Annotated in this window: 159 protein-coding genes and 1 pseudogene (1 of these 160 cut by a window edge); 104 read left to right on the forward strand and 56 right to left on the reverse strand. The window is 34.7% G+C overall.

Annotated elements, in window-relative coordinates; translation table 11 throughout:
• The 5 genes from egtB to BLQ19_RS08860 all read left to right on the forward strand — a co-directional run.
• Window positions 1–246: the 3' portion of an ergothioneine biosynthesis protein EgtB gene (gene egtB, locus BLQ19_RS08840; protein WP_074538086.1), read on the forward strand. The gene continues 912 nt to the left of window position 1, outside the view; only the last 246 of its 1158 coding nucleotides appear in the window; its start codon lies off the left edge, out of view; the stop codon is at window positions 244–246.
• Entirely contained in the window at window positions 213–1196 is a 984-nt protein-coding gene (locus tag BLQ19_RS08845) for an L-histidine N(alpha)-methyltransferase (protein ID WP_074538087.1), read from the forward strand. Before egtB ends, BLQ19_RS08845 begins: the two co-directional genes overlap by 34 nt.
• Before the next feature lie 111 nt (window positions 1197–1307).
• Complete coding sequence (locus tag BLQ19_RS08850) at window positions 1308–3431, forward strand: M3 family metallopeptidase (RefSeq protein WP_074538088.1); 2124 nt, start codon at window positions 1308–1310, stop codon at window positions 3429–3431.
• Window positions 3432–3664: 233 nt separating this feature from the next.
• Window positions 3665–4684: a YHYH protein gene (locus tag BLQ19_RS08855; protein ID WP_074538089.1), complete on the forward strand. Its 1020-nt coding sequence runs from the start codon at window positions 3665–3667 to the stop codon at window positions 4682–4684.
• A gap of 20 nt (window positions 4685–4704) precedes the next feature.
• Window positions 4705–5346 carry a hypothetical protein gene (locus BLQ19_RS08860; protein ID WP_074538090.1) on the forward strand — a complete coding sequence of 214 codons (642 nt, stop codon included), beginning with the start codon at window positions 4705–4707 and terminating at the stop codon, window positions 5344–5346.
• A 168-nt stretch (window positions 5347–5514) separates the two neighbouring features.
• Here the strand turns inward: BLQ19_RS08860 and BLQ19_RS21540 are convergent, their stop codons facing one another.
• The gene (locus BLQ19_RS21540) at window positions 5515–5991 is read right to left on the reverse strand and encodes a cytochrome-c peroxidase (protein WP_254788304.1); all 477 of its coding nucleotides are present in this window, start codon (window positions 5989–5991) and stop codon (window positions 5515–5517) included.
• A 3-nt stretch (window positions 5992–5994) separates the two neighbouring features.
• On the reverse strand, window positions 5995–6675 hold the full coding sequence (locus BLQ19_RS21545) for a cytochrome-c peroxidase (RefSeq protein ID WP_254788306.1): 681 nt from the start codon (window positions 6673–6675) through the stop codon (window positions 5995–5997).
• Window positions 6676–6861: 186 nt separating this feature from the next.
• Here BLQ19_RS21545 and BLQ19_RS08870 point away from each other — a divergent pair, with 186 nt between their 5' ends.
• From BLQ19_RS08870 to BLQ19_RS08880, 3 genes are all read left to right on the forward strand, one after another.
• Window positions 6862–8202: a DEAD/DEAH box helicase gene (locus tag BLQ19_RS08870; protein ID WP_024481150.1), complete on the forward strand. Its 1341-nt coding sequence runs from the start codon at window positions 6862–6864 to the stop codon at window positions 8200–8202.
• 5 nt (window positions 8203–8207) lie between these two features.
• Window positions 8208–9524, forward strand: a complete 1317-nt coding sequence (locus BLQ19_RS08875) for a DEAD/DEAH box helicase (protein WP_024481149.1) — start codon at window positions 8208–8210, stop codon at window positions 9522–9524.
• Between the two features lie 980 nt (window positions 9525–10504).
• Window positions 10505–12061: an SDR family NAD(P)-dependent oxidoreductase gene (locus tag BLQ19_RS08880; RefSeq protein WP_074538091.1), complete on the forward strand. Its 1557-nt coding sequence runs from the start codon at window positions 10505–10507 to the stop codon at window positions 12059–12061.
• Between the two features lie 71 nt (window positions 12062–12132).
• Here the strand turns inward: BLQ19_RS08880 and BLQ19_RS21245 are convergent, their stop codons facing one another.
• Window positions 12133–12294: a hypothetical protein gene (locus BLQ19_RS21245; protein WP_175444422.1), complete on the reverse strand. Its 162-nt coding sequence runs from the start codon at window positions 12292–12294 to the stop codon at window positions 12133–12135.
• A 559-nt stretch (window positions 12295–12853) separates the two neighbouring features.
• On the opposite strand from BLQ19_RS21245, the gene BLQ19_RS08885 reads away from it, so the two are divergent.
• The 25 genes and pseudogenes from BLQ19_RS08885 (at window position 12854) to BLQ19_RS09005 (ending at window position 36674) form a co-directional block, all read left to right on the forward strand.
• A complete protein-coding gene (locus tag BLQ19_RS08885) occupies window positions 12854–13795 on the forward strand; it encodes a hypothetical protein (protein WP_074538092.1) in 942 nt (313 codons plus the stop codon).
• A gap of 2 nt (window positions 13796–13797) precedes the next feature.
• Window positions 13798–14817, forward strand: coding sequence for a hypothetical protein (locus BLQ19_RS08890; protein ID WP_074538093.1), 1020 nt, complete (start codon window positions 13798–13800; stop codon window positions 14815–14817).
• On the forward strand, window positions 14810–16633 hold the full coding sequence (locus BLQ19_RS08895; protein WP_074538094.1) for a metallophosphoesterase: 1824 nt from the start codon (window positions 14810–14812) through the stop codon (window positions 16631–16633). The genes BLQ19_RS08890 and BLQ19_RS08895 overlap by 8 nt, the downstream gene beginning before the upstream one ends.
• A 502-nt stretch (window positions 16634–17135) precedes the next feature.
• Complete coding sequence (locus BLQ19_RS08900; RefSeq protein WP_074538095.1) at window positions 17136–18122, forward strand: hypothetical protein; 987 nt, start codon at window positions 17136–17138, stop codon at window positions 18120–18122.
• Between the two features lie 257 nt (window positions 18123–18379).
• A complete protein-coding gene (locus BLQ19_RS08905) occupies window positions 18380–19216 on the forward strand; it encodes a LytR/AlgR family response regulator transcription factor (RefSeq protein ID WP_074538096.1) in 837 nt (278 codons plus the stop codon).
• Between the two features lie 122 nt (window positions 19217–19338).
• Window positions 19339–20001 carry a CPBP family intramembrane glutamic endopeptidase gene (locus BLQ19_RS08910; protein ID WP_074538097.1) on the forward strand — a complete coding sequence of 221 codons (663 nt, stop codon included), beginning with the start codon at window positions 19339–19341 and terminating at the stop codon, window positions 19999–20001.
• 233 nt (window positions 20002–20234) lie between these two features.
• Complete coding sequence (locus BLQ19_RS08915) at window positions 20235–20792, forward strand: hypothetical protein (RefSeq protein ID WP_139150226.1); 558 nt, start codon at window positions 20235–20237, stop codon at window positions 20790–20792.
• 301 nt (window positions 20793–21093) lie between these two features.
• Entirely contained in the window at window positions 21094–21828 is a 735-nt protein-coding gene (locus BLQ19_RS08920; RefSeq protein WP_074538099.1) for a hypothetical protein, read from the forward strand.
• 208 nt (window positions 21829–22036) lie between these two features.
• Window positions 22037–22828, forward strand: a complete 792-nt coding sequence (locus BLQ19_RS08925) for a hypothetical protein (RefSeq protein ID WP_074538100.1) — start codon at window positions 22037–22039, stop codon at window positions 22826–22828.
• A gap of 90 nt (window positions 22829–22918) precedes the next feature.
• Complete coding sequence (locus BLQ19_RS08930) at window positions 22919–23686, forward strand: hypothetical protein (protein ID WP_074538101.1); 768 nt, start codon at window positions 22919–22921, stop codon at window positions 23684–23686.
• Window positions 23687–23753: 67 nt separating this feature from the next.
• Window positions 23754–24323 carry a GNAT family N-acetyltransferase gene (locus BLQ19_RS08935; protein ID WP_074538206.1) on the forward strand — a complete coding sequence of 190 codons (570 nt, stop codon included), beginning with the start codon at window positions 23754–23756 and terminating at the stop codon, window positions 24321–24323.
• Window positions 24324–24411: 88 nt separating this feature from the next.
• Window positions 24412–24855, forward strand: coding sequence for a hypothetical protein (locus BLQ19_RS08940; RefSeq protein ID WP_139150227.1), 444 nt, complete (start codon window positions 24412–24414; stop codon window positions 24853–24855).
• Window positions 24856–25118: 263 nt separating this feature from the next.
• Entirely contained in the window at window positions 25119–25607 is a 489-nt protein-coding gene (locus BLQ19_RS08945; RefSeq protein ID WP_074538103.1) for a hypothetical protein, read from the forward strand.
• Between the two features lie 94 nt (window positions 25608–25701).
• Window positions 25702–26721, forward strand: a complete 1020-nt coding sequence (locus BLQ19_RS08950; protein WP_074538104.1) for an SH3 domain-containing protein — start codon at window positions 25702–25704, stop codon at window positions 26719–26721.
• A gap of 16 nt (window positions 26722–26737) precedes the next feature.
• A complete protein-coding gene (locus BLQ19_RS08955; protein WP_074538207.1) occupies window positions 26738–27907 on the forward strand; it encodes a tetratricopeptide repeat protein in 1170 nt (389 codons plus the stop codon).
• A 3-nt stretch (window positions 27908–27910) separates the two neighbouring features.
• Window positions 27911–29044: a polysaccharide deacetylase family protein gene (locus tag BLQ19_RS08960; protein ID WP_083332221.1), complete on the forward strand. Its 1134-nt coding sequence runs from the start codon at window positions 27911–27913 to the stop codon at window positions 29042–29044.
• 108 nt (window positions 29045–29152) lie between these two features.
• On the forward strand, window positions 29153–30646 hold the full coding sequence (locus BLQ19_RS08965) for an SH3 domain-containing protein (RefSeq protein WP_074538106.1): 1494 nt from the start codon (window positions 29153–29155) through the stop codon (window positions 30644–30646).
• Between the two features lie 197 nt (window positions 30647–30843).
• A complete protein-coding gene (locus BLQ19_RS08970; RefSeq protein ID WP_074538107.1) occupies window positions 30844–31491 on the forward strand; it encodes a sterol desaturase family protein in 648 nt (215 codons plus the stop codon).
• Window positions 31492–31553: 62 nt separating this feature from the next.
• The gene (locus tag BLQ19_RS08975; protein WP_074538108.1) at window positions 31554–32045 is read left to right on the forward strand and encodes a tetratricopeptide repeat protein; all 492 of its coding nucleotides are present in this window, start codon (window positions 31554–31556) and stop codon (window positions 32043–32045) included.
• Window positions 32046–32187: 142 nt separating this feature from the next.
• The gene (locus BLQ19_RS08980) at window positions 32188–32715 is read left to right on the forward strand and encodes a hypothetical protein (protein WP_074538109.1); all 528 of its coding nucleotides are present in this window, start codon (window positions 32188–32190) and stop codon (window positions 32713–32715) included.
• A gap of 129 nt (window positions 32716–32844) precedes the next feature.
• The gene (locus tag BLQ19_RS08985; RefSeq protein WP_074538110.1) at window positions 32845–33564 is read left to right on the forward strand and encodes a hypothetical protein; all 720 of its coding nucleotides are present in this window, start codon (window positions 32845–32847) and stop codon (window positions 33562–33564) included.
• A gap of 268 nt (window positions 33565–33832) precedes the next feature.
• Window positions 33833–34370, forward strand: a pseudogene (locus BLQ19_RS08990) (TPM domain-containing protein).
• A gap of 93 nt (window positions 34371–34463) precedes the next feature.
• Window positions 34464–35150, forward strand: coding sequence for an NAD(P)H-binding protein (locus BLQ19_RS08995; RefSeq protein ID WP_074538111.1), 687 nt, complete (start codon window positions 34464–34466; stop codon window positions 35148–35150).
• A 59-nt stretch (window positions 35151–35209) separates the two neighbouring features.
• The gene (locus BLQ19_RS09000; RefSeq protein ID WP_139150229.1) at window positions 35210–36007 is read left to right on the forward strand and encodes a hypothetical protein; all 798 of its coding nucleotides are present in this window, start codon (window positions 35210–35212) and stop codon (window positions 36005–36007) included.
• A gap of 157 nt (window positions 36008–36164) precedes the next feature.
• Complete coding sequence (locus BLQ19_RS09005) at window positions 36165–36674, forward strand: hypothetical protein (RefSeq protein WP_074538113.1); 510 nt, start codon at window positions 36165–36167, stop codon at window positions 36672–36674.
• A gap of 76 nt (window positions 36675–36750) precedes the next feature.
• Here BLQ19_RS09005 and BLQ19_RS21550 read toward each other — a convergent pair whose 3' ends face one another.
• From BLQ19_RS21550 to BLQ19_RS09020, 4 genes are all read right to left on the reverse strand, one after another.
• Window positions 36751–37107, reverse strand: coding sequence for a Rossmann-fold NAD(P)-binding domain-containing protein (locus tag BLQ19_RS21550; protein WP_254788309.1), 357 nt, complete (start codon window positions 37105–37107; stop codon window positions 36751–36753).
• A 4-nt stretch (window positions 37108–37111) separates the two neighbouring features.
• Complete coding sequence (locus BLQ19_RS21555; RefSeq protein ID WP_254788312.1) at window positions 37112–37762, reverse strand: NAD-dependent epimerase/dehydratase family protein; 651 nt, start codon at window positions 37760–37762, stop codon at window positions 37112–37114.
• A gap of 62 nt (window positions 37763–37824) precedes the next feature.
• Window positions 37825–38394 carry a Crp/Fnr family transcriptional regulator gene (locus tag BLQ19_RS09015; RefSeq protein WP_025615424.1) on the reverse strand — a complete coding sequence of 190 codons (570 nt, stop codon included), beginning with the start codon at window positions 38392–38394 and terminating at the stop codon, window positions 37825–37827.
• Window positions 38395–38461: 67 nt separating this feature from the next.
• On the reverse strand, window positions 38462–39628 hold the full coding sequence (locus BLQ19_RS09020; RefSeq protein WP_074538114.1) for a DUF4861 family protein: 1167 nt from the start codon (window positions 39626–39628) through the stop codon (window positions 38462–38464).
• Window positions 39629–39901: 273 nt separating this feature from the next.
• On the opposite strand from BLQ19_RS09020, the gene BLQ19_RS09025 reads away from it, so the two are divergent.
• The 12 genes from BLQ19_RS09025 (at window position 39902) to BLQ19_RS09080 (ending at window position 51543) form a co-directional block, all read left to right on the forward strand.
• On the forward strand, window positions 39902–40480 hold the full coding sequence (locus tag BLQ19_RS09025; RefSeq protein WP_074538115.1) for an N-acyl amino acid synthase FeeM domain-containing protein: 579 nt from the start codon (window positions 39902–39904) through the stop codon (window positions 40478–40480).
• Window positions 40473–41975 (forward strand): FAD-binding oxidoreductase, encoded by a 1503-nt coding sequence (locus BLQ19_RS09030; RefSeq protein ID WP_074538116.1) that lies wholly within the window; start codon window positions 40473–40475, stop codon window positions 41973–41975. Before BLQ19_RS09025 ends, BLQ19_RS09030 begins: the two co-directional genes overlap by 8 nt.
• 194 nt (window positions 41976–42169) lie before the next feature.
• Window positions 42170–42712 carry a DinB family protein gene (locus tag BLQ19_RS09035; RefSeq protein ID WP_074538117.1) on the forward strand — a complete coding sequence of 181 codons (543 nt, stop codon included), beginning with the start codon at window positions 42170–42172 and terminating at the stop codon, window positions 42710–42712.
• 20 nt (window positions 42713–42732) lie between these two features.
• Window positions 42733–43269, forward strand: coding sequence for a hypothetical protein (locus BLQ19_RS09040; protein WP_029449531.1), 537 nt, complete (start codon window positions 42733–42735; stop codon window positions 43267–43269).
• 69 nt (window positions 43270–43338) lie between these two features.
• Window positions 43339–44139 (forward strand): hypothetical protein, encoded by an 801-nt coding sequence (locus tag BLQ19_RS09045; protein WP_074538118.1) that lies wholly within the window; start codon window positions 43339–43341, stop codon window positions 44137–44139.
• Between the two features lie 172 nt (window positions 44140–44311).
• Window positions 44312–45637 carry a TolC family protein gene (locus tag BLQ19_RS09050; RefSeq protein ID WP_074538119.1) on the forward strand — a complete coding sequence of 442 codons (1326 nt, stop codon included), beginning with the start codon at window positions 44312–44314 and terminating at the stop codon, window positions 45635–45637.
• 4 nt (window positions 45638–45641) lie between these two features.
• Window positions 45642–46880 (forward strand): efflux RND transporter periplasmic adaptor subunit, encoded by a 1239-nt coding sequence (locus tag BLQ19_RS09055; RefSeq protein ID WP_074538120.1) that lies wholly within the window; start codon window positions 45642–45644, stop codon window positions 46878–46880.
• Window positions 46881–46892: 12 nt separating this feature from the next.
• A complete protein-coding gene (locus tag BLQ19_RS09060) occupies window positions 46893–47633 on the forward strand; it encodes an ABC transporter ATP-binding protein (protein WP_074538121.1) in 741 nt (246 codons plus the stop codon).
• 1 nt (window position 47634) lies between these two features.
• A complete protein-coding gene (locus BLQ19_RS09065; RefSeq protein WP_074538208.1) occupies window positions 47635–48855 on the forward strand; it encodes an ABC transporter permease in 1221 nt (406 codons plus the stop codon).
• Complete coding sequence (locus tag BLQ19_RS09070) at window positions 48848–49912, forward strand: sensor histidine kinase (RefSeq protein ID WP_254788315.1); 1065 nt, start codon at window positions 48848–48850, stop codon at window positions 49910–49912. Before BLQ19_RS09065 ends, BLQ19_RS09070 begins: the two co-directional genes overlap by 8 nt.
• Before the next feature lie 3 nt (window positions 49913–49915).
• Window positions 49916–50665, forward strand: coding sequence for a LytR/AlgR family response regulator transcription factor (locus tag BLQ19_RS09075; RefSeq protein WP_074538122.1), 750 nt, complete (start codon window positions 49916–49918; stop codon window positions 50663–50665).
• 131 nt (window positions 50666–50796) lie between these two features.
• Window positions 50797–51543: a hypothetical protein gene (locus tag BLQ19_RS09080; protein ID WP_074538123.1), complete on the forward strand. Its 747-nt coding sequence runs from the start codon at window positions 50797–50799 to the stop codon at window positions 51541–51543.
• A gap of 684 nt (window positions 51544–52227) precedes the next feature.
• On the opposite strand, the gene BLQ19_RS09085 is transcribed toward BLQ19_RS09080, so the two are convergent.
• From BLQ19_RS09085 to BLQ19_RS09175, 19 genes are all read right to left on the reverse strand, one after another.
• A complete protein-coding gene (locus BLQ19_RS09085) occupies window positions 52228–53388 on the reverse strand; it encodes a metal ABC transporter permease (protein ID WP_074538124.1) in 1161 nt (386 codons plus the stop codon).
• Window positions 53381–54508, reverse strand: a complete 1128-nt coding sequence (locus BLQ19_RS09090) for a metal ABC transporter permease (RefSeq protein WP_074538125.1) — start codon at window positions 54506–54508, stop codon at window positions 53381–53383. The genes BLQ19_RS09085 and BLQ19_RS09090 overlap by 8 nt, the downstream gene beginning before the upstream one ends.
• Before the next feature lie 142 nt (window positions 54509–54650).
• Window positions 54651–55385, reverse strand: a complete 735-nt coding sequence (locus BLQ19_RS09095; RefSeq protein WP_013552708.1) for a metal ABC transporter ATP-binding protein — start codon at window positions 55383–55385, stop codon at window positions 54651–54653.
• A 96-nt stretch (window positions 55386–55481) separates the two neighbouring features.
• Complete coding sequence (locus tag BLQ19_RS09100; protein ID WP_074538126.1) at window positions 55482–56393, reverse strand: metal ABC transporter solute-binding protein, Zn/Mn family; 912 nt, start codon at window positions 56391–56393, stop codon at window positions 55482–55484.
• A gap of 1 nt (window position 56394) precedes the next feature.
• Window positions 56395–57069: a metal-dependent transcriptional regulator gene (locus BLQ19_RS09105; protein WP_074538127.1), complete on the reverse strand. Its 675-nt coding sequence runs from the start codon at window positions 57067–57069 to the stop codon at window positions 56395–56397.
• Window positions 57070–57274: 205 nt separating this feature from the next.
• A complete protein-coding gene (locus BLQ19_RS09110; RefSeq protein WP_074538128.1) occupies window positions 57275–57691 on the reverse strand; it encodes a DUF3592 domain-containing protein in 417 nt (138 codons plus the stop codon).
• Window positions 57692–58357: 666 nt separating this feature from the next.
• A complete protein-coding gene (locus BLQ19_RS09115) occupies window positions 58358–59017 on the reverse strand; it encodes a hypothetical protein (protein ID WP_254788318.1) in 660 nt (219 codons plus the stop codon).
• 461 nt (window positions 59018–59478) lie between these two features.
• Complete coding sequence (locus tag BLQ19_RS21410; RefSeq protein ID WP_074538129.1) at window positions 59479–60129, reverse strand: hypothetical protein; 651 nt, start codon at window positions 60127–60129, stop codon at window positions 59479–59481.
• Between the two features lies 1 nt (window position 60130).
• On the reverse strand, window positions 60131–60892 hold the full coding sequence (locus BLQ19_RS09125) for a hypothetical protein (RefSeq protein WP_074538130.1): 762 nt from the start codon (window positions 60890–60892) through the stop codon (window positions 60131–60133).
• 61 nt (window positions 60893–60953) lie between these two features.
• On the reverse strand, window positions 60954–61370 hold the full coding sequence (locus BLQ19_RS09130) for a hypothetical protein (RefSeq protein WP_074538131.1): 417 nt from the start codon (window positions 61368–61370) through the stop codon (window positions 60954–60956).
• Between the two features lie 85 nt (window positions 61371–61455).
• Complete coding sequence (locus BLQ19_RS09135; protein ID WP_074538132.1) at window positions 61456–61716, reverse strand: hypothetical protein; 261 nt, start codon at window positions 61714–61716, stop codon at window positions 61456–61458.
• Between the two features lie 272 nt (window positions 61717–61988).
• Window positions 61989–62657 carry an SH3 domain-containing protein gene (locus BLQ19_RS09140; RefSeq protein ID WP_083332222.1) on the reverse strand — a complete coding sequence of 223 codons (669 nt, stop codon included), beginning with the start codon at window positions 62655–62657 and terminating at the stop codon, window positions 61989–61991.
• On the reverse strand, window positions 62635–62913 hold the full coding sequence (locus BLQ19_RS09145; protein ID WP_139150231.1) for a hypothetical protein: 279 nt from the start codon (window positions 62911–62913) through the stop codon (window positions 62635–62637). Before BLQ19_RS09145 ends, BLQ19_RS09140 begins: the two co-directional genes overlap by 23 nt.
• Window positions 62914–63087: 174 nt before the next feature.
• Entirely contained in the window at window positions 63088–63429 is a 342-nt protein-coding gene (locus BLQ19_RS21560; RefSeq protein WP_254788320.1) for a hypothetical protein, read from the reverse strand.
• Window positions 63430–63762: 333 nt separating this feature from the next.
• Window positions 63763–64641: an SH3 domain-containing protein gene (locus tag BLQ19_RS09155; protein WP_074538135.1), complete on the reverse strand. Its 879-nt coding sequence runs from the start codon at window positions 64639–64641 to the stop codon at window positions 63763–63765.
• 4 nt (window positions 64642–64645) lie between these two features.
• The gene (locus BLQ19_RS09160) at window positions 64646–67546 is read right to left on the reverse strand and encodes a L,D-transpeptidase (protein WP_074538136.1); all 2901 of its coding nucleotides are present in this window, start codon (window positions 67544–67546) and stop codon (window positions 64646–64648) included.
• A 2-nt stretch (window positions 67547–67548) separates the two neighbouring features.
• On the reverse strand, window positions 67549–68013 hold the full coding sequence (locus tag BLQ19_RS21850; protein WP_074538137.1) for a PAAR domain-containing protein: 465 nt from the start codon (window positions 68011–68013) through the stop codon (window positions 67549–67551).
• Window positions 68014–68025: 12 nt separating this feature from the next.
• Window positions 68026–69858 carry a type VI secretion system Vgr family protein gene (locus BLQ19_RS09170; RefSeq protein WP_074538138.1) on the reverse strand — a complete coding sequence of 611 codons (1833 nt, stop codon included), beginning with the start codon at window positions 69856–69858 and terminating at the stop codon, window positions 68026–68028.
• 276 nt (window positions 69859–70134) lie between these two features.
• Window positions 70135–70725: a DUF4494 domain-containing protein gene (locus BLQ19_RS09175; protein ID WP_074538139.1), complete on the reverse strand. Its 591-nt coding sequence runs from the start codon at window positions 70723–70725 to the stop codon at window positions 70135–70137.
• Between the two features lie 223 nt (window positions 70726–70948).
• Between BLQ19_RS09175 and BLQ19_RS09180 the strand changes: the two genes are divergently transcribed.
• From BLQ19_RS09180 to BLQ19_RS09190, 3 genes are all read left to right on the forward strand, one after another.
• Complete coding sequence (locus BLQ19_RS09180; RefSeq protein ID WP_074538140.1) at window positions 70949–71530, forward strand: DUF6515 family protein; 582 nt, start codon at window positions 70949–70951, stop codon at window positions 71528–71530.
• A 120-nt stretch (window positions 71531–71650) separates the two neighbouring features.
• Complete coding sequence (locus BLQ19_RS09185) at window positions 71651–72283, forward strand: TetR/AcrR family transcriptional regulator (protein ID WP_074538141.1); 633 nt, start codon at window positions 71651–71653, stop codon at window positions 72281–72283.
• 13 nt (window positions 72284–72296) lie between these two features.
• Window positions 72297–72782 carry an Mpo1 family 2-hydroxy fatty acid dioxygenase gene (locus BLQ19_RS09190; RefSeq protein WP_025615402.1) on the forward strand — a complete coding sequence of 162 codons (486 nt, stop codon included), beginning with the start codon at window positions 72297–72299 and terminating at the stop codon, window positions 72780–72782.
• Here the strand turns inward: BLQ19_RS09190 and BLQ19_RS09195 are convergent.
• Both BLQ19_RS09195 and BLQ19_RS09200 read right to left on the reverse strand, forming a co-directional pair.
• A complete protein-coding gene (locus BLQ19_RS09195) occupies window positions 72779–73045 on the reverse strand; it encodes a protealysin inhibitor emfourin (RefSeq protein ID WP_074538142.1) in 267 nt (88 codons plus the stop codon). The genes BLQ19_RS09190 and BLQ19_RS09195 overlap by 4 nt on opposite strands.
• Entirely contained in the window at window positions 73042–74061 is a 1020-nt protein-coding gene (locus BLQ19_RS09200; protein ID WP_025615400.1) for a M4 family metallopeptidase, read from the reverse strand. Before BLQ19_RS09200 ends, BLQ19_RS09195 begins: the two co-directional genes overlap by 4 nt.
• 221 nt (window positions 74062–74282) lie before the next feature.
• Here BLQ19_RS09200 and BLQ19_RS09205 point away from each other — a divergent pair, with 221 nt between their 5' ends.
• Complete coding sequence (locus BLQ19_RS09205) at window positions 74283–75734, forward strand: CotH kinase family protein (RefSeq protein ID WP_074538143.1); 1452 nt, start codon at window positions 74283–74285, stop codon at window positions 75732–75734.
• Between the two features lie 84 nt (window positions 75735–75818).
• On the opposite strand, the gene BLQ19_RS09210 is transcribed toward BLQ19_RS09205, so the two are convergent.
• On the reverse strand, window positions 75819–77141 hold the full coding sequence (locus BLQ19_RS09210; protein WP_074538144.1) for a serine hydrolase domain-containing protein: 1323 nt from the start codon (window positions 77139–77141) through the stop codon (window positions 75819–75821).
• 568 nt (window positions 77142–77709) lie between these two features.
• Here BLQ19_RS09210 and BLQ19_RS21570 point away from each other — a divergent pair.
• The 4 genes from BLQ19_RS21570 to BLQ19_RS09230 all read left to right on the forward strand — a co-directional run bounded on the left by BLQ19_RS21570 (window position 77710) and on the right by BLQ19_RS09230 (window position 83215).
• The gene (locus tag BLQ19_RS21570; protein WP_226990048.1) at window positions 77710–78342 is read left to right on the forward strand and encodes a sensor histidine kinase; all 633 of its coding nucleotides are present in this window, start codon (window positions 77710–77712) and stop codon (window positions 78340–78342) included.
• On the forward strand, window positions 78342–79046 hold the full coding sequence (locus BLQ19_RS09220) for a LytR/AlgR family response regulator transcription factor (RefSeq protein WP_024481085.1): 705 nt from the start codon (window positions 78342–78344) through the stop codon (window positions 79044–79046). Before BLQ19_RS21570 ends, BLQ19_RS09220 begins: the two co-directional genes overlap by 1 nt.
• A 136-nt stretch (window positions 79047–79182) precedes the next feature.
• Complete coding sequence (locus tag BLQ19_RS09225) at window positions 79183–81015, forward strand: monovalent cation:proton antiporter-2 (CPA2) family protein (RefSeq protein WP_074538145.1); 1833 nt, start codon at window positions 79183–79185, stop codon at window positions 81013–81015.
• 328 nt (window positions 81016–81343) lie between these two features.
• Complete coding sequence (locus BLQ19_RS09230; RefSeq protein WP_074538146.1) at window positions 81344–83215, forward strand: T9SS type A sorting domain-containing protein; 1872 nt, start codon at window positions 81344–81346, stop codon at window positions 83213–83215.
• An 83-nt stretch (window positions 83216–83298) separates the two neighbouring features.
• On the opposite strand, the gene BLQ19_RS09235 is transcribed toward BLQ19_RS09230, so the two are convergent.
• The 3 genes from BLQ19_RS09235 to BLQ19_RS09245 form a co-directional block, all read right to left on the reverse strand.
• Entirely contained in the window at window positions 83299–84696 is a 1398-nt protein-coding gene (locus BLQ19_RS09235) for an NAD-dependent succinate-semialdehyde dehydrogenase (RefSeq protein ID WP_074538147.1), read from the reverse strand.
• 28 nt (window positions 84697–84724) lie between these two features.
• Window positions 84725–85465, reverse strand: a complete 741-nt coding sequence (locus BLQ19_RS09240; protein WP_024481081.1) for an SDR family oxidoreductase — start codon at window positions 85463–85465, stop codon at window positions 84725–84727.
• 301 nt (window positions 85466–85766) lie between these two features.
• A complete protein-coding gene (locus BLQ19_RS09245; RefSeq protein ID WP_074538148.1) occupies window positions 85767–86651 on the reverse strand; it encodes an AraC family transcriptional regulator in 885 nt (294 codons plus the stop codon).
• Window positions 86652–86921: 270 nt separating this feature from the next.
• On the opposite strand from BLQ19_RS09245, the gene BLQ19_RS09250 reads away from it, so the two are divergent.
• From BLQ19_RS09250 to BLQ19_RS09295, 10 genes are all read left to right on the forward strand, one after another.
• On the forward strand, window positions 86922–88289 hold the full coding sequence (locus BLQ19_RS09250; RefSeq protein WP_074538149.1) for an NAD-dependent succinate-semialdehyde dehydrogenase: 1368 nt from the start codon (window positions 86922–86924) through the stop codon (window positions 88287–88289).
• 44 nt (window positions 88290–88333) lie between these two features.
• Window positions 88334–88966, forward strand: coding sequence for an alpha-ketoglutarate-dependent dioxygenase AlkB family protein (locus BLQ19_RS09255; RefSeq protein ID WP_025615391.1), 633 nt, complete (start codon window positions 88334–88336; stop codon window positions 88964–88966).
• A gap of 214 nt (window positions 88967–89180) precedes the next feature.
• Window positions 89181–89855, forward strand: a complete 675-nt coding sequence (locus tag BLQ19_RS09260; RefSeq protein ID WP_025615390.1) for an NAD(P)H-dependent oxidoreductase — start codon at window positions 89181–89183, stop codon at window positions 89853–89855.
• 28 nt (window positions 89856–89883) lie between these two features.
• Complete coding sequence (locus BLQ19_RS09265; RefSeq protein WP_074538150.1) at window positions 89884–90891, forward strand: zinc-binding alcohol dehydrogenase family protein; 1008 nt, start codon at window positions 89884–89886, stop codon at window positions 90889–90891.
• Window positions 90892–91014: 123 nt separating this feature from the next.
• Entirely contained in the window at window positions 91015–91488 is a 474-nt protein-coding gene (locus BLQ19_RS09270) for a cupin domain-containing protein (RefSeq protein ID WP_024481075.1), read from the forward strand.
• A gap of 1 nt (window position 91489) precedes the next feature.
• The gene (locus BLQ19_RS09275) at window positions 91490–92596 is read left to right on the forward strand and encodes an L-dopachrome tautomerase-related protein (protein ID WP_074538151.1); all 1107 of its coding nucleotides are present in this window, start codon (window positions 91490–91492) and stop codon (window positions 92594–92596) included.
• 108 nt (window positions 92597–92704) lie between these two features.
• Window positions 92705–93040: an AraC family ligand binding domain-containing protein gene (locus BLQ19_RS09280; protein WP_034657195.1), complete on the forward strand. Its 336-nt coding sequence runs from the start codon at window positions 92705–92707 to the stop codon at window positions 93038–93040.
• Between the two features lie 9 nt (window positions 93041–93049).
• Window positions 93050–93841: an SDR family NAD(P)-dependent oxidoreductase gene (locus BLQ19_RS09285; RefSeq protein ID WP_074538152.1), complete on the forward strand. Its 792-nt coding sequence runs from the start codon at window positions 93050–93052 to the stop codon at window positions 93839–93841.
• A gap of 120 nt (window positions 93842–93961) precedes the next feature.
• Window positions 93962–95170 (forward strand): winged helix-turn-helix domain-containing protein, encoded by a 1209-nt coding sequence (locus BLQ19_RS09290; protein ID WP_175444423.1) that lies wholly within the window; start codon window positions 93962–93964, stop codon window positions 95168–95170.
• A gap of 139 nt (window positions 95171–95309) precedes the next feature.
• Window positions 95310–96248 (forward strand): LamG domain-containing protein, encoded by a 939-nt coding sequence (locus tag BLQ19_RS09295; protein WP_074538153.1) that lies wholly within the window; start codon window positions 95310–95312, stop codon window positions 96246–96248.
• A gap of 79 nt (window positions 96249–96327) precedes the next feature.
• Here the strand turns inward: BLQ19_RS09295 and BLQ19_RS09300 are convergent, their stop codons facing one another.
• Together BLQ19_RS09300 and BLQ19_RS21575 are read right to left on the reverse strand one after the other, a co-directional pair.
• Window positions 96328–97485 carry an Iota-carrageenase gene (locus BLQ19_RS09300; protein ID WP_254788323.1) on the reverse strand — a complete coding sequence of 386 codons (1158 nt, stop codon included), beginning with the start codon at window positions 97483–97485 and terminating at the stop codon, window positions 96328–96330.
• Between the two features lie 60 nt (window positions 97486–97545).
• Window positions 97546–97812 (reverse strand): hypothetical protein, encoded by a 267-nt coding sequence (locus BLQ19_RS21575; protein WP_254788326.1) that lies wholly within the window; start codon window positions 97810–97812, stop codon window positions 97546–97548.
• A 340-nt stretch (window positions 97813–98152) separates the two neighbouring features.
• Here BLQ19_RS21575 and BLQ19_RS09310 point away from each other — a divergent pair, with 340 nt between their 5' ends.
• Window positions 98153–98926, forward strand: coding sequence for a polysaccharide lyase family 7 protein (locus BLQ19_RS09310; protein WP_029446715.1), 774 nt, complete (start codon window positions 98153–98155; stop codon window positions 98924–98926).
• 77 nt (window positions 98927–99003) lie between these two features.
• On the opposite strand, the gene BLQ19_RS21250 is transcribed toward BLQ19_RS09310, so the two are convergent.
• The 3 genes from BLQ19_RS21250 to BLQ19_RS09325 all read right to left on the reverse strand — a co-directional run bounded on the left by BLQ19_RS21250 (window position 99004) and on the right by BLQ19_RS09325 (window position 101265).
• Window positions 99004–99558, reverse strand: coding sequence for a heavy metal-binding domain-containing protein (locus BLQ19_RS21250; RefSeq protein ID WP_074538156.1), 555 nt, complete (start codon window positions 99556–99558; stop codon window positions 99004–99006).
• 92 nt (window positions 99559–99650) lie between these two features.
• Window positions 99651–100271, reverse strand: coding sequence for a hypothetical protein (locus tag BLQ19_RS09320; RefSeq protein ID WP_139150232.1), 621 nt, complete (start codon window positions 100269–100271; stop codon window positions 99651–99653).
• Window positions 100272–100275: 4 nt separating this feature from the next.
• Complete coding sequence (locus BLQ19_RS09325; protein ID WP_074538158.1) at window positions 100276–101265, reverse strand: YHYH protein; 990 nt, start codon at window positions 101263–101265, stop codon at window positions 100276–100278.
• Window positions 101266–101657: 392 nt separating this feature from the next.
• Here BLQ19_RS09325 and BLQ19_RS09330 point away from each other — a divergent pair, with 392 nt between their 5' ends.
• Genes BLQ19_RS09330 through BLQ19_RS09360 form a run of 7 tightly spaced genes read left to right on the forward strand, consistent with a single transcriptional unit; the run spans window position 101658 to window position 107213 of the window.
• Window positions 101658–102209 (forward strand): LemA family protein, encoded by a 552-nt coding sequence (locus tag BLQ19_RS09330; RefSeq protein WP_025615380.1) that lies wholly within the window; start codon window positions 101658–101660, stop codon window positions 102207–102209.
• A gap of 12 nt (window positions 102210–102221) precedes the next feature.
• Window positions 102222–103367 (forward strand): glycosyltransferase family 4 protein, encoded by a 1146-nt coding sequence (locus BLQ19_RS09335; RefSeq protein ID WP_139150233.1) that lies wholly within the window; start codon window positions 102222–102224, stop codon window positions 103365–103367.
• Window positions 103368–103369: 2 nt separating this feature from the next.
• Window positions 103370–104296 (forward strand): hypothetical protein, encoded by a 927-nt coding sequence (locus BLQ19_RS09340; protein WP_074538160.1) that lies wholly within the window; start codon window positions 103370–103372, stop codon window positions 104294–104296.
• 6 nt (window positions 104297–104302) lie between these two features.
• On the forward strand, window positions 104303–104689 hold the full coding sequence (locus BLQ19_RS09345; RefSeq protein ID WP_024481062.1) for a hypothetical protein: 387 nt from the start codon (window positions 104303–104305) through the stop codon (window positions 104687–104689).
• Window positions 104690–105793, forward strand: a complete 1104-nt coding sequence (locus BLQ19_RS09350) for a glycosyltransferase family 4 protein (RefSeq protein ID WP_074538161.1) — start codon at window positions 104690–104692, stop codon at window positions 105791–105793.
• Window positions 105790–106407 carry a hypothetical protein gene (locus BLQ19_RS09355; protein ID WP_074538162.1) on the forward strand — a complete coding sequence of 206 codons (618 nt, stop codon included), beginning with the start codon at window positions 105790–105792 and terminating at the stop codon, window positions 106405–106407. The genes BLQ19_RS09350 and BLQ19_RS09355 overlap by 4 nt, the downstream gene beginning before the upstream one ends.
• Complete coding sequence (locus BLQ19_RS09360; RefSeq protein WP_074538163.1) at window positions 106407–107213, forward strand: hypothetical protein; 807 nt, start codon at window positions 106407–106409, stop codon at window positions 107211–107213. Before BLQ19_RS09355 ends, BLQ19_RS09360 begins: the two co-directional genes overlap by 1 nt.
• Before the next feature lie 27 nt (window positions 107214–107240).
• On the opposite strand, the gene BLQ19_RS09365 is transcribed toward BLQ19_RS09360, so the two are convergent.
• Window positions 107241–108140: a DMT family transporter gene (locus tag BLQ19_RS09365; protein WP_074538164.1), complete on the reverse strand. Its 900-nt coding sequence runs from the start codon at window positions 108138–108140 to the stop codon at window positions 107241–107243.
• Window positions 108141–108496: 356 nt separating this feature from the next.
• Here BLQ19_RS09365 and BLQ19_RS09370 point away from each other — a divergent pair, with 356 nt between their 5' ends.
• The gene (locus tag BLQ19_RS09370; RefSeq protein ID WP_074538165.1) at window positions 108497–109756 is read left to right on the forward strand and encodes a DUF2130 domain-containing protein; all 1260 of its coding nucleotides are present in this window, start codon (window positions 108497–108499) and stop codon (window positions 109754–109756) included.
• 134 nt (window positions 109757–109890) lie between these two features.
• On the opposite strand, the gene BLQ19_RS09375 is transcribed toward BLQ19_RS09370, so the two are convergent.
• The 6 genes from BLQ19_RS09375 to BLQ19_RS09400 all read right to left on the reverse strand — a co-directional run bounded on the left by BLQ19_RS09375 (window position 109891) and on the right by BLQ19_RS09400 (window position 118544).
• Window positions 109891–110859, reverse strand: a complete 969-nt coding sequence (locus tag BLQ19_RS09375; protein ID WP_074538166.1) for an ornithine cyclodeaminase family protein — start codon at window positions 110857–110859, stop codon at window positions 109891–109893.
• Between the two features lie 210 nt (window positions 110860–111069).
• The gene (locus BLQ19_RS09380; protein WP_074538167.1) at window positions 111070–112344 is read right to left on the reverse strand and encodes a purine-cytosine permease family protein; all 1275 of its coding nucleotides are present in this window, start codon (window positions 112342–112344) and stop codon (window positions 111070–111072) included.
• A 6-nt stretch (window positions 112345–112350) separates the two neighbouring features.
• Window positions 112351–113796, reverse strand: a complete 1446-nt coding sequence (locus tag BLQ19_RS09385; RefSeq protein WP_074538168.1) for an aminoacyl-histidine dipeptidase — start codon at window positions 113794–113796, stop codon at window positions 112351–112353.
• Complete coding sequence (locus BLQ19_RS09390; protein ID WP_074538169.1) at window positions 113797–115065, reverse strand: purine-cytosine permease family protein; 1269 nt, start codon at window positions 115063–115065, stop codon at window positions 113797–113799.
• The gene (locus BLQ19_RS09395; RefSeq protein ID WP_074538170.1) at window positions 115065–116120 is read right to left on the reverse strand and encodes a 2,5-dihydroxypyridine 5,6-dioxygenase NicX family protein; all 1056 of its coding nucleotides are present in this window, start codon (window positions 116118–116120) and stop codon (window positions 115065–115067) included. The genes BLQ19_RS09390 and BLQ19_RS09395 overlap by 1 nt, the downstream gene beginning before the upstream one ends.
• 66 nt (window positions 116121–116186) lie before the next feature.
• Window positions 116187–118544 carry a TonB-dependent receptor gene (locus BLQ19_RS09400; RefSeq protein ID WP_074538171.1) on the reverse strand — a complete coding sequence of 786 codons (2358 nt, stop codon included), beginning with the start codon at window positions 118542–118544 and terminating at the stop codon, window positions 116187–116189.
• A gap of 133 nt (window positions 118545–118677) precedes the next feature.
• On the opposite strand from BLQ19_RS09400, the gene BLQ19_RS09405 reads away from it, so the two are divergent.
• Together BLQ19_RS09405 and BLQ19_RS09410 are read left to right on the forward strand one after the other, a co-directional pair.
• Window positions 118678–119913, forward strand: coding sequence for a hypothetical protein (locus BLQ19_RS09405; RefSeq protein WP_074538172.1), 1236 nt, complete (start codon window positions 118678–118680; stop codon window positions 119911–119913).
• Window positions 119914–120107: 194 nt separating this feature from the next.
• Window positions 120108–121247, forward strand: a complete 1140-nt coding sequence (locus tag BLQ19_RS09410; protein WP_024481049.1) for an esterase-like activity of phytase family protein — start codon at window positions 120108–120110, stop codon at window positions 121245–121247.
• A gap of 109 nt (window positions 121248–121356) precedes the next feature.
• On the opposite strand, the gene BLQ19_RS09415 is transcribed toward BLQ19_RS09410, so the two are convergent.
• On the reverse strand, window positions 121357–122199 hold the full coding sequence (locus BLQ19_RS09415; RefSeq protein WP_024481048.1) for a helix-turn-helix domain-containing protein: 843 nt from the start codon (window positions 122197–122199) through the stop codon (window positions 121357–121359).
• 227 nt (window positions 122200–122426) lie between these two features.
• Between BLQ19_RS09415 and hxlB the strand changes: the two genes are divergently transcribed.
• The 3 genes from hxlB (at window position 122427) to BLQ19_RS09430 (ending at window position 124302) form a co-directional block, all read left to right on the forward strand.
• On the forward strand, window positions 122427–123011 hold the full coding sequence (hxlB, locus tag BLQ19_RS09420) for a 6-phospho-3-hexuloisomerase (protein WP_029446696.1): 585 nt from the start codon (window positions 122427–122429) through the stop codon (window positions 123009–123011).
• A gap of 47 nt (window positions 123012–123058) precedes the next feature.
• Entirely contained in the window at window positions 123059–123688 is a 630-nt protein-coding gene (hxlA, locus tag BLQ19_RS09425) for a 3-hexulose-6-phosphate synthase (RefSeq protein ID WP_074538173.1), read from the forward strand.
• Window positions 123689–123924: 236 nt separating this feature from the next.
• Window positions 123925–124302, forward strand: a complete 378-nt coding sequence (locus BLQ19_RS09430; RefSeq protein ID WP_025615362.1) for a DoxX family protein — start codon at window positions 123925–123927, stop codon at window positions 124300–124302.
• Here BLQ19_RS09430 and BLQ19_RS09435 read toward each other — a convergent pair.
• The 3 genes from BLQ19_RS09435 to BLQ19_RS09445 form a co-directional block, all read right to left on the reverse strand.
• Complete coding sequence (locus tag BLQ19_RS09435) at window positions 124299–124553, reverse strand: DoxX family protein (protein ID WP_367888694.1); 255 nt, start codon at window positions 124551–124553, stop codon at window positions 124299–124301. The two genes, BLQ19_RS09430 and BLQ19_RS09435, sit on opposite strands and share 4 nt — an antisense overlap.
• A gap of 218 nt (window positions 124554–124771) precedes the next feature.
• Window positions 124772–125632: a sigma-70 family RNA polymerase sigma factor gene (locus BLQ19_RS09440; RefSeq protein WP_074538175.1), complete on the reverse strand. Its 861-nt coding sequence runs from the start codon at window positions 125630–125632 to the stop codon at window positions 124772–124774.
• 339 nt (window positions 125633–125971) lie between these two features.
• A complete protein-coding gene (locus BLQ19_RS09445; RefSeq protein ID WP_074538176.1) occupies window positions 125972–127348 on the reverse strand; it encodes a right-handed parallel beta-helix repeat-containing protein in 1377 nt (458 codons plus the stop codon).
• A 287-nt stretch (window positions 127349–127635) separates the two neighbouring features.
• On the opposite strand from BLQ19_RS09445, the gene BLQ19_RS21255 reads away from it, so the two are divergent.
• From BLQ19_RS21255 to BLQ19_RS09470, 6 genes are all read left to right on the forward strand, one after another.
• Complete coding sequence (locus BLQ19_RS21255) at window positions 127636–127836, forward strand: hypothetical protein (protein WP_175444416.1); 201 nt, start codon at window positions 127636–127638, stop codon at window positions 127834–127836.
• A gap of 35 nt (window positions 127837–127871) precedes the next feature.
• Complete coding sequence (locus tag BLQ19_RS09450; RefSeq protein WP_029446692.1) at window positions 127872–128303, forward strand: RrF2 family transcriptional regulator; 432 nt, start codon at window positions 127872–127874, stop codon at window positions 128301–128303.
• Between the two features lie 42 nt (window positions 128304–128345).
• On the forward strand, window positions 128346–128792 hold the full coding sequence (locus BLQ19_RS09455) for a hypothetical protein (RefSeq protein WP_074538177.1): 447 nt from the start codon (window positions 128346–128348) through the stop codon (window positions 128790–128792).
• A gap of 61 nt (window positions 128793–128853) precedes the next feature.
• On the forward strand, window positions 128854–129192 hold the full coding sequence (locus BLQ19_RS09460) for a cupin domain-containing protein (RefSeq protein ID WP_074538178.1): 339 nt from the start codon (window positions 128854–128856) through the stop codon (window positions 129190–129192).
• 19 nt (window positions 129193–129211) lie between these two features.
• Window positions 129212–131431: a nitric-oxide reductase large subunit gene (locus tag BLQ19_RS09465; RefSeq protein WP_074538179.1), complete on the forward strand. Its 2220-nt coding sequence runs from the start codon at window positions 129212–129214 to the stop codon at window positions 131429–131431.
• Window positions 131432–131487: 56 nt separating this feature from the next.
• On the forward strand, window positions 131488–131886 hold the full coding sequence (locus tag BLQ19_RS09470; RefSeq protein WP_025615353.1) for a group III truncated hemoglobin: 399 nt from the start codon (window positions 131488–131490) through the stop codon (window positions 131884–131886).
• A 103-nt stretch (window positions 131887–131989) separates the two neighbouring features.
• Here the strand turns inward: BLQ19_RS09470 and BLQ19_RS09475 are convergent, their stop codons facing one another.
• Complete coding sequence (locus tag BLQ19_RS09475; protein ID WP_083332224.1) at window positions 131990–133297, reverse strand: hypothetical protein; 1308 nt, start codon at window positions 133295–133297, stop codon at window positions 131990–131992.
• Between the two features lie 420 nt (window positions 133298–133717).
• On the opposite strand from BLQ19_RS09475, the gene BLQ19_RS09480 reads away from it, so the two are divergent.
• From BLQ19_RS09480 to BLQ19_RS09495, 4 genes are all read left to right on the forward strand, one after another.
• Window positions 133718–134533 (forward strand): transglutaminase domain-containing protein, encoded by an 816-nt coding sequence (locus BLQ19_RS09480; protein ID WP_074538180.1) that lies wholly within the window; start codon window positions 133718–133720, stop codon window positions 134531–134533.
• A gap of 168 nt (window positions 134534–134701) precedes the next feature.
• Window positions 134702–138055: a transglutaminase family protein gene (locus tag BLQ19_RS09485; protein WP_074538181.1), complete on the forward strand. Its 3354-nt coding sequence runs from the start codon at window positions 134702–134704 to the stop codon at window positions 138053–138055.
• Between the two features lie 2 nt (window positions 138056–138057).
• Entirely contained in the window at window positions 138058–140610 is a 2553-nt protein-coding gene (locus BLQ19_RS09490) for a circularly permuted type 2 ATP-grasp protein (RefSeq protein WP_083332225.1), read from the forward strand.
• A complete protein-coding gene (locus tag BLQ19_RS09495) occupies window positions 140607–141482 on the forward strand; it encodes a transglutaminase family protein (RefSeq protein ID WP_074538182.1) in 876 nt (291 codons plus the stop codon). Before BLQ19_RS09490 ends, BLQ19_RS09495 begins: the two co-directional genes overlap by 4 nt.
• Before the next feature lie 114 nt (window positions 141483–141596).
• Here the strand turns inward: BLQ19_RS09495 and BLQ19_RS09500 are convergent, their stop codons facing one another.
• Window positions 141597–142340: an acyl-CoA desaturase gene (locus BLQ19_RS09500; protein WP_074538183.1), complete on the reverse strand. Its 744-nt coding sequence runs from the start codon at window positions 142338–142340 to the stop codon at window positions 141597–141599.
• A 68-nt stretch (window positions 142341–142408) separates the two neighbouring features.
• Window positions 142409–142978 carry a Crp/Fnr family transcriptional regulator gene (locus BLQ19_RS09505; RefSeq protein WP_025615347.1) on the reverse strand — a complete coding sequence of 190 codons (570 nt, stop codon included), beginning with the start codon at window positions 142976–142978 and terminating at the stop codon, window positions 142409–142411.
• 204 nt (window positions 142979–143182) lie between these two features.
• Here BLQ19_RS09505 and BLQ19_RS21260 point away from each other — a divergent pair, with 204 nt between their 5' ends.
• The 5 genes from BLQ19_RS21260 (at window position 143183) to BLQ19_RS09530 (ending at window position 148925) form a co-directional block, all read left to right on the forward strand.
• The gene (locus BLQ19_RS21260; protein WP_175444424.1) at window positions 143183–143965 is read left to right on the forward strand and encodes a hypothetical protein; all 783 of its coding nucleotides are present in this window, start codon (window positions 143183–143185) and stop codon (window positions 143963–143965) included.
• 503 nt (window positions 143966–144468) lie between these two features.
• A complete protein-coding gene (locus tag BLQ19_RS09515) occupies window positions 144469–145908 on the forward strand; it encodes a circularly permuted type 2 ATP-grasp protein (protein WP_074538184.1) in 1440 nt (479 codons plus the stop codon).
• An 11-nt stretch (window positions 145909–145919) separates the two neighbouring features.
• The gene (locus BLQ19_RS09520) at window positions 145920–146879 is read left to right on the forward strand and encodes an alpha-E domain-containing protein (protein ID WP_074538185.1); all 960 of its coding nucleotides are present in this window, start codon (window positions 145920–145922) and stop codon (window positions 146877–146879) included.
• A gap of 57 nt (window positions 146880–146936) precedes the next feature.
• The gene (locus BLQ19_RS09525; RefSeq protein WP_074538186.1) at window positions 146937–147779 is read left to right on the forward strand and encodes a transglutaminase family protein; all 843 of its coding nucleotides are present in this window, start codon (window positions 146937–146939) and stop codon (window positions 147777–147779) included.
• 102 nt (window positions 147780–147881) lie between these two features.
• Window positions 147882–148925 (forward strand): zinc-binding metallopeptidase family protein, encoded by a 1044-nt coding sequence (locus tag BLQ19_RS09530; RefSeq protein ID WP_074538187.1) that lies wholly within the window; start codon window positions 147882–147884, stop codon window positions 148923–148925.
• Window positions 148926–149025: 100 nt separating this feature from the next.
• On the opposite strand, the gene BLQ19_RS09535 is transcribed toward BLQ19_RS09530, so the two are convergent.
• Entirely contained in the window at window positions 149026–149670 is a 645-nt protein-coding gene (locus BLQ19_RS09535) for a response regulator transcription factor (RefSeq protein ID WP_074538188.1), read from the reverse strand.
• Window positions 149671–151692, reverse strand: a complete 2022-nt coding sequence (locus BLQ19_RS09540; RefSeq protein WP_083332227.1) for a tetratricopeptide repeat-containing sensor histidine kinase — start codon at window positions 151690–151692, stop codon at window positions 149671–149673.
• Between the two features lie 639 nt (window positions 151693–152331).
• On the opposite strand from BLQ19_RS09540, the gene BLQ19_RS09545 reads away from it, so the two are divergent.
• From BLQ19_RS09545 to BLQ19_RS09555, 3 genes are all read left to right on the forward strand, one after another.
• Window positions 152332–152901: an outer membrane beta-barrel protein gene (locus BLQ19_RS09545; RefSeq protein ID WP_074538190.1), complete on the forward strand. Its 570-nt coding sequence runs from the start codon at window positions 152332–152334 to the stop codon at window positions 152899–152901.
• 62 nt (window positions 152902–152963) lie between these two features.
• On the forward strand, window positions 152964–153752 hold the full coding sequence (locus tag BLQ19_RS09550) for a hypothetical protein (RefSeq protein ID WP_074538214.1): 789 nt from the start codon (window positions 152964–152966) through the stop codon (window positions 153750–153752).
• Window positions 153753–153952: 200 nt separating this feature from the next.
• Window positions 153953–154375, forward strand: a complete 423-nt coding sequence (locus BLQ19_RS09555) for a hypothetical protein (protein WP_024481019.1) — start codon at window positions 153953–153955, stop codon at window positions 154373–154375.
• A 77-nt stretch (window positions 154376–154452) separates the two neighbouring features.
• On the opposite strand, the gene BLQ19_RS09560 is transcribed toward BLQ19_RS09555, so the two are convergent.
• Window positions 154453–155700 carry a mechanosensitive ion channel family protein gene (locus tag BLQ19_RS09560; RefSeq protein ID WP_074538191.1) on the reverse strand — a complete coding sequence of 416 codons (1248 nt, stop codon included), beginning with the start codon at window positions 155698–155700 and terminating at the stop codon, window positions 154453–154455.
• Between the two features lie 267 nt (window positions 155701–155967).
• Between BLQ19_RS09560 and BLQ19_RS09565 the strand changes: the two genes are divergently transcribed.
• The 9 genes from BLQ19_RS09565 (at window position 155968) to BLQ19_RS21580 (ending at window position 165523) form a co-directional block, all read left to right on the forward strand.
• Window positions 155968–156159 (forward strand): cold-shock protein, encoded by a 192-nt coding sequence (locus BLQ19_RS09565; RefSeq protein ID WP_024481017.1) that lies wholly within the window; start codon window positions 155968–155970, stop codon window positions 156157–156159.
• Between the two features lie 209 nt (window positions 156160–156368).
• Window positions 156369–158132 (forward strand): cellulase family glycosylhydrolase, encoded by a 1764-nt coding sequence (locus BLQ19_RS09570; RefSeq protein WP_074538192.1) that lies wholly within the window; start codon window positions 156369–156371, stop codon window positions 158130–158132.
• 165 nt (window positions 158133–158297) lie between these two features.
• Window positions 158298–158972: an NUDIX hydrolase gene (locus BLQ19_RS09575; RefSeq protein ID WP_074538215.1), complete on the forward strand. Its 675-nt coding sequence runs from the start codon at window positions 158298–158300 to the stop codon at window positions 158970–158972.
• Between the two features lie 20 nt (window positions 158973–158992).
• Window positions 158993–159502 carry a nucleoside 2-deoxyribosyltransferase domain-containing protein gene (locus BLQ19_RS09580; protein ID WP_074538193.1) on the forward strand — a complete coding sequence of 170 codons (510 nt, stop codon included), beginning with the start codon at window positions 158993–158995 and terminating at the stop codon, window positions 159500–159502.
• Between the two features lie 11 nt (window positions 159503–159513).
• On the forward strand, window positions 159514–160968 hold the full coding sequence (locus tag BLQ19_RS09585; RefSeq protein ID WP_074538194.1) for a nicotinate phosphoribosyltransferase: 1455 nt from the start codon (window positions 159514–159516) through the stop codon (window positions 160966–160968).
• 9 nt (window positions 160969–160977) lie between these two features.
• Window positions 160978–162006, forward strand: a complete 1029-nt coding sequence (locus tag BLQ19_RS09590; protein ID WP_074538195.1) for an ADP-ribosylglycohydrolase family protein — start codon at window positions 160978–160980, stop codon at window positions 162004–162006.
• Window positions 161981–162739, forward strand: coding sequence for a phosphoribosyltransferase family protein (locus tag BLQ19_RS09595; RefSeq protein WP_025615332.1), 759 nt, complete (start codon window positions 161981–161983; stop codon window positions 162737–162739). The genes BLQ19_RS09590 and BLQ19_RS09595 overlap by 26 nt, the downstream gene beginning before the upstream one ends.
• Window positions 162740–162900: 161 nt before the next feature.
• Window positions 162901–163779 (forward strand): AraC family transcriptional regulator, encoded by an 879-nt coding sequence (locus BLQ19_RS09600; RefSeq protein WP_074538196.1) that lies wholly within the window; start codon window positions 162901–162903, stop codon window positions 163777–163779.
• Between the two features lie 289 nt (window positions 163780–164068).
• Window positions 164069–165523 carry a nuclear transport factor 2 family protein gene (locus BLQ19_RS21580; protein ID WP_254788328.1) on the forward strand — a complete coding sequence of 485 codons (1455 nt, stop codon included), beginning with the start codon at window positions 164069–164071 and terminating at the stop codon, window positions 165521–165523.
• Between the two features lie 116 nt (window positions 165524–165639).
• On the opposite strand, the gene BLQ19_RS09610 is transcribed toward BLQ19_RS21580, so the two are convergent.
• Window positions 165640–165897 (reverse strand): alpha/beta fold hydrolase, encoded by a 258-nt coding sequence (locus tag BLQ19_RS09610; protein ID WP_051327648.1) that lies wholly within the window; start codon window positions 165895–165897, stop codon window positions 165640–165642.
• A 90-nt stretch (window positions 165898–165987) separates the two neighbouring features.
• Window positions 165988–166227, reverse strand: coding sequence for an integrase core domain-containing protein (locus BLQ19_RS21785; protein ID WP_081977638.1), 240 nt, complete (start codon window positions 166225–166227; stop codon window positions 165988–165990).
• Window positions 166228–166297 lie beyond the last annotated feature (70 nt).

A 166297-nucleotide genomic window follows, 5' to 3' on the forward strand; every position in this document is an offset into this window, starting at 1 on the left:
GCAGCATCAGAAAAATTTAATTGGGGAAAACGATGGGAGTGGACCTATTCTGCTTACGTGCCTTATCCTAATTTTAAAATTGCCGATGGCGCTGTAGGAGAATACAATGGCAAATTCATGATCAATACCATGGTACTTCGTGGTAGCTCTGTAGCTACTAGTGAAGGTCATGAAAGAAATACATATAGAAACTTTTTTCACCCAAAATATAGATGGCAGTACACAGGAATCAGACTAGCGAAATAACTATTGATACAGCGTTTTTAAGGCATGTAGACTTAGGACTTAATAGTCGTCCTAAATTTTTGTCATCGCGTTATTTTTATGATGAAATAGGCGATAAGCTCTTTGTTAAAATAATGAATCTTCCAGAATATTATTTGACGCGGGCAGAGCATGAAATTTTAAAAGAGCAGAATAATGCTCTCATCAGTGCCTTAGGAGTAAGGAAAGACACGTATTTTGAGCTGATAGAATTGGGTGCGGGAGATGGTACAAAGACCAAAGAGTTACTAAAGCCTTTAGTAGCCCAAGGTTTTAAGTTTGATTACCTACCCATAGATATTTCACAGCATGCGCTAGACGATCTAGAAGAAAATCTAAAAAAGGAAATCCCTAATCTTTCTGTAAAAACACAACAGGGAGACTATTTTGGGGTTTTAGAGAGTTTTAAGAACAGTGAACACCCTAAAGTGGTGCTTTTCTTAGGGTCTAATTTAGGGAACATGGAAGATGATGAAGCCGCTAGTTTTATGGAACAGCTTTCTGACAACTTAACTACAAACGATAAACTTTTTTTGGGGCTTGATTGTATTAAGGCATCGGATGTAGTATTACCAGCATATAATGATAGCCAAGGTGTTACCGCTGCATTTAATTTAAATTTACTGACCCGAATTAATAAAGAGTTTGGTGCAGAATTTGATATTTGGAACTTTAAACATGCGCCAGAGTATGATGAGCAATCAGGAATTGCCAAAAGCTTTTTGGTCAGTAAGAAAACCCAAAAAGTGTGGATAGCTGCATTAGACCAGTATATTTCTTTTGAGCAAGGGGAAAAGATACACACCGAGATTTCTAGAAAATATGATGCAGAAATTCTAAAGGCTATTTTAGCGGAAACAGCGATGGTCATTCAAACCAAATTTACGGATAGCCATAACTATTTTGCTGATTATGTAGTAGTTAAAAAATAGCTGTAAAATTATTTTTAAAAGTAGTGGTTCTTCTTTTTTTAGGGCTTTGAAATGTGGAATTAAATCAGGCTAATTTCCTATATTTACAGGGACTAATTTTAAAATATTTACATGAAAAATGTATACACTATGTTTTTACTTACGGTGTTATTTACAAGCTGTAATGACTCCAAAAGTAAAAACGAAACCACTTCACAAGACCCTATGAATACTACTGAGAATCCATTATTGGTAGAAAGTACCTTACCGTATTTTGCACCAGATTTTAGTAAAATCACCAATGATCATTTTAAACCGGCTCTAGATCAAGGTATTGACTTGCAAGAGAAAGCGGTACAAGAAATAGCGAATGCTTCCACGGAAGTTACGTTTGATAATACCATCTTGGCTTTAGAGAAAAGTGGCGAAGTTTTAGAACGTGTTTCTAATATCTTTTACGGTTTAACGGGTGCACATACGAATGATACGCTTCAAGCAGTTCAAGAAGAAATGGCGCCTAAATTTGCAGCGCTACAAGATGCTATCTTTCTTAATGATAAACTATTTCAAAGAGTTAAGCATTTAAACGAGATTAAAGAAAGTTTAGGTCTAGAAGCAGAAGCTGTAAAGTTAATAGAGAACTATTTTGAGCAGTTTGAAAAAGCAGGAGCAAATCTTTCTCCAGAAGATAAAGAAGTTTTAAAAGGGTATAATGCTAAATTAGCAGCCTTAGAAAATCAATTTAATAAAACTTTATTAGAAGCAAATAATAACGGAGCATTAGTGTTCACCGATAAAGCTGCGTTAGCGGGACTTTCTGAAGCACAATTAAAATCTTTAGAAAATACAGAAGGGGAAGGTTGGAAAATTCCTTTGTTGAATACCACACAACAACCTTTATTACAAAGTCTTGAAAATAGAGCTACGAGAGAAAAATTATTTAAAGCAGCATTCTATAGAACAGATGGCTCTGCGCATGATACGAAGGGTATTATTACAGAACTAGCAGAACTGCGTGCTAAAAAAGGAGCACTTTTAGGTTTTCCTAATTATGCAGCATGGAGTCTTCAAGGAACCATGGCTGAAGTTCCAGAGAACGTTTTTAAAATGTTTGAAGGTTTAATTCCTGCAGCTACTGCAAAGGCGGCTAATGAAGCTGCAGAAATACAGCAAATGGTAAAAACTAAAGGGGAGGATTTTACTTTAGAAGCGTGGGATTGGAACCACTATGCAGAAATGGTACGTATCGCCAAATATGATTTGGATGAAAATCAAATCAAACCTTATTTCGAAACAAAAACTGTTTTAGAAAAGGGTGTTTTTTATGCAGCAAGAAAATTATACGGCATCACGTTTAAAGAGCGTATTGATATTCCTACCTATCATGAAGATGTATTGGTATATGAGCTTTTTGAAGAAAACGGGGAAGCATTAGGCTTATTCTATGCAGATTATTTTGCAAGACCAAGTAAACGAGGAGGCGCTTGGATGAGCAATTTTGTAACGCAGTCTAAATTGTATGACAAAAAACCGGTAATTTACAATGTATGTAATTATCCTAAACCAGCTTCAGGAGAACCTGCATTGCTTACGTATGATGAAGTAGAAACTATGTTCCATGAATTTGGTCATGCGTTACATGGCTTCTTTGCAGATCAGCAATATCCTTCATTGTCGGGAACAGCTGTTGCAAGAGATTTTGTAGAATTTCCTTCTCAGTTTAATGAAAATTGGGCTCTATACCCTGAAATTCTAAAAAATTATGCCGTACACTACAAAACTGGAGAACAAATTCCACAGACATTACTAGATAAGATTAAAAAATCAGGAACCTTTAATCAAGGATATAGCTTAACAGAAAACTTAGCAGCTTCTAATTTAGACATCCAATGGCATGTTATTGCTGCAGATACTAAAATTGCAGATGCCAATGCTTTTGAAAAAGAAGCTTTAGCAAAAACAAAGTTAGATGTTGTTAGCGCGGTTCCTCCTAGATATAGATCTACGTATTTTGCACACATCTTTGGAGGTGGCTATGCAGCAGGATATTACTCGTATTTATGGACAGAAATGTTACATCATGATGCTTATAACTGGTTTGAAAATAACGGTGGTTTAACACGCGCAAACGGACAACGTTTTAGAGAAATGGTACTTTCTAGAGGAAATACGTTAGACTTAGAGCAGATGTATAAAGATTGGAGAGGCTCTGATCCGCAAATTGCACCAATGCTTACCGCTAGAGGTTTAGAATAGCAACCTACTATCGTATATCATATATAAAGGAGCTCCTAGGGGCTCCTTTTTTTATAGCTATATTTTTGAGTTCTTCTTCTAAAATAGCGGTTTTTATGGTTTAAGTAAAGGCTTAGTTGATTCAGAGGTGGCATTCGCTGAATAGTTTTCTTGATTCGCTTATTGTTAAAATTTACATCCTTTTTATAGGGTAGATTTACTCCATCAAAGAATCTTAATTAAACAATTTAGCCATGAAAATTTTTGAAAAATTAAATATATTTTACGCAGTATTGATGGTAATGGCTTTGGCATTTTTTGTGGCCTGTAGCAGCTGTAGTAATAGTTCGTCAGATGCAGATACTGATGCAGAAATAGAAGAAACTACCAGTGATGATCTTGTCATGGACGTAGACCCTAGTCTTTTTTTAACCGATGGCGGAGCGGTTACAGTGACCTTAGTACCTTGTACCCTTTCAGACGGTACGGAGGGAGATTGTTACCAGATTGTAACTACAAGTACACCAGCAGATCATACCATGGGGCCTTGGTGTCCAGATAATATTGCTGATGGTGCAGAAGCTGGCGGTATATGGCTAGAAAACGGAGAAGTATATGATGTAGATGGTGCTTTTATTCAAAATATGGCCACCTTTTATAATGATGAGAATTGGATGATGTATGATGAAAACGGAGACATATATACCACAGAAACTGAAGATGACTGTGCAAATGCCGCTAATCCAAACGTAGGTGAGGAGTATGCAAATTTCTGTGTGGAGTGTCTCCCATCGTATGTAACAGATATGAGTAACACGTATACGATACCTGTTACCCCAGTAAAATTAGCGAGTCCGCTTTCTTTTGGCGGTTTTGGACCTCCAGGTGCAAGTTCTGCTCCATCAAATAGAGGTCTTGCTTTTAACGGTGTTGTTTTTGATGCGCCGGCCCCTACAGATGCTATTTTAGGAGCCTATACTTTAGCGCCTTTTGATGATGCAGGTGGACATATCAATCTAAATGCAGGGTATCATTATCACGCAGCAACAGGCGTTTCTACACAGGTAGCACAAACAGATAATCATGCCGCACAAATTGGTTATGCGATGGATGGTTTTGCAATGTATGCACAGTTAGATGCAGATGGAAATGAGCCAACAGATTTAGATGATTGTAGAGGACATACGGATAGTATTAGAGGCTATCATTATCATGTAGCAGCACCAGGATCTAATAGTTTTATAGATTGTTTATCAGGAGCATACGCAGAGTAATAATTAAAAAAGTAAAGATCATGTATAAAATTGTAATCGCTTTATTTTTTATGAGCTTAAGTGTGCAAGCACATCAAGCAGATGCTTCTACAGTACTACTTGTAGAACGAGATAACGGAAGTTGGGTATTGCAAATGGCAGGAGCGTTGACGGCATTTCAGCATGAGATAAAAACAATGCATCCAGAGCAAGAATACAAGACTCCAGAAGAGTTTAAAGCCATGGTAATTGCCCATGTGAAAGATAATTTAAGTTTTTTATTTAATGAGAATATCAAGTATACTATTACCAGTGCGCAAGTACAATTAGGTCATGAAACAAAAGTAGTTTTTGAAGTAAACGGAATTCCTGATGACCTAGAAAATATGGTGGTTACCAATACCATCTTCAAAGAAATTTATAAAAACCAGAGTACATTATTGTTCTTTAAAAACGGCTTGGAAAAAACCAAATTCGTGTTGAATAATGAGAATCAGCATACCTTAAATTTAAAAGTAGAGGGCGCTACATTGGTTGCTGCACCCGTAGCAGTAAAAAGAGATTATTCGGCCTTATATGCTGTTGGAGGTACCGTTTTTTTAATGGGAGTCGTAAATTATTTCTGGATGAGTTACAAAGAGAAAAAGCCACTACAGGTGGTAAAGAATCATAATTTGAGTTAGTTAATTAATTGTAGTAAGTAGTAGTTGTTTAATAAGAGTCAAGTTATGTAGTAGTTCTCGGCTCTTAGTTTTAAGTTGATGAGGGAGCCTTTCGGGGCTCCTTCTGTGTTTGTACTAGTTTTAGGTATAGGAAGTTTTATTTTTTTCCATCAAAAAACAAGGATCAATTTAGTGGATATTACCACCCACGGGCAATCCACTAGGAACACTAGTGGGGATTTCTTTATCAAAATTGTCATCATTCAGCGTATTTAAAAATGAAATGAGTAAAGACATTTCTTTAACACTTAGCTCCAAATCGTCCACAAGAGGGTCGAACATGGCTTTAGAAACCGATTTATTTCTTGTTTTTCCTACGGAGATGTCTTCATAGAATTCCAGAACTTCTTTTAAATTTTGAAACACCCCATTATGCATATAGGGAGCGGTAAAACGTAGGTTTCGTAAAGAGGGCGTTCTAAAAGCAAAACGCTCATCAGCACCGCTATCTGGTATCAGAACTTTTTTATTTTCAGGAACACCAATCACATGCAGTTTGTAATCAGAGAACATAGGACCGCTATGGCAATTAATGCAGCCTACCGATTCAAAGAGTACTAAACCTTCTTTTTCGGCTAAGGAAATAGCCTTTGTATCTCCAGACATATACTAATCAAAGCGCGAATTATTGGCGACTAATGTTCGTTCAAAAGCAGCAATAGCTTTTGCAATATGAATGCTGTCTATAGGAGCATTGGAACCAAAGGCGGCAGCAAAGAGTTTTTTATATTCCGGTATGGCTTCAAGTCGTTCTGCTACCTCGGTTAAAATTTGCTTTTTCTCAAAATGATGTCCTCTCATCTCCTCTAAGGTTTTGATAGGTTCTAAAGCTTGTTTCTCTAAGCTTTTAATACGGTCATCCCAAAACATAGCGGCATTTTCAGGATCATAATCGCCTTTTTCCCTAATGCCATTATAGGCGGTATTTAAAATAGTAGGAGAGTTGCGTTTCATAAGCGGAATAGTATTCGGGGTGTTAAAAACCCGTTTACTTCCTAAGCCCTTTCCATTACTTCCAATAGAGAGGTCTAAAAATTCGGCATAGCCCGTTGCAGGATGATGGCAACTTACACAAGAAATATCTTTACCACCAGAGAGAATAGGGTCATAAAATAAGAGCTTTCCTAAATGTGCTTTCTTAGCAGTACTAGGGTTGTTCATAGGCGCTTTAACTCCTTTCGGCAATGCTGCTACGGTAGGTACGGCTTCAGGTTTTCTAGCGCTAGGGTTCCCGCAGCTCCATAGCAGAATGGGGAGTACAATAATGGATATATAAAATTTGATACTCATAGCTAAAACCGCTTTGTTAGACAAGTTTAGGGCATAAAGATTATATGCACAACTATCACAAGTTAAATCCAATAAAGTGCATCAAATTAAGTGATTAACCCGCCAAAATAGGCTAAGAATAACAGATAACATCTAATCTTTACCGATACCAAAAAAACTGTAGTTATCTTTGCGAAAAATTATTTTATGTCAAAGCATTTTTCCAAGCTAGGTGTTAATGAAGTATTTCAGAAAAGTTTAGCCGATTTAGAAATTACAACCCCTACAGATATTCAGGTGAAGACCATTCCGCTAGTACTTACTGCAAAGAAAGATATTGTGGCTTTGGCAAAAACGGGTACAGGAAAAACGGCTGCATTTGGACTCCCATTATTGCAATTGGTAGACACAAAAAATAATGATATACAAGTAGTTATTTTGGCACCTACACGCGAGTTAGGGCAACAGATTTATGCCAACTTAGTATCCTTTTCTAAATACAGTCCGGCTATTGTTATTGCTTCTATTTGTGGAGGTACGCCTATAAAACCTCAAATTGAGAAATTAAAAAGTGCCACACATGTGGTTGTAGCTACACCAGGACGTTTGGTAGATCTTATTCAACAGAAAGCCATCAACATAAAAAACACCGCGTATTTGGTGTTAGATGAAGCCGATGAAATGGTAACGGCATTAAAGCAAGACTTAGATCCTATCGTACAAGAATTGCCAGAAGAGCGTAGAACATTCTTGTTTACGGCGACGATGCCAGGCGCTATCAAGCAATTGGTGCAGAATTACTTGAATAAGAATGTCATGCATCTTGAGGCAGATATGGATACTATAGGGCATCAAGGTATTGAACATCAATATATTGTAGTAGAACCTATAGAGAAACTAGACGTTTTATTACATTTTTTAAGTTCTCGCGAAGGAGAACAAGGCATCATTTTCTGTAAAACAAAAGCTGCTGTAAATAAGCTAGCGAAGAACTTAGCGATTAATAAATTCTCATCAGGAGCACTTCACGGGAGTTTAACCCAGGTAATCCGTGATCGTGTTATGGGGCAGTTTAGAGAAGGGCAACTAAAAATTTTAGTAGCTACAGATTTAGCCTCTCGTGGTATTGATGTTAAGAATATATCTTACGTAGTAAATTACCACTTGCCAGAAACCTATGACTTATATGTACATAGAAGTGGTAGAACGGCTAGGGCAGGAGCAAACGGACTCTCCATAACCATTTTACAACAAGAAGAGGTTGCAGAAATTCCAGAATTTGAAAAAGAATTGGGCATTAGCTTTCATAAAATTGAAAAGGCAGATGCATCAAGTTTAGAAGAGACCAATGCCTTACTTTGGGCAAAGAAAATCTTTAAAACAAAACCCAACAGAGACGTTTCTGAAGATTTTAAAACTAAAGTAAAAACTGTTTTTCATCATTTAACAAAAGATGAACTAATAGATAAAGTATTGGCTAATTATTTAGAGCACAATACCAATATTCTTCCAAAGGAAGAGACACCAACAAATAAGAAAAATAGATAGTTGTAATGGCGAATAGTATAAAAGATCAAGAGGATATTTTAGCAAAATTAAATATCCACCAATTGAACCCAATGCAAGAGGAGGCTATTGCTGTAATTGAAAAAACAACCAATACCATTTTGCTTTCTCCAACAGGAACAGGAAAAACATTAGCGTTTTTATTACCGCTATTAAAAACATTAGATGCTAGCATTGATGAAGTGCAAGCCTTGATTGTAGTGCCTTCTCGTGAGTTAGCCATACAAATAGAGCAAGTACTTCGTATAATGGGTACCGGTTTTAAAGTAAATGCTGTTTACGGAGGTCGTACTATGGCAAAAGATAAGATGGAGCTGAAGCATAACCCTGCTATTCTTATAGGAACGCCAGGTAGAATTCTAGATCATTTTATGAATGATCGTTTTTCTAAAGAGAGCATCAAAACATTAATTTTAGATGAGTTTGATAAATGTTTGGATAAAGGTTTTTCTGATGAGATGAAAGGTATTATTGCAAACGTACCGCGTATCAATAAACGTATTCTAACATCGGCAACGCAAAATATTGAAGTTCCTCCATTCGTACGCTTAGACAAGCCTGTACTTATCAATTACTTGAAAGAGAAAAAAGCACTTAAATTAGAGATTAAAACGGTCATCTCTCCTTTAAGAAACAAATCGCAAACCTTATTAGATTTGGTGATGCATTTAGGGAATGAGCAAGGAATTGTTTTTTGTAACCTAAAAGAAAATATAGAGTACTTAGATAAGTTTCTTACGGAAAAGAAGATTAGCCATTCTACGTTTTCAGGAGAGATGGAACAGTATGATCGGGACCGTGCCTTAATCAAATTCAGAAATGGTACAAGTCAGCTTTTGATTGCTACAGATTTAGCAGCGAGAGGTATAGATGTGCCTGAGCTTAAGTATATTATTCATTATGATGTGCCAGCTTCTGAGGAAGAATTTACACACCGTAACGGAAGAACAGCACGTGTAAATACCAAAGGTACTGCTTATGTAATGCGATGGGAAAAAGAAGAATTTCCTGAGTTTGTAAAAAACCCTAACCGTGCCAATATTTCTGTAAAAGCACCTCGCAAGCCACAATACTGGGAGACTTTATTTATTTCGGGCGGCAGAAAAGATAAAATTTCTAAAGGAGATATCGCTGGGTTATTCTTTAAGCAAGGCGAAATTTCTAAAGATCAATTAGGAACTATAGAATTGAAGCAAGATTGCGCTTTTGTTGCTGTACCCTTAGCAATTGCTGATGAGTTAGTACGAAAGTTGAGCAATACAAAATTGAAAAAGAAGAAAGTCAGAATTACAGTTTTGGAGTAGTTTTTTTTCTTTAAGTATTAAGTAGTTAGTAATAAGTATATAGTACAAAGTATGAAGTAAAAAAGTATTATTTATTTAGCCTTTACAAATCAGCACACGGCTATCACTTCGAGTGAATTATGAAGTAGCGATAGCGGATGAATAATTAGTATCGAGAAGTATTCGAGTAGTAGAAAGTTCTCGATACAATATTCTGTCGAAAATCACTCGAACTGACATTTGAGTTATAAGTAAAGAGAGTGATTGTCATCAAGATTCTCAATCACATATCAGAATACCGCTGTCACTTCGAGTGAATTATGAAGTAGCGATAGCGGAGGCGTAATTAGTATCGAGAAGTATTCGAGTAGTAAAAGGTTCTCGATACAATTTTCTATCGAAAACCACTCGAACTGATATTTGAGTTGTAAGTAAAGAGTACAAAGTACAAAGTAAAAAGAATACTAGTGATCAAGCCTTTACCAATCAGCACACCGCTGTCACTTCGAGTGAATTATGAAGTAGCGATAGTGGATGCGTAATTCGTATCGAGAAGTATTCGAGTAGTAAAAAGTTCTCGATACAATTTTCTATCGAAAACCACTCGAACTGACATTTGAGTTATAAGTAACGAATACTAAGTGGAGAGTACAGAGAGTAGTAGTGCTAATGTTTCTCAATTACAAATCAGCACACCGCTGTCACTTCGAGTGAATTTTGCAGTAGCGGTAGCGGATGAATAATTAGTATCGAGAAGTATTTGAGTAGTAAAAGGTTCTCGATATAATTTTCTATCGAAAACCACTCGTACTGACATTTGAGTTCTGAAAAGATAGTACGAAGTTGTACGTAAAAAGAGTAGTAGTTAAAATGCCTCTCAATTACAAATCAACACACCGCTGTCACTTCGAGTGAATTATGAAGTAGCGATAGCGGATGAATAATTAGTATCGAGAAGTATTAATGCCCTAAAAAACGCATCATAGCATAGTAAAATTTATATGAATTTAAACGCTGAAGACCCTTCTATTTCATCTCCAATTTCCTCAGAAGAAATAGATAAATGCATTGCCCTATTAGCGCAACTCGTAAAAAATACAGATCAAATTTTTGATATTCCCCTGGAACAAAGAACGGAGCTCCTTAAAGTAACCGGACAATTTTCTAGACCAAATAGAGACGAATTCTCCCGTCGGAAAAAGGATGCCAAAAAAGCAAACAAACGCAAGCAAGATAAGATGGACCGGGTGGCACGTAAAGATACCGGCATCCGTAATGCACGCGAAGCGCATATTTTTACCGCTCCAAAATTATTACAAGCAGCAGATTTAGCTAACAAAGAACAGCAAGAATTAGAAATTGCTCGTAATTGCTATGTCTGCAAAACATCTTTTACCAAACTCCACCATTTTTACGATACCATGTGTACGGAGTGTGGCGATTTTAATTATGCCAAACGTTTCCAATCCGCCAATGTTAAAGGGCAAGTAGCGGTCATTACCGGCTCTCGTTTAAAAATAGGTTATCATATCACCTTAATGTTATTGCGTGGCGGAGCAACTGTTATTGCAACCACACGTTTTCCTGTAGATTCTGCCTTACGCTTTTCTAAAGAGGCCGATTTTATGGAATGGGGGCACCGCTTAAAAATACACGGATTAGATTTGCGTCATATTCCGAGTGTAGAAATCTTCTGCAATTTTATAGAACAGCAGTATGATCATTTAGATATTCTAATTAATAATGCCGCACAAACGGTACGCAGGCCTGCAGGGTTTTACCACCATTTAATGGCCAATGAAGAACAACCGATAGCAACGCTACCTAAATTTGCACAAGAATTATTGCAAGATCATAATAGTTGTTTAGAAGAGTTAACGCAGCTTACCACCACAGCATCTCCTAACCAGAATATGCCCGTTACTTGGCATGGCCCTGAACCAGGAATAGGCTTACGTGCTTCGGCGCAACTCTCGCAGATACCTTATAGTTTTGATAAGGCTTTAGTTGCTAAAGAAGTATTCCCGGAAGGGGAATTAGATGCTGATTTGCAGCAGGTAGATTTACGAAATACCAACAGCTGGCGTCTGAAATTGGGTGAAATAGAAACTACAGAAATGATAGAAGTACAGCTGGTAAATGCTGTAGCGCCTTTTGTTTTGTGTAACCGTTTGGCAGAGGTAATGAAAAAGAACCCTACAGGGCAGAAACATATTATAAATGTTACGGCAATGGAAGGCAAATTCCACCGTGCTTTTAAAGAATCGCGACACCCACATACCAATATGGCCAAAGCGGCTTTAAATATGTTAACCCATACTGCGGCAGGCGATTTAGCCAAGCAAGGTATTTTTATGAATGCGGTAGATACGGGTTGGGTGACGGATGAAGATCCTGCTGCTTTGGCAAAAAAGAAGCAAGAAGAGCAAGATTTTCAACCACCATTAGATATTGTTGATGGCGCTGCACGGGTTATGGATCCTTTATTTGATGGGATTAATACCGGAAAGCATTGGGCAGGTAAATTCTTAAAAGATTATTTCCCTATAGATTGGTAGGAGGTAAGCTTTCTTAGGAGTAAATAAAATACATTTGTTCAACATACAAAGCTCTTCAACTTTTTTTAGTATTAGTTAAACAAGCTACCTTGGGTTTCGGGCATTACTAGCCATAGCGTCAATCTATGATAGCTACAAGTTAGACCATGACGTACCATCTTACCAATAGTTCCTTCTTCTACAAAAGAAGCATTCCTATGCGTTTTTCTCCTTGCTTTTAGGAAGATGCGCATTGAGTTTCTTTATGCACTTAAGTGCCTCATTGTTTTTTTTTACTATTATTTTCCTTTTCTGCGGAATCCCGCAAGGTTTTGAATAGGATTATGTTTTATATTAGCAATGTAATAATTCCCCCACAAATTTTTATGTAGTTCACTGTATATCTTATTTAGATAATGGGATTGCTATGTTTAAAAAGTAGCATATAAATGGAGTAATCGTATACCAAAGGTTTTTAAACGAATATTAATCAAATCAGTAAACTTAAAGTTCGCAAAAACATTAAAAGTCCAAATGATAAGCATTTTTAAAAATAATCAAAATTTAACTACTTTTAATTTTTAAACTTCATTTTTAAAGGAGGTTGCTCTTTATATAAGAGAAAATCAAAATGTTGATTTTAAACTAGTTGAACATGGAGATGATTTAGTATTTGAGTCAAATTATAGAATTGACCCAATTACAATTCCTCTATTATTAAGCTTAATTGAGCAACTAAGTAAATTTTACAAAAAACCAATAGAGCTTTCATTATATAATAATCAGGCGACTAAGGACGTCTTAAAGTTTTTAATGAGTAGCGATTTCTTCAATATATCAGGTGATAACGCAAACCCATATTTTCCACACGGAAGAAATATATTACAATTCGACAAAAGATATTTGGGTGATTTCAGCAAGAAGGAAATAAGACCAGAACATAGAGTTAGGTGCTATTCCTTAAACGATAATAATCTATTTAAAAAGCTTGAAGAATATGAGAGTGAGGATGAAAAAAGAGACTATCTTATTTCTGAATACACTTATATCGTAAGGGAACATTTCCAAGAATTATTATTTGACAATATAAATACATCTTTAAAATCTGATTTTTATATTGAAATACTTTCCGAATTAATCACTAATGGTGTCTTACACTCAAAATCAAACACCTTTGCCTTAATGTTTGTTAATAAATTTTCTACGAAGTTTTCAATTTCAGACAATGGAATTGGTTTTGAAGAATCTTTAAATTCCAAAGAAGAAAGTTTTATTTATAAACCACTAGAATTAAAAAACAAACTTGATTCTTTTAAAATTTTAAATGTCAATGATAAACTTTTAAATAATTTAAATTACATCATGGAAACATTATTTTTTTCTTCTTTAAAGGATCGAAGAGGTTTATTTGACCTAATGACTTCTGTTGTTTTAAATTCTAATGGATACTTTAGATTACATTCAAATAATGCTCAAATTATTATTTCTAATCGAATGAGAGATGAGCTAAATGAACTAAACATCCTTAGAAATAACTTGTTCAATTTATATAAAAAAATTGCAATAAATAAAATAGAGGATACTAGGTATAATGAGGAAATGATTTCTATTAAAAATGATATTCTAAATTTCTTTGTGAAGTTTTATCATAATTTATGTAATAAATACAACAACGATTTCAAATATTCTTCAATTAGATTTTATAATGTAAGATTTAAAGGAGTTCATATTGAAGTAGAAATACCAACTGCTTAATTATGATAGTATCCCTAATAGAAACTCTGGAATATAGCTACATCAATCTACATGCAGAAGAAGTGATTTCATCTAATTATTTAAATGATGATAATCAAGGTATTTACATTTCAAGTTTACAATTTGAGACGGTAAATAGACTTTTTAACTTCTTAAAAGATTCATCTGTTCAATCCAATAATATAGTTCTTGATTTTAAAAACATTCAAAATGTTCAATCAAATATAATTGATAAAATAATTGAAATTAGAGACTTAGGAAATAAGTTAATTTTAATAAATATATCAGAAAAAATAATTAAACCTTTATCGTTAAAAACGATTGAAAATCCAAATAACATAGTTAATGTTAAAGGCGACTATGATATATTTTATTTTTTCTCTGAACAAGAATCTGATTTATACAAAATAAATATAGAAAGCGGAAATATTTTTTACTATGAGTTTAAAAAAAGATTAATAAAATATATTGACGAATACAGGAAACCACATGCTTCCTCGTTTGTTTACCTCCATTCATTTATTGATTTAAAAAAATTCATCAGTTTTGAAACTCCATTTATATATTATGCGCTATATAGACTCGCAGTAAAAATTAGAGACAAATGGGAGAAGAATTTAAAAGATGAACCAATTTTAGTTGGTCAAAGTCTTACAAGTACATTTATCGTTTCTGTTTTATCAAAATTATTAAAACTAGACATTCTAGTTTTCGATAAAATAGGACCAATAAATAAGCTTTATAATAAATTGGAAAAACATAATTATGAAAACAAAAAGTATATTGTTGTTTCTGATTTAGTCTGTCTCGGAACTGAGGTTAAAATCACTAAAAACTTAATTGAATTTTCTGGTGGTAAATATTTAGGAAATGTATCTCTAGCTAAAATAGAGACACTTACAAGGGACGATTTAAATCTAGGCTCAATAGATAGAACTATTTCAATTTTTTCTATTACTGAAAAAAATAATGTTGAGCTAAATTATTACATATATACAAACTTAAAAAAGCTTAATGGATAGTATAATTCTACATATTTCCGATTTTCACGTATCTCTTGATAAAAAACTTAAAGATGAACGTGTTAATTCTGATTCCTTTTTAAGAGCTTCCAAAGAGGGACTTTCTTCACAATATATTGATAAATTTATTCAAAAGGTGAAGCAAGAATTCAACTCTAAAAATATATACTTATTAGTAACTGGAGATATAACAGATTGTGGAGCTGAACTTGAATTTAATTATGCAAAAACATATTTAGAAAATATAATCACAGAATTGAACATTAAAAAAGAATGTGTTCTCTTAATTCCAGGCGATCATGATATCCACAGAAGAGATATAGAAGATTTTATTTACTCTAAAGAAGATTACACAAAAGAAGAAATAAATAAAGCAAAGTTTAAGAACTTTTCAGCATTTTATGAAGGAATATTAGGTAAGAAATTCACCCCAAACGAAGTCATTTTCGATACTTTGAAAATTGAAAATAGTTTTTTGTTATTAGGTGTAAATTCTTCTTACTACGTAGATTTGGAAAACACAGAAGGGAAAATTGATGTTGAGAAATTTAAACTCGAGTTAAATAAAAAAACGAAAGATTCCGAATTAAAAAATGTGATTTGCTGTCATCATAACATTGCTTCTCTTTATGAAGATAAAAATTCCGGTCAATGGAATAAAACAAATAGATTAGCATTCATAACAGCCTTAGAATCAAAAGATATTAAGTTTATTTTTTCTGGAAACGAACATACTAGTGGTTGTAAAAAAATAACAGGAGATTCTATTACGATATCAGATTCAGGAGCATTATCTTCTAAAAAAGACGATTGTGCTTTTAAAATATATGAATTAGAAAATAATGATTCTGACGATATTATTCTAATCAATCATATATATGGATTACAAAAAGTTGGAAACAATGATGACCTATATTATTGGGAAAAAAGAACTAACTCTGATGCAAAACAACCTAAAAAGTTTGAAATATCTATAGCTAAGCCTCCTGTTTTAGAAGATGAAATAACTGAATTGGTTGAATCTCTTCCAACAGAAGATTCAGCAGTAGAAAGTTTAAACATTTTAGAAATTAAAAATTCAAATTCAGATGTATACTATAATTCTGAATTTACTGATGTATTATATGATAAAGTAAAAGAATTAAATCTCTTCCATTCTGGTCATTTTCATTGGAGCGAAACTTCAAGAGCACATAATTGGATTGATACTTCAAAACTTATTGAAAACAAAGATAATCTTAGCCTTGCTAAAAACGCAATTATTGATGTCATAGAAAAAAAGAACTTTAGCGATCAAATTGATTTAATAATTGGATTAGGATATGAAGGAAATATAATATCCTCAAAAGCAGCTATAAAATTTAATAAGGATTATGCTTTTTTACCTTATTCATATAGGCATGATGAGCATCATAAATATGAAAATGAACTAAACTTTGATAACAAAAGCAAAGATTATAAAAATGTATTAATTATTACAGATGTTGTAAATGATGGTAGAACTATTAGAAAATTAATTAGGAAAAGACAGGATAATTTTTTTAAAAATGTAGACAAAGTATATGTAGTTTCTTTATTTTATACTGGAGAATCTATATTAAACAATGATATATTAAACTATGATTTCATAAAAACAATACCTGATTATGATATTGAAAAAGATGAAGAGGTTAATAATATTGAATTCTATACTGTAAAAAGTTTAAAAGTAGAGAAATGTCCTTATGGTGATGACTTCAGAGAAACCTGTTTAATTGTTAAAGATAAATTGGGATGCGTCAATTTGTTCTATGATGAATCAAAATACATAAAATAATCTTAAACGTAACCAATTAAAAAAAAAAATTCTTCTTTAATTTGAACAATACTATTCTAAGATCTTAAACTCTAAAGCAGATTCATTGGGCTTTTTTTATTCGATTTATCCTCTATTTATTCAGGCAATATACAAACGTAAGTTTCATCATAGGGTCTGCCAGATTTTGAAATAGCAAAGGACAGATTTTAAGAAGAACTAAAACAAAAAAAACAAACCAGTATTTCCTTAATGGGTTACTATTTTTCACTTCCCCTGTTTTTCCTAAGGTTTTAAATAGCATTATTTTCTATATTAGTGCTGTGATATTCCACAATAAATTTTAGTGTTGTAAACCATATGCTTTATTTAGGTGCTAGGAATAGCCACGTTTAAAAGCAATAGAAAAATTGAGTAACTGAATATATACGGCCTCAATAGAATTATTAATCGAAAAAGCAAACACACGATTATCTGTACGTTGTGCTTAACTCTGAGCCTAGTAACCAAAAAGAAAGAAAAAATGAAAATTGGAATCAAATCAATACTTATATTTCTGTTAGTATTTTCGTTTTCAAAAACCAATGGACAAAATATCATAGAAGAATATCAAAAGGCGCAAAATGACAGCATAAGAATAGGAAAATTGGATAGTGATTTTCTAAAGTATATTGAAACAGGATATACACTTGCGAAACCCGAGAATGAAAAGAATATTTCAGGAGTAATTATTTTTTTGGAAGACTCGGGTTTTGAAAATAAAAATATTAGCGCAAAACAAATGTATTCTCAAGCGAATAAAGCTGGGTTTGCTGTTTTATCTGTTTCAACAGAAATTCCATTAGACTTCTTTTTTTCCAACAACTCCATTATCGATGCACACAAAACAATCAAAAATGCATTTGAAAAAAACTATTTGCCAAATAAAAATGTATTTATAATTGGAGTGGGTTTATCGGGGCACCGAGCATTAAAGTACGTGGAATACATTAAAAAAACTCAACCCAAGTTTTCATTAAACATTTCCGGACTAATTATTTGTGATGCACCTTTAGATTGGGTAAGACAATATAATGAAGGCAAAAGAGACAGAAGAATAAATTTTGAAGAAGGAGCTGTATGGGAAGGTACTTTCTCTAATTATGTTCTAGAGAAGCATCTAAACGGTACACCAAAATCAAATCTTGAAAGCTATCTTGATTTTTCGACTTACAGTTATTCAGACGAAACAGATAGGCACATTCAATATTTTCAGGAATTTCCAATCCGAGCTTATATGGAAATTGCCATAGAATATTGGTTAGAAAAGAAAAGAAAAACTACCATAGACAATAATGCTCCAGATATGGTTGGACTTATTGCTCAAATGAAACTAGCTAAAAATGAAAATGCAGAATTAAAAATAATTTATCCGCAAGACAGCAAAACGGAGAAAAAAAATACCGCTGCAACTTGGATTTCGGTAGATAAAGACGAACTAATGGAATGGATAACGATACAATGCGAATAAGAAATAAGCACAAGCCAGCCTAATCGTAATGTTGACTTTTGGGCAAAACCGTAAGGTCTGTGCATAGTAACAAAGTCCGCTAAATATAAAATTTGGCGTTTATGATAGAAAAGGTAAAATCAAAATATTTATATTTGACTAAGTATAAATTCGAAATGTATCGCTAATTACCTGCCCTACTATTTCTTATATTTAACGCTAGCTGCAACAGTAAAACTGCATCCTAAAATAGGTGGACTAAAAAGAGCTTTTAATTCATGAGTACAACAGGACCCACCAAGAATACGGTAAAAACATTATGGCATACGTTTGTTAGCAGTGCAGCATGGTCTTGGTTTCAGAAAGTACTGGCATTTACCATTTTCTCTTTAGTGGTAAATCATTTAGCATCGCAAGAAAGTTTTCCAGATGGGGATGCGTATAGATTTCCTCTAGAAGGTTTTTTATCGTCTATTGCTTTATGTATTATTATAGGAATCATAGCGGAACTTAATTTTAAATTTTACAAGAAAAAGTATTTCGGTAAAAAGGTAGAAATTGTCAAAATCGTTTGGTTTATGGCTTCTACGCTAGGATATGTTACACTCATGTATATTCCTGTCAATATTATTTTAAACATAGTTACAGGTGGCCAAACGGAGCTCTATTATTTGGTGATTGGTTTACTAATTACATTGCTATTGAGTTTTATAATGATAAGCTTACTGTATGCACAAGAGCTATATAATTTATATCAGTTATCTATAAAAGATGCTGAAATCACCATTGAAAGCGGCGCAAAAACAACCAAACTCACCTATGAAAATATTGCCTGCTTTTACAGCGAAAACAAAATTGTGTATGCCGTTCAAAATGACGGTAAAACAATAACCTCTGATTTTACATTGAATGCGCTCGAAGAAAGATTGAATGATCAATTGTTTTTAAGAGCCAACCGCCAAATTATCATTCATAAAGATGCGGTAGAACAAATTGAAAAAATTGAAAATGGCAAGTTGTGTGTTCGGCTAAAAGCTTCTGTTGAGAACGATGCAATTGCTGAAATTAATATCAGTCGCTACAAACGAAAAGCATTTATGGATTGGTTTTCATAAAAGATACTTACAACGACCGACTATTCAGGTATGAATTTACGACCATTCAGTAAGAATGCCCATTTTTAAAGAGATTCTTAAAGGTTTTGTTCTTTATTTCGCTTAGAAATAAAACAAACAAAATGAAAAAAATTACCTTACGACAAACATTAATTCCTTTAACTACCCTCGCAATTATCTGCTTTATATGGTTTGGACCTATCCAAATTGGTATGATAGAAAATATCGTAATTTCTATACTAATCATCATAGCGAATTACATAGAATATAAAGGCAAACTATTTTCAGCCCTCGGATTTCAACGTGAAAAATTTACGCTAAAAAACATCTTTGTGCTTGCTCCATTAGTAGCACTAGGACTCTTTGCTTTTTATGTCTTTGCTGTGGTTCCAGGAATGACAAAACTCACAGGGGTTCCTATAGATTATTCAAGCTTTAAGCAACTAGAAGGTAATCTTCCATCTTGTTTAATTGCTTTATTGGTAGTGTGGGCTACTGCAGGATTTGGGGAGGAAATTATCTTTCGCGGGTATTTTATGCGACAATTTGTAAAATTCTTTGGGGAAAGCAAAGTCAGTTTAACCCTTAATATTGTCCTATTTGCTTGTTTTTTTGGTTTTATGCATAGTTATCAAGGAATTACAGGGCAGCTTGTTGCCGGGTTTGTGGGATCGCTCTTAGCCTTGATATTCTACTTGCGTAAATACGATTTATGGTTTATCATTGCCCTTCACGGCTTTTTTGACACTTTTGCCTTAATTTGCATTTACTTTGGTTTGGCGTAACGATTCCAACTAATAATATATTGGAGAAGCTGGTAGGGCTTTAGGTCTAATTTAGAGATTAGATTTTCTATACTAGAAAAAGTAGTAAGAAATTTGATTAATCTCATACATATGGGTTTAAGACGAATATTAAATAATACAGTACACATAGGGTTGCCCGTATGTTTTATGCCATTTGAAGGAAGATGCAAACAAACAGAATAACTTATTTTCAGATTATAATTTATTTTTCCATGGGGACATTTCTTTGTTGCAATTCGATAAATAAGAAAGAACCATTTGTTGCTAAAGAAAAAAATGACAATATTTTGGAAGACAGTTCTACCAGTGTTCATGAGACAGGTCTGTTAAATGATATATTAAAAATAGACCCTCTTGAAGTAATTGTTGTTCAATGTGCAAATGGATACGAATATGCGCAACACGGCTATGATTTTAATCCAATAATAGAAAAAGAATTGAACAATTTTGAGAACATTATTATTAAGCCATTTCCACTTAAAACATTAATGGGAGTATCTTATCAAGGAGTTTTTGATAAAAAATACTGCCCGCCAATCATTGAAAAAGTAAGTGCTGATTATCTAATTTTAACTCGATTTGATAAAGAACTCTACATTGGTAATAGTAACAAACAGAGATGGGGCTATGAATTGAGAGTTGTCAATACTAAAACATTGGAACAGATAACAGCTATGGAAGCACATAACCTAAAGAATTACACTGAAATTGAGAAACATATAAAACATAATATTGGGACCCTCAAAATAGCTGTTGAGAATTTGAAATAAAGTAAAAAAACAACAAAGAACTAAGTCTACAAAACATTGCTGGTTTTAATTAAGATTTTATTTTTTACTATTAGATTTAGAGGCTCTTGCCAAGCCGGAAGTACATCAATTTTTCTCGAAACCTTCTAGATGCTATTTGAATACCCTCGTAAAAATCATACCACTGGTTTTTTGCGAATTTTTTATGTTTGGTAGAAAATACACTATATTTTTATATCTTACGTTTTGAAGAAAAACCATAGTGTCTAATTTTATCTTCCTACTATTGCTAGTAATGAGGCCTTCCAAAACAATAATAAAAATGAAACTATCAATAACTAAGTTTGGATTACTATTAATCGCATCATTATCAATTTATTCTTGTGGTCAAGAAAAATGGTCAGAGGAAGACAAAAAGGAATTCATTATAGGTTGCTTAAATGCAAATCAAAGTAGATTTTCTGAAGCTATAGCAGAAGATATGTGTAATTGTATGTTAAATAAAATGATAGAGAAGCATCCTAATATAGCAGAATCGAAAAAAATGAAACCAGAAGAAATAAAAGAAATTGCAGTTTCTTGTTGGCAAACTGATGATAAATCAAACGATAACCTTGTTGTTCATAAAACCAAAAAAGGAAAAGTAGAATTTTTATTAGATAATTGGACAGATGAAAAACAAGACCTTTTCGATTTGCAATGCACAGATGGAGATGCTAATATGAGTGTATTTGTTCATAATAGTAAAGACTTAAAAACAGGAACAACTAAAAAAGAAGTTCTAAATATGTATATAAAAGACATTATGTCTAGAAGAGAGAATGTTAAAATGGAAGTGGACGTATATACCAAAAAATATGATGAACAGACCATGTATCAAGCTATTTATACGGCCGACTTGAAAACGAATAAAAACCTATACTCTTTTAATGTAATTGATTTTGGAGAAGATACAGATACCTTCGTATTTGTACTATTTAGTGCTATCCCTTCTTATGGATTTCAAAACATGCAAACTTGGAATGATATATTAAAAACAGCGAAAGTTACTAAATAAGAGGTGTTTTTTTTTAATCCAGCCTCTTGAATAAGAAAAACCACAGTTAATATCATGTTGAAAATATAATTACTCTAACATGTATTTGCTTACAGTGCTACATATTAAAAATTAATAAGCGTCCAAAACAAAAGTAATCAGTAGAATTAAAAGTTCATCTTTTGTAATATCCGAAAGTTATTTTCATTTATCCATTATTGTAATTATTATGAAAGAAGAATACGATAGAAATAAGTTTTGTTATTTATATGATATCGAGGATAAAAATGAGGAAGAAATATATTGCCAAGAAATACCAAGTTCTATTTCTAAAATTAAAAAACTTTATATTTCAACATTAGCAATGGACTTCCCCGATACTGTCTCTAAAAAATATAGAATTGAATTGGAAAAAGATTGGATAAACCTACTTCCTAGTTTAGATAATATAACTTCATTATCCATAAGACATCGGGTAAATCAGGAATATTTTGAGGCAATTTGTACGATGAAAAACCTTAAAACTTTATTTTTTTGGACTTCCACTGTCGAAGACATAAACTCCATATCCAAATTAAAAAATTTATCATCACTATCGTTGGACTCATTTAGCAGACTTCGGGATTTATCAGCCTTAAAATCATTGAAAAAGCTAAGGAGATTAACAATTCAAAATAGTTTTAAAGTAGAGAATTATGAAATGATTGGAGACTTAATTCAATTGAACGGGTTGTGTATAGGAGGAAATTTTAGTGGACCTAAAAACCTAGTAATAGAAAGTTTAATTCCTTTTAAAAACCTCAAAGAGTTGCAACATTTAGATATGTCTACAGTGTCAATAAGAGATAAATCTTATGATGTTTTATTAGAAATGACTAGTTTAGAACGCCTAGATGCAAACTGGAGAATGTCGGATGCCAAACGAACTGAGTTGAAAGAAAAACACCTAAGCTTAAGAGCTGGTTTTTTTGTTGATTATGACTTTGTTAAAAATGAATTTTTCCAAGATAAATCATGGTAAAATAATTGGATAAGGCATTGTAAGTGACTCTCAGAATTATTTGTGAAGAATGCAATTCCTTTTAATCGCCTTTTGCCAAAAATAAGTAAAATGAAAAATATTTGTATAGCTCTTGTTCTTTCTTGTTTAATTACCTCTTGTGTTACGCAAGTTTTAAGGCCTAAGCTCACGGGTACCGTTGTAGATGAACAAGGAATACCCTTAGATAGTTGTTTGGTGGGTGGTGCGTACACAGATAAAAATGGTTTTTATGAACTCCCAGAAATAACCGCCGAGAGACTTTTTAGTTTTTTTGGAGGTTCCCCAATTTTTTTGGATGAACCCGTTCATAAAGAAGGATATGAACCCAAAGAACTAGTGGGCAGTAATCTTCGTGGAGGAGTCTCTGTAGGCACGGTTTGGCATATGGATACGATACGGCTACGAAAAACGCTTACAGATTTTTCAAAAGTAACGGTACAAGACCATTGGCTTGCGAGTATGACTAAAAACTTAGATACTGTTTTTATGACTAAAAAGGACATAGCATATGATCGTACAAAAATAGATGTAATAGCAAATAATTGTGACACCTATGCCAGAGGCTACTATTTTTTAGGAATAGATAATCTTCCCGAAAACGTTTTTGAAAGGCATATCGCATTAGACTTAACAGATTCCATTTTAAACATACAGCGTGTCTTAATTTATGGTGATGTAAAAACCAGTGAGAAGACAAAATATGATACTATTTATGCGCATGGAAAATGGAAGCAAGCGCATAAAACCTTGTTCTTCAAAACGGAACTTCCAGAACTAAACGGTAGCTACAAGGTGGTGGAATTTAATTATGATTCCATGGCGTTGGTTAAACAGTAAGTTTCTCTTTTTTTGGGGATTCATTTTGTTTAACGTGATAGATAGAATAGTAAATAGCGATACAAAAATGAACACAGCAAAATTTTTCTCCTCCCATATACTTCTTGAAAACGAGTCCGTTGTACTACGGCCTTTAACGATGCAAGATATGGATGCTTTAGAAACCATTGCTTACCATAAGGAGTTAGGGGAGTTTGGCGCAAGAGTAAAAAATAAGATTGATTTGGTGGAGTATATGAACTTCTGTATGAAGTCCAAAAAAGAAAAAGAGCTGTATCCGCTACTCATTTTAACTAAAGAAGACCAAACACCTATTGGCGTAACCATGTTTGGAACTATTAGTTTTCCGCATCAAAGATTAGAAATAGGGTGGACGTGGATTGGAGCACAATTTCAAGGAACCGGTATTAATGGTATGTGCAAAGGGCTTCTCCTAGACTATTGTTTTGATGTCTTGGAATTGCGAAGGGTAGAGTTCAGAATAGATATAAAGAATCTTAAATCTCAAAAAGCCGTAGAAAAGTTAGGGGCGGTTAGAGAAGGGCTTTTAAGAAATTATGCTATACAGTCTTACGGCACTAGTGCGGGTACGTATATGTATAGTATTCTTAGCGAGGAGTGGCGTAAAAGAAAATAATCTGACCAATTACCGAAACTATAGTATCATTTGTTGCTTTTTGTTGGTGTTAGCAAGCTGTCATACCTCAAAAAAAGAACCAAAAGCAATGGCGGAAACCCTCCCCGTGGTGCATATCCCAGATAGTTTATTTCGGCTCGATATTATTGATAATGAGAATTTTGTGAGGATTACCATTCCCGAAGGAATAGATTTTGAGCTGCCTGATTCTTTTGCAAAAACAGAACCAGAAAAGTATGCCGATTTTAATGGGGATAACAAACCAGATCTTATGGTGTATTTGGGCGCTTGCGGAACTGGCGGCTGCATGTACGGAATCTTTTTAAATCAATACGATAACTACTATAAGTTGGTGTTCATGGATTATCTAAAAGGAACCACGTTTGAAAAAGATGAAAACGGATTTTTAAGTTTTCAATCTTATGAAGAAGTAGCCCCTATGAATCCTTCAAAACTATACGTAACCAACTTTAAGTTTGATCCCAAGGCCTATGCCTATAAAATGGATCGTACGTTTATTCAAACGAACTGATAGGCCTGGTGTCTTCAGTTAGCTTATACTAATTTGTGTAGCACACGGTGCTTATAAAAACTTTCCACTCGGTTTGTCTCTTAGCTTCACTAACCATTGCTGCATTCTAGAATCGCCCTTTAGTAGTCTTTAAAACAAGTGTTGCATTCTAAAAATACAAACCCATAGTTCTATGCTATTGTTATGTTTTTATGAAAATATACTATCTTTCTGCATCCTACGTTCTATACAGAATGCACCATGCATATTCTTAAATATACCCAATGAAAAAGATCTTCCTTGTTACCTTACTTACTATAGCGGTACTAGCGTGTAAAGAGCAACCAAAACCTGAGCCCAAAATTGAGGTTGTAGAAGTGGAAGAGTTAACACCCAGCCCTGTAAGCAGTTCCTCTTTAACTGATATCCAATTAGCGCATATAAAAAGAATCCACCAGACCTTCGAAGAAGTATATCCTATTTCTCTAGAGGAAACCATCAAAAACTTTAAAAGAGACCTGCATCCAGATAATGAAATAAATATATGGTTAGCGATGACCAATGCGTATGAGCCTTTTGCAGCAGCAAATACCGGAGCGGAAAAGCTTGCGCATAGAAAAGAGGTTTATAAATTAGTTTTAATGCGGTCTATGATGCCAGATAAAGAAGCAATTAGTAACGCGCGTTTAACACTATTGAGTGAGGCCGAAGCGCAAGCAATTTTAAAGAATTATAAGTTGAATGCCGCACCGATAAAAGTACACACAAATTAGTAGCGTGCTAGAAATTTACGAATTAAGCCATGAAAAAATCGATGTGGGATCCAATTATATCCCAAGAGATTAGAAACAATTACTAAGAACTGCTATGAACTATAGAATCTTTCTTGCACTTATATTTTCTTCGATCTACACTTTTGGACAGAAAAATTATAGCATCACAGCCAAAAGCGGATTAACAGTAAGAGATGCACCAGATATAGCGGGCAGAAAAATTGGAAAGTTAGAATTTGATGAAAAAGTAGTACTCTTAGAGGAGACCGATTTTTCTTTTAGTACTGAACAAATACATGGATTTTGGGTTAAGGTAAAATCTAATTCTATTGGAGAAGGCTATGTTTTTAATGGTTTTTTAAAGCTTTTTACAGGAAATAAAATAAAGTATACGCTAAATAATAGCGAAGACCTTCAGAAAGAATTAATAGCTACAGTAGATGGTAAAGAAACAGTACTTATTAGTTTTGAAGACGAAGGTTGTTTTGATCTCATAGAGATACAAGATTACAATGGAGATGGCTACGAAGAAGTGCTTTTAGAAACTAATGCTTGTGGAGGAAATTGTTGCGGCAATTCTTTATTTACCTTCTCTTTTAATGGCAATGAATTTAGGCGATCCGCTTATATAGGGTATTATTTTGGCGGAATGAATTTGAATTATGATCAGCAAACGAACAGACAGTTTGTAGTTGAAACTAACTCTATTGGAGCAGGAAATACAGCACTATGTGAGGATTTGGAAGAAACTTATGTTTTTGATCACCATGATTTTAAATTAATACAAAGTAAGGGAGATCATAAATTAATTACGCTCATAGAATTAAAATCAAGCGATTTTCTATCGCAAGAAGCAGAAACAGATTATTTAACGATAGCCTATGATTTAGATGGTAATGGCGTTATGGATCAAATTTCTGGTAGCTATTGGGAACGATGGGGAATTTTACATGACTGCACTATTGTTTTAAATAACGAAACTTTAGATATAGAGGCTATTGGATCACCAAAAAGAATAGGCGTATTAGCATCAAAAACAAACAATGTAAATGATATTGTTATTGAATGTGATACTGTATTGATATGGAATGGAATTAATTACGAAAAAAAATAATCAAACTAAAACAACCATGAATAAAAAAATCTTAACCCTTGTCGCATTAATTATGAGCGCTGTATCTTTTGCACAATCTTCTTCGGAAATATTGGTATTGAGTGCGGTTGTCAAAGATAAAGTAATGCCAAATGCTGAAATTATTTTTCAGAAAAACGGAGAAACATCCATTACTAAATATACAGATAGCCAAGGGAAAGTAACTATTCCGGACCACTATAAAAATGATTCAGACGTTATTTTAATTATCAAAAAAGAGGGGTATTCGCCCTTAATTACCAAATGTTTATGTGATGGTTTAACCTATGCAATTAGTCCGACCATGCAAGAACTAGATGGTATGAGAATTGTGTTAAGTTGGGGAAGTAGTCCTAGAGATATAGATTCTCACTTATCATATTCTGGAGGATATGTGTGTTATCATAAAAAAGAAGCCAACCAGGCAAATCTAGATGTTGATGATACAGATAGTTACGGACCAGAAACTATTACGATTACAAAAAAACAGCAAGGTGAAAAGTATGTATACGCTGTTCACAATTATTCCGATAGAGAATTAATCAACAACACCAATCTTTCTAATTTAAGTAGGGCAAAGGTATTTATATACATAGGAAATACGCTAGTTAGAACGTATACCATGCCAGAAGGAAAGAAAGGGAATATTTGGATTCCTTTTTTAATTGATGAAATGGGGAACATTGTAACTGTAGGAGATTTTAAAAATGCCACCACTTGGGAAGGCGTAAGTACAATTTTAAGAAATTATAGATTTGATGGTGATACTTCGGTTGTTTCCAGTTCGGATAAAGCAGAATCTCAAATTATCAATAGAAAAGGAGAAGAAGAATACCATGCTGGACATTTAGAATCAGCTGTTTCTTTATATCAAAATGCCATTGAATTGAATCAAAATAATGGACAAGCGTATAGTAATTTGGGCTTAGCTTTTCAAAAACTGAATAAAGAAGCAGAAGCTTTATGGGCGAATAGAAAGGCTATAGATCTTGCATCGGGTAGTAAGGCACATTATGTAAGAGCTAGTTCTTATTACAATATTGCTAGAATATATGAAAAGAAAAGTCAGTGGGAAGAGGCCTTACAAAACTTTGAGCTAGCGCAGCAGAATAGAGCACGTGAAGCGTATACGAAAGGAATAGCAAGAATGCAGTCAAAACTAAGATAACACATGAAAAAAAGAGTCAATTATATCTATTTCATGTTGCTTTTTATGCCCTTATTTTTCTTTGGTGCTAATGGCGCTAATTTTCCAATCACGAAGACGGAGCCGTGGCCATTAAAAATGGAATCGCCCTTAAGTTTTGATATAGCCTCTAAATGTGAGATGCTTGTTTTTATTGAAGTGTTCAATAGCTATGATTCTTTATCAGCGTCGGTTCTAGCTGAAAGCGTTGCCCTTAAAAGTATACATACGAAGTCGGTAACCCAATGGAAAGAGGCTACAAAAACTAGAATACTAGTTAATTTTAATCAGCTTTCTGATACTGCTTTAAAAGAGCTCATTCCATTGAAAAAAAACAGCAATTGGAATGCCTTATCTTTAGAAGGTTTAGAACAGCAGTTTCCTAGCAAATTTAACGCTTGGTATGCTGCTACAAAATTTTTTTATGAAGATTATGTAAAAGAACAAATAAGATTAGCTGCTTTATTCCCTAGAATCACAAGTGAAATTTTACAATTTTCGGAGACCGATATTCAAGGCCATAATTTTACGGATAGGCACTACTTATTAACCTTTGATGATGGCCCTACCGCAGTGAATGGTAATACGGATAAACTAATACAGGTATTAGATCGCTATAACCTATCAGGGATGTTTTTTGTTTTAGGCGATAATTTTGAAAAGCGATTAAAAGCTTCTTCCATACAAGCGTTACAAGAACTTTACGGAGAGAATAGCGTGTTTTCTCATGGAAAAGTACATAAGGCACATCAAAAATATGCAGAATGGAGATCATCTATTGATGATACCAATACGCTGATTCAAAATGTTTTTCCAACGGAAAATAAGAATGCCTTGGTATATTTTAGACCTCCATACGGCCAAAGAAATACAGATATGGTAGCTTATTTTACGCAAAAAAACTCTAAAATTATACTATGGAATATAGACTCCAGAGATTGGAGTGCTAAGTTAAACGTGCAGCAAGTGGCCCAACGTGAAATAAAATTAATGTTGCTTTGGAGAAAAGGAATTTTGTTGTTTCACGATATTCATACAAAAGTTCAGGAGGTGCTGCCAATAGTACACGAGTATTTTAAGGATACAGAAATTACATGGATGAAGTCTCGCGATTTTTAACCTAAAAATACAGATCACCCTTAATTGAAGTTACGTTTCTGTAGTAGTGATACCCCTTCAAAATAGAAAGACATTCAAAAGTTTAAAATTGGCAAAAAACATATGCTCATGAAATCTATTTATCTTTTAATCTGTACGTTATTCTTCGCTTGTAATAACCCAAAAAAAGAGGAAAGCGTAAAAGCCAATACTGTATCAGATATTGTAACTATTTCCTATGGATTAAACAATGGTTCTGGTCAGTGTAATACACAACTGTATGCTAGGATAAATGGCGAACGACAAGTGCTGATTGATTTTGATCAGCATAAGTTTTTATATATCCAATTGCAAGACGATTTCAATAATGATGGCTTCTTAGATGTTTTGGTAGAAAATAGAAAGGGGTGTCATTCAGAAACAGAGAGCACCTATTTAGACCATGAAGGAAGTTCTTATTTTATTATGACGTATGACGGTCAAAAATTCCATATGACGAATGAAGTAGGTAAAGATTGGGATGGTATTGAAATGGTAATGCGGGACGGAAAACTTCATATAGCCATAGAGACGGCTGAAGAAAGAAGCTACACCTACAGCGATAAACTATCTTGTAATGACAAGGAAGAAACATTTGTTTTAGAAAATTTTAAGTTGAAACAAGTTGGGATACATCAAAAAGCTAAAATGGCGACAGTGATGGAAATGGACTGCCTGTCACTTATCCAACAAACTTCTATTGTTGAATCTTACGAAAAATTTAATGTTGACATTAATAATGATGGTTATGAAGATGAGTTAAGGTTTACCTATTTTAAAGGCTTGAAAGGCTATGACAACCTGTATCTTCGGCTTGCTACAATACACAATGATATTGAAATAAATACACAGAAAAGAAGTGTAAAGCGATTGGGGATTTTAGCGTCTAAAACCAATGGCTACCATGATTTAGTCATAAATTGTGACGAAATTATGTCCTGGAACGGAGAAGAATATAGGTATAAAAATGTGTACAAATCAGGAGATAAGTACCGAGTGTTTGCTAAAAATGGTTTGATTATAAGAGATAGCCCAGGTGGCATTCCCATAGGGAAATTTGACTATAATGCTGAAATTACTGTTATTGAAAAAACAGAAATTGAAATGAATTATGAAGAAGAAGCATATGTGACCATAGAAGGATATTGGTATAAAGTTGATTTTTTTGATGAAGATAGTAATGCTACCAAACAAGGTTTTGTATTTAGTGGCTATTTAGCAAACCTAGATTATTGTTCAATTTTGAGTGACTGGAATGAAGTAAGTATCTCGAAAAATGCAATTGTCTATAAATTACACGGACAATGCTATTACACCTATCCAGTAAAAATTATTAGCGAGACAGAAGTTGAACTTATTTGGTCTCAAGACGGTGACTGCGTATTTTTAAGTGGACTTGATGAAGATTTTGCTCTTATAATATCTCCAGAGAAAGGAAAACCATTTGCAAAATTTACGTTAGATGGGGATACTTTAAAAGCAAGCTATTATTATCCTGATTGGGTTAAAGAATACAATCAGAAATATCCTGCAATTTTTTCGGAAACATACACTTTAAATTACCCTTCATTAATTGATTATTAATCATCAGAAGAATACTTTTTTAAATTTTAGTTGAACTTAGCAACAAAAATTAAATACGAAATAAACTTTAAGTCTAAAGTACAGAATTTAAAAAGCTGTACCTATTGAAATTAGACCCGAACTATAGTGAACCAAAGTTGTAAGCATGAACTGCATCCAACTAATTAGAATAGTAGCGTATTCATTAAAAAACAGGAATGGATTTAAAAGACCCTTATATATTTTTTACGTTACTCATAACCCTTAATATACTAGCATATGGGTTAAATGTTGTGATTAGTATTTTCTGGGATAAGGCTTTAAAATTTAAAGCAACCATTACTAAGAAAGAGATACTGGCTTCATTGATAACCTTACTGATCAATCCGGCCATTGCAATTCCTGGATATCTACTATGGATAAACGGATTATTTGTTTTTTCTAGCATGCCTCTAGTAGCTACATTTATACTCTTATTTGTGATGTTAGATTTTTTAATGTATGTGTTACATTGGGCCTCTCATACAATAGGCTTCTTGAAGAAAATCCATTTAAAACATCACGAACATTCCGAAGAGTTTAATTCCGTTAGCCTATATTACATGTCTCCATGGGAATCTATTTTCTTTGGGCTTTTGTTAACCGTAGTAGTCCTACTCTTGCCACTTAATATCTATGGTTTTATAGCATTTCTGGTTTTCAATTGGTTTTATGGCGTTATGACACACTTAAATAGTAAAAGTGAAAAGCAATATTTTTTAATTTTCACCACTAATTTTTTTCATAAAAATCATCATCAATTATCCTATAAAAATTATGGCTTTTATACGTTCATCTGGGATAGAATATTTAGAACTGAGAAATGATAAAAAAATTACATAATGGCCCTAAGTGAATAAGGCATTTAATTAAAATATAATAGTAATAAATGAGCTCAAAGATACCCACTGTTAGGCAAACTAATTGGTTTTCAATACTTCCTCATATAGGCGTTATGTGGGTAGTAATTCTAATTTGGCAACAAATAGATTCCGTAGATTCATTTCTTTTTGGGGCAGTTACCTATTTAATACTATCTTTTTCTCTAAGAAACTTAATTCCGAGGGATCATAGAAAAGGAATAAGAAATAACAATCAAGAGAATTTTTTAGCAGCCATTAAAAATTTTGAAAAGAGTTACGTTTTTTTCAAGAAATATGAATGGATTGATAAATATCGTTTTTTGACCTTATTAAGTTCTTCAAAAATGTCATATCGAGAGATGGCATTAGCAAACATAGGCTTTTGTTACTCTCAAATAGGAGACGGCATAAAATCAAAAGTGTATTATGAAAGAACTTTAAAAGAATTTCCAGAAAGTGGATTAGCAAAATCGGCTCTAAAAATGATAGAATCCGTTGAGAAAAACCTATGTGAGTAAGTCTGTTACTTCATGTCAGGACATGGACTAAAAGCACCACTATCTAAACTTCCCCATAAACCGGGTGTTTTAAGAACGGGAAGGGCAGTACATTTATCCTGCACATATAATAAGGCATAATCAGTGTGCATCTAATAAAAAAATGAGAAATAAAATTCTGAGTGTACTCTTTGCTATGGGAATGTTATTTGCTTGTAAATCCGTAAAAAGCACCTCGAAAAACAAGGAAAATTTAAGTATGAATTTTACTGTGATTTCAACGATAGTTCCTCCTGAAAAGTTTGAGAAAATTCAGCGCTTTATATTGAAGAATGGCGATAGAAGAACGTATCGAAATTTTGATAACCATAACCCTCATTATAAATTTTTAAATTGTGAGGTATTTCTGGGTGCCGATATTGGACAACGCAATGGCACAAATGATCCTGCGATTTCAAATTTTAATCAGCTCACTATAACCGATTATAATTCAGTGCTTAGGTACTATGAACTCATTATCGTTAGAAAAGGTGATTTGGAAGCAGAAAAAGCATGGATTAGAGAAGGAATGGAAGAGGAGCAAGTGTACCTAGTTGATGTTTATGGGAAAGGCCTAGCCTTACTGAAAAATAACTTACCTATTTATTTAGAACAGATAGAAAAGAAATTAAAGGAAGTTAACGAGAAATAAATTAGTACTTATTTAGCGTTTATCTAATTAATGGTAATAGCTGTTTCTACAGACCAACTTTACAATAGATCTTTTCCATATGTAGGAATCGGCATTCGGTATCTCTAAAATATCCAAATAAGAAAAAAAATGAAAAAAGGCTTTTCAATTTTACTCATAGTATTCATAACGTATAGTTGCAAAAATGCGACCAATACAGAGGAAGAATTTGGAGAAATTCCTTCTCAAGAACTATCCGTGTCATCAAATGCAGTTTCAAATCTTCTAAAAGATACGGCAACGTTGAAAAGTATTGAAGCTAAAATTGATATTGAATTGGTTAAAGAGTGTTCGGAAGAAGGAATTACTTCATTTAATATGGACAGTATCACGGATACAAAGAAATACCTTGATAATTCGATTATAGATAACACTCTAGGAAAAATTCCAGTAAATGGACAAAAGGATTGGTTTTTAAAAGCAGATGAATGGGAACGTTTTAGCTGTTATCAATGGGAAGAAAACCAAAATCATTTTTTATTTACACTATTGCAAAAGGATGAGTCATGTTGTTTAACACTGTATTTATGTGTTGCGGATAAAGAAGGTAAATTGCTGACAATTAGGTCGCTAGGGTTGTCTGGTGGTGATGGTGGTTGGTATGAAAATGACTGGGGAGAGAGAAAAGGATTCGGCAAGTTTAAACTTTTCCATGATTCTTATTATGATGAAGATAAGTTTGAAAATGGAGTGGAATTAGGAATTACGAGAGAACAGGAATATACAGAATTAGTAATCAGTTTAAAATCAAAGTCATTTCAAATTGATACTTTGGATTATTATAAGACAGAAGTATTCATAAAAAAATAGCAAAGTTTATTTAGTCTGCTATGAGCAAATAATAGGTTCGGAGCTCGTTATTGTCTTCTTGATTTAAAAAAGCGTTCAGAACTGAGATTTTTTATATTCGAAATAATATCAATTGGATAAAATTAAAATCTTTTAGGGTAAAAGACAGCATTGGTTTTGTTCGAAAAGATGGATGACACGGCATATGGTGCTAGCTAAAAATGATTGGAAAACTCAATATATAAAAAAACCTTAGTTTTATACTTTACCATTAAAGGCCATAGAAAGAATGAAAATCGACACTAAATTATTCCTTTTCGTTTTAATAATTAGCTTGTTTTCCTGTAAAGGGACAGCACAAGAATCTGGAATAGAGAAACCAATAGCTGAATTTGGCCCATCAGAATTGGAAAAAAATGGCTTTCCTAAGTCCGTTGGTATTGTTAACGATTATGGACAAATTTTTTCGGAGACACAATATTTAGAATTAACAAAAGTACTGTATGAGTATGACAGTACTACTACACGACAAATAGCGGTAATAACCATAGATAGTATTGCGCCTTATAAAAATATTGAAAAGTATGCTTCAGATTTAGGAAATGAATGGGGAGTGGGTGCCGCGGATAAAAATAATGGCTTGGTAATCGTTATTTGCAAACCTTGTAGACAAATTGCGATTGCAACCGGATTAGGAACAGAACAGGTATACAGATGAGATTTGTAATGAGGTAATTGCCGAAACGATTTTGCCAGAATTTAAAAATGGCGAATTTTATACAGGCATTACAAAAGGAGTGAATGAACTCATAAGGCGTTGGAATTAATTGTATTTTAGTTTTCGGTTATGGGTACTATGTGTAACCATTCTTTAGAGGCTAAATAACCGTAGCAACCATCTTAATTTTTAGCATAATACAATGAGTTTAGAATCCAAGCAAACAGCAATAGTAATGTTAGGGGCAAGTGGTGCGGTTGGTACAGAAACCCTACAAGCCTTACTTCAATTAAAAAGCATACCCCAGTTAACAATACTGGGCAGAAGTCCCATTCCAAATATAAGCGATACAGCTGTGCAGCAGCATAAAATTAATATCCTGGATGTTAGTTCTTATCAAAATTTTTTAAAAGGCCATACGGCAGCTATTTGCACCTTAGGAGTAGGAGAGCCTTCAAAAATAAGTAAAGAAGAATTTATAAAAATAGATAAAACAGCGGTGCTTGATTTTGCTGTAGCCTGCAAAAATGCAGGTGTTTCTCATTTTGAACTGTTGTCTTCGGTTGATATAAGTCCTACATCAAAATCTTTTTATTTAAGAGTTAAAGGTGAGCTGGTAGCAGCGCTAAAAGCGCTAAATTTTGAGCGATTGAGTATCTTTCAACCTTCAATGATTTTAACGCCAACAAACAGGTATGGCATTGCGCAGGCTGTTACTTTAAAGGTTTGGCCGCTTCTGAAACCCTTATTTATGGGGAGGTTTCGAAAATATCGTGGAATTCCAGTACAGGTTTTGGGACAAGCAATGGCAAGAAACATTTTTAAGAAAAGTACATCGTTTGAACTGTTACAGTGGGATGAATTTTATACAATTTCAGAAAAGGAATAAGCAAGCTAGTTAGTCTATGAGTCCATTTAAAAGTTATGAATAACCCTAAACTTAGAACAATGAAATTTAAATTAGTTGGTATTTTTTTTATGATTCCGCTTTTAATTGTTGCTCAAAATGAATCTGACAGTATCGATGCTGTTATAAAAGATTACAAGGAGAATTATGCGAATACTAGTGAAGATTTTTCAATCAAATTGATAGACGTAGATAACGATCACGATTTAGATTATATTTTTAGTTTTGGATGTGGAGAAGGTAATTGCTTGAGGGTTCATTTAAATACCAAAGGAACTTATAAAAAAGTGATAGACGAGTTTGGGGTAGTTAGCGTTGATTTTATCGATTCAAGAAATAATAAGGCTTCAAAACTTACTTTAAATTCTGTAACCAATCATTGTTGCGGAGAAAGTCCTTTTGGTTCGCATAGAGATTTTTCTTTTGTAGCAGATGAAGTCGTTCTTGAAAATAATTATGTTTCCTATAACCACGAATATTATAATGATGAGGACAATTATAGACTCGTACTATTACCTGGACATGCATTAGAGGAGGCCTATGATGTACGTATTACGACCGATAATTACAACGTTCGGTTTTCGGCAGATTTAAATAGTCATAATGCAAGTTTTACCTGCGATGAGCAAACTAATATAATAGCAAAACTATATAAAGGTGCCGTAGTAAGCGTTCTAGCGACGTATAAAGGAAATGATCATGAGGAAAGAACTTGGTTGTATGTAGAAATCTCCAATGAAGCCATAAATGATGATGTATGTTCTTCTCCAATTTCTTATGATTTTGAACAACAAAAACTGAGAGGGTGGATTAGCAACAAATATGTAGAAAAAAAGTAATTAGGGCGTCTAACAAAAAAAAAGCAGAAAGCTTCTTTCATTCTTCGAATGATAAAAAAAGTGTTCGTGTGGCTGAAAATTACATAGCTGCAAAAAAATAATGAGGCAGCCAATATGTTAAAAATTAATTAGTAAACTAAAGGGTTAAAATTCAGCAATGAAAGTAGAAAGAAAACATACTACAACGATAGTTCAATTTCAAAGTGCATATCAACCAGATCAAATCTGGGAATTTTTAACGCATCCAAAATATGCAGTAGCAATTACGAAAGACCCTTGTTATCATAATGAAGTGAATGCCTCTTTTGAATTAGAAATAGGAAATCAATGGACAGAAATTCATACTGGAGAAGATTGTGAAGGAGATGTTGTATTATGCACTATTATAGAGAGTACTAAAAACAAGGCTTTTATGACCGTTAGACATCAAGCTGGAATAAAAAATACAACCCTATTTAAGTTGGAAAAAAATCAAGCAGGAACCATCATTACCGAAATACAGAAATTTTCTTTAAGTGGTAGAAAAATAAGACCAATTAATATATTCTCCTGGATGATGTTGGGTACAGGATTATTAACTAAATTTTCTTTCAAGCCAGAAGATGATGCCTATTGGTTTGAACACATGGAACAAAAGTTAGAAGAGGTATATAATTCTGCTTTATAAGATTATTCCGTGTCAGCGTACTGATTAAGTTTACCTCCAGAACCAATAGTTTCTGAAAGTAAACTTAATGCTGATTTTAGATTACTAGTGGTTTCCAATCATTTTTTAAATACCTCAGCGCCTCTTCTAAGGCTTTTCTTGAAGGTTTCGGGTTAAAACCTAATTCTTCTCTAGATTTTTGAAGGTCATAATCTTGTTTTAAACCGTAAAACATAGTTACATATTGGCGCTGTAATAAGGGCTCTTTTCTTGTTAATTTACTACTCCATTCCATAAGAGCTGCCACGGTATATAAAAGCCATTTGGGTATTTTTTTGGGGGTCTTAAGCTTTAATTCTGGATACAGATTTGCGGCAATGGCTACACTTTCTTGCAAGGTAGTATGCATTTCATTGGCGAGAATATAGCGCTCTAAATGGCGTCCTTTATTCATAGCGTTATACGCTCCGAGCGCAACATCTTTTACAGAAATCCAATTTAGGGTCACGTTGGTATCTACAGGTATTTCGCCTTTTAAAATTTGAAGGACTTAGGTTATTGGTATAACTTAGTTTAAAAGCTTCTGCGCCAATCATGGCAGAAGGGAGCACTACAACAGTTCTTATACCATACTTTTCGCCTAAAGCTATTGCTAATTGATCGGAATCATTTTTCGAATTATAATACCAATTCCTACGGTCTTTATTATACCCGTTGGTTACCGATGCAGGCAGTGTTGTAAAATCTAAAGAGGCTACAGAACTAATATATACAATGTTTTTAATGCCGCATTCTTTGGCTATATCAAACACATTTCGTGTGCCTTGAACGTTGGTGTCATAGATATCTTTTTTAGGGTTTTTGGCCCACATGCTAAAATTTGCAGCTACGGCATAAAGGTTGGTAACTCCTTTAAAAGCTTTACGCAAGGAAGCGCTGTCGGTGATATCTGCTTCAACAACTTCACAAGCTACTCCTTTAAAAGGGGATAGATTTTTTAGGTTTCTAACGCTTGCGCGTACGTTGTGGTTTTCTGCGACTAAAAGTCGGACTAAATTGTTGCCTAAATGACCATTTGCTCCGGTTACTAATGAAATTTCTTTGCTCATACTATTCTTAAATTTATGAAAGTAAATTTCAATGAAATTCAAGAGATCAAAAATAACATTTGTTAGAAAGCAATTTGTTTTCGGATTCTACTCAAAGACTGCGGTTCTATTCCTAAAAAAGAAGCAATATTATCTATAGATACTTGTAAGGCGAGTTTAGGGTTTTGTGCAACAAATTTTAGATACCGTTCTTTGGCTGTTAAGATTTGAAAATCTTTTACACGTTCTAATTTGCAATTTAAATGTTCATTGGTAATAATGTTTACAGCATCTGTCCAAAAAGAGCTCTTTTCTTGTAAAGAATCAAAGTCTGTCTTAGCAATTTTTAATATGGTACATGGTGTAATAGTTTCGTAATAATCTGTAGTAGGAGTTTGAGTCATAAAACTTTCTAGTGACGTAAAAAAATCATGTTCAGCAACAAGATGTTGAATAACAATTTTACCATCCATATTTTGATACCCTTTTACAATACCTTTACTCAGAAAGTACAGGTAGCGTTCTATACTCCCTGAAGCTAAAAGAGGAGTTTGCGCGGGTACTTCCTCTTTTGTGAAATATGTATGGAGCAATTCAATATCTGTGGAGCTAATAGGAACACGTGCTTTTAAATAAGATTGTAAATTCTTCATGGTAGTAGATGTAATTGAAACTTAAAAATAGTATTAAATAAAGAAACTCAGCATATACAAGCTATTCTTACTCTTTTTCAGTAATGACACAAGGGTTTTGAATGCATTCCGCTTGTTGTGCTATATAGTGTAGCCATGCTTCTTTTGAGGGTATGGCACCAAACTGATCCCAAGCAGCACCTGCGTAATAAGAAGTACCTGTTTGTGGTTTAGCTTGCAGGAGGCTCACCAAATGATTATTGATCCTGTCAATTTTTACAATAGCATCTGGCGCTGCAATTAAACCAGTACCCAAGTTTCCTTTGCCTTCTCCTAAAGACTCCCAACTCGCTAGCCAACCTAAATCTTGTTCAATTCTGGTGTAGGAATCATCACGTTGTACAAAACCTACCGCATGGGTATATCCTAGAGCAGCAATATCCGTAGTATAGGTACTTTCAATTTTATTAAAATAATGACCAGCATCCAAGGTTACTCTTTTGATTTCTAAAAGATCATCATCTAGAGTCCATCCTGTAAATTTTAATTCAAAGACCGTACGAATAGGACCATTTGCAATAATGTGCTGATCGTAAAAAGCATTTGAAAAATAAATAGAATCGTTTGTGAAAATACCTGTACCGCCGCACCCTTGGTTCTTTCCAGAACTATAATGATCTGCACCGTAGCCTGTATCTACATGGTAACTCTGTGAAGGGGCATACCATTTTTCTATTAGGATTTCAGGAACCCGTTTACACCAAACATCCATAGCAATTCCGGTACCTTGCTTTATTGCTCGCTCTTGACCGTAAAACCGATAACCAATAAAATCATTCTCCCAAGTAAAATCTTCCATACCTTCTTGTGTAGGGAGATAAGCAGCAGCTACTATAGCAGAAGTAACATCAGCTTTATTAAAGAGACTAATTTCAAAGCTTCTTTGTTCATTTGGAGCAAAATCACTTTGAAAAATAAATTCTTCTGGATCGCCATCTTCATTATAATCCATGGCTTGTGTGGTTAAAAAAGTATGAGTCTGTAAATCTTTTACTTGAATATGAGTAAGCGTAGCATTTGTAAAATGGGCTGTAATAAAAGGGCCGCTTAAGGTTATGGTTTCATTGGATCTTATGATGGGTAGTGGGTTTTCTACCGTAATAGCCATCGTAACATTTTCTTTTGGCGAAGCGTTTTGAGGATAGGTACACTGTAGCGCCAATAGTAAAAGAAGTAGGAATAGCGCTGATTTCATGAAGATACGTTGATCATTTCTGAATTTTGAGCTAGGAATATAGTCTTTTCTACTCTTAAGGGCGGTACTTAAAAACTACAATTTTTGAGGATATTGTTTATAATCTTCAACGTATGGTAGAATGAAGTGCTTAATAATTACATATATTAGTGGTGTACTATTTTACCTACGACACAAATACATAGTTACGTCATAATTTGGGGATCTTATGGAGGGTGAAATGACGTGATCCAAGAAGTAACAACTACATGTATAACGTAAAAGCACCCTAAAATGGAATTTAAAATAGTTTCAACAGACGAAGAATATGAATGTACCGATACCCTTATTCAGAAAGCATATCATTCAAAAAAATTAATAGAAGAAGGAGATTTTACCCATATTAATAGAGTGAAGAAACATAGTTTTATTAGAGCCTATGGTAGAAAAGGCGAGCATCCTATTATCACATGTTCCGCCATCATTAGCTCCAAAAAAGAAGAACTGCCTAGCTCAGATATCTATGCAGAAGAAATAACAGAACTTCTAAAAGTAAAAGAGTTTGTTGCAGAAGTTTGTCTGCTTGCAGATTGCAGAAAAATACCTAGATATAGCGATCTTTTAAATTTACTTTCCTTCTTGAGTTCAGAGAGCCTAAAAAGGGGAGTAACCAATGTAATTCTCTCCGTACACCCCAATTCATGTAATTTTTATGAGAGTTTTTTCAATTGTATAAAACTTGGTAGTGAAAAAGAATATGAAAAACTTTCAGAGGCTCCTGCGCAATTAATGTATTGCGATTTAAATATGATTGACGCAGAACACTTCCCGAACCTATTTAGAGAAACCATCTACAAATACTACAATGCATAAACAGACCATCACAAGGTGTTTAGATCAGCTGGCCGCAAGTAAAAATATAGTGTATCCAGAAACTACAGAGGAGATAAAAGATATTATAGTGTATTGCAATACAAATGCTTGTAGTTTTTATCCAGTTTCATCAGGTAATAACTGGGGGTATGGAAGTAGTTTTCCGTCTGATGAAAATACTCCAATTGTAATGAATTTGTCAAAAATGCCAGGGGTCATCAGCTTTGATGCTGAAGAGGGGTTATTGACGTTTGGACCTGGTTTAACCCAAGAAAAACTCTATAATTATTTAAAAGCTAATTCTTATGAATTTATGGTGCCAGTAACTGGGGCAGGGCCAGAGGCAAATATTATGGGAAATGCTTTAGAGCGAGGATTTGGAATTACTCCAATTCATGATCATGTAGCATCCGTACGTTCCTTAAAAGCAATTTTACCCGATGGGAGTACCTACCAATCTCCTTTTTCTGAATTAGGACTATCACAATTAGACAAACATCATAAATGGGGAGTGGGGCCTAATTTTGATTATATTTTCTTTCAATCCAATTTTGGGGTTGTTTACGAAATGACCATAAAGCTAGAGCGTACGCCAGATAAAATTGTACTATTTACGATGGCTATTTCTAATGAAGCGCTAGACGAGTGTTTATTAAAATTGAAGGAAATAAAAGAATCGTATAAAGGTTTCATATCGGGGATTAACCTAATGAATACCCGTAGGATGTTGGCTATGAAAAGCCATTACCTGTTAGAGGAACAAGGTTATTGCGCTGAAGATAAAATACAAAAGCTTAAAACGGCGCATAAGTTAGAAGATTGGACTGTTATGGGGGCAATCTATGGCTCAAAAGGAATTAGAGCGACCATAAAAAAAGAGTTAAAAAAGGCATTGAGAGGTATTGGTACAAAAAAGCGCTACATAGCTTCTAACAATGTCATAATTAATAAAAGTTGGCTAGGGAAGCTCTTTGTTGATGCTGAGGACCTAAAAAAAATAAAAGAAGGCTTCTCCATTTTAAAAGGAAAACCTTCTAGATATCCTCTTAATTTAATATACTCTCTATCGGATATAGCTGATGGAGACAAAAAATACAATCCATTAAAGGATCATATAGGAATTTTATGGTACGCACCAGTTTTACCATTTAAAATTGCTATTATTAATGAATATATGGTGGGTATCTATAAAATATTTAAAGCGTTTAACATAGAACCTATGGTAACCTTAACCATTCAGAATGAAAATATCATAGCATCTACGATACCAATTTTGTTTAATAAAACAGAAAAGGAAGCCGTAGCAAATGCCCATGACTTATATAGACGTTTATTAGCATTCTCATTAGAACTTGGCATTTATCCATATCGGTTGCCCACCATTTTTCAAAAGGACTATGTAGATCGTGTCAACTGGAAAGATAGTCTCGCAGGGAAACTGAAAAACAAACTAGATCCGAATAATATAGTAGCCCCAAATCGTTATTCAGAATAAGCACTGGAGAATATGAAAGAGGCCAAAAGCATCGTACTTTAATTAGGTAGCTGAAAATCAATGTATATTTAAATTGAATAATTTTCTGCTATATTAGTATTTTCTATAAAGAACTTATAAGCTATAATAGCTTATAAAACATCGGTAGTGAATGCTGCCAATACTATGTAAAAGAAACAAAAACTTGAATTCTCATGAGAAAACTATTAGTTCTTACTGCTATATTGGTACTATCTTCTAAAGCATCACCGTTGTTTGCCCAGCAAGACAATTTTATTGAGCAGTATGTAGAGCGATTAGAAAACTCAAGGAAATATTTACTTCTTGTGGCAGAAACAATGCCCGAAGAGAACTACACATTTAAGCCCACACCAGAATCCTTAAGTTTTGAAGAGCATTTAATGCATATTGCTTGGGCAATGGATTGGCATAGTGAGTCGCTGTTAGGAGGCAGAGCTGCAAGAGATTGGGATACAGATACAACCCTTAAGGTAGCCGATAAATCTAAGGCAGAGATGATGGCTACTATTGATAAAACATTTGATACGGCAATAACATTTATCAACCATTTTGAACTGGTTAAATTAGAAGAGCGATTAGATTATTTTGGAGCAGATAGAACAAAGAGGCAAATTCTGTTATTGTTAAGTGATCATATCACACACCACAGGGCTCAGATGCTCGTCTATATGCGATTGAACCAACTGGTACCACCTAGATATGTTTTATTTCAATAATTAATTTCAAGAATTTTTGGATGGATGGATTTGCAGATTGGATCAATGGATTTATAAAAACGAATTTTAAAAGAAAATTTTTACTATTAATTGCAGTACCTTTTTTATTAAGTTCCTTGTTTATAATAGACTTTTTGCTCTTACCCGAGCATCATCAGACAGAAAGTTTACGGAATACGGAATGGATATTTTTACCAAACCATTCCATAGCTTCTAAAGAAAGAAGCAAACACATGGGCTATAATTACACTACCGAAAATGATTATAAATTTTCTACGTTACGGACAAAAATTGAAAGCTCCTATATTGAAATAACCAGTAGCCCAATATTTAAAACAGTAAAGACCGTTACCGTAGAAGGTAAAGAAATTGCTATTCAGTCCGGTTTAAATGGCGTACTGGGTGTATTGATGATTTCCGGGAACCTCATCCTGCTAATTTCGGGTAGTTATGTACTCTTGAAACAAGATATATCACAAAATGCGAGATTAAACTTGAGCTTTTTAAGCCTATTTCTTTTTGCTATTTGGGGGTATGCGCTTGTAGAATATGGATAATCTAAATAGGATTTAAAGGAAATTTCTTAAAAATAGCATCGTACATCTATTCATAGTCGCTTTTAAAATATGCAAATAACCCCTACCAACTCTATAGTATTTATTGGCATCATTTCAATAATCACCTATTGTTTTGTAAAAAGACTATCTCCTGAAAAAGGCTGGTTTACCTATTTTTACAGTGGATTACTCTTAGTTTTTATCAATTTTATCTTTCTTTTTTTTAGTAATTTTTTCTTGACTACGGTACAAAACACATTTAAATCTCTGGTTGCAGGAGAAAATTATACCGCTAGAGTGCTTAATATAACTATAGATGAAACGACGTATAATTCTAAAGGAGATTCCTATATTCCCACCATACGTTTTACTACTATTGAGGGAAAAACATTAGAAAGAAAATTAGAGATCTCCTCGTCTCAAATTCAAGAAGGAGATAAGCTAAGCATTAATTATCATAAGATTACCGATACGGTTATTATAAAAGAAAAGTTTTTTACAAGCAAACTATTAAGAAGCTTTTTATTCTTTCTTGTGTTTATCTTTTTTATAATTGGTCAACTATTATTTGCTTTTAATAGGGATATGACTTGGTATTTTAATAGTGTAAAGATGGTAGTTTTTTATTTTCTTATTCCTTTAATCATGATAGCTTTTGATGCCTTATTAGTAAATGGACTTTTTCAAGGCGATAATATTTCTGCACTAAGTATCCTTATAATCATGTTTTTTATTTTTGTACTGAGCGTATCAATACTAGGTTATTTTAAAGTGATTTTATCCAGAGGAACTCCTAAAATAAAACAAGTAGGACCCAATAAATGGGTTGGTGATTGGGAAGATAAAGAGAAAGACAAGTTAGAGGCTTAGTACCCATAAAGCGGCAGCTAATACAATTCTCAATGGCAAACTGACTTCCCATTCAAAAATCTCATCGATAGAATTCTTCTTTTGGTATAGGAAATAGGGCAGAACTTCTATTCCGTTTACTAGATACATGTATAAGTTTCAATTTTGAAGTGTAAATTAAAAATCACTCCATATGAAACTATATACACTTATAGCATCGCTACTGTTTAGCTTGGGCATTTTTGCTCAAGAGCAGCCTAATACTTCAGATGCTAAGGTTTGGACCTTAGAAGAATGTATAGCTTATGCATTAGCGCATAACATTACGATACAACAAGCCAACATTAATAAGCAACTAACAGAGGTAGCTTTAATGGAGTCTAAATCTTCTCGTTTGCCTAGTCTATCAGGGACAGCAAGTCAGAACCTTACCAATGGGAATACGATTGACCCTATTACGAGCGATTTTGTTTCGCAGCAGATAAACTCCACAAGCCTTTCCTTAAATACGTCCGTAACACTATTTCAAGGCAATCAGATCAACAATCAAATTAAACAAAGTAAACTGCTCGTAGATCAGTATCAGTTATACGCGCAAGAGTCTCAGAACAACATCACCTTAAATATTACTGAAGCCTACATTCAATTGTTATATGCGAAAGAGGCTATAAAGATTGCAGAAAACAATGTAAGCACTTCTCAGAAAGAAGAAGAGAGAGCAAAAGCACTTTTTGATGCGGGTTCTATAGCTATACGTGATTATACAGATGCTAAATCTCAAACTGCTACAAACAACTATAATTTAATAGCGGCTAAAAATACCTATGATCTACAATTACTGAGTTTAAAGCAACTCTTAGAACTTTCATCAACGGATAGTTTTGCTATTGTAGATGGGGTAGAATATTTGGCAGAGAATGTTCCTGAACTACAAGAAGTATATGCAGAAGCCGTAGCTATACTTCCAGAAATAAATGCCAGTAAAACAAATGTTTTGGTATCAGAAAAAGCCTTAGATATTGCAAAAGGAGGATACTTGCCCACCTTATCACTTACGGGGAGTTTAGGATCAGGATATACATCTACGCAAACTTTAAATTTTACCGATCAGTTTGATGGCAACTTTAACCAACGGGTAGGTTTGTCCTTAAACGTTCCCATATTTAATAAGAATAAAACAAAAGCAGCCGTTCAAGAAGCACAATTAAATATAGACAATGCAGCCTTGCAATTAGCGCAAGAAGAGAAAGACTTGTATGTGAAAGTAGAAACGGCGTGGAAAAACACCATAGCCACTCAGAGTCAGTTAAACGCGGCCTATATTGCCCGTAATGCGGCAAAAGAATCCTATAGATTGGCACAGAAACAATATGAATTGGGAGCATTGAGTACTACAAATTTAATCTTGAGTCAGAATACCTATACCAATACAGAACAAAATTACATACAAGCAAAATATTTAAACTTATTGTACAATCAATTATTACAATTTTATCAAGGAAACCAAATAAGCATTTAATCATATGAAAAATAATAAAACAAAAAAATGGATTGGAGCTGCAGTTGTTATCGCGCTTGGTTTAGGAAGTTATTTCTTCTTCTTTGCTGGGACAGGTAACGCTGAAGTACAAGTACTCACAGTCCCTGCAAAAACCGGAAATGTTACTACGATGGTGACGGCTACAGGAACAATAGAGCCCGTAAAACAAGTAGATGTGGGTACGCAAGTATCAGGAGTGGTAGAAAAGATCTATGTAGATTATAACAGTATAGTTACCGAAGGGCAACTTATAGCCGAATTGGATAAAACCACCTTAAAATCTACATTAATCAAGCAACAGGCTAATTATAATAAATCGGTAAACGATAGAAATTATCAGAAGACTATTTATGACCGTCAGAAAGTATTGTACGACAATCAGGTAATTAGCAAATCTGATTATGATGAAGCCTTGTATAATTATGAGGTAGCTAAGAATACCGTTTCAGAAACCTATTCTGATTATCAGAATGCGAAAACAAACCTTAGTTACGCTAATATCTATTCTCCTATAAACGGAGTAGTGTTGTCTAGAGATGTAGATGAAGGGCAAACGGTAGCAGCAAGTTATAGCACGCCTAACTTATTTACGATTGCCAAAGATTTAACAGAAATGCAGGTAGAAGCAGCTGTAGATGAGGCAGATATAGGACAGGTTAAAGAGGGGCAGCGTGTAAGTTTTACAGTAGATGCGTATCAAGGTGAAGAGTTTGAGGGTACCGTTACTCAAGTCCGTCTTAATCCAACAACCACTTCCAATGTGGTAACATATACCGTAGTTATAAAGGCAGACAATCCTGATCTAAAATTAAAACCAGGCTTGACGGCAACAATTTCTATTTATACGGTAGAATTGAAAGATGTTTTAACCGTAGAAGCCAAGGCCATCAATTTTAAGCCAAATCAAGAATTAATGGCAGCATATCAAGCGCAAGGCGGACAAGAAAATGCCGCTCCACCAGCAGCTAAAGATCGTGTAATGCCAGATGAAGATTCAACCATTTTATGGGTAAATGACAACGGTAATCTTAAGCCGAAAAAAGTGAGTTTAGGCGTTAGTGATGGTGTTAATGTAGAAATAATCGAGGGGATAAGTGCTAATGATGAAGTGGTGTACCAAATGAAATCTATAGCTGCTGGGTCCCAAAGTGGCGCTAACAGTGGCGATAGTGAAAGTCCGTTTATGCCATCAAAACCGCCAGGAGGAGGCGGACCACGTTAAAAATATATGATTATGAAAAAGATAGCCATACAAATAGACGATTTAAAAAGAGAGTTTAGAATGGGGGATGAGATTGTTCATGCCCTTAGAGGGGTCTCATTTACGATAGAAGAAGGAGAATTTGTGACTATTATGGGAACAAGTGGCTCAGGAAAAAGTACCATGCTTAATACCTTAGGCTGTTTAGACCAACCAACATCGGGAAGTTATAAGATAGATGGGGTATCGGTAAAAGAGCTAGACAAGAATCAATTGGCTAAAATTAGGAATGAAAAAATAGGGTTCGTATTTCAGTCGTATAATCTATTGCCTAGAACAACGGCCTTAGAGAATGTAGAATTACCCTTGTTATACAATTCATCGGTATCAACAGAAGAACGCAGAGAAAGAGCGCTAGAGGCCTTAGATAAGGTGGGTTTATCAGAACGTTTACATCATACGCCTTCGCAACTATCAGGAGGGCAACAGCAACGTGTTGCAATAGCCAGATCATTAGTGAATAATCCTATTGTGTTATTAGCAGATGAGGCTACGGGGAATTTAGATACCCGCACTTCCTATGAGATTATTGCACTTTTTCAAGAACTGAATCGCCAAGGGAAAACCATCATTTTTGTAACTCACGAGCCAGATATCGCCTCTTTTAGTACGCGTACCATTGTATTAAAAGATGGGCAGATTATAAAAGACGAAAAGAATACCAACATTAAGGATGCTAAAGAAGAATTAGCAGCGATCCCAAATGAAGACTGATATGAGAATTCTAAATTTATTAAAAATATCATTCAAAGCGATTATCTTAAATAAGGTAAGGGCTTTGCTGACCATGTTAGGGGTTATCATTGGTGTGGCTTCCGTGATTGCCATGCTGGCCATTGGTGAAGGCTCTAAACAGAGTATTAAAACGCAAATATCTAATATGGGATCTAATATGATTACCATAAGACCTTATGCCGAACGGAAAGCAGGAGTACGTTTAGACCGCAGTGAAATGCAATCGCTTACGCTTGATGATTATGAGAAAATAGCATCAGAAGCCAGTTTACTAACCTATGTTTCTCCGCAGGTAGATGGTAACGGACAAGTGATCAACGGTGCCGAAAACTGGCCTTCTAGTATTTATGGGGTGAATACGGACTATTTGGCCATCAAAGTGTGGGAAATAGAAAATGGAAGTATGTTTACCGATGCTGAGGTTGCTTCGGCAGCAAAGGTTGCTGTTATTGGGCAAACGGTCGTAGAGAATGTATTTACGAATGGAGAAGATCCGGTAGGGAAGATGATTCGGTTTAACAATATCCCCTTTATGGTGATTGGCGTATTGGCTGAAAAGGGAGAAAATACTTTTGGTCAAGATCAAGACGATGTGGTTCTTGCTCCGTATACTACGGTACAAAAACGTATTTTAGCGATAGACTATTTACAATCTATAATTGCTTCTGCCGTGAGTGAAGATCAATCTGCAGATGCGGTAACTGAGGTCACTAAAATTATGGATGAAGCACATGGTTTGCAAAGTGGAGCCACTGCAGATTATGAAGTACGTTCTATGGAAGAATTAATTTCTACCTTTAGTGCTACCAGTGAGATGTTAACGGTGTTGTTAGTAGCTATTGCAAGTATCTCCTTATTAATTGGAGGTATTGGGATCATGAACATTATGTATGTTTCTGTAAAAGAACGCACCAGAGAGATAGGCTTACGATTGGCAGTAGGTGCAAAAGGAGCCGATATCTTGATGCAATTTCTAATCGAAGCGATATTAATTAGTATTACAGGTGGAATTATTGGGGTAGTTTTAGGACTAAGCACTACTTTTATCATAGAAACAGTATTGCATTGGCCTACAAGTGTTACGGCATCGTCTATAATAATCTCTTTTGCGGTATGTGCCGTAACAGGTATATTCTTTGGATGGTACCCCGCACGTAAAGCAGCAGCCTTAGATCCTATAGCAGCAATGAGATATGAATAATAGATTTTTTAATATGCCCATAAATAATAAAGTACTACTACCTGTATTGCATGTTCTAGCATGGTTTATCTTGTTTAGTTTGCCTTATTTTTTACTTACGCTAGATGCTACACAAGATCAAGTGTTATTAAAAACTTTTATACGCTCTTGGGTGCACTTGTTTTTCTATGGAATTATATTTTATATCAATTACCTGTATCTTATTGATAAGCTTTTGTTCTCCAATAAATTGCTGCAATTTATTGGCATTAACGTGATTATTATCGGGGTTTCTATTATGTTGAGAGAACACTTAAAAGCTTCTTATTTTAACCAATGGCTAGACCTTAGTAGTGAGGAGACTAGAAAAATGCCACGTAAAGAAATGTCTATCTATTTTAATATTATAGCAACCATTGTTCCTATTGCCTTCGCTGTAGCTTTAAAAACTACCGAGCGCTGGGTTAAGATAGAAAAAGCAACTAAAGAGGCGGCAACCTTAAAATTACAAACAGAGATTCAGCATTTGCGCTACCAATTACAGCCGCATTTTTTCTTTAATTCTTTAAATAATATCTATTCTTTGGTAGACGTTGCACCAGAGCAAGCTAAATCTACCTTACATAGTTTAAGTAAGTTGATGCGTTACTTGTTGTATGAAACAAATACGAGTGTAATTGCTTTGAGTAAGGAAATAGATTTTTTGAAGAAGTATATAGATTTGATGGAGTTACGTACCTCAGATAAAACAAAGATTAGTTATAGTTTTCCGTTAGAAGAAACACAAATACAAATAGCGCCTTTGTTATTTATATCGCTTATTGAAAATGCCTTTAAACACGGAGTTTCGGCAACCCAAGAGAGTGAGATTAAAATAGCCTTGACTACTGAAGATAATTTGGTTATTTTTAAAATTGAGAATACAAATTTTCCTAAAACGACGACGGATAAAAGTGGTTCGGGGATAGGCTTACAGAACCTAAAGAAAGGTTTGGCACTTTTGTATGCCGATAAATATACTTTTGAGACGCAATTAAAAGATGGTATTTATAGTGTAGATTTAAGAATAGAAACCTAAGAGATGAGTGTAATTACCTGTATTATAGTAGATGATGAACCTATGGCACTAAATTTAGTGGAGTCCTATGTTTCAAAAACACCATTTCTGCAACTTAAAAAAAAATGCAGCAGTGCATTGGAAGCTTTAGATTACCTAAATGAAGTGCCGGTAGATTTAATTTTCTTAGACATTCAAATGCCAGATTTAACGGGCTTAGAGTTTTCTAAAATGCTTCCTAAAAATACGCGGTTTATTCTTACTACGGCTTTTGATCAATATGCTTTAGAAGGGTTTAAGGTAGAAGCTTTAGATTATTTATTAAAACCTTTTGATTATGCAGAGTTCTTAACTGCAGCAAATAAAGCGAAGGTCTGGTTTGATCTATCAAAAAAGCAAACGGTACCGGTTCCAGTGGTGCCAGAATTAAAAGAACAGCCAGAAAAAGAATTTCTTTTTGTAAAATCTGAGTACAAACAATTGCGGATTAAATTAGCCGATGTATTGTATTTTGAGGGTTTAAAAGATTACATCAAAATTTGGATCAAAGACAATCCAAAAGCAATTTTAACATTGATGAGCTTAAAGTCGCTCGAAGAGGAACTTCCCGAACAGAGTTTTATGCGGGTACATCGCTCGTTTATTGTTTCATTAAAGAATATTGAAGTTATAGAGCGGAGTCAGATCCTCATAAACAACCAACGTATTACGGTATCTGAGCAATATAAAAGTAAATTTTTAGACTATATAAATTCCAATTCTCTAAACTTGTAATTCCCTTTTTTGCTTATTCTTTCTAAATGCATTGTAAAGTGCACTAGAACCCTAGTGGCTAATTTTAGGATTAGTACTACTGTTTTTAAGATTGATATTAAAGGGGATTGTGAGCACTAAATTTAAAATATATGAAGCTATTTCGTAAATTAAGAAGAAACCTAATTGCCTTGGGTAAGGTAAAATCTTATATCATTTATGCTTTAGGTGAAATTGTATTGATTGTCATTGGGATCTTGATTGCTTGGAAAATAGGCGATTTAAATGAAATCCGAAAAAATAACATTGTTGAGCAGAAAGTGTATGAAAGTTTAAATGAGGAGCTGAATACCAATTTGAGAATATTAAATGGATTGGTAGCAGAATATCCGCGCGCTATAGTTCGGTTAGAAAACACTTTGAATTATGTTGGGTATACAGAAGATAAAATTACTCAAGGTACCAAAGACACTATCATCAATGTATTAGATAAAGAAGTAAGTTTATTAGATGGCTCTATAAATTCCATTATCAATACTACAAAGTTTGAGTTTATAGAGAGTGCAGATTTGAAAGATTTAATCATCATGTATCCAAATAAGATTCAGAATTTTAAAGAACAAGATGCTAAGATTAAGCTTATTGTAGCAAACCGACTCAAACCAGTATTAGAAAAGTACATTTCGTTGGTTGATATGTTGCCTCATACGGATCCAAAATACGATAGTATCCGAAAGTATGGAGCCAAATCTGATTATATTGGCTTGTTGTCAGATAAAGAATACCAGAATAGTATTATAGATCGCATGTTACAAACACAAATTCAGTTTGACCATGTAAAGAGTCTCCGCAGTAAAACTAAAATCCTTATCAATACTTTAGCGGAGGAGCTCGACTAATTTGAAAGCTAGTGTTGAGGTTTTCCTACTAGTAGGAAGTATCTAGTCCAAAGTAAAGAGTACAAAGTATTAAGTATGAAGTAAAAAGAGTAGGAGCAGCTATGTGTACTAATTATAAAACAAAGCGACGCTGTCACTTCGAGTGAATAATAAAGTAGCGTTAGCGGATGCATCATTAGTATCGAGAAGTTGTCGTGTTTCAAAAGTTCTCGATACAATTTTCTACCGAAAATCACTCGAACTGACATTTGTTTTTATAGTATTAAGTAGATAGTATTTAGTACGAAGTATTGAGTATTAAGGGTAGGAGCAGCTATGTGTACTAATTATAAAACAAAACTACGCTGTCACTTCGAGTGAATGATGCCATAGCGGTAGCGGATGCATCATTAGTATCGAGAAGTTTTAGAGTAGTAAAAAGTTCTCGATACAATTTTCTACCGAAAATCACTCGAACTGACATTTGTTTTTATAGTATTAAGTAGATAGTATTTAGTACGAAGTATTGAGTATTAAGGGTAGGAGCAGCTATGTGTACTAATTATAAAACAAAACTACGCTGTCACTTCGAGTGAATGATGCCATAGCGCTAGCGGATGCATCATTAGTATCGAGAAGTTTTAGAGTAGTAAAAGGTTCTCGATACAATTTTCTACCGAAAATCACGCGAACTGACATTACACGTTACCCCCTAAATAGAAAGAAATCATCCTTCATATACTCAATTTTAGCATCTTCATTTGTAATAATATAATCAATAGCAAGAGAGGTAAATTCTTCTCCTTTTTCTGTTAAGGAAACCACCCCATTATCAATAACAATCATGTTATTTTTTTGGGCAAGTTCTACAACCGTTTTACTGCGGACTTTCTGCCAATTGATATGCTCATTTAAATGGTTCACATGACGTTCTTCTTCCTCTTGGTGATTTTTTAAATGCAATAAAAAGGTAAGTAAGGAAACCTCTGTTCGTTGTTGCCGCTCCCGATAGATTACGGCAATAACCCCTTTGCTAGGCGCAAATAAGTAGACTAAAAAGAAGATAACCCCTAACATCGTAGTTATAGAACCCGCAATAGAAGCATCTAAGAAATGCGCTAGCCAATAGCCAGAAATAGCGCCTGTAACCCCAAAAACTATAGCTAAAAGAAGCATTCGCTTTAAATCTGTTGTTAATAAATAGGCAGTTGCCGCTGGTGCAATCATTAATGCAACTACCAAAATAGCCCCGACGGCATCAAAAGCACCCACGGTAGTCACCGAAGAAACTGTCATTAATCCGTAATGAATTACGGTAGGCGAGAATCCTAATGAAGCCGCTAGACCAGCATCAAAAGTGCTTATTTTTAGTTCTTTAAAAAAGGCAATCAGAAGGATAATTGTAAGTACTAGAATACTCCCGATGATCACTAGTGATTTTGGACCAATATCTGTTCCACCAATAATCATACGATCAAAAGGCGCGAAGGCTAATTCTCCTAGGAGAACGGCATCTACATCTAAATGCACATCGTTTGCATTTTTAGCAATTAGAATAACACCAATGCTAAATAAAATAGGGAATACCAATCCTATAGCGGTATCTTCTTTTACTAAGCCTGTTTTTTGAATGTACTCTACTAATACTACGGTAAGAATCCCTGTTAGTGCTGCAAGAATAATGAGTACGGGCGAATTTAAATCTTGGGTGATAAAGAATCCGATAACAATACCTGGGAGTATAGAGTGACTGATGGCATCACTAATCATGGCCATTTTACGCAACACCAGAAAGGTTCCTGGAATAGCACAAGCGATGGCTACGATACTAGCAATAAGCTGAATTTCTATTTGTGAGCTACTCATCTTTAGCGTTTTGTTGGTTGTACAAATTGGAAGCTACTTTAAAACCTTCTTCGGTTAAACTCCACATATTCCCTTGAATAGTAACGTAATGTTTATGCTCTAATTCTTTTAGTGTTTTGGTGGTATACCCTTGAAAATTATTCAATATTTTAATTGTATGCGGATGCGAAATATTATCATGTGTTTCTGCTATATGATACATGAATGCTAAGGTTTTGTGTAACTCTAAATCACGTCTGTTTTTAATAATCCGTAGCTGTTTAAAAAGTAAGCCGCGACTTGGAGAAAAGATAAAAGAAAATAGTACAAAAACACCGGCTACAATAACAATTACAGGTCCTGTAGATAGGTTGGTCTGGCTAGCACTAATTGCCGTGCCAAATACCCCAGCAAAGGCACCAAAAATAGCTGCAAGAACTACCATAAAGCTTAAACTATTAGTCCACTGTCGTGCCGCAGCAGCGGGAGCAAGGAGCATAGCGCTCATTAGCACAACACCTACTGTTTGTAGCCCTAAAACAATAGCGAGCACAATAAATGAGGTAATTAGAATATCTATGAATTTTGTATTGAAACCGAGTGTTTTGGTATAGTCGGCATCAAATAGAAGAATTTTAAATTCTTTCCAAAATAGTAGTAAAATGATTAGGCAAATACCGGTTACGATAGCCATAAGCCACACATCGCTTTCTACGAGTGTTGCTGCTTGCCCAAAAAGGTATTTATCTAAACCCGCTTGGTTGGCATTGGGCTGCTTTTGAATAAAAGTAAGGAGCAACATACCAAATCCGAAAAAGAGGGATAATATTAACCCTAATGCGGTGTCTGATTTTAAATGCGTTTTAGTGGTAATTCCACGAATCCAAAACGTGCCTAAGAGTCCGCTGATCAGTGCTCCAATTTGCAGTACGCTACTGTCTTTTGTTCCTGTGATTAGAAATGCAATAGCAATACCTGGTAACGCAGCGTGTGAGATGGCATCTCCTAATAAACTTTGCTTTCTAAGAACGGCAAAGCTACCGAGCATACCACAAACAGCTCCTAAAATGGCAGTCCCTAACGTAATGGTTCTCAGGGTATAATCTGAAAAGACTAGTTGTATGTATTCTAAAGGATCTATGATTGTTTGTTTTAATGGTTTGTCTGTAATGTTTCGTTAGTATTGTTTGGTACTCAAGGTTCAATATGTGTTCTTAAATGTTTTTGTAAGCCGGTAATCGTCTTAGACAGTTCTACTAATGTTTCTCTTCAACCTCTAATCGCTATTCTTGCACACTAACTTTAAAATTAATCCCGTAGGTTTTGGTTAAATTATCATCATTAAAAATATCTTTTACCGGGCCTGTGGCAATTTTCTTTACGTTTAAAAAGGTTACCCAATCAAAATATTCGGGTACGGTTTGCAAATCGTGATGCACTACAATGACTGTTTTATTGGCTTTACGTAATTCCTTTAGGATATTGATAATGGCAATTTCCGTAGTAGCATCTACCCCTTGAAAGGGTTCATCCATGAAATAGATAGCTGCATCTTGTACTAAAGCGCGTGCTAAAAAGATACGTTGTTGTTGCCCACCAGAAAGCTGATTAATTTGTCGGCTTTGAAAGGCGAGCATGCCTACTTTTTCTAAGGCCTCTAAGGCCGATTTCTTTTCTTTTTGTCCTGGACGCTTTATCCACCCTAGGCTACCATAGGTACCCATCATAACCACATCTAATGCCGTGGTAGGAAAATCCCAATCCACACTCCCTTTTTGTGGTACATAGGCAACTAAAGAGCGTTGCTTGTTATAAGGTTTACCATAAATGGTAACGCTACCTGCTAAAGGTTTTAAGATTCCCAAAATAGATTTTATTAAGGTAGATTTACCTGCGCCGTTGGGGCCAACGATGGCCATAAGTACTCCTTCGGGGATTTCTAAATCGATATCCCAAAGTACAGGTTTGTAGTTATACGCTACGGTTAAATCATCTACTTTTACGGCTATATTTGTCATTTTAATAGGTGTTTAGCCCTGATAGTAGCGGCATACTTTTTTGATTTTTCATCAAAAAAGATACAGCGGATAGCAGGAAATAGCTTCTAGATTCCATTATTTTAAAGCGTTTACGATGGTATTGACATTGTATTCAAACATACCAATATAAGTGCCTTCTGCCGTACCCGGATTCCCTAAGGCATCTGAATAGAGCGAGCCACCAATTTCTACCTCATATTTCTTAGCATTTACAGCAGCTTTTACCGCTTCAATAGTACGCTTAGGCACGGAACTTTCTATAAAGATAGCTTTTACTTTTCGCTCAATGATAAAATCTGACAGTTTTTGAACGTCTTGAACGCCTGCCTCAGTAGCCGTAGATAGTCCTTGTAGCCCTACCACCTCAAAGCCAAAAGACTTTCCGAAATAGTTAAACGCATCATGAGCTGTAACCAATACACGTTTGTCTTCTGGTAGGGTTTGGATAATCTTATTCAGTTTTGTTTTCAGGGTTTCTAGCTTATTTAAATACGCTTCACCATTAGTTTTAAAAACAGCCTGATGCTCTGGAAGCGCTTCTGATAATTGCAGTACAACAAATTTGGTAGCTTCTTTCCAGTAGTCTACATTAAACCAAATATGTGGGTCATAATTAGAAGCAAAAAACTCTGAACCTATTAAAGTACGTTCATCTAAGGCATCTGAGAGTGCAATGGATTTTTTATTCTGGTGCGCCATTTTCTCAAAAACTTCTACCAGCTTTCCCTCTAAATGTAAGCCATTATAAAAAATGATATCTGCTTCTGATAGTTTAGAAACATCGCCTTCACTAGCCTTGTAGAGGTGCGGATCTACGCCGCTGCCCATTAGGCCTTGGAGGTTAATATAATCTCCGCCAATATTTTTCACCAAATCTGTGATCATAGAAGTGGTAGTAACGACATTTATTTTTCCGTTATCTTTCTTATCTGATTTACAACTAATAATAGCAAGGGTACAAAGCGTAATTATAAGGTATTTTTTCATTTTAGTGTTGGACATTTTTTGATTCGTTTTCATTCACATAAATTATGGTTGAAAAATCTTCGTTTAGTAGTATAGTATTGTTATTTACAACAATCTGAGTCATTTTATTTTTAATAAACTGTTTGGAAACGGTAATGGTATTGCCATATTTTAAACCATGTTGTGCACAGAAATCAAAAAACTCTTTATCATCGCTCATTAAGCGTGAGATGATATAGGTTTTACCTTCATTAGCTTTAGAAAGGGTAAAGGAAGTATCTGTAGTGGTTATGATACCGTTTTTATCAGGTATTGGGTCTCCATGGGGGTCAAATTTAGGATTGCCTAAGTATTCACTAATTTTATTAGCCAGTAAATCTGAGGTCTGATGCTCTAATAATTCTGCTTCCCGGTGAATATCATGTAAAGACATATCAAACATTTTAAACAGAAGCGATTCCCAAAGGCGGTGCTTCCGAATTACGTTTAAAGCCATTTGATTTCCTTTAACGGTGAGCTTTAACTCTTGATATTTTTCATAATGTAGCAAGTCTTTAACGGCTAGTTTTTTTGCCATATCTGTGGCTGCAGCATTAGAAATGCCCAATTCTTTAGCGATGATCCCCGGTTTGGTATCGTTGGTACGCTTGGCATTTTTGTAAACCGCTTTTACAAAATTCTCTACTGCTACAGACATAAATGAATTGCTTTAAACTATTTTTAAGTATACTTAAAAATTTATCAAATGTAGCTAAAATTAATAGTTCTGCAAGTTAAAAATATAACTTTAAGAAAGCTTTATGTGTTAAGGAGTAGGAGGTTAGTAGTGGAAGTTGATTGCAGCTAAAAAAAATAGAGCGCCGTTAGGCGCTCTATTATCTATTTGATGATGTGCTTATTCTTTATGCTGAGATGGACTTTTTTCTCATTTTTAGTATTCTTGCGGTACTAAGAATTATACCTAGCGCAATTAAGATATACATGCCATAGGTATTAAAGAAGGATATGTTTTTTGATCTGGCCACCTGTGGGGTTTCTGGATCGTAATAAATCATAATGATATCACCAGTAGATTTTACGGCGCCATAGATAGGGATGGCTAATATTTCTACTCTGGTCTGGATGGCTTCTTCTTTTTTTGTGGTAAAGGTCACATCTGCAAAAGCGTTTGTTCTACCTCTGCGCCCAATACTTTTATGAGTTTCTGTTATGGTAGCTTCGGCCTCTATCCATGTAGGATCTATTTCTTGGGCTGCCAAGGGGAGTAGACCGCCTAGAAGAGCAAGTGTAAAGAAAATTAATTTTAGAGTAAATGTCATATTGATTGTTGGATTAATTACAGGAAAGTGCTAGTGCTCTAATTTCTTAAATACTCATGTTTTGAATCGCTACCATGGTAGGATACTGTTTTATCATTTATTGTAGTATACAAGAGTAAGGTTCATTTGATTTTCATCAGAAACAACTCCATTATTAGCCTTAGTACAACTAGAAACAAATTCGGTTTATTGTATATCTGACCATCTATTGGATTTTGATTCATCACATGAATAGTTGCATAGTGCTATTAGTGACAATAGTAATACTGTCTTGATTTTAGGCTTAACTATTTTCATTTATGGTTGATTTATTGTCAGCCTAAATATAGTGTAAATTCTATTGTTCTTTATTCTTTAGGTTTAAGTCGATTTAATTTGAACTAAGCATTCTAATTTGTAGTGCACGTAAGGAATAAAATGTATAGTGTAAGAAGTTACTCTAGCGCTTTAAATTTACCGGGGCACAACTTCTTTCCATTCCCCATGTAACGCAATATTTTCAGGTGATTGCCATAATTGATGTGTAACATCTCCATTTTGGTTCGTTGAAATAATATCTTTCCAATGTTTGTCTCGCTCTATTTGCCATTTCAACTTAAATTCATCCGTAGGAATAAAGGTTCTAAAAAGTGGAGGAGGAAAACCTTCTTCTTTCCTGCGTTTATACTATTTTTTACGGTAATCATCAAAGGCATCTCCGTTGGGTAAAGGTCTGTTCTTGTCCATATACCAAACTATAAACGATAAATTAGTATCAAGATTACCTCCAACGTGAAGCATATATTTAGAACCTATAATTCTATCTGGACGTTTTACATATAACATATCGGCGGTTGGTGAGCCAAAAGCTCCGCCTGCATGTAACATCCGAATACTTTCAAATTTCATTGTAATTGGACGATTCCATAAAAAACCAGGAAATGTTATTAAACTATTATATCTATCAAAAATCACCTGTTTTAAAGGCATTGTAAAATAATAAATAGTAAAGAAAATTACGGAAGAGGTACATATAATAAGAATAATAGTATTAGAAATACTCCATATATCAGAAAAGTATAAAATGGATAAAAAGTATAAAGCTATAAACAAGGTTATTCCTCCAAAAATTAATGGAAAAATATGTTGAGGATCCTTACTAACAATATATGAATTATTTAAAAAAATAATATCTTCTTTTTCACCTACATATTTGTCTTTATAATCTATAGGCTTCTCAGTTATTTTAAAGGGCATATAACCTGCCCAATAGTCATTTCTTTTTCTATTAGAAGGATATGATACATGCGTAATGTCTCTTTTTAAACTTGAGTTTAGTTTTGCCATGTTTTATATTTACGTAGTTCGGTTAAGGGAAGATTTTTTACTTTTTTACTTTCACTAGTATTAATAAAGGTAAGTCCTTGAGATTTTGGCGTAATTTTTATGCCCATATAACGATTATTGTTTCCGCCTTTTGCCTATGGAAAGAAAAGCTTTTTGTTCGAATCAATAGTAAGTTAAGCAGCATATATAAGTTCTGTTTTTGTATGAATTTAAGCGTTTTAAATTACGTTATTTTTTTCACTTCTGCTTTTCGTTACTACATGTCCCCTTGAGAGGACGGCCGATAGGCTGGGGTGTTTTACGGCTGTTGCTTAGAATTAGATATTAAATTTTACTGCAACTATTTTACATCCCCCGCCCTCTGTGCACCCCCTTCAAAGGGGGAATTGTTGGCGTTGAAAATGTGTTCTTTTTTAGTTATAAGTGGTTTTGTTTCTTATACTATATGTGCTAAAAGTAGACTACCAACCACCAATTTTCTCACGGTCTTCTTGTTGTTCTGGTGTCGCTTCTGGGGTAGGTATATTACTAGGGTAGAGTGGACGTGGGAAACCTTCTGCTTTCCGTCTTTCAAAATCTTGTAACCTATATTCATCAAAGGCGTCTCCTGGAGGTAAAGGGCGGTTTTTATCCATATACCAGGTAATAAAGCTCCAATCTTTAACGAAAGTATCATCTGTAATCTCATTAGTAAAAAGGTAAATTAGATAATGTTGCTCATCTTCTCTTTTTTGATAAACCCTTTTTAATTTAAAATCAATTTTTATTGACTCAAAATTATAAATTGCTGTTTGTCTCTTATAAATATTACTAGGGAAAGTAATTTTATTTTCTAACCGATCTATCGAATAATCAATAACTCCTTTTCTTCGTCTCTTTATTTCAAGTTTAATGATAAAAACTAAACAAACGACACACCAAATTAAGCCAATATAGACTAAGGGTTCTGCTTCTACTAAACCACGATAAACAAAATATAGGCCGCCTAAAAGCATAAGAAGATTGAACCACATCATTCCTAAATCAAGTTCTTTAGTTATTTTTAAATGATTTAGATCGTTGGCTTCGGCAAAAAAATTACTTTTATTTTCATTTATTAACTTTTCGTTCATATTACCAACCCCCAATTTTTTCACGTTCTTTTTGCTGCTCTATGGTAGCTTCTGGGGTAGATATATTGCTAGGGTAGAGTGGACGTGGGAAACCTTCTGTTTTACGTCTTTCAAAATCTTGTAAACTATACTCATCAAAGGCATCTCCAGGGGGTAAAGGCCTGTTTTTATCCAAGTACCAAGTAATTAGTGAAATATCTTCATAACAAGATTGGGCTCCTATCATAAAATCTTCAAAAGTATAGCCTTTGGTCGGCCTTATGACCTGTAGCATAAATGCTCCTGTAGCATCCTCGCCACCAGTACTGTAGCAAAATGTTGCATTCTTAAACGGCATAGTAATGTTTTTTTGCCAAAGTAAGCCCGTAAAGGTAATTAAACCATCTTCACGGTTGAGAATTTGTTCTTTTTTGGGCATAGTAAAAAAGTACACCGTAAAAAAAACAAAGGCAATGCAAGAAATAGAAAAAATAATAATTGGCATAAAGGTCCATTCTTCATCTGTAGGGATTAAGAACATAATAATCATAGCTAAAGCGACACCTCCAACTATATAAGGTAAGTAATTGGAAAATGTAGGAAGAGTTATATATTTATCATTAGCATAAATTCTTTTATCATTTTCTAGTAATTCTTTGCTTATCCGAAAAAAATCTTTCTCAGTAATCACTTTGTTCACCCCATGTGCATATTGCTGTAAACCAGTTTCTCCTTTGCCATAATCTGTATGGGTGATTTTTCTTTTATAATCTTCTACTTCCATCTGTTATTACTGGTTTATTTCTCACCAAAACTACTAAACAAAGTAAATAGATTTACGTTCACTACCATCCCCCAATTTCTTCGCGTTCTTTTTGCTGCTCTATGGTAGCTTCTGGAGTAGGAATATTGCTTTGGTACAAGGGTTTGGGAAAGCCTTCTGCTTTTCTACGCTCAAAATCTTGAAACCTATATTCATCAAAGGCATCTCCTGGGGGTAAAGGCCTGTTTTTATCCATGTACCAAGTAATTAGTGAAATATCTTCATAACAAGATTGGGCTCCTATCATAAAATCTTCAAAAGTATAGCCTTTGGTCGGCCTTATGACTTGTAGCATAAAGGCTCCTGTTGCATCTTCGCCACCTGTGCTGTAACAGAATACTGCGTTCTTAAACGGCATCGTAATGTTTTTTTGCCAAAGTAAGCCCGTAAAAGTGATTAGACCATCTTCGCGGTTAAGGATTTTTTCTTTTTTGGGCATCGTAAAAAAATAGATAGTAAAAAAAACGAAAGCAATGCAGGAGATGGAAAAGAAGAGGAAATAAATAAATGTCCATTCTTCGTCATTATGTATTAAAAATATAAATATAGTAACTAAAGCTACCCCCCCCCGCAATGTAAGGTAAGCTATTTGAAAAGGTAGGTATTGTTAAATATTTATCATTTGCATCGGTTTTCTTTTCATTTTCTAGTAGTTCTTTGCTTATCCGAAAAAAATCTTTCTCAGTAATCACTTTGTTCACCCCATGTGCATATTGCTGTAAACCAGTTTCTCCTTTGCCATAATCTGTATGGGTTATTTTTCTTTTATAATCTTCTACTTCCATGTTTTTGGTTCTTTTAATTCTGACATTGTCCCTGTCTTAAAAGTAACATTTTGATTCGTAATACCCTTAGAATTGTTATTCTCTTGTAATTGTACCAAGGCAGCTAGCTTGCGTTCATCGTTAGTGCGAGTGTCACGCTCGTAACAACCGAGAGAGTAAGATACAAAAGAGTGAAAGAAATGAGTAATGAAATATTATACTCAAAGCAGTGACGGCACAAGCGAGACGCTTGTGTTAGGGAGAAGTTTAGGGTTTTTATAAATTGCAAATATTTATTTATCACACTTGTATAGGATAACTGGGTTTTGATTACTGATTAATGCTTCTGAATATTGTCTTTCTCCATTTATCTTATTATAATAACCTAACCAATTTAATTTAATCTTAAAATTGTCTTTTCTCTCTAAGGTTACTACTGTACTATCATTTATATATGCTTCTGAAAAAACATCCTCACCAACAGGCCCCGTTATACTTTTTAATCTATAGCTAATAATATTGTCATTACTATTTACTTTGGATAAATGAATATAATACTGATTTGGCTCAACACAAATAATCAATTCTTCATTCTTCATTATTTCGATACCAATTGGATTTTCACATTCTGAATTAGCATTCCATTTCCCTGAAATTGACTCGTTTCCGTTTTTGTACCTAATCCTTGAATTATGTACATAACCTAATTTTCCTTCTTTTGTTTCTACCAAAAACCATTTGTCCGTATTGTCTATGATATCAATTTCTTCACTAGTATTTATCGTTGTTATTATTTTAGAATCCGTGTTTTTTTCTCTTCTTAAATTTGTGTATCCATCAGAATCATATATAAAACTTTTTTTTATTTTTCTGTTTAATTTTTCATTAATTAAATTGTAGATATTTTTATCTTGTCTAAAGAAAATAACAACATTTTCATCAATTTTTTTTATTGTTGTTATTTAAAAATTTTAAAAGTTCCTCCGTATCATAAATGATTGCATTTTTATATATCTCAATGTAAAGTTCGGCATCTGCGCCATCGGTAACATTTTTTAGAGAATCTAGACTCTTATATGTTTTTTCATTTGTAGAGTTATTTTCAATTTCATTTTGAATTAAATTTAACTTCTCAAAGTTTGATATTGTTTTACTCACTTGTGAATTGCACGATATTAAATTAATCAGTGAGATTATCAGTATAATGATTTGTTTCATTTCTATATGCTTTTTTATGTGTTATTCCTTTTACCAAAATAGTTTGGTCATCAGGATTAGTTAAAATCTTTATATAGTCATCGGGAGTGTAATACTTTCTACTCGTGCCACATCTATAATCACAGAACCTGGCGCGCTTTTGTAAAGCGTGACTAATTGTTTTTCTATTTCAAATTACCCTAGAGGATGTACTTTAACCGAAGGGATTTCTAGATTGTCCTCTTCATAGATTGCATAGCTACTGTTTTTCCAATCTCTTTCATGATAAACTAATTCTGAAGCCAAAGGATTATAATGTACATAATTTATACGTTGTTCTATTTTTTTGCTAGTATCTAAAATTACGGGATGATACCCATCTTTCCAAACCTTATAACTAACACCTTTCTTTACACGCTTTGCTGCATAATTAAATTTAACTAAAAGCCATGCCCTTCTACTTTCAGGAAGTTCTTTTATTGCTTTTTTAAATTCCTTAGAGGTGTGTTTTTTTAAATCGCGAATAATGTCCTGCAACCCGTTTTCCTAAGAACTAATAATAAGATGTATATGACTACTCATATATACGTACGCATTTACGGTTAATCCTTTGTCTGTAATACAATAATTTAGAGAATCATCTAATATTTTAAAATAGGTTGGTCGAATAAATAAATCTACCCAATCAATTATTGTTTTTGTCACAAATGTTGGAACGGTACTATCTATGACTTTATATCTCTGAGATATTTTTTAAAGATTGTAAATTGTATTGCAAATACTAAAGAAAATTAGACACACTTTACAGAAGTGCGCCAGGGTAGCGGATATGTCGCGCGAGGGGGTTACGCGCTATCGGATTATAATAAATCAAAAACCTAAATAAACATATTTTTTCAATAATTCTCCTTTATCTAAAACAAATAGCACGTTATAGTTTTCGGAAGCATTATTATCTGCTCCTGTCATTGAAATAATTATTTGTTTATTACTTTTTTTGTAAACAATGACTTTCTCAAAACTAGGGTCTAATAAATTATAGAATTCTTTTGATGATATATTAAAGACTTCTTTATAAAGCGTAATAACAATACTTTGTATTATATATTTAGGATTTGCATATCCACCATATACACCGTCTCCTTCTTTTGTTTTTACAGATAGATTACCTCCATCATTAACAACATTATAATCATCTAAATTAAATTCATTTTTAGATATTTCTATTTTAATATCCTCTTCGGAAAAAAGAATTGTATTGTCACTTTTTTCTTGTTGATTTAATCTAGGGTAAATTAATTCTTTAATCAAAAAAGGTGTCTTTTTATTTAAAGAATTAATATTAACAATAGTGTCTTTGTCATACGAAGAGTCTGATGGGTCAATACTATTTATAGTAGCACAAATCTGCTTATTATTATTAGCATTATTTATTCTGCTTTTGTGCACATAACCCTTTAATCCCTTTAATGTTTTTACAGAATACCAATTGCTATTAGATATTGTATAAAAAAAATATTCATTTTTAGAAATAGTACCAACGACAAGAGATTCAGAGTCTGGTTTTAATCTAACGTTAGTATATCCATCTGGATCATTAATTAAACCTATTTTAGTAGTATATTCTTCATTATTAGGAGAATAGTATTTTGTGTCTTCAACATGTACTACATTATTTACTTTGCTTACTTCTTTATCTTTACATGAAAAAAAAGCAAGGAATATATATATAAATACCATTCTTGTCATAACATTATTGATTAGCGGATCTAGCTCCTCTTGATTTGTCTTTTATATCTCTCTTTAAATCATAAAATTTATAAACATCATTAATATCTCCATCATGGTCTTCTATATAACAATAGATTTTTTTTCCTTGACTTTTTAAATCAGAATATAATTCTCCTAATTTTTTCATTTCATTATTATAAACTCTTATGCATCCATGTGTACCCATTAATTTACCTATATCTTCTAGTGATTTTTTATAATACCCAGAAGTGTGACCACAATGAATAGCTATACCAGCTCTTCCATTACTAGTAGCTTTTTTAAATTCACCTTCTAAACCTATCAAATCTATTAAACCATAATTACCATAACTGTATTCTCCTTTATGTCTTATTGAGTCATAGGAAGTGCTGGCTTTTCCTGTTGGAGTATCACCATTACCACCACCTGTAAATCTATCACTGCTAGATCCTCTACATAATGAATGTGTTTTAAATAATATGCCTGAACTATCGAATACCACCAAAGGGCCTTCTAAATCTCTACCTTTTGGAGTTATAACATTAATATAAACTTCATTTCCTGTAGCCTTATACTTATTATCAAATGTATGATTAACACCTCCGGTAATGAGTTTCATTTGTTCAATAAAAGCAATTGGATGAAAATGCCAAACATTTTTTTGTGAAGTTTTAAAGCTTCTAATGTTTTTTTTATCAGATTCTTTTTTTTCTTCATTCGTAAAATAATAATATATAAAAGCAGCAGGCAGTAATGTTAGTGTTGATAAATTTGAAAAAGTACTTTTAGTTTCTTGTTCTCCTTTTTCTACCTTATCCCAAAAACAGGTGTTTTTTACCCGTTTTTTTAATAAAGCTATATTTTCATCCTGTTTTTTTTCTAGATTTTTTTTCTTATCTCCTGTAGCTTGGTTTAATCCTATTTTATAATATTCTTTTATTTCTTTTTCAATTTCGGACTCAGTATAGCTCCATTCACTTTTATGTTTGCAAACTAATTTGCTAAACTGTGATAATACTTTTGTATTTTTTGCTCTATTCCATTCATTTTCATCGATGATATTATCATTATTTTCATCAATAGTTTTCCATATTTTTTCTAAAAAAGGAGAGGTTTCAATGTTGTTTTTTACATCTTTAACACTATAACAATATTCATCACCAGCGTCCATAACTTCAAAACCAAATTCTTCCCAATCAAATGCTGATATTTTTGTTATTTTTGGGTCATCAGTTTTAATCCATCCTTCTTTTTTATTATATGTTATTTTATAATATTGTTTTTCACCATCTTTATGTTTAGGTATACTAGCACTATTAATTCTCAAGATTTCTTTCGTGATAATAGTATCACTTTCAGTACTAGGTTTTGAGATATAATACTCTGTTATATCTTCAGTTAAAGTAAACTCATCATTTTTTACAGGTTTTATTAATGTACTTTCTGCCATTTGTTTTTGTATAGCAGTATTATTTTTTACCCAAAAAGTTTTATCATAATGTTCAGGCTGATATTCAGCTTCTCGTTTTTCTGTGTTTTTATAAATGATATAATTTTTACTATATAATGGGGAGTCTGCTTTTAAATATTTACCGAATAATGCTTTTAAAATTTCATAACATTTAATTTCTGTTTCAACTCCATCTATAGTTTCCGTATAATCATCTTTAATGGTATAGTGGCCTTTTGTCTTATATTCATCATTGAGGTGTTTGTAAAAGACTTCAGCGCTTGGTTTAATTATTTGTATCTTACAATAATTGTCATCAATTTCTAAAATTTTTACTGGAGTGTGTTTTTTTATGGAAACACTAATTTTTAAATTTAATTGTAGTTCAGCTCCTTTATCAATTTTTAAGAATTTTTTATTCTCTTCTTTCTCTGAATCTTTTCCACCTTTTAAAAAATCTTTTGGATCTTCAAAACTAAAAACCTCAACATGTGCCGCTCTGTATTGTGAAATGCTAGGCGAATCAAACAAGCCTGTATGACCTATAATTGTTCCCGCTTTAAGCAATCCATCTGATTTTACTACCTTATCAAAAAAAAGGTTTTCTTCATCAATTTTTTTTGTTTTTGTTAGATTATCGTCATTTTTAATAAATCCTTCTTCATCTTCTAACTTTAACCATTTATTAGTACTCTTTTTTTTATCTATTTTGATTTTTGTGCTTTTCTCTATGATTCTTAATTGTTCAGAGGTGTCTTTTGCTTCTTCATAAACAATAACTCCCTTCTTAGGTGACTTGTCTCCTTTATAATTAGCCTTACCATTTACTATAAGACCCTTAGAAACGTAAACATCACTATGCGTGGTTCCTTCATAATCTTTGCACTTAATCTTGTTATATTTTTTATTTGATTCTAATAGAATATCTTTTCCATTGTTTGTTAATACTTCAACTTTGGTTTTGTATTTTAAAAAAACAAGATTTGTTTTGTCTATTTCCTTCTTACTATTTAATTTGTAAACTTCTAATCCCTTGATAGCATCATTAGCCTGGTCTGATACTTTATAAGAAAATTCAGCGAGAACGTCTGGTATTTTTTTCTTGCTATAGTCATCTTTTTCGTAGTCTTTTTTACTCATTAAATGATTGTACAAACTATAAAAAGTAAACTCTAAACCCTCTTCGCTCTTATAATAGTGTTGCATTAATACAAAACCATTAGAATATTTAGGATTGTCTTTTCCCTTGCCTAAATCTTCATAGAAATATTTAGTTGGTATCCTGTATGCTATAACCCTACCATCAGCTATGCATTTTACATGTGAGTCACCTTCAATATGTATTCCTCCATGCCATGCATTAAATTTACCAATAGGGTATATACCAAATCTATTACTAGATTTTAGACTGTCTGTTAAAGATTTTATATTGTAAGGATATTCTATGTTCATAACTACATACTAAATGAAAAATCGTTTAAATACCCATTTTTATCTGCTTCTTCACGAAGCGCCTCTTGCTTAGCAATAGCCTCAGTTAGTTGCCCTCTAAGGTTTGAATTAATAGTAGGGAATGGTATTTTATGTAGGGGCATAATTGCGGTTGCAGAACTTGTACCTGTGCCAATTAGAACAGTAGGTTCTCCTGCTGTAATAGCTCCTCCGTGCGCAGTAGAATCTCCCATTGTAACAGCAGGTTTCCCCCCAATTAAAACAGTGCTTTGACCCATTACTATAGTATCCGGTGGCCCTGCACAGGTGCACAAATCGCCTAATACGGAGGCGGGTTTACCTCCAATTAAGACTGTCGGTACTCCGGGCCCAGATATTGGTCCTCCAACATGAGGTGGTGGTGGGGTCCCTGGGTTTAGCATTGGGCATACATGCATGCTTCCTACTGTTGCTGCTGGTCCTGGCATACTATTATTTTTTTAATTTATTTTTACGATTGCTCCAGAAACTTCTGTTAATGCGCTACCTGTTACTTTTGTTTGTGCTCCATTGAGTTCAACAGATACTTGCCCCTCAATTATAGTGTTAGTACTTGATATTGTGGTATCACTTGTAGCTTCAATTGCTATATTAGAATCGCTATTAATTGTCGTATCTAATGCAGATTGTAATGCTAATGTACTTTCGGATATAATACTTGTATCTCCTTCCGATGCTGTGTTGATATCTCCTTGAGCTTGAATCTCTATATTTTCTTCAGCTATCATTTTTATATTTTTTGCTTGAAATTCTATGTTTTCTGTAGCGGTTATATATAATGATTTGGCTTGGGTATCAAACGTAATTATGCTTCCTTCATGATCATAAATATTTATTTTTTCTTCACCGTCGGTATCATTTAATTCTATAGTATGCCCACTGCGAGTACGGATTGTTTTCAAGTTATTATCCGCATCCGCCATACCACTCTTTGCACTGCTATTAAAACCAGCACTCAACACATAGGGTTTTTCAGGGTTGTTACTTTCAAAACCTACGAGTACTTCTTCGTCCAGTTCTGGAATAAAGTAAAAGCCTTTACCGTTACCGCCATAAGGGGTATTCATTTTTATCCATGGGGTAGAGGTGCCCATTCTGCGTTGCCAACCAAACTGTACTTTTATACGTCCTAATCCGTCAGGGTCATTGTTATCTAAAACAACACCACGTTGTTCTTCTGCAGACGGTGTGGCAAATACCGCACTATAATGTGGGTGTTCTGTGCCTTCAGGTACCCCTTCAAAATGATTCTCATAGTTACCACTATGATCAAAACGGTGGGCTACTTTTGTAACCATATAGGATCCAAACGCATCTCTACGTGTTTTATCAGAAAAACTAACGCCTTCAATGGTTAAATTATCACCCACACGTAAACCAACAATTTCTGAAGATCCGTTGGCAATAATCATATTCGCTGCTTTAGATAAGGTATCTACTTTTGCTACATGGTCTAAACCTTGTTGTCCGCTATATTCATTCTGATTGTGGTTCCAAGAGTAGTTTTCTTTCTTAGCAAATAAACCCTCAGATTCTCTTTTTACATGTCCTGCATACATATGTCCGCTTTGTGCGCTGTAAGAAGAGGAAACCGATTCTAAGTCGCTATCATTTACCCAATCTTTAGACGTAAAGCCACTATTTTGGGATTGCAGAGTCGTAGAGAGTCCAAAGGTTTGAATATCCTGACCATATACGCCGCTAAATTGTTTATCTCCCGTACGGCCTACGCAAAAGGTTCTCCCATTATCATACATCCAAACGCCATAACGTGCACACATACGTTGTAAGAAAGAAAAATCTGATTCGTTGTATTGTACGGTATAAGGCAAACGGATGTTAGTTCCACTCCCAATTTCCATTTTTAATAAATCTGTGGAGTGTCCATTAAAGGTATCGCTCACTACTTGGCTAAAAGAAGACCCTTCTTCATAGCTAAAACATTGCACGGAGCGTGAGAGTAAAATACTAGCTCCTTGTCCAGAGACTACAATAGCGCCAGAAGCACCAATCCCTTTTTGTAAAGCTACAGAAGTAATAATCCCCACATATTCTAATTCGCCATCATTAACGCCTATAGATATTTTTTTACCCGAATAATTAATAGAATTATTCATGAGTGTACCGCCGTACCCTTCGGTAGCATTGGTTTGAAAAACCACACTAAAAGAGCTGTGGGTACCCATGGATTGTTCTATAGAAACCTTATAACCAGATTTAGGAAGAAAACGTTCTCCATCGATAATAAGCACTGGGGTAATCATTTTAGGCATGGCTGTCGTTATTTAAAGGAGGTTAAAATAGACACAATCCCTGAGGTGAACAAAAAATACCGCTGTATTTCGATGAATTACCGTATTGATTGTAGACTATCATCTCTAATTTTTTTGTTTTAAAAAATAGTGGTGGACCAAGAATACCAGAAAAACAGGGTTATTAGAGAAACTTTAATTTAAAAAAATGAACAGAAATAAAGGAACTAGAAAAAGCATAGAAACAAAAAAAGAGGGCTAGAAAGCCCTCTTTTTTTATTGCATTTTTAAAGAAATTTATTCTTCACCAGTTCTAGGTTCAAAATCTGTTTCTGTTTCAGAAGCTAAAACATCTGCCAATTCTAAATCATCATTAAGTTCTGCAACTACTGGCACAGAAGCCTTTACTTCATTGAATCTTTTAATACGTTCCATATCATCTTCTTCTCCGGAGAAATAAGGGAAGACATCCATAATAGGCGATTCTGTAATAGCAGGGATAGAATATTCTCCCATAGTACCTTTCATGACCGAAACCGTATTATCGTAGGCCTCTTTAACATCATTTGCTTGTATTAATAAATACATATTTGTTTTACGCTCTTTACCACTCTCTTCATCAAAAGCAATTAAAGAAACTTTTGATTTAAACCAACGGTCAGAATTCTCAAAAGGATGTATTTCAGAATAGTTCGCTACTTTAATATTGGTAATTTTTATATCATCACTATCACTAAGGTAAGCAGCCATTTCTTCTGTAATTCTGCTTTCTGCTTCGGTATACGAAATAGCATCTACCAAATAAGGTTCTGATGCTACTTTTTGCATTCCACTAGCTTCATCTAGCTTTCTATATTTTATTTTACACTCGTACCATGTTGCACTCATAATGTTATTGTTTTGGGGTGGCAAATATAGGGGTTCTCTTAGGTATGATTTCTATAAATGAAAGAATAGATATTCACAATTTTAAAATTGAAAAGGTATTGTATTTATTTTGAGGACATTGAGGGCAAATTCTGAAAAGTTAAATGCTAAAGTTTTCTAAATAGATTAAACCAACTGTGATGCATACGGTCAAAGATGTATAAACCCTAAAATAATAATCATTATGATAAATAATCGCAAAATATTCGCTTTGATAGGTATGGCCTTAATTGCCTTTTCATTTTCAGGAAATGCGCAAACTAGGAGTACAAAATCAAAATCTAAAACAGTGGTGGCAAAAACAAGTACAGTTTCTCGTGTGGTACCACGTAAGACTGTAGTATATAAGACGCCTAAAAAGAAGGTTACCACCTATAGATCAGTACCTACGAATGCTAAGGTAATAAAGCATAACAATCAAAACTATTACTATACTAACAATAAATATTATAGAAATTATAATGGTCGCTATATCGCTGTAGCTCCAAGAGCAGGAGTGCGCGTGACTAATTTGCCTACAGGATTTCGTCGTGTGAAATTCGGAACTAGAAATTACTATAATTATGATGGTGTTTTCTATATTCAAATTCAAAATGAATATGAAGTAGTGGCTCCAGAAGTTGGAACAATAGTTTATGAATTACCTGACGGTGCAGAAAGGGTAGAAATAGATGGAAGTATTCTTTATGAATATAATGATGTGTTGTATGAGAAAATACAATATGATGGAACTAGAGCTTATGAAGTGGTAGGAATGATAGAATAGGACCTATTCTGATATTTTAGATAAAAAGGGAGCATGGATAATGCTCCCTTTTTTGGTGTTTAGTAAAGACTTACTAAATAATTTCCTATATTAGTAAGCTTGTATTTTTTTAAGCAGCCTATGAAAGAAGAAATCAAAAAAGAGGCGGTAAAATTATTTAACACCTTTGGGATGTCTAATGTTTCTATGAAGCAAATAGCAGATAGCCTTTCTATTAGTGCAGGAAACCTTCAATATCATTATAAAACTAAGGCAGTTTTGTTGGCAAATATCTATGATGATATGTTTGAAGAAACAAAGAATAATATCCTTCCGGAAAATGCCTACATTACGTTATTTCATTTTGAAGAAATGATGCGAAATTTTGATCGTCTCCAAGAGCATTATAATTTCTTCTTTAATGATATTGTAAACATCAATAAAACATATCCTGAAATTGCAGAACACTATAAAGTGACGAATTTAAACCGATTTGAGGAAGGAAGAAAATTAATAGATTATTATATAGAAACAGGAAGAATGCTTCCAGAGTCTGAAACAATAGATTATGATAAAACAATGCATTTAATTTGGATGTCTAGTACCTTCTGGCAGTCACAAAAATTAGTCATTACAGCAACCACTTATGAGACTAATAAATGTGCGTCTATAGAAATGCTTTGGACCTTACTTTTACCGTACCTCACAGAAAAAGGTTTGGAAGAGTATCACCAAGTTAGAAAATTTGTAACATTACCTAAAACCAACAAATAAAGAGATGCCCCCTATGAGAAAAATAGATGCTTTATTGTCTGAGTATGGAGAGAGCCACCAGACAAAACTTAATATTACGATTCATTACATTTGTGTCCCTGCTATTTTTTTTAGTTTGATAGGCTTATTAGCAAGCATTCCGGTTTCAGAGGCTGTAATTTTAGCATTCCCTGAGTTTTTGCAATCGTATGTGCATTTTGGTACTTTGGTGATTTTACTAGGATTGGTTTATTATTTAAGCCTTTCTAAAACCCTTTTTGTAGGCATGTTGTTGTTTTCTATTCTTGTTTTATTAGGCATAGATGTTATAAAAGTAAGTACTAGCTTGGCTTTATGGATACCTATGTTGGTTATTTTTATAGTCGCTTGGATAGCACAGTTTATAGGCCATAACCATGAAGGGAAGAAGCCTTCCTTTTTAAAAGATTTACAATTCTTAATGATAGGTCCAGCTTGGACAATGAGTCATTTATTTGAGGGATTGAAAATTAAATATTAATCTTTTTGGATGATCTTAGCAATTAGATTTCTTACGGACTGGGGTATATTGGCATCATCAAATTTGGCCTCATAATTTTCGGACCCCTCTGCTACTTTTAAATGGTATTGATGCCCGTCTCTTAAGTTTTTATTTTCAGAACGGCCAGCAGCTGTAAGGATGTCTAGAAGCTCTTTTTCTTCCGTACTAGCTACGGTGATGGTGCCTGTATACCGCTTAGGAATTCCAGTAAATCCTCCAGAAATTAACAAAGAATACTTCATATTAAAGCTTTTTGTGGCAAACCAACACTACTAAAGCTATCTTCTAGAACTGCTATGGTCTTTTCAGAAATCTTTTCTTGGGCTATTAAGGTAGTAGATGTGGTGATCAAAACATCATATAGGTCGTTAAAAGTAGCGGTGCGCCATAGGAATTTTAAGGTTTCAAACCATAAAAGAGCAGCGTCATCAATACCTATTTCTAAACAGCATAGGTAAAAGGCCTTATTAGGAATGCCAGAATTGATATGCACTCCTTGGTTGTCTTCGGGTCCGGCATAATAGTTATCCATGTGATCTGGTTGTACATCAAAATCATTGGCGGTTCCAGGTTCTTTCATAGAGCGTAAGGCCACGCCAGGAAAAGATTCTGTAATAATCGTATCGCCTATCAGCCAATTTGCATCTTCTAAAGATTGGTCTAAATATTTCTGTTTTATAACGGTACCGAATACATCAGAAAAATGTTCGTTTAATGCTCCAGATTGTCCTTGGTATTCTAAATTTGCCATAAACTGGGTGATTCCATGGGTAAGCTCATGCGCTACAACATCAATAGCACTAGCAAATTCTTTAAAATCTTGTTGGTCACCATCGCCATACGTCATTTCATCACCATCCCAAAAAGCATTATTATAGTTCTCGCCATAGTGTACATTAGAAACTAAATTCATCCCTTCTCCATTAACGGAATTAAGGTTAAATGTAGTTTTAAAATAGTCTCGTACAAACCCAGATGTTTCGTACGCATTATTTATGGTTTCATCATCAGTAGCAGCATCTCCTTCGCTACGGCTCAAAGAAACACGTTGTTGAAACCTATTCTCACAGTCATAAATGAGCCTTTCTCCTTTCGCAATTCTTAGTTCTTGTTGCAACAAGCCATTTAAAAGTGTATTCCTTTTTTCTAAAATGCGGCGGGTATCATTCAAGGTTTTTTTACAACTCTTACTACCGCGCTTGGCTAAGGCAGCTAATATATGTTCTGGAACAATATGACAATGGTGTTTCGTACACATAAGTATCGATTTTAGGGAATTATAATTTCTAATATACGAGCATTTATACTATAAACAACAATAGATTATGTTAAGCTTATGAAATTTTGAAGTACCGTTAATATTTATAAAGATGTATTGGGCGGGTTTACTGATTAATAGAAGCCTTTCACTGAAAACCTTTAAAAGCTAAGTAATAATGTGGCAAATTAGCCTACTGTTTAACACAATAACTCAATAGTATGAAAAAATTAAGCACCTTATTTATTTTACTAGTTTGTTTCTCCTTATTTAATGCATGTTCAGAAGATGATATAACGACCACCACAGAAGAAACGGTAGATACAACCGATACTTCTAGTGATGATGCTTATGTAGAAACGTACTCAGATACAGATTTTGATACGGTAGATTGGACGGATGCCACACATAGTAAATCTGCAGATCCTGATATAGAAGAAATTTTTGAAGATGAAGCGGTTAAACGTTTAGATATTGTGATTACTGCAGAACGTTGGCAGGCGATGTTAGATGATATGACATCTTTGTATGGCGATTTCGGGACGAGCACTTCTGGAGGTGGACCCGGTGGTGGGGGATTGGTAGAGACCGATGAAGACCCCATTTTTGTTCCGGCAGAAGTATTTTATGAGGACAAAGAATGGTATAAAGTAGGAGTTCGTTTTAAAGGAAATTCTAGCTTACAGTCTACCTGGTCTAATGGTAACTTAAAACTTTCTTTTAAGCTAGATTTTGATGAATTTGAAGATGAATATCCGCAGATAGATAACCAACGTTTTTATGGTTTTAAAAAACTTAGTCTTAAAAATAATTACAATGATAAATCGATGATTCGCGAGAAAGTAGCTACAGATATTTTTAGAGATTTTGGCGTGGCCAGTTCTCATGCAGGTTTTTATACGGTATATGTAGATCATGGAGACGGACCTGTTTATTTTGGAGTTTACACCTTAGTAGAAGAGGTAGATGATACGGTAATAGATACACAGTTTTCAGATAATGATGGTAATTTATACAAGCCAGATGGCAATGGTGCTTCATTTGCAGAAGGAAGCTTTTCTGAAAGTGTCTTTGTAAAGAAAACAAATGAAGATGAGGCCGATTATTCAGATATAGAAAGTGTTTTTGCAGCTTTACATTCAGAGACGAGAACCACAGATCCTGCCGCATGGCGAGAAAGTTTAGAACGTATATTTGATACGGATACGTTTTTGAAGTATTTGGCGGTAAATACGGTGATTCAAAACTGGGATACGTATGGTAGGATGACGCACAATTACTTTTTGTATAATAATCCCGATACGGCCGTATTATCATGGATTCCTTGGGATAATAATGAAGCCTTACAAACAGGGAATATGCAAGGCTCTTTGGCTTTAGATTTTTCTGATTTGAATGCTACAGAATGGCCGCTTATAGGGTATCTGTATCAAGATGAAGTGTATCAAGCGCAGTATGATGGGTATGTCCAGGATGTGGTGAATACCGTATTTAATGCTTCATTAATGCAGCCTAAATATGCCACATATGCTACCTTGATAGCACCGTATGCTACGGCAGAAGTTTCAGGCTATACCTTCTTAAATTCAAGCTCCGATTTTCAAGCAGCCATTAACGAACTTAATAGTCATGTAGAGCTACGGGTAAGTGCCGTATCTAATTATTTAGAATAATAGAAGTCATCTTATTATTAAAAAGCCTGATTTCTTTTCAGAAAGCAGGCTTTTGTATTTTTTAGCACCTATTGTGGACGCCATTTATTTTTTGCCCATTCGTTTTATAAGTGTTTCAAATCCGTTTTGGGAAAATTTCAATCCGGCATCTGAATCTTCTAAGCGTTCTAGTGTGGCGCCTACAGTGGTGTCAAATAATGTGGTTTCGTTTTTTTGAATTAATTCGCTTTTCACTCCTTGTGCTTCTGCTAGTAAATAAAGTTTATTGTCTTCCTCAATAATTTCTAAAACTAACTTTGCTTCTTCCAGATGATATGTTCCTATAAAGTCTCTAAATTGACTAACATCAAGAGCTAATGTGTTTTTTATAGTTTTGTTAGTCAAATATGCATCCAAATCATCCACAAGGACTTTTTGAAAAGGGAGTGTTCTTGAGTTGGTAAAAGCAAGGTATAGGGTTTTGGTAACGGGATTATATTCATTTCGAAAAGCATACCCAATATTATTACCGCCATGACCGTAGGAAATGATATCTTGATTAGATGATTTCATGAGTCCCAATCCATAGTGCTCACTACCTTTGGTCATCATCAGTTGTGCGGTTTCTTTCTTAAGAAGTTTTTCAGTCTCAAAAAGAGCGGTATAAAATACTTCCATATCGGTTAAGGTAGAAGCAATACTACCTGCGGCATATGCGATATTAGCAAAATAACGGAAGTCTAAATATTTAGATACATTCTTATCTTCATGTCTTGGTTGTGCTAAATTCGGTATATTTTTGTGTAAATAAGGATAGGTGTTGTGTAGTTGTAAAGGCTCTATGATGCGCTCTTGAACAAGATCAAAATAACGTCGGTCTGTCACTTTTTCTAGTACTTTTCCTAAAAGAAAATAATTAGAGTTACAATAGGAAAATTTACCATGTTCTTCTGGGTGGTGTGCCTCTAGTTGATTTAGTAGGGAAGTGTCATAGAGTGAATCATTTTTACCAAAATAAATAGTTAGAATATTCTTACCTATGATTTCATCCAATCCACTTTCATGAGTCAAAAGTTCTTCTAACGTCAAAGTACCAGGGACATTATTGATAGGGGTCAAAAATTGATTAATACTATCGGTTAAAGCTAAATTACCTTTCTCCATTTCCTGTAGAATTAATATCGCCGTAAAGGTTTTAGTTGCGCTACCAATGTTAAATACACTGGTTTTGGTGAGATGATGTGCCCCCATACTTATGGTTTCTATTTGCCCTTCTTTTTTTGTGAGTATTGCAAGTCCCTGCTGTTTTTCTAGAAGAGAAGAATCATATTTTAATTTGATGATGTTTAGTGATACATCTTGAGCAGAACTGATAAAAGCAAAAGACATTAAAATAAATAGCATTAAAGTTGATTGAAGTGTTTTCATGAGATATTGTTTTTTAATTATACTTCAAAATTCTTCTTTATAGCTTCTGAACCCTAATAAGAATGATGAACGGATAGTGGTTCATGACAAGCAGAATTTTTACGTTGATCCTTATTTTGAAAGCGTTTGGAGTATATTTTAAGACATACGTCATTAATTAACCACTATTTTTAGCGTAAAAAGTATCTTTAGACTTCAATTATAAAGGTGAAGGATGATAAAGTTTGATAGCTTAACGGAAAATAAATTGCTACAGAACATATTGGTATGGCTTTTTTTGTTTTTAATCCTAATGGGGGTTGTAGTCACCGATGATAAACTAACCACAGTTTTTTTTATCCTCTGTATTTTTGCGGCCGCAGTGTATATAAACAACTTATTGATTTTGCCTTATTTCAATAAAAATAGGATAATTTTTCTCCTTTTATTTATTTTGAACAGTTCATTTTTTACGGGTGTAATGGTTTATTTTTTAATAAAATATTCCAAAAAAAATTTTGAGTGGTCTGTATTTATAAACCTTTACGGTCTATTGGTATTGGTTTTAGCTTTTGGAATAGCACTAAAAATGGCAAGAGATAGTATCAATAGGAAACATACAGAGCGCGAGGCGGAACTTATGTTACTTAAAGCGCAGTTAAATCCCCATTTTTTATTCAATACTTTAAATAATTTATACGGACTTTCTGTATTGAAGTCAGACAAGCTGCCAGAATTGATGCTAAAACTGTCAGACTTATTACGGTATAGTTTGTATGATACAAAAGACGCTTTTGTACCGCTTGTTAAAGAAATTACCTATTTAGAAAATTATATTGCATTGGAAAAAATTCGACTAGAAAATCAGGCAAATATCACTTTTCATTTAGACGGAGTGATTTCAGCAGAAAAAATTGCACCTATGTTGTGTATTATATTTGTTGAAAATGCCTTTAAACATTTAGGTAATTCGGATAAAATTAAGAGCAGAGTATTAGTTAGTTTAAAGCTGAGGGCAGATAAGCTTATATTTTCTTGTGAAAACTCAACTGATGAACTAGCATTAGATACTCAAAAATTAGTTCAAGATGAAAAAAATAGCGGAATAGGATTAAAAAATGTTGAAAAACGTTTACTATTACTGTATCCGGATAAACACAGTCTAGTAATTTCAAAAAATGAAGGACTTTTTATCGTAACACTAACCTTAGACCTTAATTAATGATGTTACAGTGTATTATTGCAGATGATGAGCCCATTGCTCGTCAAATTATAGAGACTTATATACAACAAATACCCAATTTATCACTAGTAGCATCCTGTAAAGATGCCTTTGAAGTAATGCAAGTATTAGCAGAGCAACATGTAGATATTTTGTTTTTGGATATTAACATGCCAAAACTCTCAGGATTAAGTCTTTTAAAAACCTTACAGGTTAAACCCTCAGTAATTCTAACCACAGCTTATTCTGAATATGCATTAGAGGGGTTTGAATTAGCCGTTACAGACTATCTTTTAAAACCATTTTCGCTTGAACGTTTTATCCAAGCAACACAAAAGGTACAGCAGAAGACAATAGACACCAGTCCAATGATTGCTATTGAAGAAAAAGAAGAGGCTCAGACTATTTTTGTCAAAAGCGATAAGCAGATTATGAAAATTAATTTTGACGAGATAGCATATATTGAAGCCTATGGCAATTATATTAAAATTTTCACCACGAAAATGATACTCACACCACAAACCTTAACCGAATTTTTGACCAAATTACCGCAACAATTTGTTCGGATTCATAAGTCTTTTGTTGTCAATTTTGAAAAGATTAAGATGATTGAAGGAAATTTGATTCACCTACAAAACGATGTGAAATTGCCTATTGGAAAATCATTTAAAAAAGATGTTTTAGAACGTGTACAACTAGGCTAGTATACTATGTGTATTTTATTTTTCATACAATGTGTAAGGCTTTAGACTTCAGAAGTACTAACCTGCTTTTATTATAACGAGCGATAGTATGCGTTTTATGTCTATTTTTACTTTTACCACTGAACTCCAGTAAACCATGAATGAAGATATCCTTTTTGAAGCTATTGTATTTCTAATAGGGGCTATTATATGTGTGCCCATTGCGAAAAAATTAGGCTTAAGCTCTGTTTTAGGCTATTTGTTGGCAGGTGTTCTAATAGGGCCCTATCTTTTAGGCTTTATCGGAGAAGAAGGCGATGATATTCTTCACTTTGCAGAATTTGGTGTAGTGATGATGCTATTTTTAATAGGATTAGAGATAGATGCTAAGAGTTTCTGGAAAATGAGAAAAACCATTGTTGGGATGGGCGGAACCCAAGTGGTTTTAACGAGCCTTATTTCGTTTGCAATTCTAGTAGCTTTTGGCGTTTCGTGGCAAGTATCTTTAACCTGTGCTATGTCCATCTCCATGTCTTCTACAGCCATCACCTTGCAAACCATAAGTGAGAAGAACCTTATGAATACCACCTATGGAGCTTCATCATTTGCTATTTTACTTTTTCAAGATATTATTGTTATAGTCATGTTAGGGCTGTTACCGTTATTATCTACAGTAGATGCTTCTAAATTAGAAGGGGAGGGGAGTTCTAATATTTTAGAATCGCTACCCTTAGGCTGGCAAGCTTTAGCAACAATAAGTTCTGTGGTGTTAATTGTTGTTTCTGGGCGTTACCTTATTATTCCAATGTTACGGTTGGTGGCCATTTCAAAAGTACGCGAGTTACTTACAGCATCGGCCTTACTCATTGTTTTAGCTATTACATTTCTAATGGAATTTGTAGGGCTAAGTCCGGCTTTAGGAGCCTTTTTAGGGGGAGTGGTATTAGCTACGAGCGAATTTAAACATGAATTAGAAAGTACACTAGAGCCTTTTAAAGGATTGCTTTTAGGCTTGTTTTTTATTACTGTGGGGACTACGGTAAATTTTGTAGTCATAGCTGATAATCCTTGGGTAATATGCGGTTTAGTAGTGGGGGTTATTTTAGTAAAAGGATTGGTATTGTATATAGTAGCCACCTTGTTTAAACTAAAAATAAATCAGAAATTTCTTTTAGCAGTTGGTCTGGCTCAAATTGGAGAGTTTGCGTTTGTGATGCTTACTTTTGCCCTACAGTTGCGCATTTTAGATCAAAGACAATTGGATATTATGTTAGTCGTTACCGCACTTACCATGGCATTAACACCTATTATTGGTCTGTTAAATGAGAAATTTGTACTTCCTAAATTTGGAACGAAACAAGCAGAAGAAAAACCAATGGATGCGATAGAGCGTTCAGATAAAATTATATTAGTAGGCTTTGGTCATTTTGGGAGCACAATAGGACGGTTTCTGAGAGCTCATGGGGTAAAAACTACTATTCTTGACCAAGATTCTAGTCGGGTAGACTTTTTGAGAAAAATGGGTTTTGAGGTATTTTATGGTGATGCTACCCGTTTAGATCTCTTAGAATCTGCAGGGATCGCTAATGCCGAGATCTTAATCTGTGCTATTGATAATCCTGAAGTAACCCTTAGTTTAGTTAAAAAAATTAAAGAAAAATACCCCCATATAAAACTTATGGTTAGGGCAAGAAATAGGTATGATGCCTACGAGTTACTTAATATTGGTGTAGATCATATTTATAGAGAATCTCTGGATACTTCTATAAAATTGGCAAGCGATGTCTTGCATCATGTAGGTTTTGATATAGATGCTACTAAAGAGCAAGCTAGCAAATTTATTCGTTTAGATGAAGAAAGTATGCGTAGGTTAGCTGGAGCTCCTAAAACCGAAAAAGAATATATTTTTAAGGCTAGAATGGAAATCGAGCAACAAGAAAAATTACTAGAAGACGATCAAAAAATTGGGAGCAGTCAGCTTAATAATTAAAGTTAATAACAATTTAAAGAGCTAATGGTCTTTTCAATTTTCTTTGTATAAAAATCCTAGACACTACAAAAGGGGATTTATTTTTCAGATAAAATATAGCGAGTAGGGGTTCAATTCTCTATTAACTGCAGTATTTCATAGATGAAATGCGTTAATTTTCTATTTCATTTATTTTTTCATGTTCAGTTTATGTCTAGTCGACTTTCATAAGCTGTTCGGGTTTAAATAGTATCATTGAGGCTAATAATGATGTTTTAGCATTTTATCAAAGTATTTTTTGCGATAACATCAAATAAATAAAGTTAATAACTTCAAAAATTTAATTTAAATGAAAAAAATCAACCTACTTATTTTAGTAACCTTCTTTCAAATGGTATTAGGCTACGGTCAATATGATTGGGACGGTGTTGCAATACCTGCCAATGCGGGTTCAGGACAAGAATGGCAATTACAGACCGATGCCAGTGATGATTTTAATTACAACTTTGCGCCAACCAATTTAGTATCAGATTTTGGACCAGCAAACCAGAGTAAATGGTATAACAAATTTCACAACCAAGCGAATGGACAACCGAATAACTGGACAGGTCCGGGGGCCACAGAGTGGAGGCAAGACCACGTAGCCGTTTCTGGAGGGAATTTAAATATTTGGGCTTCGAGAATACCGGGTGCTACCAAATCATTCATAGGTTCAAGTGGTACCGCAATTTCGAGACCAGAAACCAGAGCAGGGTGTATTACTAACAAAACGCGCGTTATTTATCCCGTTTTTGTCGAGGGAAGAATCCGTGTGATGAATTCTTCTTTAGCTTCTGATATTTGGTTACTGAGTCCCGATGATACGCAAGAGATTGATATTATTGAATGTTATGGAGGCCCAGGAGAGGATAATAGAAATAGTTTTTTCTCTTCTAAAATTCACTTAAGTCATCATGTATTTATTAGACCACCAAATTTTAAGGATTATCAACCGGCAGATTTAAATAGCTGGTGGAAAAAAGATGGTGTTGCCCAATGGGGTGGTAGAGTTGTGCGTATTGGAGTTAATTGGGTTTCTCCAACACGACTTGAATATTTTGTGGATGGCCAAATGGTACGTGTGTTAGATAATGATGCAGTACAAACACGTTTAGGTGATGGTACATGGCAGTATACGTATCCTGCAGGCGTTACTAGCACGGGTAATGATGGTCAATTAGTTAGAGAAAATGGATATCAAAAGATGACCGTAGCCTCAAGTTTAGCAGACGCAAAAAATAAATCGAACATTAGTGTTATTGATCCTTTTAATTATTTAAATAATGGAAGGAAATTCTCTAAGGAGATGGATATTATTATCAATGTAGAAGATCAAAGTTGGCAAGCAGAAGCAAATAGATCTCCGAATGACTCAGAAATGACTAATTTTCAAAATAATAATCTTTTAGTAGATTGGATTAGGGTATATAAGCCCGTGAATGTTTCTGGTAATTCTAATTCTGGAGTAAGTGCTGGTAATTATGACTTTGGTGCTACAACATCTGCATTAGCTAATGGATATACTAGAGTTTCTTATGGTATTAATGACAACGTATGGACCAATACCAATGGTTTAAACTATGCAGATAGAGGAGGAAATACAGGAGCAAGTGCATTGAACAGAGATTTTGCTTATGATCAAAATACGACTAGAACTCTTCAGTTTCCTGTTTCAAACGGAACCTATTCTATTTCTGCAACTTTTGGAGATCAGTTGAGTGCGCGTGTTAATAATTCTATTAGAGCAGGCGGTCAAACAGCTACGGTTACAACTAAAATAGCGGAATATAAAAATGCAAACTTAAATAATGTCGTAGTTACCAATGGCTTATTACAGGTAGAGGTATTTGCTTCTGCTAACCAAAGTTGGGCATTAAACAGAATTACATTTTTAAAAAGTGCAGCAAATCTTAAAACATCAACTACAGTGGTAGCGGCTACGGAGACTGTTGAACCAGAGACTTTGCAAATTTATCCAAACCCTGCCTCAGATGTTATTACTATTACAAATAAGGACTACATCCAAGCGAGAATGTATAATTTAAACGGACTTACGGTGCTTAGAAAAGATGTAATAGATCACAAATTAGATGTTTCTACTTTAGATAATGGTATTTATATCTTAGAAATTACCAAAGAAAGTGGTGAAACTGTAAAGCAGAAAATTGTAATTGCAAATTAAAGGTTTACCATAATTTTATAAAATTATTTAAAAGTGAAAAGCACCCGCTAAAGGGTGCTTTTTTTATTGGCAATACATGCTCGTTAATCTTTACGGATCATAATTGATTTTACGTTCACGAATTCTTTCATGCCGAATCCGCCATGTTCGCGACCAAAACCAGAATCTTTTACACCACCAAATGGCATGGTTGGTTCTGCTGTTCCAAAAGAATTTATAAATATCATTCCAGTATCAAAATGCTTTTCGGCTAATTCAATCGCTTTTTTCTCATCTTTAGAGAAGATTCCTCCACCAAGACCAAACCTACTATCATTAGCAATTCTCATAGCATCTTCATTATCTTTAGCTTTAATCAAAGAAGCTACAGGTCCAAACAACTCGTCATCATAGGCCGGTTGCCCTTGGGTAACATCCTCTAATACTGTTGCCGGATAGAAGTATCCTTCGCCCTCTGGAATTTTACCTCCACAAAGTATTTTAGCGCCTTTATCAATACTTTCTTGTACTTGGTCGTGAATTTTTTCTCTTAAATCTTTACGCGCCATAGGGCCTAATTGCGTTTCTTCCAAGGTAGGATCTCCTAGTTTTAAGGCACTCATAGCGGCTACAAACTGCTCTTTAAACTCTTCGTAGACAGCCTCTGTGGCAATAAATCTTTTAGCCGCAATGCAGGTTTCTCCATTGTTATAGATACGTCCTTGGACACTCTTTTCTACTGCTAACGCTACATCAGCATCATCTAAAATTAGATAAGCATCATTACTACCTAATTCTAAAACAGTTTTTTTAAGTTGTGCTCCTGCTTTTTCCCCAATTTTCTCACCGGCTACGGGACTCCCCGTTAGTGTTACACCGCGAACAAGTTTATGAGATATAATCGCATCCGATTGGTCGTGCTCTATGACCAAAACGGTAAATAGTCCGCTTGGTAAACCAGCAGTATCAAAGATAGATTTAAGCAATTTAGCGGTTCCTGTCACATTAGAAGCATGTTTCAATAAAATGCTATTTCCCGCCATCAAATTGGTAATCGTATAACGAATAACCTGGTATGAAGGGTAGTTCCATGGTTGAATCCCGTAAATGATCCCTAAAGGAGCATAAGCAACAATTCCTTTCCCTCCATTTAATAATTCGCGCTCCTCACTTTTTAATATTTCTGGCGCATTCTTAGCAGAATAGTCGCATATGGCAGAACAAATATCTACCTCTTGATGACTTTGTGATAGTAATTTCCCCATCTCATCCGTCATCAGCGCTGCTAATTCTGATTTGTAGTTTTGTAACTCTTTACCAATCGCAGTAATAATTTTACCACGCTCTTCTATTGATGTAGTTTTCCACTTCAGAAACGCTTTTTGCGATTCTTGAATGCTATCTTCTACCTTGCTATCGGTCATATATTCATAGGACGATAGGGTTTTTCCCGTTGTTGGATTTGTAGTTTTAAATGTATTTTGTTTTGTTGTCGTAGACATACTTTTATTTTTTTAATTTAAATTCCTTTTACTTTTGCTCACTAGGAACAATATAAACATCATTAATATTTACACGGTCTGGTTGTGTCAAAGCGTAGTAAATGGCATTGGCAATATCTTCCGCCTCTAATGTTTCCATCTCGAACATTTCTTTCATCATTTCTTTGATATCATCATCTGTGATGGTACTCGTAAGATTCGTCGCTACAGCTCCAGGTTCTATAGAGGTTATATTAATTCCATACTTTGGCGCTAATTCTTGTCGCAGTCCTTCAGAGAACATTTTTACAGCGGCTTTTGTAGCACAGTATACGGCTCCACCGGGAAAGTAACGGTGTGCAGCCATGGATGAGATATTAATGATATTACCGCCTTTATTGGCTTTTAATTCCGGCAATACTGCGGCAACGCCGTTCAATACTCCTTTAATATTAACATCCACCATTTTATCCCACTCATCCGTTTTTAATTTTTCTACAAATGATAATGGCATTAATCCGGCGTTATTAATGAGTCCGTTTACCGTTCCAAATTTCTCTTTGGTTTTGGTCACTACATTTTCAAAATCTTCCATCTTAGTAACGTCTCCAGTAACTACTAAAGCTTCTCCACCGTTTTTTTCAATTTCTGTTTTCAAATCATTTAACTCATCTTCGCTTCGAGCCATAAGCACCACTTTAGCTCCGTTTTCGGCTAATTTATGCGCGGTTGCTTTTCCAATTCCACTTGATGCTCCTGTAATTATTAGTATGCTATTTTCAATTTTCATAAGTTTCTTTTTTTTGTTCCAATCAAAGGTAGTGGCTAGGTGCGGGGTTCATTGACTAGAATAAATTAAGAATTGATCGATATGCTTTTACTCCCATAAGATTATGGAAGTAAAAAGAGATGGGAATAAAATGGAGTATACTTGAATTGTATTTGTTCTGTGGATGAAGCTATGGGTATAAAAAAACCTAAGTAACCTGGTTGGCGAGATGAAATAGGGTTTAAGAAAAGAAGTTTAAAATATTAAAAAGATGAATATAATTATTTCATTTTAGGATAAAATCAATCTTGATGGTTGCTGGCTAACCTGTACACGCTGTTCTTTTTAATAACAGATACTCGCCATTAGTTTTAAATTCTTTTATAGAAACTCCAGAATATCGTTTAAAGGTTTTAGAGAGGTGACTCACATCGGTAAAACCTAAATCGTCTGCTATTTGTGTTAGGGTGAAGTCTGAATTTAAGAGTCGGATTTCTACGAGTTTTAATTTTGCTTTGATGATATACTCGCGCAAAGGCATATGTACTTGCTTTTTAAAATACTCACTTACGTAAGTAGGAGACATCATAAAAACAGCTGCTAGTTTCTCAACTTTCAATAATTCTGTTTTATCAATATTTTCATTGATGTAGGTTAGCATTTTTGTAATCCTATCATCTGCATTTTTTTTAGGTACTTCAAAATAAGTACCTTTTTTTATATTCCGAATTAAAATTTCTAGAATACTAGTCATAAGGCTTGTAATTAAGCTAATAGATTCTGCGCCGTAACTTCTAGACTCTTGAAAGATCATACTCACTAAGCTTTCTAGGTGGTTTCGGTCTAGGTCGTTCTTAATAATATCACCAGGTAATTGATTATAATTAGAAAGGATGTATGATGCTTCTTTGAACCATTCATTTCTATCTATAGTCATCCGGTTTACATTCTTAAAAAAAGAATCGGTAAATTTTAAAAAGACAAATCTGGTAGGTTTTTCGATTGTAAACGAATGGCATTTTAAAGGTGGTAATAAAAACATACTACCTTTAGCATACGGATAATGGTTGTAATTTATACACTGTGTGCCATCGCCATCACTAATCAACACTAACTCAAAAAAATTATTTTTAACAGGGCGTTGCTTCCAACTGGTTAATTCTATTTCTTGTATTTCAAAAGGTTTATAGGCTTCTAATACTTGCATTATACAACATATTTAATGGTAAAGCTACTTAATTTTGTTTAAACCGTCGTAAAAACACCTTATTAACCTCAAAAAATACCAAATTTACCACTCGTTATACCAATGGTACCCTTAAAATATTAGAAACCTTTGTACATAGTAGCAGGTTAATGATAATAAGTAATAGCTTCAAAGGAGTTAATATATTATTTAATTCCATTAAGTATTTGTTCTTGTGTATCCGTTCTTGTTTAGGTAAAAGAATGGTATTAATTTTTAAAATAAACGCTTATGTCAAGTATCACAATAATTAATCCAGCTACCGATGAAGAGGTGGCTACTTATGATAGAATAACTCAAAAAGAATCAAAAGATAAAATTGCTATGGCCAACCAAACTTTTGGCCGTTGGAAGGCTACCTCTTTTGAAGAACGATCTAATTTGATGCATAAATTAGCAGATTACTTAGAGAAGCACAAGGAAGAATATGCACAGCTAGCAACTAGAGAAATGGGTAAGATAATTGGCCAGTCAAGAAAGGAAATTGAAAAATGCGTTTGGATTTGCAAGTATTACGCCGATCATACTAAAGAATTATTGGCAGATGAATTAGTAGCTACAGAAGCTAAAAAAAGCTACGTGACCTTTCAGCCTCTGGGCGTAGTATTGGCAGTTATGCCTTGGAATTTTCCTTTTTATCAGGTGATTAGATTTGCTGTTCCTGCTTTAATGGCTGGTAACGTAGGGGTTCTTAAGCATGCTTCTAATGTTCAGGGTTGTGCTTTTGCGTTAGAAGATGCTTTTTTAAAATCGGGCTTTCCTGAAGGGTGTTTTACTAATTTAAATTTAAGTTCTGAACATATAAAAGAGGTTATAGCAGATAAAAATATTGTTGCAGTAACGCTAACGGGTAGTGATCCTGCTGGGCGCTCTGTAGCTTCAATTGCTGGTCAAAATTTAAAGAAAACGGTCATGGAATTAGGCGGCAGTGATGCTTATATAATTTTGGAAGATGCAGATTTAGAAGAAGTGGTAGAATTAGCCACTTTTGGTCGTTTACAAAACAATGGACAAACCTGTATTGCGGCAAAGCGTTTTATCGTATTAGAAGATATATATGATGATTTTCTAATAGCTTTTAAAAAGAAAATGAAAGCTGCAAAAATGGGCGCTCCAACAGCGGAAGACACGTATTACGGACCTATGGCACGTAAAGACTTGAGAGATGAATTGCATGAGCAAGTACAAAAAACAATGGAACAAGGTGGCCGTTTAGTACTGGGAGGAGAAATTCCACAAGGTAAAGGTGCATATTATCCAGCAACTATTTTGGCAGATTTAACACCAGGAATGGAAGGTTTTGATGAGGAGTTGTTTGGTCCAGTAGCCTCCGTGATTAAAGCAAAAAATGATGATGAAGCTATAGCCTTGGCTAATAATTCTCAATTTGGTTTAGGTTCAGGCGTATTCACTAGTAACTTAGAGCGAGGGGAACAGATTGCTTTGCAATTAGAAGCGGGTAGTAGTTTCGTAAACAAGCTCGTAGTTTCTGATCCAAGATTACCCTTTGGAGGCATTAAAAATAGTGGTTATGGAAGAGAACTTTCTGCATCTGGTATTAAAGAATTCGTAAATACGAAAAGTGTCTGGATAGCATAAGCAACTGGCACGTGTAAATAATGTTCACTTAAGTATTTATTAGAATGGATTTATTTAATCAAACAGATCTTTTTTCAACAGATGAAGTCCGTAAAACGGAATTTGTTTTGCCTGGGGCAGATATTGTTTTGTTTGAGAATTATTTTAGTACCGAAGAAAGTAACAAACTGTTTAATAATTTAATAAAAAACACGCCTTGGCAGCAAGAGCAAATTACGATTCACGGTAAAGAAGTAGATTACCCTAGATTGACCGCTTGGTATGGAGATGCTACCAAGGATATGAAATACACGAATACAAAAAGTACAATGCATTCATGGAGTGCTGATTTACTTTTTATTAAAGAGCGAATAGAGCAGGAGGTCAATGTAAAATTTACACGTTGTTTGCTTAATTATTATAGAGATGGCAAAGACAGTGTAGATTGGCACCAAGACTATAAGGGAGAGCAACGTAAAAACACGGTTATTGCTTCGGTTACCTTAGGAGCAACAAGACCTTTTCAATTAAAACACTCCACACGTAAGGGTTTAAAACGTTTAGCTATTCCGTTAACCCATGGCAGCCTACTTTTAATGCAAGGTGCTACCCAAGAGAATTGGAAACATAAGATACCGAAAACAACGAAAAAAATTAAACCTAGAATAAACCTCACCTTTAGGTGGCTGCCAGAATAGGTATCTTGTATAATTAAAGGATTAACTAGGTAGTATAGATCTTAAATTCTGTTTTAATATGTGTTATGGGTGTCATTTTTAGTAAAATATAGAAGTATCTTCTTGTAAAACCTCGATTTATACCTATATCACCATTTTTTGTACCTAAAAAAGACTTATTAGTGTTATTACATTTGTAGCGAATTAATAAAACAACATTTTTAAAAAATATATTATGAGTACGCCAAACATTTCAAAAGAAGACATCTTAAACGCATTTAACTATAGACACGCAACAAAAGAATTTGATGCAACTAAAGCTATTTCTGACGAGGATATGAAATTCATTTTAGAAACAGCACATTTATCTCCTAGTTCATTTGGTTTTGAACCTTGGCATTTTATTGTTGTACAAGATAAAGAATTGCGTGAGTTGTTAAAGCCTGTAGCTTGGGGAGCGCCTTTAAAATTAGATACAGCTAGTCATTTTGTATTAGGGTTAGCTATGAAAGCGCCAATGGTAAAGCATGATGCAGAATATATTATGCACATGATGAAAGAGGTAAAGCAATTACCAGCAGAAGTTATAGAAATGTATTCTAAGTTTTATAGAGAATTTCAGGAACGTGATTTTGATTTAGATACGGATAAAAAATTATTCGATTGGTCATCAAAACAAACCTACATAGCTTTAGGAAATATGATGACATCTGCTGCTTTAACAGGTATAGATAGTTGCCCTATTGAAGGGTTTCATCAAGAAAAAGCAGAGGCCTTATTAAAAGAAAAATTTGGTGTAGATACAGATAAATATGGTTTAGCGTTTATGGTTGCTTTTGGATACAGAAAAGCAGCTCCTGAATTTGGTAAATCTAGAAGAAACTTTGAAGATATAGTTACATTTAAGTAAGCATATCAATCTAAAAAAGTAATAAAAGATGAAAGCAATAGGGCATAAAGAGAATCTTCCAATAGAAGATATTAAATCTCTACAAGACATAGAATTAGATACTCCAAAAGCAACAGGGAGAGATATTTTAGTAGAGATCAAAGCAATATCTGTGAATCCGGCAGATTTTAAAGTACGTGCAGGGATGCCTGTAGAAGGTGATGATTGGAAAATTATTGGTTGGGATGCTACCGGAATTGTAAAAGAAGTTGGAGAAGATGTTACGCTTTTTAAGGTTGGTGACGAAGTTTGGTATGCAGGAGATTTTACGCGTCAAGGAAGTTATGCGCAGTATCAAGTGGTAGACGAACGTATTGTGGGTAAAAAACCTGCTAGTATTTCGTATGCAGAAGCTGCTGCATTGCCGCTTACCACACTTACGGCTTATGAACTATTATTTGATAGATTACAGGTGGCTAAAGACGATGCGAATAAATCTATTCTAGTCATTGGTGCAGCTGGTGGTGTTGGTTCTATTTTAGTACAATTAGCCAAGAAGCTTACAAAACTGAACATTATAGGAACGGCTTCCCGTGAAGAAACTACAGATTGGTTAAAAGAATTGGGTGCAGACTCGGTTATTAACCACAGAAATAAATTGAGTGAGGAATTTGAAAAATATAAGCTTCCTGCTCCTGATTATATCGTGAGTTTAAATGCTACCGAGCAACATGCAGACGAGATTGTAAAGGTCATTAAACCACAAGGTAAATTCGGTTTTATTGATGACCCAAAGTCATTTAATGTAATGCCTTTTAAAAGTAAAGCAGTGTCTACTCATATTGAGTTGATGTTCACTCGTTCCATGTTCCAAACGGAAGATATGGTAGAACAATACAACATCTTAAATGAAGTTTCTAAATTGATAGACAACGGAACTATTAAAACTACTTTAGGAGAAAACTTTGGAATTATTAATGCAGAAAACCTTAGAAAAGCACACGCTTTCTTAGAAACAGGAAAAGCAAAAGGTAAAATTGTTTTAGAAGGATTCTAGACTCAATGAGTCAAATAATAAGGACATGTCACTTCGAGTGAATTTTGAGGCACGAGAAATTTGTATCGAGAAGCCTAACTAAAAAGAATTTCACTGGAACTGACGAAATATATAAATAGAAAAATGAATTTCAAATCAATTATAGCAGCACTAGCTGTAACTGCATTTTTTGCTAGTAATACAGCAAATGCACAGGTAAATACGATAGATTCTTTAGCCACTTCAAAAGTGCAGCATTTCAATTTTGATGATATGGAATCGGAAACGATTGGAGAAGGTATTCAGCGTAAATGGTTTCATGGAGAAAAAGGACAGATGACCATTTTTAATTTGGAAAAAGGGGCACATATTCCATGGCACCAACATCCTAATGAGCAGATTACCTATATCATGTCCGGTAAGGTTAAAATCAAGACGATTATAGACGGCAAAGAGGAGTTTGTTATCGTTTCTGGAGGTGAGGTAATTGTGTTTCCAGAAAACATTCCCCATGAGTTTTGGGCTTTAGAAAAAACGGTAGATTTAGATGTACACGTTCCTGTGCGTCAAGATTGGTTGTCTAAAGAGCTTCCAGATTATTTGAAGAAAAGCGAATAACATGAAAAAACAACTAATTACACTTAGTATACTACTCTCTGTCATGAGTACAAATGCTCAGAAAACCTTAGCCAAAGCAGAAGTTTTTGCAACAGTAGACCAAGCTGTGGGGAATATTACTTTCACCAATGATGGCGATTTGGTATACAGTCATCATCCATTTTTCGGTCCAGAAATTAGAGTGGTCAAGTTTGATAAAAAAACAAATTCAACAACACCATTTCCTAACCTAGAGTGGAATACTCCTAGAGCTACAGATGATAATTATTTGAGTAATGTTTTGGGTATCCGTAATGATGAAAACGGAGTTATTTGGATGTTAGATATGGCACAACGTGATAACGTAACACCAAAAATGGTGGGTTGGAATACACATACCAATACATTGGAACGTATTTATTATTTACCAAAATCCGTAGTGCCAGCAATTTCACAACCTAATGATATGGTGGTAGATACCAAAAATGGTTATTTTATTATAGCCGATGAAGGCATTGGTAATGGAGGTGAGGGTAGCAAAGCAGCTTTTATTATTGTAGATATGAAAACCGGCAAAGCACTTCGTGTTTTACAAGGAACACGTACTACGTTACCAGAAAATACACCAACAGTAATTGACGGAAAGCATTTGGCTGTAAACGGTAAAGATTTATTGATTGGGAATGACGGAATTACTGCTGATGCTAATTTTGAATATATATATTATGGGCCATTAAACGGCACCAAAATCTACAGAGTTAAAACATTAGACCTTGTAGACGAGACTTTGACCGAGGCTGCATTAGATAGCAAAATTGAAACCTACTCAGAGAAGCCGAATAATGGGGGAATGTCTATTGATAAAGAGGGCAATCTATATTTAACGGCTTTGGAAACAAAAAGTGTTGCTGTGGTTTTAGCTAAAGACCGTAGTGTGCACACAATGATAAAAGATGATAATTTGGTATGGCCAGATGGCGTAAGTTACAATCATGTAGATGGTTACATGTATGTATCCGCAGCGCAAGTTAATAGAGGTGCAGCTTTTAACAATGGTAAAAGTATAGCTACGCAACCATTTTATATTTTCAGATTTAAACCTTTGGTAGAAGGCGTTTCTTTTAGATAAGCTTAACTACTTTAAGGTCGCTTTTAGTAAGATGCTAAAGACTGTTCTCACTTAAAAAGTCGCTTTAGGGCGACTTTTTTCATAAAAAACCAACAAAATAATCCAACGATGGCCAGGACTATAATAGAGAATATTGTAATTGAGCAATACAAGGATCAATCGTATTTTACGTTTTGTAAATACACTACCATTCGTTTTTTTGAGATTTTATATTTTGAAAAAGGAAGTGGCGTTATTCGTATTAATGGTAAAACCGTGAGTTATACACCAAATAGTATTTTTGTTTTTGTTCCAGACGATATTTACATAGTAGAAGCCGATACTGCAAGTACCGTTACAACTATTAAATTTTTAAAAAGTTTTTTTAGAGGTGACGTTTCACAAAATGTAAATCTCCCGGTGAACAATAGCAGAAAAAGTTTTGCCTATATTTTATCAACATAAAAAATAACAATGAAACATATATTAATTACAGGAAGCACAGACGGTATCGGTAAATTATTGGCGCTGCGTTTAGCAAACGAAGGTCATTTTGTGGCTATTCACGGTAGAGATACAACAAAATTACTAGCTACGTTAGCAGAAATTAAAACAGCATCTAACAACGAGAATGTAATTGGTTTTTTAGCTAATTTTTCTGATTTAGAAGCTGTTAAAAAAATGGCGATAGACGTAGAAAAGCAAATGCCTATTATAGATATTCTTATTAATAACGCAGGTTTATTTATGAGTAAGAATGCAAGTACAGCATCTGGTATAGATGCTCGTTTAGTGGTGAATTATTTAGCCCCTTACCAACTAACAGCAGCAATAGTACCCTTATTTAAAAAGGCAGAAGCACCACGTATTATAAATCTTAGTTCTGCGGCACAAGCACCAGTATCTTTAGAAGCTTTACAGAAGAATATTGGATTGGGAGCTAATGAGGCATATGCTCAGAGTAAATTGGCATTTACTATGTGGAGTTTTTCTTTAGCAAAGCAAGAACCATCCATTACGGTGGTAGCAGTAAACCCAGGGTCGCTACTAGATACCAAAATGGCAAAAGAAGCATATGGGCAACATTGGTCTCCAGCGGAAAAGGGAGTGGCTATTTTGTATGATTTAGCTTTGACAGATTTAGCAGAAACGGGAACCTACTATGATAATGATAAAGGATTTTATTCAGAAGCCCACCCAGATGCTTATGATTCCAATAAAATTAGTACGCTAATTCAATTAACAAAAGGTCTGTTGTCAAATTAGATTGATTATTAAAGGGCATAAACTCAAATAATAAGAGGATTTTTTCTTTGTATACAATGCTTAACCATTTAAATAGATATTTTTGCACCCCTAGCCAATTTGGTTTAACAGCAATTCAATATGAGTTTAAGAATTGAAAATCTTTCCCTTCGCGAGGTCCAAAAATTGGTGTTGTTATCACAAAGGTTACCTGCTTCAAAATTTGTGGGTACAGCTAGAAATGCTACGCTCACGGCTATAGAACATTTGGGGTATATTCAAATTGATACCATTTCTGTTATTGAACGCGCGCACCATCATACGTTATATAATCGGAATCCGAGCTACCAAGCGGCACATATACAGGAATTAATAGCGGATAAAAAAGTATATGAATATTGGGCCCATGCGGCTTCCTTTCTTCCTATGGTCGATTTTCGTTTTAGCTTACCTCGCAAGCATGCGATTGCTTCGGGGAAACAAAAACATTGGTTTAAGCAAGATGCTAAACTTATGGATTTGGTGACAGCGCGTATAAAAGCCGAAGGCCCTTTGATGGCTAAAGATTTTGATAAAAAAGGAATCAAATTTGGTGAATGGAAGACGGCTCCTACCAAACAGGCCTTGGAGAATTTATTTATGCAAGGAGAGTTGATGATTACAAAGCGGGTAAATTTTCATAAAGTGTATGATCTCACAGAGCGGGTATTACCAAGCAGCATAAACACGACAACACCCACGCAGGAAGAATATGGTCGGTTTTTGATAACAAATTATTTACGTGCCAATGGGGTAGGGACCTTACAAGAAATGACCTATTTACTAAAGCATACCAAAGCAATAGTTACAGGGGCATTAAAGCAGATGCTGGTGCATGGTGAAATAGCGCAAGTACGTGTTGCAGATAGTGATTATTATGTCTTACCAGAATCTCTTGAACTTTTAAATAAACCTTTATCGCGAAAAAAGCTCCATATTCTATCGCCGTTTGATAATTTACTGATTCAAAGAAAACGAACATCTGCTATTTTTGGTTTTGATTATCTTTTAGAATGTTATGTGCCTCAGCATAAAAGAAAGTATGGCTATTTTTCACTGCCCATTTTATGGAATGGAAAACTGGTAGCCCGAATGGATAGTAAAGTTGATAGAAAGAAAGAGATTTTTCATATTCATCAACTAACATTAGAAGCTAGTTTAAAGAACAAGGAAAAATTTGCAGCAGCATTGAATAAAGAATTGAAATCGTTTTTGATGTTTAACAAGTGTACAGCGGTTCGTTTGCATACAACTAGTCCTAGCTCTTTCCAAGAGTATTTTGAACAGTCTTATCCTGAGCTGTTGTCTTAATAACGTTTGTGGGGGTAATCTATAAAAATTGCGATCATTTAAGGGCATGTTCAGATTTTGTTGAGTCTTAATTTTGATTTCCTATGGCAAATAACTGTATTTTTCATTTTTCTAAATTCTAATAAAAACCCCAATAAAAATGAAGCATATTTATTTAATAGCTAGTTTAATTAGCCTTATGGTATTTTCCTGTAAAAAAGATAACAATTCAATTGATGAAAATACCCCAGCTGAAGTTTCCGAAGAACCAACCACAGATCCTGTTACTGAAACACCAGAGGAGACTGCTCCAGAGGTGGTAGATTATACTACGTTAACACCACCAACGCCTCCCGAAGGCATGAAGTGGGTAGCGGTTTCGGAACTTACGGATGAGTTTAATGACACTTTTGATACCGATAAATGGTTTAAACCTTTATGGAATTATGATGTTCCCGTAAATATGAAGGCAGAAAATGCTGGAGTAGCAGACGGTAATTTATGGATAAAAGCCACACTAGATGATACCCAAGAACGCTGGTTTTTAACTTCTAGAGTACAATCAAAAGCACAGATAAATTATCCAATATATACAGAAAGTAGCATCAAAACGGCTCATATTTCTGCATATAATACTTTTTGGTTAAACAATGGTGATATCTCAGATAGAAACGAAATAGATATTATAGAAAACAATTCAAAACCTTCATGTGATTGTCAGCCAGATTTTCCATGGCAAATGAACTCTCAGTACTTTCACGTGGTTGATGGTGATACTAGAAGGAATAAAGGTAATTTTGATAATAGAACGCTTTCTGATGATAATCCATTAAAAGGAGTAAAATGGAATGAAGAATATCATACGGTTGGTGTGTACTGGAAAGACGCAAAAAATATACAATTTTATTTGGATGGCGAGCCCGCAGGAAGTGTTGTTTCTGAACGTGACTTTACGAGAGATTTAAATGTTATCTGGGATTTATGGACTTTTGATGTGGATTGGCTAGGAGGTCTTGCTGTAAAAACAGATTTAACAGATGAGACTATAAATACGATGAAGGTAGATTGGATCCATACATACCAATTAGTAGTAGAATAACTGAAATTAACATGTATTACATTAAATGCTCCATTCTAAATCAGTAGAATGGAGCATTTAAAAATTTTTACGCAATTTATTAATTGCAAGAAGCAATGGTACCAATACCGTTATTACAGACTTTTGCAGTGTTGTGTTTTACATTTAAAATATAGTTGTTAGGAAAGCCTTGTACTTTAGATGTAATTAATTGTACATTATAATTACCCAAACTATTGTCTCTTTTTGTATTATCTATAGAAACTCCTAACGAAGGGCCATTATACTCAAAACCAGTAGGTCCCGGTTTACATAATTTAGACCATTCTGAACAAGGTAAATAGGGTAAGAAAGCCTGCTTTAGTTTAGCACCAGTATTTTTATAAATTACCTTAATGTTACTTACGTTTGAAGTATCAAATTTCCCTGGTTTTATTCTGTTAACCGCAGGGTTAGCATGGTTGTAGGCTCTTTCATTAAAATCATTGGCAATACGGGCAGCCCAAGTTCTTCCATTATTACGTCTGTAAACAATTTCTACAGAACCTGCACCAAGTATTCCTTCTATGTAATTTTTAAAATCGTCACCGGAAGCTCTATTTTCTTTGTCAAAAATTTCAATAAAACCATGCTCTACGCGAACAGCATATGCGCAACCTATGGCGGTAACATCATCTACCGTAACATTACCATTCTCCATAAAATGTGGAGAAAACATTAAAGGCGTTAATCCATTTGTATTTTTAATTTTAGAAGCAAAAATAGCGTTAAGACCTCCTTTATTTGCGGTTTTCATCGCAAGATTATCAGTTTCTAAACGTAAGGTAACACCACCTGTACAGGCTAAATTTTTGAATAAGATATTATCTGCAGCATAGGCCTGAATTAATCCGTAACCCGTATGGGCATCTAGCTGATTTATATTCTCAATAATACCATTATGTGGCCAAGCATTGCCGGTTTTGTCTGTAAAACTAATTAATATGGAAGCAAACACCGTTTTTTCATCCTTAATAGTCATATTAGCTATTTTAAAATTATTTACATTACCTACATCGGCAACAATAAGATTATTAGAGCTGTTTCCTCTTAAATCTACTATAAACTTACCCTCTTTACCACTTATACTCGCATTCTCAATTTTGTTCTCAGTTTTACTTGCAAAATCAAAAATTCTATGGTTTTGGGCAGCGACTAATCCTCTAGTTGGATAGATAACGGTCCCTTTTTTAATTTCTAAATGCACATTAGAGCGCATTCTAATTTTATTGAAATAATACGTTCCTTTTGGAATAGTTAAGACACCACCATTATTAGATTAGTTTCTAATAGCATTATTTAATTTGTCGCTATCATCATTTGAGTCGGAATTATTAGCTCCAAAATCAGTCACTAAATTCTTCTTGTTATTACGAACGGCGGCATTGGGTAGCGTGTAAAATTGGGAGGCAGAAACTTTCAAAACAGTGAGGTCTTCTGAAATTTCGGCTTCATTCTGGCTTTCTGTTTCTTCATAATTTTGCGAACATCCTAACGTAAGGAGCGCAATAGAAGCTACGTAAATAGTTTTTAAATGTACTTTCATTGTAAGATTTTTTTAAGGTTAAGGGCGCAAATTAGAGCCTTTGATCTGCAAGTGCTGCCTGTATATTATTCCAGTTAAGTACTATTTTACCCTCTATAGCTTGTGTTCTATGTTGACAAGGAAAGGTAGCATGCTGGGAACCCTTTTTATCTATGGTGTTTCGTGCTTTATTTTTTATAAAATATAGATTATGTATTATGATGTTGTAAATAATACGAATTTGTAAATAATTTGTTTTATTTTTTGTCAAATTGATTTTGTATAGATTTTTTTCGTAAAATTGGTAAACCAAATTGGTACACCAATTTGACCCCAATTTTATTAATTTAAATAATTACACATGAAAAAAATGACCAATTACAAATTTTTGGCAACAGGTATTTTCTCCGTTGCACTATTTTTAACAAGCTGTAGTCAGACAGAGCAAGAAGAAGTGGTTGTAGCACCTGAAGCTATGGAAGCACCAAAACTCAGTGCTAAAGTGTATCAAATTTCAGACTTCTATATTGAGACAAGTTGGCTCAGTGGGGAGGACAGTAGATCTACTAAATCTTTTAGTTCTACAGGAACCGATAATGAAAGTTGGTATGATAAAAATTCCAGTGGATATTATATCATGAAAAGTTTAGCTACAGACGGTAACCGCACAGAATGGAAAGAGATTGAAGAATCTTCATTGACAAATGGTAAGAGTATGATCTATAAGGCCAAAGTAGAGTCCATACCAGAAAACGGAGTAACCATAGCACAAATTCACAACAGAGGTAATAATGTAAACAGACCTTGGTTACGTGTTTTTATAGATGACGATCGTAAAATTAAGATTAAAGTAACTACAAATAATCCTTCTAACAGTTCTGGAACGTATCAAGAGTATACGGGAGCTACATATTCTCAGGGAAGTGATTATATTTTGTCAATTACCTATAATGGCGGTGGCGCTAATGTAAAAGTTACCACTTCTAGTGGCTCAACTATCATTAATAAAACCTTATCGCCCTCAAGTTCATGGAATAACTATTCTAATACCTACTACTTTAAAGCAGGGGTGTATACTGAGGGAGATGACAAGCAGCCTAAAATTACATTTAACTATTTCTATTTTAACGACTAAAATAGCGATGTTGTAAAATATAAAAGACCACCTAAATTGGGTGGTCTTTGTTATTAGAAATAGTGGGGTGCTACGCGCTATTTGTTTTTTGAAGCGCAATCTACACAAGTGCATTTTCCTGATTCACAAATGCATTTGCCATCTTCATTCATGACACAGTCTTTATTCTTTTGGTGTTTTTTGCAATTTTTGTCGGCACACTTACCATCTTCACCTATGGAGCAAGACATTTTTTTAGCGTGTTCTTCACAATTTGTACATGCACAGGTATCGCCCTCACATTTACACTTGCCATCTTCATGCATTTCACAGGTTATTTTACCAGCATGTTCTTTGCAATTTGCGCATTTACATGTAGCACCTTCGCAGCTGCACTTACCCTCTTTGTGAGCTTCGCAAGTCATAATTTTATCTGTAGTGACCAACATCAAATCCATCTTACACACGGGGCAACTCCCTGCTTCATGATATGATTTACCGTCTTCGCAATTCATAGGACAGCTGTAAGTTGCATCCACAATTTCTGAAACTTTATCAGGTTTACCGTTTTCTTTTTTGTCTTTACAAGCGGTAAAAATGCTTACAGTTAATAGACAAATAACTATAGGTGTTATAATTGCTTTGATTTTCATAGGGTTAGATTTTTAATAAGGTAAGTTATTTATATTCATACTAAAAGTTAATAGACTTTCAAATAATATGGGACGATGCACAAAAAAAGTGATTATAAAACAATTAAGCTATTTTTTTTATTCTTGATCCAATAAAAATAGGCAAGACTTAGCAGTACTACTATTGCTAGCAGCAATCCTAGGTGCTTGTTGCCATCAGAAGACTCTTGTACTAGTTTATTATTTTTAATTTGGAGCTTAGCCGTATAATCATTGTCTTCATTTAGGATTACTTTATTTTTTAGGGTAGCTAGGGCAACAGAAAATATGGTTTGATGTTGTTCATTCTCTCGGAATGCATTAATGGAAATAATAATGGTACTAATAGCTTTAGGAAGATCATCCAGTATAAATTTAAAATCGGTTTGATGATTCCCCAATTTAATTCCCCCATCATTTATTGGATACTCACAATTGTTAAGCCGCAAGTCAAAATTGTCCTTAATGTACTGTACGGCTAATTCCTTATATTTAATAGTTGTAATTGTGGTGAAATCTTCTAATGGATGCTGCTTTATCAAGGCTTCATTTAATCCGTCTTGACTTACACTAATGCTCAGGATACCTAAATGATCCTTTAGTTCTAAATAATAGACTGCGGATAATGGGTTATGAGCCATTGCCGAAGAATAACTTAGTAGGACAAATAAAATAGATAATACGAGTTTTTTCATCTTTTTATCTAAATTTAAAACCACGGGTTGCTGCTACACCTTTTAAACATTTAGGAACGTTGGGCGCTCTAGTTGTACTGGCCACATAATGATAAATTCCCCCAGGATATTCTGTTGTATTTGCTATTCTACCACCACAATCATCTACGTCTGAAGGTTCTTGCGCATAGGCATAGATAGGGAAACCATCTTTAGCAAAACCTATAAGTTTTATCGTTTCTGCTTGATTTATTAAGGTACACGAGACTTCGGTAATATGATGAGCGGCTAAAACCTGGTTCATTACTTCTGGTGCAAAATGCCAGTGGTAATACCCCGCAGGATCATTGTGACCGCCACAAGGGTCTAAGGAAGGGATGTTCCCTCCAGTGGCATTTGGTATTGGCGGACCATTGATCACTGAAGGAGGGTTACCATTTATGGGGACGCCATCTAGAGAAACACCTACTAATTCAATAGTTTCAATAACATTATTGGTACCAGATAGCTTCGGTTCTGCAGGAATCAAGAAGGTAAGTTTTAAATCATTATCTGGAGCGGCAGCCAAGCAATAATCAAAATTAGGATCTGGTCGTCCAGAGTTAAAGTCGTCCATTCTAATTTTTCCTTGATCATCGATAATATCGTAACCATCGGTTTCCATGGCGTGGAACAAACTAGCCTTTAATACTTGAAATCCAGGATTAGTTTGGCCATCATAAGTACCCAAACCACCTACGTCTTCAATGGTTTCAGGACAATAAGGACCATCTTCTACGGGGTTACTAGAAAAGACCAGTTCATAACAATCACCCGTAGTGCCATCTTCTAAGGTACAAGCTACTTTTTTATAAGATAGTAAAGAGGTAGCATTAAAATAGCTTTTTTTAATAATATCATCATTGGAAACCACCAAATCGGATCTAAAAATTGGTATGTTAGCTCCAAAAATAAAATACAGTGCTATTAGTCCTATAGCGCTATAAGCAGTGATATATAGTTTGGAGCGATCCATAAGTTATTTATAGTTTTTTGTATTAAAAACTAAAGTTCCATAATTAAAAGATTGGATGAAATTGAAATCAGTGAACGCTGTGTTTTAATCAGTAAATGGTAGGGGTAATACCAATCTTAAGTTATCGGTTAAGGGGTGTTATGTATTGTTAAAAGAAGAAAGTTAATAACTAAAATAAATCAGGTGTGCTGAAGCTTAGTCATAGACGCTTTTCAAAGTTAAGCGATGCAGCAAATGAATTCTAAATTATATGCTACTTAGAAATACTTCAACTTCAAATACCTCGTTTACCATCTCAGAGGATATAGTCTTGTGTTTAGAAAAAAAATTCAAAACATATGGTTCAATACCTAAAATTTACCTAAATTCCATTTTTTAAAAACTTTTTGAATATGATATTTCTAGTAGTATTAGCAATAATTTTGATTCCTTTATTTATGGGAATCTCTATCTATAATGGTTTGGTTCGTAAAAAAACCTTAATGAAAGAGGGGTGGAGTAGTATAGATGTATTTCTTAAAAAACGAAATGATCTTATTCCTAATCTAATAGAAACGGTTAAAGGATATGCTACTCATGAAAAAACATTATTCGAAAATGTGACCAAATCTAGAAATATGGTACAAAATGCAAATACGGTTGCAGATCAAAGCGCGGCAGAAAATGCATTAAAAAATTCAATGATGAATTTATTTGCTGTATCTGAAAATTATCCAGACTTAAAAGCCAATCAGAATTTTATAGAATTGCAGAATGAGTTAACTTCTATGGAGGAAGAAATAGAAATGGCACGTAGGTATTATAATGGTACGGTAACAGATAACAATATTGCCATAGAAACTTTTCCATCAAATATAGTAGCCAACATGTTCAATTTTGAGAAAGGTACTTTTTTCGAAATTAAAGATGCAGCACAAAGAGAACCTGTAAAAGTTTCTTTTTAAAGCATACAAAACATGTTAAACATTTATGCTTCTTATGATGTGTTTCCTAGCTCAAAAGGCTCCTCTACACATATAAAAGAAATGATCACGGCTCTAGCCACACATGCGGAAGAACTTTCGTTGTTGTGTCTAAGAGGTAATGCTAAACTTCCAGCAGTACAAAAGCACGATAATATCCTTATCAAACGTTTTTACTCGGAAGTAAAACTGAACTACTTAGAAAAGGCATCGCTATTTTCTGAACGTGTTTATCTAGAAATATCTCAAAATGAAAATGAAATTAAAATTGCACATTTTAGAGATATTTGGAGTGGTCTAGGAATTACAGCCCATAAAAATATCCCATCGGTTTTTGAAGTAAATGCATTGACTTCTGTAGAGTTACCATATCATTATCCAAACCTGACGGATGAGTTTTTAGAAAAGCTTAAATTTTTAGAGCAGAAATGTCTAGACGAAGCCACTGTAATTATTACACCATCCGCCACAACAAAAAAGTTTTTAATCGCTGCTTATGCTGTTCCGGAAGAGAAAATTAATGTGATTCCTAATGGCGCATATATCCCAGAATCATTTGAAAAACCTGAAGACGCACCTGATCACTATATTATTTATTTTGGGGCTTTACAACGTTGGCAAGGAATAGAAGTGCTTTTAAAAGCCATGAGCTATTTAAAAGATTATCCAGATTTAAAATTGCTCATCTGTTCTTCTGTAAAAGAAAAGGCGTTTAAGCCATTAAAAAAACTTATTGAAAAACTAGAGCTTACAGATAGGATTATTGTAAAAACGCAAGTACAGCGAGAAGAGCTTTACAACTATATCCATTTTGCAACGCTATCTATAGCGCCTTTAAAAGCTTGTGAACGAAACATTACGCAAGGATGTAGCCCATTAAAAATATTGGAAACTATGGCTTGTGGTACGGCCCTTGTAGCATCCGACTTACCCGTAGTTCGGGAACTGGTATCAGAACAAGAAGCTATGTTGGTAGAGCCTGATAGGGAATTAGATTTGGCTCGCTCCATTCGGTTTTTATTAGATACTCCAGAAGAGCGTGAAGTTTTAGCAGCCAAGGCATTACAAAAAATGAAAGAAGAATTTACTTGGGAATTGCAAGTGAATAAGTTGAACCAAGTTTATAAAAACCTAATCTAATTATGAGTCAACAAGGATCTGTCTTAACCCAGGAACAGTTTCAAGGTGCCCCAATAGAAAGAGCACATTTGCACAGGGGGTTTTCATCAAAAAAAACACCTTTAAAATGGATTCGCTTTTTTAGAGCGTGCGTTTTGCAACGGGAAAGTGCGAATACTAAGAAAAAGAAAGAAATAAAGAAGGTCTGGTTGATCACCGTAGGGGCAATTATCCTATCGCATTTGATTGACTATGTCGCCTACTTTCCTACAACGCTATTTTTTATTGCCGCTATAATTACGGCTATCATACTCAATGTAAGGATCAAAAAGAAATTTAAAAAGAATTATACAGAAGGTTTTGATTTTTTCTCCGATTACTTCTCTGCTTTTTTTACCTTAATAGAAGAAGACTTACAACCGCAATCAAGAATTACATTAGAGGCTAATGTAAAAGATACCATAGAAAAAAGCAACCTACAAAAGGAAGAAGAGTATACCTCAGAGAACAGAAGTTTTTTATCTGGTAAAGATTTTTACTATGAAAAAATTATTAGTAAAGGTTCTTGTTTTTTAAGTGATGGTTGTACCTTAAACTTTAGTTTTTCAGAACGTTTACGAAGCAGAATCGTCAAAAAAAGAAGTGCTAGTGGAAAACGAAAAACAAAACAAAAATATAAGTCTATTTATCCTTTTATTTTAAAAATGAAAATACCCAAGGATAAATATGTACTCAATACCGCTAATGATAGGAGTACCTTGGAATTAGCGGAAGATGCCGAATTCTATATTATTAAAACGACTCGGAAATTTGATATCAAAAATGAACATCCTGAAAAATATGAACCGTACAGATCAAGTTCTATTTCGATGTTTTCTTCTGATTATTTTGCCTTAGAATTAATCAATTTAATTAATGTTAGTTACGGTTGTGTAACTCCAAGAGCATAAACGTTTATGGAACAAAGAAAAAATTGCGAAGAAACAATAGGATTGTTTGTATTAAGACCTTGCGAAACGAGCATGGTTCTTACCTGTAAAAAGTGCCAAAAACCAGTTTGTAATGAACATTCGTTTAAGCCTTTAAAAGCAAATAAGCCAGATGCTACCGCGTCTAAATTATGCTTGACTTGTTTTACAGAATTAGATACGAGACTTACCAATGATATTGAGTTATTTTCCAAAGATAGATATGTATGGCGTCGTAAAATGATTGATCGTTTTCATAAAGAATACGAGTACATGCGTTTTATTGCAGAAGATCATGGCTCTTTATTCATGGTTCACGATACCTTTTATGGCTATGATGATACCGATGATAATAGTTCATTTTTTGATAGTTAAATGAGTCTGTTATTCATTACACAACATTACTACCCCAGTAAAGGAGGTATGGCAGAATCTTGCGATCGATTAATTCGAAATTTTAGGAAATCTGGTGTTGCCGTTCATATTATTCATTTTACCAATAGACGAAAAAAGTTTCATACAGAAGCTGCGGTACATGGCAGTTATTCTGCAGTGCCCGTAAATAATTCAGAAGAATTTACATTAAACCTCGCATCGCAATTTATTGAAGGTTTGCCTATTCTAAAGGATGTAAAGTATGTGGTTGCTTTTGGAGGATATTTGCCGCTTAGTTTAGGGCCTATTTTGTCAAAATATATAGCAAAACCTTTAATTACCTTTATCAGAGGAAATGATTTTGATGAAGCAATTTTTTCTAAGCGTAGAGAAATGTTATTGTATGCGTTAAAAAATTCTGAGTTTATTTTTACGGTAACTAAAGAAAAGCGCGATAAGATAAAAAAGTTGACAGCTCATTCTAAGGTGTATTTCACCCCTAATGGTATTGATACCAAGCTGTGGAAACCAGCAATAAGTCAGCTTCCACAAATAGAAGCTTTAAAAGAAAGTAGTGCGGGTAAAAAGAGAATTGTTATTGTAGGCCAGTTAAAAGCAAAGAAAGGAATTCTTGAATTTTCTAAAACCTTTGCTAATTTCAGTTATAAAGACGCATATGAAATTTGGTTGATTGGAGATGTAGAAGATAGCGTTAAGAATCATATTGAAACGCTCCCAATTCAAGTGCAGTTTTTCTCTTTTGTAAATAAAAATGAATTAATTGCGTATTATCACGCTGCAGATATTGTGTTAATACCCTCTTTTTATGACGGTATGCCTAATGTTTTATTAGAAGCAGGAGCCTCAAAAAATGTCATTATAGCTTCAAAAGTAGGAGGAATACAAGATGTTATCGAACATCAAAAAGATGGTTTTTTATTCAACCCCTTAAAACCAGCAAGCCTATTAGAGGCGCTAACACATGTTCATAGGGCAACAGCGGAAAAAAAAGAAGGTATTGCTAATGCGTTATTTGAAAAAATTGAAAAAGAATATACAGAAGAAAAGGAAATACGTAATTATTTAAAGAATTTAGAATTATGAAAAAGTTTTACATTTTAAGCCTATTTAGCCTAATACTAGTTTTTGGTAGCTGCAAAGAAACTGCAGATAAAAGTACCACTAATAGCCCTACAGAGAATACTACAACGGAGGAAGTTTCTTATAGTGATGCACAAGTGGTTCTTTCTAATCCTGCAGGAGAAGAAATAGGAGGTTTTTCTTTGAGTCCGATGACTATTTATTCCGGGAATACAAAGTATACTAGCAAAGATAAATCAGAAAAACACAAGTACTATACGCACGGAGATTTAGCATTTGAGGTAAAATTTAAGAGTGATGGTTTTAAATTGAGAGATAAAAATTCAGCGCTCTTATGGAAGATTAAAATGTACCCTGATAAAATTAAAATATCAGATAATGAAGAGAATACCAATGCTTTTGAAATAAAGCGTTATGAAGAGAAAATTAAAATTAAACAAAATGATGACGAGTTATATACTGTAGCCCTTGAGGATGCTACCATCTCTGCAAATGATACGGTATTGTACAAACTATCCGCAAATCAAGAGAGTTATGCGTATGCTATAATGGCCTTAAAAGAAATTCCGGAACAGCAAAGAATTTTTATTTTAGCCGAAGTCTTAGCGCAGCTATAATGATCTTATTTTATGCTTATGGATCAGGGTTAGGCCATATTAACCGCATACAAAGTTATATACAGGATAAAAATATTCCATTTTCATCCTGTATTATTCTTACCAATACCAAGCATAAAAATTTTATTTCTCCAGCGATAAAAACCATTTACCAGCAGGATTCTTTCTTCAAGGATAGCTTGTTATTCCGTGACACTTTGCATCAACTTATAGAAACCTATCTCATTAAAGAGCTGGTGGTAGATGTTTTTCCAAGCGGATTTTATGGGGAGCTTCAATATTTTGATGACGTACCCCTAAAAAAAACCTTGTTAGCACGAATTCTGAAAGCCACTTATTTTGAAAAACAAGGCCCCCCGCGTTATGATGAACTTTTGGTGCTAGAAAAAGGCATCGATTTAAAGCACTATAATTATAAGAAAGTTACTTATGCTCAGGTTCCAACAGATTTACGTCATTCCAAAAAAGAAATACGAATTAAAGCACCCTTCTTTTATATTATACATTCAGAACCAGCGGAAGAAGTGCATCAGTTATATAAAATGGCTAAGATGCATCAAAAGAATGGAGAGCACATTTACATCCAAACCTTTTGTGCCCTAGATGATTTAACTAATGAGGAGGGAGTTACCGTACTACAGAATACACCGCCACTTTTAAGCTTATTAGAGGAAGCAGATAAACTATTTACGGCCTGTGGGTTCAATTTGTTTTATGCTACAGAACAGTATAGAGCTAAACAATATTTTATGCCCTTTAAGCGGCGTTATGATGATCAATTTCAAAGAAAATTACTAAATACCTAAGTGTGGGTTCTTCGCTTCAGAGCATTGTTAAGAATATAAAATTAGAAATACACCTGCCATGATACCTGCCAATGGAACCAGCTTTTTTCGTTTGTTTTGTTCTTTAAAAATAATACCACCAAGTACTACAGCAATAATAATCTGACTTCTTTTTATGGCTGAAAGTAACATAATTAAAGCATCAGGATCTTGCAATGCTTTAAAATAGAAGTAATCGGCTATTTGCAACAGAATCCCAACAAGCGGAATAGACCAACGCCATTTAAACGCTTTTCTTTTTTCTGCATGCGGAAACCAAGTAATACTTAAAATAACCAATAGGATAAGAACAGTATACCAACAAAACCAGAATTGTAGTGTTTGTGGATTTAAATGTACGGTTTGAATTAAAAATTTATCATACAGACCACTAGAGGCACCTAAGAAAGTAGCACCGATTATGGCAAAAATCCATTTGTTGCGTTTAAAATTAATACCCTCTTTTTTTCCTATTTTAGAATACAGCATTACAGATAAGATGATTAGAAAAAAACCAATCCATTGATAAAGGTTCGGTTTTTCTTGGTAAATGGTTATGGCGCCAATAAATGTAAAAAATGGACCTGCGGAACGTATGGGAGTGACTATAGTTATCGGTAAATGCTTTAGGGCCTGATAGGCTAAAACCCAGGATGCCGCCATGATCGCGGATTTTATGAGGATAAAACCATGTGTTTTCCAAGGGATGTCTGTAATATAGAAGTCTATGTTTACCATCTCTTCTTTAAAAAAATGGGAGGCCATATAAAAAGGAACCAATAGTAAAAATCCAGAAGAGATGGTACCTAGTAGCACAGGAAAAACTTCATTGCCTTGTACGGCATGTTTTTTACATAAGTTGTGTAAACCAAGAAATAAAGCTGCTAAAAGACCAAGATACATCCACATAATGCGCGCGAAGATATATAATTTATAAAATTAGCCTAAACATTTACTAAAATGTATTGCGATACTATTGTTGGGTGTTTTGTTTTTTAAAGTAATCCAGACTCTAAAAAGAAACTTTTAAAGGACTTAGAAACCAAGTGTGCACATTAATTTCTAAAACAAGGTGCTTGCTGGTTTAGATTTTGAAGATACATTGAGTAAATTTGTAGAGAAGAACAAATAATTTTTAGATCTTTAGTTGCGTAGCTACCTAAACCTATTACACTTCAAATCCTGATACTAGGATTTTGTAGTATTTGGTGATATGTTTTTACAAGGAGAGGAATTACGGCGCAAAAGATAAAAACGGAAGTAGTATGAATAACGAAACTCAAATAAAATGTCCTAATTGTGGAACATCCATAGACGTGCAGGATATTTTATCCCATCAACTTGAGGAAGAAATAAAGCAGAAATATCAGTCTCAAATTGCTGAAGAAAAGAGAAAGTATAAGAAAGAGCAGGAGAAACTGAAACAAGAAAAAATTATATTTGAACAAAAGAAGAAACAAGAAAATGAATTGTTTCAAGAGCGCTTAGAGAATCAACTAAAAGCAGGTAAAAAAGAGATTGAAGCCAAGCTTAAAAAGAAAATATCAGACGAACAGTCCGAACAATTTGAGGCTTTACAAAAAGAGTTGAATGAAAAGTCGGAACAAGTAAAAGAACTAAATCGCTCTAAAGCCGAAATAGAAAAACTCAAACGAGAAAAAGGCGAATTAAAAGAAGCTGCTGAAGCTGAAGCTCAAAAAAAGCTTAATCAAATTCTTATTGCAGAAAAAGAAAAGATTAAGAAATCTGAAGAGGATAAAAATGAATTGCGTTTTAAAGAAATGCAAAAGCAATTAGAAGACCAGAAAAAGCTGACCGAAGAAATGAAGCGAAAGCAGGAGCAGGGTTCCATGCAATTACAAGGAGAGGTTCAAGAATTGGCTATCGAAGAATGGTTGGCAGCCCAATTTCCATTAGATACGATAGAGGAAATTAAAAAAGGTGCTAGAGGTGGCGATTGTATTCAAATCGTAAATACCCGTACAGAACAGAACTGCGGTAAAATATATTATGAGAGTAAGCGTACCAAGGATTTTCAACCTATTTGGATTGAAAAATTTAAGAATGATATCCGCGAGAAAGGCGCTAATATTGGGGTTTTAGTGACAGAAGTGATGCCTTCTGATATGGATCGAATGGGACTTAAAGAGGGTATCTGGATTTGTAATTATGAAGAATTTAAAGGTCTTTGTAAAGTGTTACGCGAATCTATTGTAAAAGTAAATTTAGCCCTTAGTACGCAAGAGAATAAAGGGGATAAAATGGATATGCTTTATGATTACCTGACAAGCAATCAATTTAGAATGCAAATAGAAGCTATTGTGGAAGGTTTTACGGCAATGAAAACTGCTTTAGATAGTGAGAAAAGAGCTATGCAGCGTATCTGGAAAGAACGGGAAAAGCAAATAGATAAAGTAACGAATAACACGATAGACATGCATGCGTCTATAAAAGGAATTGCGGGGAACGCTATTCAATCTGTTAAAGCGTTAGAACTTCCAGGAGATAATGAGTTGTTATTATAACTCATACCGGATGTCTTTCGACTTGCTTTAGGAAATGCTATTTGCATTCTATCACAATAAACGAATCAGAAAGGGTATTAAATAGCTGAAAAGTCTATTTAACACCCTTTTTTACTGATGGTTATTGCATAGTTTTAAGCTATTTGTTTCTTGTTAAACGTGGTATAGACCGCATAGGCGAAGGCTAGATCTTCAGTAGCAAGACCCAAAGAAGCAAAAACCGTTGGTTTGTTTTGATAACTACTGTTATCCTGTGAAACTACCTCATAGACACTTTTTTTAATAAGATCTTCTGGAGACGTTTGTATTTCATTTGCGGCAATTATAAGCTCTCCTTTTTGTTGTTCTGCCGCATGATAATTATCTACAATTATAGCTGAGTTTAAAACAATATCAGAAGCGAGTTCTCTATGTTTAGGATCCCAAGCGCCAACGGCATTAATATGTACATGACTACGTAATCCTTTTTGTGAAATAAGGGGTGATTTTGCACCAGTAACGGTACACACTATGTCAGAAGCATTAGCAGCTTCTTGCGCTGAATTACATTCCTTGAATGTAATGTTAGGGTAACGGTTAGTTACCTTTTCGATAAAACTATTTAGATTTTTTTTATCTCTTCCGTATACAAAAACAGTCTTAATTTCGCGAACTAAGGTGATGGCGTGTAAATGAGAATAGGCTTGTGTTCCGGTTCCTAGTATTCCTAAGCTTTCGGCATTAGGTATGGCGGTGTAATCTGTAACTAAAGCACTGACAGCAGCAGTTCTCATTTCTGTCATGGTGTGGGCATCAAAATTAGCGAGAAGCTGTCCTGTCTCCGTTTCAAAAAGATGCAATATTCCTTGATGAGAACTTAGCCCTTTTTTATGGTTGTCAGGAAATATACTTAATATTTTTACGCCCATAATATTATAGGGTTTAAAGTAAGCCGGCATTAAGCCCATGATACCATTTGATGGTTCTGGAAGCTCCATTTTAGAACGCAGAGGGTTCAGTATATTTTCATCAGAAGCAATCTTAAAAAGAGCTCTCATGACCTCAATGCATTCCTTCATGCTAATCAATTCGTGTATTTTATTGTGATCAAAATTATGAACCATGTATAGCGGGTGTTTAATGTGATGTATAATGTAATATGGAGACCAGATCGTCAGCGTTTTGGTGTAAACGAAGGTATTCATTTCTTACGTAATGGCAGGGACCAAAGAGCGTTCTTTTTGTTTTATAAAAGCGAATTATTGTAGGTCTTTTAAGAAATAATCAACGTTTTAAGTGGTAAATAAATAAGTGAGCCAATGCTGTAATGCTTGTCATTTGTCTGTTGCCTTAGAGATAAATATCGCTTTCCAGTTTAATAGGCCATATAATAATCCACCAAGTATAAAGGAATCTATAAAATAAGCGTGCGTTAGTTGAAACAGTTCCAAATAGGTAAATACGGTGATGATAGAGCTAAGCACCCAACTGATTAAGGCCTTAGGTTGCCATTCAGGAATCTCATCCAATTCATAACGTTGTTTTTTTACCCAATAGAAATTAATGATGTAAATAGCGGAAATGGATGGTGCTAAAACACCCAGAAAATTTAGAAAATCAAATAAGTATTCGGAGAATCCTAATAAGGCGAATACAATCCCAAAAACACTTACGATCAGGACTATTTTTTTAAAAGCCCATTCCGTTTTTATAGTGGAAAATGTCAATACTGTGGAATATAAATTACTCGCATTCCCTACCCAGGTAGATATCAATAATAAAACGAAGGCTGGAATAACCAAACCTAACTCTTGCATTACTTTAATAATATCTACTTCCCCTGTTTGTATCGAAGGAATAGCACTAAATAAAAGCGCAACAGGAAAGCCAATGGTGATTCCTAAAACGGCAATCATACTTTGTTTATCATTGTAGATAAACCGAGAGAAGTCTGCCATCATCACAGGAAAAAGAATAGAAGAGCCCACCAGTATAGAAGTGGCTTCAAATAAGGTCATTTTAGGATTTTCAGGAACAAAATTTATTACCGCTGTAAGCGACATCCCTTGGTCAAATGAAACATAAATAACATAGCACAAAAAAAGGGTAAGCACGGGTACCGCAAAATTTGCTAAACGCTCTAAACTTTTAATTCCATAGAGTGTAGTACCGGTGATCATGGCTCCCATAATAATGATAATAGGCCATTGTGGAAGCGCTACTGCAAAGGTGTCAAGCGCCGTATCTACTACAGCAACAGAGAGTAATTCTAGGGCTACAGAAAACCATCCTAAAAGTGTAATTCCGAAAATAAAATTCATGATTTTGGCACCCTGTCTGCCAAAACTAAAATGAAGGATCATATACGTAGAAAGCCTAGATCTATTCCCAATTTTAGTGGTTGCTAAACACATCAACGTTAAAACAACAGTACTGATACCAAAAGCCCACAAAGCATCTTTGAAACCGACACCCAAAGCCACTTCAGAACCCAAAAATAATATAGGAAGAGTCAAACCTGTCCCAGCTATTATAATGGCGATAAGCCAGCCAGAAGTAAAATCTTTAGGCTGTACTTTTGTATTTGCGTATTGGTTGTCTTCGGCCATAATTGGTTATTCTAGTTGCTTAAGTAGTGTGGTCAATAGTTTCCAGAATTTCTGAGTAGAACTTATTTGTAAACGTTCTTCTGGTGAATGAGCCCCAAGGATATTTGGACCAAATGAAACCATTTGCATCGTAGGGAAAGTACCTGATAAAATACCACACTCTAATCCGGCATGGATAGATTTTACAAGTGGCAAGGCTCCATTAAGTTCGGTATAGCATTTTTTGGTGAGATGTAACAATTCACTTTCGGGATTAGGCTCCCAACCTGGATACGGACCAACTTCCTTGACTTCGGCAAAAGCAAAGCACTCTTTTATTTTCCCAGCGAGTTCATTGCGCTCTTGATCAACGGAACTTCGGGTATGACAGGCTGCATGAAATTTGCTATCCCCAACATTTAAAATAGCAATATTGTTAGAGGTTTGTACTAAGTCTGCAATTCCTTTACTCATGGAGTACACGCCATTCGGGATAGTCAAAATAGCCTTTAGTAGCTTATTTTGAGTTTTAGAGTCTAAAACACCTGTAGTATTTTTTGTTTTTACATACTCCAATTTCATACTTGGGTCTGTGGCACTATATTTCTCTTTAAGTTGCGTTGAAATTTTTGTAAACGCTTGGGAAAACACTTCTTGCTTGCCTTTTTCAATAGCTACTATGGCCCACCCGTTTCTAGGAATTACATTGGTTAAAGTGCCAACATTAATACTATGAATGTTACACCCTGTTTTTAAGACCAACTGTTCTAAACACGTTGCCAATACAATAATTGCATTTGCTTGGTTTAGGTGAATTTCTACACCAGAGTGACCTCCTGCCAATCCACTAAGCTTAATTTCAAATAAACTATAATTCTTGGCGTCTAAAAGTTCTAAATCGTAGGAGCCATCTATAAGAACATCAACACCACCAGCACAGCCAATGGTAATAATATCGTCTTCTTCTGAATCCAAATTCAAGAGCATGGTTCCTTTTAGTTGCTCTTTAGTCAAAGCCATTGCACCCGTCATACCCATTTCTTCATCTACTGTAAACAAAGCTTCAATAGGAGGGTGTTCTAAGTCTTTAGAAGACAATACTGCCATAATTGCTGCAACGCCAATTCCGTTATCAGCACCTAATGTGGTTTCTTTTGCTTTAACCCAATCTCCATCAACAAACATTTTAATTCCTTGTGTATCAAAGTTGAAATTTGAATTTGGTTCTTTTTGATGCACCATATCCGTATGTCCTTGAAGTACGATAGTTCTGTGATCTTCCTTACCGGGAGTACCTGGTTTTCGGATGATGACATTTCCAATAGCATCAACAGAGGTCTCTAGGTTTAGAGATGTACCGAAGGCAATCATAAATTGAGTGATTTCCTCTTCCTTGGTAGATGCTCTTGGTATGGCATTTATAGCTTCAAAATGCTGCCAAATAGCTTTAGGTTCTAAATTAGTAATAGACATTTAGTTACGTATTTTCTTTAAAATTAAATATAAGGTAAAGGCGACAATAAAAGAGTCGAAAAATGATATAGAGGTTAAGGTAATATAATCAAAAGCCCCTAAGTAGGCTACAATACAAGCTACGATCCAACTAACTAATGCTGCCGTATCCAATTGGGGTAATTCATTAAAACGTGCTAACTCATACTGTTGTTTTTTTACGAAGAAAAAGTCGGCAATAAAAATAGCAGAAACAGGAGGGATGAATATGCTAGAAATATTTAGAAAATCAATAAAATGAGTGGCAACACCAAAAAGAGCCAATAGGGTTCCAATGCCACTTGCTATGATACCCAATTTAGCATCTTTTGTTTTAGTGATTACCGTAGATAAGGTAAGTTGGGTAGAGTATAAATTTGCGGTGTTCGTTGTCCAAGTTGAAAATATAAGGATACACAAGGCAGGAATCGTCAAGCTTAGGCCTATCATAATTTTCATGATGTCTATTTCTCCTGTAATAAGGCTTGGTATTCCACCTGCTAAGAGTACTAGAGGGAAACCGATAGTCAGCCCCAGAATTGAAATTAAACTATCCTTATCTGTTTTAGCAAATCGGGAATAATCTGGCATTAATACCGGCGTTAAAATCACCATGCCCACTACTGCTGAAATGGCTTGTGTGGTTGTCATAGATGCATTACCCGGAATTTGCAAAAGGGTAGGTATGCTATTCTGGGAAGTAGTGATATAAAGGACATAAACTACAAACAAAAGCATTAATGGTACTGCAATAGATGAGAAACGTTCAATAATCCGAAACCCATAAATGGAGGTCAAGGTCATTAAAATACTTCCTAATAGGATACCGATCCATACAGGAAACGATACGTTGAAAAGTTGCGCAAATGCATCTGTTAATGCTTGTCCAAATATTTCAACAGTCACCGCATACCAACCTAAGAGCGTTATGGCAACAAGCAAGTTGATGAGTAAAGCTCCTTTTTTTCCGAAGGAAAAATGAAGGAGCATATAGGTAGATAAACGGGTTCTGTTCCCAATAATAGCGGTCACCGTACAAAGAATACTTAGTACGAGGCAAACGCCCATAAAGACCCAAAAGGCTTTTTCTAGCCCTAGGGCCTGAGTAACTTCTGAACCCACAAAAAAAACGGGTAGTGTGACGCCAATACCTACGATAATAGAAGCAATACGAATGCCGTTGACTGTTTTGTCTTCAGAAACTTTAGTTCTTGAATAATCATCGATAATCGGTGCTTCTTTATCTAGCATTAATACGTTCCTATTAGTTTTTCAGCCAAGGGCTTCAGAGTTGGGTGTGTGTACACACCATCTTCTACTATTTGTATATCATCTAGGTAGATACTTACTTTATTTACAATCCCATCGAAATGAGATTTAGCGATTTGCCCTAGTGGCGGCATATCCATGGGACTGGTATGTCCAAAACCAAAATCGACACCACCCCACACACGCTCGTCTTCAACAATTTCTCCACACATTTTTCGTACACTAGGATTAATCCCAAACATATTATGAGATATTTTATACATGTTGGGGTCATCGAAAGAAGCTAAATATTTTTTGAATTTTTCCGCTTCTTTTTCTGTGCCTTTTACATCGACGATAGTACTGTCTTTCATGGTAAACGCTACGCTATTATCATTTCCATAGATATCAGTATGTTGTAACAAATCAAAAACAATGGTCCCTTTCATACTTCCTATTTTGGGTACGATATTTACATATCCGGGAGCAGTCCCAAATTTAGGCATTGAAAAATCACCATCATCAATATCAAAGGAATAATCTAGATTAATATCATACGAAACATCCGTACCGTTGGCACTAGTTATACGTATGGTTTTGCAATCAAGAATCATATCTTTTACCTTGTTGAGCATTTTACCCAAATCAGGTACGCTGTACCCAGTAAAAGTTCTTTTTAAGGATTGTATGCTAGAATCGGCAATGATTAAATAACGTAATTTTTTATTGTTTTTAAAAGCATTTTCCCAAATATCAGAATATAAAAGAACTGTAGAATTACATTCCAACCAAACATCTACATTACTCAAAGTGGCAGTTAATGCGGCTGCTGGCCAATCTTTGACTCCTGCCTGTCCGTCTTCTTTTGCTTTTGGTGTCCAGATTAGTAGTGGCAATCCGCCTACTTCAGAAGCAGCGTCTACAAAGGCTTGCATAAGTTGTGGGTCAGAACCAGAATCGGCCGTAATGGCAACAGATTCACCTGCTTTTACCTTAAACATATCTTGTATAATTACCTTGGCAACCAAGGTGCAGTCTAAATTTGTATTAGTGCTCATAGTATTTGTGTTATAAAAAAGTAAGGAGTAATATTTTTAAGGGGATCTTCTTTTTGTTTAAAAATATTAGAAATTGATTGAAATTGAAGCACCGTATGTTGCTGGTCTGCCTCTCCAACCAAAGTCATCAAAACCACCAAATAATGATCCTGGAACATACTCTGTATAGTATTGTTTATCTAATATGTTATTTCCCCAGATGGTAAATTTCAGGTTGTCAAAAGAAATAGAAGCACGTGCATCTAGTAATTGGTAGGCATTTGTTGTAAATGCATCTGAGTTATTTTCATCCCAATAGGTTTTTCCTGTGCTATTTAGGTTAATAGTACCGTCAAAATTTAATTTTTCGGTCAAGGCAAAACTAGATTCTAAACCTATATTGAAGTTATTTTGAGGAACAAAAGGAGTCTTTTTACCATTAAAGGCATTAAGATCTGTTGCGGTACCATCAACACCACCGGTAGTACCACCTTCTGTAATCTCAGAATCAACAAAACCATAATTAGCTAATAAATCTAAGAACTTAGACAATCTAATTTTTGCATCAAATTCAAAACCAATAATTCTGCTCTTATCATAATTATAGTTTCCAGGATAAAAGGTGTCTAGATCAAATATATACTGCTGTTGGTTAGAGAAATCTGTGTAAAAAGCAGATCCATTTAAAATAAATCGGTTGTTCCACATGGAAGATTTGAAACCTAGTTCAAAATTATCCGTCAATTCATCTTCATAATCTCTGTTAAAACGATCGGTCACTGCAGGGTTAAATCCACCTGTTCGGTATCCTCTTCCGTAATTGGTATAGACCAAAACATTCTCGGTAGCTTGGTACGATATAGAAGCTTTAGGTTGTATGATATTATTAGAACGCTCAAAAGTATCACCAGATAAATGATCTTCTTGTTCGAAAGTATCATTATCGTATCGGAAGCCTGCCGAAGCCGTAAGCTTGTCCGTTAATTTATAATCTATGAAACCAAATAGGGCATAGGTCTTTGTAGTGTTGATAACATCTGCGGCTATTCCGTAAAATAACTGATTTAAGTCAAAATCTCTATTTAATCCGTCTTGAAAAAATGGCTTTTCAATATCTTGATAAAAGCCACCAGCACTCCAATTAATTTTTCCTTCAGAAGCGATGTTATTAAAGCGTAGTTCTTGATTAAATGTTTTGGTTTCAGCGGTCTCTCCTTGTGTGAAATCATCAAAAGGAATAAAGTCTAAATCACCACTCAAAGAACGATCAACATAGTTGTAGGAAGTAATACTTTGCATTTTAACTTTGCCCGGAGTATATTCTAAAGAAAGGCTTCCAAAGGCATTGTTGATATCTGATTTTCCAGGTTCATCATGGTTTATAACATTATTGCCGTCTTCTGGGTTTGGAGAAAGTGCTCCTCCAGGAGCGCCATCTACAAAGATATTTCCTGTAGGATTTACGGAATAGTATGCGGCACCGCCACTTACATCAATAAATTGTAGTGTAGCACTGGCTTTAAAATTGTCTGCAATTCTAGCGATAATCTGACCACGAACATTGAATTCTCTAGAGAAATCTACTTTTTCATTGTTATATTCATTGGTTAACAAACCGTCAAAATTTTTAAATTGTGTAGATAAGCGGTAAAATACTTTATCTTTTTTGATAGCCCCGGAAGAAACAAATTGGGTTAATAAAGCATTTGCGTTTCCATAGCCTAAGGTCAAATTGTTTTTGTTCGTATTTACAGGTTCTTTAGAGTAAATGTTAATAGCTCCTCCAATGGCATTTTTACCATAGAGTGCCCCTTGAGGACCTTTCACTACTTCTATCAAAGCCAAATCAAACAATTCTTGATTTAATAAACTTGGATCTGGAATGGTGACACCATCTATAACAAAAGCCACAGGCGCATCTGCATTTCGTATTTGAGGAATACCTCTTATGGTTAAAAAATTTATCCCTGCAGCTTGTGAACTGTTTAATTTTAGGTTCGGTACTAATTTTGCGAAATTGGTAACATTATTTATGCCATTTTTCTCAATGCCCTCACTGTTTAGAGCAGTTACAGATTCTGGGATAGACTGTATTGATTCTGTACGTTTCCGAGCCCTACCAACAACGCCTGTAAACCCTTGGACAACAACCTCATCCAATGCTTTTGCATCTTCTTCCATGGCAATACTAAGAACCGTTTTGTCTGTAGTATTTACTTCTTGATTTCTAAAACCGATATAAGAGAAGTTTAATACAGCTCCCGAAGCTACAGAAATTTGAAAATTTCCATTAAAGTCGGTAGTCACCCCATTGGTGGTTCCTTTTTCTAAAATATTAACGCCTGGCAAGACATCACTGCCGTCTGTTACAACGCCACTTATCGTTGTACGTTGCCCCAAGCTTAATAGGGGTAGTAATAATAGGGTAAATAGTACATTTCTCATAGTCCTCAGTTTTTAGAAATAATTTCGCTTTGGTTAGTTTTATGTGTTATAAATTTAATCTTCATCTATTAATTATGATTATTTATACTTATTAAAATATTATTTAATAATTTTAGAATGAAAATCGGAATTTATGAAAAAACAGGAAGTAGACTCTTTGCCACTGACTGCAGCATACTTTAAACTATTATTAGAAGATCTGTATGCAAAATTTAAAGAGAATCATAAACTAAATGAACTTCCTAAGTCCATGCAATTTTTTGGTTACGGGAATTATAATGCGGAGAAGCCTAACCTTAAGAGTGATCTGGAGCAAATAGGGAGCGATTTTATTAATGGTAAATATTTATATGATAAGGTAAGAGATTATCATAAAGGAAAACCAGTCATAAAACTCAATAGGTATTATAAGGCTATTGTTTTATTATATCTTGGATATGAATCTATTGATCAATTTTTAAATAAGAATACTTTAGGCGATGTAACTGAAAAGAAGCAACTAGATCTCTTGTATGATGCTACTGCGAACCAAACCTACTACTATGTAAATTATTATTTTGGAGAAGAAAATTTAATTCTAAAAGGGGAGACGGTGATTTCCAATAATTGGAAAAAGGTGAAGCACACCTATGTATATCCTAAGGAAGATGGGAGTATTGAAACTCATTATAATTTTGGCAATATTATTCGTCGTGAAGACACTTTACATATTAATTCTAAGACCTTGTTAGATGGTAAGTTGGTAGAAGGAGCTAGTGAAATTTATTATGTAGGTCATAATGATCTTGCTTCCTTAAAATTTTTAATTGGTACCTACTGCACTTTCGATAATTATACCAATACCGTTGCTGGCGAGGCAATTTGGGAAAAGTGTGCTTCTAAGGAGGATATGGAAGAACGGGTAAAAGACCCTAGGATTCCGCCTTATATTGCTATGGAGGTAAGGAATAAGCGCATCGTTAACAAGAGTATTGTACCCACTCAATTTTTAGAAATTTCTAATCATAGTCCCTATGCTTCTATCTATGAAAGTCTCACAGGTACGTATGAATTTAATTTTATGATAGATGGCGTAGGCGTAGAGCAGTTAAAATTTAAGATCGCGCCTAATAATTATAAGATGATTCCACTTACAGAGAATGTGTATTTTGAAAATGACAGTTTAAAACTTTTGAATAAAGGTTCAGTAGTGCATTTTAGTTTTGATTTTACAGGGATTATCGCTTTTGATCAAGTGCAAATATATTTTAAAACCTATTTTTTAAAACCGAATAGTGAAATACAAAATGGAACATTTAGTGGTATTGACAATGAAAATAGATTAGTAAATGGGGAAGTAAGAATTCAATTTAAAGCGAATGTTTATTAAAAGTGTGGATCAATAAATTCTTTCAAAGCTGATTGACAGTTGCCATCGTAACATCTTCAAAGTACACCACCCGTTTGACATAAGTTGCCGCTACTTTCCCTATTAATACCTACTTTAGTAACCCATACTTAATAATTAGGTAAACTTAGTGCTAGATAAACGTAAGATATTTGCTGCGCTAAAATACGTATGAAATGAAAACACCAATGATTAAACTAGTAGCACTCGCAGTACTCTTTACGATAGGTTCTTGTGATTCTGATGAGAAAACAGAAACACCGGGACCGGAAGAACAAGAAAGTATAACTATTTCTGAAGTACAGTTTGTCAATGAATTTATACTTCCGGCAGCAACCGTTTTTGAGAATACTACAGTGGGCGGACTATCAGGAATAGATTATGCTAACAATACGTGGTATCTGATTAGTGATGCTCCTAATGCGCCACATTTTTATACGGCCGCTATTGCTTTAAACCAAGATGGGATCTCTGCGGTAACCATTACGTCTGTAAACAATTTTAAAGATGCGACAGGTACCCCTTTAGAAACGGGAATTACAGATCCTGAAGCCATCCGCTTTGCAGATGGAAACGTACTATGGACGAGTGAAGGGAATATGAACAACCTTATTGATCCTTCGGTACGTATTGCAGCCTTAGATGGTACAATACGTCATGAAATTACCTTACCAGAACGCTACAAAGCAACGGAATCATCAGCATTTGGACCACGCCATAATGGTGTTTTTGAAGGTCTGAGCCTTAGTTATGATGGCAACGGGTATTGGGTTTCAATGGAACTTCCTTTGAAACAAGACGGGGAAGAACCTACCTTGAAAGATACGGAGGCGCCAGTGCGTATAGCTTATATTGACAAGGCTACCAATACTTTTGGAAAAGAGATTGCCTATGAGTTAGATGCTGTTGCGCGCCCTGCTTTGCTAGGCACTACTTTTGAACTCAATGGAGTGGTGGAAATCTTATCCTATGACGAAAATAAGTTTTTAGTAGTAGAACGTTCTTTTTCTACAGGCTATGCAGATGGTGGAAATACTGTTAAAATTTATAAAGTTGATGCTACAAATGCAACGGATGTGAGTACGCTAGAAACGTTAAAAGGAGCTACCTATACCAAAGCAACGAAAACGCTTTTGTTTGATTTTGAAACCGTGCGTGACCAACTAACCGAAAATATGGTAGATAATATAGAGGGCATAACTTTTGGCCCTACTTTAGAAAATGGGAATCGTTCTTTAGTTCTGGTGGCGGATAATAATTTTAGTGCCTTTATTCCTCAACTAAATCAGTTTATCTTATTGGAAATTCTCAACTAAACTCCTTTCCGGGCACCTTTAAAAAATCTCCTCTTTAAGCATGCGCTTAAAGAGGAGATTTTTGCTTTAATCCCAGCATCACCCGGCTAACCATGTATAAAATGTAAACTTAGCTATACAAGGTATTGTCATGCGCTATCACATGCTCTTTTACCTTAAGTTGAAATTCTTGTGGTGTTTGTCCTGCATGTTGTTTAAAAAAGCGACTGAAGTACGAATGATCTTTGAAGTCTAAATTATAGGCTATTTCTTTAATTGTATTTTCACTGTGTATGATTTGACGTTTTGCTTCCAAGATTAACCGATCATGAATTAATTGCACGCCTGTTTTGTCTAATTTTTCTTTTAAAATCTGATTGAGGCGTTTAGCACTAATGCCTAATTGTGCTGCATAAAATTTAGCAGTGCGTTCCTCTTTATAATTATTCTCTAACAACAACATAAATTCATAAACACGCTTTTCATTAATGTCTTGTAAGGTAAAATGCTGCTCTTTTAAATGTATCAGCTTTAATAAGAATACTTTTAATAAGGCTTTGATCATGACCAAGTTCACCGTTGGTTTGTTATAATCTTCTTCTAAAAGCTGTAATACAGCAACCAAACCTTTAGAAGTTTCTTCATTGACTTGTAAACATGAAAACTCGCCTTGTATGTTAAACATTCTAAAAACATCCATCAGAAATTCCTTTAAATCGCCTTCCAATAATTCTTGTTTAAAAGAAATCAAAACGCCATTTTTTCCAGCCTTGTTTAATTGATGCACACGGTAAGGTGGAATCAAATAAATCCAATCGCCCTTTAAGGTTTGAAAATCATGTTGTGGCACATGGAGCGCATCTTCGTTCCGTAACCATACAATCTCAAAGAAATCTCTGCGGGCAGGATCATTTAAATAGGCAGGAGGACAGTTTCCTAAATCTCGAATATATAATACTTTATCACTAAGCATAGTATGTGTGTTTGCGGCATTTTATAGTATTTTACTATCTGCCTATTATCGCCCTAAAAAAATAGGGTTTCCAAAATGTACCACAAAAATAGCGAATATCACCATTGTTTTTTATCATTAGGGCAAATAGTACCAGACAACTATCAAATAGTATAACTATTTAGCTTAAAAGCGGCAATAACTTTGTACTCGAAAGTACAGAGCAATCAATTAAAGTATTAAGCGCAATGAAAAGCATACTCCATAATAAAGAGACCCAATTAGTAGAAAGTGCTATGAACACCATTATTGATGAGCATATAAAACTGATACATCTGATAAAGTATGAAGAAATAGCAGGGCTAATTCCTACGATTACCGATGCCAAACATATTTTTATTATGGGCGCTGGTAGAACGGGACTAATGATGAAAGCTGCTGCGATGCGATTAATGCATTTAGGGTATGAGGTTCATGTGGTCGGGGAGACTACTGCACCGGCAATTATGGAAGGTGATGTCTTCATCGCAGGCTCTGGTTCTGGAACTACGAGTGGGATAGTTAGCGCGGCAGAAACGGCAAAGAAAGTAGGGGCAGAAGTACTTTGTTTTACAACCAATCCCGCATCTGCATTGGCACAGCTAGCAAAGCATACGGTAACCATTCCCGCAGCACAGAAGCAAGAGAGAGATACGGCAGTATCCAAACAATATGCGGGTAGCCTCTTTGAGCAATCTTTATTATTAGTTTTTGATGCGCTGATACAAACGCTCTGGGAATTAGACGGCAGTACTGCTTCCGAATTATGGAAGCGTCATGCTAATATGGAATAATACGAAGCATACACATAGAATTTAAGAATAGTTAAAAAAAGAAGAAAATGGCAAAATTACAAGTAGCAATAGATTTATTAGATATAGACGAAGCAATAGCTTTAGCAACTAAAGTAGCTCCGTACATAGATATCATAGAATTAGGAACTCCGCTTATTAAGAGCGAGGGACTAGCGGGAATTAGAAAGATGAAAGATGCTTTTCCTGATAAAATGGTGTTAGCAGATTTTAAAACGGCCGATGCCGGAGAATTAGAAGCAAATATGGCTTTTGGTGCAGGAGCGGACTACATTACTGTTTTAGGGGCTACAGGAGATTCTACCATTGCGGGAGCAGTAAAAGCAGCTAAGGAACATGGTAAAGGAGTTGTAGTAGATACTATCGGGGTAAAAGACAGAGTAAAACGTGCAAAAGAAGCTATCGCTTTAGGAGCAGAGTTTGTAGAATTACATGCAGGTTTAGATGAGCAGGCAGAAGATGGATACTCTATACAAGTACTGATAGACGAAGCAGCAAGAGCAGGAGTAGCTGTTTCTATAGCGGGTGGTGTTAATTTAAAAAGCATTACTGCAGTTAAAAACTCTGGAGTTATAGTTGCTGTTGCGGGTGCCGCAATTTATGGTGCGGAAGATCCAGCAAAAGCAGCTCAAGAGTTACAGGCGTTAGCAATGGCTTAATCGTTTTGTAAATTGAATAAGCAGTTTTTATAAGTACAAATCCCCATTACGGCATTATGGGGATTTGTTATTTGGTATAGGTTGCTAATGGTTGCTAAGGGTACAAATAGGGTAGTAGGTAGCGGGTACAAAAAAGGTTCAAGAGTATTTGTAGTATTTTAATTACGGATTGCGATGACATTGGTCCGCATTTATCAATAATTTTGGATATCTTAGGTATTAAAAACCAAATTGTTATGACCGTATTAGATTATGTAATTATTGCCTTAAAACTTATTGTTTCTTTAAGCATCTTAAATGTGTGGTTGCTGCAACCTCAAAAAGCTACAAAATGGCGTGGCGGCGCTGCTACGACAATCAAAGAAGAGTTTAAAGCGTATGGCTTATCAGAAACAGTCTGTTACGTGATTGGCTTTTTAAAAATAACTTTGGCGCTGATTCTTTTAGCCTCTATAAAATTTGAAAGCTTAAGTTTAATTGGGAGTCTAGGATTAGCCCTTTTATTATTGGGGTCTATCGTGATGCACTTTAAAATAAAAGATCCACTATATAAATCATTTCCAGCCTTCTTATTTGTGGTGATGAATTTAGGTATTGCCTATTTCTTTCTTTAAAAATACAGTGTATACGTCTTAAATGCGATAATACTATTAAGCACGGCAAAGAAGAAAGACGGAGAAGATTGTAAAAAATTATCTTTGATTTTTAAACGAACGATAAATCCTGCTAACATTAAAAGACTTAACCCTATAGCCGCTATAAAAAGCACTATGGGTTGAAGGTATAATCCTAAAACTAGACCTATAGCACCAAGTAATTGCAGGTATCCTGTGGTGCGTCTAAAGCGGACTAAATTATACCGCACAAACTCTTTGATTATAAAATCGGAGTAGAAGCAACTGAATCCGAAATATAGAAAAGCCAGACTAGAAAACCAGATTAAGAGAGGCAATAGATTCACAACGTTTTTAGCTAAAGTTAATGATATTTAAAAGATATAAGCTTAGTAGTTTACTTGAAATTTATAAAACAAAAAAACCGACCTGTAAAGGTCGGTTTTTTTGTTATGTACATATGTGTTTTCTATAAGTACGCCTTTAGCACTTCCTTTTGCGATTTTCTGCGCAATAGTCTAATTGCTTTTTCTCTAATTTGTCTTACACGTTCTCTTGTAATTTCAAATACTTCACCAATTTCGGTTAAACTCATTGGTGCTTTTACACCAATACCATAATACAAACGTATAATTTCACTTTCTCTACTCGGCAGAGTGTTTAATAAATCTCCGATATCAGAAGTAAGTGATTCCTCCATCAATTGTGAATCAGGACTATTGGCTTCTTTAGACTGTACTACATTATATAAGTTAGAATCTTCACCTTCTTTGAAAGGAGCATCCATAGAAAGGTGCTTTCCAGAGTTTTTCATCGCCACTTTTACTTGTGCCGTACTCATGTCTAATTCTCTTGCAATTTCAATAGCACTTGGTGGTCTTTGGTAGCTTTGCTCTAAATAAGAAAAGACTTTATTTATTTTACTAATCTCCCCAATCTTATTCAAGGGTAAACGTACCATTCTAGATTGTTCTGATATCGCTTGTAAAATTGCTTGTCTGATCCACCAAACAGCATACGAGATAAATTTAAATCCTCTAGTTTCATCAAAACGCTTGGCTGCTTTAACCAGACCAACATTTCCTTCATTAATTAAATCTGAGAGACGCAATCCGCTTCCTTGATATTGTTTCGCTACCGAAACTACAAAACGCAAGTTGGCGTTTACTAAAGTGTTTAATGCAACTTGATCTCCTTCACGAATTCTTTTTGTCATTTCTACTTCCTCATCAACAGTAATCATATCTAATTTTGATATTTCTTGAAAATACTTTTCTAATGATTTCGTATCTCTGTTTGTAATTTGTTTAGTGATCTTTAGTTGCCTCATATATATGTTTTAGTTACTATTTCTTTTCCTTATTATACACTTTTTTCTACGTTATTCCTAATAAAATGACATATATTATCAAAAAAAGCCTAAAAAAGAGCCTATTTCGTCCAAAAACGGTGTTTTTTCGTCATTTTAGAAGAAATTATAGCTTTGAAAAGCTTAAATAAGCGTTCTTAAGTAGGTATTTATACTTAAAAAACAGACGAAATAGTAGAGGTAGCTCACTCTAGGATAAGCAGAAAACAGAAGCGAAATAGGTATAGAACTAGACCTATTAAAAAATGCCTTTCTAAAGCGGACTTCAAAAAGGCATTTTTTAGGGTGGAACATTAACGTTTACCAACCGTCTAGCACACATTGCATGGTATAGGGTTCATTTTCTGATAAAGGCAAATCTTGTAATTCATCTTCTAAGTAATTGCCACTAGCCATACCGGTTGCATTTTTAAATCGGTAAGACCAGCAATATCTTAGGTTGGTATGTTCTTGAGAATAGGTAACTAGATTATCTTCTAAGATTAAGTTGTCAAAATCAGAAAACGCAACAAAATATCCTAAGAATTTATTTCTGCGAACATCAGCATCGGCACTTTTATACATATACATACCGCAATTGTTCATGACATTATCATGTACATAAGTAGCGCGGCTATGGCCTTTGTCGCCACCGCCAGAGTATTGTATATAACCTAATCTGCCATTTACAGAACCACTAAGCATGGTAATGGTATTTCTTGCAATGATGTTGTGGGTTTTATGCCAAGACACAAGCGGGCCGTCTATATAGGTACTGCCTTCTCCTTGCTCTAAAATATTGTCTAGAATGTATACATTTTTACCACTGGTATTTACAATATCGCCACCAGCATTATGGTGAAAATAATTATTTTGGATCAGAATATCCTCATCTACACGACCAGCACCTTCTATATCTATTCCAAACTGCGGACTCGTACCATTCATATGGTGTATTTCATTATCAGTAATGGTTATGCGGGTGCCGCCCACTACAGAAATTCCCTGTCTGCGGTTGTTGTAAATGGTATTGTTGGTAAAAGTAACATCCGTAGCTTCTAAGACAAGTGAACCATCACCAGTGGTATTTCTAATAATCATATTGTCAATAAGGACAACGTTACTATCGTTCCAAACACAAATTCCATGGCCTTCATCATGTGCTACCTTATTATCACTCTCGCGAGGTGTAAATACATGGGTATCTCTATCGCCTTGGATAATACCATCTCTAACAATAATATTATCGCCATCTAAGCTAAGTACGCAATAGTTCCATTTGTCATTGGTATCTATTTCTAAGATTGCACCTTCACTAAATACAAACTCTGTATTCTCGTGTATTTCTATTCCGCCTTGGTAGATTTCATTTACGTCTTCGCCTACTAAAAATGTTCCGGCAGGCAAAATAACGGTCGTATATGCTTTTTCATGTGCATAGTCTATGGCTGCCTGTAAATTGGTGGTGGTGGTGGCAGCATCCGTACCATTGGTAGGAATGTTCCATTCCTCGGCATCTATGGTATAGGCTTCAGTAATACTCATTGCAGGGAGTACAGAGCTAAAATTAAGTTCTGGTAAGCCAGCGTCATCTAATTTTTCTGTAGTTACAGTTTCCAGTACGTTGAGCTCGTCTTGCTTACAGGAGTTTAAAGCCAATAGCGAAACAAGAAATAAGGTATAATGGGTCTTTTTCATATTATTTTTTTAGAAAAAATTTAAGATGTAAACGGACAGCTACCCCAACTTTTTGGACATAGCTCACCCATTAGATAGTAAACAGATTTTTTTATGAATTAGTATAGTATTATCACACTAGTGTCTTGTAGCGTAGTGGTAAATTCCTTTTTTTTTAATGTTACTCGCAATACGAAGGAGGAAAGCAAAGCGCCATACGACAATCTTTTTTCTTGACACTGTAGGAACCGCAGTGTTGTAATTTTTGTTTTTGGTAATTTTATTCTCAAGCAATTAAATTAAGTATTATGATAATAGTAGAAGCCATTAAGCCAGGACCAAAACCAAACAAACCAGATGGAACTCCAGATAGAAGAAGACGAGTTACTCCCTATAATAAACCAAATCACCGCATAGACATAAGCCGAATGATTAGTTTTGTAAGTGATATTTATGATGGATATGTAAAAATCGTAAAATTATATAAAGGATATTTTTATCCTCTATAGAATTTATATATCTTTGGCATCTAAATAGGGGAGTTATGTTTTCGAAATCTTGTGAGTATGGACTTAGGGCAGTACTTTTTATCGCACAACAGAGCGATAAGGGTGCCAAAGTGAGTATGACTACTATTTCGGAAGAAATAAACTCTCCGCAAGCATTTACTGCAAAAATATTACAGAAGCTTACGCGTACAGACATTGTAAAGGCGGTAAAAGGGCCACATGGTGGTTTTACCATAGAACCAGAAATGATGGATACCAAGCTTAGTGAAATTGTCACTATCCTTGATGGAGACAGCATTTATAAAGGCTGCGCTTTGGGATTAAAGCAGTGTGACGCCAATTCACCTTGTCCACTTCATTTTAAGTTCATCGAGATCCGTGATAACTTGCAAGAAATGTTAGAAACTACTTCGATTAAGTCGGTCGTGAATGATTTAAGTCTGGAAAGCATCATTCTTAAACGTTAAAAATTTAAATTAATAAAGGATAAAAAGGTCTTTAAATCGCTTATGAAAAAACAATCTACTAGTATCGCCATCACCTTTATATGGGTAGGGTTCATAGGAGCCATCAGTTTTATGGAAGCCTGGCTAAAATTTAGAGCACCAGGTATAGATACCGCATTGGGTTTAGGCATTGGACAATTGGTATTTAATGCACTCAATAAAGTAGAGATCACCAGTGCTGTTTTAATAGTGCTCCTAAGTATTGCATCCAAAGAAAAAAAACCTATACAAGTACAAGGATTATTCTATGTAGCAGTAGCCATTTTGGTCATGCAAAGTGTGTGGTTATTGCCCGCTTTAGATACGAGAGCCAATTTAATACGGGAAGGCGTAGTGCTAGGGAAAAGCAAGTTACATCTATGGTACGTGCTCGTAGAGATCGTAAAAATAACCTGTCTTATTTTATTTGGATTTAGGAGCTTTAAACATTTAAATACAAACAATCAATAGGAATTTGTAAGTACTTGTAATTAAGAATATTAAAATTAAAACAACAACAAATATATATACTATGAAAACAGCATCAATAACAGAGAATCTTAACTATTTGGAAGACCGACCAGCAGTGAGTGTTTTATTAAAAACAGACAGCACAAAAGAGGTTCGAATTCTTATGAAAAAAGGTCAACAGATGAAAGAACACAAAGCACCATTTCCTATTGTAGTATCGCTTTTTGAAGGCGCCATAGATTTTGGTGTAGCAGGAGAAAAAATGCAATTAAAAAAAGGCGATTTAATTGCTTTAGACGCAAGTGTTCCGCATGACTTGTTCTGTACAGAAGATGCTATCATTCGCTTAACAATTGCTACGGCAGATAGTGTAGATCGTGTAAAAAATGTAGCCAATTAATTCTTGAAAAGAAACAACCATGAAAAAAGTTTGGATTGCATTTTCTAGCGTAGTCATACTCTCATTTATTGCGCTTATATGGGTAGGAACAAAAGTATATCAAACACAACCACCTATTCCTGAAACCGTTATGATTAAAGAAACGGGAGAAACGGTATTTACAAAGGCCGATATACAAATAGGTCAGAATGTCTGGGAATCTATAGGCGGGATGGAAGTAGGTTCTATCTGGGGTCACGGAAGTTATGTGGCTCCTGATTGGTCTGCCGATTGGATTCATAAAGAAGCTGTGTTCATGTTGGACGCTTGGGCTCAAAAAGATTTTAATACATCTTATGGTGTCTTAGATGTTGAAAATAAAGCAGCCTTAAAAGCGCGGTTAATTAAAGATATTAAAACCAATAGCTACAACCCAAAGACCGGAGCTATAACTATTTCTGCCGCACGTTATGCTGCAATTAGGAGCAATACTGCTCACTATACCCGTATTTTCTCTGAAGGTTATGAGCAATATGCCATTCCGGAAGGGGCCTTAACAGATCAAGTAAAACTAGCGCAACTAAATGCTTTTTTGTTCTGGACCTCTTGGGCGGCGAGTACCAATAGACCCAATGAGGACTATACCTATACCTCTAATTGGCCGCATGAACCACTAATAGGAAATACCATTACTCCAGATTCTCAAATTTGGTCTGGTTTTTCAATTGTGTTATTACTCCTGTTTATTGGCGCCTTGAGTTATTATTACATTCGCAACCATGAGAAAGGAGAGGCGGTAATTCACCCTAAACAAGATCCTTTAGATACCTTAGTATTAACCAGATCACAGAGGGCGGTATTAAAATACTTTATTGTGATCTCGTTATTGATTGCCTTACAAGTGGTTCTTGGAGCGCTAACGGTGCATTATACCGTAGAAGGGCAAGCGTTTTTTGGATTTGATTTGTCCAGTTTCTTACCTTATTCCATTACCAGAACATGGCACACCCAATTGGCAGTATTTTGGATTGCCGCTACATGGCTGGCTACTGGTTTATTTTTAGCACCGATGATTAGTGGTAAAGAGATGAAATTTCAGGTTTTTGGAATTAATTTTCTATTTATCGCCTTACTTCTTATTGTTTTAGGATCTATGTTAGGGGAGTGGTTAGGCGTACATCAGTTTTTAGATTTAACCACCAATTTCTTTTTCGGCCATCAAGGCTATGAATACATGGATCTTGGAAGGTTTTGGCAAATATTCTTAGGGATTGGTTTGGTTTTATGGGTCGTAATGGTAGGCAGGCATGTAATCTTTGCAATTAAAAAGAATGATGATTCTAAACACCTGTTAATTATACTACTGATTTCTGTAATTGCTATAGGGATGTTCTTTTTCTCTGGATTGATGTATGGTGAAAATAGTAGTCTGCCCGTAATTAATTATTGGCGTTGGTGGCTGGTACCCCTTTGGGTAGAAGGCTTCTTTGAAGTATTTGCGACAGTGATTATTGCCTTTATCTTTTTGAGGATGAAAATACTATCTGCTAAAACTGCAGGAAAAGCATCTATTGCTTCGGCTACTATTTTTTTAGCAGGCGGAATTATTGGAACCTTACATCATTTGTATTATTCCGGCACACCCGTACAAGCCATTGCATTAGGAGCTACATTTAGTGCACTAGAAGTAGTGCCACTAACGCTCATGGGTTTCGAAATTCGTGAAAACTGGAACCTTTTAAAATCCAATGAATGGATGCAAAAATACAAATGGCCTGTATTCTTTTTTATTGCGGTAGCTTTCTGGAATATGGTAGGAGCAGGAGTATTCGGATTTTTAATTAATCCACCTATAGCGCTCTACTACATTCAGGGTTTAAATACTACAGCAGTACACGCACATACTGCTTTATTTGGGGTGTATGGTTTGCTGGGAATGGGTTTTATCATCATCTGTTTGCGTTTTTATTCAGACCGGGTATGGAATTCTGTAAAATTAAAGAGAGCTTTTTGGTTCCTAAATGTAGGTTTAGTGGCTATGGTAGTCTTAAGTTTATTACCTATTGGAATCATTCAAGCCTATACTTCTATTACTAAAGGATATTCTTTTGCTAGAGATGCAGAATTACTATATTCACCAACCGTACAAACCTTAAAATGGATGCGTATGATTGGCGATATTATATTCTCTGTAGGGATATTTTATTTCTGCTGGTTTACTATTCAAGAAACAGTGTATTGTATTAAAAAGAAAAACTAAAGACCAATGCCGTACAGGTCAATTTTTGGCCTGTGCTGCATTTTATAACGCATAAGATGAAAGACATAGAAAACAGAGCAGCGATTACCGTATTGGTACATACTTTTTATGCTGAAGTTAGAAAAAACGATTTGTTGGGGCCTATCTTCAATGAACATATTGCAACAGATCAATGGCCTGCGCATTTAGAAAAACTAACCGATTTTTGGGAAACCGCATTATTAGGAAATGTATGTTTTAAAGGCAACCCAAGCGAAGCGCATTTAAAAGTAGATGCGCATATGAAACATAGTATTACCCAAGAGCATTTTGATGCCTGGTTAAGCTTGTGGGCGGCAACCATAGATACCTTATATGTGGGTGCTGTAGCGGAACGTGCTAAAGAAGGTTCTAGAAGAATGGCTATTGGACAGTTTCAACATATTTCTAAAAACAGACCAACCTGCATGCGGTAATAGGGTGCTAAAATATGGTACGCTATTATTTAAAAGGGTGTAAGAACGTAAATTCAAAAAGATAGGTCTAGTCGCTACAGGAGCATGCTAGACCTTATTTTATTTACGGGGTAAAAGAAGGGAGTTCTACGACGTAAGATTCAACAGACTTGCCATCTTCAGAACCGCTCCAGTCAGAACCAAAAAGGACTCTAGTTCCTGTAGGGCTGATTACCGCATGCGGTTCTCCCCAATAATCAAATTGGTCTTCATCGGCTCTGTGGTGTCCAATTCTGTACACCTCAATATTTCCAGGTTCAACACGTGCAATCACTAATTCTTGATCTAATAATGCTTGTCCGTCTTCATCAAAACCAATCATTGAAGCAGCAATCCACCCCGGATTTTTATGAGCAACTGCAGAAATATGAGTTCCTGTTTTTGGATAAGCATACCCTTGAGCTTGAGAAATCACAGGAAGACACTCCCCCGTGTTTAAATCGAAAGCAATAATATTCCCTTGACAACCACCATTAGGTCCGCCGTCAAAACTTACGGAATAATCAGTATCCGTTTCATCGGTCATTTGCCCTAAACAAGAATGTTCTGGTTTGCTTTTATTAAGTCTAGCCACGAAATTACCATTGGCATCATAAGAAGACACGTTATGATAAAATAAGGTGCCACTAGGTGCAGGCATAACGGCTGCATAGTTTACATCATCAAGATTAAAGGGGGTTAGGTTCTGAGTAGAGAAACGATACGAATAGGTGGTGCTATTATCACATCTAAAGCTTATCACATCAGAATCCCAAGACATCATTTGCACATCACTGCCCATACTAATACTACCATCACAACCTGTGACGTCTTTTAAATTGACTAAAATCTCTTTCGTTAATGTTGAAATGCTGTATTTAATAAAATCATCCGTACTCGCATCTAAATAATACAGGACATCTGCATCATTGAAATCCCAGAATATTTGCTCTAAATCATCCGGGCGGAGGTCATCAAGATTCCGAATGAATTCATAAGTCATGCCATCTAGCAATTGATGTACCCCGTTTGTTTGGTCGTACAGAATCATTCTAGTTTCATCGGCATTCCAAGCTTGGATGGTACTGTACATAGGTTTAATAACCCCACCGTCTCCAGCATTTGATATTCTACGAATGGTTGTTCCGAAAGAAGGATCTACGATAGTTTTTAAATATTCGGGTCTGGCAATATCTTGCATAGGGTGTGGTTCAAGATCATTGGCAATCAATGTGGTAGCAACAGGGTTTTCTTCATTAGGCTCTTCTTCATCAGTAGGAGTTATTGATTCTTCGGTTTCACTAGGAACAACAACCTTGGCATCATCACTAGTACAACTATTTAAAGCGAAAACTAGGTATAGAATGCCTACGTAAGATTTTAAATTTTTCATAAGATTCATGTAATGGGGTTTAAGGATGTACGTAAATAGTGACCCTATAATTGTTTTTGTTTCCTTTTTTTGTTTAATCTATGCGGTGTAAAGTCTTAGCAGTGTTTAACTTATGCGTTATTACAACTGATGGCTACAGTGCAATTAGAAAGGAGAATGGGTGCTTTTCCGGATATCTTCGCGTTCCTATTTTTGTAAGATGCTTATAAATTGTCACCCTAAAATCAAAAGATTATCCGCAGGTTTTTTATCTAATTAGGAAATTAATAGGACTAAAAGTTACGATTCATAAATAATACGTAATCAACTAAAATAGAACTCTTTTACTACCTAAATAATACTTAAATTGGTTGGGCATTGGAAAATATCCTGTAGCTAAAAACAAACTTATTTTCACGTGTTTTATAAATCACTTTCCTTATGGTATTACGAGTTAGCTTTTATTTATTGTTCGATTTGGAGGTGCCTACGCCGTTTATATTAATGCTGCGCCCACGAAGTAATGCTACACAATGGGTAGAACGCGAAGAATACAAAATTTCGCCCATGATACCCGTGGTTGAACATACAGATATTGTGGGTAACCTTTGTCAGCGACTGATTGCTCCTTCGGGAAATTTCTCCATTAGTACCAAGGCAGAGGTACAAGTTCCAGATGTAGTTGCTGTAGATTTTGGGGCTCCATTTGTGGAAATTCAAAATTTACCAGATTCCATTTTGCGTTATTTGTTACCGAGTAGGTATTGCGAATCAGATCGTTTCAATGATTTGGCGGTGTCTATTACAGCAAATGAATTACCAGGATATAACCAAGTTGCTGCTATTGAATCTTGGTTACGGAATACAATCAGCTATATTCCAGGAAGCAGTAATTTTCCTATTTCAGCGGTAGATGTCAATTATAGGCAATCTGGAGTTTGTCGAGATTTAGCCCATTTGGGTATTGCCTTATGTAGAAGTATTAGTATCCCAGCCCGTATTGTTGTTGGATATTTGTATAATTTAAAACCGATGGACATGCATGCATGGTTTGAAGTGTACGTAGGTGGTTGTTGGTATACATTTGATGCTACACAAGAGGATAAAAAAGGAGGTTATGTTGCTTTAGGTTATGGCACGGATGCAGCAGATGTAGCGGTGTTTAATCAATTTGGTCCAGGGGTCGTACCCTTAAAGCACTTGGTAAATGTAGAAATAGTAGCCCAAGAGCATGAAAATTTTCATCCCGAATTTTAGTTTTCATAACAGGAAATAAATAACAGGTAATGATAGTATGTTTCAAAAAAAAACACTTTATTAATGCTTATGATGAAAAGCTAAATAAGCATTACTAATTTCAGTATTATAAAAAATTCTAAGGGTCAATTTTACGCTTAGTTAGTTCTCACGTTAATTTCTCAGTCGATGTCAATACAAGTAGCCATAAGGCATTACACAGAATACAAATACGATAAGCACATAAAATTATCGCCTCAGGTAATTAGGCTTCGTCCAGCACCACATTCTCGAACACCTATTAATGGATATAGCTTAAATATTCATCCTAAAAATCACTTTATCAACTGGCAGCAAGATCCTTTTGGGAACTATATGGCAAGAATTGTTTTTCCAGATAAAGTAGATCATTTTTCAGTAGATGTAGAGGTTATTGCAGATCTGGTGGTGATTAATCCTTTTGATTTTTTTATTGAAGAATATGCTTCAAAACCAGGTTTTACGTATGAGGATGGATTACTACAACAATTATCGCCTTATTTAGAGATAAAAGAAAAAGATAACCTGATGCTTATTCTGGTTAAGGAAGCAAAATCGCTTTTAACCGATGATATGAATATGGTTGATTGGTTGGTTGCTTTAAACCAATTAATATACAATCAATTATCCTATAACATCCGCTTGGAGGCAGGAGTACAATCCTGTGAAGAAACCCTGCAGTTAAAATCAGGTTCTTGTCGTGATTTTACTTGGGTATTGGTACAATTGCTGCGTCATTTAGGTTTAGCATCACGCTTTGCATCGGGGTATTTGGTACAATTAAAAGCAGATGTTAAATCGCTTACGGGACCTTCTGGAGCGGAACAAGATTTTACAGATTTACATGCTTGGGCAGAGGTATATGTTCCGGGAGCTGGTTGGATAGGTTTAGATGCAACCTCAGGCTTGTTTGCAGGGGAAGGACATATTCCTTTAGCTTGTACTCCAAATCCAGATAGTGCGGCCCCAATTTCAGGACTTGCAGAAGCTGCGAAGACAGAATTTCATTTTGAAAATATGGTGACCCGTATTGTAGAAAAACCCCGAGTAACTAAACCTTATTCGGACGAACAGTGGAATGAAATTGTAGCCCTAGGGGAGCAAGTTGATAAGGTATTGTTAGCTAAAGATGTGCGGCTAACCATGGGAGGAGAACCCACTTTTGTGGCAACAGACAATCAGGATGCACCAGAGTGGAATTCTGCAGCAGATGGTGCACAAAAGCGGAAATTATCGAATGAGCTTTTTCATAAACTAAAAGATGAGTTTGGTACGGGAGCCTTAATGTTGTATGGGCAAGGAAAATGGTATCCTGGAGAACCTTTACCTCGTTGGAAATTAGGGTGCTATTGGCGCAAAGATGGCTTGCCAATCTGGAACAATGATCAACTTTTAGCAGACCTATCTCACGATTATAAATTTACGGTAGATGATGCGGATACGTTTATGAACGCTTTAGCAGCATCCTTGCAATTAAATCAAGAATGTATACACCCGGCGTATGAAGATCCGTTTTATTTTGCTTGGGAAGAAAGTAATATACCTATAGATGTAGATCCTTTAAAACTCGATTTAGAAGCTCCATTAGAACGTCAGCGTTTATCAGAATTGTTGCAACACGGGATGAATAAACCTATCGGTTATGCTATACCAATTGCATGGAGTTTTGAAAATAGCACGTGGGAAACCTGTGCGTGGAAATTTCGTAGAAAAAATCTATTTCTAGTTCCAGGGAACTCTCCTTTAGGGCTAAGACTGCCTTTAAAATCTATTCAGGCATTTGATCACGAAGAAGTGAAAGTAAAGCCTGAGCCTAGTTTATTTGAAGCTGCGGAGACCTTACCCACTATAAAAGAAAATAAAGAAAGTAGCGAAGGGCGTCAGCAAATAGCAGATAGCGATTCTATTTTTATCACCAGTTTATCGGTAGAAATAAGATCAGGAAAACTCTTTATATTTTTACCACCGCTTACACATTTTGAACATTACCTTCAATTGGTTAATCATATTGAGGTGGTGGCAGAGAAGTTGCAGATGCCTATTCTTATAGAAGGGTATGATCCTCCTTCAGATAATCGCATTCAGAAATTTCAAATTACACCTGATCCAGGCGTTATTGAGGTGAATGTACACCCCGCAAGTAGTTGGAAAGAAATTCTCAATAATTATGATATTCTTTATAAAAAAGCTGCGGAAACTCAATTAACTACAGAAAAGTTTAATCTAGACGGGAAACATACCGGAACTGGTGGTGGGAACCATGTAACGCTAGGAGGGGTAACCCCAGCAGACAGTCCGTTACTTCGCAGACCAGATGTATTGCGTAGTTTTATTACGTACTGGCAGCATCACCCTTCATTATCGTATTTGTTCTCTACACAGTTTATTGGTCCTACAAGTCAGGCGCCACGAGTAGATGAAGGGCGTGATGAGATGTTGTACGAGTTAGAATTGGCTTTTCAACAAATACCAGAGGACCTAAAAGAAAACGAAGTACCGTTTTGGTTGGTAGATCGCATCTTTAGAAATTTGTTGGTAGATATTACGGGAAATACGCATAGAGCAGAATTTTGTATTGATAAATTGTATTCTCCAGATTCTTCAACAGGCCGTTTGGGGATTTTAGAATTTAGAGGATTTGATATGCCACCACATTATCAAATGTGTATGGTACAATTTTTATTGATACGCTCCTTAATGGCTTGGTTTTGGGAAAAACCTTATAGACATAAATTAGTGCGTTGGGGTACAGCACTCCACGATCGGTTTTTATTACCACATTATTGTTCTAATGATTTAGGTGATGTGATGAAGGACTTGCAAAATGCAGGATACAAAATGAATTTGGATTGGTTTGATCCATTTTTTGCCTTCCGTTTTCCATTTTTGGGAGAATTACAAGTAGATAATATCCATATAGAATTAACCATGGCAATTGAACCTTGGCATGTACTAGGAGAAGAAATGTCTAGTACGGGAACAGCACGTTTTGTAGATTCATCATTAGAAAGAATTCAGGTAAAAGTAAGCGGATTAACAGACTCTCGTTATATACTCATATGTAATGGATGTCGTATTCCATTAAAAAACACAGGAGTTCAGGGCGAATATGTAGCAGGAATACGCTACCGCGCATGGCAGCCACCCTCTGCATTACATCCTACGCTAGGGGCTGATACTCCTTTAGTGATTGATTTGTATGATACTTGGTCTAAAAAATCTGTGGCAGCTTGTAAATATCATGTGGCACATCCAGGAGGACGCAATTATGAAACCTTTCCTGTGAATAGCTATGAGGCAGAATCACGACGTATTTCTAGATTCTTTGATTTTGGACATACTGTTAACCTAGTAGAACCTACCGTAGCAACACAACAGTCTGCAGGACGCTATATTACACCAATACAAATTACTACGCAATATGATATTAGTGGTGACGTAGTAAATCCTGATTATCCGTATACTATGGATTTGAGACAATATAAAGCGAAAAAGAAAATTTAATAATGGACAACCAGCTTTATAAAGAAGATATGATCTCTTCTTTATTACATAGAAAAGTTAAAAGTAATTCTCCCTATTTTGACGAAATAACCTCGCCTGACGGATCAGTGCATCCACATTGGGAAAAGATTCTGGATACCTTTAATACGTTAGGGAAAGAAGAGATGGACGAGCGCCAGCTTCAACTAAAGCGGCAATTGAAAGAAAATGGGGTTACCTATAATATTTATGGTGATCCGGATGGGATGAACAGGCCTTGGATGCTTGATGCTGTGCCCATGATTTTTGGAGAGGAAGATTGGAATGTCATAGAATCAGGGCTGAAGCAGCGTACTATTTTATTAAACCATATTTTAAAAGATATTTATGGCAAACGAACACTTATTCGTTCTGGCCACATCCCTTTTGAGTTGATTTATAATCATAAAGGATTTTTGCGGCAGGTTGACAAACTCAAGATTCCAGGAGAGCAACAACTGATACAGTATTCTGCCGATTTAGCACGCGGACCGAACGGTAAAATGTGGGTTTTGCATGACCGTACAGATGCGCCTTCGGGAGCAGGATATACTTTTGAAAATAGGGTGGCCATGACCCGGGTTTTTCCTGAAATGATCCGAGAAAATCAGATTAGAAAAATCAACACCTACTACGAAACTTTAAAGAGAACCATAACCAATCTCGCATGGCAAAATAAGGAAGAGCCAAGAGTAGTTTTTCTTTCGCCAGGTTCAGAAAATGAAGCTTATTTTGAACATGCTTACCTTTCTTCATTAATGGGTTTTACCTTGGTAAGCGGTGCAGATCTTACAGTTAGTGATGGGTATGTTTGGCTAAAAACCATAAAGGGACTTAAAAAAGTAGATGTTATTGTACGTCGTGTTGATGACGTTTTCTGCGATCCTTTAGAGTTTAAAATGAACTCGCAATTAGGAGTTGTAGGTCTTATGGAGGCAGTACGGCAGCAAAAGGTAATGCTTATTAACCCTTTAGGTAGTAGAATTCTTGAAAATCCAGGCTTAATGGCGTTTTTACCTAAGCTATGTAGGCATATTTTAGGCGAAGAACTTATTCTACCTTCTGTCGCTACATGGTGGTGTGGACAAGCAGCTGCAAAACAATATGTATTTGATAATTTAGAAAAATTAATTATTAGAAAAATATATAGTGATGATACAAGTAGTGCCATGTACGGGTCATCATTAGATGAGCAACAGATAGCGACCCTGAAGAATGAGATTAATATGAGGCCTTATTTGTATGTAGGTCAGGAAAGGGTAAATTTTTCTACAACACCCTCATATATTGATGGGCAATTAGCCTCTAGGAATGCTGTTTTTAGGAGTTATGTTGTGGCAGATACAACGAACAATTCATACCAAGTGATGCCGGGTGGGTTAACCAGAAGTTCTGCGGACGAAGGTACGTTTATAGTTTCTAACCAAGCAGGAGGGATTAGTAAAGATACTTGGGTACCTGGGATGGATAAAGACACGAAATCAGATCTTGTACCAAATAAAATTCCGCAAACCGAAAATGTACTGCCTAGTAGTACGGCAGAAAAATTATTCTGGTTAGGGAGGTATGTAGAACGTTCCATTTTTCTAGTACGGTTGGCACGTGTTATTATAAAGAAATACTATGAAACCGAGGATAATTTAAATGTTGAAAAAGATGTAGTACTCTGCTCTTTATTAAAATCATTTTCTAATATCACCTTATTATTGCCAGGTTTTGAAGATAAAGAAACATTAGTAAATCCTGAAAAAGAACTCATTTCTGTAATCACTGATGTAACGAAGGCAGGTTCCTTGAATCATTCCTTACAAGCATTTCTACGTAACGCCTATGCGGTACGTGACCGTCTAGGCCTCGATAGTTGGCGCATACTAGATCATATTTCCGAGGAAAGTAACAAGCTTAAAGAAAGCACTAGAATCAATGATATTAGTTATATTTTAGATGGCTTGATTATACGGCTTATGGCATATCATGGCTTACGGGTAGATACGATGACAAGAGATGTTTCTTGGAATTTGCAGTGCATAGGAAGTGATCTAGAATCTTCTTATATGACTTGTACTTTTTTAAAAAACATCCTATCTAAGGAGTTGGACAGCGAAACAGAAAAATCGCTCTTAGAATGTGTATTAATTAATAACGAAAGTTTAATTACGTATCGTTATATGTATAGATCTACTATTGAATTTACCAATACATTAACATTGTTATTGTTAAATGAATTGAATCCGCGATCTGTAGTGTATCAAATTACACAACTTGAAAAGCGTGTGAATCGTATGCCAAAAACGTCTGGAGTACAGTTGAGTTTAATTCAAAAAAAGCTATTAGAAGCAACAACATTGGTTCGTTTAAGCGAACCTAATCTGTTAAAAAAAGGAAAGAAAAAGTCAGGGTCTAGAAAAGACTTGATCCTATTAATGGAAAAATTAGAACAATTGCTTGGAGATGCTTCGGGTTTATTTATAAGTCAATATTTTAACCATACGGAAACTACATTTGGTTTTGTAAGCACTAAAATTCCAGAAATATGATTTATCAAGTCAAACATAAAACAGTATACGAATACCAATCTATGGTTTCGTTATGTCATAATATCGTATTTCAGGTGAGTGGTAATAATGCCTTACAGGAAATCAATTCTACGAAATGTACTATTGATCCCGAGCCTAATTTTATAATGGAACGAGAAGATTTTTTTGAAAATAAGTACTTCTATTTTTCACTGCAAAAAGCCCACAAAAAGCTTGTCGTTGAAAGTACCAATGAAATTACAGTGCATCCGCCAACGTGGTTATCTATAAATCCTGCCGAAACACCTGCTTGGGAATCGGTAGTTAAGTTGTTGCAATCTATAGATACCTCTAATGACATCCGACAGTTTTATTTAGAATCGCCTCATGTCACCTTCTTAACAGCTATACGTGCGTATGCATTAGTGTCTTTTACTCCAAATAGGCCAATAATGGAAGCAATGCATGAATTAAACACACGAATTTATACTGATTTTACATTTACGCCCGGCTTCACGGAAATAAGTACTCCTTTAGAAGAAGTGTTCAAACATAAAAAGGGAGTATGCCAAGATTATGCGCATTTTGGTTTGGCTTGTGTTCGTTCTATTGGGTTGTCTGCTAGATATATAAGTGGATATATTGAAACCATTCCTCCACCTGGGAAACCCAAGTTAGCAGGAGCAGATGCTTCTCATGCTTGGATGTCTTTATATATACCTGACATAGGTTGGGTAGAGTTTGATGCTACTAATAATCTTTTAGTATCAGATCAACATATACGCGTAGCCAAAGGACGTGATTTTTCAGATGTTGTTCCTTTGAAAGGAATCGTGTATTCAGGAGGAGGTCAACATATGACGGTTACTGTAGATGTCACAAGAAAAAATTAGAAATTAGATATAACTAAAAAATCCATAAGATAGAGTTGCTAATATGTTGCACTTCTATATCATGGATTTTTTAGCTAATTATAAAAACGTCCTTTAATTAAGAACTATTTGAAATTAATTATCTTTTAAGGGGATAGGTTTTAATTGGATAACGCCAAAAGCATTTAAGAGTTTTATAATAACATAAGTGACATCTATCTCATACCATTTAACCCCAAAATTAGCTCTACTAGCATATTTATGGTGGTTGTTATGGTATCCTTCGCCCATCATTAAAAAGTCAAAACGGAATAAATTTTTACTTGTATTCTTCATTTGAAAATTTACATAGCCATAGATGTGACCAAACCAGTTAATAATAACGCCGTGAATAGGTGCCATTAAGAAGGTGATAGGAAGTAAAGCCCATTGCCAAGCTGCGGTAGTAAAGAAAACAAAGAAAAGTACATACAAACTAATCCATAATACTCTAGAAATACGGGAACTAGCGAATTTATCAAAAGCTTTCCATTGCGGTACGTTTTTGGTAAAACGTTGATCTACAGCAATACGTTCTTTATTTATGTCTTGATAAATTGTTTTTGTACGCCACATCATCGCAAATAAATTAGGATCGTGAGAAGGGGAGTGCGGATCTTTATCCGTATCGGTATACGCATGGTGCATGCGGTGCATTACTCCATAACCATAAGCGCTTAAGTAACTAGAGCCTTGAAAGATCCAAGTTAATATAAAGGTGATTCGTTCCATGGTTTTAGACATGGTAAATACTTGGTGTGCTGCATAACGGTGTAGAAAGAACGATTGAAAAAACAAACCTCCATACCAAAGCACTAAAACAAATAGGATTACTGCCATAACTTTTATTTGCAAAGATACTGGCTTGTTTTTGGCGAAACAATGAACCTAAGTCAATAAAACACGTACTATAAACGCTTTCTAATTCGGCTTAAAGCCTGGGGGGTAACACCAATATAAGAGCTAATATACTTTAGGGGAATTACTTTTAAAAGCTCTGGACGTTCCTTAAATAATTTCATATAACGTTCTTCAGCGTTGAGATTCAATAAGTTCTGCTCTCGTTTAGATTTTAAGAGAAAGAGGCGCTCTGCTGTAAGTCTCCCAATAAGATTTCCTATTTGCGTATTTTTATAAACCTCTTGCAAATCATCATACGTGATACTTAACAATGTAGTTTCTGTTAATGCTTGTAATTGGTAGGCAGAAGGTTGTTGCGTTAAAAAAGAATCATACGCACTTATGAACTGGTCTTCAAAACTAAAACCAAATGTAATTTCTTTATCAGGATTCTCTTTTGGAATATATAAACGCACCACTCCAGATTCAATAAAAGAAATATGATTTTCTATTTCATTGACTTTCAAAAATATAGTTTTCTTAGGAATAACACGCCCTTGTAATTTAGACGTAAAATAATCCCAATCTTCATGCGATATCTTCGCTATTTGATCTAAGTACGCTTTTATCTGTTGCAAAGTTGTTTCATCATCAGTATTATGCCTGTAAAGATAAGGATTCCTGTTAGGATTATTGGAGGATGACTGCGGAGAACTAATTTAAACGAATAGGTAATTATACCGTGTTCACAAAGAACTACGGGCTGTTCACTGAAAGTAAACTATTGGTTTGCTATTATTTGATATGTTTAGGGCAAATTACACCTAATTTAAGAAATAAAAATGAAATTTATTTTCCATAAAATTAAGTTGTCCCTTTGTATTCTAGGAATGTTTGGGCTATTCAAAATTCAAGCTCAAGAACCTCTTAAAAATAGCGAGGGCACTATAAACTATAGCAGTACCATGGATGCTAAGAACATCTACGTACAATTAAATACTACCGATGAAGCAACAATGCTTTCTATGTTGCACCGTGGTTTTTCTATATATTTTGATGTGAAAGGCAAACGTAAAAAGAATGTCGCTATTCAATACCCTTCTGAAATAGAAGTACCACAAGGGAAACCTAATAGAAATGACAATGCTCGTGGAACCAGCGAAGAACGGGAAGAAGAAGAAGGCGAAAGAGGTCCAGATATTTTAGCAGAACTTGGGGGGATGTCAAAAATGGCGCGCTATACAAATCCTGATTTGTCTCAAGAATTTCATTTAGACCTGAATAATTTGGGGGTCAGTATGGCATATAACTATGATAAGGAGGCGAATGTTTTACAATATGAACTCATAATGCCTAAGAAAAATATAGGTACACCCCCTGTAGATTTATCAAAATTGACCATAGGAGTAGTGACTTCTAAAATAGAACGAGAAGAGAATACGGCATCAAATATTAGTTTTGGTGGTGGCGGACAGGGTGGACGCGGGGGGCAAGGCGGCGGACCTGGTGGCGGAGGCCGAGGTGGTCGTCAAGGTGGATCACAAGGTGGAGATCGTCCAGATCAAAACCAAAGGCCTAAAGAAATCGTTATAGACTTTTGGTTCAAGGCCAATTTGAGTCAATAAAAATGTCTACAAAAAAAGCTCCTATTTAGGAGCTTTTTTTGTGAGGTAATTTCCCTTAAGATAGCAAGAGTTGTATTTTTGATATTGCTGTTTATAAATTAATCTCAAGTTGTTTAGTAGTATCTAGTTACCTCTATGCATTCTAGGTGCAATTTTTTTAAAAAAAATATAAAAAGTTTGTAACAGGCATTTGATACTCTACTGTTTTTAATTTGTTATTAGCAATGGTGCTTAGATCTAAAATATATTCGCGGTAAAACTATCATTTTGGTAATTATTGCTTTAGGAGAACTTTGTGCTTAAGTGGTGCAATAATCATAGCTTATGTGGTAAATGTGTAGGATATTCCCTTAATTTTTGTATATTGAGGTCATATACTGCAATGGGTAGTATGTACTTTTTTAATCACTCCTTTTTTAATTTACAACTAATCTTTTTTTTTAAGCTGAATTTTCAGCAAGAGAAAGGTGTATTAAATCTGGAATAAATCCACACTTTTTTTCATGCCAAAATTAGATTTCTCAGCTTACGAAACCAAAGGGTTTTATGATGAAATGTTTGATGAAAATAATAACGTTAGGCCAAATTACAAATTGTTCTTAGAACGACTTCAAAAAATGAGTCCGAAAAAGCTAAGCACACTTCAGCATTCTACAGATAGAGCACAACTATCTTTGGGAATGACTTTTAATGTGTATGATGACAATCAGGGCGTAGAACGTATTCTTCATTTAGACATTATTCCAAGAATTATTGATAATAAGGAATGGACTCATTTAGAAAGAGGCTTGCAGCAACGTATTAAAGCACTTAACTTATTTATTCAAGATATTTATAATGATCAAAAGGTTCTGAAGGATAAAATAATTCCTAAAGAGATAATTTTTTCAAGTATTTCGTATTTGAAAGAATTAGAAGGTTTTAAGCCTCCAAAAGATATTTGGTGTCATATTACAGGGTCTGATTTAATTAAGGGCGGAGATGGTCAATACTACGTACTCGAAGATAATTTGCGCTGTCCTTCTGGAGTATCCTATATGTTAGAAAATAGAGAGATTTTAAAACGTACTTTTCCTGAGTTATTTGAAAAACTAGGGGTAAAGTCTGTCTATGACTATACCCATATTTTAAGAGATACCTTAGAATCACTCACCGATGCAGAAAACCCAACGGTAGTTGTACTAACACCTGGAATATATAATTCTGCCTATTTTGAACATTCTTATCTGGCGCAGCAAATGGGTGCAGAGTTGGTAGAAGGTAAAGATTTAATTGTGCAAAATGAAATTGTTTATATCATTACAACCAATGGTTTGAAACGTGTAGATGTAATTTACCGTCGTGTAGATGATGAGTTTATTGATCCTTTAGCGTTTAACAAAAAATCAGTTTTGGGAACGCCAGGATTATTTAATGCCTATCTAAAAGGTAATGTGGTTTTAGTTAATGCGCCGGGAACAGGCGTAGTAGATGATAAAGCCGTTTATGCCTATATTCCAAGGATTATAAAGTACTATTTAGAAGAGGATATGATTTTACCAAATGTAAAAACATACATCTGTGATGAAGAACAAGACCGCAAATATGTTCTGGAAAATATACACAATTTAGTAGTTAAGCAAACAGATGCTTCTGGGGGGTATGGAATGCTTGTAGGTCCAAAATCTACAAAAAAAGAACAGCAGGAATTCATTGAGAAAATTAAACATAATCCTAGGAATTATATAGCACAACCTATGATCAACCTGTCTAGAGTGCCTACCATTACCGATGAAAATACAATAGAGGGAAGACATGTTGATTTAAGGCCATATGCTCTTTATGGTGATGATATTAAAATTATCCCAGGAGCATTAACACGTGTAGCACTAAAAAAAGGATCAATTGTAGTTAATTCTTCACAGGGTGGCGGAAGTAAAGATACATGGGTATTAAATCATTAAATTAAAAAATTATGCTTGGTAGAGTAGCGAACACAATATATTGGATGAATAGGTATCTAGAACGCGCGGAAAATTATGCGCGCTTTATAGATGTAAATTATAATTTATCTCTAGAAATGCCGCCTGATGAAGAACAACAATGGAAACCTATTGTAGTGATTACTGGAGATTGGGAATTGTATAAATCACTAAACACAAAAGTGTCTAAATCTAAGGTGATTTATTTTTTAGCTTTTGATGAAAAAAACCCAAACTCTATTTACAATTGCATTCAAAAAGCAAGAGAAAATGCACGAGCCATACGCCCTGAAATAACGAAAGAATTTTGGGAGCAAATTAATGCATTAAACTATCTAGTTAAGGCAGGCTTAGAAAACAAGTGTCACAAAGAAAATAATTTACGAGAATTTTTTACTAACGTTAAAAATGGGTGTCAATTACTTTATGGTATGTATGATGCTACTATTTCAAGGAATGAGGGATGGCATTTTGGTAAGTTAGGACAAGCAATTGAACGTGCAGATAAAACATCTAGGGTTTTAGATACGAAATATCATCTCTTGTTAGACTCTCCTAATGAGGTGGGTTCTTCGTTAGATTTAATTCAGTGGTCGTCACTTTTAAAGTCGGTCAGTGCTTATGATATGTATAGAAAAAAATACGGGAAACTAACTTCGGCAAGTATAGCAGAATTTTTAATTTTAGATACAGAATTTCCTAGATCTATACTAGCTTGCCTAATTAGAGCCGAGCAATCTCTTATTACGCTATCGGGGAGTTCTTTTGGATTTAGTAATAGTGCTCAAAAACAATTAGGAGCTTTAAAATCACAACTAGAATATACAGCGATAAATGAGATTATTTCTGGAGGCATGCATGAATATCTTGATGATATTCAGAAAAAACTAAATGGAATATCTACAGCAGTTTATGAATCTTTCTTTACCATTGAAAATCAAATAGCGACTTAAACGAAAATCATCATTACTACATCACCTTTATTAAGTTAGTATTAAAATAGGTACGCAATGAAATTCAAAATTACACATGTCACAACTTATCTATTTGATTCAGAAGTTTTTTTAGAACCTCATTATCTAAGATTCCGTCCATGCCAAACTTCTTACGTTGATGTTTCTGATTTTATAACCACAATTCACCCACAACCCGTAGGTCATAAAATAGTACAAGATGAAGATAACAATGTCGTAGAATTTTGCTGGTTTGAAGGCATGACAACTCAATTAACCATTAGAGCAGAAAGTGTTCTTCAAACAAAATCTTACAATCCTTTTAATTTTTTAATATATCCACAAAGTTTTAATACATTACCTTTTCAATATAATGACTTGCAGAAAAAATTACTTTTTTCTGCATTAGAACAACTACCAATTTCAAAGGGATTAATTGATTATGCTTTATCTATTTTGAAGCGTTCAAACTTTAACACCATTTCATATCTTACTAATCTTATCAAACATTTGCATGATGATTTTAGTGTTGAATATAGAGCAGAGGGAGCCCCATTTATGCCAGAGGAAACTTTTCAACTAAAAAGAGGTTCGTGTAGAGACTTATCTTGGATGCTGATTGGCATTTTAAGGCAGCAAGGTATTGCTGCACGTTTTGCTAGTGGTTATTATTATTTCGATATGATAGCGCCTGCATACGAACTCCATGCTTGGGTAGATGTATATTTACCAGGTACTGGTTGGTTTGATTTAGATCCGAGTCATGGTATTTTTACAGGGAACACTCATTTTCCTCTTGCTTCAAGTGCCCACTATCAGCATACTATGCCTGTTTCCGGAGGTATCAGAGGTAGTGCTAATTCAAAGCTAAATACACAATTAATCATTAAAAAATTATAATTTAGTAATAATATTCTGCTTATTTTTGTCACCATTTTGTATTTATAAAATGTCAATGGTACTATCCCTTTGTATGTTAAAAAATAATACAATCTAATTTAAATGAAAGTATTTCAATGTGGTCACTGCAACCACTCTGTTTTTTTTGAAAATTATTCGTGTGAAAATTGTGGACATTTAACAGGATTTAGAGCTAAAGATCGCAAGATGTTGACTTTCAAACCTAATGAAATGTCTTTATTTTCTGATCGTCAAAATATAGAATATAAATATTGTAAAAATAAAGAATACAATGTTTGTAATTGGGTTCTCAAAAAAAGTAGTAAAGAAGACTATTGTAGTGCTTGTCAGCTTAACCGAACCATACCAAATCTTTCAGATGTAGAAAATTTTGAAAAGTGGCAACATTTAGAGATTGCTAAGCATCGGTTGATTTATCAACTGCAAAAAACAGGTTTGTTACTAAAGAGTAAATTGCGCCATGAAAACGGTTTGTGTTTTGATTTTGTATCACAGCAGGATGATCCTAAATTAATGACAGGTCATGCTAACGGTGTGGTTACCATCTTGTTAAAAGAGGCCGATTCTGTAAAGAGAGAGCAAATACGAAAGCAACTTTCAGAACCTTACCGGACGCTTGTAGGGCATCTTAGACATGAAGTTGGGCATTATTTCTGGAACCAGTTGGTATATACTAATCAGGATATTTTATCTGAGTTTAGAGCTATTTTCGGAGATGAGCAATATAATTATGGAGATGCGCTAACTGCATATTACAAGAATGGTGCGCCTAAAGATTGGAAAAAATCATATATTAGTAAGTATGCTACTTCACATCCTTGGGAAGATTGGGCAGAAACTTGGGCACATTATCTTCATATTATGGATATGGTGGAGACTGCTTACTTTTTCGGTATAAATGTGAAGCCTATTAAGAAACTTAGGATAATGAAAACTAAAGTATCTTTTGACCCATATACTAAAGAAGACTTTGATGTTATTGTACGGACCTGTGTACCGTTATCTTTTGCGGTCAACAGTATCAACAGGGCTATGGGGGTACCAGATGTGTATCCTTTTGTCATTACCCCTCCGGTAGTAGAAAAACTAAAATTCATTCATAAATTATTATTGCCTAAACGATAATTAGATAAGTACGTACAATATTCTACCATTGGATAGTCTTTAGAAAAAAAGACACGCTCTCTTAAGCAAATAAAAACTTGGTTGATTGCGGATGAATTAGTTAAATGTTTTCTAAAAACTCTCTATGCTCTTTGGTCCATAAGAGTAGCGCATCTGTTGCAGCAACTAGCCCTAATTTGGCAATAATATTAGCGCGGTGCTTTTCTACGGTTCTATTTGAAACACTTAAGAGGACTCCAATTTCTTTAGAAGATTTTTCTTGAGCGACCAAACGCAGAATGGTTCTTTCTGAAGGAGATAATAATTTTATTTTTTTTAATTGCGGTGCTACTTCATTTTCAAAGACATCACTAAAAAGTGTGCTAAAATAAGGTACACCCATACGTACACTCTGAATACATTTATGTAGCTCTTGAAAAGGTTCGTCTTTTATAATATATCCAGAAATTTCTAGGGTTTTTGCTTTATACACAAAGGCCTTTTCTTTATGGGACGTAAGGATGATAAATTTGGTTGCTATATTTTGTTCCTTACATTTTTTTATAATTTCAAACCCCGTAAGCATAGGCATTTCTTCATCTAAAATGGCAATAACCGGTTGAAACTGCATTATTTTATCGAGTGCTTGAGCTCCGTTTTCTGCGGTTGCTAAGATACTGTAATTGTAGGCTTTAAGTTCGTCTATTAAACCTTTCAATAAAAGAGGGTGATCATCTGCTACAACTAAGGTAATGGCGTTTGTCATTTAGGTGATTGGTATTTGTACTGTGATGGTGGTGCCTCCTACTTTTTTACTTTTAATTATAAAACTTCCCTTAAGCATACTAATCCGTTCTGCCATTGTTTTTAAGCCTAAACTACTTTGTTTTATTTGTTTACTAAGCTCAAATCCTTGTCCGTTATCCTTAATGAAAACCTGAAGAGCATTGTTTTCTTTTATAATGGTCACAATTAATGTCTTTGCTGCCGCGTGTTTTAAAACATTATGTACTGATTCTTGTATAAATCTATAAAAATTAAGGGATTCTGTAGCATTAAAATAAGAATCTATAGGATCAATCTCAACCGATACAAACAAATCTGTTTCTTCATCTATGCTCAACAGTAATTGTGCGATACTTTCTGTAAGTCCTAATTTTGCTAATATTACAGGGTATAATCCTCGAGAAATATTTCGGACATCTTCTAGAGCATTGTGTGCTAATTTCACAAATTCTTTTTGGTTCGTTTTCTGAGCTTTCATTTTAAGCAATGTAATTTGTTGCCCTACGCCATCGTGCAGCTCTTTTGCAATCCGCGTACGTTCTTGCTCTTGTGTTTTTATAAGTTTTTGAGAGAACACTTTTTGTGCAATTCCTCTTTTTTTAGCATTGATAAAAGAACGGTAGAAGTTGAGTCCTCCAAAAAGTAAAAGTAAAACCAGAGCACTAAAGAGAAATATTTGCGTTTTGTTCTCATTTTCAAGATGTAAGATATCAATGCTTGAGTTTTGAGTTTCAATTTTAAGATCTCTTTTTTCTGTTTCGTAGAGCGTTTGATAGTAGGCTAAAGATTTTATATTTTGAACATTAGCAATAGAATCTTTTATGGCGTAGTACTGTACCAAATGGATATTACTCGCAATGGTATCTTTTAAAGCCCTATAAGTTTTTGCTAAAAATTCTTCAGCTAACATGATGTCCTCCTTCTTTTTTCGCTCTTTTTGAAAAGCTAAAAATGTTTTTCCATGGACTAAAGCTTCTTTATAGTTGCCTTGTTCAAATGATAGTGTCTTTTTTGCATCAATATAGTGCCGCGTATTTTGTGCCGTTTTATCGTTCTCATAGATGGCCTTTAAGCTTTTAAAACTTTTATCGGCAAGTGCTATGCTATCACTCTCTGCATAAGCATTGGTGATGGCTGCAAGTAGGGGAGCTCTGAGGTAAAACATTTTAGGGTCCTTGGTATTTGCCGCTAAAGATGCTTTTAAATACGCTATTTGTTTTACCCTATTTCCCATCCGCTTATAATCTTCCGCAGCATTAGCATATAGGGGGATTAGCATGTTATAGTTGTTGCTCATTTGAGCAATGGCTATAGCTTCTTCGCGCTCTTTCTGCGCTTCTTTATAAAAAGCATTTTTGCTATAGAGAATAGATAATCCATTTTTAGCGGAGAGCACATTGGTGGTGTCGTTTAACTTGGTATAAATTAGGGAAGCTTCTCTAAAACTTAATGAGGCCTCTGCAAATTTACCGGTATCCGTTAATACAAAACCCAAATATAATTTGGCAAGCCCTACAATGCGTTCTTTTTTTAAAGCAATACCCAGTGAGATTGTTTTCTTGTAAAAGGCAATAGCCTGCTCTAAATTGTTCGTAAAGTTGTATCCATCTCCCGTGTACAAGTGTAATTCTGCCCAAGTATAGTCATGTTCTAGTTTTTGCAATTGAGGAGCATAGGTATCATACAATACAATAGCCTTTGCAGGAGATTTACTGGTGTATACATGGTAATAAATTAAGTCAGTTAAATCTTTTGCGGCATGTGATAGGGAATCTAATTCAATCGCAAAAGAAATGGTTTGCTGCGCTATGCTATCATAATGAAATGTAGGTTTTTCAAAAACTACTTGGTGTAGGCTATCCATCCACTGCAGCCGTTCACCCTTCTCTGTATGTTTAATCTTGGCATTGAATTGTGAAATTTTCTCTGCTATACTTGTGTTCTGAGCAAACACACCAGTGGTGAAAAAGATGAACATAATGCAAAGGAAAGTACTTTTCATAGGTTCTTTTATTTCTTTTTAGGTGTCTAAACATCAAAGTTTTTTTGATGCATTTGCGCCTTTCTCTTAGAAACAAATAACGCAAAATTTATAGACAATCGGACTTTTAGTTTTCAGGACCACCCAATTAATACGAGGATAAATACGAATTTTTTAGGGTTTTAACTATTTGTAGATGCTGATGTATAAGCTTGAAAGGCTTGTTATCATTGGTGTTGTGGTCGAAATTGATTTTCAATAAAGCTCTTCTTTCTTCATTCTTAAAAGCTAGTACCCCTACGTAGTAATAGACTTAGCTACTTATTTTAAGAAAGCTGCCTAATAAATAGCTTGCATTAAGATTAAACTAGAATGATGATGACCCTAAAAGCACTTTTTATTACCTGTGAGTTATGGAACCTAATTTTAGAAAAGCGTTCAGAATGCGATAGCTATCGGCAGCTAAAGTTCAAGAAAAAGTACGGTGAGTTATAGGATTAGAAAGCAGGATTAAGCTATAAAGAATTATGTAAATCTTCGGGGGAATGATTTTCATAGTGTTTGCTAAAAAAGAGTTCTAGTTAAATCGTTAGGACTCTTTTTTTTAATGCTCCCCCAGTAAAAAATGTAACCAATAACAGATAACAAATAATCAAATTTATGAAATCATTAAAAATTATTTTCACACTTGCACTAATCAATTTGGCTTGTATTACAAATATGCAAGCGCAAGCTCAAGGCACAAGCGAATTGAGTTTAGGCTATGGCTCTAACAGTATTTATAAAATTTATAAATTTTACGATGTTTCAATTTCTACAGCACTATCATCTATCTCGTATTCTGAAATTGAGAGTAGTGGGGTGGTTAGCTTAAGCTATAAATATGTCGTAAATAATCGGTTTATGCTTGGAGGCTCTGTAAGTTATGAAAACCTAAAAATCAATAAAATCGAATATTTTGGATTATTAGATTTTGAACAAACTTCAGGACAAAATTTCTCCAATTTCAGCATAGCTATAGAAGCAGATTATAGGTATATCTCAAATCCTAAATTTCAAATGTACTCAGGTTTAGGTATTGCCTATTTCACAAGTGAAGCGTTTGAATCAAATACATCCTATCAATTAACTGGTCTAGGATTTCGTGTAGGGAAAAAGGTCGCAGCCTTTGCAGAATTAGGGTTTGGTTATAAAGGATCTTTTGCCCTTGGTGCTTCATGGCAATTTTAAATGTAAGTTCTATAAGAAGAGGCGACTAAACCGCTTCATAAATAACTTATATGTCTTTAACTATGAAATTATCATTTAAAAACACCCTTGCAAGTGCCATCGTAGTATTTGCTTTTACCTTTTCTATTGCAGCGCAAAATACAGATACTAAATCAGCATCATTGTTAGATGCCCTAGAAACTGTAAATGGTGGATACAAAAAATTGTCTACTAAAAAAGATGTAGAGTTTACCTATGTCTATGATAACTTTGAGAAGGGGAAAGATGTCTCGTTAGAGCGTCATATCTTTAATGGAGAACAATCATGGGCTTCTTACTCTCAACATGATCTTAATGTGCTTCCTGGTAAAAAAGGAACGGCCGTACAATCATTAGTAGATGGTACTCCTGCATTAACTTTAGAAGGTAAAGCAATAACGGATCCCAAAGCGATTGGTGGAACAAAATTTTTACGTGAAGTAAACTTTTATTGGTTTGCCATGATGTACAAACTAAAAAATGAGGGTGCTAATTATAAATTTTTAGGAACTGAAAAAGTAGGTAACATTACTTATGATAAAGTAAGCTTAACTTATAGTTCTGATGTTACTAATAAAGAGCAGAATGATGAATATATCTTGTACTTTAATCCTGAAACACATTTAGTAGATCAATTCTACTTCTCATTGCCAGCATGGGGTATTAATAAACCAGTATTGAAAATGAACTTAACTTATGAAACTATTGATGGTATTTTAGTATCTACAGTTCGTAAAGGATTTGGGCCTGATGGTTCACCAATGGGAGTTTTCACTTTCAGTAACGTAAAATTTAATAACGGTTTCAAAAAAGAAGCGTTCTTATTAAAATAAGAAACGTAACAAACACTAGTTCGAAAGTCCACCTCAAAAGGGTGGACTTTTTTTATGCTATTATAAAAAATTTATAATTAAGTTATTGATATTGTGCATTTTATACATTATTCGCTACCATTTATAAAATACTAACATGTTCTTTTTTAGATTATATGAACCTTTAATACAAATTAATAATAACCTTATAATAGAGAACTATGGTATTAATTGAATTTGATGCTGGGGTGTTTCCCAGAACATTAACGGCAAGGTCTAAAGCTAATATTAAGGATTTTATACAAGGCCAAGAATTAGCAAAATTTTTAAAAAGGGGCGATTTAGTAGGTTATACGCCAAACCCGTTGGGGCCAGATGATAATCCACGCCCATGGCCTTTCCCTTGGCCAGGTCCACCATGGTGGAATTTTAAAGCTCCAGATCCACAAACTAATCTTTCTAACCTTATTCAAGGAGAACTATTTTTAGAGGCTCTCATTAAATCTAATGGCGCAAAGGACAGCTTGTCTGTAATTGATACAATTAAGAGAGAAGGTATTGCTTCAGAGGCCTTAAAGGAGCTATCTGTTACGCTATCAAACTTACAGAAGTCTGTAGAACAACAGATAAAATTATTAGGGTAAGTAGCACATTAAATAGTCCATCATTTTCATGATGGACTATATTTTATTTAAACATTTAAGTCTTGCAAAAAAAAAGTTTATTTTGAATCTCTGAAACTTGAATTGCTAGGAAGCTCAAAGAGTTCTAAATGAAAATAAGGTACTGCAGCAATGATATGATCAAAGATATCTGCCATGATATATTCATAATTCTGCCAGCGTTTATCACTACTAAAGGCATAAATTTCTAAAGGAATTCCATGAGCTTCAGGAGCTAATTGGCGTACCATAATCATCATGTCTTTATTGATGCCAGAATGATTTTCTATGTGGGTTTCTATGTACTTTCTAAAGACACCAATATTCGTAAGATTTCTACCATTTAATAGCAATTCTTTGTTAATGTTATGATTGGTGTTATAGGTATCTATATCTTCTTGTCTAGTTTCCAAATAGGTAGTTATAGATTCAATTTTCTTAAGTTGCTCTATTTCTTCTTTTGCTAGATATTTAATACTGTCTAGTTTTATATGGAGAGCTCTTTTTATACGTCTCCCATCAGAAATTTCCATACCTCTCCAATTTTTAAAGGAGTCGGATATTAGTGCATACGTGGGAATAGTAGTGATGGTCTTATCAAAATTTTGAACTTTAACTGTAGAGAGGTTAATTTCAATAACATCGCCATCTGCCCCATATTTTTCAAAAGTAATCCAATCCCCAATTCGGACCATATCATTAATCGATACTTGAATACTGGCTACAAAACCCAAAATAGTATCTTTAAATACTAAAATAATTACTGCTGAAGCAGCACCAATGGTGGTAATAAATTTGATAAATTCTATTCCTGTGATGATGGCAAAGGCAGACATGATTCCTAGAAGCCATGCAAAAATCATAAATACCTGTATGTAACTATCTATAGGTTTATCTTTTAAACTGTTTAAGGTTTTAAAGTAATCCTTAAGTGTATTTAAAAAACTACGAACAATCCATAAGGTTAAAATAATAGCAAATACTTGCAAACCTTTTTCTACAAGATTTTCAAAATAGGGGAAATCTATAAACACGTAGGGAATTAGTTCTAGGGCTATGATTAATGGAATGATATGTGCAATGCTGCGTGGAGCTTTATTCTTTACCAATAAATTATCAAAATTGGTTTTTGATTTAAGGGTGAATTGGGTGAATAGTTGTATTAAAACTTTTCGAAGAACAAAATCTACCAGCACAGTTAAAAGTAAAAGTACTACCAGTAGTGTAAGCATGTTTAAATATTTAGCAGAGTTGTGAGATAATCCTAACTCTATTAAATAAGTATATAAAAGGTGTTCAAAATTCATAGTTGTATAGTTTCAAAAAATAGCGATGCTAAGAAAAACGGAGTCGTTTTTATGGACCGCAAAAATAAGTATCTGTACATGGAATTCCTTTATTTTAGCATATTTTTATTAATTATGGGGATTTAGAAATTTTTTTTACACTTGTAAGTAGCGCTATCAGAGCCCTCGTAATAAAAAACAGTTAAAAAAGCCCGTAATATGTTGTTTATTAATAAAATGGCACGACCTTTGTCTTTTAACAAGTATTATAAATTTAATTACATTACCATGAGTAAAGGAACAGTAAAATTTTTCAATGACACTAAAGGATTTGGATTTATCACAGAAGAAGGTGTTGAAAAAGATCACTTTGTACACATTTCAGGATTAATTGACGAAGTACGCGAAGGCGACGTTGTTGAATTTGATCTTCAAGAAGGAAACAAAGGCTTAAACGCAGTAAACGTAAAAGTTATTTAATATATACTTCAAGTTTTACAAAAGCCCATCTATTTATTTAGATGGGCTTTTTTTTATTTAATATGTAGTCAAATAACATTCTTTTTTTAAGATAGGCCATCAGCCTATAGTATATGGGGTATAGGGAATTTGTAGAGATTTTAGTAACTATTATTTTTGATAGAGAGAAAATATCAATTAGCTTAGTGTCTAATTAAAACCCCAATATCATGAAAAAAAGTAACTTTAAACAAAGGATAAACGCCTGTTTATTCTTCACAAGTCTGCTGTGTAGTTCCGTAGTCTTACAAGCCCAAAATTATTGTTCCTCTACACCCGTAGCGGTTCACGGTAGTTTAAGCGTAAGTGGGAATAGGATTGTAGACAAAAACAACAACCCTGTAAGTTTTGCTGGAAATAGTTTTTTCTGGTCCAATTCCGGATGGGGAGCAGAAAAGTATTACAACGCAGATGTTGTAAATTGGCTAGCGGCCGATTGGAATACTACTATTGTGCGAGCAGCAATGGGAGTAGAAGATTCTGGTGGGTATTTGAGTAATCCTACTGAGAATAAGAACAGAGTTAAAGCGGTAGTAGATGCTGCTATAGCAAAAGGTATTTATGTCATCATAGATTGGCATTCTCATCATGCAGAGGATAATGAAGCTTCTGCGATTTCTTTTTTCCAAGAAATGGCTCAAACCTACGGCAACAATCCACATGTAATTTATGAGATTTACAATGAGCCTTTACAAGTATCTTGGTCTAATACTATTAAGCCGTATGCAGAAAGAGTATCTGCGGCCATTAGAGCGATAGATCCAGATAATTTAATTATTGTTGGAACATCTACTTGGTCTCAGGATGTAGATATTGCTTCAAATGATCCTATTACCAGTACCACTAATATTGCATATACATTACATTTTTATGCGGCTACGCATAAAGAAAGTCTGCGTCAAAAAGCACAAACAGCCTTGAATAATGGTGTTGCGCTTATGGTAACAGAATGGGGTAGTGTAGAAGCTAGCGGTAATGGCGCAGTAGATACTGCGTCTACTGATGCTTGGATGTCTTTTCTAGCTACTAATAATATTACGCATGCTAATTGGTCTCTTCATGATAAAAGTGAAGGAGCTTCGGTATTAAATCCAGGTGCGAGTACCACCGGTGGTTGGGCAGCCAATAATTTAACGGCTTCAGGGACTAAAGTAAAAAGTATTGTCAAAAACTGGAAGCAGTATTGCTCAGATACTGACACTGGTGGTGGTACGACTAACCAAGAGCCTAGCGTAAGCATAACAAGTCCTGCAGCAAACAGCTCTTCTGCAGCTGGAACGACTATTCAAGTAAAAGCTACAGCTACGGATGCGGATGGCACAATAACTCAAGTAGCATTTTATGCAAATGGGAGTATTATTGGTACAGACGTGAGTAGTCCTTATACGCAAAACTGGAATCCAATTTCAGGATCTTATACGTTAACAGCTATAGCAACAGACAATGGTGGGGCTAAGACCACAAGTACAGCAGTTGCGGTTACGATAGGAACTCTGCCTGGTGGTGGCACCTGTACTGATTTACCAGTATGGAATGCCAATACTGTGTATGCAAATGCCGGAACTCAAGTTGTTTTTAATGGTAATATTTATAAGAATAACTGGTACACCAAAAACCAAAGTCCCGCAACCAACTCTGGACAATGGGAAGTATGGACTTTAGTAAGTTCTTGTACCGCCATAAATGCTACGAGTGCAAGTACTGAAATAAAGCTCTATCCGAATCCTTCTAGTGATAAAATACAAATTGAAATAGGTGATACAGAAGATTTTTCGAGAGTATCCATCTTAGATTTTCAAGGAAGAGTAGTGTATGAAAACAAAATCACCTCAAAAGGAACCATTGAAATTCCTTTAAATGACTATAATGAGGGCATGTACTTTGTAAAACTATCGGGTAAAAAAGAAGTAACCAAAAGCTTTATTAAAAAGTGATAGCAGAAACTAGTAATACTATTTAAAAAGAAAACCGTCTCTTGATTAGAGACGGTTTTTTTTATAGAATATATAGGATGAATTACCATGGTAGGCAATCCAAACAAAGCATTGATTGTATCACAGTTGATTATTGTATATATTAGCGTACTAAATACGCATAGTATGCCACAATCAATTCAACTTTCTGTAGATGCTGTAGTCTTTGGCTATGAATCAGGAACCATATCTGTATTGCTTATTAAAAGAAAATATGAGCCTTTTATGGGGCAATGGGCAATTCCTGGTGGTTTCGTTTTAGAAGAAGAATCTTTAGAAGAAGCGGTAGCAAGAGAACTTAAAGAGGAAACAGGTATCGCTATAAATTACCTAGAACAATTGTATACATTTGGTCATCCAAAGAGAGATCCAAGAAATAGGGTCGTGTCTGTGGCTTACTTTGGTTTAATTAAACCCAGTGCATTTAAAATATTAGCAGCAACTGATGCAGAGGAGGTGCAATGGTTTAAAATAACCGAACTACCAAGTTTGTCTTTTGATCATGAAGAAATACTGCAAATGGCGATAACACGGTTACAAGGAAAAATTACTTATGAGCCTATTGGTTTTGAATTATTAGATACTAAATTTCCTTTTTCTGACTTAGAAAAATTATATACCACACTTTTAGGAAGAGCTATAGATCGACGTAATTTTAGAAAAAAGATGCTAAGTCTTAATATTTTAGATGAACTAGATGAAAAGGTTTCTAAAGGTGCGGGTAGACCTGCTAACTTATTTAAATTCAATAACAAGCGCTATTTTGAGCTTAAGGAAAAAGGTATAATTTTCGAGATTTAAAGGGCTTATAATTAGTTTGTGTGAAAATAACGCAAATAAAAGTTGCAGAATCTTTAAAAGCATTTTATATTTGTGTCATAATTACGCAAATAAAGATTATGGTATTCACATCAGAAACAGCGCTTCCAATAAAAGAATCAGACCAACGTTATATTTTCTTAGCAGGAAGTATGGCATCTAAGCAGACTATAAATTGGAGAAATCAAGTGGTCAATAGCTTACGTAATTCCTATCAATTTTTAGATCCTACGAAAGAGCATCGTGACACTTTAAATGCAACTCAAATGAAAACACATGTGGAGTGGGAGTTAGACGCTATGGCTATGGCAGATATCGTTTTGCTTAATTTCCTTCCCAAAGCTTTATCACCCATATCCTTAGTAGAATTGGGTTTGTATGTAAACACAAATAAATTATATGTAGTCTGTCCTAAAGCGTTTTATAAAAGTAGTTATGTGGTTACCTTATGTGAAAGGTATCATACGCCCACTTTTACAACACTCCATAAGGCAATAGACACGCTAACTTAAAATAACATAACATGAACGGATTATTTTTAACAGACGGATACAAAACAGGACACCACCAACAATACCCAAAAGGGACAGAAGAAGTATATTCTAATTGGACGCCTAGAAGTAATAAATATGCACCAAAAGGATGTGATAAGGTAGTTTCTTTTGGGCAACAATATGTATTTCAATGGTTGCATGATTATTTTCAAGATAATTTCTTTTCGAAACCAAAAGCGCAAGTGTGTAATGAATTAAAAGAGGAATTGTCGTTGTATTTAGGTACAGATTACGATGTGACGCACTATGAAGAATTACATGATTTACAATACTTGCCTATCAGAGCTAAATCTTTACCAGAAGGACTAGAGGTTCCTATTAGAGTTCCTATGGTAACTGTGGTAAACACAGACAAAAAATTCTATTGGATTACAAATTTTTTAGAAACTATTTTGTCTACCATGTTATGGCAACCGATGACCTCGGCATCTATTGCCTTATGTTATAAAAGGATTTTCAAAAAATGGACATTAGCCACCGACAAAGAAAATATGGGCTTTATAGATTTTCAAGGACATGATTTTTCTATGCGCGGAATGGGAGGTTTACAAAGTGCAGTTTCTTCTGGTATGGGGCATGCTGCAGTATTTTTAGGATCGGACACCTTACCTGTAATTAGTACGCTTCGCAACTACTATCATGCCAAAGGCTTTGTGGTAGGCTCTGTGAATGCTACAGAACACTCCGTAATGTGTGCAGGAACAAAAGATGATGAATTGGGTACATTTAGAGCTTTAATGGATACGTATCCTACTGGGATATTATCTGTGGTGAGTGATACTTGGGATTTATGGAAAGTACTTACGGATTATCTCCCACAGTTAAAAGAAGAAGTTTTAGCAAGAGATGGTAAATTGGTGATTAGACCAGATAGCGGAGACCCTGTAGACATTATCTGTGGCGAAGCTGCGGTACTTGGCGCTCAAAGTCCTAAAGATAAAGGTGTTGTAGAACTCCTTTGGGATATTTTTGGAGGTACTGTAAATGCCCAAGGTTTTAAAGTTTTAGATGCACATATTGGTGCTATATACGGGGATAGTATTACTACAGAAAGAGCAGAGAATATTTGTCAACGTTTGAGTGCTAAAGGTTTTGCTACTACGAATGTTGTCTTAGGAATTGGTTCTTTTACTTATCAATTTAATACTAGAGATACTTTTGGTTTTGCAATGAAAGCTACCTCTGTAGTGGTAAATGGTGAACGAAGAGAAATTTTCAAAGATCCAATTACAGATGATGGAGTTAAAAAATCGGCTAAAGGATTGATAAAAGTGGATGTGGTTGATGGAGAGTTTGTTTTGGTAGATCAAGTAACACCAGCAGTCGAAAGCGAAGGAGCATTGCAGGTAATTTATGAAGACGGAAAATTTATGAATCAAGTAAACCTGCAAGAGATAAGAGATCGGATCAATGAGAATCTATAAATTTTTGTAATGATAAAGGAAATACTTTTAGGTATAGCGATTGGAGATGCATTTGGAGCTGGAGTAGAGTTTCAAGATAGAGATTGGATACGCCAACATGTAGATTTCTCAAAATTTGTAAATGCTAGAGACAAAATAAAAGTTGCACCAGAAAAAAAAGAAGTATTTACCAAAAATTACACTGCTTGGGAGTATACAGATGATACTGAAATGACTATTGGATTAATAAACGCCTTAAATTCGGGAGAAGTTTTTTCTGAAGATTTATTAGTTCAAAAATGGAAAGAAGAATATGAACTTGGTAAAGCTCAAAAGGGATACGGAAGAAATGGTCATGGCTCTATGAGTTGGTACTATTCTGGAGCTAAAACAATAGAAGAAGTTCGGGATTTTCAAAGGGATAGACCTAATCCAGGAAATGCTCCAGCAATGAGATCAGTTCCTTTGGGCTTGTTGCGGGATGATTTGATTAATGAGTATGCCGCTATTAACGCCAACGCTACGCATCCAAATAAAAATGCTGTACTATCGAGTCAATGTATAGCCAGAGCATCAGAATATGTTCTTATAAAAAAAGGAGATACAGCCCATGTTATAGACTATTGCTTTAGTACGGTTAATTTAAACGAAGAATACAAAGCATATCTGTCAAAAGTGAATGAGCTAAGTATGTATGAAAACTTGAATACAGAAGAATTTACCATCCTATGCGGAAGTCAACCCATACAAGCTCCGTATTTTTTACCTGGAATAAACGGAGTGCCGTCAGATTCAAAGTTTACTGCAGGAGCGGTTTTATATGTACTTAAGAATTCTAAAAATCCTTTTGAAGCATTGAAGAAATCAGTTTTATTAGGAGGAGATGTAGATTCATTCGCTTCTATTACTACAGGGATAATGGCTGGAAGATTTGGTTTAAAAGGCATTCCCCAGTTTATGATCAATACTATTGAAAACTTAAATTATTTAGAACAAGTAGCTGAAAAATTTGAACAAAATAAAAAACTTACAGATGAAATACGAAATAAAGAAATTTAATGATGGGCAAGTAACCGCCAAAATTATAGAAGGAGGCAATTTAGACCTTAAGATTAGAGGAAATAGCTATCAAGATTTATTTACCATAGCTGCTATAAAAGAGGCTTGGGATGCAGAAAATGCCATGCATAAAAATGCAGTCGCCATTTTAACCATTTTATGTTTAATTGGGCAACGTTCCGATAGACGGTTTCATAAAGCAGAATCTTTTGATCTGAAAGTCATTGCTAATTTTATCAATAGTATGAAGTTTGATAAAGTTTCTATCTTACATCCGCACAGCCCTATTTCTCTAGCATTAATAGCGAATAGTGAAATGATTTCTCATTTTCAATATGTAGAAAAGACTTTTAAGGCATTAGGCCATCCGGTATTGGTGAGTCCAGATGCAGGGGCTTATAAAACCACGCATGAAATTGCAGAAAAGCTGGCAGCGGATTTAGTACCTTCTAATAAAGTTAGAATTAATGGCGCTCCGGTAATTAGTATTCAAGGGGATGTAAAAGGCAAAGAATGCTTGATTGTAGATGATTTAGCAGACGGTGGAAGAACCTTCAAATTCTTAGCAGAAGCACTGAAAGCACAAGGAGCCACTAAGGTATTTTTGTATGTAACCCATGCACAATTTAATTATGGCTTTGAGGAGTTAAAAGAGAGTATTGATCATATTTATTGTACTAATAGTTTTAAAGATATCACAGATACTTATGTAACGCAATATGCAGTACTTTAAAGCGATAGAGAAGTAGTCTTTAAATAAAAAACGCTAAAATTAGAAGTGTAGGAACAGATTATAAAAAAAGTATTCATTAGAATACGTTTTTTTATAATCGTATCTCTTGTAGAAAAAGCGATATAACCTAGCAGAAGCTAATAATTTCATACTTTTACTTTATGATAAGCTCCTTGCCTCAGATAGCGTATAAATCAGATATTCCATTGGATATTGAGGTAATGACTTTTGCTCAAACTCAAGCACAATTGAATAAAACTGAAGATCATGATCCATTTTCTCCTCATAAGATTCAGTTTTATTTAATATTGATTGTTACAAAAGATTTCTATACCCATTATGTTGACTTCAAATTTTACGAATTAAAAAAAGGGAGCATTCTATTTATTGCTAAAAATCAAGTACATCATTTTACAGAAAATTTTCAAAATATAGAAGGGTTTTGTATTCTATTAAATAGTCAGTTTTTAGAACAAAATTACTTCCTTTCTAATAGTATTCATTTAGACAGGTTATATAATTACCATTTAGAAACACCATTAGTGACCTTAGAAGGTACAGAGGGAGCTATCTTCTTAGAGACAGTCCAAAACCTTTATGTAGAGTATCATTTAGAAGGTGGTTTTGCAAAAGCAGAAATGTTACGTGCTTACCTACATATATTACTTATAAAAGCAGAGCGCGTTAAACAATTACACTCTACGAGTAGTGTTAAAACGCTCTGGCTTGAAGTATTTAATACATTTAAAAATTCACTTGAAGTGAATTATATAACTACAAGAAATTCAAAATTTTACGCAGAAGAATTAAGTGTGTCGTATAAGTTTTTAAATGATGTCGTGAAAAAATTAACGGGTAAAACAGTTAAAGCCTTTATTGACGATTTTGTGACGATTGAAATTAAAAGATATTTGTTATCAACCTCCTTATCTGTAAAAGAAATATGTTATAAAACAGGCTTTGATGAGCCTGCGAATATGACTAAGTTTTTTAAGAAAAACACCCAGATTACTCCCTTGAAATTTAGACAACAAGTCTAAATAGCTGGTTATACTTTTACTTTTTTTGTCATCATTTTGATAATTGAAATATGTCTTGCAAACCGCAACTTTGCAGTATCAAAAAAACCAATTGAAATGATGAACTATCTAAAATTAGCCTTAGGGCTTTTAGCCATTTTTACCACACCATTTTTTGTATCGTGTTCAGATGATCAAGAATATGCACTACGAAAACCGATTTTAAAATAGCACCTTCCAATTCTTTTTAATTACTCCTGGAGCAGATTGGTTTTAATACATCTACTAACTAAACACACACATATACATTATGAAAACAAAATTAATAGTACTTAGTCTATTTACCATGGTAATAGCAAGTTGCCATGCAGAAAAGAAAGAACCAACAACAGTTTTAGAGTTCACAAGCTTTAAGCTAAAAACTACGGCAAGTGAGGCAGAATTTAATAAACTTGATGCAGAAATAGAGGATTCATTCACGAGTAAACAACCTGGTTATATCAGACGTCAAAGTGGCGTTAATGAGCAAGGGGAGTATGTGGTAATGGTGTATTGGGAATCTCTTGATGCAGCAAAAGCTTCTATGGATAAGTTTATGGCAGATAAAGCTGTTGCCACTTATGCGGGTATGATTGAAAGCAGCACCATGAAAATGTCTCGCTTTACCATCGCAGATAAATTTACGGCCACAAATAGTACGTTTACAGAAGTAATGACCTTTAAAACAAAAGAAAATACGGATGCCAAAGCCTTTAAAAAGGTAAATAAAAAAGTTGGTACGGAATTTAGTGAGCAACAAAAAGGATTTTTACAGCGTATTACGGGCTCTAATGAAGCGGGAGAGCAAATTGTAGTAGCGTATTGGGATACTAAAGCAAATTCTGATGCCGTAATTAATGATTTTATGCAGGCGCCAATTGCCAAAGAATTTATGGGAATGATGGATCAAACGTCTATAGCTATGATTCGTTACCAAGCATTAAGTGCATTAAAAAATGTGACACTCACGAATAAAGATAAAGTGGTTGCTTTGCTAAACAGTTTTAATACTGGAGATCAAACACCAATTTCGTATATTAATCCAACAAAATATATTCAGCACAATTTAGGAGTTGCAGATGGTTTAGAAGGTTTTGGAGCTTTAATGCAACATGCTCCAGAAGGAGGTTTTAAAGCTGATGTACTTCGTGCTTTTCAAGATGGTGCTTATGTATTTACCCATACATCTTATGATTTTTTTGGTCCAAAAGCAGGCTTTGATGTTTTTCGTTTTGAAGATGGGAAAATAGTAGAGCATTGGGATAACTTATTACCTGTTCAAAAACCAAACCCTAGTGGTAGAACACAATTTGATGGAGCTACAGCGCTAACAGATTTAGATAAAACGGAAGCTAATAAGGCTGTTATTAAAGGGTTTATTGAACATGTTTTATTGGGGCATGAAATGGATCAATTAACGAGCTATATCAATCCTAAAGAGTATGTACAACACAATCCTGCAGTAGCAGATGGTTTAGAAGGTTTTGGAGCAGCTATGCAGTATTTCGCAGCCAATAATTTAGTGATGGAATATGATAAGCTACACTTAGTGTTAGGGCAAGGCAATTTTGTGCTTAGCATTAGTGAAGGTAAATTTGGAAAAGGAGCACATACCGCTTATTATGATTTATTTCGTTTAGAAAACGGACTTATAGTAGAGCATTGGGATGTTATAGCGCCAATTCCTCCAAAAACAGAATGGAAAAATAATAATGGGAAGTTCTAATAACTATCCTATTTAAAAAATTAAAAAGGAGGACTATCAATATTTTGGTGGTCCTCCTTTTTTTATAAAGCAACGTTGCTGCTATTACTTGTAAAACCTTAAATTTTACCGAAGCACTATGGGAGGAAATTAAGTATCAGTAACGTAATGTCACGAGTCTTTTCTTCTACGGCAAAATGACCAGCATCTAATAAATGTAGTTCCGCATTGGGTAAATCTTTTAAATAGGCTTTTGCACCATCAGCATTAAATTTTACGTCTTTAGCACCCCATGCAATTAATGTTTTGGGCTGAGTTTCTTTCAACATCTTTTGCCAAGTAGGGTAGGCAAGTAGGTTGGTGTAATAGTCTTGGAATAATTGCACTTGTATCATTCGATCTGCTTGCGACTGAAGGAATGACAAATCATGAGTCCAAGCATCAGGACTTTGAGTGTTGTAGTTGGTCGTGTAGACTTCCCCTTCTTAGGACACCTCTAATTTCGATAAATAATTATTATTTGGGTCAGATTTGATGAAGAATTTAAATTCTTCATCAAATCTGGGCATGAATTCTTTAGGTGATATATTACCTAAAGATTTATGCGGGTGATTAAAATTATAGTCTTCTCTCCAGTTGTCGCTTATTTTTTGAAGTTGATAAATGTCATTGAAATAATAGGCATCTAATATATCCTCCCTAAAGAAACGGTTAAATCGTTCTATATATCCATTTTACATTGGCTTTCCCGGTTGTGTATATTTAATTTCTATAAAGTTCTTTTTACACCAGTTC

It is taken from the genome of Cellulophaga baltica (assembly GCF_900102165.1).
Taxonomy (GTDB): Bacteria; Bacteroidota; Bacteroidia; order Flavobacteriales; family Flavobacteriaceae; genus Cellulophaga; species Cellulophaga baltica.

Coding starts and splice junctions, on each gene's coding strand:
- BLQ19_RS09365 (WP_074538164.1), bottom strand. CDS start 108,140: ATGTGGATGTATCTTGGTCTTTTAGCAGCTTTATTTCTTGGTTTACAC.
- BLQ19_RS09375 (WP_074538166.1), bottom strand. CDS start 110,859: ATGGTTCATAATTTTGATCACAATAAAATACACGAATTGATTAGCATG.
- BLQ19_RS09390 (WP_074538169.1), bottom strand. CDS start 115,065: ATGCTAGATAAAGAAGCACCGATTATCGATGATTATTCAAGAACTAAA.
- BLQ19_RS09520 (WP_074538185.1), top strand. CDS start 145,920: ATGCTTGGTAGAGTAGCGAACACAATATATTGGATGAATAGGTATCTA.
- BLQ19_RS08890 (WP_074538093.1), top strand. CDS start 13,798: ATGATAGTATCCCTAATAGAAACTCTGGAATATAGCTACATCAATCTA.
- BLQ19_RS09015 (WP_025615424.1), bottom strand. CDS start 38,394: ATGAAGAATTTACAATCTTATTTAAAAGCACGTGTTCCTATTAGCTCC.
- BLQ19_RS09230 (WP_074538146.1), top strand. CDS start 81,344: ATGAAAAAAATCAACCTACTTATTTTAGTAACCTTCTTTCAAATGGTA.
- hxlA (WP_074538173.1), top strand. CDS start 123,059: ATGGCAAAATTACAAGTAGCAATAGATTTATTAGATATAGACGAAGCA.
- BLQ19_RS09515 (WP_074538184.1), top strand. CDS start 144,469: ATGCCAAAATTAGATTTCTCAGCTTACGAAACCAAAGGGTTTTATGAT.
- BLQ19_RS21250 (WP_074538156.1), bottom strand. CDS start 99,558: ATGAAAATCAAAGCAATTATAACACCTATAGTTATTTGTCTATTAACT.
- BLQ19_RS09260 (WP_025615390.1), top strand. CDS start 89,181: ATGAGTACGCCAAACATTTCAAAAGAAGACATCTTAAACGCATTTAAC.
- BLQ19_RS09565 (WP_024481017.1), top strand. CDS start 155,968: ATGAGTAAAGGAACAGTAAAATTTTTCAATGACACTAAAGGATTTGGA.
- BLQ19_RS09285 (WP_074538152.1), top strand. CDS start 93,050: ATGAAACATATATTAATTACAGGAAGCACAGACGGTATCGGTAAATTA.
- BLQ19_RS09370 (WP_074538165.1), top strand. CDS start 108,497: ATGAATAACGAAACTCAAATAAAATGTCCTAATTGTGGAACATCCATA.
- BLQ19_RS21555 (WP_254788312.1), bottom strand. CDS start 37,762: ATGAGCAAAGAAATTTCATTAGTAACCGGAGCAAATGGTCATTTAGGC.
- BLQ19_RS09590 (WP_074538195.1), top strand. CDS start 160,978: ATGATAAAGGAAATACTTTTAGGTATAGCGATTGGAGATGCATTTGGA.
- BLQ19_RS09290 (WP_175444423.1), top strand. CDS start 93,962: ATGAGTTTAAGAATTGAAAATCTTTCCCTTCGCGAGGTCCAAAAATTG.
- BLQ19_RS08870 (WP_024481150.1), top strand. CDS start 6,862: ATGTCAAAGCATTTTTCCAAGCTAGGTGTTAATGAAGTATTTCAGAAA.
- BLQ19_RS09020 (WP_074538114.1), bottom strand. CDS start 39,628: ATGAAATCAGCGCTATTCCTACTTCTTTTACTATTGGCGCTACAGTGT.
- BLQ19_RS09320 (WP_139150232.1), bottom strand. CDS start 100,271: ATGAAAAAACTCGTATTATCTATTTTATTTGTCCTACTAAGTTATTCT.
- BLQ19_RS21540 (WP_254788304.1), bottom strand. CDS start 5,991: ATGTCTGGAGATACAAAGGCTATTTCCTTAGCCGAAAAAGAAGGTTTA.
- BLQ19_RS09095 (WP_013552708.1), bottom strand. CDS start 55,385: ATGACAAATATAGCCGTAAAAGTAGATGATTTAACCGTAGCGTATAAC.
- BLQ19_RS08965 (WP_074538106.1), top strand. CDS start 29,153: ATGAAATCTATTTATCTTTTAATCTGTACGTTATTCTTCGCTTGTAAT.
- BLQ19_RS09500 (WP_074538183.1), bottom strand. CDS start 142,340: ATGGCAGTAATCCTATTTGTTTTAGTGCTTTGGTATGGAGGTTTGTTT.
- BLQ19_RS09360 (WP_074538163.1), top strand. CDS start 106,407: ATGATCTTATTTTATGCTTATGGATCAGGGTTAGGCCATATTAACCGC.
- BLQ19_RS09265 (WP_074538150.1), top strand. CDS start 89,884: ATGAAAGCAATAGGGCATAAAGAGAATCTTCCAATAGAAGATATTAAA.
- BLQ19_RS09275 (WP_074538151.1), top strand. CDS start 91,490: ATGAAAAAACAACTAATTACACTTAGTATACTACTCTCTGTCATGAGT.
- BLQ19_RS09300 (WP_254788323.1), bottom strand. CDS start 97,485: ATGCGCTCTAATGTGCATTTAGAAATTAAAAAAGGGACCGTTATCTAT.
- BLQ19_RS09325 (WP_074538158.1), bottom strand. CDS start 101,265: ATGGATCGCTCCAAACTATATATCACTGCTTATAGCGCTATAGGACTA.
- BLQ19_RS09055 (WP_074538120.1), top strand. CDS start 45,642: ATGAAAAATAATAAAACAAAAAAATGGATTGGAGCTGCAGTTGTTATC.
- BLQ19_RS09075 (WP_074538122.1), top strand. CDS start 49,916: ATGAGTGTAATTACCTGTATTATAGTAGATGATGAACCTATGGCACTA.
- BLQ19_RS09340 (WP_074538160.1), top strand. CDS start 103,370: ATGAGTCAACAAGGATCTGTCTTAACCCAGGAACAGTTTCAAGGTGCC.
- BLQ19_RS09495 (WP_074538182.1), top strand. CDS start 140,607: ATGATTTATCAAGTCAAACATAAAACAGTATACGAATACCAATCTATG.
- BLQ19_RS09550 (WP_074538214.1), top strand. CDS start 152,964: ATGAAATTATCATTTAAAAACACCCTTGCAAGTGCCATCGTAGTATTT.
- BLQ19_RS09175 (WP_074538139.1), bottom strand. CDS start 70,725: ATGAGTGCAACATGGTACGAGTGTAAAATAAAATATAGAAAGCTAGAT.
- BLQ19_RS09575 (WP_074538215.1), top strand. CDS start 158,298: ATGCCACAATCAATTCAACTTTCTGTAGATGCTGTAGTCTTTGGCTAT.
- BLQ19_RS09035 (WP_074538117.1), top strand. CDS start 42,170: ATGAGAAAACTATTAGTTCTTACTGCTATATTGGTACTATCTTCTAAA.
- BLQ19_RS08955 (WP_074538207.1), top strand. CDS start 26,738: ATGAATAAAAAAATCTTAACCCTTGTCGCATTAATTATGAGCGCTGTA.
- BLQ19_RS09335 (WP_139150233.1), top strand. CDS start 102,222: ATGTTAAACATTTATGCTTCTTATGATGTGTTTCCTAGCTCAAAAGGC.
- BLQ19_RS09070 (WP_254788315.1), top strand. CDS start 48,848: ATGAATAATAGATTTTTTAATATGCCCATAAATAATAAAGTACTACTA.
- BLQ19_RS09135 (WP_074538132.1), bottom strand. CDS start 61,716: ATGGAAGTAGAAGATTATAAAAGAAAAATAACCCATACAGATTATGGC.
- BLQ19_RS09205 (WP_074538143.1), top strand. CDS start 74,283: ATGAAAAAATTAAGCACCTTATTTATTTTACTAGTTTGTTTCTCCTTA.
- BLQ19_RS08935 (WP_074538206.1), top strand. CDS start 23,754: ATGAACACAGCAAAATTTTTCTCCTCCCATATACTTCTTGAAAACGAG.
- BLQ19_RS09465 (WP_074538179.1), top strand. CDS start 129,212: ATGAAAAAAGTTTGGATTGCATTTTCTAGCGTAGTCATACTCTCATTT.
- BLQ19_RS08860 (WP_074538090.1), top strand. CDS start 4,705: ATGTATAAAATTGTAATCGCTTTATTTTTTATGAGCTTAAGTGTGCAA.
- BLQ19_RS08970 (WP_074538107.1), top strand. CDS start 30,844: ATGGATTTAAAAGACCCTTATATATTTTTTACGTTACTCATAACCCTT.
- BLQ19_RS09490 (WP_083332225.1), top strand. CDS start 138,058: ATGGACAACCAGCTTTATAAAGAAGATATGATCTCTTCTTTATTACAT.
- BLQ19_RS09050 (WP_074538119.1), top strand. CDS start 44,312: ATGAAACTATATACACTTATAGCATCGCTACTGTTTAGCTTGGGCATT.
- BLQ19_RS09530 (WP_074538187.1), top strand. CDS start 147,882: ATGAAAGTATTTCAATGTGGTCACTGCAACCACTCTGTTTTTTTTGAA.
- BLQ19_RS08950 (WP_074538104.1), top strand. CDS start 25,702: ATGAACTATAGAATCTTTCTTGCACTTATATTTTCTTCGATCTACACT.
- BLQ19_RS09570 (WP_074538192.1), top strand. CDS start 156,369: ATGAAAAAAAGTAACTTTAAACAAAGGATAAACGCCTGTTTATTCTTC.
- BLQ19_RS08880 (WP_074538091.1), top strand. CDS start 10,505: ATGAATTTAAACGCTGAAGACCCTTCTATTTCATCTCCAATTTCCTCA.
- BLQ19_RS09310 (WP_029446715.1), top strand. CDS start 98,153: ATGAAAAAAATGACCAATTACAAATTTTTGGCAACAGGTATTTTCTCC.
- BLQ19_RS08850 (WP_074538088.1), top strand. CDS start 1,308: ATGAAAAATGTATACACTATGTTTTTACTTACGGTGTTATTTACAAGC.
- BLQ19_RS09385 (WP_074538168.1), bottom strand. CDS start 113,796: ATGTCTATTACTAATTTAGAACCTAAAGCTATTTGGCAGCATTTTGAA.
- BLQ19_RS09345 (WP_024481062.1), top strand. CDS start 104,303: ATGGAACAAAGAAAAAATTGCGAAGAAACAATAGGATTGTTTGTATTA.
- BLQ19_RS09255 (WP_025615391.1), top strand. CDS start 88,334: ATGGATTTATTTAATCAAACAGATCTTTTTTCAACAGATGAAGTCCGT.
- BLQ19_RS21255 (WP_175444416.1), top strand. CDS start 127,636: ATGATAATAGTAGAAGCCATTAAGCCAGGACCAAAACCAAACAAACCA.
- BLQ19_RS09030 (WP_074538116.1), top strand. CDS start 40,473: ATGCATAAACAGACCATCACAAGGTGTTTAGATCAGCTGGCCGCAAGT.
- BLQ19_RS09250 (WP_074538149.1), top strand. CDS start 86,922: ATGTCAAGTATCACAATAATTAATCCAGCTACCGATGAAGAGGTGGCT.
- BLQ19_RS09115 (WP_254788318.1), bottom strand. CDS start 59,017: ATGGCAAAACTAAACTCAAGTTTAAAAAGAGACATTACGCATGTATCA.
- BLQ19_RS21545 (WP_254788306.1), bottom strand. CDS start 6,675: ATGAGTATCAAATTTTATATATCCATTATTGTACTCCCCATTCTGCTA.
- BLQ19_RS08980 (WP_074538109.1), top strand. CDS start 32,188: ATGAGAAATAAAATTCTGAGTGTACTCTTTGCTATGGGAATGTTATTT.
- BLQ19_RS09560 (WP_074538191.1), bottom strand. CDS start 155,700: ATGAATTTTGAACACCTTTTATATACTTATTTAATAGAGTTAGGATTA.
- BLQ19_RS09595 (WP_025615332.1), top strand. CDS start 161,981: ATGAAATACGAAATAAAGAAATTTAATGATGGGCAAGTAACCGCCAAA.
- BLQ19_RS09470 (WP_025615353.1), top strand. CDS start 131,488: ATGAAAGACATAGAAAACAGAGCAGCGATTACCGTATTGGTACATACT.
- BLQ19_RS09280 (WP_034657195.1), top strand. CDS start 92,705: ATGGCCAGGACTATAATAGAGAATATTGTAATTGAGCAATACAAGGAT.
- BLQ19_RS08920 (WP_074538099.1), top strand. CDS start 21,094: ATGAAACTATCAATAACTAAGTTTGGATTACTATTAATCGCATCATTA.
- BLQ19_RS21260 (WP_175444424.1), top strand. CDS start 143,183: ATGAAATTTATTTTCCATAAAATTAAGTTGTCCCTTTGTATTCTAGGA.
- BLQ19_RS09355 (WP_074538162.1), top strand. CDS start 105,790: ATGAAAAAGTTTTACATTTTAAGCCTATTTAGCCTAATACTAGTTTTT.
- BLQ19_RS09610 (WP_051327648.1), bottom strand. CDS start 165,897: ATGATACAAGTGCAATTATTCCAAGACTATTACACCAACCTACTTGCC.
- BLQ19_RS08900 (WP_074538095.1), top strand. CDS start 17,136: ATGAAAATTGGAATCAAATCAATACTTATATTTCTGTTAGTATTTTCG.
- BLQ19_RS09160 (WP_074538136.1), bottom strand. CDS start 67,546: ATGAACATAGAATATCCTTACAATATAAAATCTTTAACAGACAGTCTA.
- BLQ19_RS08925 (WP_074538100.1), top strand. CDS start 22,037: ATGAAAGAAGAATACGATAGAAATAAGTTTTGTTATTTATATGATATC.
- BLQ19_RS21570 (WP_226990048.1), top strand. CDS start 77,710: ATGGCAAGAGATAGTATCAATAGGAAACATACAGAGCGCGAGGCGGAA.
- BLQ19_RS09540 (WP_083332227.1), bottom strand. CDS start 151,692: ATGAAAAGTACTTTCCTTTGCATTATGTTCATCTTTTTCACCACTGGT.
- BLQ19_RS09085 (WP_074538124.1), bottom strand. CDS start 53,388: ATGAGTAGCTCACAAATAGAAATTCAGCTTATTGCTAGTATCGTAGCC.
- BLQ19_RS09100 (WP_074538126.1), bottom strand. CDS start 56,393: ATGAAAAAATACCTTATAATTACGCTTTGTACCCTTGCTATTATTAGT.
- BLQ19_RS09270 (WP_024481075.1), top strand. CDS start 91,015: ATGAATTTCAAATCAATTATAGCAGCACTAGCTGTAACTGCATTTTTT.
- BLQ19_RS09480 (WP_074538180.1), top strand. CDS start 133,718: ATGGTATTACGAGTTAGCTTTTATTTATTGTTCGATTTGGAGGTGCCT.
- BLQ19_RS09405 (WP_074538172.1), top strand. CDS start 118,678: ATGAAAAAACAGGAAGTAGACTCTTTGCCACTGACTGCAGCATACTTT.
- BLQ19_RS09065 (WP_074538208.1), top strand. CDS start 47,635: ATGAGAATTCTAAATTTATTAAAAATATCATTCAAAGCGATTATCTTA.
- BLQ19_RS09525 (WP_074538186.1), top strand. CDS start 146,937: ATGAAATTCAAAATTACACATGTCACAACTTATCTATTTGATTCAGAA.
- BLQ19_RS08995 (WP_074538111.1), top strand. CDS start 34,464: ATGAGTTTAGAATCCAAGCAAACAGCAATAGTAATGTTAGGGGCAAGT.
- BLQ19_RS09045 (WP_074538118.1), top strand. CDS start 43,339: ATGCAAATAACCCCTACCAACTCTATAGTATTTATTGGCATCATTTCA.
- BLQ19_RS09410 (WP_024481049.1), top strand. CDS start 120,108: ATGAAAACACCAATGATTAAACTAGTAGCACTCGCAGTACTCTTTACG.
- BLQ19_RS08945 (WP_074538103.1), top strand. CDS start 25,119: ATGAAAAAGATCTTCCTTGTTACCTTACTTACTATAGCGGTACTAGCG.
- BLQ19_RS09440 (WP_074538175.1), bottom strand. CDS start 125,632: ATGAGGCAACTAAAGATCACTAAACAAATTACAAACAGAGATACGAAA.
- BLQ19_RS09245 (WP_074538148.1), bottom strand. CDS start 86,651: ATGCAAGTATTAGAAGCCTATAAACCTTTTGAAATACAAGAAATAGAA.
- BLQ19_RS09155 (WP_074538135.1), bottom strand. CDS start 64,641: ATGACAAGAATGGTATTTATATATATATTCCTTGCTTTTTTTTCATGT.
- BLQ19_RS09535 (WP_074538188.1), bottom strand. CDS start 149,670: ATGACAAACGCCATTACCTTAGTTGTAGCAGATGATCACCCTCTTTTA.
- BLQ19_RS09200 (WP_025615400.1), bottom strand. CDS start 74,061: ATGTGTACGAAACACCATTGTCATATTGTTCCAGAACATATATTAGCT.
- BLQ19_RS21850 (WP_074538137.1), bottom strand. CDS start 68,013: ATGCCAGGACCAGCAGCAACAGTAGGAAGCATGCATGTATGCCCAATG.
- BLQ19_RS09005 (WP_074538113.1), top strand. CDS start 36,165: ATGAAAGTAGAAAGAAAACATACTACAACGATAGTTCAATTTCAAAGT.
- BLQ19_RS09110 (WP_074538128.1), bottom strand. CDS start 57,691: ATGACATTTACTCTAAAATTAATTTTCTTTACACTTGCTCTTCTAGGC.
- BLQ19_RS09600 (WP_074538196.1), top strand. CDS start 162,901: ATGATAAGCTCCTTGCCTCAGATAGCGTATAAATCAGATATTCCATTG.
- BLQ19_RS21410 (WP_074538129.1), bottom strand. CDS start 60,129: ATGAACGAAAAGTTAATAAATGAAAATAAAAGTAATTTTTTTGCCGAA.
- BLQ19_RS09220 (WP_024481085.1), top strand. CDS start 78,342: ATGATGTTACAGTGTATTATTGCAGATGATGAGCCCATTGCTCGTCAA.
- BLQ19_RS09190 (WP_025615402.1), top strand. CDS start 72,297: ATGAGAAAAATAGATGCTTTATTGTCTGAGTATGGAGAGAGCCACCAG.
- BLQ19_RS08875 (WP_024481149.1), top strand. CDS start 8,208: ATGGCGAATAGTATAAAAGATCAAGAGGATATTTTAGCAAAATTAAAT.
- BLQ19_RS09130 (WP_074538131.1), bottom strand. CDS start 61,370: ATGCCCAAAAAAGAAAAAATCCTTAACCGCGAAGATGGTCTAATCACT.
- BLQ19_RS09555 (WP_024481019.1), top strand. CDS start 153,953: ATGGTATTAATTGAATTTGATGCTGGGGTGTTTCCCAGAACATTAACG.
- BLQ19_RS09170 (WP_074538138.1), bottom strand. CDS start 69,858: ATGCCTAAAATGATTACCCCAGTGCTTATTATCGATGGAGAACGTTTT.
- BLQ19_RS09585 (WP_074538194.1), top strand. CDS start 159,514: ATGAACGGATTATTTTTAACAGACGGATACAAAACAGGACACCACCAA.
- BLQ19_RS09460 (WP_074538178.1), top strand. CDS start 128,854: ATGAAAACAGCATCAATAACAGAGAATCTTAACTATTTGGAAGACCGA.
- BLQ19_RS08940 (WP_139150227.1), top strand. CDS start 24,412: ATGGCGGAAACCCTCCCCGTGGTGCATATCCCAGATAGTTTATTTCGG.
- BLQ19_RS08845 (WP_074538087.1), top strand. CDS start 213: ATGGCAGTACACAGGAATCAGACTAGCGAAATAACTATTGATACAGCG.
- BLQ19_RS09235 (WP_074538147.1), bottom strand. CDS start 84,696: ATGTCTACGACAACAAAACAAAATACATTTAAAACTACAAATCCAACA.
- BLQ19_RS09330 (WP_025615380.1), top strand. CDS start 101,658: ATGATATTTCTAGTAGTATTAGCAATAATTTTGATTCCTTTATTTATG.
- BLQ19_RS08895 (WP_074538094.1), top strand. CDS start 14,810: ATGGATAGTATAATTCTACATATTTCCGATTTTCACGTATCTCTTGAT.
- BLQ19_RS21580 (WP_254788328.1), top strand. CDS start 164,069: ATGAAAACAAAATTAATAGTACTTAGTCTATTTACCATGGTAATAGCA.
- BLQ19_RS09080 (WP_074538123.1), top strand. CDS start 50,797: ATGAAGCTATTTCGTAAATTAAGAAGAAACCTAATTGCCTTGGGTAAG.
- BLQ19_RS09380 (WP_074538167.1), bottom strand. CDS start 112,344: ATGGCCGAAGACAACCAATACGCAAATACAAAAGTACAGCCTAAAGAT.
- BLQ19_RS09185 (WP_074538141.1), top strand. CDS start 71,651: ATGAAAGAAGAAATCAAAAAAGAGGCGGTAAAATTATTTAACACCTTT.
- BLQ19_RS08960 (WP_083332221.1), top strand. CDS start 27,911: ATGAAAAAAAGAGTCAATTATATCTATTTCATGTTGCTTTTTATGCCC.
- BLQ19_RS21575 (WP_254788326.1), bottom strand. CDS start 97,812: ATGAAAGTACATTTAAAAACTATTTACGTAGCTTCTATTGCGCTCCTT.
- BLQ19_RS08910 (WP_074538097.1), top strand. CDS start 19,339: ATGAAAAAAATTACCTTACGACAAACATTAATTCCTTTAACTACCCTC.
- BLQ19_RS08905 (WP_074538096.1), top strand. CDS start 18,380: ATGAGTACAACAGGACCCACCAAGAATACGGTAAAAACATTATGGCAT.
- BLQ19_RS09350 (WP_074538161.1), top strand. CDS start 104,690: ATGAGTCTGTTATTCATTACACAACATTACTACCCCAGTAAAGGAGGT.
- BLQ19_RS09475 (WP_083332224.1), bottom strand. CDS start 133,297: ATGAAAAATTTAAAATCTTACGTAGGCATTCTATACCTAGTTTTCGCT.
- BLQ19_RS09450 (WP_029446692.1), top strand. CDS start 127,872: ATGTTTTCGAAATCTTGTGAGTATGGACTTAGGGCAGTACTTTTTATC.
- BLQ19_RS09195 (WP_074538142.1), bottom strand. CDS start 73,045: ATGAAGTATTCTTTGTTAATTTCTGGAGGATTTACTGGAATTCCTAAG.
- BLQ19_RS08855 (WP_074538089.1), top strand. CDS start 3,665: ATGAAAATTTTTGAAAAATTAAATATATTTTACGCAGTATTGATGGTA.
- BLQ19_RS09040 (WP_029449531.1), top strand. CDS start 42,733: ATGGATGGATTTGCAGATTGGATCAATGGATTTATAAAAACGAATTTT.
- BLQ19_RS09145 (WP_139150231.1), bottom strand. CDS start 62,913: ATGAAACAAATCATTATACTGATAATCTCACTGATTAATTTAATATCG.
- BLQ19_RS09415 (WP_024481048.1), bottom strand. CDS start 122,199: ATGCTTAGTGATAAAGTATTATATATTCGAGATTTAGGAAACTGTCCT.
- BLQ19_RS09400 (WP_074538171.1), bottom strand. CDS start 118,544: ATGAGAAATGTACTATTTACCCTATTATTACTACCCCTATTAAGCTTG.
- BLQ19_RS09395 (WP_074538170.1), bottom strand. CDS start 116,120: ATGAGCACTAATACAAATTTAGACTGCACCTTGGTTGCCAAGGTAATT.
- BLQ19_RS08885 (WP_074538092.1), top strand. CDS start 12,854: ATGAGTAGCGATTTCTTCAATATATCAGGTGATAACGCAAACCCATAT.
- BLQ19_RS09430 (WP_025615362.1), top strand. CDS start 123,925: ATGACCGTATTAGATTATGTAATTATTGCCTTAAAACTTATTGTTTCT.
- BLQ19_RS09485 (WP_074538181.1), top strand. CDS start 134,702: ATGTCAATACAAGTAGCCATAAGGCATTACACAGAATACAAATACGAT.
- BLQ19_RS08915 (WP_139150226.1), top strand. CDS start 20,235: ATGGGGACATTTCTTTGTTGCAATTCGATAAATAAGAAAGAACCATTT.
- BLQ19_RS21245 (WP_175444422.1), bottom strand. CDS start 12,294: ATGCGCATCTTCCTAAAAGCAAGGAGAAAAACGCATAGGAATGCTTCT.
- BLQ19_RS09455 (WP_074538177.1), top strand. CDS start 128,346: ATGAAAAAACAATCTACTAGTATCGCCATCACCTTTATATGGGTAGGG.
- BLQ19_RS09445 (WP_074538176.1), bottom strand. CDS start 127,348: ATGAAAAAGACCCATTATACCTTATTTCTTGTTTCGCTATTGGCTTTA.
- BLQ19_RS09025 (WP_074538115.1), top strand. CDS start 39,902: ATGGAATTTAAAATAGTTTCAACAGACGAAGAATATGAATGTACCGAT.
- BLQ19_RS21550 (WP_254788309.1), bottom strand. CDS start 37,107: ATGAATAAAGGACGCCATTTAGAGCGCTATATTCTCGCCAATGAAATG.
- BLQ19_RS09210 (WP_074538144.1), bottom strand. CDS start 77,141: ATGAAAACACTTCAATCAACTTTAATGCTATTTATTTTAATGTCTTTT.
- BLQ19_RS09225 (WP_074538145.1), top strand. CDS start 79,183: ATGAATGAAGATATCCTTTTTGAAGCTATTGTATTTCTAATAGGGGCT.
- hxlB (WP_029446696.1), top strand. CDS start 122,427: ATGAAAAGCATACTCCATAATAAAGAGACCCAATTAGTAGAAAGTGCT.
- BLQ19_RS08975 (WP_074538108.1), top strand. CDS start 31,554: ATGAGCTCAAAGATACCCACTGTTAGGCAAACTAATTGGTTTTCAATA.
- BLQ19_RS09295 (WP_074538153.1), top strand. CDS start 95,310: ATGAAGCATATTTATTTAATAGCTAGTTTAATTAGCCTTATGGTATTT.
- BLQ19_RS08930 (WP_074538101.1), top strand. CDS start 22,919: ATGAAAAATATTTGTATAGCTCTTGTTCTTTCTTGTTTAATTACCTCT.
- BLQ19_RS08985 (WP_074538110.1), top strand. CDS start 32,845: ATGAAAAAAGGCTTTTCAATTTTACTCATAGTATTCATAACGTATAGT.
- BLQ19_RS09240 (WP_024481081.1), bottom strand. CDS start 85,465: ATGAAAATTGAAAATAGCATACTAATAATTACAGGAGCATCAAGTGGA.
- BLQ19_RS09000 (WP_139150229.1), top strand. CDS start 35,210: ATGAAATTTAAATTAGTTGGTATTTTTTTTATGATTCCGCTTTTAATT.
- BLQ19_RS09060 (WP_074538121.1), top strand. CDS start 46,893: ATGAAAAAGATAGCCATACAAATAGACGATTTAAAAAGAGAGTTTAGA.
- BLQ19_RS09545 (WP_074538190.1), top strand. CDS start 152,332: ATGAAATCATTAAAAATTATTTTCACACTTGCACTAATCAATTTGGCT.
- BLQ19_RS09180 (WP_074538140.1), top strand. CDS start 70,949: ATGATAAATAATCGCAAAATATTCGCTTTGATAGGTATGGCCTTAATT.
- BLQ19_RS09105 (WP_074538127.1), bottom strand. CDS start 57,069: ATGTCTGTAGCAGTAGAGAATTTTGTAAAAGCGGTTTACAAAAATGCC.
- BLQ19_RS09125 (WP_074538130.1), bottom strand. CDS start 60,892: ATGGAAGTAGAAGATTATAAAAGAAAAATCACCCATACAGATTATGGC.